Below are 230,686 nucleotides of genomic sequence, written 5' to 3' on the forward strand. Positions count from 1 at the left end.
CCGGACATAAAATCATATGTTGGAATAGGAGTGGAAAACAAAACTGCGATGGTACGTTTTAGTATAACTTTATTTGGAGTGCATGCTATGCTTTTTGCCGGTAATAGAGAAGTACATTACATTGACACTTATACGGCTGATTTAAATCATTACATGGTTTATTCCAGAAAGAATATTATTCAAAGTAATTCTTTTAATTGCCTTGTGGATGAGGAAGTAACTGAATTGGAAGGGATTCATTTTTCTCCCAGAAATAACAATAGTATTGCTTCTGATACAGGTATTTTTAGAACCTATAGACTTGCAATGGCTTGTACAATAGAATATGCTCAATTTCATTGGCAAGCCGCCGGAATGACAGCAGCTACACCAGAAGCAACAAGAAAAGGAGCTGTTTTAGCTGCAATGAATGTTTCCATGACAAGAATTAATGGAATCTATGAAAGAGATATGTCTTTAACCATGCAATTGGTCCCCAATAACTTAGATGTTATTTTTATTACTTCTGATACATTTGACAATAACAATGCCGGGACATTAATTAATCAAAGTCAAACAGTTATTGACAATGTTATCGGTTCAGCCAACTATGATATTGGTCATACTGTCAGTACCGGAGGTGGTGGTTTAGCTCAACTAAATGCACCTTGTACCGGTAATAAAGCTCGTGGAATTACAGGTTCATTTGCACCGGTTGGAGACCCTTTCGATGTAGATTACGTGGCTCATGAAATGGGGCATCAGTTTGGAGCAACTCATACCCAAAATAATAATTGTCAAAGAACTTCAGCAACTGCAGTTGAGCCGGGAAGTGCTTCAACAATAATGGGTTATGCAGGAATTTGTTCACCAAATGTACAAAACAATTCGGACGCTTATTTTCATGCTTTTAGTTTAGCTCAAATGGATAATTTTGTTGCTGGAGCCGGAAATTGTTCGAATAATATCAATAATAATAATGATGCACCCATTATTCAACCCATTCAAAATTATACCATTCCAAGGAGTACAGCTTTTGTTTTAGAAGGAAATGCTACTGATGCTAACGGAGATGCCTTAACTTATTGTTGGGAGCAAACCGATACAGGTATTGCAATTCAACCACCAACTGCAACGGATGCAGCAAATGGCCCTAGATTTCGTTCAAGAAACCCATCCACAAGTCCAGATAGATATATGCCTTTCATGCCAACGATTTTAACCGGGGCTACTTCTAATACATGGGAAGTTGTGCCATCCATCGCCAAAACAATGAATTTTTCTTTAGTTGTTAGAGATAATCGAACTCCGAACGGAGGTCAAACTGCAAGAACTAATATGTCGGTAACAACGGTTGCTAATGCAGGACCGTTTTTAGTTACAGCTCCAAATACAAGTGTGTCTTGGGCCGCCGGAACAAATCAAAATGTTACCTGGGATGTGGCAGGAACAACGGCCAACGGTGTAAACACACCTTATGTTGATATATATTTTTCTAACAGTGGAGGTTCAAGTTTTCCAATTCTTTTAGCGAGCAAAGTTCCTAATGATGGTTCAGAAATCATTACCGTTCCAAATACTATCGGAACCACAAATAGAATCATGGTGAAAGGACATAATAATATCTTTTTAGATGTTTCTAATTCAAATTTTTCCATCACAGCACCAACTGCTACCATGGCAATTGCTTTTAACGGCGTGGAAGGAGAACAGAATAAATCAGTATGTCAAGGAAGTAACGCAATTTTTAATTTAGATTATCAGGTTTTTGGAGGTTTTAATGCGACTACTACTTTTTCTGCAACAGGTAACCCAACGGGTACAACTGTTGCTTTTGTACCTTCTTCAACTTCAACGCCGGGTAATATTCAAATGCAGGTAACAACGAATGCAATTGCTCCAATTGGATTACATACCATTGCGGTTACGGCAACTTCTGGCTCAATCACCAAAACCGTAAATATGTATTTGGAAATTGTGAGTGGAAATTTTGCTACAGTTTCATTGAGCTCTCCGGCTAATGCAGCAGTTGTAGAGCCTTCTGGAGTTTCATTTTCATGGAGTGCTGATCCAAACGCCACAATTTATACCATTCAAATTGCTTCCGATCCATCTTTTACTTCAATAGTGGAGGAGAATTCAGTTGCTACTAATAGTTATGTTTCTTCCAATTTGCCAAATGCAACGACATTGTATTGGAGAGTTGCACCGGGAAACAATGCTTGTTTAGGGAATTATTCTTCTGCATTCTCTTTTTCAACAACATTTTGTGGAACTGCAGTTTCAACTAATGTACCGATTGTAATTCCATCCAGTGGTACACCAACGGTTAACTCAACTTTGACAATTCCTACGGAAGATAATGTTTCAATTCAAAAAGTTACCGTGTCATTAAATATTTCACATTCTTGGATAAATGATTTAATTGTAACATTGATTAGTCCATCAGGTACACAAGTGCAATTATTAAATAGAGAATGTAATCCTAACCAAGGTGATGCCGATGCAATAGCTACCTTTGATGATAACGGTATTGTTTTAGTTTGCGGTGAGAACCCTGCAATTTCTGGAGTATTAATTCCAGAGCAACCGCTTTCCGCTTTAAATGGTCAAAATTCGCAGGGAGTTTGGACGTTAAGAGTACAGGATACTTTTAATCAAGATGGAGGTGCAATCAACAGTTGGAGTTTAGATATTTGTAGTGAAAATGCTCCGGCTAGTATAGATGATTTAATCGGATTTGATTTTGGACTTTATCCAAACCCTACAAAAGGAAACTTTACAGTTGCGATGAATCAAGTAGAGTCTGAAAAAATTGGAGTAGCGGTCTACGACATGAGAGGAAGATTGATTTTTGAACAATCGTATGCTAATAATGGAACATTTAACCAAGAAATACAATTGGTAAATCCACAAGTCGGGGTTTACTTAGTAAAAGTTTCAGACGGAAACAATCAAGAAACAAAACGATTGATTGTTGAATAGATTTTCAATAATCGGATAAATAAAAGCCCGTTTTCAATTTTTGAATGATGGGCTTTTTTGTTTTTTATATTGAAATAAAACGAATAAGTTGCGGAACTTTTTCATTTTCAAAGGATAAATCAAAATGGATTTCATCTTTTTTTGAAAATAGATTTAGTCTTCCTTTTTTAATTTTGAAGTAACCAGTTTGTCCTTTGCAAAAGCAATGACGACCAAAAATAAGGTTGGTTTGTTGTAGTTCAGAATCAGTAAGGTTTAATGATTTGTCAGAATTTTTTACTTCAAAAAGGATATCTTCTCGGTAATGTCCGTCTTGTAAATTGGCCTCAGTTGTTTTGTTGTATTGAAAATGAATGACGGTTGTGCCATCGTGATCTTTGATGTCATAATACATTCCTCCTAAGTCATCATGTAGAAGTAAAAGTTGCTTATTTTTTAAAATTTCAACTTCACACGCTCCATCTTTCGGACATTCACTTGTAATTTTTGACATAGTTGTGGACATATTTTTTTGAGCGGTACAGGAAAATAATAATCCAAATAGAAATAGTGCAATTATTTTTTTCATGATTTCTGGTTTTTAGATTAATATTTCAAAAAGTAAGCCAATTATTTTCCGTTGAATTCGTTCATCGTGTTGTTTAATCCTGCTAAAGCAAAGGATTGAATGATTTCGGCAGATTTTTCTAGTCGCTCAGGTAATTTTGATTTTTCTTCTTCGTCCCATTCGCCTAACACATAATTGACTTGTTGTCCCTTTTTAAATTGGTCGCTGATGCCAAAACGAAAACGAGGATATTCGGTGGTGTTTAATAAACTTTGAATACTTTTTAAACCATTGTGACCGCCATCACTTCCTTTGGTTTTGATGCGGATAGTACCAAAACTTAGGTTTAAATCGTCGGTAATAACCAATATATTTTCTTTCTCGATGTTTTCCTTTTCCATCCAATATTTCACAGCTTTTCCGCTGAGGTTCATGTAGGTGTTGGGTTTCAGAAGCAGTAATGTTCTTCCTTTGATTTTGAATTCGGCCACGTCGCCCAATTTAGCGGTTTGAAAAGGGATGCTTTCTTTTTTGGCAAAATGGTCAAGTATTTTAAATCCGATGTTGTGGCGGGTATTGACATATTCGGCTCCGATGTTGCCGAGTCCGACGATTAGAAATTTTTTCATATCCGGTTTTGTAACGGTTTTTTGGGTTTGAAAAAGTGATGTAATCCAATTAATCATGATGCAAAAGTACAAAAGTTTCTATTGGTAGCCGATTTTGATTTGGAGTACGTTTTACCCCAGATGGTAACGGAAAGCCTTGTGCAGACAAAACCGATTTTTTCTTGGCGACCCAAAGCGACCAGAGGAAGCTTTTGGAGCGGCTTAGAAAAAACGGTTGTGGCAAACAAGCTTGAAGTGGACAGCAGGATTAGGTTCAAAAAAAAAGCACCGGCGTAAACCGATGCTTTTAGTATTGAGAAAATAGAAATTATTTTTTCTTTTTTGCTCCACCTTTTTCTGCTTTGGCAGCTTCTTGAGCAGCTTTCATAGCAGCACGTGAAATTCTCACTTGACATACAACTGTGTTATCCGGGTGCATCAATTTGAAATTGTTGGTTTCAATTTTGGTAACATATAATTTGTTACCCATTTCTAAACCGGAAATGTTTGCTTCTACGAAATCAGGAAGGTTTTTAGGTAAAGCTTTCACTTTTAATCTTCTTTGGTTTAAACGTAGTACCCCACCGGCTAATACACCTGGTGATGTACCTGTAATTTTTACAGGAATTTCCATCATGATTTCTTTGTCGTCTTTTAACGCATAGAAATCGATGTGTAAAATTTTGTCTGATACGGGGTGAAATTGAATGTCTTGTAAAATAACATCTGCCTTTTTCCCACTATTTAATTCAATTACAACAGTGTGTGCGTTGGGAGTGTAAACCAAGTTTTTGAACGCTTTTTCTTCTGCTGCAAAATGTACTGGTTGATCTCCTCCGTAAATAACGCAAGGAACCATTCCAGCATCACGTAAGGCTTTTGTTGACTTTTTGCCTACGCTTTCTCTTTCTGATCCTTTAATCGTAATCGATTTCATTGTAAAATATATAAAATTAATAAATAAAAATTCTTTTCTGTTGTCTGTAATTTGCTAATCACTAATTACTATTCACTAATCACTCAACAAACTACATCAAAAACTTCCCACTAATGGAATTGTTGTGTTGCACCATGTGCATGACTTCTGCAAAAAGCGGTGCACAACTCACCACTCTGATTTTGTTCGATTCTTTCTTTAACGGAATTGAATCGGTAACGATTAACTCGCTTAATTGTGACTTTTCGATTTTTTCATACGCATCGCCGGATAATATGGCATGTGTACAAATGGCTCGAACACTCAAAGCTCCTTTTTCAATCATTAAATCGGCCGCCTTAGCAAGGGTACCGCCGGTATCTATCATGTCGTCAACCAAAACAACGTTTCGTCCTTTTACTTCTCCGATCAATTCCATTGTGTCAATGACGTTAGCTACTTTCCGTTGTTTGTAACAAATCACCACATCCGATTCTAAAAACTTCGAGTAGGCATAAGCTCTTTTAGAACCGCCCATGTCGGGTGAAGCAATCGTTAAATTCTCCAAATTCAAACTTTTTACATACGGTAAAAAGATGGTAGAAGCAAACAAATGGTCAACCGGTTTTTCAAAGAAACCTTGAATCTGATCGGCGTGTAAATCCATCGTCATAATTCTTGTTGCTCCTGCAGTTTCCAGTAATTTGGCTACTAATTTGGCTCCAATCGGCACTCTTGGCTTGTCTTTTCGGTCTTGTCTGGCCCATCCGAAATATGGAATAACCGGTGTAATGTGTCTGGCTGAGGCTCTTTTGGCAGCATCAATCATTAACAAAAGTTCCATCAAGTTGTCTGCACTCGGAAAAGTGGAGCAAACGATGAACACCCGCAATCCGCGAATAGATTCTTCAAAAGACGGTTGAAACTCGCCGTCACTATATTCAGAGAACGTTACTTTACCTAGCGGAATTCCATAGTGTTGAGCTATTTGTTCAGCTAAGTATACACTTTTTGAACAAGCAAATATTTTTGCTTCCGGTTCGTTGTGTGACATTTTAAATGGTTGTTATGTAGTTAGTTAGTTGTGTGTCGTCGAAACGAGGTGCAAATTTAGAAATAAAAATCAACTTAGAAAGGAATTTTTCCACAAATTTCTTGAAAATGTCTCAAAAAATTATTTACATTTGCACCCACAAATAAGCATCCCTGCCCGGATGGCAAAGTCTTTAATTAATTTTTTCTAAAAATTAGTCAAAACTTAAAAATCTAAATTGCCCGGATGGCGTTATCTTTACTTAATTTTTTTTAAAAATTAGCTAAAAATAATTTCATCTTAAATTAGCCCGGATGGCGGAATTGGTAGACGCGCACGACTCAAACTCGTGTACTTAGGTGTGTGGGTTCGATTCCCACTCCGGGTACAAAACCTCTCAGTAATGGGAGGTTTTTTTTATTTTCATACGCTCATTTACGTATTTCAAAAAAGTTTTACTATTTTTAATATTGCTTAAAATTTTGAATGAATGAAAAAACGAATTGGGATAGTAGAAGATGACCGCGATTTGCGAGAAGCATTGGGTTTGATGATTCAATTTACCGATCAATTTGAATTAGCCGGAAGTTTTGAAAATGCCGAGATGGCTTTAAAAGAATTACCCGATTTGGATGTGGATGCCATTTTGATGGATATAAATTTACCCGGAGAAAGCGGAATTAGTTGCGTGAATAAATTGAAAAATTCCTGTCCCTCAGTACTTTTTTTAATGTGTACTTCTTATGAGGATGATGATAAAATTTTTCAAAGTTTAGAAGCCGGTGCAAGTGGTTATATATTGAAAACCGAAGGCCCGGCAAAAATTATTGGTGCTTTAGACGAATTATTTGAAGGCGGAAGCCCAATGAGTAGTAGCATCGCCCGAAAAGTGGTAGCTAGTTTTTCCAAAATGGAATCACAAAATAAATTGACGGAATCGTTAACCGGCAGAGAAAGAGAGATTTTAGAATTGTTAGCCAAAGGGCAAATGAACAAGGAAGTAGCAGCGGTTTTGGAGATTAGTGTAGGTACGGTCCGTAAGCACATTCAAAATATTTATGAAAAGTTACATGTCAATACGAGAGTAGAGGCGGTTAATGTATATTTGAAACGCTAAAAAAAGGACATGAAACATTATTTAACCTTTTTTTTAGTTTTAGTTTTCTCTTTTGGAATTGCTCAAAGTATTGCTGAAAAAGAGAAGCTAAGGGAATTTGAAAATTGCAAAACGACCAATTGTAAAATTGCAAATTCATTTCTTTTGGCGGAGCATTTTTTGGAAACGGATGATATCCAATCGTCTCAAAAATGGTTAAACATAACCAAAGATTTAATTTCTCCTAAACAATCTGATACCACAATTATTTTCATTCACAGTTTGCAGTCTGAACTTTTTTATTACGATGGTTTGTTTCAATTTGGAACAAATGAGGCGGATAAAGCCATTTTAAAAGCAAAGCAACAAAAGGATAGTTTGTGGATAGCTAATGGTTATTTCTTTAAAGGAATTAACCAGATAGAAATGAATAAGTGGGAAGATGCACAAAAATCGCTTTGGAATTCAAGAGAATTTCAACCACAAAAGAATAGCACTTCACACATAAGAAGTACGATTCAAAAAGAACACATTTTCAATAATATTGCACAATTAAAGTTAAAATTACATCAAACGGATTCAGCTGCTTGGTATAACGAGAAAGCCTATCAGTATGCCAAAAATACCAACAGTAAAAGAGGCATACCAAACACTGAACAAACGTTTGGTCAAATTTATTTAGAGGAAAAGAAAACGGATAGTGCAGTTTTCTATTTTGAAAAGAGTATACTATCCGCACAAAAAAGTGAGTACTTTGATATTGTTTTGCTTAACTATGGTTATTTAATGCAATGTTTCGAAAATAATCCAATTGAACACAATCGGTTGTTTGAAAAAGGAGTAGAACTCATCAATCAAAAAATTATTAATGCAACGTTTCAACAGTATTTTTATACGATTGCTCAAGAGGTTTTCAAAAAAAATAAGCAAATTGACAAGCTGGCTTTTGTTCAGGAAAAAATCATAAAAATAAACGAAGAAACCAGACTTAAAGGGAATACAAATATTCAAAGTATTACAGAGCAATATGCCAAAAACGAAAATAAATTGCTTTTGCTTCAAGTAGAAGAATTACAAAAGCAACGAAAATTCACGATTCTTCAATTGATTGCGGCCTTGCTTTCTGTGATTATTTTATCCCTAGTAATTGTCATTATCAGGAGAAAAAATAAAATTCAAAAAACTTTACTGCATCAAAAGAACGAAATAAGTAAAGATTTACATGATGATATCGGAAGCGGTTTAAGCAGCATTCTTATTCATGCTGATTTACTTTTAAAAAATGAAGAGACTTCAGAAAAAAACAAAGTATTAGCTTCTAAAATTAATCTAACGGGGAAAGAAATTTCTCAGCGGTTAAATGCATTTATTTGGTCATTAAATACGGAACAGAACACACTTCAACATTTTTCGGAATATGTCAAAATGTATGGAGCAACACTTTTTGAAGAAACACCAATTGAATTTTTATTTAGTTCATCCATCAAAGAGAGTGATTCAATAAAAATGAATGGTCATTTAAGAAAGAACTTATTTTATGCCATAAAAGAAGTACTGAATAATTCCCTCAAACATGCTCAGGCCACCAAAATAGTGTTGAATATGGATTTGGTTACATCAAAGCAAATTCAAATAACTATTCGTGATAACGGAATCGGAATGAAGAAAGAAAATGTTTTTGGGAATGGATTAAAAAACATCCAAAAAAGAGTAGAAGCAATGAAAGGAACTTTAAATATCAAAACCCAAAATGGATTACAAACCGTTTTTAAAATTCCACTGTAAATGATGTAAAATAAGTTTGTAAGAAAATAGGAATACGCTAAATGGCGTATTTTTTTATGCTTAAATAGCTTCGAAAAGGGATTAAAAGTGGGTTAAGATGATTTAAAGTATTGATTTTACTAATGTATTAAATTTTTCTTACTTACAAACTTCTACGGATAATATCGTATTGTACTAATGGTTTGATTAAGTGAATTTTATACTTCAGAAACCACTAAAAATAGGATTTACTATTTTTTCAAAAAACCACTAGTATGAAAAAAATTATTTTATTGCAATTACTGTTATTTTCAACTTTTGCTGTCGCACAAGTGGGAATCAATACAACTTCTCCCAATGCACAATTGGATATTCGGTCATCAAATCAAGTTGCACCAGCTTCGACGGATGGAATGTTAATTCCCAAAATTGACACTTTTCCGGCTGTAAACCCAACTGCCGCTCAACAAGGGATGTTAGTGTATTTAACCACAACGGTTGGTAGCAATCCACCGGGGTTTTATTATTGGGATAATACTACTACCAATTGGATTCCGATAAAAGGAACTGATACAGGTACGTTAGACCAAGCCTACGACTTTGGCGGAGCGGGTAATGGTAGAACCATTACTGCTGATGCAGGTGCGGTTTTAATTAATGGAACGGATGGGTTAGTTTCTACTGGTACTTTAAACTTTGGTGCGGTAGCTCCAAGTGGTGCTGGTGTAAAAATGTATTGGAATCCAAGAAAAGCAGCATTTAGAGCAGGAAGTGTTTCTGGAGCACAGTGGGATGATACTAATGTTGGGCAAAATTCTATTGCGTTTGGAGTAAATACTATAGCATCAGGAAATAATTCTGTGGCTATTGGAAACTCTTCTTTAGCTTCAGGAATTAGTTCAGTGTCTTTTAGAGGTAACGCCTCTGGAGCATCTTCTACTTCTTTTGGGGGAAATGCTTCTGGGTCAAATTCTACTTCTTTTGGTAGTGGGACAAATGCAACTGGAATTAATTCATTTGTTGGGGGGTTTGTTTCAAATGCAACTGGAAGTAGTTCTTTTGCATTTGGATCTTTTAGCAATGCAAGTGGAGACAGTTCAGCTTCTTTTGGCGGTACGGCTAGTGGATTAAATTCATTTTCTCTTGGAAATGCAACTAATGCAAGTGGATTTAATTCTACTGTTATGGGTAGTTTTAATAGTTCTGTTAGTCAATCAGAAACTGTAATTGGTATCGGTGCAACAACCTATACACCTTCACTAAACGGTGATTCTCAATTTCGAATTGCCAATGCAACCGACCGATTGTTTGTGATAGGAAATGCCATTGATTCCAACAATAATAACACTGTTGATCCTGCTGAACGCAGTGATGCAATGGTTGTGCTAAAAAACGGGGCAACCGGAATAGGTTCTTCTACTCCAGAAGCTTTATTAGACATAGACTCAAATGATAAAGGTATTATGGTGCCTAGAGTTGCATTAACTTCAGCGAATATTACCAGTCCGATAATCAATCCAAGCGGAGGTGCTCTTCCCGAAAGTACATTAGTATATAATACTGCAACTGCAGGAGTGGGAGAAAACGAAGTAACACCCGGGTTTCATTATTGGAATGGAACAAAATGGGTGAAATTGGAAGAGAATAACGGTAAAACGAAATATTATACCGCCTTGGGGACAACGAATGCAACTTCTTCTTCTGCAAAAACATTAATGCCGGAAATGGAAATCACCTTTACGCCAAAATCTAACATAATTTTAGTTAATTTTTCTGCTTCAGGGTTTCAAGCTCAAGGTCAAACCCCTATTTTCTTTGATGTTTTGCTAAACGGAACAATCGTAAAAGGTTTTCAAACTTCTGTTGAAGATATTGTAGGAGGTACAAATAGACCCATTTGGGATATTAATTTTTCATATCCGGTAAGTGTAACCCCATTTGTAACGCAAACTATATCGATCAATTGGGCAACTATAAACACGGTTTCTTCTAATTTTGTGCAAACGCCTGCTAGTTATGCGGGGCCATTAAATGTTAATGCACACAGAGTACTTACTGTTATTGATCCGGAAGGAGGAGGTGGTATAGTAACCCCTGTTGTACCCCCAATTACAAATGAATATTGGAACATTCATGGAAATACAGGAACCAATCCGACTACAAATTTTATTGGTACATCTGATGCACAACCATTGGTTTTTAAAACCAATAATGTAGAAAGAATGCGAATATTTAATGGAAACTTGGGAATTGGTACAATTGCTCCAACTGCACCTTTAGAAGTGATAGGAAATATTCGAATGGTAGATGGAAATCAACAAGCAGGGAGAGTATTAACAAGTAGTGCAACCGGATTAGCTTCTTGGCAAGATTTAAACACATGGAGTGTTTTAGGAAATGCCGGAACCAATCCTGCAACAAATTTTATAGGAACTTCCGATAATCAGTCATTTGTATTTCGAACAAACAATCTTGAACGTATGCGATTGGATTCTGGTGGAAATTTAGGCTTAGGAACAACAACTCCAAGCCGAAATATTCACATTTTAGGTAACTCGGCTTCCACAACAAATGGTCAACTTTATTTAGAACAGTCAGGAACAGGCGATGCACTGATACACTTGGGAATTTCAGGTGCTCGACATTTTAATTTAGGTTTAGATACATCTGCTGATAGTTTTAAAATCGGCACCAGTGCAACCGCAGCTACTGCAGTTACTTCAAGTACATTAATGACTTTACAACCTACTGGGGAGGTTGGAATTGGAACAACGGTTCCAAATGAAAAACTCCATGTTTCCGGTCCGGCAGGTTTAACAGCTGTAAAAATTACGAATACATCTACCGGTGGTTCAACTTCAAATGTAGCTATAGACTTTCATAGAGGAGGCAATTTAAATACCGATTGGAGAATATATAACATAGGACCCAATTTAACTATCGCTAATAGTGGTGATGAATTGACTACGATAAATGATTTGTATCAATTTCAAATTACTCGGTTTATGCCTATGAATGATGGCACACAAAGTTTGGGTCAAGCAGGTAACCGCTGGAATACTGTTTTTGCCACTAATGGAATTATCAATACAAGTGATCGTAGAGAGAAAAAAGAAATTGAACCACTTCATTATGGTTTGAACCAATTGATGCAACTCAAACCTGTTACGTTTAGATGGAATAATACTCAAATTGACAATAATAGTAAACACTTGGGTTTTATAGCTCAAGATTTACAAGAAGTGTTGCCCGAAGTAGTAATTGATTCCGAATGGAAGGAAGAACAACAAGGAAAAGTCTGGAAAAAAACACCTCTTTTAGGAGTTAATTACTCTGAAATAATTCCTGTTCTTGTAAAAGCAACTCAGGATCAACAAGTAATTATTGAAAATCAAAACAATGAAATTGAAATATTGAAAAATCAACTTCAAATGTTAATTGATAGAATAGAAACTCTTGAAAAAAAATAATATTATGAAAAGAATAATTATTGTTATAGTTCTCTTTACTTGTTTTACAACACAAGCTCAAACAAGACAAAGTTCCCTAAAGTATGAACTAACCAGAACCAATGGATTGGAACAAGTTGGTGGTGATTTAGTGATTGTAAATCTAAACACATGCCCATTAAAAGATCTTAACAAGCAGTTACTTTTTGAGTCACAAAGTTCCAGTACAATCTTTATCAATGTCAATAATCATGGTGGTGGGAATAGTTGTGTCACCTTGATTGTAGAAACCCAAAATGGAACAACAAGAATTGAAATTCCTGAAAATACAGAATTAGGCGTTCATCAATTTTTGAGAGTAAAAAGAGCTTTTTTAAAAATAGAAAAAACGTTATCTGACACAGCAATTACCGAATTAAAAAGTATAGGCGAAGCAACCATTTGGTTTTAAATTATATCACAGAGTCATCGAATTAAAAATTGGAAATTAGTTTTAGTGGTTGATCCCCTTCCGGCAGTGGTTTGCGGAAGGGGATTTTTTTATGTTAATTAAGCCATAAAATTACTTTTGTTCCATTGGGTTGATTTTTTTCATCTTTTAAATCGATAATTTCAAAGGTATAATTCAATTGATTTTGCAGATTAAAATTATTTAATCGTTCAATACTAAATTCAATTCCCAACGAGTCTTTTTTAAAAGAATTCATTTTATTTTCTTTGGCTTTTTCTCGACCAATTCCATTATCTTGAATAAAAAGACCGGTTTTGTTGTGCTCGTTTATGCATCCTATTTTAATCTCTTTATGACCTTCTTTTCGCATTAAACCATGCCAAATGGAATTTTCGACAAATGGTTGAAGAATTAATCCGGGAATTCTTTTTTCAGTCATTTTAGCATCTTCTAATTGTTCAAAAACCAGTGAGATTGCATTGTTAAACCGAATGTTTTCTATGGTTAGATACAATTCAATAACTTCTAATTCTTCTTTTATAGTGATGTATTCGCGTTTTGAAAACTCCAAAATATTCCGAATAAGTTTAGAAAACTTGTTCAGGTAATACACCGCTTTTTCTTTATTATTTTCGATAAAATAAACTTTAATTGAATTTAAGGCATTAAAAATAAAATGAGGATTCATTTGGCTTCTTAAAGCATCTAACTTGAGATTCAGAATTTCATTTTCATATTTAGATTTCAATAGCTCAATTTTTTCGTTTTCTGTTTTTTCTAATGTAGATCGGAGAATTTTTTCTTGTAAAAGCAACTTATTTTCTAACTCTTTTTGATGTTGTTCTTTTAATTCATTAAGTTTAGTTTTCTCCAGAATAACATTTTCTTGCATGATAATTTTTTCAGAATAAATGTTTTTGATTTTAAAACCTAATGCGGTCATGAAAAGCAACGATTCAACAAAAACACCAATTAACAAATAGGTTATTGGTGCAATAGAGTAATCGTTGATTAATGTTTTATACAAAGCAAACAATACAAATCCCGTGTAGATTAAAGTGCCGCAAAGGACTAGCTTAGAGAGAGTGTTTTTTAATAAATAAACATTTTTTAAAAAATAAAGGCTATAAATAGTAAGTAAAGGTGTAAATAAATATAAAAAAAAATTTTTAATATAAGCGACATTGTGCAAAACTATAGAAAGAGAAAAAAGAAGAATAGCTATGATTAAATTAATATTCAAAAATCTAACAAAAAAAGTAGTTTGTTTTTTGTAATGGTTGTATAAATCCAACAGATGTATATAGAAAAAAACCATCATGGAATTATAAATGATTTGATTCATCCAATTGAGGGCGAAAAAACGACTATTGGCATACCAAGATAAAACAGGTTCAATATAAACTGTTTTTGTGGATAAGTATAACAGTAAAAAAAGATTGTAAAGGGCGTAATATTTAAACGCTTTTTCTTTTGTTTGGTTGTAGATTATCAAACTTAAGATAAAAAAAACAACTAATGCAGAAATGACGATATGCCATAAAATAAGTCTTGCTTCTTGCATTACAACTTGTTTATAAGTTCATCTTTTTTCTGCCGAGAAACGGGAATAATCACATCATAATCTAAAATTACATATTGTTCTGATTTATTAAACTCAATTAATTTATTCAAGTTAATGATAAAGCTGTTATGAACTCTGGCAAAAGGAAAATTTAAGAGTTTGTCTTCAACCGCTTTTAGGTTATGATTGATTAATTTTTTTTTGGTTTTGTCAAAATAAATGTAACTGTTATTGCCTTCGCTTTTTACATACAAAATATCATCAGCATTATAAAAAAATAATTTACTTTCTGAATTAAAGCTTAATCGTTGATAATTTGAGTTCGTTTTACTCGTAAAATCTAAAAGTATTTTTTCAATATCAACATGTAATTTTTCTTGGTTTATTTCAAATTTGATTTTTTCTACACACTCTTTTAAGTCGTCACTATCAATAGGTTTTAATAAATAATCAAAGGCTCTTTTTTTAATGGCTTGTATGGCATATTGATCATAAGCCGTAGTAATAATAATTTTCAAGCCTTTTGCGGGACAAAGATCAATGAATTGAAAACCATTTAATCCAGGCATTTCAATGTCTAAAAAAATAATATCTACGGTGTTTTTTTCAACATATTTTAATGCTTCAAGAGGGTCTGAGAATTGACCTATTACCGTAACATCATTACAGAAAGTTTCAATTTCCCAAGCCAAACTTTTAAGGGCATTCAATTCATCGTCTATTAAAACAGCATTCATAATTAAATATAATAATTATAAACTATGCAAGTTAATAAATAATGGTATTGATTTTACTATTTTGTGTAAATGGATGCTATTGCGTGACAAATGACTGAAATAAAATTATTTTCGGAAATTTAAACATATGGTTTTGATTTCAAATCGAAAATCAAATTTACTTTAAAAATCAACCAATTATATTCGTTTTTAACCCAATTTCAATTTTTATAATTAATATATGGAAAACATTTTCTGAAATTTGAGGTATAATGTATAATGAAAGTCGTTTTTAAAAAATTATTTATGAAAATAATTAATCCAAAGAAAGCATTCGTTCTCTCTTTTCTATTCGTTTCAAGTTTTGTTTTTGCTCAAGTGGGAATCAACACAACCTCACCAAATGCACAATTGGAAATCAAATCGTCAAATGAAACAAATCCATCAAATACTGATGGCATATTAATACCAAAAGTTGATGCATTTCCATCAACCAATCCCGGAGTAGCTCAACAAGGCATGATGGTTTATTTGACCACAACTTCCGGTAGTAATCCGCCCGGATTTTACTATTGGGACAATGGGACTACAACATGGATGGCCTTAAAAGGAACCGATGGAGGTACCCTTGACCAAGCGTATGATTTTGGCGGTCCCGGTGTAGGCAGAACAATTATTGCCAATAATGGTGCAGTTACAATCTCCGGAACAGATGGGTTAGTCTCTACAGGATTTTTTGGAGTTGGAGTTTTAGCTCCATCAGGTAGTGGCACTAGAATGGTTTGGAATCCAAGAAAAGCAGCTTTTAGAGCTGGTTTTGTTGATGGTAACCAATGGGATGATATAAATGTAGGTAATTATTCATTTGCAGTTGGAAGAAATTCTTTGGCAACAGGTGATTCCTCAGGTGCTTTCGGCTTTAATACTAGAGCAACCAATAATTATTCTTTTTCTTTTGGATATAATACTGAATCATCAGGATCATCTTCAATAGCAATGGGTTTTAATTCAGTTGCTTCGGGTAATTCCTCATTAGCAGTAGGAAACAATAATCTAGCATCTTCTACTGCTTCAATTGCATTTGGAAACAACACGATTGCTTCTAATTTAAATGCAGTTGCTTTTGGAGTTGGTACACAAGCTACTAATAATAATTCAGTAGCTTTTGGTGACAACACTCAAGCATCAGGTGGAAACACAGTAGTATTTGGTGTAAATTCAATTGCTTCTGGAAGTAACTCTGTTGCTTTTGGAGCTAGTACACAAGCAACCGGAATTCAATCTGTTGCGATGGGACAGAATTCTGTTGCAAGTGGACCAAATTCATTAGCAATAGGTTTAAATAATATCTCTATTGGCCCTAATTCTTCCTCATTAGGTTATTTTACACAAGCCAATGGATATGCATCAACAGCTTTTGGTTATCAATCTCAGGCAAATGAAGAAGCATCAACAGCTTTTGGAAGTAATAATTTAGCTTCCGGAGTTAATTCAACAGCTTTTGGAAGAAACACAATTGCCTCAGGTTTTGCATCAACTACTTTTGGAAGTAATACTGAGGCTAGTGGAGCTGATGCAACAGCTTTTGGAGAAAATACTCTAGCTTCAAATACTGGTTCAACATCATTTGGTTATAACACAATTGCATCAGGTTCTAGAGCTACATCTTTAGGAAATACAACTGTTGCAGGAGGAACTTCCTCTACTTCATTTGGGCATCATAATACAGCATATAGTTTTGGTGAAACGGTTCTTGGAATTGGTTCTACAGACTATACACCTTCACTAAATGGAAATATACGATTTAGAGTTGCCAATGCAACAGATCGACTATTCGTTATAGGAAATGCGATAGACTCGAATAACAATAACGTGGTAGATATCGCTGAACGTAGTGATGCAATGATTGTATTAAAAAATGGGCTAACTCGTTTACCTTCAACTACCAATGCTATGATTAATGCCGCTGATGGTAAAGCAGTTGTGACGAAAGAGTACCTTCAAAGTAATTCATCAGGCTCTCTAGATCAAGCTTATGATTTTGGCGGACCGGGTGTAGGTAGAGTTATTAATGCTGATGCTTTGGATGTTGCAATCGATGGAAATTATGGTTTAAGTATCAATAAAAATGTAGGACCACTTGAACATGCATTAAGAATTAACAATACTTCAGAAGTGCTTAATGGTGCTTCATTAAGAATTAGTTCAACATTTAACAATAATTCTGGTACCGGGATTGTAAACAGTATTGGTGGAGAATTAAGTTCAGGACAAACATTTACCGGTTTTCGAAATGTTTTTGAAAGTATTACTCCAACCTCTACAGCAAATATAAACGGAATATTCAATGTGTTTAATAATCCTTCAAATGCAAGTGTAACTGGAATAACGAACAGTTTTACAACCCCAGGTAATGGAAATAAAGTTGGCTACAATAATTCATTTACATCAACCGGAAACGGACAGTTTTTTGGACTTAATAATTTTTTTGGAGGCACTAATGTTTCTATTTCTTATGGAGTAAGAAATGATTATTCTTTATCTGCTAACGGGACTTTTTATGGTGTCTATAATTCCATCTCAGCCTCAAATGCTTCCACTTCAACAAAATATGGTGTGTTTAATACATTTCCGGCTGCAGCAGGTGGTCTTAAATATGGTGTTTACAGTGACGTAAGAGGAGCAACAGATTTTTCTGGCTATTTTTTAGGTAGAGTGGCAATTGGAGCAACGGCGGGTAATAATTACATTCTTCCATTATCTAGAGGTACAAACGGTCAAGTCATGCAAACGGATGGAGCTGGTAATGCATCATGGCAAAGTCCAACCACATTTGCTTGGGGTTTAAACGGAAATGCTGGGACAAATCCAACAACAAATTTTATAGGTACTACAGATAATGTAGATTTAATTTTTAGAAGAAATTCAGAAACAATTGGAAGATTGAGATTTGATAATGTTACTTTTGGTCGCAATTCTCTAACTAATTTGACAACTGGTTCTTTTAATGTTGCCTTAGGAACAGATAGCTTAAATACACTAACAACAGGGAGTAATAATATTGCTATTGGAATAAATACTCTGAGAAATAATTTGACAGGGAATGGGAATATCGCGATAGTAGGCAATGCATTGAGAGATTTACAATCGGGAATGGGGAATATCGCTATTGGAAACCAAGCATTACAAAGCTCAATTAATTCCAACGAAGCGATAGCTATTGGAAGTAGAGCTTTAATGTTACATAATTCTACAATATCAGTATCACGAAACATAGCTATCGGAGAAGAATCATTATATTCAAGCCAAGGGGTCAGAAATGTTTCATTGGGATATCAAGCAGGATATGGTAATATTGAAGGAAACAACAATACTTTTATTGGAACAAATGCTAATGTTCTAAATTCAAATCTTAATTATGCAGTTGCCATTGGAAGTGGTGCTGTTGTGGAAAGAAGTAATGCAATTGCTCTGGGTGGAAATACACCATTTACAAATACAAGAGTAGGAATAAATGTAAGCAATCCATTATTTAGTTTACATATAAATCAAATTGGGGCTTTTGGTTTAGGTTTGTCGAACGGAACAAACAGTTGGGAATTTTGGAATAATAATACTTTGCGAATGTATTATAATGGTATTCAACGAGGAAATTTTAACGAAACAAATGGTGTATATACCTCAATTTCAGATAGAAAACTAAAAACCAATATTCAACCTCTTGAGGAGATACTTTCTAAGTTAACTAAATTAAAACCATCTAGTTATACATTTAAGCATGATAACAAAAACACGAAGCAAATTGGATTAATTGCTCAAGAAGTTGAAGAGATCTTCCCGGAATTTGTCTACAAAAGCACTAATTCAGAAAGGCAGGAAGTTGAATTATATACTTTGGATTATTCAGGTATGTCGGTTATAGCCATCAAAGCCATTCAAGAACAACAACTCATCATTGAAAAACAACAAGCTGAAATTGCAAGGCTTAAACAATTAGAAGAACAAGTTCAACAATTAGTACAACGCCTTGAATCCCTAGAAAAAAAATAATGTTTGGAAGTTTAGTTAGTGGTTATCCCTTTCGTTTAGTGGTTTGCGAAAGGGATTTTTTTATAACTTTTTTATAACATAAGTCACTATGCCCCAAATGATTAATTGGTTTTCTTTTGTAATTTTGATTGGGTCAAACAGTTTGTTTTCGGGCATTAAAAAGACTTCTTCTTGAGTTACTTTAATGCGTTTTACCGTAAATTCCCCATCTAAAAAACAAACGGCAATTTTATTGTTTTTGGGTTCCAAACTACGATCGATGACCATAATATCGCCATCGTCAATTCCGGCTCCAATCATTGAGGTACCCGAAGCTTTGGCATAAAAAGTGGTTTCTCGGTTTTTCACCAACACGGCATCTAAACTGATTTTACTTTCATCAAAATCAGCCGCTGGCGAAGGAAATCCGGCCTTAATTCCCGCTTTAATAAAAGGAAGTTCGATAGGATTTTCTAAATCCGGGATAAAAAAGGTAAGTTTCGTTTTTGTCATATTTTTAACCACAATGAGCACAAAGAAGGCACAAAGTTCACAAAATTAAACATTAGTGACAATTTACTTTAAAAACATCCCGAATATCTGTCGTATATTTTGGTGAAAGTAAATGCTGCCGCATTTTCCAGGTGCGTTGCAAATCCTGATTGCCCAACCGAATCTTGCGTTCGCCGGTTTTTTGATGAAAAGCATCCATCACTTCCATGATTTTTTGATGCTTCGGATTTTCTTCTTCAAACAAATGAAATTGCTTTTGGTCTTGCGGAATTATTTGCGTGACAATAATACCTGCTTTTTTGTAAATTTCACCTTCTTCAAACAGTTCTTTCAACATTTTTACCGCTAAATTACTGATTGTGATGGAGGAATTACTGGCAAAAGGCAAGGTTTCCATACGGTAAAAATTATACCGCTCTCGTTCTATTTTGTGTTTGTCTTTTCTGAGGTATAAAATGACTCCGTAGCAACATGATCGTTGTTTGCGAAGTTTCTCCGCACAAACGGTAGCAAAGGTAGAAACGCGTTCTTTCATTTCGTCAAAAGTGGAAATCGTGCCATCAAAACTGCGGGTTACAGCAATGTTTTTCTTGTCTTTGGGTTCTTCTAATTCCAATACCGATTGACCCAATAATTCCAATCGCAAACGGTTGCCCACTACGCCCATTTCTTTTTTGATAAACTGTTCGTGTTGCGGTAGCGTAAAATCATAAGCGGTATGAATATTTTGACCTTTCATTTTTTTGGTCAACCGAAACCCGATGCCCCAAACGTCTTCAATTTTGGTCCATTTTAAGCCTTTGATGCGTTTTTCTTCCGTATCCATCACATAACTGCCTAAGGTTTCTTTTGGAAATTTACGGGCGATTTTATTGGCTACTTTGGCCAAGGCTTTAGTAGGAGCAAAGCCCACAGAAACGGGAATACTCAACCATTTCAACGTTCGCCTTTTCATTTCTAAACCGTATTGTTGGTAATCGGGGATATTTATGCCATCAAAGTTGAGGAAGGCTTCGTCGATGCTGTACACTTCTATGTTAGGAGTGAATTGTCCTAAAACTGCCATGACCCGACTACTGATGTCTCCATATAAGGCATAGTTAGAAGAAAAAACCGTAACCTGATGTTGTTTCAATACCTGTCGCATTTGAAACTCAGGAGCTCCCATCGCAATGCCAAGGGCTTTCGCTTCATCACTGCGGGAAATGATACAACCGTCGTTGTTGGACAACACGACCACCGGTTTTCCATTCAGTTGAGGTTGAAACACCCGCTCACAGGAAACATAAAAGTTATTACAATCCACTAATGCATACATGGTATAAAGGTAGTAGATTGTACCTTTTTTTGGAAACAAACGAATGTTAATGTTGATAAGAAATTGGAGTTGGGATGGAAGTTGGGAGTCAGGAGTTGGGAGTTTTCAGTCACCAGACACCAGATAACTCACAACACCTTCTCATACGCTCGTCTCGGACTTCCTCTGAAATGCACAATGCCACAGAAAACAAAACCGGCTTTTTCAAAAATGTTCATCATGGCAAAATTATCATGATTGGTGTCAGCTTTGAGGCTACGGATGTTATTTTCTAAAGCGAATGCAGCAATAAAATCAATGATTTTTTTAGACAAATTTTGGCCGGTATAACCTTCCGCAATGGCTACACGATGAAAAACAACAAAGTCACCGGTGGTCAACCATTTGCCTTGCAAGTTATCATATTCCGGTTCGTCGTTGATTAAAACGGCACTGTAACCTACAATTGTTTCCCCATCGGTTAATACATAACCAATTCCTTTTTCAATGTCTTGTTGGATAATTTCCGGATTGGGATAACCGTCTTGCCATTGGTTGCTACCATCGGCTTTTCGGCGGAGAATAGCATGTTGCAAAATAGTCCAGATGTGTGGAGCATCGATGGGGGTGGCTTTGCGGAATTCGTAGTTCATCTTAATCTGTGTTCTGATATATAATGAAAGTTACAAAGTTAGCACAATTTTCTATTGAAGCACAGCCTGCGTGAGTGATTGAGCCATTGTTTGAGCTCTTTTTGTTTCAGCCCAACGGGCTGTAACAAAAAAGCGAGTGGTGAAAGCACGACCCTTGGGGCACGCCCAAATTATTTTACTAATTTTTCCAATTTTTTTTTCATTTATGTTCTAAGAAATAACGAACTGATGAATGATGAACAACGAATGATGAAAAAAAAAACGTCTCGATTGCTCGAGACGTTAACCATTCATTCGGTAATCTAAATAATGTATATTATTCGATCACAGCTACTTGAGCTGCTACTTTACCTTTTCTACCTTCTTCTTCTTCATAAGAAACGCGGTCACCTTCTCTTAGCTCTTCAGCTTTGATTCCAGTTGCGTGAACGAAGATGTCTTTTCCGGTTTCTTCATCTGTGATGAAACCATAACCTTTAGACTCATTGAAAAATTTTACTGTACCTGTACGCATTGTGTAATAAAAAAATAATTAATAATGGCCAAAGGTAAACTATAATTAAATACGAATGTTAAACCAATGTTACTTTTTTGTGAAAATTATTGATTTTCAGTGTTTTCCTCGTTTTTTTTGTCAAATTTAAACATATAGTCCTCTAAATTCTTGTTTTTGTATCGATGCCATAAAAAAACCGGCATGAGCACTAATGCACTGATTAATACACCAATACCCACCCATTTGTCGCCTTCGTCTCCGATGGTATTTTTAATGTAAAATCCGTAGCCAATAAAGGCCAAAACGATAAAGAACAGAATGCGAATGACGTATTTCATGGTTTTGTTTTTAATAAAAACCACATAGAAACATAGAATGAACGGATTAATTAAAGGGTCGTTTCACTCTAATTAGTAGAACATAGCTATGCGAAATCAAGCATTGATCTATGTTTAGTAGACTTGTCAAACCTATGTTTCTATGTGGTTAAATGGTTTTATTTTAGGTTTAATTTGATGTGTAATTCGTTTAATTGTGCTTCGTCAATAGCAGAAGGAGCATCTATCATGACATCGCGACCACTGTTGTTTTTTGGGAAAGCGATGAAATCGCGAATGGTTTCTTGTCCGCCTAAAATCGCCACCAAACGGTCTAATCCGAATGCTAAACCTCCGTGAGGTGGTGCACCGAATTGAAAGGCATTCATTAGGAATCCGAATTGGTTTTCGGCTTGTTCGGGTGTGAATCCCAATAAGGAAAACATTCTGCTTTGTAAATCTCGGTCGTGAATACGAATAGAACCACCACCGATTTCATTTCCGTTTAACACCATATCGTAGGCATTGGCACGGACTTTTCCGGGATCCGTTTCAATCAATTGCATATCTTCCGGTTTGGGCGAAGTGAACGGGTGGTGCATGGCGTGGTAGCGTTGCGACTCTTCGTCCCATTCCAACAACGGAAAATCAACTACCCAAAGGGGAGCAAACTCGTCCGGTTTTCTTAAACCTAAACGGGTGGCAACTTCCATACGAAGGGCTGATAATTGTGTTCTGGTTTTATCGGCTTTACCGGAAAGAATTAATATTAAATCGCCGGGTTTGGCGTTAGTGATTTCAGCCCATTTTTTCAAATCAGCTTCGTCATAAAATTTATCGACGGATGATTTTAGACTGCCATCTACTTCATATTTGACATATACCATACCTGAGGCTCCTACTTGAGGACGTTTAACCCAATCGATCAAGGCGTCAATTTCTTTTCTGGAATAGGAGGCACAGCCCGGAACGGCAATTCCGACTACTAATTCGGCTGCATTAAATACCGGAAAATCTTTGTGTTGAGCTACGGCGTTTAACTCACCGAATTTCATCTCAAAACGAATGTCCGGTTTGTCATTACCGTAGGTTTTCATGGCGTAATCGTAGGTTATTCTTGGGAATTTCTCTACTTCTATGCCTTTGATTTCTTTCAATAAATGTCGAGTCAATCCTTCGAACACATTTAAAATATCTTCTTGTTCCACAAACGCCATTTCGCAATCGATTTGGGTGAATTCCGGTTGACGGTCGGCACGCAAATCCTCGTCTCTAAAACATTTTACAATTTGAAAATATTTATCCATACCGCCCACCATCAACAATTGTTTAAAAGTTTGTGGCGATTGCGGTAACGCATAAAATTGTCCTTCATTCATTCGACTCGGCACGACGAAATCTCTTGCTCCTTCAGGTGTAGATTTAATCAAATAAGGCGTTTCAATTTCGCAAAAACCTTGATTGGATAAATAGTTTCGTACTTCCATCGACACTTTATGACGGAAAATCAAGGAGTTTTTAACCGGATTTCTTCGGATGTCCAAATAACGGTATTTCATGCGGATGTCTTCACCACCATCCGTTTCATCTTCAATGGTAAACGGAGGAAGTTGAGCAGCATTTAAAACGGTTAATTCCGAAACCAAAATCTCAATATCTCCGGTAGGAATGTTTTTATTTTTTGCTTCGCGTTCGATTACAGTACCTTTAATTTGAATTACGAATTCTCTTCCAAGTGTTTTGGAGGCTTCAAAAACTGATTTTTCGGTTCGACTTTCATCAAATATTAATTGTGTAATACCGTAACGGTCGCGTAAATCGACCCAATTCATAAATCCTTTATCACGCGATTTTTGCACCCAACCTGCTAAGGTAACTTCTGTATTAATGTGCGAACTGTTTAATTCCCCACAAGTATGACTTCTATACATCTTAATTCGAAATTTTTTGAGTTGCAAAAGTAGTATTTTGTTTGAAGAAATTTGATTTTTTAGGGTAAAAGGTAATGGAAGATGGGCGATTGGTCATCCTGATTACCCATTACCGATTACCCATCGTCATATTTCCAATGTTAAGTTTTTACCCAATGTTACTAAATTGTTAAGTAAAAGTTTTTTTATTGTAAAATAATGTGTATATTTGTTTAGTAATTGTTAACCTGCTAAAAACGAAAGATTATGAAAAAGCTATTTATTACAGCAATGCTGGTAGTTTCGGGAGCTTTATTTGCTCAAGATGATAATGCAAAACATGAAGTAGTTGACCAAATGGTGAAGTCAACTTTTTATCACGATAATGGTCAAGTGCAACAAGAAGGTTTCTACAAAGATGGAAAAGTGCACGGACAATGGGTTTCGTATGATGAAAACGGAAACAAAGTGGCAATGGGTCAATACCAAAACGGAATGAAAATTGGCAAATGGTTTTTTTGGACCGGAGCTGATTTAACCGAAGTGGATTACTCAGAAAGCAGAATCGCACAAGTGAAAAAATGGTCACAGGGGGCTATAGTGCAAGTAAATAAGAATTAACTACCTAAATATTTAACCAAATAAAAGAGCTTCTAGAATGAAGCTCTTTTTTTATTGTATTTTCTTTTTATTGCGATTTAGTTCTTTAAAGGAGGAAATGATTTTTTCCATTGCTTCGATATGGTCTTCTTTTCTTTTTTGTTCTGTCCAATTCACAATTTGATAATAATGTTCTTTTCCTTTAAAAAAGCCAAGTTGGTAATAAATATCTAGTCCGTCTACTGTTCCGCTTACAGTCATTAGTTTGGCTTCCATACCATTTATTTTAGTGCTTTCTAAAGGAGAAATTTTTCCTTTTTTAATAGCAGCAGACAAATTATCCTTCAACAAATAGGCGTATCCGTTTAAATCAGGGGAATAATTTTCCTTTAATAGAAAATCAAATTTCACCATGTCATTAAAGTCTGCAATCGGTTCGTCAATTACAATGGTGTAAAATTCACTAAAAATATTTTGGTATTGTAAGGAAGCATCTTCATGTAGATTGTCTGCTTTGGATAGTATTTTGGGCAGTTCAATTTCATATTGACCTTTTACTTTAATGGATTGCACTTCTTCATTGGCACAGCTTAAAAAAAGAAAAGAGATTAAAATAAAGCTAATGAGGTGGATTTTTTTCATATAAATATTTTGTGCAAGATAAAAAAAACCACGTTCGCACGTGGTTTAATGGGTTAATTTGTTTGTGGATTTATATCTAATTCTTTTTTCTTTTTCTTTTTGACTTTAATTTTTCCTTTGTGTAATAAAAAAAACATGACCGGAACAATTACCAAGGTAAGGAAAGTGGCAAAAATTAATCCGTAAATAACCGTTTTGGCCAATGGTCCCCAGAAAATTACGTTATCACCTCCCATGTAAATATTTGGATTATAATTGATGAATAAACTAAAAAAGTCAATATTCAATCCGATTGCCAGTGGGATTAATCCTAAAACGGTGGTAATAGCGGTTAATAATACCGGTCTCAAACGCGAGCGACCTCCTTCTACAATCACTTCTAAATATTCTTGTTTGGATAATAATCCGTTTTCGTCTAAACCTTTTTCGTGTAATTTTCGGTCGATCAACAATTGGGTGTAATCAATTAACACAATTGCATTGTTCACCACAATTCCAGCCAAGGATATGATTCCCATCATGGTCATGATGATCACAAAATCATCGCCGAAAATTGCCATACCAAAAAACACGCCACCAAAACTCAGTAACACGGAAACCATGATAATGATTGGTTTGGAAACCGAATTAAATTGAGCCACCAAAATCAAGATAATTCCACCAAGAGCAATTAACAACGCTCTTACTAAAAAGCCCATGTTTTTCGATTGTTCCTCTTGCTCGCCCGTGAATGAGAATTGAATGTCATCACTAATTTTATAATCTTCCAATTCTTTTTTGATTTTTTCTACAATTTCATTTCCGTTGTAGCCGGTCACTACATTTGAGTAAACAGTGATTACACGTTTTAGATTTTTACGTTTAATGGTATTAAAAGTAAACGAATCTTCTTTACTGGTTAAAGATGCAATAGGTACTTGAACCAATTTTCCTGTGGCTTGGTCTCTAAACGTGATGGGTTGGTTGTATATTAAATTATTGTCATTGCGTTGTTCTTCCGGTAATCTGACATTAATTTCAAAATCGTCTTTTCCGTCTTTATAGGTAGATATTTTTTCACCAAAAATCGCTCTACGCAACGTTTGCCCTACTTGTCCGGATGTGATGCCAAGTTGTCCGGCTTTGTCTAAATCTACTTTAACATCAACGCCGGGTTTTAATTTGTTCACATCAATTTTTAATTCTTCGATACCGGCTATATTTTTTGCATCGATAAAGTCTTTCATCTTTTGAGCTTCCAATAGCATTGCATTGTAATCTTCACCAGAAATTTCAATGTTTACCGGATAACCCGCCGGTGGACCGTTTTGTTCTTTTTCAACAATAACCGAAACTCCGGCATAACCCTGCACAGCAGAACGGATTTCTTCCATTACTTCCAAACTGTTTTTGCCTTTTCGGTATTTGAATTCCCGCATGGTTAAGGTTACTTTTCCGCGGTGTGGCATATCATTTTGAGAACCACCATCTGTTTGTGGGTTCCCGGAACCATTACCTACTTGACCTATGGCACTTTCAACCATATAATTTTCTCCATCCTCCACATATTTGTTGGCAATGGCATATACTTTTTCTTCAATTTTTTTGACAAATTCATTGGTTTTTTTGATATCGGTTCCTTCCGGGAATTCGATGTAGACCATAATTTGGTTGGGTTGATTTTCGGGAAAGAACAAAGTTTCAGGGTCTGATATTTTTAAAGCTACTGTTGACACATAAAGTAAAATAACTGTACCAATTAAAAAAGCAATTGGCTTCCTACCTCCAAGAGCAAACTGCAAAAAGTTTCGGTATTTGTTTTCCAACCATACTAAAATGATACGTTGGAAGAAATCTTGAGCACGAATCAGGTAGTACTTATATACCCAAAGCATAATTGCAAAGAAAATCATCAGATTTCCTAATCCTTTTAAGCCACCGGATTTTGAAACAAAACCTAAAATCAGCACAACCAAACCAATTCCGCCTATAAATCCGCTTAATTTGATAAGGGATTTTTTGGTCATTTCTTCTTCTTTCAGTTTCATAAAATCGGAAGTAAGCATCGCATTAATAACCAATGCTACAAACAAAGAAGAAAATAACACCACTGAAAGCGTCATTGGGAAGTAAATCATAAATTTACCCATGGTTCCCGGCCATAATCCCAGAGGGAAAAAAGCGGCAAGCGTTGTGGCTGTTGAGGCGATGATAGGCCACGCAATTTCACCAATTCCTTCGATAGCAGCTTGTTTTCTTGATTTTCCTTCACTCATTAAGGTGTAGACATTTTCTACCACCACAATTCCATTATCTACCAACATCCCAAGCCCCATAACCAGTCCGAAAAGCACCATCGTGTTTAGGGTAATTCCGAAAGAAGCTAAAATCATATAGGACATAAACATCGAAAGTGGAATGGCAAATCCAACAAAAACGGCATTTCTGAATCCTAAAAAGAACATTAATACACCAATAACCAGAATAACCCCGAAAATGATGTTGTTCACTAAGTCATCCACTTGTGCAATCGTTCGAGTGGATTGATCATTGGCATAAGTGATGGTTAATCCTTCCGGAAAGAAATTATTTTGAGCCTTTTCAATAATTGTTTTTACCCCATCAACAGCCTCCACCATGTTTTTTCCACTACGTTTTTTGATGTCGAGCATAACCACCGGTTTTCCATAATCACGAGCAAAAGTGGTGCGTTCTTTTTCCTTAAATGTAATCGTGGCAATATCACGTAGATAGACATTTCCGTTTTGATGTTTAACAATAATGTTTTCCAGGTCAGCCGGTTTTTTGATTTCACCAATAACTCGAATATTCTTTTTTATACCATTATTAGAAACGCTACCACCGGAAACCGTTTTGTTTTCAAATCGAACATTATTGATGATGTCATCAAAACTCACTTGTGCGGCGGCCATTTTGTACATATCCACTGCAATTTCTACTTCCTTGTCTTCTGCTCCACGAATAGCTGCTTCTTTTATTTGTGGCAAACGTTCAATACGTTCTTCTAAATATTCGGCATATTCTTTTAATTTTTCTGAAGTGAAATCGCCGGTAAGATTGATGTTTAAGATGGGTACTTCTTCCGCAATATTCAAATCAAATACATTGGGTTCTACTTTACCGCCGCCGTCCAATGTAGGCCATTCTGTATCCGATTTAACTTTGTCAACTTTGTCTTTTACCTTTTGTTTAGCATCTTCAACCGAAATATCTTCGTCAAATTCAACCAATATCATGGAATAATCTTCCAACGTATTCGAGGTTATTTTAGTAACACCCGAAATGTTGTTGAATTCCTCTTCTAAAGGTTTGGTAATCAGTTTTTCAACATCTTCAGCCGAATTTCCGGGATTAATGGAACTCACATAAATTTTCGTTTCAATAATTTCGGGAAAACTTTCTCTCGGCATGGAATAATATGACATTAATCCACCAATCAAAAGAATGGCTGTAATGACATAAACCGTCATTTTATTATTAATTGCCCATGTTGATATGGCAAATTCTTTGTTTATTTTATTACTCATCAGAGGTTTTGTTTTATGAGTTTATTTATTTGATAATTTCAACAGTGATGCCGTCTTTTAACGATTTTGCACCATCAGTAACCACCATTTCTCCCGATTCTAAGCCGGATTTCACTTCAACAAAAGAACCGGAAGTATAACCAATTTCGATTTTCTTTTGGCTCACTTTGGCCGTGTTGTTTGATTCAACTTTATTTACGACATATACAATTTTACTGCCGTCTGCGGTTTCTTGAAGAATATTTTCCGTTAACAATAATGCTTTCGGATTTTTGTAATCTTCAATTTTTAAAACCGCTACCTGATTTGGGCGAAGTAAATTATCCGGATTTGGCAATGCAATTTCAATACTAAATGTTCTATTGTTAGGATTAATATAATTGCCAATTTGACGAACTTTCCCTTGGTATGATTTTCCTAAAGCATTCAAATAAACGTTAACGATTGCACCTAATTTTAGTTGAGCAATGTAATTTTCCGGCACATTTGCGGTAACATACATATTGCTTAGATTGACAATTCGGAATAAATCCATTCCGGGAGCAACCACTTTTCCTCTTTCGGTGATTACCTCGTCAATTGTTCCTGAGAAAGGAGCTACAACATTCGTTTTATTTAATTGTGATTTAATCTGAGCCACCACTTTTTGTTGACTCTCTAACGTTGTTTTAGCTTGTAAGAACTGAATTTCAGACCCAATTTTTTGGTCCCAGAGATTTTTTTGACGCTCAAAAGTAGTTTTAGCTAAAGCTAATTGCGTTTCAGCTTGAGCTAATTGAGCACTCATACCGCCATCGTCAATTCGGGCCAAAAGTTGTCCTTTTGAAACTTTTTGACCTGCTTTTACATACAATTGAGTTAAAATCCCTGAATATTCCGGGCTAATAACAATATTTTCTTTGGTTTCTACATTTCCTTGGATTTCGATGTAATGGTTAAACAGCGTATCTTTTAAGGTAATTGTTTTCACCAACGGATTTTTTTTGTTTGGATCTAATTCGGCAATCGCTTTGTCTAGTTTTGCCAATTCGGCTACTAATTTTTCATATTCTTTGTGAATGATTTCTCTGGATGATTTGATTTGGTTTAAATCTTTCGATTTTACAACTTCATCAACGTTTACTTCTTTGTTTCCGCCTGAGCAAGATAGGAGTAGAAGTGAAAGTGCAGCTAAGTATAGATTTTTTTTCATAATGTATATATTGATTTTTGATTGATTTAATTTGTTTGTCCGATTGCTTTTTCTAAAGCTGCTTTTTTGTTTACAACGTCTATCATTGATTGTAGATAGCTTTGTTGAGCTGAATATAATTGACGTTGAGCATCTGTAAAGTCAAAACTGGTGGAAAGACCTTCTGTAAATTTTACTTGTTGTTTTCGTTCAATTCGCTCTGCTAATAATAAATTTTCTTTGGAACTGAAATACTGTTCAACACTGTATTCATAATCACTTTTAGCGTTTTGGTATTGCAGTTTCAAACGTTGTTCGGTTTCTGTCAATTGAGTTTGGGCTTGTTCTAAGGCGATTTTTGCTTGTTGAACCTTGGCTGTTTTTCCAAAACTACTAAATATTGGTACGTTCAAACTTACACCTAAGTTAGAGTAGTTTAACCACCTTTGATTGGGGGTAAAAAACTGAAATTGATCGCCAAAAGCATTGTAACCAAAATTGACATTGGCGGAGAGTGAGGGTAAAAATTTACTTTTTTCCAATTTCATTTCCAACGTTCGTTGTTCTACAAAATTGGTAGAAAGAGCATAATCAATATTGTTTTTCACCTCAAACGATGAACCGGTTAATGCCATATCTAAATTAGAAGTTGTTAGGTTTTCTAATTTGTCAGTTAATGATAGTTCCTCTTCCAATTCAATTCCTAAATTAATTTTCAGCATATTATAAGAAATGTCTTTTAGACGTTTGGTATAATTCAAACTACTGTTAATGCTGGAAAGTGTAATTTTTAATTGTTCAACATTTTCTTCCTCAATCAAACCGTTTTTAAACGTTTGTTCGGTATCAAATAATGTTTTTTCCAATGTTGCTTTGTTTTTTTCGAGTATAGAAATATTTTCCTCAGCTAACAATACATTTCCATAGGAATTAATAATCATTTCACGCACTTCCAAATCAGTTTTCTTTTTGGAACTTTCAAAGTATTGCAAATACGTTTTTGAAGCTTGTAGTGCTACAATATAAGAACCATCAAAAATGAGTTGGCTTAAAGTTGAACGTGCCACCATCGAATGCTTTGTTCCAAAAGGTACAGTTACAAACTCTTCTTCGCTATCAGGTATAAAAGCACCGGGAATCACAGACTGTTGAATTACAAAGTTATTTTGATAATCCAATCCCGCATTAATTTGAGGCAGACCGGTGGCGGTGGTTTCCCATTTTTTCTTCTTGGCCGCTTCGATATCTAAACCGGAATTTTTGGCCGCATAATTATATTGTAAAGCATGTTCAATCGCCTGCTGAAGCGAAAATGAATAGCTTTTTTTAGTTTCTTGTGCCTGCATACCTAAACAAGCGAACAAGAGGAAGAGTGATAATTTCTTCATAGTATAGATTGATGATTATGATTTATTAGTTATTTTTTCTAAAACTTGGAGTCCTTTGGTGGTTGAAATTGCACGCACATGATAGTCGAGGTATAATTCTTCCATCATCCTAAAGTTGTATGATTCATCTGAAAAGACATTTTTATCTTTTAAAGCATGAACACAGGAATAGTATATTTTACTGATGAATTCAATGTCAATTCCCGGTCGATAAAGACCCGTTTCAACTCCTTTTTTGAGATTGGTTACAACGCAATCTTGCATTTTACAATATTCTTTCCCATGTAAAGTTTTGTAGATTTTTGGAAAATATTTTTGCAACTGAAAAATAGGCGAAGCTTTTTCATCCTTTAATTTATGTAAAACAAAGTCTTTAATTTCAAACAATTCTTCAATCGCATTTTTATCCGGCTGGCATATCTGATCAATTCCACATGAGATAGTTTCAAACATTTGCATGGTTACTGCTTCAACCAAATCATTTTTATTGGAAAAATGTTGGTAAATTGTTTTTTTTGAAATTCCCATTTCATTGGCAATGTCATCCATTGTCACACTTTTAAAACCAAGTGTTAAATACATTTCAGTTGCTTTTTCAATAATTTGTTCTTGCATTATAATTTGATTTTTATGACTAAAATTCGCAGCAAAAGTATAACGGAAACTTTTAACACCAAAATAGTTTCCAAAGTATTTACATTTATTTAACATTTGATTTGCTTTTGAGTCTTCTGATAAATTTCGGGGTTACGCTTTTTTTGGTTTTCTTTGTATTCCATTAAACTAAAAATTTTATTCAATGCATTCAATTGCGGTTTACCAAGAACATTTTCTGGTTCATTTAGAAAATGAAAAAATTTTAAAAGAGCCTAAAAATTTATACGAACCCATCGACTATATTTTGCGTTTAGGCGGAAAAAGAATGCGTCCGGTTTTAACTTTACTTTCAACTGAAATTTTTGATGCTGATTTTAAAAATGCACTTTCTGCGGCTACAGCGGTGGAAGTTTTTCATAATTTCTCTTTGGTTCATGATGACATCATGGATGACGCTCCTTTACGCAGAGGAAAAGAAACCGTGCATGAAAAATGGAATTTAAATACCGGAATTTTATCAGGAGATGCCATGTTGATACTGGCTTATCAATATTTTGAAAGTTATGAACCAAGTATTTTTCGCGAATTAGCCAAATTATTCAGTAAAACTGCCTTAGAAGTCTGTGAAGGGCAGCAATATGACGTTGATTTTGAAACACGGGATGATGTTTCCATTTCTGAATATTTAAAAATGATTGAATATAAAACCGCTGTTTTGGTTGGGGCCGCGATGAAAATGGGAGCCATTATTGCCGAAACTTCCGATGAAAATGCCAATTTAATTTATGATTTCGGATTGAATTTAGGTATCGCTTTTCAATTGCAAGATGATTATTTAGACTGTTTTGGTAATCCTGAAACATTTGGAAAACAAGTGGGTGGTGATATTATCGAAAACAAAAAAACGTATCTTTACCTTAAAGCAATGGAGTTTGCCAAAGCAGAAGAACGAGAACAATTATTGCATTTATATTCCATTCAACCGAATGATAATTCCGACAAAATTGAATCCGTAAAAGAATTTTTCAATCAAACCGGTGCATCAAAAGCTACGCAAAAAGCGATAGAAGATTATACAATGAAAGCCTTCGAAACCTTAACCAAAATGCAAATTGGCGAAGAAAAAAAGATGGTTTTGAGAACGTTTGGTGAGAAGTTGATGAAGAGAGATGTTTAAATGGCAAGTTATAAGTTTCAGGTTTCAAGTTTTTGGCTTTTTGAGTTGATATAAAAGAAAAGTATATAGAATAAAATCCTTTCAAATCCATTTTCGCCTGCGAACAAAAAAATCAGCGAACATCCATTCAATCTTTCCAATCAGTGTTCTATTAAAAATCAACAATCAAAAATCAACAATCGCTAATCCAATGTATCCCATTCCAACTTCAACCGATCATCTTTTAACGGAAGCAGAAAAAGAAAATCTGTACCTCAAACTCATTGAACAACTCAACAAAGATTTCAATTTTGCCAACGAACCGGTTGATTTTCCGTTAAGCACATCGCCAAACGAATTAAAAATTCAATTGCATGAAAAAGTGTATCGACTCATTCAATACAAATTTGCCGAATATTTGAATTTACTCTATATCATCGATGTTTCCGAAGATGAAGTCAAAAAACTCAACGGAGATGACATTTCAGAATTGGCAGGAGAGGTGGCTTTTTTAATTTTAAAAAGAGAATGGCAGAAGGTTTGGTTTAGAAATAAACTCTAACAAACGGCATCCAAGCCTCCGAATACACATTTCGATTATCATTGTGTAGCACATTATAACGCAAACCAATTGTTACATTATTCGTTTGATAACCGGCTCCTAAAAACAGTCCGGTGTTCCAAAAATTGTCTTTTACAGAATTGAAATTGTTTTCATAAGTAGTGTTTACACGCAATTGTTCTAATTCAGCCGAGAGCTGTATTTCAGGAATAGGATTACCCAAAACTATCATACTGGCACCATAAATATAGGATTCAAAAAAATTCTTTTGTTTCACATAACTTCCTTGAATTCCAAAACCTAAACTAATGTACTGATTAAAGTCATAAATTGCTCCGGGTGCGAGTGTAATATCAGTATAATTGTTTCCTAGGGCTAAGCCAAATCCACCTCCAAAACGAACCTTTGACCAAAACTCACTTTTTTGAGTCGCTGAAACGGATTGTTCAGACTGTGCAATCGAGTTTTCCATACCAAAAATAAATACCAATAGGAAAATTAAAATGGGAAGTTTTTCAGCGTTTTTCATATCTATATCTTTTTAGCAATTTAAAACATAAAAGTATGCAAAAATAAATGAAAGATTATGGCAATTATTGTACTTTTGCAAAACTATTTTTAACAAATAAGGTTTATTACTACTAATTATGGATAGGTTTTCCTTTTTAAACGCTGCACACACTCAATTTTTTGCCGATTTATATGAACAATATACCGTTAATCCGGATAGCGTTGAACCCAGCTGGAGAGCCTTCTTTCAAGGTTTCGATTTTGGTCTGGAATCGGCAAATGACAATGAAGCCGTTTCACAATTGGCGGATTTTTCTGCAGGAAATCAAGACTTTAGTCTCGTTTCGGATAAATTACAAAAAGAGTTTAATGTTCTTAAATTAATTGATGCTTACCGAACGCGAGGACATTTATTTACCAAAACCAATCCTGTTCGTGAGCGAAGAGTGTATGTCCCCACATTGGCAATCGAAAATTTTGGATTAGCATCCTCTGATTTAGATACCGTTTTTGATGCTGCAAAAGTATTGGGGCACGAACCAAAACCATTGCGTGAAATTATTATACATTTAGAGAATGTCTATTGTCAATCCATCGGAATTGAATACATGTATATCCGTAAGCCGGAAGTCATCGAGTGGATTCAAAGACGTTTAAACATCAATGATAACTTACCAAATTTTAACGTTGATCAGAAAAAACATATATTAAATAAATTAAACGAAGCCGTTTCGTTCGAAAACTTCTTACATACAAAATACGTAGGCCAAAAACGTTTTTCTTTAGAAGGAGGCGAGAGCATTATTCCTGCTTTAGATGCCTTAATTGAATCGGCAGCTGAAAAAGGAGTAGAACAATTTGTGATGGGAATGGCTCACCGAGGTCGTTTGAACATCTTAGCCAACATTTTTGGCAAACCAACACAAGACATTTTCTCCGAATTTGACGGAAAAGATTACGATAAAGAATATTTTGACGGTGATGTAAAATACCATTTAGGATTAACCGCTGACAGAAAAACAAAATCAGGTAAAAACATCAACATTAATTTGGCTCCAAACCCTTCTCACTTAGAAACGGTTGGTGCGGTGATAGAAGGAATTACCAGAGCAAAACAAGACAAATATTTCCCTAACGATTTCTCAAAAGTTTTGCCAATCGCCGTTCACGGAGATGCCGCTGTGGCCGGACAAGGAATTGTTTATGAAATCATTCAAATGTCCCAATTAGACGGTTATAAAACCGGAGGAACAATCCATTTGGTAATTAATAACCAAGTTGGGTTTACAACGAATTACCTTGATGCTCGTTCATCTATTTATTGTACGGATGTAGCCAAAGTAACGCTTTCACCGGTTTTGCATGTCAATGCAGACGATACCGAAGCTGTAGTGCATGCCATGCTTTTTGCCTTAGATTTCAGAATGACATTTGGTCGTGATGTGTTTATTGATTTGTTAGGTTACAGAAAATACGGTCACAACGAAGGGGATGAACCTCGTTTTACCCAACCTGTTTTATATAAAATTATCGCAAAGCATAGAAATCCGAGAGACATTTATGCTGAAAAGTTAATTGTTGATGGAATTGTTGACCAAGCCTACATCAATAAAATCGAAAGCGATTATAAAGCTAAATTAGACCAAAATTTAGAAGCTTCCCGCAAAAAAGAATTGACAATCATCACTCCCTTTATGCAGGATGAATGGAAAGGTTTTGTACAAGTTTCAGACGATGAAATGTTGAAAAAAGTCAAAACTACCTTTGACAAAAAGAAATTGGATGTGATTGCAGAATCCATTTCAACTTTGCCGTCGGATAAAAAATTCATCAATAAAATCAGCAAAATTGTTACCGACAGAAAAACGATGTACGACAATGATGCTATTGATTGGGGAACTGCCGAGACTTTAGCTTATGGTACATTGTTAATGGAAGGCTACGACGTTCGAATTTCCGGTCAAGACGTAGAAAGAGGAACATTCTCCCACCGTCATGCCGTTGTAAAAGTGGAAGACAGCGAAGAAGAAGTCATCTTATTAAACGGATTAAAAGATAAAAAAGGAAAGTTCAACGTGTTCAACTCGTTCCTTTCTGAATATGGTGTTTTAGGTTTCGATTACGGATATGCCTTAGCCAATCCAAACGCACTAACCATTTGGGAAGCACAATTTGGTGATTTCTCTAACGGTGCCCAAATTATGATTGACCAATACATTTCCTGTGGCGAAGACAAATGGAACAACCAAAATGGGATTGTGCTTTTATTGCCGCATGGTTACGAAGGTCAAGGTGCCGAGCATTCTTCTGCCAGAATGGAACGCTACTTGCAACTTTGTGCCCGTCACAACATGTATGTAGCCGATTGTACCACACCGGCAAACTTTTTTCACTTGTTGAGAAGACAAATGAAAACCAAGTTCCGTAAGCCTTTAATCGTGTTTTCACCAAAAAGTTTGTTGCGTCATCCCTTATGTATATCTACCAAAGAAGAACTATACAATGGAAGTTTCCAAGAAACCATTGACGACAATTCGGTTGACAAAAAGAAAGTAAAAACTCTCGTATTTTGTACCGGAAAATTTTACTACGATATTTTAGCCGAAAGAGAAAACTTAGGCAGAAATGATGTAGCTTTGGTAAGAATTGAACAATTGTTTCCGTTGCCAATCGAGCAATTAAAAGAAATAATCGCAAAATATCCTAACGCAGATGATTATGTTTGGGCACAAGAAGAACCAAAAAACATGGGAGCTTACAGTTTTATGTTAATGAATTTTGACTTGGTTAAATGGCGATTGGCTTCGTTAAAAGCCTATGCAGCTCCAGCCGCAGGAAGTCACACCAGAGACAGAAGACGCCACGCCGATGCAATCAGAATGGTATTTGACAAAAATTTATTTAGATAAAAATTTGTTTCAAGTTTCAGGTTTCAAGTAAACAAAAACCTGAAACTTGAAACCTGAAACTTTTAAACCAATATTAGATATGATTTTAGAAATGAAAGTTCCCTCTCCGGGAGAATCTATAAAAGAAGTAGAAATCGCAACTTGGTTAGTTAAAGACGGCGATTATGTTGAAAAAGATCAAGCCATTGCTGAGGTTGATTCAGATAAAGCCACATTGGAATTACCTGCCGAAGCCAGCGGAACCATCACCCTAAAAGCAGAAGAAGGTGACGCCGTAGCCGTTGGAGCAGTCGTTTGTTTAATCGATACTTCAGCTGCAAAACCAAGTGGTGATGCTCCAAAAGCCGAAGCAAAACCAGCTGCTGAAACACCTAAAGCGGAAGTAAAAGTTGAAGCTCCAAAAGTAGCACCAGCACCTGAAAAAACCTATGCTACGCAAGCTCCTTCGCCGGCAGCTCGTAAAATATTAGACGAAAAAAACATTCAACCTTCCGATATTGTTGGAACAGGAAAAGGAGGAAGAATAACCAAAGAAGATGCGATGAACGCTGTTCCTTCAATGGGTACACCCACCGGTGGGAACCGTGGTTCAGAGAGAACTAAATTATCAATGTTACGACGTAAAGTAGCTGAGCGATTGGTTTCGGCTAAAAATGAAACGGCGATGTTAACTACTTTTAATGAAGTGGACATGACTGCCATTTACGATTTACGTGCAGAATTTAAAGATGCTTTTAAAGAAAAACACGGATTAGGATTAGGATTTATGTCGTTTTTCACCAAAGCGGTGACAAGAGCATTGCAGTTGTATCCGGATGTCAATTCTATGATTGACGGTCAAGAGAAGATTTCGTATGATTTCTGTGATATTTCAGTTGCCGTTTCCGGGCCAAAAGGATTAATGGTTCCGGTAATGCGAAATGCAGAAACTCTTTCTTTTAGAGGGGTAGAAGCTGAAATTAAAAGACTGGCTTTACGTGCCCGTGATGGACAAATTACGGTAGACGAAATGACGGGTGGAACATTTACCATTTCAAATGGTGGAGTTTTCGGGAGCATGTTATCTACTCCAATTATCAACCCACCACAATCCGGAATTCTTGGAATGCACAATGTAGTGGAAAGACCGATTGTAAGAAACGGCCAAATCGTAATTGCTCCGGTGATGTATGTTGCTTTGTCCTACGACCACAGAATCATCGACGGAAGAGAATCAGTTGGTTTCTTAGTAGCTGTAAAAGAAGCATTAGAAAACCCTGTAGAACATTTGATGGGTGGAAACGCTAAAAAAGCATTGGAACTGTAGTAATCATTTCAATAAAAAATAAAATCCCGGTTAGAAATTCTAATCGGGATTTTTTTATAAAATAATATCTTATCTCCTCGAAATAAAATCATTCAATTCATCTGCACTTGATGAAAATGAGAACACATTGTTTACTTTAAAGTAGTTTTGCGGTTCTACACAGGCATCAAAAGCAAATTTAGCAAAGTCTAATTTAGTTTCTTCAAAAGCAAAAATTTTACAGATCTCTACAATTTGATTGGTGTTTAAACAATTGTTTTGGGCAATTTGTTTGGCGGTTTTTAATCTTGACTCATCGAATCCTTGGTTTTTGATGGTTTGTAATGCACTGTTGAAATTCCCATTATTCATAGGTCTGGCACCATAACAACCCTCTTGTAAAGGTTCTTGAACGACTACAGCAGTTCCACCACCGGTTGTTGTTACTGTAGTAGTTTCAGTAATGGTAGTACTCCCCGTCATAATTGGGTCATTGATGGAAATGTTTACCCCAACACCACCAACATTCACACCGGCATTCACCCCTCCATTAGTTGTAGTAGTGGTAGTAGTTGTTTGTTGAACCACACCTACGGGGGCAGATTGTTGCACAATTACTTGTTGTGGTGGAGCAGGTTGTCCCCAACGGCGAACATATACATTAGAAGGAGGGATAAAGCCATCCACCACCGGAATCATCGAAAAGAAATTCAATTTCATTTTAGATGGTTTGTTTTTATCCCGACGAATTTTATAGGTTACATCCATAAAAACACCATCAACATCGGCAATTTGAAGAAAGTTTTTAGAAATTTCTTGTCGTAATTTATCCTCAAAAATAATTTTGGCGTTGTAATACGGTTGTACTAATTCTTCTACACGGATGTTTGTTTGTGGTTCATCATTCATCCGTTCTCCATTCAAAATCAAGTAAAATTTATCACCGTCTTCAGAAAAAATGGTTAAATGACCAAATGGCTGAATCTGTCCAAAAGAAAGGGCAGAAACAATAAATAATAAACAAGTTAAAGTAGTTTTTAGTTTCATATACAATTGTTTTAAAGTTCTAAAATTAAGTATTATGCAAGGAGATTTCCAAATATAATGCCAAAAAAACAGATCATTTAATTTATCTTTTTATTATTTTAATAGTTTCATAATCTTCAACGCTTATTAGTTTTAGAAAATAAATTCCGGATGTCAAAATACTTAAATCAAGGGTTGTTTGTTGTTGATTAATTTTTAACAAAATTATACGTTGTCCTAGAGCGGAAATTATTTCAATTTCATTGATTTCGGAAGAGTTACTAATTGATAAAAAATCAACAACAGGATTTGGAAACACTTTCAAATTTTCAAACAGATTTTCATCAAGATTTAATCCACATTCAGTTGAAAAAAGCACACTTTCAGTAGACCATAAGCCTTGTTCTAATTCTGAACATCTATAACGTACTTGATACTTATAATTTGTGCATGGTAAAAGATTACTTATCGCTGCGGGGTTGCTATTTACGGTAATAAAGGATGAGTTTGATTGAGCATTTTCGGATAAATCAGTAGTCAGAAAGATATCATATTGTTGGGGGTTGTAATCAGTTCCCCAACTCAATAGAGCGGTTGTTTCAGTACTGGAAATAAATTCTAAATTAAACGGCCAAAAAAAGCAACAGTCCGTTGTGCAATTCGAAATTCCTGAAAAAATTATAGAATTTGGGTTTCCTTCTCCATAATTTTTTGTGAATATTGTTTGTTCAAATGAACTAATTACTCTTAGTTTGATTTGTTCAGGATGATTCCCACCTTCATTCCAAACTAATTCAAAAGGAGAACTATCACATAAAAAAACGGTGTCTGAAAACATACTCCCATCAACAAAATTTAGCCCTATCGTTTTAATGGCTTCCCCATTTTGATAAAATGTCATAGAATTACCATTCCACCCCGAATTATCTAAACTTTCCAGAAGTACTGTATAAATACATTGTTCAGTAACATCACAAGTGTTATTTTGTGCGTTTGAGATTAACGAAAAGCTAAATAGAAAACTAAAAATGAAACGATTTATGTGGTTGCTTTTCATTAGGATAGCGTTTGAATTAATCAAAAATAACACAATTATTTCAAATACAAACAATGATTATAATAGTCAATAATGGCTTTGCCTTCTAATAAAATATCTGCTCCAATAATGCCATGAACAGGTTTGGCTTTGTATTGTGTTAAGGCTAAATTGACATGCGTTAAATCGAAAATAACCAAATGCAGATTTTTAGTTTTCCAACGACCGATTTTTAGACTGATATTTTTACCAATTTGCGTTTCCATTCCGGTTGCTCCGGCACCAGCGGCTTTAGTTTTAGAAGCTTTGGCATTTACGTTAAAATGCTCAACTTGATCAAATCCAATGCAACTGTTGGATGCTCCGGTGTCTAAAATAAAGTTACCTTTTACACCATTTATACTGGCTTTTATCAATAAATGTTGGGTTTTAGAAACCTTAAAACCAATTTTTTTATATCCTGAATCTTTTAAAAGATCTTGTAAGTTCTTCATTTTGCAATTTTGAAGTTCAAAAGTAATTCAAATTAAAGTCAAAACAAAGTCGTATAGACTATCTTGAATTTTACCTATTTTTGCCGCATGATTTTAACCGACACCCATACCCATTTATATTCCGAAGAATTCGATTTAGATCGTGATGAAATGATGCAAAGAGCTATTGCAAATGGTGTAACTCGTTTTTTTGTTCCGGCTATCGATTCCACTTGTACACCATCGATGTATGAGTTAGAAGAAAATTATCCGGAAAATGTTTTTTTAATGATGGGATTGCATCCGTGTTATGTCAAAGCCAATTATCTAGAGGAATTAAACCACATCGAAACTGAATTAGCGAAACGAAAATTTATTGCCATCGGCGAAATTGGCATCGATTTATATTGGGATAAATCAACCCTCGAAATTCAAAAAAACGCCTTCAAACATCAAATTCAATTGGCCAAAAAATATAAATTGCCGATTGTGATTCATTGTCGCGAATCATTTGACGAGATTTTCGAAGTGTTAGAATCGGAAAGAAGTGATGATTTATTTGGTATTTTTCATTGTTTTACCGGAAATTTTGAGCAAGCTCAGCAAGCCATTTCACTGAATATGAAATTGGGAATTGGCGGAGTTGTAACGTTTAAAAATGGAAAAATCGATCAATTTCTTCACCAAATTGACATGAAACATATTGTTCTTGAAACGGATTCCCCTTATTTAGCTCCCGTTCCTTTTCGCGGAAAGCGGAATGAAAGTAGTTATGTTTCTTTAGTTGCTGAAAAATTAGCTGCTATTTATGGTATTTCAGTTGAAGAAGTAGCGAAAATTACAACTGAAAATTCAAAAGCAATTTTCGGGATTTAACGATATCATATCTCAAAAGTCACATTTTTTTTGTTCATTTGTGCATTAAATAGCTGATTAATGTCAAAATTTGATACGATTCGACCTTATTACGACAGTGAAGTAAACGATGGAATTCGTTCAGTGATTCATCACCCTATGATGAAAGCGTTGATGAATTTTACTTTTCCTGATGTGGAGGAAAAAGTTTGGATAGACCAACTTCAAAAAACGCATTCAATCAGAGATTTTCAGATAAATTTCGTTTATCATTCAGTCCAAAAAGTACTTGAACGCAGTTCAGATGGGCTAACAACTTCCGGTTTTGAAAAGTTGGAAAAAAACACGTCCTACCTTTTTATTTCTAATCATCGTGATATAATCTTGGATACATCATTACTAAATGTAGCATTGTATCAACATGGTTTGGTGATGACAGCATCTGCCATTGGCGATAATCTAGTGAAGAAAGATTTTTTGCTTAAATTATCTAAATTGAACCGTAATTTTTTGGTTCAAAGAGGGTTGCCTCCAAGGGAGTTGTTACAAAGTTCCAAATTAATGTCCGAATACATCGGTCAGTTATTATTACGAGAAAATCGTTCCGTTTGGATAGCTCAACGTGAAGGCAGAACAAAAGACGGTAACGATGCTACCCATCAAGGTGTTTTAAAAATGCTTGGAATGGGTTCTGATGAGCAAAATGTAATGGACTATTTTAAGAAAATAAAAATTGTCCCCGTTTCTATTTCCTATGAATACGATCCAACCGATGCTTTAAAAATGCCCCAACTGATGGCTGAAGCGAATAATGAAGTATATATTAAGGAGAAAAATGAAGATTTTATTACATTGCTGAGTGGTATTATGGGACAAAAAAAGCGGATCCACATGCATGTAGGCGATATTTTGCAAACAGAAATAGATCAACTTAAGCAGCAGGAAGAAAATTCCAATCGCCAAATTCAGGCTTTGGCACAAGTGATTGATGATTCTATTTTGAGTTCTTATAAGCTATGGCCAACTAACTTTATTGCTTATGATTTAATGCATAAAACCAATCAATACCGCCATTTGTATACCGAAGAAGAAAAATCATTGTTTGAAAGAAGATTGGAAATGAAAATTGATGCCAACAATCCAAAAATGGTGGAAAGCTTCCTTGCTATGTATGCAAATCCGGTGACTAATAAGATGAAATACCACGATGCATTCTAAAGCCAACATACTTTTGATTTATACCGGTGGAACCATCGGAATGATGAAGGATTTTGAAACCGGTGCGTTAAAAGCATTTAATTTTAAAAAGTTACTCCAACGGATTCCTGAATTAAAGCAATTGGACTGCGATATTGAAACCATTTCATTTGAAAAGCCAATTGATTCTTCGAATATGAATCCGCAAAAGTGGATAGAAATGGCTCAAATTATTGAAGACAATTACGAAAAATTTGATGGATTTGTGGTGCTTCATGGTTCCGATACGATGTCGTATTCTGCTTCTGCTTTGAGTTTTATGTTTGAGAACCTATCCAAACCGATTGTGTTTACCGGTTCTCAATTGCCAATTGGTGATTTGCGGACAGATGCTAAAGAAAATTTAATTACAGCCATTCAAATCGCTTCCTTAAAACAAAAAGGAAAATCTGTCTTTAAAGAAGTTTGTCTTTATTTTGAATACAAATTATACCGAGGAAATCGAACCAGTAAAATTAATGCGGAACATTTTAAGGCATTTGCATCACCCAATTTTCCTGCTTTGGCAGAGTCTGGAGTGCATATCAAAATTAATAATGAGTCACTTTTTCAGGGAAGCTCAACAAAAAAAATGATGGTTCACAAAGAGTTAGACTCCAATGTAGCCATAATAAAAATGTTTCCCGGACTCAATGAGAATGTATTAGCTTCTTTATTTGAAATACCAAATCTGAAAGGAGTTGTGCTGGAAACCTATGGTGCCGGGAACGCTCCCACCGAAGAATGGTTTATTTCCATCTTGAAAAAGGCAATAAAAAAAGGAATTTACGTTATAAATGTGACACAATGTTCCGGTGGTAGTGTCAATATGGGGCAATATGAAACGAGTACTTATCTTAAAAAGATAGGAGTTATCTCAGGAAAAGACATTACTACAGAGGCAGCCATCACCAAATTGATGTACCTTTTAGGACAAAATGTTTCTGCTAAAGTGTTCAAAACCATTTTTGAAACATCTTTGCGAGGCGAATTGTCATAAAAATAACAAAATTAATTTTTCTAGGTGAGTTTTTTTTTGTTATTTGGCACTCTTAAAATACGTTGTAAGCAATGAGGAGAGGTGTCCGAGTGGTCGAAGGAGCACGCCTGGAAAGTGTGTATACTCCAAAAGGGTATCAAGGGTTCGAATCCCTTTCTCTCCGCCATTTTTTTATAATGTGTAATAAAATTAAAAATAAATTTATACCTTTAACCTGATTAACTAATTAAATTAAGAACAAAAGCAATGAAAAGATTATTTTCTATTTTGGCAATCACAGGTCTAATGACGTTTGGAACAGTTCAAGCACAAGAAGACACAACTCAAACAACTGAGCCGGCTGTTGAAGCAGCAGCACCAGCTCCTGTAGAAGAAGCAGCGGCTGTAGATACTGCTGATGATGATACTACAACTGCTGACAAACCCTTTACGCAAGAGTTAAAAGAAAGATTTATTCAAGGGGGTCCTGGTTTTATGGGGATCGTTTTGTTATGTTTGATTTTAGGTTTGGCTATTGCTATTGAAAGAATTATTTATTTAAATCTTTCTACAACAAATTCAAAAAAATTAATCAAAGATGTGGAAGATGCTCTTCAATCAGGTGGTGTAAATGCTGCTAAAGAAGTTTGTAGAAATACAGCAGGTCCGGTTGCGTCTATCTTCTACCAAGGTTTAGATCGTATCGATCACGGTGTAGAATCAGCTGAAAAAGCAGTTGTATCTTATGGTGGTGTACAAATGGGTCAATTAGAGAAAAACGTATCTTGGATTTCATTGTTTATCGCGTTAGCACCGATGTTAGGGTTCATGGGAACTGTAATCGGGATGATTCAAGCGTTTGATAAAATTGAAGCTGCCGGTAACATGGATGCATCACTTGTAGCGGGTGGTATTAAAGTAGCGTTATTAACAACGGTATTTGGTCTAATTGTTGCGATGATTCTTCAAGTATTCTATAACTATATTATTGCAAAAATCGATTCAATTGTAAACGATATGGAAGATGCTTCTATCAGTTTAGTTGATATCCTTGTAGATTATAAAAACAAAAAATAATTTAAAATAACTATCAGTATGAACTTAAAAAAGTTATCCAGATTAGTAGTTATTGTATTAAGTATAATTTCTATTGTGTTTCTGGCAACAATTATGGCATCTGACACCAAGGAAGGTGGAATGATTGAACCATTTATTTATGTTGCCTATTTAACACTACTCATAGCAATTGTATTGGTATTAATTTATACACTTAAAAATCTTGCTTCAAAAGATTTGAAAAAAACACTTATCAGTGTTGGAGCGTTTTTAGGTGTTATTCTAATAGCCTTTATTTTTGCTGACGGAACACCGGTGCCATTAAAAGATGGTGGTGAGGTTTCTTCGTTTGGCTCTAAAATGGTCAGTACAGGTCTAAACGCTTTTTATATATTAGCAGTTGCGGCTTTGGGATTGATGTTTTTCTCAGGATATAAAAGAATAAAAAAGTAAAAAATGGCAAGAAAAAACAGAGCTGGTGCACCGGAAGTGAATGCCGGATCGATGGCAGATATTGCGTTCCTGCTGTTGATTTTCTTCTTGGTGACCACAACGATTCAAACCGATCAGGGGATTAACCGTAAGTTGCCTCCGATTGAGGATGTTATTGACCCACCTGAAATTAAAGAAAAAAACATTTTTACTGTATTGATTAATAAAAACGATCAATTACTAGTTGATGATAGACCAATGGATCTTAATGATTTAAGACAAGCAGCTATCGATTTTCTTGATAATGGTGGTGATGGTACCTGTGCTTATTGCAAAGGAGCAAGAGATGTAACTTCATCTGATAATCCAGATAAAGCTGTTATATCCCTTCAGAATGACGCGGAAACCTCTTACGAAGCTTATATTTCCGTTCAAAATGAACTTGTTGCAGCCTATTACTTTTTAAGAGATAGAGAGTGTATGGCTAAATACGGTAAAACATTTCGTGAGTTAGAAGCTATGTTTGATGATCCGAAAACGAGAGATGCTCAACGTGAAAAGATTGAGCCTTTAATTAAAGATATTCAAGCCTTGTTTCCACAAAAGCTTTCTGAAGCTGAGCCTAAACGTAATTAATATAAATTTTAGAAGTATGTCTAAATTTAAAAAGAAAAAAGGGGGCGATGTGCCGGCAATTTCTACAGCGTCTTTACCGGATATTGTATTTATGTTGTTGTTTTTCTTTATGGTTGCAACTGTGATGAAAGACAATGATTTGAAGATTCAAAACTCTTTGCCGAAAGCTGATCAAGTTACGAAACTGGAAAAGAAAGACCGTGTGATGTTTATTTTTGCCGGAAAACCCCATGAAAAATACCGTTCACAATATGGTGAGGGGGCTCGTATTCAATTGAATGATCGTCTTTCTGATGTTTCTGAGATAAGAAATTTTGTTTTGGCAGAAAGAGCGGCAAGACCACCTGAATTAGAAAATGTTTTAACGACTTCTCTCAAAGTAGATAAAGAAGTTAAAATGGGTCTTGTTACAGAAATTAAACAGGAATTAAGAAAAGTTGAAGCTTTAAAAATTAATTATACAACCAATCAAGGTAAAGTAACGAATTAATTCAATAATTTTAAATACATAAGCCACGCGTTTGCGTGGCTTTTTTTGTAATTTTATATTCAGATTTGACTTTTATGAAAATTACTATTTTTATGTTTCTCTTTTCGTGTACATTATTCGCACAAGACACATTGTACTTTGAAAAGAAAATCGATTCATTATACCGTGAAGACCAATTCTATTTTGGTTTTACCTATAACTTATTTCAAAATAAACCCAGCGGAATTTCTCAAGACGGATTTTCAACCGGACTTCATTTAGGTTTTCTACGTGATATGCCAATTAATAAAAACAGAACAATGGCTGTGGCTGTTGGTTTTGGGTTTGCATATCAAGCTTACAATCAAAATTTATTAATTTCTAAAAATGAAAATACTTATACATTTACCAGAATCGATAATGATGTTGCTTACAAAAAAAACCAATTTTCATTTATAAATTTTGATCTTCCAATAGAATTAAGATGGCGAACTTCCACACCAGAATCACATAAGTTTTTCAGGCTTTATACGGGGATAAAATTAAGTTACATGCTCTACAATAATTCTCGTTTTATTGCTAGTGAAGGCAATATCAAAATTAATAATAACGAAAATTTTAATGCTTTTCAATATGGTGTTTACCTCGCAACCGGATATAACACTTGGAATTTTTATGCGTACTATGGTTTGAATACGATTTTTAAATCTGAAGCAAAGTTTGAAGGCAGAGCTATGGAGTTAAGTACCTTAAATTTAGGCTTACAATTTTATATCTTATAACCAAAAATACCACATGCAAAATTGAGGTATTGCTCCACAAAAAAATCCGATTATCAATTCAAAAAATGTGTGAGCTTTCATTTGTAATCGTGAAGAAGCTACGAATCCGTTAAGGGTTATGAAAGTTGCTATTGTGTAAAGTAAGGGGACTTCTACTTTTGAACTTAATCCAATAATAAAAAATGTTAATGTTGCCATCCCAAGCATATGTAAACTTGCTTTTATTTTAAGGAAGAGCAATATTATCGCTAAAACTGTACTCCAAAAAGCTCCGAAAAAGAAAAAATATAATTCAGGAATTCTATCAATTGTTATACTTTTTTGAGTAAGAATTAATAGCAAAATACAATTTACCATCAAGGGAAATTTTCGTTGAGAAAGTTGAACAATCATTATGGAATCTACTTTTCCCAAAGACAAGAGAAGATAAAATAAGGAAATTGGAATCAATACAGTAATGATTATTATTTGAATCATATACAAGTAGATTTCTTGCATGACAAAGAAATCCAAAAATAAAATAAAAAAGAAAGCTGCCGCATAAACCGAAATAAAAAGCGGATGAAAAAGATACGAGAATATGGGGAGAATGTTTTTCAAAAAAATTATATTTTTTTCCGCATTCGAGCCACCGGAATGTCTAATTGTTCGCGGTATTTTGCAACAGTTCTTCGGGCAATGGGATAACCTTTTTCCTTTAAAATTTCAGCCAATTGATCATCGGGAAGCGGTTTTTGCTTGTCTTCTTCTTCAATGACATTTTGAAGAATTTTTTTAATTTCCAAGGTAGATACATCTTCCCCTTGGTCATTCTTCATGGCTTCTGAAAAAAATTCTTTGATAAGTTTTGTTCCATACGGGGTTTCCACATATTTACTATTGGCTACTCTGGAAACAGTTGAAATATCTAAACCAATCATATCGGCAATGTCTTTTAAAATCATTGGCCGAAGCTTTGTTTCATCGCCTTCTAAAAAATATTCTTGTTGATAATGCATGATGGCATTCATGGTTACAAACAATGTTTCCTGACGTTGTCTAATCGCATCAATAAACCATTTTGCCGAATCTAATTTTTGTTTGATAAATTGAACGGCATCTTTTTGGGCATTCGATTTATCACGAGAATCTTTGTAGGTTTGCAACATGTCTTGGTAATCTTTGGAAACATGAAGCTCAGGTGCGTTTCTCCCATTAAGTAAAAGTTCAAGTTCTCCTTCCACAATTCGAATAGTAAAATCGGGAACAACATGTTCAACCATTTTATTATTTCCGGTAAAAGCACCACCCGGTTTTGGGTTCAATTTTTCAATTTCTTCAATTGCTTTTTTAAGCTGATCTTGCGAAACCCCGTATTTATGAAGCAATTTATCGTAATGTTTTTTTGTAAATTGTTCAAACTGATTTTCAATAATATCAATGGCCAAATTAACCGATTCAGTTGGTGTTTTATGTTTGAGCTGCAATAATAAACATTCTTGCAAATCGCGTGCACCCACACCTGAAGGTTCTAATTCGTGCACAATGTGTAAAATGCGTTCAACTGATTCTTCATCAGTATAAATACCTTGCGTAAAGGCTAAATCATCTACAATGTCTGAAACGGATCTACGTATGTAACCCATGTCATCTATACTTCCAACCAAAAATTCTGCTATCTCTCTATCTTCCTCTGAAAGAATAAAAGTGTTCAATTGATTAATCAAATCTTGGTGAAAAGTAACCGGAGCAGCAAAAGGTGTTTCTCGGTCTTCGTCATCATCACTATAATTATTGGCTTGAAGTTTATAATCAGGTGTTTCGTCGTTACTTAAGTATTCGTCGATGTTAATGTCTTCTGCATCAATTCGATCATATTCATCTTCTTCGTAATCGTCAAATTCTTCTTTCTCAAACTCATCTGCATAGTCATCTTCCTCTTTTCCGCCTTCTAAAGCCGGGTTTTCATTCATTTCCTCTTTCAATCGTTGTTCAAATGCTTGCGTTGGCAATTGAATCAACTTCATCAACTGAATTTGTTGAGGAGATAATTTTTGAGATAATTTGAACTGTAGATTTTGTTTTAACATTTTAAAAATAGTTGTTTAAAAGTTTAAGATTTCAGGTTTCAAGTTGCTGAACTAAAAATAACTTGAAACCTGAAACGTGAAACATTTTTAAAACTCTGCATTCTGCGGTGTTCTCGGAAATGGTATCACATCGCGAATATTAGTCATTCCGGTAACAAAAAGTACTAATCGTTCAAATCCTAATCCAAATCCGGAGTGCACTGCTGTTCCAAAACGACGCGTATCTAAATACCACCATAATTCTTCTTCGTCAATTCCTAATGCTTTCATTTTTTCAACCAAGACGTCATGGCGTTCTTCTCTTTGTGAACCACCTACAATTTCACCAATTCCCGGGAATAAAATATCCATGGCTCGAACGGTTTCTTTTCCGGGTTCAGTATTATCATTCAAACGCATATAAAACGCTTTTATTTTTGCAGGATAATCATATAAAATAACGGGGCATTTAAAGTGTTTTTCAACTAAAAAGCGTTCGTGCTCACTTTGTAAATCGGCACCCCATTCTTCAATTAAATACTGGAATTTTTTGTTCTTATTTGGTTTTGAATTTCTTAAAATATCAATTGCTTCGGTATACGTAACACGTTTGAAATTATTTTCCAAAACAAAATTTAATTTTTCCAACAAACTCATTTCACTGCGTTCGGCTTGTGGTTTGTTTTTTTCTTCATCCAATAAACGTTGTTCTAAAAACTTCAAATCGTCTTCGTGTTTTTCAACAGTATATTTGATAACATATTTAATAAAATCCTCCGCTAAATCCATATTATCCGCCAATTCATTGAACGCTACTTCCGGTTCAATCATCCAAAATTCAGCTAAATGGCGAGATGTGTTTGAATTTTCAGCTCTAAAAGTTGGTCCAAACGTATACACCTGACCTAAAGCCATGGCATAGGTTTCGGCTTCCAATTGTCCGGAAACGGTAAGGTTGGTTTCTTTACCAAAAAAGTCTTCTTTGTAGTTCACATTTCCTTCTTCCGTTCTAGGGGTGTTATCGAATGGTAGTGCGGTTACTTTGAACATTTCTCCGGCACCTTCAGCATCAGAACCTGTAATGATTGGCGTATTCACATAGTAAAAACCTCTTTCTTGAAAATATTGATGAACAGCAAACGATAATGTAGAACGCACTCGCATAATTGCTCCAAAGGCATTGGTTCGTACACGTAAATGAGCATTTTCTCTCAGAAATTCTAATGAATGTTTTTTGGGTTGCATTGGATATTTTTCTGCATCCGAATCACCTAAAATTTCAATTTTTGAAACCTGAATTTCTACTCTTTGACCGGCTCCTTTACTTTCAGTCAAGGTTCCTATTAACGAAACTGCTGAACCGGTTGTAATTCTTTTTAAAGTTTCTTCCGGTGTGTTTTCAAAATCAACTACACATTGGATATTATTTATTGTGGAACCATCATTTAAAGCAATAAATTGATTATTTCTAAAAGTTCTAACCCAACCTTTTACGGTTACTTCAGTTAAAATAGGAGTGGCAGTTAGTAATTCGTTTACTTTCGTGTGCTTCTTCATTTTGTTTTAATTTACTATGCAAATATACTAGATTTTGATTTTTTTGACTAAGATTTAGTCTCTGTTTCTTTGTCGTCTTCCACCAAAATGTCAATGGTAGGTTGAAGAAATTCTTCTTGGTTTGCAATTGTTTTTTCTAATGATAATAATAATGCCGGTAATAGTAATAAATTAGACAACATTGCAAATAGTAAAGTAGTTGAAACTAATCCACCCAAAGCAACTGTACCTCCAAAACTGGAAATCATAAATACTGAAAACCCAAAGAACAGAACAATAGAAGTATAAAACATACTTACACCGGTTTCTCGCAAAGCATTAAATACCGATTTTCTGATTTTCCAGTTATTAGCTTGTAATTCTTGGCGGTATTTGGCTAAGAAGTGAATTGTATCATCAACGGAAATTCCGAAAGCAATACTAAATACTAATATAGTTGATGGTTTTATAGGAACACCCAAATAGCCCATAAGTCCGGCCGTAATTATCAACGGTAATAGGTTTGGAATTAAGGAAATAAGCACCATTTTAAAAGATCGGAACAAATATGCCATGAAAAGTGAAATCAGCACAATGGCGAATAGTAAAGAAAGCACCAAGTTGGTTACCAAATAATTTGTCCCTTTTTGAAATACTAATGCTTTTCCTGTCAAAGTAACTGTATATCGATCGGGAGGAAAAACTTTATTGATTTTATCCCACAATTTTTCTTCAATTTTTTCCATTTTATCAGTGCCAATGTCTTTCATAAAAGTGGTGATTCTGGCATATTGACCGGTGGAATCCACATAACTTTTCATGAAATTTTCTTTACTGTTTTGCGTTGTATTTTTGGCATAGCTTAAAATGAATCCTTGCTCTTGAGCAGTGGGCAATTCATAATAATCAGGATTGCCATTGTAATAGGCCTGTTTAGAATACTTTACAACATTTACAACCGACATCGGTTGAGAGAGTTCCGGAATTTCACTAATGATTTCTTGCACCTCTTCCATTTTTTGTAAAGTAGATAGTTTCATGACACCTTTTTTTCGTTTGGTGTCAATCATTATTTCTAGTGGCATGACGCCATCAAACTCTTTTTCAAAAAATAAAATATCTTGAAAGAAACCTGTTTTTTTGGGCATGTCTTCAATTAAACTGCCGGAAATTCTCATTTGATAGATGCCAATAATGCTCAGTACAAGAAGAATAATGGATGTGATATAGATGGAAATATTATGATTTTTGACTGTTTTTTCAGTCCAATTTACAAATGTCTTAGTATATGTTTTGTTGAGATGCTCCAAATGTTTGTCTTTTGGCAAAGGCATGAAACTGTAAATAATCGGAATTACCAATAAACAGAGTATAAACAATAAAATAATATTAATGGAGGCAATAATTCCAAACTCTGTTAACAATTCACTATCGGTAACAATAAATGTTGCAAATCCTGCCGCTGTAGTCAAATTGGTCATCAAGGTTGCATTACCAACTTTGGAAATAACACGTTGTAATGATTTGGCTTGATTGCCGTGCTTTTTTACTTCTTGTTGGTATTTATTGATAAGAAAAATACAGTTTGGAATCCCAATTACAATGATTAATGGCGGAATGATGGCGGTTAAAACGGTGATTTCAAACCCCAATAATCCCAACGTTCCAAATGCCCACATCACACCAATTATCACTACACACATCGAGATAAAAGTAGCTCTGAAACTTCTGAAAAAGAAGAAGAAAATCAATGAGGTAACTAAAAGAGCTGCACCAATAAAAATGCCGATTTCATCTACAATGTTTTGTGAATTGAGTGTTCGGATGTAAGGCATTCCCGAGACTTTTAAATCAATTTTTGTATTCGTTTCAAAATCCTCAATTTGAGGAATTAATTTTTTTACAACAAAATCCTTTCGTGTAATAGTGTTTACAATTTTCTTGTCCAAATAAATAGCCGCTCTAATGGTTCCGGATTTTTTGCTGTACAATAAATGTTCATAGAAAGGAAGATTTTGAAAGAGTTCTTCGCGTTTTTCTTGTAAATATTTTAAGTTATTTATTTTAATTGTATCAATAAAATCAACCAATTCAAACGTTTCTGATGTTTCGTTTTTATTAAGTTTTTTTAAATCATCTACCGAAATAATTAATTCAACTTCTTTTGATTTTTTTAAGTTAGACATTAAAGTGTTCCAAGCACCAAATTGCTTCGGGGTAAAAAAAGTTGAATCCTGAATTCCAATAATAATCAGATTTCCTTCTTCACCAAATTTATCTAGAAATTGATTGTATTGTTCATTTATCTCATGATGGTCAGGCAGCAGATTGGCTTCTGTATAAGTAAAACGCATGTGTTTCCATTGCAGTGCCAAAAACACTGTCAATAGAAAAACCATGGAAAGAATTGTGATTCTGTTTCTAAGGATTATTCGGGCAATGGATTCCCAAAAACCTACGCTAAACCATTTAGCCATACAATTATTTTAACGGATGCAAAGGTAGTGAAATCAATACTAAATAGATGGAATTAAGTGTAATTTAATCTTTAAAATAATCACTAAAAAGTACTTTAATTATAAGCCTAAGTCAAGTGTAAAGGTTAATTTAATGGCTATATTGTCTTCAAATCGACTTAATTGGTTTGGGCCATAACGATAAAATCCGGCTAAACCCAAGCCACTAAAAATTTGGTTTAATTCGATACCTGATTCAAAATAGCCATCATTAATGGTTTTATAATTCAGTCCAACATGTTGTTCAGGTTTTTTCATACTTCCCCATGTCATTCGACTTACCAATACTAAAGATGGTTTTACTTTATTAAACAATTTAACTCGTTTAAAACCGTGTTTAAAATGGAACATGATATATTGACTTGAAAAAAATTCATTAAAACGCATCGTTTCAAAACTGTTTTTGCCCGCCACAGTAATACGTTGTAAAAGCACTTCCCGATCTAAGTTATTGGGAGAGTTGTTGTATAAATGCGTCAATGGAATGTCGCCATGTGCATAGCCGGCTTGTATTAAAACCATTGATTTTTGCCCGTTTATAAATTGCTTTTCATATTCAGCACGGACATCAATTTTTCCAAACTTAAAATCATTACCTAAAAATTTTGGTAGTGATTCTGTAAACTGAAAAGTAAATTTGGGATAGCGTTTTTCAATTTCAATTTTCCCGCTTGGTGTGTGCATGTAATCGCTAAAAGGATTCCACTGAATTGAAACAGAGGCGGTTGTCATGTCATAGCGATTATATAGTGCTTCACCATCAAAAAAGGCATAGTTAAATAATGGTTGAATCTTGGAATGATTCAATTGCCAAATGCTTTCTGTTTTGGGTAAAAAATTGGTTTCAACATAACCTTTCCAGGTTCGATGATTGTAAAAGGTGCTAACATTGATAGGTCGAGGATCATAGATTTTAAAAACTCGTTTGTCAATATTAAATTTAGTACTACCAATCTCCTGTACATCATCCGTATAGGAAAAACCGGCCCATGTGTTTGAAAAATTTCCTACCCGAGTCGTGCCTCCAAAATGATATTTTAACTTATCATCTTTTAATCCATAGGCAAGATATCCATCCAATTTATAATTTTTGGAAAAACGCTCATTAGTTATTCCTCCCAGACCAAATCGGAAACCTTCATAATTGTTATAACTCATTAAATACCTTAGGTCAAAGTCAAAAAATCCAAGCGGAACATAACCGTTAATAATTTTTCTGCCAAAAAAAAGCTTGGCATTTATTCCCTTAAAAAAAGCTAAACTGTCTTTCACAGCAAAGGTGTTACGGTCTCTTTTGGTAAAGCGTTCTTTTCTGTTTTTTATCCAAAAAGTGGTGTCTTTTTTAGCAACATCCTCATCAATTTCAATAGCTACAGAATTTCTATCAATGGTAAAGGGTTTATTTATTTCTCTATCATAATAAAATGTTTTAGATTGGAGATAAGAATAATCAGAAGCAGATTTTTCTCGTTTTGTACCCAATTCATCATATTCTCCTTCAAATTCGATAGTTCCTCCTAGGATTTTGATTGGGTCATCATTTTTCCCTTTGATAATTTTTAGTTCATAAACAGTAGGGAACCATATTTTTTCATTGGAAAGATATTCAAATTCATGAACTGCCGTTAAATCGATTATTCCACGAACTCGCATGATGGCTTTGGCTACAGCAAAATTTTCCTGATCAATAAAAAGCAATCCTTCTAATCCTTTTTTATTTATTTGTTTTTTGTTTTTAAAATATACCAAAACGGTTGGTCGGTTAGAAATTTGAATAGTGTCAATTAATTCAAATTGATAATCACGAAGACCCGATTTGGAAATAGGATTGACATATTTTGTTTCCAATAATTCATAACGTGGTTCATAAACAGAGGAAGATTGGAGGTTAAAACCAATCACTTCATAAATCGGACTTTTAAAACCGGACATTTGTGAAGCTAAAACCGTTTCTTTGAATTTATCATTGCTAAATTGAAATAACGAGACTTTTTCAGTAACAAATAAATGTTGTTTTCGAATCAATTTTTGGAATTTAAAATCTGTGGAATCAATTTTAATTTTACGAAATTTTTTGATGGTATCAATTTTTCCTTTTATGGAATCCGGATGTGCTGTGACAACAATCTTATTATAGCCTTTGTATTGATAGGTTGAAAGGGCTTTTTTGGGATTGTTCAATTCAATGGAATGGTAAACTCTATTTAGAAAAGATTCAGCTTTTTTTTGACTTTCATTTATTTCATTATCAGATAGTTTTGTTTTACTCTGAAGAAAAACTGAATAGTGATTGGTTTTGTCAATTGTAAATTCTTTACTTCTAAAATTAACATATGAAATAACCATTTTTTCACCTACTGTTGAACTAATGAATTCAAATTGCCCGTTAATATCAGCAATTGTAGTTCTGCCGGATGAAGATTGAATGGTAGCAAAAGGCAATGGTTTTTTTGATGCTTCGTCTTTAATAATTCCGGTTACTCGAAATTGTGCCTGAACACAAAATGAGCAAAAAAGAAAAAGAAAAGCGAGGTACTTCATGTGTTATAAAAAATGCGAATCACAAATGTACTTGATTAAAACAAAAAATCCACTTTTTCAAGTGGATTTCCATTTATACTTTCATGATTTCAGCTTCTTTAACGGCGAGGATGTCATCTATTTTTTTGATATATGCATCGGTTAATTTTTGAATGCTTTCTTCAGCTGTTTTGCAAATATCTTCCGAGGTTCCGTTTTTCTCTTCTTTTTTGATGTCTGTATTGGCATCTTTTCTAGCATTTCTGATTCCGATTTTGGCATCTTCCGCTTCTGATTTGGCTTGTTTAACCAAGTCTCTTCGGCGTTCTTCTGTCAATGGTGGTACAGAAATGATGATGTTATCTCCGTTATTCATTGGGTTAAAGCCTAAATTGGCAATCATAATCGCTTTTTCAATAGGTTGTAACATGCTTTTTTCCCAAGGTGTAACCGTAATGGTTCTGGCATCCGGTACATTGATATTAGCCACTTGTGAAAGCGGTGTCTGAGAACCGTAATAATCTACAAAAACACCACCCAGCATTTGAGGCGAAGCTTTCCCGGCTCTAATATTTAAAAATTCTTTTTCTAAATGTGCAATCGAACCATCCATGTGTTCTTTTGCGGTATCAATGATAAAATCTATTTCTTCTGTCATGATAGTATATTTTTTAATCGAAATCTATTATTCAAAAACCTACATTAAATTGTAACGGTTGTTCCAATGGTTTCACCATTACAAACTTTCAATAAATTACCCGGTTTATTCATATCAAACACGATAATAGGCAATTTATTTTCCTGACTTAACGTAAAAGCGGTGGTATCCATTACATTTAATCCTTTGCTCAATACGTCTTCAAACGAAATATAATCAAATTTTACGGCATCTTTGTGCTTTTCCGGATCGGCATTATACACACCGTCTACGCGAGTTCCTTTTAAAATTACATCGGCACCTACTTCAACTCCTCTTAAAACGGCCGCAGTATCTGTTGTAAAGTAAGGATTCCCGGTTCCTGCTCCAAAAATTACAATCCTGCCTTTTTCTAAATGACGAACGGCTCTTCTTTTGATATACGGTTCTGCAATCGCTTCGATTTTTAAAGCGGTTTGCAAACGAGTTAACATTCCGGCTTCTTCCAATGCTCCTTGCAAAGCCATTCCATTGATAACGGTGGCTAGCATTCCCATATAATCGCCTTGCACTCTGTCCATTCCATTACTTGCTCCGGCTATCCCTCTAAAAATATTTCCACCACCAATCACGATGGCAATCTCTACTCCTTGATCGTGAATTTGTTTAATTTCTTGAGCATATTCTGCTAATCTTTTAGGGTCGATGCCGTATTGACGTTCACCCATTAAAGCTTCTCCACTTAGTTTTAGAAGTATTCTTTTATATTTCATTTAAAAGATTTTTGTGGTGCAAATATAAAGAATTATTGATTTTATCAATATAAAAACAGAGTAGTTTATCTATTTTCAATCAATGCCTGAAAATCTGTAAAAGAATTTTTTGCCGCTTCATAACCCAGTTGGTAAATGGCTTCCATTTTAACTTTGTTCGTTTCAAACGTACTGTAATTTGATAAATCTTCCGGTTCAATTACCCAATCACACAGATTAAATTTTTGCATCGTTGTGTTGGCCGTCAACAAATCAAATGCTCTGGAAGTGACGGCTTTAATGGAATTCAAGTCTTTCGATTCTATTTTTTGAATCGGACTCACATATACACCAATAATAAAGTCACATCTTCCCTGTAAAATATCGGTAGGAAAATGATTCAGAATTCCGCCATCGCTATACCAATTATCATCAATCACATAAGGCGAAATAATTCCAGGAAACGCACTGGAAGCTAAAATAGCATCAATTATTTTAGTGTCTTTGTCAAAGATTTTAATTTTTCCTTTCACCAAATCAGTCGCCGTAATATGAATAGGAATAGCTAAATCACCTAATGTTTTTTCTCCAAAAACATCACTAAAATATTTTTTAAACGACTCGCTATCAATAATTCCGGCTTTGGTAAAGGTGAAATGTTTCCAATGAAAGAAATAAATCGACTGAAAAAAGGCTAAAATTTCCTGAGGTGATTTACCAAAACTATACAATGCTGCAACAATAGAACCCGCACTGCTTCCGGCGATTTGGTTAGGTTTGATGTGTTGTTCTTCCAAAAATTGCAAAACACCGGCATGGGCTAAACCTTTTGATCCGCCACCCGAGAGTACTAAACCTATATTTTTTGATTTCATTTCCATATAGTTCCAAAATTACATTTAATTAATAACTGTCACAAACGTTACCGTTTAAACTCAAAATAAATTATATTTTTGCACCGAAATTCATCCAATCATGCAAGAGATTATCAAAAGTAGTTTAGTTAAAAGTTATAGTTATTTTACCTATCGTGAACATGTTGCCAATTTGTTGAAAGAAGGAAAATCAACTGGAAACGAACAGTCGGAAAGCCTAACAAAATATAGTGAACTGAATGAAGTTCGCATGAATCGATTAGAAAAGACCATTCAAATTACTGAGAGAGTTGCTCAATCATTAGAGAATTTACAAGCTAATTATATTTGGATTGTAATATCCGAAGGATGGTGTGGTGATGCCGCTCAACTATTACCAATCATCCATAAAATGGCTGAACTTTCAGAAAAAATTGATTTACGAATTGTTCTTAGAGATGAAAACGAAGCCTTAATGAATCAATTTTTAACCAATGGCGGAAAAGCCATCCCTAAATTATTGATTTTGGATGCAGAAACTTTAACCGTTTTGAGTGATTGGGGACCAAGACCGGAAGGAGCCAAAAATTTAATTTTAGATTATAAAACTCGGCATGGCGTAGTGGATGAAACTGCTAAAACCGAATTACAAAAATGGTATTTGCACGATAAAGGCATAAGTACACAAAAGGAAATTATAGCTTTGGTTGAAAAGGTTGAAAAGCAATTAGTTTAATTTCCCCACTATTTTAATTTTATTCGAAGTAGAAATTCCGCCCGGGTTGCAACCTAGTTCTCCCTCCGGAATTTCTATTTTTAGGTTTTGATAATAGTCTACCCAAGCCGAGAAAAACTCATTTGATTCAGGTTGTTTGAAGGTCATGGGTTGCAATTCAAAAAAGGGTTTTCCGTAAGCATTTAAAAAAGCATCGTAAATCAATTCGGAACAATAATATTTACCGTTATCGTATAAATAATCATCATCATACGGAATTCCGATTTGTTGTTTGGAAAATGAAATCACTTTTGGAATTAGTTTTTTGTATTTCAATTTTACTCTTCCAATTAACATGGTGGTTTCAGTATTTTTTGTGAATTGTTCCAACGTGACTTTTCGAACGGCATTTCCGGCTGCTTCGATGATGAAAACAGAATCATTTTCGATGACAACTAAACCGAGATGACTGAAATCATTGCCATTAAAACCGTCTGTTACCGCATGAATGGCATCACACAATTCGCCACAATTCATTTTTTGAAACAGTAAATCGCCGTTTCTCAAACTTGTTTTTTGAGGAAAAACAAACCAACTGAAAAGTAGAAAAAATAGTATGAACTTAGCCATTTTTTTTGATTTTATTCTCAAAATCATCCGGCGAAACTCCATTTTCAACTGAATAATCGCCAATTTTTGTACGTCGTAAAACTGTTAAATGAGCACCGGAGTTCAGAGCTTTTCCAAAATCATGAGCTAATGAACGAATATAAGTTCCTTTACTGCAAACGACTCTAAAATCAATTTCGGGTAATTCAATTCGGGTTATTTCAAATTCGTGAATTGTGGTTTTTCGGCTCTGCATTTCAACTTCAGCACCGGCACGAGCGTGTTCATACATGCGAATTCCGTCTTTTTTGATGGCCGAAAAAACAGGTGGTTTTTGGTCAATTTCGCCAATAAATAGAGGTAAAGTCTGATGAATCAATGTTTCATTAATATGATCAATTGAAAAATTTTCATCCATTTCCGTTTCTAAATCGTAAGATGGAGTGGTGGCTCCTAAATAGAACGTTCCGGTATATTCTTTGGCTTGTCCTTGAATTTCGGTAATTCGCTTGGTGAATTTTCCTGTACAAATAATCAATAATCCGGTGGCTAAAGGATCTAATGTTCCGGCATGACCAATTTTAAATTTTTTAGGAAGATTTAATTCGCGTTTCAAAGTGTATTTTAATTTATTCACCGCTTGAAATGAAGACCATTTTAAAGGTTTGTCAATTAAGATAACTTTTCCTTCTAAAATTTCTTCCGCTGTCATGTTAGATTACGGTTAATTTTTGAACAAAGAAGTGAATCAATAAAATGGCAAGTCCGGCAACAATTCTATAAAAACCGAAAATTTTAAATCCGTGCTTCGTTAAGAAACCAATAAATGATTTTATGGCAATTAAGGCAACAATAAAACCAACTACATTTCCAATAATTAATAAATTGACTTGATCTTGAGAAAGTTCAAAACCGGCTTTGTAATAGTCATATGATTTTTTAAGTGTTGCACCTAACATGGTTGGAATCGCTAAGAAAAATGAAAATTCCGCAGCCGTTGTTCGAGATAATTTTTGAGTCATTCCGCCAACGATGCTGGCTCCACTTCTTGAAACTCCCGGAATCATCGCCAAACATTGAAATAATCCAATTTTAAAGGCGGTAGTATAGGAAATTTCAGTCCCTTCAGAATTGCCAAACCAATCGTCAACTTTCAGTAATAAAAAGCCACCAATGATTAAAGAAACAGCAACTGTAATAGGGTTTTCGAGTAAACCATCAATAAAATCACTTAATAATAAACCAAAAATTACCGCTGGTATAAATGCAACCAATAATTTAAAATAAAAATCGATGGATTGAAAAAAGCGTTTAAAATAGAGAACTATCACAGATAGTATCGTTCCTAATTGAATGACAATGGTAAATAATTTTGTAAAATCGTCCTGTGCAATTCCAAAAAAGGACGACGCAATAATCATATGCCCAGTTGAGGAAACGGGAAGAAATTCTGTAATACCTTCGATAATAGCAAGAATTATGGCTTGAATTGTATTCATGGAAGAAAATTAGATTGTTGAATTCGATGACTTTTGAATTGTCAGATTGTTAGATTTTAAATTGTATTTCGAATAATCTAAAAATCAAATAACCGTTTATCCTTTCTTAGGATTTTTCATGATTGCATAAACCACCACGCCAAATCCAGCCAACACAACCGTTGGAGCCAAACGAATTCTTCTAAAGTCAAAAATAGCTTCACTAAAGACTTTTGGGTCATCACTACCGCCGCCGCTCATTAAAATGAAACCTAAGACGATGATTCCAATTCCGATTAAAAGGATTTTATAATTAATTTTTTCAAAGATAAACTCTTGCTTTTGTTCGTTTTTACTACTCATTTTTTTCTGATAAAATTAATATAAATCGTCTGTTCTTAAGTTCAAGAATTTTTGGGTTGCGAAGAAAGTACTGAACCATGAAATCAAAATTCCTAACAGTAAAACACCTGCTAATACTGCACCAATCATAACTTTATTTTCTAAAACCCCAAGTTTAGGGAAATTAGAATCAATATAAAACAACACGCCAACAATAGCCATAATAGCCAATAAAGCACCAATAATTCCTAATTTAATACTTCGCAAAATGAAAGGTTTTCGAATGAACGACTTAGTTGCACCTACCATTTGCATGGTTTTAATGATAAATCGGTTGGAATAAATGGATAATCGCATCGAACTATTGATTAATAAAACAGCGATGAAGGCTAAAAATCCGGTTATAATTAACATCCAAAAAGTGATTTTTTTGATATTATCATTCACTAAATCAACCAAATGTTTGTCGTAAACAATATCAGAAATCATTTTATTTTCCTTAAATTCCAGTTCAATTTTTTTGATGCTATCCGCTTGAACATAATCGGCTTTCAAGTGAATGTCGAATGAATTTTGCAACGGATTGAACCCTAAAAACTGCATAAAATCTTCGCCAATAATATCTTTGTGTTTGGAAGCTGCCGTTTCTTTGGAAACAAATGTGTCGGTTTTAACGTAGGCCGACGCTTTTAGTTTGGCTTCGAAATTTTTGAGCACACTATCATTGGCTGCATCTTTAAAATAAACCGACATCGGAATTTCTTCTTTAAAGTCATCGGAAATTTTTTTGGAATTAATCACAAAAAAACCAAGAATTCCCAATAAAAAAAGCACTAAAAACACACTCAATACCACAGAAAAATAGGAAGAAATAAGTCGTCTTTTTTGATACTTTTCGTAAGAAGATGCCATAGAAATTAATTTAAGCCGTAAAATTAAAAAAGAATTTGGTTAAACCACAGTTTATAACGTTGAAAGTTTTGAGTTTAGTACAATAAACGTAAATTTGCCCTTTAAAAAACCTTAGCAACTTAGTAACTCAGTTCCTCAGAACCTTACAACATGAAATACTTCCACGAACAAATCGAAGCCAAATGGCAAGAATATTGGGCTAAAAATCAAACATTTGCCGCAGAAAACAACTCTGAAAAGCCAAAATATTACGTACTGGATATGTTTCCGTATCCATCGGGTGCCGGTTTGCACGTGGGTCATCCGCTGGGTTATATTGCTTCAGACATCGTGGCTCGTTACAAAAGACACAAAGGTTTTAATGTGTTGCATCCGCAAGGCTATGATTCGTTTGGACTTCCGGCGGAGCAATATGCCATTCAAACCGGACAACATCCCGAAAAAACAACTAAAGAAAATATTGCTCGTTACCGGGAACAATTGGATAAAATCGGTTTTTCATTTGATTGGAGTAGAGAAGTACGCACTTCTAATCCAGAGTATTACAAATGGACGCAGTGGATTTTTATTCAATTGTTTGAATCCTATTATTGTAGAGTAGCTGATAAGGCATATCCCATTTCGGAATTGATAAAAGTGTTTGAACGTGAAGGAAACAGCAACGTTGATTTAGTTTGTGATGATGGTGTAGAACTTTTTTCAGCTGCAGAATGGAATTCCTTTTCATCGGAAAAACAACAGGAAATACTTTTGCAATACCGTTTAACGTATTTGGCTGAAACCGAAGTCAACTGGTGTCCCGCTTTGGGAACCGTTTTAGCGAATGATGAAATTGTCAATGGCGTTTCTGAACGTGGCGGTCATCCCGTCATTCGCAAAAAAATGACACAATGGAGTATGCGTATTTCGGCCTACGCCGAACGTTTGTTACAAGGTTTAGAAACGATTGATTGGAGCGAAAGCATTAAAGAAAGTCAACGAAATTGGATCGGGAAGAGTGTTGGGGCTTCTGTAAAGTTTCAGGTTTCAGGTTCCAAGTTTCAGGTTGAAGTGTTTACCACAAGACCCGACACCATCTTCGGAGTCACTTTTATGACCCTCGCACCCGAGCACGACTTGGTTTCGCAAATCACTACACCCGAACAAAAAGCAGCCGTTGAAGCCTATGTGGAAGCTACCGCCAAACGTTCTGAACGCGAGCGAATGGCTGATGTAAAAACCATTTCAGGTGTTTTCACCGGAGCGTATGCTGAGCATCCGTTTACCAAAGAACCGATTCCAATTTGGATTGGTGATTATGTTTTGGCAGGTTATGGAACCGGAGCCGTTATGGCTGTTCCGTGTGGGGATGAACGCGATTTTGCGTTTGCCAATTTCTTTAAAGGGACTCAAGGAATGCCCGAAATTAAAAATATTTTTAACCAAGATATTTCCGAAGCAGCTTTTGCCGAAAAAGGAGGATTTGAATTAGTGAATTCCGATTTCTTAAACGGATTGGATTATAAAGAAGGAACCAAAAAAGCCATTGAAGCCTTAGAACAAATTGGTCATGGAAAAGGAAAAACCAATTACCGTTTGCGTGATGCGGTTTTCTCCCGTCAACGTTATTGGGGTGAGCCGTTTCCGGTGTATTATGTAAATGGTTTACCGCAAATGATTGATGCAAAATATTTACCTATCATTTTACCGGAAGTAGAGAAATATTTACCTACCGAAGACGGTCAACCGCCTTTAGGAAATGCAACGCATTGGGCTTGGGACAGTGAGCAGTGTGCAGTGGTTAGTAATCAGATGATTGATGACAAAACCGTTTTTCCTTTAGAATTGAACACCATGCCGGGTTGGGCAGGAAGTTCTTGGTATTGGATGCGGTACATGGATGCTCATAACGAAAATGAATTTGCCGGCCAAGAGGCCTTGAACTATTGGGAAAATGTCGATTTATACATTGGAGGAAGCGAACACGCCACCGGCCATTTATTGTATTCGCGTTTTTGGAATAAATTTCTAAAAGACCGCGGATTCATCACACCCGAAGAACCGTTTAAAAAATTGATTAATCAGGGGATGATTTTGGGGATGAGTGCGATTGTTTATAGGTTAGTAGTTTCAAGTGTTTCTGGAGGTCGAAATGAATTTGGACAAGATACTGTAGGTGATAATATTTATGGAAAACCGATATATGTCAGTTCAAAATATTATAAAGAATTTATCAAATATAAAATAGTTTCAACCGAAAGTAATTTCGGTATTAGATTCGGTAGAGGAACAGATGTCATAATTAATAACGAAAAAAACGAAGTCTTAACCGAACTTTCTACATCACTATTTGAAAAAACTTCATCTAATACGACTGGGATAACCATTTACGAAGATTCATTTGATATTATTGATATTAATGATTTACGAGTAGATGTTAATATTGTTAATTCTTCCGATGAAATAGATTTAGAAAAATTAAGAAATTGGATTCCTGAATTTAAAGATGCAGAATTCATTCTAGAAAATGGTAAATACATCGTAGGTCGTGAAGTCGAAAAAATGTCTAAAAGATGGTATAACGTTGTTAACCCCGACGACATTTGCAACCAATACGGTGCCGATACCTTACGTTTATACGAAATGTTCCTCGGTCCGTTAGAACAAGCTAAACCTTGGAATACAGCCGGAATTACAGGGGTTTCCGGTTTCCTGAAAAAATTATGGCGTTTGTATTTTGATGATAACGGTTTAATCGTAACCAACGATGAACCAACGGCAGAAATGTACAAATCTTTACACAAAACCATCAAAAAAGTAACGGAAGATATCGAGAATTTCTCGTTCAATACTTCGGTTTCACAGTTTATGATTTGTGTGAACGAATTGGCACAATTGAAATGCAACCACCGAAAAATCTTAGAACCGTTGGCCATTTTAGTTTCGCCGTATGCTCCGCACATTGCCGAAGAATTATGGAGTCAATTGGGTCACGAAGGTTCAATTTCTACCGTTGCATTTCCGGTTTTTGAAGAGAAATATTTAATAGAATCCGAAAAAGAATACCCGGTTTCCTTCAACGGAAAAATGCGATTTACCATCAAATTACCGTTGGATTTAACCGCTGCTCAAATTGAAGAAATTGTGATGGTAGACGAACGAACCCAAGCACAACTGCAAGGCAGAACACCCAATAAAGTGATTATTGTTCCCGGGAAAATCATCAACTTAGTCGGATAATATTATTAAAATAGTTTACCACGGATTAACTTATTTTAAAGGTGATCCGTGGTTTTTTTGTGAACAATTTATAATAAAATCTTAAAATAATCGCTTTTAGAATAAATCGTATTAATTTTATAAAAAAGTTAAAATTTAAAAACATGAAAAGAATCTTTTTTATTGCCTCAGTATTGTTGGCTCAGTTCACTTTTGCACAAGAGCAGGAAACGGTTTCAACCGACGAAAAAAAATGTGTATTGCCCAAAACGGATATATACATTGGTGTGGGCGGTGTTTTTTACAATGATTTTTCTTTGAATCAAAAAATTAGAGCATCGGGTATGCCTGAAATTCGCGAAACCATGCCGGAGTTAATGATTGGGATTAACTCATTATGGGAAAAATATTCATTTGATATGGATCTTTCTACCAGCTATTCTAATAAGAAAAACAGTACTACTCAGAATAAGTTTGCGAGCGGTACTTTACGTCTTCGTGGACATTATAATTTTGTAAATAAATCCAGAATTTTATTATCCGGGGGATTAAATGTGGCTTACACCCACAACGATTTGAATTTATATTCTCGTAATAATGACATCAACTTAAACGATTTGAATCCTGAAAATAATTCAGGACATGTGAGTTTAAAAAATGATATTTTTTATGCCGGTCCGTCGTTGGCATTCAATTTAAAAAGAAAGGAAAAATTAAGCATTCGTTTAAATGTGGGGTATGAATTTGCTTTCACCAATGGAAAATGGAAATCAGATTATGCCAGCGTATCTAATTCGGTGAAAGAAAATGGTCAAAACCGCTTGATGGTTGGAGTAGTGTTCTTCTAAAACATGACAAAATTTCAGCAAAAAGAATGCTTTTAAATTTGGCTTGTAATTTGCTATTTAATTTGTAACTTTATATTTAAAAAATAGAATTATGTTTATAATATTGATGGTTGTAATCATGGGAGCCAGTTGGTTCGTGAGTTACAGATTGCAAAGTAAGTTTGATAAATATTCTAAATTGCATTTGCAAAATGGAATGAGTGGTGCCGAAATTGCCGAAAAAATGTTAGCCGATCACGGGATTAGAAACGTTCGAGTTATTTCTACACCGGGTAGATTAACAGACCACTATAATCCTGCAGATAAAACAGTAAACTTAAGTGAAGCGGTTTACAATCAACGAAATGCTGCTGCAGCCGCTGTTGCCGCTCACGAAGTTGGTCATGCAGTTCAACATGCAACGGCTTATTCTTGGTTAACCATGCGTTCAAAATTAGTGCCGGTAGTTAGCGTAGCTTCTCGATTTGTACAATGGATTTTGTTAGCCGGAATATTAATGGTTAATACATTCCCGCAATTATTACTTGTTGGAATTGTAATTTTCTCCATGACAACCTTGTTCTCTGTTATCACCTTACCGGTTGAATATGATGCCAGTAATCGTGCCTTAGCATGGTTAGAAAATAAACGAATCGTAAATCAACAAGAATTAGCAGGTTCAAAAGATGCTTTAAAATGGGCGGCTCGAACTTATGTTGTTGCCGCAATTGGCTCCATCGGGACCTTGTTGTATTACATTATGATTTATATGAATCGTAGATAAAATTTTGAAATAAAACAACAAAATCCGTTACCCTCGTAGCGGATTTTTTTTGGAGCGAATGGCTCGGGCTTTTTCAGGATACCATATTCCCGCTTTTCGTTCCAATTTTTTGTTCACGAGCCAAGCTCGAAACAAAAAGATTTCCTCTACAATCGGGGCTAGAGAGGATAGTTTGTTTTATTGCAGGTTTCAAGTTATTAATCCTCACTTGAAACTTAAAAATGAAAAACTACAACTGTATCTGTCGCTCAATCTGCTGCTCTAACGAAATGAAAGTCTCCGTACGTGAAACTCCTTCAATCGGCTGAATTTTTTTATTGAGCAATTGCATCAAATGTTCGTTATCTCTACAAATTATTTTAACCAGAATGCTCCAATTTCCGGTGGTATAATGACATTCCAGCACTTCCGGAATTTTTTTCAATTCCCGCACCGCATCCGAATTGCTCGACGCTTTCTCTAAATAAATCCCAATAAAAGCCATGGTTTTATAGCCCAACACTTTATTGTTAATCACAAATTTAGAACCCGAAATCACCCCGGCCTCTTCCAATTTTCGTAACCGCTGATGAATGGCAGCACCGGAAATTCCGATTTTATTGGCAATTTGAAGAATGGGTTTTCGGGCATCTTCCATCAAATCACGGAGGATTTCTTTATCAATACCGTCAATTTCTATTTCAAGCGAATTGATTTTCATACTTATAAATTTAAATTAAAAGTACAAAAAATACTTTCTAAAATACTAAAAAATCAATTTTTTAGTTTCAAAATAGTATACTGTATTTTCCGGTAAAATAGAAGATAATAAATTCTATTAGGATTCTTAAACTAAAAAAATTAAATTTGTTTATCAACCAGACCAAACTTCATCATATGAAAAAGCTACTATATTCTCTATTTTTTGTAATGATTGTAACATTTTCAACTGCTCAGGATTCAATTCAAAATAAAAGCCAAGCTTCTATGAATGGAACATTGGATAAGCAATTTGATTATGTGGTTCAAAAATCAAATAATTTTCAAGAATATAAAGTTGTAAAACGAGATTTTCTTACCATTTTAAAACGCAATAGTCTTGATTCAGTCAATCGATTCAAAACAGAATTAGCAGATTTAAAAGCTGAGTTTACTAAACATACTACAACTATTCAACAGCTAAAAGATACATTAAAAACCACTCAAGTAGAACTGGATAAACTTAAAATAGCACAGGATAATGTTTCTTTCCTTGGGACACCGGTTAGCAAGGCAAATTACAACATGATTATGTGGGGAATCGTTTCGGTATTATTACTCATTTTAGTTGTCTTTTTATTTCAATTAAAAGGAGCAAAATCCATCGCAAACGATGCGAAACATAACTTGGATAAATTGGAAGATGATTTTGAAGAATACAAACGAAAAGCCTTAGAAAAAGAACAAAAATTAGGTCGTCAATTGCAAGATGAAATTAATAAACAGAAAAAATCATCTAAATAATTAACTTCCCACATTATTCGGATTATAGCCCATATACGGTACTTCCTTGTCTTTAAAGATTACGCCAAATAATTCTAATTCTTTTAGGATAGGTTCATAAACTTCTTTTTTAATAGGTAGTTGTACACCCGGGGTTGTAATGTTTCCGTTCAAAATTTGAAGCGTAGCAATAGCAACCGGTAAGCCAACCGTTTTAGCCATTGCTGTATACGTTTGATCATCGCCTAAACATACCATCACACTATCAATTTGTTTTTTCTTGCCCTCAATTTCATAGCCAAACTTGTGGTACATCACAATCATGTCTTTATCTTCAGGTTGAAGAGCCCATTTTTCAGCCAAAATAGATTCTAGGTATTGGGCAGGAGTAGCGTTTTTTATACCGGCTTTTTTGATGCTGTTAAACAAATCCAATTCTTCAAATTTATCCCAAATCACATCATCTTGATCAATTTTTAGGTAATGACGTAATTTCAATTCCACTGAATCCGAAGGATGATAAGGCAAAAAGGCATTGGTAAAATCACGATAACTCATGTTTTCTGAATTTTCCATCGGATAACTATCATCGGTCATTCCTAATTGAACTAACATATCCCACGCTTTTGAATATCCCACTCTTCGTAAAGTACCACGGTACATGGTTAAAATGTCATCCAGGCTATAAACACTTCTATATTTTAAAGAATCACGGTTAGCATAGCCTTCAAAGCGACCATATCCTTCAACTTCTAAAAATTCGGTTCTGCGAAACAATTTATTGTATGGAATGTATTTGTATTTTCCTTCTTGAATAAATTTTGAAACGCCTCCTTGGCCTGCCAAAACTACATTTCTGGGATTCCAAGAGAATTTATAATTCCATAAATTCGTGTCGCTCTCCGGAGCTACTAATCCGCCACAAAACGACTCAAATTGTATCATTTTTCCGCCTTTTGCTCTAATTTCATCTATGATTTTCATAGCACTCATGTGATCAATTCCAGGATCGAGACCAATTTCATTCATGAAAATTAATCCTTTTTCTTTTGCTTGACCGTCTAATTCTTGCATTTTTGAACTAATGTAGGACGCCGTGACCATGTGTTTGTTGAATGCAAGACAATCTTCTGCAATTTCAATATGTAAATGAGCCGGTAGCATAGAAATCACAATATCAACTTTTTGAATTTCTTTCTGACGTTGCTCAACATTGACGATGTCCAGTTGGATGGGAAAAGCATTAGGATGATTATTGGTCTTTTTCTGAGCCAGTTCCAACGATAAATCTGCGATGGTAAGCTTTAGATTTTCCGATTCCGATTTATTTAAAAGGTATTTTATTAAGGAAGAAGCGGAACGACCGGCACCAATAATCAATATATTTCTCATGTTATTTTTCTATAAAAATCACACAAATGTAGTCAGATGTTATATTCCTAACAAATTTTGCAGTGTTAATTCCATTTGAGGATGAAAAATAATTCCGTAATTTTGATAATTATAGAAAAAATGAATAGAAAAATTATACGGATTGCTTCGGCTTTAGGAATGATTGCAATCATCTTGGGAGCATTTGGTGCTCATGCTTTAAAATCAGTTTTAAACGAAAATGAATTAGTGAGCTTTGAAACGGGGGTTCGCTATCAATTTTATCATTCTTTATTTTTATTATTTGTAGGAACAACCGTTTTGTTATCTGATAAAATAAAAAAAATCATTTTGACATTGGTAGTAATTGGCGTTCTGTTTTTTTCGGGTTCTATCTATTTATTAGCCACAAACGATTTAACATCGGTCGATTTTAAGATTATTGGACCAATTACCCCAATTGGAGGATTGTTATTAATAGGTGCCTGGGCAACGCTATTTTTGAATATTCTCAATCAAAAAGGATAAATTTTCAACAAATTAGCAATTGTAAAGATTTAATTTTTACTTTTGCCAAATATTTAAACACAACTAAAGGGTAAATTTATGGAAACATACGCTCAATTTACGAAATCGATTTCGTTAGAAAAATACGGAATTAAAAATACACAAGAAATTGTTTATAATCCTTCGTTTGAATTTTTATACGAAGAAGAACTAAGTGCTAAACTTGAAGGATATGAAAAAGGACAATTGTCAGAATTAGGAGCGGTTAATGTAATGACAGGTGAATTTACCGGAAGATCGCCAAAAGACAAATATATAGTAGAAGATGAGGTGACTAGAGATACCATTTGGTGGAACTCTCCCAAAGCACCAAATGATAATAAACCTATTTCGCAAACAACCTGGAATGCCTTAAAAGAAACAACAGTTAATCAACTTTCAGGGAAAAGGCTATTTGTAGTGGATGCTTTTTGTGGTGCAAACGAAAATACTCGTTTAAAAGTCAGATTCATCATGGAAGTGGCTTGGCAAGCACATTTTGTGAAAAATATGTTCATCCGACCAACGGAACAAGAATTAGAAAATTTTGGTGAGCCTGATTTTATAGTAATGAATGGTTCTAAAACTTCTTTCAAAAACTATCAAGAACACGGATTGAATTCTGAAGTTTATATTGCTTTCAATTTATCCGAAAAAATCCAAATCATTGGCGGAACTTGGTATGGTGGCGAAATGAAAAAGGGGCTTTTTTCGATGATGAATTATTATTTACCACTGCAAGGAATTGCTTCCATGCATTGTTCTGCAAACAAAGGGAAAGATGGTGATGTAGCAGTTTTCTTTGGATTGTCAGGAACGGGAAAAACAACCTTATCAACTGATCCAAAACGCGAATTAATTGGTGACGACGAGCACGGTTGGGATGACGAAGGTGTTTTTAATTTCGAAGGTGGATGTTATGCAAAAACCATTGATTTAAGCAAAGAGAACGAACCGGATATTTACGGAGCTATCAAAAGAAATGCCTTGTTGGAAAATGTAACTTTAGATGCTAATGGGAAAATAGATTTTAAAGATGGTTCTGTCACACAAAACACGCGTGTTTCTTACCCGATTAATCACATTCAAAATATTGTAAAACCGGTTTCAAAAGCAGGTCATGCAACCAAAGTGATTTTCTTAACGGCTGATGCATTCGGCGTTATGCCACCTGTATCTAAATTGACTCCTGAGCAAACCAAATATTATTTTCTTTCCGGATTCACAGCTAAGTTAGCCGGTACCGAAAGAGGTGTAACCGAGCCACAACCAACTTTTTCAGCTTGTTTCGGAAAAGCATTCTTATCGCTTCATCCAACCAAATATGGTGAAGAGCTTGTCAAAAAAATGGAGCAATATAAGGCAACGGCTTACATGGTGAACACAGGTTGGAACGGAACTGGAAAAAGAATTTCTATCAAAGATACCAGAGCAATCATCGATGCTATTTTGGATGGTTCAATTGAAAAAGCAGAAACCAAAATAATACCAATATTTAATTTTGAAGTGCCAACCGCTTTGCATGATGTAAATCCGTCAATTCTAGACCCCAGAAATACCTATTCAAATACAGGGGAGTGGACAGAAAAGGCTACTAATTTAGCAGGCTTATTCATTAAAAACTTCATTCAATACACCGACAATGAAGAAGGACAAAAATTAGTGAAGTCCGGACCTCAATTATAATTTTACACTAACTAACCAAACGAAAAGAGTCACGCAATTTTGTGGGACTCTTTTCAATTTAGTTTAAATGTAAATTATTTATCTTTATTCGTTTTGGCAATATATTTTTCCAACGCCATAGTCATAGAGGGAGCTTCTGGTGAAGGAGCCATAATATCAACACGCAAACCGTGTTCTAATGCTTCTTTTTGTGTAGTACTGCCAAAAACGGCTATTCTAGTATCGTTTTGTTTAAAATCGGGAAAGTTTTTAAAAAGCGATTTAATACCGGTAGGACTGAAGAAAGCCAATACATCATAATAAACATCAGCTAAATCGGTCAAATCACTCATCACTGTTCTATAAAAGATACCTTGTGTCCAATTCACTTTTAACCCATCCAATGTTTGTGGGATATCAAAATTTAATTGATCAGAAGCGGGCAATAAAAATTTTTCTTCTTTGTATTTTTTAATTAATGGAGATAATTCAACAAAGTCTTTCTGACCTACATAAATTTTGCGTTTTCTGTAGATTACATATTTCTGCAAATAAAAAGCAACCGCTTCCGATTGGCAAAAATATTTTAAATCCTCAGGTACTTTGTATCGCATTTCCTCTGCCACTCTAAAAAAATGATCCACAGAGTTTCTACTGGTTAAGATGATGGCAGTGTAATTGTTTAGGTCAATTTTTTGACTTCGAATCTCTTTAACCGGAACACCTTCGACATGAATAAAGGGTCTGAAATCGATTTTTACTTTATGCTTTTGAATAAGCTCAAAGTAGGGAGAATTTTCTACTTTTGGTTCTGGTTGTGACACCAAAATTGTTTTCACTTTCATATCGAAATTTGTTGTAAAACTAACGTCTTGTAAACCAATAATACATAAAATAGTAGGGGGCTATTTCAAGGGCACAAAGATACAAAATAAAATAAAACATCTTACTTATTAATAAACTTTGATATGATTTTAATGAAATTAGATAGGTTAATACGTTTGCTATCAGCATAATCAATACAATTCCGTAAATGATAACGTTTGAATATACATCATTATAATACAAAATTATATTAACCGGTAAGATGAGTAAACCAATAAAAGTGCGGTAACTTACTTTTTGAAGATTAAATTGCTCCATAAAATCTTCAATTTTAAATGACGTGGCAATAATTTTTTCGACTAAGTATTTGGAAAGAACGAATACCCCCAACAATGTAATTATCTGAATGTATTTTATCCAATCGGTTTTGGAAGCCAATCCAAAATAATTTAATAAAATTAATATGAAAAAGGCAAACGATATCAATTGAACAAAAAACAAACTAATTGTAAACCAACTCAACATGTGGGATGGATCTTTGTAAATTTTAATGTATTTATCCGTTACAAATAGTTTTAAAAATTCATTGAAGCGAACTTCAAAAAAAGTTTTTGTCAAAGCAATTAAAACAAAACATAGGACAAACAAAACGGTTGCCCAATCTTTACTATCCAGTATTCGTTGTTCTAGTGAAAAGTCCATATTTAGTCTGTAAAATTACTATTTTTTTAATTCAATTACTTTATTATAATTTTATTATGAATCAACGTTTATAAAAAGTTTACTTTTGTCTTGAAATTTTGTCTTTTTATGAATAACGGATTAGTAGTCATTCCAACCTACAACGAAATTGAAAATGTTGAAAGTATTATTCGGGCTATTTTTGCTCTGAAAGAACCATTTCATGTGTTGATTGTGGATGACAATTCCCCAGACAAAACCTATGAAAAGGTAGAGATTCTTCAAAAAGAATTTCCTACTCAACTTTTTTTACAAGTCAGAGAGAAGAAGTCCGGATTAGGAACGGCTTATGTGCACGGATTCAAATGGGCGTTACAAAATAACTATGAATTTATTTTTGAGATGGATGCCGATTTCTCTCACAATCCTCAAGACTTAGTGAAATTGTACGAAGCTTGTCACAACGGTGAAGCAGATATGGCTATCGGTTCAAGATATGTTCGCGGTGTAAATGTTGTCAATTGGCCATTGAGTAGAGTATTACTCTCCTATTTTGCTTCGGTTTATGTAAAAATAATTACCGGGATGAAAATTCATGATGCCACAGCCGGTTTCATTTGTTATCGAAGAGAAGTACTTGAAAAAATAAATCTGGACAAAGTTAAATTTGTGGGTTATGCATTTCAAATCGAAATGAAATACAGAACCTACTGTAAAGGTTTTACAATTAAAGAAGTTCCTATTATCTTTACAGATCGAACAAAAGGACAATCGAAAATGAGTAATTCCATTATAAAAGAAGCGGTTTTTGGAGTAATTTCATTACGTATAAAAAAATTATTTAATCGATTATAATCGAAAAGAAGATGAAAAGGATTTTAATAAAAAATGCCAAAATTGTAAACGAAGGTAAAATTTTCGAAAGTGATTTGTTGATTGAAAATCAATTTATTAAGGAAATTGCCGATAGTATTAGTGCCAAACCGGAATACAAAGTAATTGATGCCGAAGGAAATTTTTTGATTCCGGGAGCCATTGATGACCAAGTTCATTTTCGTGAACCCGGATTAACGCACAAAGGGGATATAGCTTCAGAATCCAAAGCAGCTGTTGCCGGAGGAATCACATCGTTTATTGAACAACCCAATACGGTTCCAAATGCGGTTACACAAGAATTATTAGAACAAAAATACCAAATTGCCGCAGAAACGTCGCATGCCAATTATTCGTTTATGATGGGGGGAACCAACGATAATTTGGAAGAAATATTAAAAACTAATCCCAGAAATGTTGCCGGAATTAAGCTTTTTTTAGGCTCTTCTACCGGAAACATGTTAGTAGACAATGAAGAAGTGTTGGAGAAAATATTTTCTTCAACTAAAATGCTGATTGCGGTTCATTGTGAAGATGAAACCACAATTAGAAATAATGTTGAACTTTATAAAGAAAAATACGGCGATGATATTCCGGTAAAGTATCATCACTTAATTAGAAGTGAAGAAGCTTGCTATCTTTCTTCTTCCAAGGCAATTGCTTTAGCTAAGAAAACAGGTGCTAGACTACATGTTTTTCACCTTTCCACTGCAAAAGAAATGGATTTATTTACCAATAAAATTCCTTTAGAAGAAAAACAAATTACCGCGGAGGTTTGTATCCATCATTTGTGGTTTACCGATGCCGATTACGAAACAAAAGGAAACTTTATCAAATGGAATCCGGCGGTTAAAACAGAAGCAGATCGAACAGCACTTTGGCAAGCATTGTTGGATGATCGAATTGATGTGATTGCCACAGATCATGCTCCGCATACGTTAGAAGAAAAAAAGCAAGTTTATACAAAAGCCCCGTCGGGTGGTCCTTTAGTACAACATGCTGTTGTAGCCATGTTTGAAGCTTACCATCAAGGGAAGATTTCAGTTGAAAAAATTATAGAAAAAATGGCACATAATCCGGCCAAAATTTTCAAAATTGAAAAAAGAGGATTCATTAAAGAAGGGTATTATGCCGATTTGGTTTTGATTAATCCGGCAATGCCTTGGAATGTAAAAAAGGAAAATATACTTTATAAATGCGGATGGTCTCCTTTGGAAGGAACCAATTTTAAATCGAGAATTACCCACACCTTTGTTAATGGTGAATTGGTTTATCAAAATTCAAAAGTAAATGATACCAGAGCGGGAATGCGATTGCTCTTTAACCGATAAAAATATGAAGAATACTGTTTTTTTAGTGATTAGTTTCTTTTTTATGTTTTCATGTAATCAAGAAAATATAAAAAAACCCAACAAACTTATTGAAGAGGAAATGATGATTGACATCATTTATGATATTAGTATTTTAGAAGCTATAAATTCAGTTAATCCGGGAAAGTTAGATGAGTATCAAATAGATTCTCGTCAGTACATATTTAAAAAATATAAAATTGACAGCATTCAATTTGCTGAAAATTCGGCCTACTATGCTTCAGACTTAAAAAAATTTAAAAAAATGTATGAGAAGGTTGAAAACAGAATAGTAGAAAATAAAAAGTTAGCAGACTGTCTTCGAATAAAAAACCAAGAAGTAATTAATAAAGCGGCGATAGAATTACGAACTTTATCAAAAGATTCATTGAAAAAGACTATAAAAAAAGAAGCTAAAGAGTTTTTGAATAAGCAAAAGTAACCTTTTCAACAACTTTTTTTATGGGTTGAAATTCAAAATTCAACCTATTTTTTATTTTTTCATTTGAATAAATTGCAGTGGTGTGGAGTGATTTAGCAGTAGCTCTTGAAAACTTCCTTTTTTGAAAAAAAATTGTTGAAAAAAACCAATCCAATCGCCAGGCAATCGAGGTCATCCATGGTTTTGCGAGCATAGTTGGTTTTTTGATTTTTAATCCATTAGCAATCCAAAATATCAACTCTTTGAAAGTAATATTTTCACTGATTACAGTAAATCGTTCCCCTGTAATATCACTTTTCATAAGCAGATGCATCACCATCACAACATCTTCTACACACACAAATCCGGTTGAACCATTGGTGTAAAACGGAATTTCTTTTTTCACTTTCGTAAAAATCTCACCACTACCTGAATCCCAAAAACCAATCCCTAAAATTACTCCCGGATTTACGATTACACAGGGTAAACCTTCTTGTTCGGCTCGCCAAATCTCCATTTCGGCACCAAATTTTGAGAGAGCATAATCACTGTGTGGTTTTTCCGGATTCCATTCAGTTTCTTCTGTAATCACACTTTCATTTTCTTTCAAATCACCCAAGGCAGCAATTGAACTTACATAACAGAATTTTTTCACACCAAATGCCAACGAACAATTCACCATATTGGCAGTTCCTTCAATGTTTATTTTGCGAAGGTTTTCTTCTTCCACACTATCAAACGAAATGAGTGCCGCACAATGATAGACATAATCGATGTTTTTAAATGCTAATTCCAAGGAGGGAATGTCGTTTACATTACCTGTAAACCATTCAATTTGATAGAATAAATCACTGTAATTAAGTTGATTAAAAAGTTTTTTTGTTTTTAGAATGCTTTTTTCATTGCGAAATAAAGCCCGAACTTTTTCGCCTTTTTGAAGTAAATGAAGTAATAAATGTGCCCCAACTAAGCCGGTTCCTCCTGTGACTAAATTCATAAAACAAAGATAAATGTTTCTGTGCTACATTTTCAAATTATCGAATTAAAACTATCTTTGCCAAAATTATTTGTGAATGAAAAATTTAGTAGAAGAATTACGTTGGCGAGGATTGTTTCACGACATGATGCCGGGAACAGAAGAGCAATTGCTAAAAGAATCTACGACAGCCTATATTGGTTTTGATCCTACTGCCGATTCCTTACACATTGGAAGTATGGTCCAAATTATCTTGTTGGTTCACCTCAAAAATTTCGGACATCAGCCTATTGCTTTAGTGGGTGGAGCTACCGGAATGATTGGCGATCCATCCGGAAAATCAGATGAAAGAAATTTATTAGATGAAGCGACTTTAAATAAAAATGTGGAAGGAATCAAACGTGTTTTGTCCCGTTTTTTAGATTTTAATTCAACGGATGTGAATGCACCAATTCTAGTGAATAATTATGATTGGATGAAGGATTTTTCGTTTATCGATTTTGCACGTGACGTGGGTAAACGAATTACTGTGAATTATATGATGTCCAAAGATTCGGTAAAGAAACGTTTTTCAGGTGATGGGGAAGGAATGTCGTTCACAGAATTCACGTATCAATTAATTCAAGGCTACGATTTTTATCATTTACATAAGCATTACAACTGTTTATTGCAAATGGGAGGTTCCGATCAATGGGGAAATATCACTACCGGAACAGAATTGGTTCGACGATTAAACGTTAACACCGAAGACGAAGGAGCCAAGGCATTTGCATTGACTACACCATTAATCACCAAAGCTGACGGTTCTAAATTTGGAAAATCGGAAGGTGGAAATGTATGGTTAACAGCCGATAAAACTTCTCCGTATAAATTCTACCAATTTTGGTTTAATTCTTCGGATGAAGATGCAGAAAAATACATTAAAATCTTTACCTTTTTAGATAAAGCGACGATTGAAGATTTGATTAAAAAGCACAGACAAGAACCCCATTTACGTTTGTTACAAAAAAAATTAGCGGAAGAAATTACGGTTTTTGTACATTCAAAAGAAGAATATGAAAAAGCAGTAAAAGCATCTAACATTTTGTTCGGAAATTCCACTTCAGAGGATTTAAAGCAATTGGATTCGCAAACTTTTTTAGATGTATTTGACGGAATTACACAAGCGGAAATCTCAAAATTAGATTTGGAAACCGGAATTGGTATTGTAGATGCTCTATCAGCAAAATCAGGCTTTTTATCATCCAATAGTGAAGCTAGAAGGGCATTAAAAGAAAATTCAATTTCAGTGAACCGAGAAAAAGTATCGGAAGAGTTTTCTCTTTCAACAAATGATTTAATCAACAATGAGTTTATCTTGTTACAACGTGGAAAGAAAACGTATTTTATTTTACGAGCAGTTTAAACTTGAAACCTGAAACAATTTTAAACCACCATCAAATTACATCCCCGAATATCACTATTATCAAAACGTCCCAACACTTCAAACGAATGGTTGGGATATTTTTTACCTAGATCTTGCGTGGCAATAAAGGAACAAGAATTGATGTTGGCCAAATCGATCACGTTGATACCACCTGTTTTTCCATAATCCACATACGTCAGTGCATCTTCGGTATCTCGAATGATAACAGACATCCAAGGCGGACATTCAAAAATACCATTGCCTAACGAATAGGCTTGCGATAATAGTTCGGTCATGCCGTATTCGGAATGAATGTATTGTACACCAAAACCGTTGCATAAAATAGTATGTAATTCTTCTCGGATGATTTCTTTGCGTTTGCCTTTCATTCCGCCGGTTTCCATGATGATGGTGTTTTTCAATTGAAAGGATTGTTTCTCAATCAAGTCCAAAAGAGCATACGTTACACCAATTAAAAGTACATTCTGCCCGGAAGAATCCAATACGATAAGCGTATGAATTAATTCATCATAATTATTCAAATAAAATCCGCTTTCAGGATGATTTGAGCCTTCAATCAAATCATTGACCATATAGATTAACGACGAACCATCTCGTTCTAAATAGGAGGGAAGCAAAGCTAAAATCACATAATCTTCAATATTACCGTAAAATTGTGAGAAAGCATTCTGGAAACTCTGTTCGTATAAAGTTACATCTGTAACCAAATGTTTGCTTGTCAACGTTCCGGTTGTTCCGCTACTGGTAAATGTCTCTTGAATCGGGTTGGTAGAGCTTAAGATATCATGACTTTTAAAAAACTGTATTGGCAGAAACGGAATTTCTGCGATTGATTTCACATTGGATTTATCTTTTTTCAAAAGCGTACAAAAACCCTGATAGACTTTATTATTGTCATATTGATGCCGAAAAACTTTGAGTGTTATTTTCTCAAATTCTTTTTGACTGCTGATAGAAAATATAGCTGGATAGGGATTCATTGATGCAAAAATAGTGAACCTATTTATGTTTCTCTAAAACTTACAATAATAGTTTACATAAATTAATCTTCTGAGCAAAATAGATTCTAAGAAGATAGAATTAATAATTTAAAGAATATAAAAAGACTGAGGCTACTTATCTTTTCAAAGTAAAATGACCTTTGTGAATTTTTCCATTTTCACGCTTAACTATAAACCAATAATCTGATGAGGGCAACAAAACGCCGTTTGATGTGCCGTCCCAGCCAATAGAATTACCAAAAAATGTTTTTAATAATTTACCATATCGATCAAAAATTAATACTTCTAAAGAAGGTTCGCTATGTCCTTGAAAGATTTGCCATGAATCATTATAGCCATCTCCGTTGGGGGTAAAAAAATAGGGATACATTAATATTGATATTGTTTCTTTAATGATGCCGCAACCCAAATTATCTTTTACATATACAACATATTCTCCGGATGACAAATTATAAAAAATTGGTGAGTCCTGAAAATTATTACCATCCAATGAATACGAATGATTGCCGTTACCTGACATAAGAATTTCTATGGAATTATTATTCAGAGTCCAATCGGATATAATTATCTGATCAATAACTTCACTAGTTACACTTGTTACAAAAAATTCTAGAGTTGAATCACAGAGAATATTGCCATAATTCTTGAATACAGTAAGTTGATAGTTACCAGCTTGGGATACATCAATTGTAGACGATGTTTCACCGGTTGACCAGAGATAAGCGTCAAAACCAGGAGGAGACTCAATTGTGATAACACTGTTGTCACAAATTGTATATTCGGTTTGTAGATTTACTTCAGGATTAGGAAATATTTCTATATCAAATGAAGAAAGAGAAAAGCAACTCTGGTTTATTTGATTCGTTACACGAACATATATAGTTTGAGGATTAGTTGTTAAAGTTAAATATTGTGTAAGTGCATTAGAATTTAATGTAGAATCTTCTAATGTTGAATGATAACTGACTAAGAATTCAGTCGTAGATTGTCCATTCAAAATCTCCTCATTTTTTTGCGATAAATCAAAACTTAAACTAGTGTAATCATTACTTCCACATTCATACCAATCTGATATTCCATGAATTATCGGTTTTCTTACAACTCTAATAGTAAAATATGAAATAGAATAACATAAAGCGTTCTGAAAATTAAAAACTCTTACATAGATTGTTTCTGATGGATTTGAATTAAGATATGGTGAAGAAATGGCATTACTACCCAATTGAGCATCTTCAAGGGTTTGATGGTAAGAAATGCCAAATATAGCAGGGTCTAAAGTGCCCAAGATTTCAGTATTTTTTTGTGTTAAATCAAAATAATCGGTGTTTGTATAAGGAGCCTCTTCACAAACAACATAATCGGTTGGAGTTGTTATGTTTGGTTGCAGAAACCAATTTATTTCAAATGATTGAATCACAAAACAGGTTGGATTTTGCCGATTAATTATTTTTGCAAAAAAGATATTCTGACCATTTGTCAAAAAATAATCATCGGGCAATTGATTGCTGTTTTCTGATGCGTTCGTGTAAGAGCCGAAGTAGAGAACAGCAAAAAGAGAAGGGGATTGGCTACCCAATAATGAGGCATCATTTTGCGATAATTGATAACTCGAATTGTTTGAACAAATCGACTGAGAAGCTATTGCTGTTGATGTTGGAACAGTAAAAATAGTAATGCTCTTTGTTTTAGTAATAACTCCCTCTGCACCAACAGCTGTAACTGTCACAATATATGAGCCTGCTGTTGTATAGAGGTGAGAAGGATTGATTTCACTAGAAGTAGAGCCATCTCCAAAATCCCAAAATGCTGATGAAATGGTTTGATTTGAGTTTAAATTAAAATTGGTATTTTCCCCCAAACAATTGTTACTTGCAATAATGGAAGCATTGAAAAAAGAGGTTATAAAAGGAGGCAATCCCAATTGCACTAATTTTCCTGATGCAAGTTCTTGACCCTGTTGTATATAATTACAAGCTGTTCCTAAGTTATCAGGATTATTAATTACTCCCAAAGAATTTTGATAACCGGTCGCACAATAAATTTTGTTGTTGGGAGCTAATTGTAATGCAAATAAATGGTTAGCTTCATCAAAAATAATTTGTTTCGTAGTTTCTGGATTAGGTTGTGTTAAATCAAACTGAGCTAACTCCATCATCGGCGAAGTTCCTATTCTGTAAGTAGCATACAATCTTTCCGATGACGGTGAAAATTCAATACCATATCCTTGAATATTGGGCAAAATAGGTAAATAGTTGGAAATAATTCCTGTAGCTATATTAAAATCAAAAAGTTCCACACTTCCTGTGCCATAGGAAGATAGTCCGGTTTCAATGCCGTTTTGTTGATGAGCAATAACAATTTTTTCACCGTTAGGGGAAGCCTTTAAATATCCTATTGCATTTCTTCGATAACCAGTAAGTTCTTGATTAGAGCCAATAGTTGAAATAACCGGGGTTGTTGAAACACCGTATTCATCTACTTTAAAGGCATAAAATTTATTGACAAAGTGGGTTATTACCCAATATGAGTTATCGTTTTCATTTTTAACAGCTGTAATTTTTTCAGAACATTTATATTTTATTTGTTCTCCGTTGGGGTTAGTGTCATAGGTTATTAAGTGTATGTTTCGGGTTACAACATCACCTAAACTACCATTACTACCATTTATTGAAAGGTCAATTAAAGAATAATTAAAACCATTGTTTTTCCCATCATCTGAGTTAGGTACATTTCCGCTTCCTGTTTCTGTATAATTACCCGAGAATACAGCGGGGTAAACTAAAGCATTTTCATGATGAGGTTCATCAACCGTGAAAATATAATATTGATTTGTATAATTTGGTCTGGGAATAATGATACCGGATTGAGTGCTAGATGGATCACCAAACAAGCCGGTTCCTTCAAAATAGTTACCATTAGGCATAACCACATGATTTCTGTCCCACACTGTTCTACCATCCGTGTAAAAAAGTAAGTTACCGTTAGCGTCTGAAATGGTACTACAACCTTCGTCGGTATAGAGTAATCCATCAGACAAAGGCAAGACACTCCCGTCAGAAAGAAATTTTAAACCCGCATTATGTCCAAAATACCACGTAGAGGCTTCTCCTTGTGCAGAAGAAGCCAGTGTATATAGAAAAAACAGCATGCATAGTTTACTTCTCATGCTTCATTTCAAATCATTAATTTCTAGAAAAAATTAGACCTTTTGCGGTTTCTAAGTTGTTTTCAACTTGACCAAAATATTCAACTTCTGCATAATCAACACGCAGGGCATTTCCTTGTAAACTATAGGTGCCTTCATAGTGTGTGTAGCAGCTGGATAGTGTATATCCTTGAACTTGAAAATTTTGACAATTGGTTTGCACGTAAAAATCACTACAATTTTCTGTGTCCCAATGTAAAAAGTCCATGATTCTGTTGGATTGAAAATCTGCATAGTCTTTGTTTGCAGGGCACATGTGAACATAGTCTTCAATAGAACCATCGGCTTTGATTACTTTATCAAAATACCAAATGCCTTTGAATCGCTCATTTTGAAAATTAATGTAAGATAAATCATTTCTAGGGTCATACTCTTCATTGTCCTTACTGCATGAGTAGGATAAAAGTATAGTGGCTAAAATTAAAATTGTTTTTTTCATTTTGGTTGTGCTTTTTAATTATTTTTTGTTGACTTAAACTCGAAAATAAGCGGACAGAAATAGACATTGTTCAACTTTCTATTTTGATATTCATAGCTATTCTTCTTTTGATATATCTACATCTTGATTAATTTTATTTTTAAAATGAAACTTTTAAAATAATTGTAACTCAATGGTTTTGATAAAGTATCTTCTTTAATATTACAAATGTAATATCTTAAAATTTTCTTTGATACTTTTTTTGGACTCATAGAATATATAGTGTCTTCTGAAAAAATATATATTTGTCATCAAAACTAGCACTTACTGCTTCACTGTCAATTACAAACTGATTCTCTTTAACAATACGATTTTGTCTTCCTCCTTCATAACTAAACATATAGTTATTTGGTAATTCTTGTTCTGTATCACTTAAAGGAAAATTACATGATACAAAAGTAAGAATGATTATAAATATTATTTTTTTCATAGCAATTATTTTAAATTCTAAATCCATGAGCTGTTTGATGATATGTGGACACAGGAGGAGGACAATAACGTATTGTATTTAACCCTCTAAAGTTAATTTGATATGGGTTCCTTTTCCTACGAAATACCTACCGATTGCATTTGCAGTATTTCTTAATGGTTTACTCCAAAAAGAACCATCTTGATTAAAATCATAAGTTTCAGACATTATAGCTACTTGATTATTGCCTTTATATTCAACCCATATTCGTCCATAAACCCTTCCATCCTTAGAGGCTGTTAATGTTTGATATAAATATTTTTGACCTTTTACCATTTTACTGGGGTCAATAAAATTTAAGTCAACTTTTGAAGCATCCACAGTTAAGGGATCTCCATTTCCATTTACCCACCAATCGTTACCCTCTTCTAAGTTAAGTTTACCATCTGCATCCGGTCGTTTAAGTTGAGTTTTTTTTGGTAGATCTTTCTTATACATCGCATTATTCAACCTAATCAGAATTAACTCTGATGTATACCCTTAAATCTCTTAAATTAGAATCTTAAAGACAATTAACCAAATTTCAACTAAAGATTTAATCATCTGTTATAAATATTTCAATAGGGTTAGAATGAAAATATTTTATGAATCTTTATAGTCTTCACCAAGATATTTTCTTACCTGACTTTCATAAATTTTTTTCGTAATATCTTTTTTATCCAACTTTATTTTTAAATTATCTAATTGTTTGTGATATAAAATTTTTTTAATTTCAATTGGATTTATGTTTTCATAGCTTAGTTCAAGTACTTTTTCTATGATATTCTTAAAATCAGAATCTGAAATATAGTTTAAGTCTACTATAAAAAAGTGAAATAAAAACCCATATTTATCAAACAATGAATCTTCAAATGAAATATCATTATCCTCTTCATACACGAAAGCAGTTGCTATAAGCCATGCAAATTCTTTACTATATAAGTTATCTTTAATTTTAGAGAAAACCTCTCTTATATTTTTAAAAAAAATTTTCATAATTTAAAGTTTATTTATGTATTCTCTTGTTCCATTATACCAAACCTTTAACCGTCCGCCTAGTGCATTAAATTCTCGATGCAAAAACTTGTTTGAAGCATTATATGTATCATGAAACCATTGAACAGTTTTACCTTGCATATTCAAATATTTTGTATAAATTGTTCTTCCATTAGTTCCTGTAACTTCCGTCGTATATTTCCAATATTTAGAACCAACTTGTTCTACTTTCTGAATGGCACCGGGGTATTTACGAGCCATCTTCATTAAGTATTTAACTCCTTTAATTGGCCCTCCCCCTCCTATTAACTCAAATGGTCCAGATGATGCATAAACAATCCTCTCTTGTTGTAATGATACTGTATATTCCTTAGTAAGTTTTATTTCAGTTTTATTTTTTGTTGGTGGATCTGTATCTTCTAATCGATTATGCATCGCATGATTCAACCCACTCACAATCAACCCCGTCACCGCCCCTTGCCAGAAATTACCTTTAGTAAGAGCTGCACCGGCACCACCAGCCAAAGTTCCAAAGGTTAAAATCCCAGTTGTAGATTGTCCAAATTTTCCACCTAAACCACTCCATTCTGTTCTAGACATGGTAAAGTCACCATTATCTCGAATACTATCACCACCACTCCATAGCGAAGCTGCCAAGCTACTTAAAGAACCACTGGCAAACCCTGTCATAAAATCACCTCCTTGAACACCAGACATGATACCTTGAAATGTGCCGTGAGCTAAGCTCTGTACTGCAGTGCGGGTAACTAAATTAGTAATAGTTGAAGTTGCCTCTCCAATACCAAAAGTAACAAGAGAACTAAACGCTCCTATGGCTGCAGATTTAATAATGCCTCCTGCAGTAAAAGGAACATCAGCTGTTAAAGCTGTTATGGTATACGTTAATGCTGCAATTGCTGCTCCTATAATTACTGCCGTTCCTAGAGCTATTTCTTCACCGCTTGGGTCAATATATTTTAAAGGATTGTTAAGAACGTAGCCATAACGGTTAAAATTTTGCGTGTTGCTCGGGTCTTGAATATAATTGTCGGGCGATAAAAACCGTCTTACTTTGGCATCATACAACCTACCGTTCATGTGTATGAGTCCTACACCTTGCAAATGTTCATGGCCTGTGTATCCCCTATCTAAAACGGCAAAGGTAGTAAGGTTATTGTTATTTTGGTCTTTCAAGAAAACAATATTTCCCCAAGCATCAAAATGTCTTTTCTCGACCACTTGACCTGCTGCATTGCTCACGGCCATTATACTGCCCAAGTAGTCTCTGTGTAAAAATAAATAATTTTGAGTGATTCCATCGCTTTTTAGTAGTATAGGTGCAGAGTATCCATCTCCACCAATATACATGGTTATATCAACAACGTTGGAATGAATATTTCTTTTAATTTCCATTGTACCGTCAGCAGAATAGTGTTTTCGATAAGCTCTATAATTTTTATCTTTTATCAAATCACCATAATACATGGTGCTTCGCGTTAAAAAGGGGTTATAATCAAAGTCAATGCGTTCTTTCCCTTGTTCATAAATGCTAACCGGACTTTTGAATGCGTTGTATGAAATTTGCTGTAATGGTTTATCAGAGTAATAAGACACGCCTGCAGTTGATAAATTTACTTTTGTTGCCTGATAAGGTTTGGCAGAGGTTTCATAAGCATAATTTCCATTTGAGTTTTGCGTAATTCTACCCTTATTGTCATAATCTTGTTGCTCTGTTTGTCCCTGTGCGTTTGTAAAATGTGTTAATCGTTCTAAGCTGTCATATTGAAAAGTTTCATTCCAATTAAACATGCTGTTGCTTCTACTTTCTAACAATCCTCTTTGTGCATTAAAGTTGGTGGTTAATGTTAGAAAGGGTGTTGGAGATGAATTACTACCATTGATTGTTCTATAGCTGGAAGTTAAAGGAAGTCCATAACTATCATAGGTGTTTGAAACCTGACCAACTGCATTACCATAATGTCCTGTAATAAGTTGACCTCTTGCATTAACAGCATCAATCTGCCATAGCATGGCATTGGTAGCATCGTCTAAAATTTGCCAATGATAACCGTTTAAATAGGTGTTTTTAATCCATTTTCCACTTGATTTTCCTGTAGCAATATCGGTTGCCAAGTTGTACTCACGACTCACTCGACCATAATCGTCATACTCATATCTTTTTTCAAAATAGGATTGTGGATTAGATTCAGTTTGTTTTTGAAGTCGATGATTGCTATCATAAAAATATTCAGTGTAATATGATGCACCGGTGATATCTGAACCATCAATTAAAGTCAACTGTTTTAAAGGGTTGTAACTGTAATGAATTTCACTGTATGTAAGATCGCCTTGAATATATTTGGCTTCAATTCTCCCTGTAGGAGAGTAATAATAATCTGTATTCCCTTTTGGAGTTATTTCCTTGGTAGTTTCTCCATACACGTTATACTCATATTCATAAATTCCCGCAGATGGGTCTGTTAACTTCTTTTTTCTTCCCCAACCGTCATACTCCATTGATAAAGTTACCCCATCAAAAGTTGACGTTTTTAGGTTGCCGTTTGCAAAATAGGTATAATTGATAACCCCACCGGGGTCAACTGATTGTGTCGTGTGACCATTAGCATTTTTTGTACTGTTTTTACTTACTGTACCATCATTCGTTAAAACTGTTAATCCGGTGTAGGTAATGTTTGTTGTAAGACCTGTGAATGAAATTTCTTGTTTCAAACGTCCGTAATCATCATAGGCCAACGTTGACCATTGACTTGGATTGTTTCCAAAATAAGGTTCACTAACTCCTGTTTTTCGATTCAAAAAATCGTAGGTGTCAGAAGTATAACTCCAAACCCCACTAATATTACTTTTTCCTTTTTTAATTACACGCCCAATAATATCCATTTCAATCATGCTGGCACTACCATCATCTCCAAGTGTACTCGTTGTAAAAGTAGAACCGGATTTTGCATAGGAATAATTTATACTTTTTCCTAAATAGTCGGTAACTTTTGTTCTCTTTCCCCAATTATCATAAATACTTGTAGTGGTTTGTCCGAAAGGATTTGTTTCACTTAAAACTACACCATACAAAGGATGATAAGTATTATAGGTGGTAATTAAGCCTTCGATATCTTTAACTGTTTTAATATAGCGTTCAGAAGTATCATAAGTGTATTCGGTTGTTCTGCTTGCAACTGTTGGTATTGCACCCGGAGCATTGAGAATCTTTTTCTTTAAATTTCCATTTGTAAAATACTCATAGGCTTCAGTTAGGTAAACATTATCCGTATTATTAGCTTTACTTTCCTTTTTGGTTAACTTATTATTGGTATAGGTATATTTTTCTTCTGTAGAAAAGGTATCATTATAAGCAGAAATAGTAGTGTTTACTTGCGTTAATCTACCAATGTAATAATTGCTTCCTGTTCCTGTTGGGTTATTCTCAAAGATACTGTTTGTAGTAGTAGTTCCTTGAAGTGTATTTTGATTCAGATAATTTTTGGTAATCACCGTTTCCGGCAAAAGATAAGGTGTTGAATAAGTATATAAAATTTCATTCTTTACATTTGTCAGAAAATCAATAGTAGTTTGAGAATTTAAAACAATATTAAAAACATTCCCTGTTAAATAGTGATTAAAATTATTGGTTGTACTGCTAATGATTCCTGACGGGTTTCCCGAATTAACAAATGTAAAAGAACTTCCGGTGGTTCGCAATTGTGAATACCTCCTTTGTGTAGCTCCTCTCCAAATTGGGTTGTTCTCTTCAACAGACCAAATTCTTTTAGAACTAGGCGAGACATACCAAGCACTCCGAGCTGTTTTTCTAAAACCAATAGCCCCAATGCCATCCATGTTTACTACCAATCCATGGTATCTAAAATCTTGTTTCTTAATTACACCCATAGCAGTATTTTTTAGCTCCGATACTACTTTAGAGGTGGGTATTCTTTTGAGTTCTACTAGTGGATAGTTAACAGCATCTCCTGAAGAATAAAATTGACTTAATGTTCCTAAGCCATTTGTACCGGGTGAATCAGGCTCCAAAGATTTATAACTTATTTCATCTACAATATTCCCTCCGGAAGATGTAACTTTTTTTAATAAGATTTCATCTGCAAAATTTTTATTGAAATTAATGTAGGTAATTCGATTGTCATGATTTCTAATCATTACTATTTCTCTATTTAAACCTTGGAATTTATAAGAGGAAACTATGGGAATCGTTAAATCAGGTGAATCGCTATCATGATTTGATGGTGAGGTATAATCTAATGGAAATTTAGAGCCTGAAATAGTTGTATTTCCTATATTGTTAACATAAGTTTTAATCTCCCATTGCGTATTATGATCATTAATTGTCCAATCAGGTTTATAATATTTTCTCCAAACTCTAACTAAATCAGATTTTCCGTCACCATTAGTATCTAAAGAATAGTAATTGTTAAAATGTGTTTGGGTGTCAAAATGATTTCCTGAATTTGGCCAATATTCAACAATGGTATGCGATTCTTTAGTAAAAAATGAACCCCCGTTGGGTTTTGGGTTACTATAATAAATATGCCATTGTGCATCATTTCGTTGAGCATTACTGCCATTTCCATTTGAAATCATTAAGTCAACTTTTCCATCACCATTATAGTCACCTATTAATATTTCTTGTTTGTAAAGGCTAATTGTATTTGAAAGTTCATCGAAGAATCCGGAACCTAATAGATTTGTGTAAGCATAATTTGCTGTTTTAATTATTTCAACAATCTTATAAGAATTTCCAGTAATCTCTAAAATATCTGTTTTACCATCGCCATTAAAATCAAAAAAGTATTTTTTCTGTAAATAGTTTGTGGTTGACAAGTGAGTGCTTTGCAAAAGAAAATATCCTGGTGTGCCAATATTTGTAGACTGATTTTGATCTAAATCAACTATATAATATTGAACATTCGATTGTGCTGTTAGTGTTATAGGACAATCTGCCGGATTAAAAGTATAGGGTTGGCTAGGGTAAAAAGGTTCAATAAAAGCTTGATAAGTTTTAGGTTGAATTGCAAAAAAAAATCTCACTGACGCCATTTCCATCAAAATCACCTTCATTGAATCTAACTTGTCGTGTTGTCGGGTAAATGCCATTTGAGTTATTTTGATAATGCATTAAACATTGAATAGAACCACTTGTTCCACTATTAGTAGATATGGGTAATGCAACGGTACTAAAATCAACAGCTATAGTTTTTGTAAATTCATTAGTAAATGAAGTGCCATTAAGATTAAATACTTTTAATTCAACATTTGTATTGTTAATTTTGTTAACTAATACTATTGAATTTTTTTGGTTCAGTTTATTATCATTAGTTAATGTTGTAACTGATAGTTTTGTAATAGTTGGGGTTGAGGGTAAATAAGTAATATCTCCCCCATTTTGATTAAGAAATAAATTAGTATAAACTTTAGTATCGTCTACAAAATCTAAGCGACCATCACCATCAAAATCTCCTGAAATATCGATTGAACCTAAATTCAAATTATTATTATAAGTTCTTAAGTCTTCAGTATCAACATTACTTGACGTAACATCGTCATATTCAAATTCAATAAGGTTTGCCGGTTCTTCTGCTCCATTATATTCTTGAATTTCTACAACTTTTTCGTAAGCTAGTTGCATATCTGCTTCATGCCTAATTTCATATCTCCGAAACAAGTTAGTATTTGTAAAAACCTCAATTTTTTCCAATAATTCTACTTTCTCGTGCTTTATTCCTTTTATAAATACATTTTCTGTTCTTTTAGCTAGTTTATAACTAAACTTTATTTCATTTTGTGGTGTGATTCCTGATACGCTGTTCGCACTAAATTTTATTTCAGAAATACATAAACTTTTATTAAATGGTTTTGAATAGTGGTAAGTTATGTAATTACCATTTACATCTTCAAAACGAGTTATATAAAATGCAGTTAAATCAGTTGCATTCATTCCGCCAAAATTTCCATACCATGCTCGAGACCCATCTGGATTTGTAACAATAAAATAGGTAGTAGAACCACTGCCTACTAATTGTACTTTAGAGTTTGATTTTGTCTCTGTTTCATAAGTTGAACCATTAGCCCAATAGGTTCCACTTGTTAAAATTAGTCTTTGACCATCAAGGGCGAGTTTATCGTTTGTGTCAAAATCTACACCATCGATAAAGCCATCAATATCTTTTCTTGTAGCAATTCTACTAATTACAGAAATAGAATTGATTGACCAACCAATTCCGGCAATTCCCCCCATTTGACCGGATGAATAAACAAGATTTATTGTTGGACCTACCTCTTGAATACTTGGGGGTAGAGCAATAGGAACAGTGTATACAGATTGCCCCGAATTAGATATCTCTAATTTTCCTTGTGTATCATGATAATTTTGCCCGATTATAATTTGACTAAAAAGTAAAGCAACTAACAAGTAATAACTTTTCATAGAGTAGCAATTTAATTTTTAATAATTTTTAAAGTTTTTTCCTCACCGGTGGAATATTTAAGTGCAAGTGTATAAAGCCCTTGTGGTAAATTATCAAAGGGAACACTTAATGCATCTGTACCTTTTAAGTTTGTATAAATTTTTACAGATTGACCTGACACGGAATATAAGTGAACAGAATTTACAAACTCATTATTTTTGTTAATCCACTTAACATATAAGATTTCTTTAACCGGATTTGGATAGTATGAAATGTCATCATACACGTCTGATAAAATCAAATCATCCTTTGTAATATCTTCTATCTCTTTTGTAATTCCATTTGCGGGTCTTCCTGCATTTATATCAATAGTGTATCTTTTAATTTGATTACCTGCAGAATCATACTCAAACAGAATGTGATCGATTGTTTGCGAATAGAAAAAAGAATTAATGAGCAAAAAGAAAAAAATAAATTTGATTTTCATGATACTAATATTTATTGTTAAACGAAGAAAATTATGTCTGCTTTAAAAGCGTAAATAAGTGCTTGATTTTAAATTTTATTTACTGTGCAATCTAAAGAACGTAAGCAAGACCATTTTACAGATTTTCTGTAAAAATTTAATGTAGTCAAAATTACTAAAGTGAATAAAAGGCGTATTACCGAAATATTTTCTTTTTGTAAATTTTCTTACGAGTTCATTAATGTCGCAATTTTAAATTAAAATTTAATGTAATACAATACCCACTTCTAGTGATTTTTTATCTCACTAGAAATGGTGATATTTTGTTAAAAATTAATGCTTATTTGCTAAACGAATCTTAAATTAATTAATGAAGTTTACAATAATAGTGGTGTACATTTTTTATTTTTTTTCATTTTGACACACTTTTTGTGTGAAAAAATTGTTGTATAAAAAAATGACACATTTTTTGTGTATAATTTTTTGATTTAAAATTTTTGACACAACATAATTTTTAAACAAGATGAATGCATTTAAAGATATAACCGGACTTACGCACGATGAAATGGCAACCGTTTTAGGTGTACACCGTTCGCAATGGTCAATGTATGTGAGTGGAAAAAGAAGCCTGCCTTTAGAGGCAACAATAAAACTCAACGAACTCTTACAATCTATTCAAAAAAACAAAGTCAACAAAGCCCATCGTGCGGTATTAGTAACTGAAAATAAATCGGTTATTCAAGCATGGCAAAAAAAATTGACCGACTTAAACATAAATTTGTTTCAGGTGAATAAAAAAATAGAAGAAATGCAAAAAACCAGAAATCAACTCTATGCCGGTTTAACAACCTTAGCATTTTTGAAAGCACAAAAGGAACATAATGTTGTACACCTTCAATCCATTGAAAAAAGAATCAACAAATGTTTAGCAACACATTCATTAGAATGTTTAACAACCTTAGAAATGAAAAAACAACAAATAGAAAATGAAATTAGTATAATTGAAGAAAAATTAGAAAATAAAAATTGACCTTAAGTTTTATAATCAAATAATTTATTTTAAAAAAACTTGTTTCCGACCAATAGGAATAGGATAGTTTTTCAAAATCACAGCAAGTATTTTTTACTATATTTGAACAATCAAAATTGGTTAAAAGACAATTGCGTTAAAAATCAATTATAAAAGCAAAAGAAAATCTCAAAAGGGAAAGTGATTTTAAATTATTGAAAATTTAAAAGGATTGCATTATTTTAAAATCAATAAACGCCAAAGAGTTTCAAATAAATGAACAAAGAGAATCAAATAGAACTAAACCTCATTGAGCAACTAAAAGGGTTGAAATACATTCATCGCCCAGACATTGTGGATAGAAAAACCCTTGAACAAAACTTTAAAGCAAAATTTGAAGAACTCAACCGTGTTCGTTTGTCTGATAATGAATTTTTGCGACTCAGAGAGGAAATCATTGAACCGGATGTTTTTAAAGCCTCTAAACTTTTACGGGAAAGACAATACTTTCAACGAGAAGATGGAACGCCTTTGCACTACACCCTGGTTAACAACAAAGACTGGTGTAAAAACGATTTTGAAGTGATCAGTCAATTACGCATCAATACCGAAAACAGCCACCAACGTTATGACGTAATTTTATTGATAAACGGTTTGCCTGTGGTGCAAATAGAGTTGAAAAAGCTGGATATATCACCACGAAAAGCAATGCAACAAATTGTGGATTACAAAAACGAACCGGGTAACGGTTACGGTAATTCACTGCTTTGTTATATGCAATTGTTTATTGTTAGTAACAGAACCAACACCTATTATTTTGCCAATAACAAAAATCAGCATTTTGCTTTTAATGCAGATGAACAGTTTTTACCGATATATCAATTAGCAGACGAGAGCAACAAGAAAATAACACACCTTGAAACTTTCACAGAAAAATTCCTGACCAAATGCACGTTGGGCAGTATGATTAGCAAGTATATGGTGCTCGTGGAAAGTGAGCAAAAGTTGCTCATCATGCGGCCTTATCAGATTTATGCGGTGAAGGCGATTGTAGATTGCATCCAACAAAATCGAGGCAATGGCTACATCTGGCATACCACGGGAAGTGGGAAAACCTTGACTTCTTTTAAAGCTTCTACCTTATTAAAAGACAACGCTGACATTGAAAAATGTTTGTTTGTGGTTGACCGCAAAGACCTTGACCGACAAACCCGTGAGGAGTTCAATAAATTTCAGGAAGGCAGTGTAGAAGAAAACACCAATACCGAAACCTTGGTAAGACGTTTGCTTTCTACCGATTATGCGGATAAGGTGATTGTAACCACTATTCAAAAATTAGGCTTGGCCTTGGATGGCAACAACAAAAAGAATTACAAAGAACGTTTAGAACCACTTCGCAACAAGCGAATAGTTTTTATTTTTGACGAATGTCACCGTTCGCAATTTGGAGAAAATCACAAAGCCATCAAGGAGTTTTTTCCCAATGCTCAACTGTTTGGTTTTACCGGCACGCCCATTTTTGATCAAAATGCTACCTATCAAATTCGCGAGGGAGAAGAGGCATCTTATAAAACCACCCAAGACATTTTTGAAAAACAATTGCACGCCTACACCATTACGCACGCTATTGACGACCGAAATGTATTGCGGTTTCACATTGATTATTTCAAAGGTAAAGGAGAGATTAAAGCGAAACCCGGAGAAGCAATTGCTCAACAAGCAGTGGTAGAAGCTATTTTAGAAAAACACCATGCTGCAACCAATTTCAGAAGGTTCAATGCAGTGTTGGCAACGGCTTCTATTAACAACGCCATTGAGTATTACAACCTTTTCAAAGAAATTCAAAAAAAGAAACTAGTCGAAAATCCACACTATGAACCGTTAAACATTGCTTGTGTGTTTTCGCCACCTGCAGAAGGAAACTCTGATATTCAACAGATTCAGGAAGATTTAACACAGGAAAAGGAAGACAACAAACAGAATCCGGAAGAAAAGAAAGCGGCACTAAAAACCATTATGGCTGATTACAACATGCAATATGGCACTAATCATACCATCAACGAATTTGATTTGTATTATCAAGATGTGCAAAGACGCATCAAAGACCAAAAATGGACAAACAAAGAACTGGACCGCAGTAAAAAAATTGATATAACCATTGTGGTTGATATGTTGCTTACAGGGTTCGATAGCAAATATTTGAACACCTTATACGTGGACAAAAACCTAAAATACCACGGATTGATTCAGGCGTTTTCAAGAACCAATCGCGTGTTGAATGACACGAAACCGTATGGAAATATTTTAGATTTCCGTTCGCAACAAGAAGCCGTAAACCAAGCCATTGCTTTGTTCTCGGGTGAAGATAACGGACGAGCCAAAGAAATTTGGTTGGTTGACCCTGCCCCTGTGGTGATTGATAAATACAAAGAAGCCGTTGAAGCTTTAGGGGTTTTTATGCAGCAACACAACATGGTAAGCGAACCTCATGAAGTGTATAACCTAAAAGGGGATGCGGCACGAATTGCTTTTGTAAAAAACTTCAAAGAAGTACAACGACTCAAAACGCAACTTGACCAATACACCGACATTAATGAAGAACAACAAGTTTTAATTGAAGCCATTCTGCCAAGTGAAAAATTGCTAGAGTTCAGAAGCTCATATATAGAAACAGCCAAACAACTGCGTGAAATTCAAGAGAAAAACGGCGAAAATACACCACCGGAAATTCAACAATTGGATTTTGAATTTGTGTTGTTTGCCTCTGCGGTGATTGATTATGACTATATCATGAAATTAACCGCCGAAAACTTGGGTAAAAAACCAAGTAAACAGAAAATGACCAAAGAGCAAGTAAAAAGTTTGCTCAAGTCTACTTCTAATTTAATGGCAGAAGAAGAAGATTTGTCTGATTTTATTGACCAACTCGACTGGACGGTTGGGCAATCTGCGGAGGAATTGAAACACAATTTTGAAGTATTTATTGATGAAAAATACAACAAGGAAATAGCGGCCATTGCACACCAACACGGCTTGCCTACCGCAGACCTGAAAAACTTTGTAGAAAACATCATGAGCCGCATGATTTTTGACGGTGAAAAGTTAACTGACCTCTTAGAACCCTTAGACTTGAGTTGGAAAGAACGCCGAGTAAAAGAATTGGCCTTGATGGCAGATTTAGTACCCCAATTAAAAAAATTGGCACAAGGACGTGAAATATCTGGATTAGCAGCTTATGAGTAAAAATATGAAGATTATACCAGAGTTGAGATTTCCTGAGTTTGAAAATGAAGGGGAATGGGAAGAAAAAGAGCTTGGTAAGCTTGCAAAGAAAATTACTGAAAGAAACAAAGATAGCTTGGTAAAAGATGTTTTTACAAATTCAGCTATTGATGGAATTGTTGACCAACGAGATTATTTTGATAAAGATATAGCAGATAAAAATAATTTGGAGAACTATTACATTGTTAAAGAGGGAGACTATGTTTATAATCCTCGGATTTCTAATATTGCACCTGTAGGGCCTATATCTAAAAATAAAACAAATAAAGAAGGAGCAATGTCTCCGCTGTACACGGTATTTAGATTTGATAGTAAGAATAACGATTTTTTTGAATATTATTTTAAGTCAGAACATTGGTATAACGCGATAAGAAAAGTTTCAAATACTGGTGCAAGGTTTGATAGAATGAGTATTGCTGATTCCGCATTTATGGAAATTCCAGTTTTATCCCCATCTCCCAAAGAACAACAAAAAATCGCCTCCTGTCTTTCTTCTTTAGATGAAGTGATTGCAGCCCACAGCCAAAAGTTGGAGTTACTCAAAGACCATAAAAAAGGGTTAATGCAAAATCTTTTTCCGCAAGAAGGTGAGAAAGTGCCGAAGTATCGGTTTAAGGAGTTTGAGAAGGATGGGGAGTGGTTGGAGAAAAATTTAGAAAATTATATTGATTTATTTTCAGGAATAGCTCTTAAAAGCGAGGAAATTAGTGACGATCAATCAGGGAGGCCAATTTTAAGAGGGATTAATATTACAGAAGGATATATTAGGCATTCAAAAGACATAGATAAATACTTTTTAGGAAGTATTGAAAACATGGAAAAGTATTTTGTTAAGAAAAATGATATTGTAATCGGAATGGATGGATCTAAAGTTGGAAAAAATGTTGCTTTAGTTGGAAAAGGAGATGAAGATTCTATTTTGATTCAAAGGGTCGCAAGAATAAGAACAAATGAAAAAGCGGATATTCATTTCATTTACCAATTTTTAATTTCTGACAAATTTAGAGCGTATGTTGATATAGTAAACACTAGTTCTGGAATACCACATATTAGTTCCCAACAAATTAAAGATTTCAAAATAGGTATACCTCCTAAATTAAAAGAACAACAAAAAATTGCTTCTTGTCTTTCCTCTTTAGATTCACTTATCACAGCAGAGGCTGAGAAGATAGAGCAATTGAAATGGCATAAAAAAGGGTTGATGCAGGGGTTGTTTCCTAAAATTAATGAGTAGAAGATGATTGATTTGAATAAAACATACTTGTATAGGATGACACACATCGAGAATGTGCCTCATATTCTTTTGCATGGAATAACGCATAGAAATTCGCCCAACGCTAATCCTGGTTTTACACCAATTGGCGATCCAAGTTTGATTTCTACAAGAGATATTTTTCAATTGGATAATGGAAAACTTTTGGGCGACTATGTGCCGTTTTATTTTGGTACTCGAACGCCTATGCTCTATGTTATTCAAAAAGGATTCAATGGTTTGAATCCTACTCCTGCTCAAGATGTTGTATATTGTGTAACCTCTGTTCAAAAAATCATTGAAAGTGAGCTAACATTTGTTTTTACCGATGGGCACGCCGTTGATTGTTTAAGTACACAATACAATCAGCATGATGTAAATCATTTGGAGGATTTGTTGGATTGGCAAGCCGTAAAATCCATAAATTGGAAAAGCGAAACAGATTTGGATTTAAAACGAAGAAAGCAAGCAGAATTTTTAGTTTTGGGCGATGTTGCTCCTATTCATATTTTGGGATTTGTTGTTTATAACGAAGTAGCATACAATCGCTTATTAGAAATGGGGTTGCCCAAAAATCAAATACATATTAATAATAATCATTACTTTGCAATATGATTCATTTTGTTACCGGAAACATACTAGACAGTCAGGCTCAAGCACTCGTTAATACAGTGAATACAATGGGTGTTATGGGCAAAGGAATTGCTTTGCAGTTCAAGAAACAATTTCCAAACAATTATAAAATTTATAAGGAAACTTGTGAGCAAAAGGCTTTACAAGTTGGTCAGCTTTTGATTACAGAGGAAGATGCAATGTTCTCGGGGAAGAAACTAATTATTAACTTTCCTACCAAAACAAATTGGCGATTACCTTCCGAGTACTCCTATATTGAAGCCGGACTTCAGGAACTCAAGAAGGTTATTGTTGATAAAAACATTCAATCTATTGCCATACCCCCATTAGGAGCCGGTAATGGTGGTTTAGATTGGCAAAGAGTGAAAAAAATGATTATTGAGGTTTTAAAAGATGTTGACTGTGACATCTATTTGTATGAGCCCACCGCAGCCATTCAAGAAGTTCTAAATTCAGAAAGAGTAAAACTCACTCCCGCCAGAGCAATGTTGCTTTCTGTTCTTTATGAAATGGTTCGTCACGGTGAATTTGTTTCAGAATTTGGTGCCGAAAAAGCGGCCTACTTTTTACAGCGATTTGGAGCACAAGATGAGTTTAAACTCAATTTTATGCCTAATTTTTATGGCCCATATTCGGGTAAAGTTAGACACGTTTTATATTATTTGAATGGAAGTTATATCATGGGCTATAGCTCTAAAGACAAAAAACCATTTGATGAATTAAGTCTAGTCATGGAAGCTGAAAATGAAGTATTCAAGTATCTTAATCAACCCGAAAACAAAGATTTTCTATTTATTGCAGAAAAAACCAAGAAATTTTTAAAAGGATATTATTCTCCTTTTGGCCTTGAATTACTATCCACTATAGATTTCATAAAATCAGAAAAAAACAAAAATAGTTCCGATGCTATTTTGAAAGAACTTGAAAATTGGAGCGACAGAAAACGTACTTTATTTGCCAATCCAAAATTTATCAATAAAGCACTTTCAACTATTAATCAACAATTTGCTTAACCCATGACTTTAAAAGACCAAAAACAACTCGGTAAAACGCTTTGGGACATAGCAGATAACCTACGAGGAGCCATGAATGCGGATGATTTCCGTGATTATATGCTTTCGTTTCTTTTTCTTCGGTATTTGTCATACAACTATGAAGAAGCAGCTAAAAAGGAATTGGGAAAAGATTATCCGGATGATACTCCGGCAGATGTAATGAATTCGCTTAAAGTAAATTCTCCTCTACAAATTTGGTATCTTGAAAATAAAGATGAGGTTATCGAATTTGAAAAACAAATGCGAAGAAAAGTGCATTATGTGATTGAACCTAACCATTTGTGGAGCAACATCAGCGAAATGGCCAGAACCCAAAATGCTGAATTGTTGGTAACACTCGAATCAGGTTTCCGATACATAGAAAATGAATCGTTTGAAAGTGCTTTTCAAGGTTTGTTTTCTGAAATCAATTTGAATTCTGAAAAACTAGGCAAAACTTCTGTAGAAAGAAATAAGAAACTTTGCACCATCATTCAAAAAATCGCAGAAGGCATTGCAGAATTCTCTGCCGATTCAGATACGCTCGGAGATGCTTATGAATATCTAATTGGTGAGTTTGCAGCAGGTTCAGGAAAAAAGGCAGGAGAATTTTATACACCACAGCAAATTTCTACTATCCTTTCTGAAATCGTTACCTTAGACAGCCAAGAACCTAAAACAGGAAAAAAAGGTAAATTGGACAAAGTACTGGACATGGCATGTGGTTCGGGTTCGTTATTACTGAATGTGCGTAAACGAATCAAAGACAGTGGCGGTAGTGTGGGTAAAATTTACGGTCAAGAAAAAAACATTACCACCTATAACCTTGCCCGAATGAATATGCTCTTGCACGGCATGAAAGATACCGAATTTGAGATTTTCCACGGTGATACTTTAGAAAATAGTTGGCCATTGCTCAACGAAATGAACCCAAGCAAAAAGATAGAATTTGATGCGATTGTTGCCAATCCACCCTTTAGTTTACGTTGGGAACCGAACGATACTTTAGCAGAAGATTTCCGTTTCAAAAGTTATGGATTAGCTCCCAAATCAGCTGCCGATTTTGCTTTCTTATTGCATGGTTTTCACTTCTTAGGCAAAGAAGGAACAATGGCTATTATCCTGCCACATGGTGTTTTGTTCAGAGGTGGAGCAGAAGAACGCATCAGAACAAAATTATTAAAAGATAATCATGTTGATACAGTAATTGGTTTGCCTTCCAACTTATTCTATTCAACTGGGATACCGGTTTCTATTTTGGTTTTAAAGAAATGCAAAAAACATGATGATGTATTGTTTATCAATGCCAGTGAGCATTACGAAAAAGGAAAACGCCAAAACAAACTAAGAGAAGGCGAAGAGGGAGAACCAAATGACATTCAAAAAATTGTGGATACGTATAAATATCGTCCTGATAATGTTCCTCGTTATGCTCGCAGGGTTTCAATGGATGAAATTGAAAAGAATGGGTATAACTTGAATATTTCAAGATATGTGAGCACATCCGTTGATGAAATACAAATTGATTTGAATTCGGTTAATCAAAAATTGACTTTGATTAATGAAAGTATTAAAATAAATACAGACAAACACAATGCTTTTTTAAAAGAGTTGGGATTGAAAACGATTTAATTAAACTTCTTATTTATTTAAAAAAGCGTTTATAACGTAAATAAAATACTACTTCGTATAGTTTTAAAATAAGATTAACGCTACACGTTAATGTTTTGGTAAACTTCTGATTTGTAATGCTTTTAAGGTACATTACTTGCGTTTATGTAATTGTAATTTTAAATGAATTAATTATGTATTCAGTAAGTAATTTAACAACAGTTGCCGATTGCGATGTGTTGTTGGGCATGGCCCAAAAGGAAAAATCTGATTTAAACTTTAAAAAGTTATCAGAAGAACGACTTGTGACCAACTACAGCAATACCGCTGTAGAGATTGATGCCATCTTGCAAGGTGTAATTGCAGAAATTGCCGCTGTGGATACTGTTCTTGCTGTTTTACCGGAAGGCCCCACCAAAGAGGCCGAAGAAAAACGCAAAGTACGGTTAGAATACCGCAAATTCTTGTTAGAAAACCGTAAAGAAAGTTACGGTGCGGTGGCTCTGCTAGAAAAAGAATTAGACCTTGAACGCGTAAACAAACAACTTGCCGAAGTTGATGTGTTTATCGCCGAAGTTACCGCCCATAGGGATACGTTGTAAAAGTAATTGTAATGTAATGACCGCCTTGATGGGCGGTTTTTTTATGATAAGAAGTTTTTAATTTATGATGTTTTTTAGATTTAGTGTTTTTTATTTTTTTAGAAAAATATCAAATTCTATTAAATTAGTACCAATAAAAAAAGCACCAACTTTCGTTGATGCTATTTTATATTTGAAGTAAAGGTTATTACTTAACTGACAATTTCACAGTAGCCGATTTTCCACCTTCAGTGATTTTTACTACGTAAAGACCAGTGTTTAAAGAAGAAATATTAATGGCTTCATTTGAAGTGGTGATATTCAAAACTTCTTTACCTAATAAATCATACACTTGAACATTTTTCTCTTCATTCAATTCGGTAGATACATACAATGTTCCGTCAACAACCGGATTTGGATACACTTTTAAACCTGAAATCGAATTATTTCTGATAGATAATGCAAGATCATTTAATGAACGAGCAGTTACTTGAGCGGCACCATTAAAGTTTCCAACCAATGCAAAAAATCCTGTTGGGCCAGATGGAACTAATGAACCGATATAATCTGCTTCAGCAAAAGCTGTTCTAAAAATCATTGTATCTGTACCATCAGTAAAATTATAATTAGTAGCTGGTGGGTTTACAAAAGTTGTAGTTCCGTCTCCATTTTCGAAAGTCACTCCGTTGATTTGTACTAATTCGCTTTCATACGCTTGTACATCAGCTGCAAGTTGAGCAATAGTTACTAATTGTGGAGTAACCGTATTTCCTGAACTGGCTAGTTGAGCGTTTGTAGTAGGTGTAAACTGAAGTAATCCACTAAAAAGAGAAGTTCTTCCGGTTAAACCAGCCATTGCATCACCAGGCACAAATGGAGTAGAAATAATCCCGGCTACATCATCAATCAAAACAGCACCTGTATCATCTTGCACATATTTTTGGTTACGAGTTGTTCGGGCATACGTTACTACCGGTGAACTTATAATTTGGTAATATTTTCCGGCCCCGTTAGCAATAACATCCGCACGCATTTCGCCAAGGTTACCTACTACATTTAATGCAGCAATTTCAAATGTAACGCTAGTCATTACTGGGGGAGCAAGAGAAGCGTTTGAATTGTCAACCAACTCCATATTTAATGTATATTCACCAGGAGCTAAACCAGCAAACAAGATAGGATTAGTATCAAATTTCATCACCATAGATCCTCCTGGAGTTAATGTATAGTTAATGTGTCCGTCTATACCAGCACCCGGATTACCGACAACAAAGTTAGATACGGTTACATTAACAGTAACATCTGAGTTAGGAGCAAATACAGTTCCGTTAGAAGGAGAACCGATAGCCAAACTTGGTGAAGCGGCTGCACCAAAATCAGTCATCACAATATCGTCAATATTTAAACGTCTGTTTGATGTACCTGTTTCAGTAGCTCTTTTGATTCTGATTCGAACATCGGCATTGATGTCTAACTGAGCAGAAAATGTTTGTACTTCATCGGTTGCAGCAGCTGTAAAAACATCCCCCACTTGAGTCCAATCTGCACCATCATTGATAGAATATTCTACTTTCCAATCTACTTGTGCATCAGTGCCGTATCTTCTGTATAAGAAAGATAAATTTCCAATTCCATTTGTTTTGTTGGCTAACATAGTCATAGAAGAAGTTCCATAACCTCTTAGTCGAGCTGATTTTGTACCGTTTTTCCAATCGTTAGTTTCAGTTCCAATTAATGCATCAGACATATCCCAATCCAAACCTGATAAGGCAACAGTTGCAGAGGCATAACTTGTTTTTGTTTCATTTTCAAAATTAACCGAATACTGAGCTTGTACAGTAAACATTGAAAATGCCAAAAATAATAAAGTGTAAAGTTTTTTCATTTTTAATATAATTTATTGTACAAAGATAGTAACAATAAATAAGTTACAAAATATAACCTTATTAAAAAATTGTAAATTGAAAAGAAAAAATAAAATCTAACTACTTGATAATCAATTTTCGGGTAGCAGTGGCTTCGCCTTCTTTGATTTTAATCATGTAGATACCCGGAGAGAGAGAAGAAACATTTAGTTCTTTAGTACTGATGGTACTTTGAAGTACAACTTTTCCCAATATATCAAAAATTGTAACTTCTTTAGAAAGTGATGATTTTGAGGTAATGTATACTTTTCCATTACTCACCGGATTTGGGTAAAAGCTAAGCCCCTCAATAGTAGTCTCTTGAGTTTTATTAGGTTGCTGAGGTTTGTTTTCCTGAGCTGAGGCTGTCAGAGAAACAAGAAAAACCGCTAAAAGAATAGTATAAAAGTAATTTTTTTTCATCTTTCCGATTTGGTTTGGTAAATGTATAAAAAATATTTCAAATAGTATACCAAAAAAATCCCTCTTTGTTTAAAAAGAGGGATTTTGATATTTTTTCGGTAAGAAAATTACAATCCTACTGTCCAACCTTGAGCCCAAGTAGGGGTTGCAGTTCCATTACCTGCCCCTGTTGCAGAGGTGTTTTCAGTGTAAATTGATTCAATATCTACAGTACCACCTTCAGTATCTCTACCTTTCGTTTTCGTTGGGATATTATCGAATTTTACATTAGTAGCTTTTAAAGTACCGTCTAAAACATAACCTGTACCTTCTGAGTGTTGAACATCAAAACCAATTAAGAAGTTGCTCAATACTAAGTCATTAAAATTAGCTTTTGTACCAACTCTCAATTTTAAAGCTTGAGATTCAGTTCCTTGATCACCTAAACCTATTAAAGTCATTTTGTTAACTGTAGGATTAGAAATTGGTGATGCTAAATGGTTTGAAGAGTTATTATCTGCTTCGATACCTCTATTTCCTCTTCCTAAACCTAATTTTCCAAACCAAAATTCGTTTGTTCCGTTCCAACCTTCAGTCCAATCAAATTGATCATCTTCATTAGATGTAGAAACTAAATATTTAGTGTTAACAGTTCCACCAAAAAATTCAAAACCATCATCAGCACCTTCATGAACTTGTACATATTCAACAGTTGTTAGATTTCCAACTCCAAATAATGATAATCCGTTAAATTCTTTTTCGCTATTATATGCAAATCCTGAATACTCAATTCTTAAATATCTTATAGAACCAGAATTATCATTTGTAACTGTTCCTCCATAAGTTAACTCAGAAACTTCAGCTGAAGCTGTTAAACCTTTATTAATTGGAGCTTTACCACAAACAACTAAACCTCCCCATTGACCAGGAGCTTTTGTAGCTTTGTCACTAGTCATTACAACTGGATTAGAAGATGTTCCGTTTACAAATATTTTTCCCCCTTGAGCAACCACTATATAGGATGTTCCACTTGTTCCTTCAATTCTAGTTCCAGCTGGAATAGTTAAAGTTGCACCATCATTAACAACTAGCTTACCAGTTAATTTGTATACAGTTCCAGAATTTAATACTACTTCACCATCATTGATGTCACCTTTAAAGTCATTAGCATTAAGTTCAAATGTTGATGATGGTCTGTTATTATCGTCGTCATTTGAGCAGGAGGTAAATGCAAAAGAGGATATTAATGCAACTCCTAAGATTTTAATTAAATTTTTCATTTTGTGTTGTATTTTTATGTTTATAAATATTTGATGCAAAATTGAAGAATCTTAATCTAATCGAAGTTAATTTAACATGAACGTTTGGTTACGATACGTTGTTGTTTTTGTAAACAAAATGTTAATTCAGAAATAAATAAATACAATTTGTCAAAATCAAAAAGCTTCAATAGTATATTGAAGCTTTTTTTTGAATTTCTTTTTTTTATTAAAATTGATAACTGATTCCTAAACTAAAATTTACTCCTTTTTTATAAGATAAAACAGTTATGTCACGATCAATATTTTCTTGCGTTCTCTCAACTGTTGGGTCTAATATATTTCGTATTGTTAAGTTTAAACCTAAGTGTTTATTTAATTTTGATTTTGCTATAAAATCCAATGTACCCAATGCTTTATCAACTAGATTTCCTTTTGTTTCTGTTCCTAATGCATAAATTCGATCAGAAAAGTAAGAGTAGGAAAGCGTAGCCATTATGTTTGCTTCGTTTTTCCATTCTTTAAAGAATGAAACATCTCCATTTAATAATAAATCAGAGGCACCAGAAAAACTATCTTCTGTATTTGTTAAGTTGATGTTGTAGTTTGTTTCATCTCTTACTTTATCAGAATCGAGTTCTTGATTTGTTTGCATGTAGGAAGCATTAAAACCAGCCGTTAATTTATTTTGGTTTTCGCTGCCAAATTCATAGATGTTTTTTCTGATTTCAAATTCAATCCCGTAAACATGTCCCGTATCTCCTGTGTTTAGAAATGAAATATCGTTAGTTGAGGATGCTAAAGTTACTTCATTGATAGGGTTTTTAATATATTTCCCGAAAGCGGTTAATGAAATAACCTCTTCTTTTTTTGGAAAGAATTCCCATTTAAAGTCAACGTTATAATCTTCTGATGGATATAAATCTGGATTACCAATTTTTACTTCTGTTACATCTTCATAAACAAATAATGCTCTTTCTTTAAATTGAGGTAAAGTGTAGGTTTTGCTAGCTCCAAATCGTAGGTTGTTGCGTTCGTTTAATTCATATTTTAAAATTAAACTTGGTAAAAATTCGTTTCTTTCAAATGAATTTTGATTTCCTTCGTTATCAAGTTGCGTTTTCCAAGATACTTTTTGATAAACTTGCTCCATTCGAAGACCTAAAACAGAAGTTAATTTAGAGGTTAATTTGTACTCAGTAAGTCCAAAAACGGCATTTATATTTTGTTCACCATCATAAACTTGAGGTTCTAGATCACCACTAAATGTTTCAATAGTAAATAGATTATTAGCAAAATTTGTTTGATTAAAAAAAGTGTCTAAGTTGTTTGGGTCAACCACAGTATTTACTTGATTGTTCGCAATTTTAAAGTTAAATTGTGTAGCTTCAAAATCACGAGTTTTGAATCGACCATTGTATCCTACAGTTAATTTTCCTTTATAATTATCTTCTGTGTCTTTTTTGAATTTATAATCAAATGAAATCGTAGAGGCAAGTTCATCTTCAATTAGATTTTGGTAATAGCGATGATTATCAGATGTGGTATTTACTGCAAAAACATAACCGTTTTGATTTTCATTAAAAAACAAGGTGTTTTGTGTTCTGTCAGGCATATCACTTGTTATTCTATTAAAAGACCCACCCCAATTAAATTGTATTCTTTCACTTATTTTGTGTGAACCTAATAATTGGTTAATCATTAATTGATTCTGTGTGTAAGTGCCTCTTTGTATCAAACCATTATCATTTTCAGCAATATCTCTGATAAACCCATAAAATTCATCCTTCACTTGAGAAGAAGAGTTTACAAATAAGAAATTGTAATTTATTTTATGATTTGGATTGAATTTATAGCCAACATTAAACATTCCTGTTGAGTTTGTATTGTATGAATACATTTTTTGATTGAATGATTTTATCTCAGCTCCTTGAGCACTTACGCTTTGATTTAATCCCTCACGGTATGTAAAACCATTGTCAAAAGATGCCGTAGCAAAAAGACTTAATTTACCTTCTTCCCCAATACTAAATGATCTTCCGGCTTTTAAAACAAAATTTGAACCAATCGGATTGGCACTTTCCGGATTTAAACTATTTTCAAAAGTGAAAGCATTGAAAGGATTAGATGGGATAGCAGTATTTGTAAAACCAAATTTACTTGGACCTTGTTGTAGGTTGAAAACATCTTGTTGAACAGCATTGTTGTTAATAGTAGAACCTATTTCGATTTGAAAAAATTTCTTCCCTTTAAAATCTTTTGAAACGATATCAACATTTCCACCTGCAAAATCACCGTACATTCTACCGCTAAATACTTTGTCTATGGAGATAAATTCAACAATGTCAGTAGAAAAAAGGCTCAATGCAATGTTTTTCTTTTCAGGATCATTTGAAGGAATTGGCAAACCATTCATAGAAGTAGAATTGTAACGATCTCCTAAACCTCGAACAAAAATATTTCCAGAACCTTCTTGTTTTGTAATTCCGGTAGTTTTAGTAACAGCACCTGCCACATCGCTAACTCCTTTTCTTGAAAGTTCTTGAGCTCCAATACTTTGTTTTATCTCTACTGCTTTTTGTTGTTCTAACAATAAAGCACTTTCTTTTTCACGACTCACTGTTGTCTGTACTATAACATCTTGAAGCATTACTCCACCACCGGCTGTTAAAGCTCTGTTTACTGTAATGGTTTGATTTTCTTTTACTATAACCGGAACTTCAATAGTTTCATAACCTAAAAAGCTAAGTTGTAGTGTATAATTTCCGGATTCTACATTTAAAGAGTACTTTCCATTCTCATCGGTAGTCGTTCCGATTGTAGTTCCTTTAATCTGAACATTCGCAAAAGGAAGCGGCTCATTATTCATATCTTTGTCAGTCAAAACCCCTGAAATTGTTCCTTTTTGAGCTAAAACTGTACTGCAGATAAATAAGATAAAAAATAGAAATTTAAGTTTCATTTTGTATTGTTTAATTTTGGGGCAAAGGAACGGCTACCTTGTAAAGTTGATGTTATCTGCAGGTTACAATTTCGTTTCGTTTAAGTTACGAAAATGTTAACAGATTAAATTACAGTTAACATCGTAAATCATTTTGTATTATCTTTACCTTTACATCGCAAAACGCACATTATTTTGATATGAAAAAAAAGGAAATTAAAATCTTATTGGTTGATGATGAGCAAGATATACTCGAAATTGTTGGGTACAACCTCGCTCAAGAAGGCTATCAGATTGTTACGGCTGTCAACGGAAAAGAAGCAGTTCAAAAAGCGAAAAAAGAACTTCCTCACCTTATTATCATGGATGTCATGATGCCGGAAATGGATGGAATCGAAGCCTGTGAACATATTAGAAAGATTCCTGAATTAAGTAATGTTATAGTAGCTTTTTTAACCGCGAGAAGTGAAGATTATTCTCAAGTAGCCGGATTTGAAGCCGGTGCCGATGATTATATTGCCAAACCGATCAAACCAAAAGTTTTGGTGAGTAAAGTAAAAGCACTTTTACGTCGTTTAAAAGAAGATGAAACCAAAAACGATGTGTTAACCGTAGGAAACATTGAAGTGAATAGAGAAGAATACAAAATCATTCAAGGGGGTAAAGAAATTGTGTTACCCAGAAAAGAGTTTGAATTGTTTTATTTATTAGCTTCTAAGCCCGGAAAAGTTTTTAAAAGAGAGGAAATTTTGGATAAAGTTTGGGGTAATGAAGTGGTCGTTGGAGGAAGAACCATTGACGTACACATTCGAAAACTTCGCGAAAAAATTGGCGACGATCTTTTTAAAACCATTAAAGGTGTTGGTTACAAACTGGAAGTATAACTCAATTTCTTCTTTTGTTGAAAATAGTTTACTTTTGAGAACACATTAACCAAATGAAAACTGTTTTTAATGGCCATTAATTTTAAAAAGACTTACAAGTTTGCTGTAAAATCTGCATTGTACATTTCTTTATTTTCAATAGGTTTTTTAGTGCTTACAACTTATTTCTTTTATGAAATAAATTGGTTGTTTGTAGCTGTTTTTGGTCTATCCATTTATCTTTTTTCTTTCTTTGTAATTCAATATCGGGTCGAACGCTTTATCTACAGAAGGGTAAAGAAAATCTATGACGATGTGTCATTATTAGATTCTTCAACATTGCGAAGTCAGCCTATCACAACGGATATGGCGACACTTACCAAAGAAGTAAAAAAGTTTGCTACTGATAAAAAATTGGAAATTGAAACGCTGAAAGTGCGTGAAGAATACAGAAGAGAATTTTTAGGAAATGTTTCCCATGAGTTAAAAACACCTTTGTTTACGGTACAAGGCTATATTTCTACTTTGTTGGATGGAGCCATGAGCGACAAAACGCTTCGTAAAAAATACCTCGAAAGAGCAGAAAAAGGGGTAGAACGTCTCATCTACATTGTGAAAGATTTAGATATGATTACCAAACTCGAAACAGGTGATTTGAATTTAGAATATTCAATTTTTGACATAGTAGAATTGGTGAAAAATGTTTTTGATTTGCTTGAGATGAGAGCGAACAAAAAAAATATTACACTCACTTTTGATACCAAATATGCAGAACCAATTTATGTACATGCCGATCAGGAAAAAATACAACAAGTGGTCACAAATCTCGTGATGAATTCTATTAAATACGGAAAAGAAGGTGGAACTACAGAAGTAAGTATTGAAAATTTAGTTAAAAATAAAATTATTGTCAGGATTACAGACAATGGTGAAGGTATTCAAAAACAACACATTCCTCGCCTTTTTGAACGTTTTTTTAGAGTAGATAAAAGTGGTGCTCGTTCCGAAGGCGGTTCCGGATTAGGTTTAGCGATTGTGAAACATATCATCGAAGGACACAAAGAAAAAATTTATGTTGAAAGTCAGTATGGAGTAGGTTCAGAATTTTCATTTACGCTCGAAAAGCAGAAATAAATCATTTTTTTGTAGATTCTCTAACAATGATTTGTGTATCTAAAACCACACTTTCAATGGTTTTTGGCTGTTCCTCCTTAACTGCTTTTATTTCTTTTAAAAGTAAATTAAATGAACTTACACCCATTTCATAACTAGGTTGGTCAACCGTACTTAATTTAGGTTGAATCACTTGTGACATAAACCAATTGCTAAAACCGATGACTGCTATTTGTTCTGGCACTTTAATATGGTGTTCGTTCAAATAAGCCAAAACACCAACGGCAACCAAATCTGTGATGACAAATATGCCATCTACATCGGGATGATTTTCACAAATTTCTTTCGCAAAGGCATAGCCTTCTTCAAACGAAACGCGAACACAGGTGTAAACTAAATTTTTATCAAAAGGGATGTTATTTTTTTCCAACGCTTTTTTGTATCCTAAAAAACGATCAATAGCATTTTGAGGATTTACAGGACCTCGAATGTGGGCAATTTTTTTGCAACCCACAGAAATCAAATGTTCAACTGCAGCGGCAGCTGCTTTTTGGTCATCAATAATTACTTTAGAACACGGAATCATTTTCGTGATTTTATCAAACATCACAAAAGGGATGTTACGATGAATAATTTCACGAATATGGTCATCATCATTCGACTCGTTTGACAATGACATTATGATTCCATCTACTCTTTTATTAATTAAAAGTTGAACTTGCTTTTTCTCCAATTCTAATGATTCATTTGATTGAAGAATAATCACCAAATATTCATTTTTTTCTGCTTCAGCTATAATCCCATTAATGACGCTTGAAAAAAAATGATGAACAACTTCCGGTATTATTAATCCAATTGTTTTTGATTCTTTAGTTCGTAAATTTACAGCAAAGGAATTGGGCGTGTAGTGTAATTCTCGTGCTAATTCCAATACACGTTCTCTCGTTTTAGGACTTACATCGGAGTAGTTTTTTAATGCTTTCGAAACCGTGGTTATGGAAATGTTCAATTTCTCAGCAATTTCCTTTAATGTAGTCTCTTTTTCTTTCATAATACAAATATGGAAAAAAATACGATACAAAAATCGAAAACGTTTTCGGTTACTTCGAAAACGTTTTCGATTATAAATCATGAATATTTTAGCAAGATAAAAATTAGATTCGTAAAAAATATTACTAATTTTTATTAACTAAACAAAACAAAATGAAGTCAAAATTACTATTTAAAAAAGTTGCTTTTCTTTTTCTATGTTTTTGTTCTTTACCCATTTTTGCTCAGTCCGGTACAATTGAAGGTGTTGTAAAAGACAATGCCGGAAATACTTTACCGGGTGTAAATATTGTGGTAGAAGGAACATCAAAAGGAACTTCATCGGATATGGATGGTGTTTTTCAACTTTCAGGGTTAGAAAACGGAAATGTAACTTTAGTAGCCTCTTATATCGGCTACAAAACAAGAAAACAAGTTGTAAATGTAAACGGTGCGACCAAAACAGAATTGATTCTGGTTGAAGATGCTACACAATTAGATGATGTGGTAGTGACGGGGGTAATTAATCCAAGATCAAAATTACAATCGAGTGTTTCGATTAGTTCAGTTTCAACCACGCAAATTGAACAAGCTGCTCCAAGAGCAACAGCAGAAATTTTCCGTTCAATCCCCGGTATTAAATCAGAGTCTACAGGAGGTGAGGGTAATGCCAATATCACGATTAGAGGTATTCCCGTTGCATCAGGAGGAGCAAAGTTTCTTCAAATTCATGAGGATGGCTTGCCGGTAATGCAATTTGGCGATGTTGCCTTTGGTAATGCCGATATTTTTGTGCGTGCCGACCAAACAATTTCACGAGTAGAAGCTATTCGTGGAGGTTCTGCTTCTACTTTGGCAAGTAATTCTCCAGCCGGTATCATTAACTTTATCAGTAAAAATGGTAAGACTGAAGGAGGCTCTTTAATGCAGTCTTTTGGTGTTGACTTTGATAATTATCGTACTGATTTTGAATATGGTTCTCCTATAAGTAATGGGTTGTTCTTTCATGTTGGTGGTTTTTATCGTCAAGGAGAAGGCCCAAGAAATGCAGGATATACTGCAAATGTTGGAGGTCAAATAAAAGCAAACATGACCAAAGAATTTGAAAAAGGGCATGTGCGTTTATATTTCAAGCATCTAAATGACAGAGCAATTGGTTATCTGCCAATGCCTGTAAAAGTAAGTGGTACGAATTCAAATCCAAATTGGAGTTCATTACCTAACTTTGATATTTTATCTGACACTCAACATAGTGCTTTGTTTTTAGATAATTTAACCGTTGGTCAAGATGGACAAAGAAGAAGAAGTAATATGGCTGATGGTATGCGTCCGATTGCAACTTCATTTGGTGGTGAACTTTCTTTTGATATTGGAAATGGATGGAAAATAGAGGACCGATTCAGACAAAATTTCCACAGAGGTCGATTTGTTTCTCCATTTCCAGCTCAAGTGCAAACAGCTGCAGATTTTGCAACAGAATTTGGTGTGCCTAATTTAACTTATGCAAATGGTGCTCAAGTAGGTAATAGCGTGAACGGGAATGATCTAGTAATGAGAATCCACACCTTTGACACTGAAATTAATAACTTTAATAATTTCACCAATGATTTGAAATTGTCTAAAAAATTCGGTGATTTCGATTTAACATTGGGATATTATAAAGCCTATCAAACCCTCTCGATGTCATGGTTATGGAATTCGTATTTAATGGAAGTGAAAGGCGACAATGCCGCTTTATTGAATGCAGGTTCCAATTCAGTTAACGGTTTATATGCTTACGGGGTTCCTTTTTGGGGCAATTGCTGTACTAGAAATTATGATACTAATTATGATATAACCGCACCTTATATTGCAGGTCAATATAAATTTAGCGATAAATTTAATGTCGATGTAAGTTTGCGTTTTGATAGTGGAAAAGTTAGAGGGACATATGCAGGTGCTGTTCAATCTACTGATTTAGATGTTAATGATAATGGCACAATCGAAGGTCCGGAAGCTAGCGTATCTGTCGTAGATAATGCCAATCGTTTACCTGTAAATTATGATTTTGATTATGTTTCCTATTCTGTTGGTGGAAATTATATGTTAGCTGAAAACCAATCGCTTTTTGCGAGATATAGCCGTGGTGGTAGAGCCAATGCCGACAGATTATTATTTGGAGCAAATATTCTTCCCTCTGGTGCTGCTGTTTCCGGATTGAGTGCAGATATGGTAGATCAAGCGGAAATTGGTTATAAAAGAAGAGGAACTAACCATACTTTTTATGCAACTGGGTTTTATGCATTGACTTCTGAGCAAAACTGGGATTTTGCTCCTACTGGAATTCGTCAAATTCAAAGAGAATATACTGCATATGGTTTAGAATTAGAAGGAAGTTATACCGTAAATAAATTCAACTTTAATGGAAGTATTACTTGGACAAAAGCTGAAATCTCAAAAGACGTGATCAATCCTGCAGTTGAAGGAAATACCCCAAGAAGACAAGCTGATTTTATTTATAACGCCATAGCTGCATACAAGTTTGGTGCAGATGGAAAACATAATGTTGGTGTTTCTTTAATTGGAACAACAAAATCTTTTGCACAAGATAACAATGAGTTAATCATGCCGGGTTATGTGTACTTCAATCCGTTTGTAAACATAGAATTAACAAAAGGTTTGATGGCTTCTTTAAACGTGAATAACGTTTTCAATACTATCGGAATTACAGAAGTAGAAGAAGGTAGCATTGTTGAAAACACAGATAATATTTTAAGAGCACGTTCGATCAATGGTAGAACAACTTCTTTAACTTTATCTTACAGATTTTAAGAGTTAGGTTTATTTTCATATTGAATTGTTTTAAAGTAAGTTCCTGAATCCTACGGGGTTCGGGAACTTTTACAACTAATAATTTCTTGATAAAGCATTAAACAATAAAAATAACTGAATCATGAAAAGTTTTTTTTTAACCATCTTTTTTTTGTTTTCAATACAAATTGGGTTCTCTCAGGAAAATAGACCTAAAAATAATCAATCAACAATATTGATTTATGGAAGTGACACCTGCCATTATTGTTTAGATACCAAAAAATATGCAGAAGAACATCAATTGAAGTTTATTTATTTTGATATTGATAAAGATGAAAAGGCTTTAAAAGAAATGCTTACTAAACTCCGCCAAAACAATATTAGCACTTCAAATTTAAATTTACCGGTGGTAGATAAAAACGGATTGGTTTTTACCAATGAAGTTGATTTTAACTCTTTTTTAAAAAAATTAATAGAATAAAAATCCTAGCATGATACAAAAAGGTAAAATGAACTTTTGGCAAATCTGGAACATGAATTTCGGTTTTTTTGGAATTCAATTCAGTTTTGGGTTACAACAAAGTAACATGAGTGCTATTTACAAATTTTTAGGTGCCGATGAAGCGAGTTTGCCTATGCTTTGGTTGGCCGGTCCTGTCACCGGACTTCTGGTTCAACCCATAATTGGTGCCATTAGTGACGGAACTTGGTCTCCCAAATTCGGCAGAAGAAAACCTTTCTTTTTGATTGGGGCTTTAATTGCCAGCTTAGCACTTGTATTGATGCCTTTTTCAACCACCATTTTTATGGCGGCCAGTTTGCTATGGATTTTAGACGCGGCTAATAATATTGCCATGGAACCTTATCGGGCTTTTGTGGCTGATAGATTGCCCAAAGAGCAACATTCTATTGGATTCTTAATGCAAAGTTTTTTTACCGGTTTAGGGATCACTTTGGCAAATTTTACGCCTGCTATTTTAGTTTCATTAGGAATTTTAGCTATTACCGATAAATTTGAAAACGGTATTCCAACTTATACCTATTGGGCGTTCTTTATTGGAGCTTTTGCTTCGGTAGTTACGATTTTAATATCTGTATTTACCACAAAAGAAATACCACCTTCATCTGAAGAATTGGAAGAACTTTTAGAAAAGAAAAAAACTCCGGTTGTTCAACGCACTTTTACGGAAATAAAAGAAGCATTTATCAACATGCCGTTGACGATGAAACAATTAATTCCGGTCAAATTTTTTACTTGGTACGCCATGTTTTGTTATTGGCAATACATTACTTCTACCTTATCTATTTCATTATACAATACAACCGATCAAGCCAGTGAAGGTTTTTCTAAAGCTCAATTGCTAACCGGAAGTTTAAACGGAACATACAACATCGTCTGCTTTGTGGTAGCTTTTGCATTGGTGCCGTTAGCCTTAAAAATTGGTGCTAAAGGCGTTCATTTTTTTGCTTTAATTTTAGGAGGAATAGGCGTGTTTTCAATTCCATATTTGAATGATACTACTTTACTGTTTCATTTGTACAATCCATTCGGAGAATCCATCGAAATAACCACATTATTTCTTTATCCTGTTGGTCTTGGTATTGCATGGGCTTCTATGTTGGCTATGCCTTATCAATTGTTGGCCGGTTCTATTCCAAAAGAAAAAACCGGAGTTTACATGGGCATTTTCAACATGTTCATAGTGATTCCAATGGCAATTCAAGTTTTGTCTATGCAATTTTTTGTGTACGATTGGTTGGGGCAAAATCCGGTGAATGTGATTCGATTAGCGGGAATATTTTTGATTATCGGTGGTGTATTAACGTTATTGATTAAATTAAAAAACAAAAATGAATTAGTTACATGAGTTCACTAGTTTACCATAAAGCAATTGAATTATTACACCGAGTTTCCTCTCCTCAGGGTTTTGAAGCTTCGGCAAATGATGTGTCCAATTACAAACGCGTTTGGGCTCGTGATGGCGTCATTTGTGGATTAGCGGCTTTGGCTTCTAACGATGAAGAATTAATCGCTACATTTCAAAAAACCCTTCAAACATTAGCAGATCATCAACATGAAATAGGAACTATTCCTTCTAATGTCAACTTTACAGAAAAAGGTGTTGAAGTAAGTTATGGCGGTTTGGCAGGCAGAGTTGACGCAGTGAGTTGGTTTATTATCGGAGTTTGTCAATTAGCTCATTACAAAGATGACAGCGAAATAGTGAAGTTTTATTCCAAACGAATCGAAAAAGCCATTCATCTTTTAGAATGTTGGGAGTTCAATAATAATCATTTGATGTATGTTCCCATTTCCGGAAATTGGGCCGATGAATACATTACGGATGGATATGTTTTATACGATCAGTTATTACGAATTTGGGCTCTAAAAAGTTATAATCATTTTATTCAAAGTGAAAAAATAGCCTTTAAAATATGGGCGATTACTGAAAAAATAGTTCATAATTTTTTACCCAATTCAAAAGTTGAAAAAGTACATCCCAAAGCCTATCATGAAGCGGAAATAAAAGAATTTATGCCTTGTTCTTTTTCTCCATCCGGATACAAAATGTATTTTGATGCTTTCGCCCATTCTTTGGCTTTTTTGTTAAGTATTGGAGATACAGATTTTCAAAAAACGGTAATAAATTACACTAAAAAAATCAAAGGAAACTTACCTTTAAAATTGGTTCCTGCTTTTTGGCCGCCAATTCATCCTACTGATTGGGTATGGAATATTTTAAAAAGTAACTGCAAATACGAATTTAGAAATCAACCCTATGAATTTCATAATGGTGGGAGCTGGCCAATGGTGAATGGATTTTTTGGCTTAGCTCTAAAACAAATGGGATTAAATCAAGAATGTGAAAACGTGTTGAATGCTTTAAATCAAGCAAACGCTTTGTCGGATTTTGGATTTTATGAAAATTTTAATTCAGAAACCGGAGAACCCAATGGCGTTCGTTTTTGTGCTTGGAGTGCAGCCGCAACTATTTTGGTAGAAAAAACAATTGAAGAAAATTTCAAATTAGTATTTTAAAGTGGAAAAAAAGATTGACATACTTTCTGTGGGAGAAGTTTTAATTGATTTTATTGGTCATGAAATAAATACTTCCATAAACCGAACCAAAGATTACCATCGTTTTTTAGGAGGTTCACCTACCAATGTGGCGGTAAATGCCTCGCGTTTAGGATTGAATGCGGTGCTTGTTGCAACTTGCGGTCAAGACGGTTTAGGCGACTATATTATCAGAAAACTCAAAGCAAACGGTGTTCAAACAGACTATATTTTTAAATCGGAAGAAAAACCAACTTCCGTCATTTTTGTTTCTAAATCTACTGAAACGCCCGACTTTATTCCTTACCGAGAAGCAGATTGCGAAATTTACCCTTCCCAAATTTCGGATGAGTTACTTTTGTCTTCTAAAATTTTCCATACTACTTGTTTTGCATTGAGCAGAAATCCGGCTCGTGAAACCATTTTGGAACGTGCTGAACGTGCAAAAGAATTAGGATTAAAACTGAGCATTGATTTAAATTTTTCTGAACGAATTTGGCCTAACCGACCGGAAGCCATTGAAATAATTCAACGCTATTTAGCCACAGATCCGTTAGTAAAAATTAGTGAAGATGATTGTTACCGATTATTTGCTTCCATGAAATCGGAAGACTATATTTTTGAGTTTTTTCATGCAATGGGTGCACAAACTATTTGTTTAACCAAAGGCAAAAAAGGAGTTGTTTTATCTGATAAGGAAAAAGGACTTATTTTTCAAGATGCTTTGCCAGTCAAAGAAATAAAAGATGCTACCGGAGCCGGCGATGCCTTTTGGACTGGTTTCCTGTATGCTCAACTTCACAAAAGAACTTTGAATGAGAGTATAACCATAGCTCAAAAATTAGCTGGAATTAAATTGCAAAATGTTGGTAGATTACCCGATGATATGAATATTAACCAATTGATTATTTGATTTTCTTATCGAAAAGCAGAAATAAATTCTTCCAATTCAATTCACTTTTAAAATTTTGCAACCCTTTGTATAAATCCACTTCATATAAATTTTCAATCACAAATTTTTCTTGCTTGGCATAAGGAACTAATCCATCTTTTTTATATTTCTTAGCCAAATATTCTTGCTCAAATTGACCCGGAGTGGGAATGAAAAATGCTTTTTTCCCTAGTTTTGCCAAATCCATTACTGTGGTGTAACCGGAACGACAAAGCACCAATTCACTTTCATTAAATGTCTGTTCGAGTTGTCCAGAAGTCATAAAATTATAAAAAGTAACTTGGTTAATTTGTTCCGATTTTTGTTCAGCTTCAATCACACCTCGAACAAAAACAATATCGCCCACATAGCGTTTGATCTCTTCTTTTAAATGCATTTCCAACATCGAACGTTGCGGCTCGGGACCTGAAAGTATCACCATTAAATCATATTTTTTTGGCAACTCTTTTTTGTTTAATCGACTTAACGGACCAATGTAGTTTATCTTAAAATGCGGATTTTTCAAATGGCCTAATTTTCCGGTCAAGTTTGGAATTTCTGCCACATCCGGAACCCAACATTCATCATATTTTTTAATGATGTATTGATGCAATTTGCTTGTAATCCAACTTGTATTACCGGTTAATACATTCAATTGATGGGTAATAAAAACAGAAGGCACTTTTTTTGAATAAATGCCTAATCGATTGTCGGAAATGATACCGGCTAAACCATATTCTTTCACCCACTTTTTTACCATTTTTCTTTCCAAATAGATGGCCTCCATCATTTTCGGACTGTTTTTTATCAACTTCCATTTAAAAAAAGCTCCGTTCTTGGCATATTCAATTTGATAGGAGGGTAATTCCAAAAAAATTAATTCCGGAAATTCTTTTTGTAAGATCTGTAATGCCACACCATCGGAAGCGATAACGGGTTCAAAATTGTTTTCCATTAATGCTTCAATAATCGGAATACAACGTGTAGCATGTCCCAAGCCCCAATTCAAGGGAGCAACGAGAATTTTTGGTTTAACAGTTTCCAAGTCTTGATAACTCATTTAATAACTGTAAAAGTAGTATTAATTTTGATTGGGTATATTTCCCTAATTTTACCAAAAAATTAAATTAAGTGGGCAGTAAGAATAAATTAAAGCGTTTTAAAGAAAACGAAACCTTTCAGAATGTGATAGAACCAACCCGTGAAGAAGTAGTTTCAGGTGATTTTAAATGGAAAGGAAATTGGAATAAGCACTTTTTTAAAAACGATAATCCAATTGTTTTGGAATTAGGTTGTGGTAAAGGCGAATATTCAGTAGGTTTAGCTGAACGCTATCCAAACAAAAATTTCATCGGAATTGACATAAAAGGAGCTCGATTTTGGCGAGGTGCCAAAACAGCGGTTGAAATCGGCTTGCATAATGTTGGTTTCCTTCGCACACAAATTGAATTAATTGAATATTGTTTTGCCGAAAATGAAGTGGATGAAATTTGGATCACCTTTCCGGACCCACAAATCAAATACAAACGAACCAAACACCGAATGACCAATACACAATTTTTACAACGCTATAAAAAAGTATTGAAAAAAGACGGAATTATTCACTTGAAGACGGATAGCGAATTCATGCACGGTTACACACTCGGATTGTTACACGGTGAAGGTCATGAAGTAATTTATGCCAATCATAATGTCTATCGAAATGAAGGTTCGCCGGAAGTAGTAACCGCCATTCAAACCTTTTATGAAAAACAATATTTAGAAATTAATAAAGCAATAACTTATATACAATTTAAGATAAAGTAAGCAAAAACCAAAACCAATTTAAATGAACATAAGCCTTCCCCTCCTTCTCGGACTTTCGGCCGCAGCCATCGGAACAACTCCACCCGGATTGCTCAACATGACTGCCGCAAAAGTAAGCATGAGAGACGGAAGAAATCGTGCGTTGTGGTTTGCGTTTGGAGCTTCAATTATTGTTTTTTTTCAAACGTTATTAGCGGTATTATTTGCCCGGTTTATTGATAGAAGAGCCGATATTAGTGTAATTTTACAAGAAATTGGGTTGGTAATTTTTACGGTTTTAACGATTTATTTTTTTTGGATTGCCAAAAAACCTAAACCCAAAAAAAAGAAAGAAGAAGTCAAAATGCGAACGAAGTCGAGTCGTTTCTTTTTAGGAATGTTGTTGTCTTCACTCAATGTATTTCCGGTCCCGTATTATGTGTTTATAAGCATTACGCTTGGTTCTTATGGGTATTTTCAATTTGACACTTTCTTTATTTACACTTTTTCATTTGCCACAGCTATTGCGGCTTTTTTAGTTTTTTTTGGCTATATTTCTTTTTTTAAATCGAAAGAAAGGAAAGATACTTTTTTATCCAAAAACATTAATTATGTGATTGGTTCCATAACCGGTGTTGTGGCACTAATTACATTATTTAAAATTTTATCCCGTTAAATTCAAGATGGAAGATAATTTCTTTGAAAAAGTGTATGCCATCGCCAAACAAATTCCTTGTGGGAGAGTGACTTCCTATGGAGCCATTGCCAAAGCATTAGGAACCGCTCGTTCAGCCAGAATGGTAGGCTGGGCAATGAATGCTTCCCATAATCGCGAAGATATTCCGGCACATCGTGTGGTCAATCGAAAAGGAATACTTTCCGGTAAACATCACTTTCAAGGCACCAATTTAATGCAGCAATTGCTGGAAAGCGAAGGTATTGAAGTGATGGATAATCAAATCGTTAATTTTGAAAAAGTTTTTTGGAAACCGGATGTTAGCAAATTGTAATTATTTCCTAATTTTTCAAAAAATTTCAAAAATACAACACTATATCAAGAAATTAAACTGATATTGAAAAACTGTTAACCGAAACTGAACACTGCGATTGAATACTGCGACTTCTCATCTATCCCCCCATAAACATTTTCAATTCTTTAACTACTGTTTCTCTACTTTTCGTATTATCTTTGCAATCTAAATTCAGTTTAAATAAAAACGAATTTTTTATTAATTCAAAATTACCCAAAATTTTGGGTGTGGTAAATTATGAAACTCGATAGAAAAGAAATTCTCAAAGCTCTAGAAACCATTTCTGTAGCTGGCGAAGGGAAAAATATGGTGGAAAGCGGAGCGGTGCAAAACGTACTCACTTTTGGCGATGAAGTTGTGGTGGATTTACTTTTGTCCACTCCGGCATTACACATCAAAAAGAGAGCCGAGGTTGATATCATCAAAACCATTCATGATTTGGTGTACGAAAAAGCCAAAGTAAAAGTGAATATTAAGATAGAAGCTCCTCAAAAACCAGAAAATCCCAACCTAATCAAAGGAAAACCAATTCCCGGAATTAGTAATATCGTAGCCGTAGCCTCCGGGAAAGGAGGTGTTGGGAAATCTACCGTAACTGCCAATTTAGCCGTAACGTTGGCCAAAATGGGATTCAATGTAGGGGTGCTTGACGCTGATATTTACGGGCCATCGATGCCTATTATGTTCGATGTAGAAAATGAAAAACCAATTTCAGTTGAGGTAGATGGCAAGTCAAAAATGAAACCGGTTGAAAGTTACGAAGTAAAAATTCTTTCCATCGGATTTTTCACGAAACCCGATCAAGCCGTTATCTGGCGTGGACCCATGGCAGCCAAAGCCTTAAATCAAATGATTTTTGATGCCGATTGGGGTCAACTTGACTTTTTATTAATTGACTTACCTCCCGGAACAGGCGATATTCACCTTTCTATCATGCAATCGCTTCCTATCACAGGAGCTGTTGTAGTGAGTACGCCACAAGCAGTAGCATTAGCCGATGCTAAAAAAGGAGTGTCCATGTTCAAATCAGATGCCATTAGCGTTCCCGTTTTGGGAATTATCGAAAATATGGCTTATTTCACACCGGAAGAACTACCAAACAACAAATATTATATCTTTGGAAAAGAAGGAGCTAAAAACTTAGCCGAAGATTTGCAAGTACCGGTTTTAGGTGAAATTCCACTTGTGCAAAGCATCCGTGAAGCGGGAGATTACGGTCGTCCTGCCGCGTTGCAAACGGCTACACCATTAGAAACTGCTTTTGAAGAAATAGCTAGAAACGTTGTCCAAGAGGTTGTGGAACGAAATGAAACGTTGCCACCCACCGAAGCAATCAAAATAACTACCATGGCTGGTTGTTCAGCTGTAAAAGGGAAAAAATAATGACAAAAGAAGAAATCAAAATCGGAATAGAAAATGCGTTGAATGAAATTCGACCTTTTCTCGAATCAGACGGAGGAAACATTTCGTTAGTTGACATCATCGAAGACAAACACGTAAAAGTCCGTCTAGAAGGGGCTTGCGTAGCTTGTAGTGTGAACCAAATGACGTTGAAAGCCGGTGTAGAGACGACCATCAAAAAATACGTACCTCAAATCGAGACAGTCGAAAACGTAGCTTAATTTTTTGGGCGTGCCCACAAGGGTCGGGCTTTCACCACTCGCTTTTTTGAGACATCCCGAAGGGCTGCCTCAAAAAGAGCTCAAACAATGGTTCAATCCCTCACGCAAATCGTGCCAACTGATAAAAATCATATTCCAAAGGTAAAAGAACAACTATTTTCGCAAAGTATAATTTAAAAAACTCAGAACCTCAGAACCTCAGAACCTCAAAAAAAATGATTCAAACCGATATACTCATCATTGGTGCCGGCCCAACTGGACTTTTCGCTGTTTTCGAAGCCGGATTGTTACAATTAAAATGTCATTTGATTGACGCACTCCCACAACCTGGAGGTCAGTTAGCCGAATTATATCCCAAAAAACCAATTTTTGATATTCCGGGTTATCCGGAAGTATTGGCTGGAGATTTGGTGAATAATTTAATGGAGCAAATTAAACAATTTCAACCGGGATTTACACTGGCAGAAACGGCTGAAACCATCGAAAAACTAGAAGACGGAACGTTTATTGTAACAACCAATAAAGGCACAAAACATCATGCTAAAGCGGTCGCCATTGCCGGTGGATTAGGAACATTTGAACCTAGAAAACCTGCCATTGAAAACATATCTTTTTATGAAGAAAAAGGAGTGGAGTATTTTGTAAAAGATCCTGAACTGTTCCGAGATAAAGATATTGTTATTGCCGGTGGAGGAGATTCCGCTTTGGATTGGAGTATTTTTCTGTCTAATGTAGCAAAATCGGTTACTTTAGTGCATAGAAGAAACGAATTCAGAGGGGCATTAGATTCCGTTGAAAAAGTGCAAGAGCTAAAAAAATTGGGTAAAATTAATTTAATTACACCCGCAGAAGTTGTAGCGATAAATGGGAAAGACCATGTTGAAAGCATTGTTTTAGAAAATGATGGCATCCAACAAACAGTAGAAACCGATTATTTTATTCCGCTTTTTGGCTTAACACCAAAATTAGGAGCTATCGCCAATTGGGGATTAGAGATTGAAAAGAATGCCATCAAAGTAAATAATGCTTTAGATTATCAAACCAACATTGAAGGAATTTATGCCATTGGCGACGTAAATATTTATCCCGGAAAATTAAAACTCATTTTATGTGGATTCCACGAAGCTACATTAATGTGTCAAAGTGTTTACAACCGAATAAATCCCGGTAAAAAATACGTTTTAAAATACACTACTGTTTCCGGCGTTGATGGATTTGACGGAACACGTAAAGAAGCTGAAAAAGCGGTTGTAAAAGCAATAGAATAAATTTTTATCTTTGTATTATGGATGATACTATAAAAATGGATAGAAGTGTCGCTGCTAAAATTTCTTTTGAAGATGCAGATGACCATGTTACATTTTTTAAAGATAAATCACCAATAGAAAGATTAAATTATGCATGTGATATAATTAATTCTATTTTTAATTCTGATCCGCTACAAAAAGTTGATAGAACGATTATTTCCACTCGAAAACATGCCGACAAATCTCTTTAATGCTGACTTTTTAGATTTTTTAGAGCTTCTTGACAAGCATGATGTAGATTTTCTATTGGTAGGAGGTTATGCTGTTATTTTGCATGGCTATATAAGAAGCACTGGTGACTTAGATTTATGGATCAATAAAACGTCAAAAAATTATAACAATTTAAAAAAAGCGTACCTTGATTTTGGTGCCCCTATTTTTTCAAAAGAAGAATTTGAGAGCGATAAATTTGACGTTTGGAGTATGGGGAATGAGCCTCGAAAGATTGAAATTCTAACGCACGTAGACGGTTTGGTTTTTGAGGAAAGCAAGAAAAATTGTAATTGGTTAGCGTTAGAAAAAAGCAAGGTACCTTACATAGATTTTGACGATTTAATTAAAAATAAAATGGCATCTGGGCGATACAAAGATTTAGCCGATATAGAAGCATTAAAGAAGAAAAAGGAATAATGCAACAAGACATCACTATCAAAATCACCGATCGAAACGGAGTAAAGCATGAAGTACAAGCTCCAACCGATATGAACATGAACATCATGGAACTCATTCGTGCTTACGAGTTAGCCGAGGAAGGTACTGTTGGCGTTTGTGGTGGAATGGCCATGTGTGCCTCTTGTCAATGTTATGTTTTGAATGATGTAATTTCGCTGGAACGAAATCCGGATGAAGAAGCAATGCTTTGGGAGGCTTATCATGTGAAAGAGAATTCTCGTTTAGGTTGTCAAATTCCGATTACTCCTGAAATAGAAGGATTGGAAATTGAGATTGCTCCTGAGCAATAAATTAATTTCCCAAAATAGTGACTGCTATAGGAAGAATTCTCTCCACAAATTTAGAATAAGCCAATTCAGAGGGATGTAAATTATCAGAAGCAACTAAATTTGGGTTGTTTAAACCTTCTCGAGTAATATCTGTGATATTTACAAATTCAATTCCAAGTGATTTCGCATGATTTTGGGCGAATAAATTATAATTATCCAATTGATTAGAAATGTTCTCCGGATTTGAACTTCCCTGTCCGAAAGGGGTATATGCATAATCAGGAATAGAAACCACAATGACACGATTTTTATCTCCTTTTGCTAAGGTTATAGCCGTTTGAAGCAGTTCAGGAAATTCAGTTTCATATAATGAAAATGGTTTGTTTTGGTATTGATTGTTAACACCAATTAACAACGTTACCAAATCGTATTGAGCTTGCAAATTTTCATTTGCGATAGCGTTTTTTAAGTTCGTGGTTGTCCAACCGGTTTGAGCCACCACTTTTACAAAAATATTATCAGTAGAAGGTAAATAATTCATCAAACTATCTTTCAATTGTTCCGGAAATCGACAAGTCTCACAAACGTTTTGTCCAATTGTATAACTATCACCCAATGCTAAATAGTTAAGATTCCTAACTGTTGGTTCGGGAATAATTGGTGTTGTTTCATCTGTGGTTGAACATCCGATTATTGGTGTTATTACAGTCATTAAAAAGAAAATCAATTTTCTCATACTTTTTTAGTTTGGTAATCATTTAATTTATTTGGGCCTTCCAAAACTTCTTTTACAATTTGTAGTGTTCCATCTGATTTGGTATCAATAAACCATTTAATTAATGAAATAGTACCCTCAACAATCTCAATTCCGGTAATACTTCTAGGGTGTACACAACTTCCGTCATTAAAATAGTTGATAGAGTTGTCATTAATATTGGGAAAACGTGGACGATGCGTATGTCCGGTTATTGTGATAATATTATTATTGTCGGCAATCCATTTTTTTATCCTTCGTTCAATTTTAATTAATTCAACATAATTCTTAGCTGGACTCGTCGGGTCTTTTATTCCCCAAACTTGAAGAGGGTTCCATAAAATTTGAACCAAAAATCGATTGATTTTCCATCCAATGTAATTCATAAAATCGGCCTGATGACCGTGGGTTAAAAAAAGGTGCTGACCGGTTTCTGAATTTTCTAACACAATGGCTTCATGGTATTGAATTCCGGTAAAAAGTGGTTCGTCTTTACCTGCTTTTGGATCAAAAAAAGTGCTTAATTTTTTCTTTACCACATTTTTATCTCGATAAACCATGTCGTGATTGCCATAAATCATGTGCAACCGATTTGAATCATGAAATTTTTTTAAAAGTAAATACACATTTTTATGTGCTTCAAAAATTTCTTTAAAAAATAAATTCTCCCATAATTCATCACCGTCACCCAATTCACAATAACTGAAACCATTTGCGAAATAATGGTTCATCGCATGAAAATAAATATTTCGATTACTGGCAAAGTCATCGGCAAAACTGGCATCACCACGATGACAATCGCTAAAAAGAATAAACTTTGACTTGTTGTCAAACGGAATTCTTTTGGCATTTTTAAATGCTCTTGTGAGACGGGTTTGTGATGACATTTTTGAAATTAAATACTAAAGATAGTAGAAATCAATTAGTAGCAAACTTCTTTTTGAGAAATTTTTTCTTCTATCGCATCCCAAAGTGCAATTCGTTTATCTAAAGCTTGAATGGAAATTTCTTCTACTTCTTTCCATTTTGTTTCATTTTCTCCACATAATTCGTTTATCATTAGCATTGCCATTGGACCATGTTCATCACTATCTAGCTCAATATGTCTTTCAAAATAATAAATCAATTTAGACAAATCGGTTTCAGGAAAATTGGCTTGTAAATTTTTTAAGATAGCGGTAAACATCTCCGGGATCAAATCTTCTCTTCCAAAAGTGAATGCGGCAGCAATTTCATGAGCTTTACCTTGTTCAATGACACGGAATGTAAAATCTAGAAATGCTTTGATATTTGGATGTAAATCGCTTTGTTTGATTGAAACGAATATGTTTTGAGTTTGAATTACATTTTCTAAAAACAATTCTATTTGTCTAGTTTCTGCACCACATGATTGCATTGCATCAATATACATTTCGTAATGGCTTTGTCTTTTTCCGTCTATCGAAAGATCGGTTTCTTCTGCCAAAACGATTTCGTTAATAAGGTAACGTGTTTCTGGATTACCAACCGGTAACCAAGGGGTTGATGTGCAAGTTAAAGAAGCTTGAAGAGCTTTTAATAACGACATAAAATCCCATACGGCATATACATGAGACTCTTGAAATTGTCTTAAATCATCAATAGTTTTTATTTTTTTATATAACGAATGTTGCAATAATTGCTCTTTTAGGGGTTGTATTTTTTTATTGATAATTGAAATATTCATAGCATTTTTTATTTATATATACGAAGTGAAACGAATGATAGTTTTACCTATACAAAACTAAAAAAGCTTCATCGAAAGAGGAAGCTTTTTATATTGATTTTAATTATTGTTTAATTACTTGAATGCTTGCATACCTGTAATATCTGCTCCAGTAATTAACAAATGAATATCATGAGTACCTTCATACGTAATCACCGATTCTAAATTCATACTGTGACGCATAATTGAATATTCTCCGGTAATTCCCATTCCGCCAAGTATTTGACGAGCTTCTCTGGCAATGTTAATCGCCATGTCAACATTGTTTCTTTTGGCCATAGAAATTTGAGCCGTAGTTGCTTTTCCTTCATTACGCAAAACACCTAAACGCCACGTTAGCAATTGAGCCTTTGTGATTTCTGTAATCATTTCGGCTAATTTTTTCTGTTGCAATTGTGTCGCAGCAATTGGTTTATCAAACTGGATTCGTTCTTTGGCGTAGCGTAAAGCAGTGTCATAACAGTCCATTGCAGCACCTATTGCACCCCAAGCAATTCCGTATCTGGCAGAATCTAAACAACCCAGTGGTGCTCCTAATCCGGATTTACCCGGTAGTAAATTTTCCTTTGGAACTTTTACGTTATCAAAAATTAATTCGCCAGTAGCCGAAGCACGAAGTGACCATTTATTATGAGTTTCAGGTGTGGTAAAACCTTCCATTCCTCTTTCAACAATCAATCCGTGAATTCGTCCTTCTTCATTTTTTGCCCAAACTACGGCAATATCTGCAAATGGGGCATTGGATATCCACATTTTGGCACCGTTCAGTAAATAATGGTCGCCTTTATCTTTAAAATTAGTGGTCATTCCTCCCGGATTTGAACCATGATCGGGTTCTGTTAAACCAAAACAACCCATCATTTCACCGGTAGCTAGTTTTGGTAGATATTTCATGCGTTGTTCTTCGTTGCCATATTTCCAAATTGGATACATAACCAAAGAGGATTGAACGGAAGAAGTAGAACGAACTCCGGAATCACCTCTTTCAATTTCCTGCATAATTAACCCATACGAAATTTGATCTAAACCGGCACCACCGTATTCTTCCGGAATGTAGGGTCCAAAACCACCAATTTCTCCTAATCCCTTGATAATTTGTTTAGGGAATTCAGCACGTTGAGCATAATCTTCAATTATTGGAGACACTTCTCTTTTCACCCAAGCACGAGCAGAATCACGCACTAATTTGTGCTCATCAGTTAGCAAATCATCTAGTAAATAATAATCAGGAGCTTGAAATAAATCTGGTTTCATAATTTGTATAGTGTAAATTAGAGAGTACTAATTATTAAATTGACAATCTCTATTAGTTATAGAATCTTAACGAAAACGTTTGCAAAAATAGTTAAAGAAATGTAACAAATCAACGAACGATTGTTATATTTTATCAAAACTAAATCACATTTTTAAATAAAAATCTTTGGTTAGATTGATATAATCATCCGTATATTCATGACGATTGATTTCGATAATTAGTTCATCTGCTTCTAAAACCGGCAATTCATAGCGTTTAAAAGCCAACAAACTCCGTTTAATTTCTGTGGTAGGAGTGCCTTTTACTCGAGTTACTTTTACGGGATAAAGTTCTACTTCGGCACACAAATCTATAAAGCTTTCTTCTTCTTTGTGTGGAATAATTACAGCAAAAATCCCATTTTCTGAAAGTAATAAATTTGCGGCTTCAACCAAATTTTCAAAAGGCATTGCATCTTGAAATCGAGCTAAATCCCGTTGCGAATTTTCGGTTTTAAAATCCTCAGTGTAAAAAGGAGGATTGGAAATGATTAAATCGTATTCGTCTTCCGGTTCTTCCACAAACTCATCCAAACCGGCATGAAAACAAAATATTCGATCTCCCCAAGGCGAATTTTCAAAATTTTCAACGCATTGTTCGTAGGCGTCTTCGTCAATTTCTATGGCATCAATTTGTTCGGCATGACTTCGTTGGGCAATCATCAAGGATAAAATGCCGGTTCCCGCACCAATATCTAAAACTGAAAAAGGATTATTTTCAATCGGACACCAAGCTCCCAACAGCACACTATCGGTACCTACTTTCATAGCACATCGATTTTGTTGAATAGAAAATTGTTTGAATTGAAACACGGTGATTAACGATTTAAGATTGAAGATTTTTGATTTCAGAACCTGAAACCCGACCCGAAGCGGAGCCGAACAGAGCGAAGCTGAACTTGAAACCTGAAACCTGAAACTTTCTAAAGATACATCTCTACCAAACCTTCAGGTAAATTCATAATCACCTTCTTGTTTTCTCGATCAATTTTAACCAAAAACTGATCTATCATCGGAATAAGCATTTCTACATTTCCATTTAACACTTCAAAAAGAGGTTGAGCAGTTGAATCATTGATAGAAACAATTTTTCCCACCATACCTAGTCGTTGGTCTTCTACCTCAAAACCAATTACTTCATGATAATAGAATTGATTTCCTTCTAATTTTGGCAAAAATGAAAGCGGTAGATAAAGTTCACAACCCATAATGGCATCGGCATCTTCTTCCGTGTCTACATCTTCAAATTTGACTCTGAGAAAGTCATTTTTATGCAGCGAACTATTTTCAATAAAAAATGGAACCAGATTTTTGTTTAATTCAACAAAAACTGATTCCATGTTTTCATATAATTCAGGTTCGTCCGTGTCTAGAAAGACCAAAACCTCACCTTTGAAACTAAATTTTTTAGCGATTTTGCCAAGATAGAAGCATTCTTCTTTTCGCATTATCGCAAAGAATTAAGCTTCTTTTTCTTCGTTTGCTTCTTCAGCAGCAGGAGCTTCTTCAACAGGAGGAGTTTCCTCAGCAACCACTTCGCTTACTTCTTCTGCAACTTCTTCAGTAGCTTCAGCCGCTTTTAATGCTTCAGCCGCAGCGTTTGCACGTTTTTCGTTAGCTGCTTTCTCCGCTTTTAATGCCTCCGCTTTTGCTTTTTCTTGAGCTTTTGTTAAACCTTCTTTTTTAGAAGTAACTTTATTTGCTTTTTCTTCTAACCAAGCGGCTAATTTAGCATCTGCTTGTTCTTGTGTTAAAGCACCTTTTCTAACACCACCATCCAAGTGATGTTTCAACAACGCACCTTTATAAGAAAGAATAGCTCTTGCAGTATCGGTTGGTTGAGCTCCATTGTGTAACCATTGAACAGCACTGTCCAAGTTTAAATCAATGGTTGCAGGGTTAGTGTTTGGATTGTAAGTTCCGATTTTATCTAAGAATTTACCATCTCTTTTGGCTCTTGCATCAGCAGCCACAATCCAGAAAAAAGGTTTTCCTTTTTTACCGTGTCTTTGTAATCTAATTTTTACTGGCATAATCGTATGATTAAATTGTGAGGTACTCGACCTCTGTTAATTGAGGGTGCAAATATATAAAAGTTTTTCGGATTAAAAACCAATGCTTTAAATTTTATTTTAAATACCGGATTTACCTTATTTTGAAAGTTTTTAACAAAAAAGTATGTCTTATATTCGCCAGAAAAACTATTTTTGTAGCTTCGAAAGTAAATAGATACATTACAATGAAAAAATATTTTTCTCTTTTAGCAATTATTTTTCTTTTCATTTCATGTGAAGAAGATGTGGCATTAAATTCACCTTCTGTACAAGGAAGATTAGAAAATTCCTTTTGGAGAGCCATTGATTCTGATGCAGTTTTACAACCCAACGGAGGTTTGGTAATTACTGCAAAAGCTCGTTTACAAACATTAACACTCAGAATTCCATCCAGAAATGTGGGAACCTATGTGTTAGGTGTTAATCAATCAAGAGTAGCTTCTTTTGTTTTTGAATATGATGAGAGTGAATTGTTTTATACCACAGGAGTAACTACTGAAGAAGATTTTCAAGGTGATGGTGAAATTAAAATTACCGAATTTGATGCCGCAAACGGTACAGTTTCCGGTTCATTCCGTTTCAATGCCGTGAATGTAGCTAACAATCCTTTGGGAGGAGAAATCTTAAACTTTAATCAAGGTGTTTTTTATAAAGTTCCTGTAACAGGAATTGAAGAAGATTAATTTAGTTAATAAAATTGTTTTGAAAAGGCTTTTCATACTTATTGAAAAGCCTTTTTTATTTATTTTCAACAAATTATGAAATAAAAAACACAATTTGAGCGAGATTGCCATTTTATTAGTTTACCTTTGTTTCAAATAATATTATTTTTTATGAACATTTTTGTAGGAAGCCTTCCTTGGAGTATTGAGGAAGCAGATTTAAGAGAGTCTTTCGAGGCTTATGGAGTTGTAGACTCTGTAAAAGTAATTACTGATAAATTTACCGGAAAAAGTAAAGGATTTGGTTTTGTTGAAATGCCTAATGACGAAGAAGGTCAAAAAGCTATCGATGAACTAAACGGAGCTACCGTTCAAGGACGTGCTATTGTGGTAAACAAATCAGAACCAAAACCGGAAGGCGAAAGAAGAAGCTTCAATAACAACCGTTCAGGCGGTGGTTACGGTGGTGGAAATCGTGGTGGCGGTGGCTACAGCGGTGGTGGAAACAACCGTGGTGGCGGAGGAGGAAGATACTAGTATTTTTTCTTGATAACATTAACAAAACCATTCTGAGCAATCAGGATGGTTTTTTTGTTGATAACTAAAATTGATTACTTCCTCACTAAAATGTATTTTTGAAAATGTAATTATTGATGAGTTTTTAACTCATGACTAAGGACTCACCACTAAGGACTATTCTTTAATCACTTTCGCATGTATTTAATCTTCGATACCGAAACCACCGGCTTGCCCAAACGATGGGACGCACCACTCACCGATACCGACAATTGGCCTCGTTGTATTCAAATTGCTTGGCAATTGCACGATGAAATGGGGAATTTGGTGGAGCATAAAGATTATCTAGTGCAACCGGACGGATTTAATATTCCTTATGATGCGGAACGAATTCACGGCATTTCAACCGAATTGGCTCAACAAGACGGAATTCCTTTAAAAGAAGTACTCGAAAAATTCAACATCGCTTTGAGCAAAGCCAAATTCATCGTGGGTCAAAATGTTGGTTTTGATGTGAATATTATGGGATGCGAATTTTATCGAATAAATGTAGATTCAATCATGAGTTCTATGCCGGTTTTAGATACTTGTACTGAAGTAACAGCCAATTTGTTGAAACTTCCCGGCGGACGAGGAGGAAAGTTCAAATTACCTACGTTAACCGAATTACATCAATACCTTTTTGGCGAACCTTTTGCCGAAGCTCACAATGCAACTGCCGACGTTGAAGCAACTACACGATGTTTTTTGGAACTTATCAAAAGAGAAATTTTTACGAAAGAAGAACTCGATGTTCCGGCTGATTATTTCAAAGATTTTAATGAACATAATCCGAAAGAAATTCAACTCATCGGATTAAAGCATATTAATTTAAAAGAAGCTTCCGAAGCCATTCGGAAACAATTTCAAAAGGAACAACCCAAAGATATTACCAAAACCAATTTGGTTGAAGATCAAAAAAACTTAGTTGAGGTTGAATTTGTCCATTTGCACAATCATACTCAATTTTCTGTTTTGCAATCTACCATTTCAGTTGCCGATTTGGTAAAAGCTGCCGTAAAAAATAAAATGCCTGCTGTGGCTATGACCGACATTGGAAATATGATGGGGGCTTTTCATTTTGTTCGCGATGTTTTATACCATAATAAAGCAGCCGAAACGAAAAACAAAGCAGCCCTTGAAGCAGGAGAAAATCCCACCGAAACCGTCATCAAACCCATTGTAGGATGCGAATTTTTTGTCTGCGATAATCATAAAGATAAAACCCGAAAAGATAACGGATATCAAGTAGTTTTTCTGGCTAAGAATAAAAATGGTTACCATAATTTGGCCAAAATGTCTTCCATTGGTTATACAGATGGATTTTATTATGTTCCTCGAATTGACAAAGAAGTTGTCAAGCAATACAAAGAAGATTTGATTGTTTTGTCGGGAAGTTTGTCCGGTGAAATTCCGAATAAACTTTTAAATATCGGCGAAAATCAAGCCGAAGAAGCTTTGCTTTGGTGGAAAAATGAATTTGGTGATGATTTTTACATCGAATTAATGCGACACAATCAAGAAGATGAAAACCGAGTGAATGCTTCGTTGATTTCATTAGCTAAAAAGCATGACGTAAAAATGGTGGCGACCAACAACGTTTTTTATGTGGATAAGGAAAATGCCAACGCACATGATATTTTGCTTTGTGTTCGCGATGGTGAAAAACAAGCCACACCGATAGGAAGAGGTCGTGGTTATCGTTACGGTTTGCTCAATCAGGAATATTATTTCAAGTCGGGTGAAGAGATGAAAAAACTTTTTGCCGATTTACCCGAAGCCATTATAAACATCAATGAAGTCGTTGATAAAATAGAAATTTTCGACCTGGCTCGTGGTGTTTTATTACCGAAATTTGATATTCCTCAAGAATTTTTAGTCCCCGAAGATGAAAAAGATGGCGGTAAAAGAGGGGAGAATTTATATTTGCGACACCTAACCTATGAAGGAGCCAAAAAGCGATACGGAACCATTACGCCCGAAATTGAAGAACGGCTTGATTTTGAATTAAAAACCATTGAAAACACAGGTTATCCGGGTTACTTTTTGATTGTTCAGGATTTTATCAGAGCCGCCCGTGAAATGGATGTTTCTGTTGGTCCGGGACGTGGCTCGGCTGCCGGTTCGGTAGTAGCGTATTGTCTGTGGATTACGAATATTGACCCCTTAGAGTACGATTTGCTTTTTGAGCGTTTCCTGAATCCGGATAGGGTATCGATGCCCGATATTGATATCGATTTTGATGATGAAGGGCGTGGACGAGTCATGCAGTATGTGATTGATAAGTATGGGGCCAATCAGGTGGCTCAAATTATTACCTATGGTAAAATGGCAACCAAATCTTCGCTAAGAGATACTGCTCGTGTGCTCGATTTACCGCTTTTTGAAGCTGATAAATTAGCTAAATTAATTCCGGGAATGATGCCCGGAAAATGGAGTTTAGCCCGATTTTTATCCGATTCTATTGAAGAAGTTAAAAAAGCCGTTCGTTCGGATGAATTTGATAATATTAAAGAATTAATTGCTATTGCTAACGAAGGTGATTTAGCCGGAGAAACCATCCAACAAGCAAAAGTGTTAGAGGGATCATTGCGAAACACCGGGATTCATGCTTGCGGAGTCATTATTACGCCAGACGATATTACGAATTTCGTTCCTGTGGCAACAGCAAAAGATTCCGATTTATATGTTACTCAATTTGACAACTCGGTAGTAGAAAGTGCAGGATTGTTAAAAATGGACTTTTTGGGATTAAAAACCCTAACGTTAATAAAAGATACTGTTAAATTAATCAAATATCGAACCGGAAAAGAACTCGATCCGGATACTTTTCCCATTGATGATGTCAAAACCTATGAGCTTTTTCAACGTGGGGAAACGGTTGGAATTTTTCAATACGAATCGGTTGGAATGCAAAAATACCTTCGTGATTTAAAACCAACGGTTTTTGGGGATTTGATTGCGATGAATGCATTGTATCGTCCGGGACCATTAGAATACATTCCCTCTTTCGTTCGCAGAAAAAATGGCGAAGAAGAAATTAGCTACGACTTAGATGCCTGTGAAGAATTTTTATCGGAAACATACGGAATCACGGTTTACCAAGAACAAGTGATGTTGCTTTCGCAAAAATTAGCCGGATTTTCTAAAGGTGATGCCGACGTACTTCGAAAGGCCATGGGGAAAAAGCAAAAAGAGGTGTTGGATAAAATGAAATCCAAGTTTATCGATCAAGCTGTAGCTAAAGGTCACGATGCTCAAAAGTTGGATAAAATTTGGACAGATTGGGAAGCTTTTGCGAGTTATGCCTTCAACAAATCGCATTCCACTTGCTACGCTTGGATTGGCTATCAAACCGCTTACCTCAAAGCTCATTATCCTGCAGAATACATGGCGGCGGTGCTTTCTAACAATATGAATGATATCAAGCAGGTTTCTTTTTTTATGGAAGAATGCAAGCGTATGGGATTGCGTGTTTTAAGTCCTGATGTAAATGAATCGTTTTATAAATTTACTGTAAATGATGATGGGGCGATTCGTTTTGGTATGGGAGCTATCAAAGGAGTTGGAGCAGGAGCTGTGGAAACCATCGTGCAAAACCGATTGAAAGACGGAAAATATAAATCCATTTTTGATTTAGCCAAACGAATTGATTTGCGTGCCGCCAATAAAAAAGCTTTCGAGAATCTTGCTTTAGCAGGAGGATTTGATTGTTTTACGGCAACGCATCGAGCACAGTATTTTCATCACGATGGTGATAATATTACCTTTTTAGAAAAAGCCATTCGCTATGGAGCAAAGTTTCAGGAAAATGAAAATTCGGCCCAAGTGAGTTTATTTGGTGAAGCCAGCGATGTGCAAATTGCAGAGCCAACGGTTCCACCTTGCGACGAATGGAGTACGATGGAAAAATTAGCCAAAGAAAAAGAGGTAGTTGGTATTTATATTTCTGGCCATCCGTTGGATGATTTCCGTTTTGAGATGAAATATTTTTGCAATTCTAAATTAGAATACCTTAAAAACTTGGAGCAACATGTCAACAAAACATTGACATTTGGCGGAATTATCACCAACGTGCAACATCGTGTAGCTCAAAATGGAAAAGGTTGGGCATCCTTTATGCTGGAAGGTTATGATGAAAGCTATGAATTTAGAATATACGGAGAAGAATATTTAAAATTCCGTCATTTTATCATTCAAAATAATTTCACTTTTATAAAAGTGATGGTGCGAGAAGGTTGGGCAAACAAAGAAACCGGTAAAAAAGGGGATCCTCGAATTACATTTCAATTGATGCAATATTTGCAGGATGTGTTGCCGCAATTTGCAAAAAAACTAACCATTCAAATGGACATTATGGCATTGCAACAAAATTTGATTGCCGAGTTAAGTGCTATTTTTAAAACATTTCAAGGAGATAATGCAGTTACGTTTGAAGTGATGGAATTAGAAAAAGTAAAAAAAGAAGTAGAAATTAAACCCGTTGTAATGGAGTCAGATGATGATTTAGATATCGAAAATTTAGAAGATATTGAACTAGAAATGGAAACCCCATCTGAAGAAATCAGAATGGTAACAAAGTTAACCATGCCAAGCCGAAAACTAAAAGTTCAAATTTCAAATGAATTATTGAGTGAGCTAGAGAAAAAACAGGTTGATTTTAGGTTGAATTAATCATCAATTCCACCAATACATTCATAATCAAAACTAATTTTCAATTAACACTTCATTAAGTTTTAAATTTTTAAATTTGCAGTGTTAAATAAACAAATAATAATCATTAAAAAAATATAAAATGGCATTAGCAATTACAGACGCTACTTTTGATGAAGTAGTTTTAAAATCAGACAAACCGGTAGTAGTAGATTTTTGGGCAGCGTGGTGTGGACCATGTAGAATGGTTGGGCCGGTTATCGATGAAATCGCAGCAGAATACGAAGGAAAAGCAGTAGTTGGAAAAGTAGACGTAGATGCCAACCAAGAATTTGCTGCAAAATACGGTGTGAGAAATATTCCAACGGTATTAGTTTTCCAAAATGGAGAAGTGGTAGGAAGACAAGTGGGAGTTGCTCCAAAGAAAAATTATACAGATGCAATTGATGCATTATTATAATTTTGTACAAAATAAATTAAAAGGTCTGATGAAAATCAGACCTTTTTTCTGAGTGAAAAGTTATAACTTTAATGTAAATGTTGTTCCTTCTCCTAATTTTGAATCAACAGTAATTTTGCAATGAATAGCTTTAGCTAAATCTCGAATCAAGTGTAATCCTAAACCGGATTTTATTCCAACCACTTCTTTATCATCATACAATGCTTTAAATTGTTCTGAATCGGCACCCTTTCCATTGTCAGAAATTGATAAATAGAATTTTCCGTTTTCTTGCCAAGCTTTCCATGTAATTGTTGGATTTTCAATTTTTTGTAATGCATTGATAGCGTTACCTGTTAAATTTCTGATTATAGTTTTTAAATAGTTTTCGTCGGTAAAAATGAATATGTCATTATTGTTTTCAAAATCTATTGTTATATTTTCATGGCTTGAAAAGTGCTTTTGAACATCACCAAATATTAATTTAATCGAATTTTTTTTGTATTCTGGCGCAAAATGTTCCATTTGACTTTTGCTCCATAAAAGAATGTCTTCCATAGAATTCAAAAGATTTTCAGCACTGACGATTGATTTGGCTTCCAATCTTTTTTTACTTTCTTCATCAAGGAGTTCAGGAGTTTCTTTTTGAATAGTTAAAAAATGAATAAGGTTTGCAACCGGACTTCTCAAATCATGATTAATGATGCTAAAAAAGCGAACCTTTATTTGATTAGACAACTCTAATTGATGATTTAAAAATTTTAATTTTTTATAATTTTTGTATAAAATAACTAAAACCAAAAGTGCTAATAAAACAATAGTTGTTAAATACAATTTTTGTTTTTTTTGATTCTCAATATTGATGTTTTTTAATTCAATCTCTCTGTTTTTAGCATCAATTACTTTTTGAGATTCATATTGTGCAATTTTATTTTTTTGCGTTTGAGAAAATAATGAATCTTTAATGGAGTATCCTAAATCTAAATTATCATAACCTTCTTTATAGTTTCCTAATTCATATTGGAGATACGATTTTTCAATAAGGTTATAATAATAACTATTTTTGTTTTTTTTCTTTTTTGCTAATTGAATTGCCTTATCATAGTAATTTTCAGCAATTTGATACATATCTTGTTTGCTTATTTTTGGTGATAAAATATTTTTTAGTGAATCATTTTCAGCAATTGTTTTATAACACCACGCTATGTTTCCTAAATTAACGATTGACATGGTGTTTTCTGCATCATATTCGTCCCAAATTTCTTGAGCTTCCAACTCCATTCTAAGAGATTTAATCAAATCAACATCGTATAAAAGCGACCAATTAGTTAATGTCCAAGCTAGATTTATTTTAGAATTTATCTTTTTTTGAATATCATAAGCTTGAGAAAAATATTCTTCAGCTTTTTTGTAATTTCCTTTTTCTCTGTAAACCTCTCCTAATAAAGAAAGTGAATTGGAGTATAGATTTTGGTCGTTAATTTTTATTGAAATAGCGTTAGATTTCAAAGCATATTGTAATGCTAAATCATAATTTTTTTGATCCAAATAAATCATGGTATGAGAGCGATAACAATTCTGCAAAAGTTTTAAATCATTAATTTCTAATGCAATTTTCTCCGTCTTTTTTAAATATTTGGTTGCTTCGGTATAATTGGTTACTCGTTCAAGAATTAAGTAATGTAAATAATAAATTTTGCCTTCAAGAGTTTTAGATAGGGAAGAATTTATTTTTTGTTCTAGATTAGAAATTTGTTTTAAGGCTTTTGTGTAATTGGTCTCAGATAAAGAAATAAAGCATTCGGCATAAAGTAAAACAAGTTCTTTTTCCTTTTTAGAATGATAATTTTTTATGCTTTTTAATTGATATAAATAATTTGGTAACGAATCTTTACTTGAGATAAATTGGTTCTCAATTTTATTTAAAATAGTATCATATTCGCTACTTTGAGAGAATGAAAAATTAAAAACAAACAATAAAATTAGTAACCGCATTACAAATCAATATTTTTTCTAAAGTTTCTTCCTATTGGGAGTTTAATGTTCTCATTTAATTCCAATTCATTTCCATCAAAGCTTGAAATCATACTTTTTTGAACCGCATAACTTCTATGAATTCTAATAAAAGTTTTAAACTTTTCATTTTGTAATATCTTTCCAATATTGGATAGCACACAGTATTTTTTTTCTTTCAATACAATTTGAGTATAATCTTTTAGACCTTCCAAATACAAAACTTCATGAAGTTTTATTTTAATCTCTTTGTTACCAACTTTTATAAATATCACATCATTACCTAAAAAATTATCGTACAACTCTGCTTTGTTACTCAACTCAAGATAGTCATTTATGCGTTCATAAGTTTTTTCAAATCTATTAAAATGAATAGGTTTTACGAGAAAATCCAAAGCCTCCGCTTCAAAACTATCTACTGCATAGTCAGGATGGGAAGTGATAAAAACACAAATCGAGATACTTTTTAATTTTTCTCTTAATGCTAAACCACTTATTCCCGGTAAGTCAATATCAAGAAACATACAATCAACATCATCAAAATTATTACGCTCCAAAACTTGCTCTGCATTTTCATAAATGTCTATAATTTCAAAAGCATCAATTCTCTTAACAAATGAGGTAATTAATAGTCTGTCAAGCTCGTCATCTTCAACTATAATTACACCAATTTTTTTCATCTTAAAAGTATTATAACTCAAAAATAAGAATTTTTTTGTCTATTTATTTGGTCGAAAATATATTATCTATTGATTTACTAACTAATATTTATGAAAATTTGATTTTAAGTGTATTAAAATGAAAAAAATATTCCTTTTAATAATAGCGTTTCTATTTTTTAAAACATATTCACAAGTAGGGATCAATACTACCACTCCAAATGCGCAATTAGAAATAAAGTCTTCTAACCAAGCAACGCCTGCAAATACCGATGGTTTAATTATTCCAAAAGTAGATGCTTTTCCGGCTGTTAATCCTACTGCGGCGCAACAAGGAATGATGGTCTATTTAACTACAGCTGTTGGTCCTAATGAAATAGGATTTTATTATTGGGATAATCCATCAACAACTTGGATTCCAATTGCTAATAATAGTAAAAACTCATGGAAAACAACAGGAAACTCAGGAACCGATTCTACAATAAATTTTATTGGGACAAACGATACTCAAGATGTTAATTTTAGAAGAAATGCTATTCATTCAGGTAGAATTGGCAATGTAAACACTTCTTTTGGTTATTTTTCTTTACCACTTTCTACAACTGGTGTACAAAATTCTGCACTTGGAAGATCTGCACTAGAAAATAATACTACAGGTAATGGTAACGTGGCATTAGGTTATCAAAGTTTAAATACAAACACATCAGGAAATGATAATATCGGTATAGGAAGGAATTCTCTTTTTGATAATCTTGATGGAATTAATAATGTTGGTGTAGGTACAAACTCTCTGGTAAACAATATTTCAGGATATCAAAACCATGCTTTTGGAATGACGTCATTAACTAATAATACAACCGGGAATAATAACATCGGACTTGGTACATCTTCATTATTCCAAAATCAAACTGGTAGTGCTAATATTGCTATTGGAGTTTTTTCACAAAACAAAGCAAACAACGGTACAAATAACATAACTATTGGAGCCAATTCTCAAACAAACGGCTCAGCAAATTTAAGTATAACCAATGCAACAGCTATAGGAACCAATGCCATTGCCGAACAAGATAATGCTATGGTTTTAGGAAGTATAAATGGAGTTAACTCAGCAACAGCATCGGTTAATGTTGGTATTGGGACAACTACACCACAAGATAGGTTACACGTAGTAGGTAGCATCAGAATGGTAGATGGTAATCAAGCAGTTGGGCGAGTTTTAACCTCAAATGCAAATGGAACGGCAACTTGGACAAATCCTTCCTCAATTTCTAGTGGAACCTTAGACCAAGCTTACGATTTTGGTGGTGCAGGAAACGGTAGAACCATTACAGCAGATACAGGACCTTTATTAATTAATGGAATAGATGGAATCCTTTCAACTGGAACTGTTAATTCTGGAACATTAGCTCCAACTGGATTGGGTGTAAGAATGCTTTGGTATCCAAGAAAAGCAGCTTTTAGAGCAGGACAAGTTACAGATACAAGTTGGGATGATGCAAATATTGGATTTGGCTCTACAGCTTTTGGAACTTCAACTAGAGCATCTGGTGGAAATTCATTTGCTTGTGGTTTGTCAACTATTGCTTCAGGATTATTTTCTTTTGCCTTTGGTAGTGGAGCAACTTCTTCTGGTGACTATTCATTTGCGGGATCGCATGCTACAGCTTCGAATGTCCGCTCATTTGCTTTTGGATCGAACACAGTTTCATCAGGATTAAATTCGGTTGCCTTAGGATATTGGACAACCGCTTCTGGAGATGATTCTTTTGCAGTAGGTTCAGGGATTGCTTCTGGTACTAGAAGCATTGCAATGGGTTGGAGTAGTAATGCTTCCGGGCAGAGTGCAACTGCAATAGGAGCAAACAATACAGCTTCTGCAAATTATGCAACTGCTTTAGGTAGTAGTACCATGGCTTCAGGTGAAGGCTCATTAACTTTTGGGTTTAATTCTGAAGCATCTGGATTATATTCAACAGCATTTGGTATAGGGTCTTTAGCGTCTTCGCAAGCATCAACAGCATTTGGTTTTAGAACAACAGCATCTGGACCTAACTCTACAGCTTTAGGAACAAGTAATACAGCTCCATCCTACGGAGAAACTGTTATTGGTATAGGTGCTACTAATTATATACCTTCTGCATTAGGTTTTAACTTATCAAGTGTTAACGATAGATTATTTGTAATAGGAAACGCAATTGATACAAATTTTAACAATTTAGTAGATACTTCAGAACGCAGTGATGCAATGGTTGTTTTAAAAAATGGGAATACCGGCATTGGTTCTTCAACACCTCAAGACAAGCTTCACGTTGTGGGAAATATTAGAATGGTCGATGGTAATCAGGCAGTTGGAAAGGTTTTAACCAGCGACGCTAATGGAACAGCAACTTGGCAAAATGCATCTACTAATGCATGGGGTTTAACGGGTAATGGCAACACTAATGTCACAACAAACTTTATAGGAACTACAAATGTGCAATCATTAGCATTCAGAACTTTTAATATAGAAAGAATGCGAATAACTTCTTTAGGCGATGTCGGTATAGGAACCACTGTACCAGGAGGACAATTTGAACTATCGCTCAACGAAGGTAGAAAGCCAACATCAAACACTTGGATTATCCCTTCCGATGCTCGATTAAAAACAGTCAACGGGCCTTACAAAAAAGGTTTGAGCGATATTCTCAAACTAAAACCCATCAGTTATAACTATATCAATACCGAAAAAAGAACCTTCGAACCAGAAGTTCTTCAAAAAGAAGCTTATGGTTATCTTGCTCAAGAAGTAAAAGAGGTTTTTCCTGAAGCTGTCGATGTTGATCCCGATGGATATTACAATTTTGATTTGCATCCAATTTTAATTGCATATACAAATGCTTTAAAGGAAGTTAGTGATAGAATATTAAAATTAGAAAATGAGAATGAACAACAAAAAAAAAGAATTGATGAACTTGAAAAAGTAATTATAGAAATTAAATCGAAGTTAATTAATTCAAACAGCAACTGAATAAATTAAATGATCATGAAAACTTTTTACTTTAGTATCGTATTTTTATTTATCTTTCAAATTCATTCAGCACAAGTTGGAATCAATACCATAACTCCCAATGCTCAATTAGAAATCCAATCCTCTAATCAGGCAACTCCAACCAATACTGATGGATTAATTATTCCAAAAGTAGATGTATTTCCTGCTATTAATCCTAGTGCGGCTCAACAAGGAATGATGGTCTATTTAACCACTGCCGTAGGAACTAACGAAATAGGATTTTATTATTGGGATAATCTATCAACTAGCTGGATTCCAATAGGCAATAATAATAAAAATGCATGGAAAACAACTGGAAATTCAGGAACCGATTCTACAATAAATTTTATTGGGACAACAGATAATAACCCTATTAGTTTTCGCATGAATAATGTTTTATCCGGAAGATTAGAAACAAGTACAACTCTAGGCAATAATTCTCTTGGTTTTCAAACCTTATTAAACAGTACTGGTACAAATAATTCAGCTTTTGGTTACAGAGCTCTTTTTAATAACACTAGTGGAAATGAAAATACAGCAATGGGAAGAAGCTCTTTATATGCAAATACTACAGGAACCGGTAATGTAGCATTAGGATACCGAGCAGCCTATTTCTCAACCACAGGGAATGAAAATGTAGCGATTGGAAAAGAATCCATGGAGAATGATACCGGCAGCTTTTTTAATGTAGCCGTTGGCTATAGAGCTTTACGAAATTCAATTGGCGGAAATGAAAATACTGCAATTGGTGTTGGAGCACTTGAATTAGGTTCAATTAGTGAAAGAAACACAGCAATTGGTAGAGGAGCCATGTTTAATTTTGGAACAGCAAGAAATAATACAGCTATTGGTTTTAGAGCTTTGTCCAATCAAACTTTTACCAATGGAGGAACTCCCTACGATAGCAATAATACCGCGATTGGTTTTGAAGCATTGTTTTCAAATAATCCAACTACAGTAACAAACGCAAATCGAAATGTGGGGGTTGGATTTCAGGCATTGAGAGCAAACACAACTGGATCTAGTAATACTGCCATTGGTTTTCAAAATTTGTTGTCAAATACTACCGGTTTTCAAAATATAGGTATTGGTGATGTTGCTTTAGCATCAAACACAATAGGCACAAGAAATATTGGAATAGGTGTTGGGGCATTGTACGGTAATACAACCGGTACAAATAATATTGGAATTGGCTTTGATGCATTGAGGTTACAAAGTTTTGATAATGGAGGTATAGCTTATAACCCGGCTAATGTTGCAGTTGGAACTCGTTCTTTATACAATAATCAGCCAACTTCTCTAACAAATGGAAATAGAAATGTAGCCGTTGGATATGAAACCTTAAGACAAAATACAACTGGTGCCGGAAATACAGCGGTAGGCTTTCAGTCAATTCTTTCAAATACAACAGGGATACAAAATGTTGGTATCGGGGATGTTGCTTTAGCTTCCAATACTACAGGTAGTCAAAATATTGGTATTGGTGTAGGTGCAATTTATAGTAATACAACTGCTTCTGGTAATATTGCAATTGGAATAAATGCTTTAAGGTTGCAGAGTTATAGTAATGGAGGAGCTAATTATGAAACGAATAATATAGCAATTGGAACGGCTTCTTTGTTAAATAATCAACCGATTTCTTTGGGAAGTGGTGTAAGCAATATAGGAATTGGTAATAATTCATTAAATTCAAATACTACTGGTTCTGCAAATATTGCTATTGGAAGTTTTGCATTGGAAGACTCAGTGAATGGTAACAGTAACATAGGAATTGGTTCATCTGCTATGAGAAATATTACTAATGCTAGTGCAAGTGTTGCAATTGGTACCAATTCAAATAGATTTGGGAATGGAACAGACAATACCTGTGTTGGTTTTCAATCGGCGTATAATGCATTTAATTTCAGTGGCAATAATAATGTTTACTTGGGAAGTCGTACAGGTTTTAATAATAATAATGGAAGCAATAATACTTTTCTTGGTTATTCAGCAACTTCTTCTGCAGGTAATGATGATTTACAATATGCCGTTGCAATTGGAAGTGGAGCAGAAGTTAGCACAAATAATAGCATTGCTTTGGGAGGTAATACAGCAATAACTAGAACACGAGTGGGGATCAATAATCCGTCCCCTTTATCCGATTTAGATATTCGCCAATCAAGTGGCTCCGGAACCAATCAAGGAAGTGGTGGGATTAATTTGGGGAATGGTGCTTTTCATTGGCGAATCTATAACAGTAGTAATTTAGTTCGTTTTAATTATTCAAACGATAGTGGAGCTACTTATACGCCTATGGCTTTTGTAAGTGCAACGAATGGAAGTTGGAATCAACTTTCTGATGCTACATTGAAAAGAGATATTGAACCAATTGCTTCCGTTTTACAGAGAATGTTGAAATTGAATCCAGTTTCTTATTACTATCTACATAATTCATCAAATGAAAAACGTTCTGTTGGCTTTTTGGCCCAGGAAGTAGCAAATTTATTTCCGGAATCTGTATCCAAAGAAACGGAATCAGAGGTGCTGGGAATAGATTATGCTTCTTTCGCTGTATTTGCTGTCAAAGCAATACAAGAACAACAAGCAATCATTGAAAACCAAAACACCAGAATACAATCGTTAGAAGAAAGATTGAAAAAGTTAGAAGAAAAATTAAGTAACTAGTTTTTTAACTACTTTATCATAGTCAATCTTTAAAAAAAATAAACTACAATTTCAATATAAAAGTCGTCCCCATTCCAATTTTTGAATCTACTGAAATCTCACAATCAATTGCTTTGGCTAAATCACGAATTAAATGCAAACCCAATCCCGATTTAATTCCAACGACTTCTTTTTCGTCATAAAGAGCCTTGAATTGGTCTTGACTAGCCCCTTTCCCATTGTCTGTAACGGACAAAAAAGTTTGGTTGTTCGACTGCCAAGCTTTCCATTTTATTGTGGGATTTTCTATTCCTTCCAATGCTTTTATGGCATTGCCGGTTAAGTTCCGAAGAATGGTTTTAAGGTAATTTTCATCCGTAAATAACTTCAAATTATTTGGATTTTCAAATTCAATTCGAATCTGTTCAGTACTTAAGAAGTGTTTCTGAGTGTCTTCAAACAACGAATTAACTGAAACTTGGGAAGGTTGAGGTTTAAAATTTTCCATCTGACTTTTGCTCCATTGCAAAATGTCTTCCATAGAATGGAGTAAATTCTCTGCACCATGCATGGTTTTATCTTGCATGCGTTTGATACTTTCTTCATCCAGCATTTCAGGACTTTCTTTTTGGAGTTGTAAAAAGAAAATCAAATTGGCCACCGGCCCTCGCAGGTCATGATTTAAGATGCTGAAAAATCGTGCTTTCGCTTTGTTGGCTTGGTCGAGTTCATTGTTTAAAAACATCAATTTTTGGTTTACTTTTTTTCTTTTTTGGTTTTCATACAAAAGTAAAACAGTCATAGCCAATATTAAGGTTAGTCCGAAAAGCAAAAAATATTTTTGCTTTTTTTCGGCAGCAGCTTTTAATTGATTGAATTTAATTTCTTTATTTTTTAAAGCAATTTCTCGTGCAGATTCTAATGAAGCTATTTTATTTTTATTTTCTTGAGAAAATAAAGAGTCACTTAATTCAAAAGAATGTTTTAAGTTATAATAAGCCTTTTCAAATTCTCCTTTTTTAGCTAAAACAAAAGCCAATCGTTTTGTGGTTAATTGAATGTTGTATTTATTGTTATATTTCAATGTTTTATCAAGGCATTTTAGATAATATTCTTCTGCTTTTCGCAAAACTTCTTCTCTTGTTTTTGGAATTACATTAGTTTTTTTGATTAAACTGTCTTGGTCGGCAATTTTAGCATACATCAAACCAATATTTCCCAAATTTGTCGTAGTGGCATAATTATCAATTTTACATTCTTTCCATTTTTTTTCCGCATCAAGCTTCATATTTAAACACTTGATTAAGTCACTTCGTTCAAATATAATAGACCAAAAACTCAATGCCCAAGCTTGACCATATAAATCATTTTCTTTTCTAAAAAGAAAAAAAGACTTTGAAAGTAGACTGTCAGATTTTTTAAAGTCTAAAGGGTTGTCTTCTTTTTTGTAAAGCTCCCAATAATTGATGCCTAAAACACCGTATGCATAGGCTTCTTCTTTTAAGTTCTTTTTCTTTTTTTGATATGCTAACGAATTTTCAGCAGATTGAATTGCTTTTTGAAATTTATCTTGCAAATAATAATTCATTGCTAAAGAGCTGTAAATATTTTGTATTAACACATAATCTTCCGCTTTTTTAGCTGATTCAATTGCTTGAATCGCATATTTGTAAGATTTGACAAAGTCTGATTTTCGCATAAATATCTTGGAATACAAGAATTGAATTTTTGCAAGATTATTTTTGTTTTTGTTTAATTCAAATGCAATATCGTTATGTTTTTTTGCCAGTTCAATATTTAATACCCAAAGATGTAATTTGGCTAAGTAAAAATTGATTTCTGATTCTTTTTCGGGGTTATTTTTTTGGTTTGAGAAGTCAGAAAGTTTAAGAATGTATCTATAAATGGTATCATTACTTAGCGAAATGTCATTATCTATTTTTTCAGTTATTGTTTTGTATTCATTTTCTGAAATAACTAAATTATTGTTATCTTGACAAAAAACAAGTTGATAATACAATAAAAAAAGATATAATACATGACATTTTTTCATTGTCAAAGAAGATTTGAAAGATTCTTTTTATAACTTCTGCCTATTGGAATTGTTTTATCATTTATTAAATGAATTTCATTTGAAATTATTTTTTCTATGTGTTGTTTTTGAACGGCAAAACTTCTGTGAATTCGAATAAATGAACGAAATAAATCATCGGATAAGAACTCACTTAATCCTTTCAAAACATAATGTCGTTCTGATTCTGTCACTATAACTGTATAATTTTTTAACGCTTCAAAGTACAAGATTTCATGCAATCGAATTTTGACTTTTTCGGTTCCTGACTTTACATAAATTGCATCTCCACCAATGGTTTGTTCATATAAATCAGCTTTAGTTTTAATGTTCATAAACTCTTCAATTCGTTGAATTGTTTGTTCGAATCGAGCGAATTTAAAGGGTTTTACAATAAAATCTAAGGTTTGAATTTCAAAGGTTTCAGCTGCACTTTCTGCATGCGAAGAAATAAAGACACATACCGGAATGGAAAGTGCTTTTTTACGAAGTTCTATTCCAGATTCACCAGGCATTTCAATATCTAAAAAAGCGATATCAACTTCGTTTTGATTTAAAAAAAGAAGAGCTTTTTCAGCGGATTCAAAAACTCCAATAACGTTTAAATTTAAAAATCTTTTGGCATACGATTGCACCACGAGTCGATCCATCTCGTCATCATCCACAATGATACAGCTAAACACCTTCATAATAAGGAGAATATTTACTCAAATATAAAAATATTTACTCAAATTAGGTTGTTGGTACAGTAAAAATGTCGTTTGTCCTTTTGTGCTTTTTTCAACTACTTTTTTCAATCAACTTTGTTTTCAATTCCAACTATAATTAGCAATAGTATGAAAAAGTATGTCTGTATACTCTTTTTCCATTTGTGTTGTTTTTCAACTTTTTCACAAGTAGGTGTCAATACCACTTCGCCTCAAGCACAATTGGATATTCGATCCAGTAATCAATCTTCTCCCGCCAACACAGATGGGTTATTAATTCCTAAAATTGACGCATTTCCGTTAACGAATCCTACGTCTACACAGCAAGGGATGATGGTTTATTTAACAACATCATTTGGTAGTAACGAACCGGGATTTTATTATTGGGATAATTCAACAACTTCTTGGTTGCCCATTGGTAATGGAAGCAAAGACGACTGGAAATTGACTGGTAATACAGGAACAAACCCTGCTGTAAATTTTATTGGGACTATTGATAATAATGATGTGGTTTTTAAGAGAAATAATCAATTTTCGGGGAAGATTTCTTCGTCAAATACTTCTTTTGGTAATCAATCGTTGTTGGTTAATGCAACTGGTCAAAATAATGTGGCAATAGGATCTTTTTCTTTAAATGCTAATACTACAGGGTCGTATAATACAGCAGTAGGTACAGGTGCAATGTTCTTAAATACTTCAGGTTATTCTAATGTTGCTGTGGGCGATGCTGCTTTGCGTTCAAATACTGTTGGTTATTCGAATGTAGCGATTGGATTAAATGCTCTTAATGCCAACACAACCGGTTATGCCAATACCGGAGTTGGTGAAAATGCGATGCGTTTTAATACAATCGGTATTGGCAATACTGCAAGTGGGATCAATAGTTTGCGAACAAATACTTCTGGTAATGAAAATACTGCAATAGGAGCAGCAGCTCTTTATTCCAATTCCACCGGAAATGCTAATACGTCAATGGGTTGGACTAGTATGTACAATAATGCAACAGGTTCAAATAACACCGGGATTGGTCATAGAACTTTGAGTGGTAACCAAACAGGGTCTTTTAATACTGCTTTGGGAAGTGAAGCATTACTGCTCAATAATTCAGGATCAAATAATATTGCTATTGGTACATCTGCACTTAGGAATAATACAGCATCAAGTAATGTGGCAGTGGGGGCTAATGCCTTATTAAGCAATACAACTGGAACCGGAAACGTTGGGATTGGTTTGTCTTCTATACATCTTAATAATTCAGGAAGCAACAATGTAGCAGTGGGTCAAAACACTTTAACGAATAATATAATCGGCTTTAATAATGTAGCATTGGGTCACTTGGCTTTGTTTAATAATAATACTAGTGCTAACACTGCTGTAGGGTCTGTTGCTCTGTATAATAATACTACAGGAGCTTCAAATGTGGGTTTAGGTTACAGAGCTTTGTATGCTAACACAATAGGTTTTGAAAATACAGCATTGGGCAGAGAAACATTACATTCCACAACAACCGGGAATAGAAATTTAGCAGCGGGAACAAATAGCTTGTGGAGAAATACAACGGGTTCTGATAACGTTGCTTTAGGCGTGAGAGCTAACCATGAAAATACGGTAGGTAGTTTTAATGTTTCTATAGGTAATGAAGCACTTTATTCAAATACTGTGGCAAATAATAATACTGCAATCGGGACAAGAGCATTAAGAAACAATACTTCCGGAACACCAAATACTGCTATTGGTGTTGATGCTTTGTTTAACAATACAATTGGAGTATACAACAATGCTTTGGGTTATAGAGCTCTATATAATAATACAATAGGAGGTTATAATATTGCTATTGGTTCAGAAACTTTATTCAGCAATTTAACAGGAGGAAGTAACTTAGGAATCGGTTACTATAGTTTGTATGAAAATACTAATGGTGGTTCTAATGTTGCAATTGGCAATAACGCATTAGAGAGAAATATATCAGGGAATGATAATGTTGCAATAGGTATTCAAGCGTTATTGCGTAATACATTAGGTAATAATAATATTGCTATTGGTTCACAATCATTATGGTTAAATACTACGGGAAATAAAAATACTGCAATTGGTTCTGACAGTATGTATAATAGTTTAACAGGCAATTTCAATACAGCAATTGGGGATTCAAGTTTATATAATAATTCAATTGGGAGTAATAATGTAGCCTTAGGCGTTGAGACTTTATACACTAATTTAACTGGACAAGACAATACCGCATTAGGTAATCAAGCTATGCGTTTTAATATACATGGTAGTGATAATACTGCAATGGGATTTGAAGCAATGTACAGAAACAGCAATGGGAATCGAAATATAGCTATTGGTTATAGGGCTCTCTACAATGGAACAACCGGCTCAGGAAATGTAGCCATTGGAGACAACTCAATGTTTGGAGCACCGGGTATGGCAGGATCTAATAATGTTGCAATTGGGACTTCAAATATGATAAATCATAACTCCGCATCAAACACTATAGCTATCGGAAATCAAAACTTACAAAATGTTAATATGGCAGGTGACAACATTGCTATAGGTCACTTAAATCTAGTCAATACAGTAATGGGTTATAGTAACATTGCTCTTGGAAGCGAGGTACTTGAGACTAATATTAACGGTTTTCATAATATAGGATTGGGGTATCAAGCTTTAACTAACAATGATTACGGTGATAGAAATATTGCAATCGGTGATAGAACTTTAGCTAGTAATACGGCTAATTTAAATATAGCAATCGGTAGCAATACACTTCAATTAAATACAACAGGAACACCAAATACAGCAATTGGAGTTGAATCTCAATATACAAACACTTCAGGCAACAACAACAACAGTCTAGGATATCGCTCATTGTATCTGAATCAAACTGGTAGTCAAAATACTGCATTAGGGTCAGAGGCATTATACAATACAACGACTTCTAACAACACCGGGATAGGTTACAGAGCTATGAATTCTGCTACTACAGGTTTTAGAAACACTTCATTAGGGAGCAATAGTGGATTAAACATTACAACAGGCAATTATAATACGGCTATAGGTACAAATGCATTCAGCACTACAAACCACATCAACTCAACTGCCATAGGTGATGCATCGGGAATAACAGCTGATAACCAAGTTCGCATTGGCGATGCCGGGGTAACTTCCATCGGAGGATTCGCCAATTGGACCAATGTGTCTGACGGTCGATTCAAGACTAATGTGCAACAAAATGTACCAGGACTTTCATTTATTACTAAACTTAAACCGGTTACATATCAATTGGATTTAGATGTCATTCATTCGTATTTAAAAACTCCTTCAGAAGTACGAAAACCCGAAACAGAAAACGATAAAAAACAAGAAATTCAAACGGGTTTTATTGCTCAAGAGGTGGAACAAGCCGCCAAAGAAGCCGGATTTACTTTTTCAGGAGTTGATAAGCCAAAGAATGAAGAAGATTTTTATGGACTTCGCTATGCGGAATTTGTGGTGCCTCTGGTAAAAGCGGTGCAAGAACAACAAGAAATGATTGAAAAACTACAACTAAAAATTGAAGAACTAGAAAAAAAATTAAATAAAGATTAGCTAAATAAGTTGGAATGTGTTTAGTTTTTTAGGTTCAATCAATTTGATTGAACCTTTTTTATGTTAAAATTACTTTTAAAATCATTTGCCTTTCAATTTTTCAATTTACCTTTGAAAGATGATGATTGAACAACAAAAAGAGATAATTTCCGGGTTTAAGCATTTAGAATTATTGGCCAATCAAGTGGTGGAAGGCTTTATTTCAGGGATGCATAAATCGCCATTTCATGGATTTTCAGCTGAATTTGCTGAACATAAAGTGTATAATAAGGGCGAAAGCACCAAACACATCGATTGGAAATTATTTGCCAAAACCGATAGATTGTATACCAAACGATACGAAGAAGAGACCAATTTGCGATGTCATTTGATTATTGATAATTCCTCTTCCATGCATTTTCCTCAATTGGAATCGGGACAGCCGTTTTATGAAAGTAAAATTGGTTTTTCGGTTTTAGCTTCTGCAGTTTTGATGAATTTACTTAAAAAACAACGCGATGCAGTAGGGTTAAGTGTTTTTTCGGACACGTATGAATATTATGCTCCCGAAAAAGGAAGCGACCGTCATCATCGAATGATTTTAAACAATTTAGAAGATTTGTTGGAAAATCCTAAAGTAGCCAAACCAACCGAAACAGTCACTTTTTTACATCAAATTGCGGAAAAAATGCACCGTCGTTCGATGATTATTTTGTTTACGGATATGTTTCAAAATGGGGAAGAAGATAAGTTATTCAATGCCCTTCAACATTTAAAACACAACAAACACAAAGTCGTTTTATTTCATGTGGTAGATGAAAAAAGAGAGTTACATTTCGATTTTGATAATGCTCCTCGTAAATTTATTGATGTAGAATCGGGTGAAACTGTCAATTTATTTGCCGAAAACATCAAAGAAGTTTACGAAAAAAACATAGATGCTTACTTTAAAAAAGTTGCCATGACGTGTGCTCAAAACAAAATAAAATATGTTCCGGTCAACGTTGGAGCCAATTTTGAAAAAATTCTCACGACATATTTGGTTGAAAAACAAATGTTTGGATAACTACTGTAAGGAATGTCCAAAAAAAGTAAAAAAAACACTTGCAGATATAGAAATACGTTGTATATTTGCAACCGCAATAAAGCGAAGGTTTGGTAGTTCAGTTGGTTAGAATACATGCCTGTCACGCATGGGGTCGCGGGTTCGAGTCCCGTCCAGACCGCTAAAATTGGGAAAATTTTTAAAAGCACTTTGGTAACAAAGTGCTTTTTTGCCCAAAAAAGCATTGAAAATAGTTGTGTTGTTTTGGACGACCGAAAGGAAGTCCTGGTTTAGTAGTTAGACCAATGAAAAGCTTTTCACCTTTTGGTGAATGGCTTTTTTGCTTTATACGATTTTCTGTTTTCTCCCTAATTATAAATTTTGCGGCTTTGCGTAAGATAAATTGTTTTCTCGCAGAGACGCAGAGATGCAAAGTTGCAAATATTGCTGTTTAGTTATATTTATAAGAAAATTTAAAACCAATTTTGAAAATTAGAGTTCTCTATTGTTATTTGAAAACTGAGACTGAGAACTGAGACTGCCAGCCGCGACTGAAAACTGAACACTCTTAAAAAAATGTCAAACCACCGTCACTTCTTACTCCACAAACCCTACGGCTACCTCAGTCAGTTTGTTTATGAATTGAAACGCACCAAAAAGTTGTTGGGAGAATTGCACGATTTTCCCCTGGGAACCATGGCAATTGGACGTTTGGATGAAGATTCTGAAGGGTTAATCATTCTAACTACAGACGGAATGATGAGTGAAATAGTGCGAAGCAAAAAAGTAGAAAAAGAATATTATGCTCAAGTTGATGGCATTATAACTCAAGAAGCCGTTGAGCAATTACAAAACGGTGTTTTAATTGGTTTTAAAGGAACAAAATATAAAACCAAAAAATGCAAAGCCAAGTTAATTGAAAATCCTAATTTTCCGACACGTTCCCAAAAAATTCGCGATGAGCGTCACGGACCCACTTCTTGGGTTTCTATTACTTTGACAGAAGGAAAATTTCGCCAAGTGCGAAAAATGACTTCTGCAGTTGGATTTCCTACATTAAGATTAGTTCGAGTTCGAATTGGAAATTTTCATTTAGGCAATTTACAATCCGGTGAAGTTATGGAGATTGAAAGTGTTTTGGAAGTATAAAAGTTTAACTATTCAACCACCAAATAGCACCATTTAAAAGCGTCGCAAAACTTACCCAAAGTAAATAGGGAATCAATAATTTATTGGCCAAAGGATCAATTGGTTTGAAAAGCTTAACCGTTTCCAAAATCATCAACCAAAGCAATAAAATTTCAATGAAAGCCAAAAACGGATTGCACATTCCAAAAAACAAAAAACTCCACAACGCATTTAAAATCAATTGAATGGCAAAAACCCAAAGTGCTTTTTTTACTAAAAGAGGAATAACTTCCATTTTGCTCCAAACTAATCCGGCACTTACGCCCATCATCACATATAAAATTGTCCAAACCGGAGCAAATAGCCAATTTGGCGGATTGAAAAAGGGTTTATTTAAAGTTGGATACCAGGTGGTTATTGAGGATTGAGTAGCTATTCCTGATCCATAACCAATCGCTAAACAAATAATAACTGCAATTACAATTTTGAGAGATTTTGACATGGTGAATTTTTATTCAAAAGTATAACAAAACCGTCTTCAAAAAAAGTCTGCATGATACAAAATCTGTATCTTTGCCAAAAATAAATTGCATGCAAACGCCTTCAGATTTTATTCCGAAAGAGTATTCACAAACAGTTGAAAAAGGTAGATTTCAATGGTCAGCACCCAGCAATATCGCCTTAGTGAAATATTGGGGAAAAAAGGAAAATCAAATTCCGGCCAATCCATCCATTAGTTTTACGTTGAAAAATTGTAAAACCATAACAAGTTTATCTTTTTCTAAAATTGAAAAAAGAGAAAATTTTTCTTTCGATTTATTATTTGAAGGAAAACCGAAAGAATCGTTCCGACCGAAAATTCAAAAATTTTTGGAACGAGTGGAAGTATATTTGCCTTTTTTAAAAGACTATCATTTTACGATTGATACGCAGAATACTTTTCCACATAGTTCAGGAATTGCATCTTCTGCCTCCGGGATGGCGGCCTTGGCGGTTAATTTTATGAGTTTGGAAAAACTTTTAAACTCGGGAATGACCGACGAATACTTTAATCAAAAGGCTTCTTTTTTAGCACGTTTAGGTTCCGGGAGTGCTTGTAGAAGTGTAAAAGGCGAAGTAGTCATTTGGGGAAATCATCAGGAAACAAAAAACAGCTCTGATTTGTTTGGGGTTGAATTTTCAATGTTGCATTCCAATTTTAAAAACTATCAAGACACCATTTTGTTAGTTGATAAAGGCGAAAAACAAGTGTCCAGTACCTTAGGTCACGATTTGATGAATGGTCATCCTTTTGCCGAAAAGCGATTTGAACAAGCTCATAATAATTTGTCCAAAATCAAAACCATTTTAGCCAATGGCGATTTGAATGAATTTGTGAATCTTGTTGAAAGTGAGGCATTAACGCTACACGCTATGATGATGACATCGATGCCGTATTTTATTTTGATGAAACCCAATACGTTGGAAATCATCAATAAAATTTGGAAATTTAGAGAAGCAACTTCCATTCCGGTTTGCTTTACATTGGATGCCGGAGCAAACGTGCATGTCCTTTATCCCGAAAACGTTAGCGTAGAAGTTTTGCAATTTATTAAGAATGAATTAGTTGTACATTGTCAAAACGAACAGTATATTTGTGACGAAATTGGAAAGGGTGCAATGTGTTTGGAATAGAAAAATTAGTATCTTTATAAAAATTTTGTAATGGATATTCAATTAGAAAAACAAAAATTAATTAAATTGTTGACAGAAACCAACGATGTTTCTATCATTAATGCAATTAAAAATGTTTTTACCTCTCAAAAGAAAGATTTTTGGGAAGAATTGACACAAGAGCAGAGAGATGAAATTGAAGAAGGTGAAAAAGAAATTGAACGAGGTGAATATGTAGATTTTTACGAATTTATCAAAGAGCATCGAAGTGCGAAAAGTAATAATCTCTAACAGAGCTAAATCAAATGCTACTCGGATTTTCGAATATTTAGAAGCAAAATGGTCTGTAAGAATTAAAGAGGAATTTGCAGATAAATTGGCTAAAACAATTGATACAATTCGTGATAATCCCGAAAGTTTTCCAAAATCGGGAATAAATAAAAATCAATACCGTTGTGTAGTTTCAAAGCAAACTACTTTATATTATCGATTTAACAGTAAGGAAATCAGAGTGCTTGCATTATTTGACACTCGTATGAATCCTGAAAAAATAAAAAAAATAAAATAGAGCTCATGAAAGGACCACTTTTTTACTCAAAAATTCTTCTTTTCGGAGAATACGGAATCATTAAAGATTCCAAAGGACTTTCGATACCGTATAATTTTTATAACGGAGCGTTGAAAGTGAGTGAAAATCCGTCACCCGAAGCGGTAAAATCCAATGAAAGTTTAAAGCGATTTGCGGTTTATTTAGCTCAATTGCAAAACGAGCAACCGGATTTAGTAACATTCAATTTGGAAGTTTTACATCAAGATATTGAAAGAGGAATGTATTTTGATTCCTCTATTCCGCAAGGCTATGGCGTAGGAAGTAGTGGAGCTTTAGTGGCTGCTATTTATGATAAATACGCCAACCATAAAATCACGGTTTTAGAAAATTTAACTCGTGAGAAATTATTGCAATTAAAAACTATTTTCTCTCAAATGGAATCATTTTTCCATGGAAAAAGTTCCGGGTTAGACCCATTGAATAGCTACTTAAGTTTACCCATTTTAATTAATTCGAAAGACAATATCGAGCCAACCGGCATTCCATCACAAGCCACGAACGGAAAAGGGGCTGTCTTTTTATTGGATTCAGGAATTGTTGGTGAAACAGCACCAATGGTCAATATTTTCATGGAAAATTTGAAAGACCAAGGTTTCCGAACCATGTTGAAAAATCAATTCGTGAAATATACCGATGCTTGTGTGGAAAACTTTTTACAAGGCGACGTGAAGTCACTTTTCAGTAACACTAAGAAATTATCTAAAGTGGTATTGAATAACTTTAAACCCATGATTCCTGAACAATTTCATCAAGTTTGGCAAAAAGGAATCGATACCAATGATTACTATTTAAAGTTGTGTGGTTCCGGTGGTGGTGGTTATATTTTAGGATTTACTCAAGATTTAGAAAAAGCCAAAGCTTCTTTGAAAGACTATAAATTAGAAGTGGTTTATCAATTTTAATATTGATTTAAACACTTCAGTATGACTTTATCCAGAAAAAATAAATTGATATTGATGAAAATCATCAGTTTATTTTCTGTGGTCAGAGGGTACAATATTCCGATTATTATTTTGGCTCAATACCTTTCTGCCATCTTTATTTTGGCAGAAAAGCGAGCTTTAGACGTGGTGTTGGATTTCAATATGTTTATCATCGTATTGGCTTCTTCGTTATCCATCGCATCAGGTTATATCATCAATAGTTTTTACGACAGTCAAAAGGATTTAATCAACAAGCCCAATAAGACGATGTTGGATCGTTTGGTCTCTCAAAAAACGAAACTGCAAGTTTATTTCGGACTAAATTTTTTTGTATTCCTGATTGCTACTTTGGTTTCTTGGCGAGCTGTTTTATTTTTTTCAGTTTATATTTTTTTGATTTGGTTTTATTCCCATAAAATAAAAAAGTATCCGATTGTTGGAAATGTTACAGCGGCTTTGTTAGCGGTTTTACCTTTTTTTGCCATCCTTTTGTATTATCAAAAAATTGATGCCATCCTTCAAAATTTGAATAATGAAAAGTACTATGTCATTTTTGCACACGCTTCATTCCTATTTCTATTGATTTTAATTCGTGAAATGATCAAAGATTTAGAAAACATTAAAGGCGATTTAGTTCAAAATTACCGAACCATTCCAGTGATATTGGGTGAGAATTTTTCCAAAAAAATCATTACTTTTTTGGTCTTATGTACCGTGATTCCGGTTTATATACTTATTGAAATGTATGATGTGGGCTACATGGATAGCTACTTTTATCTTAGCTTTATCGTTTTGATTTTCTTTTTGGCTAAATTGTGGAAATCCACTTCTAAAGAGAATTATCTACTTTTACATAACATTCTCAAATTCATTATTGTAGCCGGAGTTTTGTGCATTGTTTTAATCAAACCTTCCGTACTGATTCACGGGAGAGAAGTGTTGGATATTTATTCCAAATTCGTATTCCGTTACCAATTTCCAATTCCGTATCTTTGCAAAAATTTTAACGATGAATAAAAAAGACGGAAGCAGCAGAAAATCAACTTCCAACAAAAATACAAAAGGAAAACCGAGCGGTTTTAGTAAACCAAAACCGGCTATGGCGAAGCGTTCGCAAAAACCAAAAAAGGCCACTTCCAGTCCAGATGTAGCCCCGGCTAAGCCAAAAGTGAAATCTGACGATATTCGTTTGAATAAATATATTGCCAACTCCGGTGCTTGTTCACGTCGAGATGCGGATATCTACATTCAATCCGGAAATGTAAAAGTGAATGGCGAAGTGATTACTGAAATGGGTTACAAAGTAAAACCTGGCGATGTAGTTAATTTTGATGGAGCAAATATTACTCCGGAGAAAAAAGAATATGTTTTGTTGAATAAACCTAAGAACTTCACCACCTCTGTTGATGATGAACGCGATATGCGAAATGTCTATGAGTTGATTAAAAACGCAACGCCAACTAAATTACAACCCGTTGGCAGAATGGATAAGAACACAACCGGCTTGTTGCTTTTTACCAATGATACGGATATGATTCGAAAATTTAGTTTGCCGAATCAAAAATCAACTAAGATTTACCAAGTTTCGTTAGATAAAAATCTAAAATTTGAAGATTTAGAAAAAATAGCGGGAGGTGTTACATTTGATGAACACCGATTGTATGTAGACGAAATCAGTTACATTGAAGAGCAACCCAAAACGGAAATAGGAATCAAATTAAGAACTGCCAATGTAAAAGTGGTTCGCTCCATTTTTGAAAAATTTGGGTATAATGTTTTAAAAGTTGATCGTGTGGCTTTCGCCGGATTAACCAAAAAGAATTTACCACGAGGCAATTGGCGATTTTTAACCGAACAAGAAATCATTAATTTAAAGATTTTTTAATGAGTACCGAAGTAAATTTATCTATTGCTTACAAATGGTTTGACGCTTTCAATCAACATAACTTGGAGCAATTGTTGTCACTTTATGATGACCAGGCACAACATTTCAGTCCGAAGTTAAAAATCAGAAAACCGGAAACAAACGGTCTAGTCATTGGCAAAGAAGCCATGCGAGAATGGTGGAAAGACGCTTTTGATCGATTGCCAACATTACATTACAAAGTAACTTCATTAACAGCCAATTCTGATCGAGTATTTATGGAATATGTGCGTTCTGTAGAAAATGAAGAAGAGATGTTGGTAGCCGAAGTATTAGAAATTAGAGACGCTAAAATTATTCTTTCAAGAGTTTACCACGGTTAAAAAATAAAAAATCCCGAGTTGAATATCAGTTCGGGATTTTTACTTGAATTAAATTAACCTATTTATTTACTTTGATTTTTTATCTAAGCCGCGTTTTTTCAATAATGGTTCGATACTTGGTTCTGCTCCTCTGAATTTTTTATATAAATCCATTGGTTCTTCTGTACCACCTCTTTCTAAGATGTTTTTTCGAAATGAATTTGCTTTTTCTGCATCAAACAAGGAGGTTTTTTTGAATTGATCAAAAGCGTCTGTATCTAAAACACCTGACCAGATATAACTATAATATCCGGCAGAGTAGCCTCCTGAGAAAACATGACTGAAATAAGTAGCTCTATGTCTAGGGATAATGGAATTGATTAATCCTATATTTTTCATTGAATTCAATTCAAAATCATTTGCAGTACCGGAAATTGTTCCTTCCGAAATATGAAAATCCATATCTAAAAAAGCAGAAGCTAAATATTCAACGGTAGCAAATCCTTGTCCATAAGTACCTGCATTTTCTAACTTTTGAATTAAAGTATCAGGAATCACATGTCCTGTTTTATAATGTTTGGCATACATTTTTAAAACCTCCGGGTCTGCTGCCCAATTTTCCATCACTTGAGAAGGTAGTTCCACAAAATCACGTGGTACATTTGTTCCGGCAAGGCTTTTATAGGTAACATTAGATAATAAGCCGTGTAAGGCATGTCCGAATTCATGAAAATAGGTAGTAACTTCATCAAAAGTGAACAAAGCCGGTGTGTTTTCAGTTGGTTTAGAAAAATTACACACAATCGAAATGACGGGTGGAATCCGTTTACCATTGTCTGTTGATTGCGGGCGATAGGAGGTCATCCAAGCTCCACCCCGTTTTGAATCTCTCGGATAAAAATCCATATATAAAATCCCAATACGATCTCCGTTTTTTTCAGTTACTTCCCAAACGGTAGCTTCGTTATGATAGGTTGGAATATCTTTTAATTCTTTAAATTGTAAACCATATAATTTTTCACAGACCATAAAAACACCTTGGGTGACAGCGTTTAAACTAAAATAAGGTTTTAATTCATTTTCATCTAAATCAAACTTTTGTTTTCTGATTTTTTCGCTATAATACCGCCAATCATAAGGTTGAACTTCTCCTTTTATTCCTTCGGCCATCATCATTTCCTTAATTTCGGTTTCTTCCTTTTTGGCTTTCGCTAATGCCGGTTCCCAAAGTTCATCTAAAAACGCCATTACTTTTTCAGGTGTTTTTGCCATACTTTCTTCCAAAACATAGTGAGCATGGGTTGTATAACCTAATAATTTTGCTTTTTCAGCTCGCAAAGAAGCCAAACGAATGGCATTGGAATTGTTATCAAATTCATTGCCGTTGTTACAACGGTTTTTGTAGGCTGTCCAAATTTGTTCTCTCAATTTTCGATTAGAGGAATATTGAAGGAAAGGCATCACGCTTGAATTAGATAGAGTGAATACCCATTTGCCCGGTTTTCCTTTTGCTTTAGCTGTTTCAGCAGCAGCTGCAATTAAGTCATCTGGGAGACCAACTAAATCTTCTTTATCATTGATAACTAATTCATAATTATTCGTTTCAGCTAGTATATTTTGACCAAATTTTAAAGTCAAAACAGCCATTTCACTGTTTAATTCGCGAAGACGTTGCTTGTCTTTTTCATTTAAATTCGCACCACTTCTTACAAATCCTTTGTAAGTTTTCTCTAAAAGTTTATGTTGCTCAGGGTTTAATTTAAGTTTGTCTTTTTGTTCCCAAACGGTTTTTACTCGGGTAAACAATTTGTCATTAAGATTGATATTATCCCGGTGAGCCGAAATCGAAGGAGCAATTTCGGTGGCTATTTTTTGAATTTCATCATTGGTATTGGCCGAATTCAAATTATAAAAAACGGTGGACACATTGGATAATAATTCACCTGAATTTTCTAAGGCCAAAATAGTGTTTTCAAACGTTGGAACACTTTTGTTATTTACAATCGCCTTTATTTCGGCATCTTGCTTTTTTATACCTTCTTTAAAGGCCGGTTTAAAATGTTCGTTCTTTATTAAATGAAAAGGTGGAACTTGAAACGGCGTGTTATACGAATTAAAAAAAGGATTTGAGGAAAACGTTGTTTTGAGTTCTTGTGCTTCCATTTGAGTGGTAGAAATTCCCATAAGCAAGACGGCTAAAATTTTATTTTTCATTGGTAACTTAATTAAGGAAGCCAAAGTAATAATTTTTTGACGGGAGGGTTTTTAGATTAACTTATTTTTAATAAAAAAGCCAATCAAAATCAATGATTGGCTTTAAAATTGAAATTCATCTTTTTATCTGCTTTCTTCCCTCATGATATAAATCCAACCGCTCTTAGATTCGCCATTTCTGAATTCTATAACGTAATAATAAGTGGCAGAAGGTAACGCTTTGCCATCATCGGTTTGACCATACCATTGATTGGTGTAATTATTTAACCCAAACACTTTTCTTCCATAACGATTAAAGATGGAAAGTCTTTCTACATCCAATAAGGCTAAATCGAAAAAGTCATTTAAATTATCACCATTAGGCGAAATCCCTTTTTGAATGCCACAAAATATAGATGGAATACTGATATTTTCTTCTGTAAAACAACCATCAATTGAGGTGGCTCTTACTGTAAAGACCAATGGAAAAGTTTCGGTTTGAGGTGTGCTTCGGATGTATTCGGTTACATTAAAGGTGGATGAATTGGCTCCTACAATTGTACCATTTTCATTCGTCCAAGTGTAATCTGTTATAATCACATTGGTGTCGTCATTAAGTTCTACTCCAATAGTGAATTGATTGTTTTCGCATTGGTCAATAATCCCTATCGAAAATGCTGGTAATACAGCAATTGTAGTTGAAAAACCAGTAGCACAAGTTGTACTGGAAGGCGTAAAAGTGTAGAGTGTATCGTTGGTAGAATTAATTGTTGATGGAATCCAAGTTCCGATGATTCCGTTATCAGATTCAGTTGGCAATATTACAGCATTACTATTAAAACAAACGGAAGATGGAAGTGAAAAAGAAGGTGTAATCGGTTCAGTAACAATTACATTTAATATAAAACTTTCCGCACAAGCATCCGAAGGTTCAAATGTATAATTTGCTGTTTGTGTGTTGTCAATGGAAGCTGGTGTCCAAATACCATTTACACCATTGTCATCTTGGGTTGGAAGACTTGGAACTGTTTCGCCCGAACAGAAAGTTAATTCATTTCCGAAAGAAAAAACCGGAGTTACTTGCGGCGAAATAGCGACAGATAAAGTAAAATTCTCTGCACAAGCATCGGAAGGTTCAAACGTATAATTTGCTGTTTGTGTGTTGTCAATGGAAGCCGGTGTCCAAATACCATTTACACCATTGTCATCTTGGGTTGGAAGACTAGGAACTGTTTCACCGGAACAGAAAGTTAATTCATTTCCGAAAGAAAAAACCGGAGTTACTTGCGGCGAAATAGCGACAGATAAAGTAAAATTCTCTGCACAAGTATCGGAAGGTTCAAACGTATAATTTGCTGTTTGTGTGTTGTCAATGAAAGCAGGTGTCCAAATACCATTCACACCATTGTTATCTTGGGTTGGAAGATTAGGAACAGCTTCGCCCGAACAAATGGTTATAGTGTTTCCAAAATTGAAAACGGGTGTGACTAATTCATTTACAACAACTGTTAAAGTAAAATTTGAGGCACATTCAGAATTGTTGACTGTAAAAACATACGTATTTCCTACTTCATTATCAATCGTAGCAGGCTCCCAAAAACCATTGATCCCGTTGTTATCTTCGTCGGGTAAGACAGGCACTTCATCACCGGAACATAAAGTAAGGATATTTCCAAAATCGAAAACAGGGGTTGGAAAGTTGTTTACCGTAATGGTTAAAATCAATACAGTAGCACATTGATTTTCATCGGGGGTAAAAGTATAGCTTCCGGACTGTGTGTTATCAATCGTAGAAGGATTCCAAGTTCCCGTTATGCCATTGTTGTCAGAATTGGGTAAACTTGGTACTGGTTGATTGATACAAATCGATAGGGTTGTGCCAAAATTAAATACAGGAACAGCTTCATCATTGGGTTTGCTTAAAGTTACTTCAAGTGACTGACTAAAACATCCGGTTACTATTTCTCGTACAACAACAGTATAAATTCCGGGTTCTAAATCTCCGAAAAACGGATTGGTTTGAAATGAAATACCGTTATCAATACTATATTCATACAACGACGAAGATACATCGATAAATTCCCCAACATTGGTATAGTCTTGCGGATCAATAACTTCCCAATCGGCTTCGCTCCAAGTTGTGCTTGGAGCAGTGGCAGAAGCTAGTCTTCTATAAGTATATCCGGGTTCATTATTTGGCGTAAACGCTTCACCATCTATTCTGCCCCATGCATCAATTTCAACATCGGCAGCGGTTGTCAAGCGGATGTTGTCATCAATATTGACTCCACCACAACCCGCAAATACCAAATCAGGCACCACTCCACCTTGATTGCCATTACTTCCAATCGAGATGATACGCACAGAATTTGTACTAATCAAACCACTGAGTAACAGATTACAGGATGGGTTGGTGTTTCCATTATTGTATACTTTAATACGATAATTTGATAAATCAATGGTATTTCCGGTTCCGTTGAACAATTCTATATACGTTAAAGAACCAAGTGACTCATCCGTAATTTCAGAAATGATTAAATCAGTATATAAGTTAGTTGAGGAAATTGGACTAGTTACTTCAATACTTCCAATTGGAGTAGCACATGTTGGTTGCACAACGGTAACTTCAGGCAAAATTTGATTACTGAGAATAGCCGTAACTGCCAAAGATATATTGCTTTCACAACCGTTTACCGTTTGTGTTACATAATAAATCGTATTAGTTACAAGTGGAGTGCTTATTGGCAATGCAATTGTCGCAGCAGCATCTGCATACCATTGCAAATTTGAACCGTTTACAACTAAATCGGCTAAAGTAAAAATAACGGCTGCATCACTACAAATTATTTGAACAGCATCACCTGTTGGAGCTATTGGTGCAGGATTAATGGTTAAGCTTACCGGAGTTCTGGTTGAACTAATACAGTTTGAAGTGGTGTTTAGTGTTTCCGCATAATATACTATTGTGCCAACACTTGATAAAGTTGGGTCAGTAACAATTGTACCATCAACGGGTGCATCATACCACACAATGATTGACCCATCATTTGTGTTGGCTTGTGCAGTCAATGTTTGAATGGGACTGTCTTCACATTCCGATTGATCTCCACCGGAAGAGGGTGGATTAACCGTTGGGTCATTTAATGTAATTAAAGTGTTTATTGTAGTGGAACAATTGTTTATGATAAAATTAAAATTAGTATAATTACCGGCATTTAGACCCGTAATTACAAATTGTCCATTATTGTCGGCGGTTATGGAAGTTGGTCCAATTGCTGAGCCATCATCTGTATAGGTAAAAGAATAAGAAGAATTTGGGTTTAAATTTTCAATGGTAATTGTTCCTTCTGTACCTGAACAAGTAATTGGATTGGAGGGAGTAAAGGTCGGATTAGCTCTTATCGTGAAGAAAGCTTTGAAATTATCTCCATTGTTATTGACAAAAACAGTATCATCACATTCTGAAGAAGAATTCAAATCTCCGGTCACGTCATAAAAAACTTCTAATACATAATTTCCCGGTGCAAAAGCAGTCAAGTTAACTGGGCTAAAAGGCGTAGTTGTTCCGTCAGCAATCACTCTTTGCCATTTTTGATCACCTTCCCCGCAAGGGCCACCCGAAGGGAATTCACTAATGGCCGTGTTACAATCATTAAAAAAAGGAAAATCAATAGTGTTGAAACTGCCGGGCGTGTCGGATTCCAAGTAAACACGATAATTCATTCGAACACTGCAAGCGTTTCCATTATTGTTTTTGAAAGTTTTTACTTCACCTCCACGCAAAATAAAGGTTCCGGAGTTTTGAATAAAAACACCAAAATTGGTATTGGTAAATTCGTTTTGTGGCGGACCAATTAAGTTTGCACCTTCTCCGGTAGTATTAAAAAAGTTGGATGTAGTACAATCGGTTAACCAAACGGCTGAAGCAAATGTTCCGAAATTTTGACTAAACACTGAAGAAAATGAAATTAAAAACAAAGAACAGAAAAGGATAGTATTTCTTTTCATATGGATTTTTAAATTTGATTTAGAATATTTATAAACTAAGATAAGTATTTTTAAAGAAATCTAAATTAGGGAAACATTATTTTTACAAAAAAGCAATTCGCAAACGTTGTAGTTTGATAAATAAATGAAATAAGCACAAAAAAAACCCCAACTTTCGTTGAGGTTTAGTGCGGGTAATAGGACTCGAACCTACACACCTTGCGGCACCAGATCCTAAGTCTGGCGTGTCTACCAATTTCACCATACCCGCGGGCGAATCAAACAGTAGCTGTTTCAATAAGTGGGTGCAAATATAGAAATTAATTTGAACTTTAAATTATGATTGATGAATTTTTTTAGCCCTTTATTTTTTGTATTTTTGAACTTTATCATTTTTACTTTTTACCATGAACAACATAAAAAACTACGTTCAAGAAAATAAAGAACGATTCATTAACGAGCTCGTTGAATTACTTAAAATACCATCAGTAAGTGCCGATTCTGCTTATTCTCAAGATGTTATCGATACAGCAGAAGCGGTTAAAATAAGCCTCGAAAAAGCCGGTTGCGATTTTGTAGAACTTTGTGAAACACCCGGTTATCCCATCGTTTACGGAGAAAAAATCATCGACAAAAACTTGCCAACCGTTTTAGTGTACGGACATTACGATGTGCAACCACCCGATCCAATGGAATTATGGACGTCACCTCCATTTGAACCCGTTATTAAAACTACCGAAATTCATCCGGAAGGTGCCATTTTCGCTCGTGGTTCATGCGACGACAAAGGGCAAATGTACATGCACGTGAAAGCGTTTGAATACATGATAGCCAACAATTGTTTGCCTTGCAACGTCAAGTTCATGATCGAAGGCGAGGAGGAAGTGGGTTCAAAAAGCCTAAGCTGGTTTGTAGAACGCAACCAAGAAAAACTAGCCAACGATGTAATCTTAATTTCCGATACCGGAATGATTTCCAACCAACAACCTTCTATCACCACCGGTTTACGTGGTTTAAGTTATGTGGAAGTGGAAGTGACCGGACCCAATCGTGACTTACATTCGGGATTGTATGGCGGAGCAGTAGCAAATCCCATCAACATTCTAGCCAAAATGATTGCTTCACTTCACGACGAAAATAACCATATTACCATTCCCGGTTTTTATGACAAAGTGGAAGAACTTTCAACAGAAGAAAGAGCCGAAATGGCCAAAGCACCTTTTTCACTAGACGACTACAAAAAAGCACTCGATATCGCCGACATTCATGGCGAAACCGGATATGTAACCAACGAACGCAACTCTATCCGACCCACATTAGACGTCAACGGAATCTGGGGAGGCTATACCGGAGAAGGTGCCAAAACCGTGATCGCCAGCAAAGCGTACGCCAAAATTTCCATGCGATTAGTGCCGAACCAAGATTGGGAGGAAATCACCGAATTATTCAAAAATCACTTCGAAAGCATCGCACCCAAATCGGTCAAAGTCAAAGTTACGCCGCATCACGGAGGGCAAGGCTACGTTACGCCAATCGATAGCATCGGTTATCAAGCGGCAAACAAAGCATATACAGAAACGTTCGGAGTTCCCGCCATTCCGGTGCGTTCCGGTGGAAGTATTCCGATTGTCGCTCTGTTCGAAAAAGAATTAAAATCCAAAACCATCTTAATGGGATTCGGTCTCGACAGCGATGCTATCCATTCGCCCAACGAGCATTTCGGAATCTTCAATTATCTCAAAGGAATCGAAACTATTCCGTTGTTTTACAAATATTTTGTGGAGTTGAGCAAATAAATCAACCGCAAATTCGCAAATTAAATAACCGTTTATTCCGTGGAGTAAGCGGTTTTTTTATGGCCCCATTTCGGGCTGTTCGCTGCAAGTCCTCGTCCGTTGGTTGGTTTTTTGTCGGGTTGTGCTCGGCTTCCGTTGGTCGCCGGCCCAACCCGCAAAAAACACAACCCCCGTTCTGTGGGCTTTCCGCTGCCATCCCGGGTGCAATTTGTGCCATCAAAGCATTTCAACTTGAAACCTGAAACCTGAAACTTGAAACTTGAAACTTGAAACAAATCATTTAAACCACAACAATTTGAAACATTTTCCGTTAATTCTCTACTAATCAATCATCATCAATCAAAATCAATCCTCATGCTTAAAAAATTCTTCCTGCTTTGTTCGGGTGCCGACAAGCAAATCATCGAAAGTTGTTCCAACGGCGAACAAAACAAATATGCCGGAATTGGTGCCACGGTTTTCTTTACGGCTGTAATGGCTTTTATTGCCGGCAGTTATGCACTTTACACCGTTTTTGACAACGTTTACATAGCTGTGTTTTTTGGACTCGTTTGGGGTTTACTCATCTTTAACCTCGACCGTTTTATTGTTTCCACCATCAAAAAAAGAGACAGTTTTCTGGATGAATTCATTCAAGCTTCACCCCGAATTGTGTTAGCAGTTATTATTGCGATTGTTATTTCAAAACCATTGGAAATCAAAATTTTTGAAAAAGAAATCAATACCGTTTTGCTGAAAGAAAAAAACGAAATGGCGTTGAATAATAAAAAACAAGTCGCCAATTATTTCCAAACCGATGTAGACCAAAACAAAGCCCAAATCGACAGTTTAAAATCGGACATCCTGAAAAAAGAAAAAGAAGTCAATGATTTATATGCCGTTTACATCACCGAAGCCGAAGGAACTGCCGGTACAAAAAAACTCGGAAAAGGGCCGGTTTACAAAGAAAAGCGAGAAAAGCACGATGCAGCTTTGCAGGAATTAGCCGCTTTAAAAACGACCAATCAAACCAAAATCGCCGAATTAGAAGCCAAAGGCAAAACCCTTCAAACTGATTTAGATAAAAAAGTAGCCGAAACCCAACCCATCATCGATGGTTTTGATGGTTTAATGGCTCGCATCAATGCGTTGGATAAATTACCTTGGTTGCCATCGTTTTTTATCATGTTACTTTTTTTGGCAATTGAAACATCACCCATTATTGCCAAATTACTATCACCACGTGGTGAATATGATTTTAAACAAGAAGAAGGCGAGTGGGCGGTAAAAAATGTATTAGCCCAAAACAAATACCAAAGCGAATTGCAAAAACAAACCGATGCTTCCATCTACGATAAAGTCTATGCTGATATCAGAGAAGATAAAGGGCTATATGATTACAAGAAAAAACGAGCGATTGAATTGTTAGAATTGCAAGCGGATGGTTTTGTGGAGAAGCAGAAGAAATCTTTATAAAAACATAGAATAAGTTAGATGAAATAAACATCTATGAATTCAATAATCTTTAAAAACCATTAAGGTATTAAGTTACATTAAGATGTGTTGTCTTAATGTAACTTAATACCTTAATGGTTTAAAATATCACTTTGCATCTTTTTCGTCAAACTTTTAAAAACCAATTCATAGGAATGGTTTATCAATTCCCGCATCATTTTATCATCCACATCGCTATGAAAAGCAACTGTATTCCAATGCACTTTACTCATGTGATAGCCTGCTGTTATCGCGTCATATTCCGCACGAAGTTCTAAGGCTCTTTCAGGATCACATTTTAGATTTAAAGAAGGTGTTCCGTTTTCCCAATCTTTTAAAGAAGTTAAACAGAACATTTTCCCACCCACTTTAAACACTAACGTATCTTCATCGAAAGGGAAATGTTCGGTGACGGCTTTTTTGCTTAAGCAATAATCATATAGTTGTTGAATATTCATAAGTATTTTAATCAAACCCTTCTTCAGAATAATACCATCTATGGTTTAATTGGATTATACGATAATTTGCCAATGTAATTGTATCATTTCCAAAGTTTCGTGGGGTTTTATTGAAATCATAAATTATTCGTTTCTCTTTGTCAAGGATACTTTTAGATCTTTTAATGAAAATAATCAAACTGTCGCTTTCTTCTATAAAACCTGAATAATCAGGATTTTTCTTCCCACTATTTTTTACAATAAAATCAATGTCTAAATCTCTAACATTTTCTATTATAAATTCATCAATTTCATCACTGCTGAAAGTTCCGTTTTCATATTTTTCAAGTTTTGAGATTAATAATAATAACTCATTTTCGTGTTCTAAAACTCTATTTTCATGGAATGGATTACATGAAATTAAGAGTATCGAAAATAATATTAAAACTATCTTTAACTTTCTATTCATAATTTTAATCACTCAATTTTATACAAAATCGGTTTCGAGGGCGAAGCATCATTTTCAAAAGAAGCTATCTGTAAGTTCAAAAGATAACTTCCATCTTCAATAGCATCAGGAACAAAAATCAACTCTGTAATCGTAGCATTTTTTCGTGCATCGGCATTTAAATTAGTCACATCTTTCACCTTCCAAAAGGCTTTGTGAGCTAATAGTTTACCTTCGTCTTTTTCTTTGTCCACACTCGGTAAATCGATTAATAAATGTTGAATGCCACTTTCGCGAATAAAAATCGCCGCTTCTTCCTGCAAATAAGGTGGATTGGTATGGGAATAATTTTTGGATTTTTTTTCGTCTACATTCGGTAAGGTGCGAATCACAATCGCTTCAGGTTTTGAATTACCTAAAGCTTTTTCCACTTGATTTTTCGTAATCACAAAATCATCTCCCTGTTGATCCGGTTGAATGGAAATTAGCTGAGCGGTGAAGAAAAAGTTTCTCAAAGTTTGATTGATACTGAAAAATTCTTTGGTAATATGTCCCAAACATTCCGTATGCGTGCCGTGTCCATGAGGATTGAAAAAAATGTTGTTGAAGTTGGTGGTCGCACCACCTTTTACACTTCCCACCCAAGAACCAAAACGGACGGGTTCAATCTGCGGTTTTTCAATATACCACGCAATCGGATTGTATTCAGTATTGGATAACGGCAGTGAAATATCAATCGGTTTTGATAAATCGACTTGGAAGGTGTTGTTTTGGTGGGTGATGGTTGCTTTCAATGTTTCAACTTTTTTAACATTAAGAATTTAAGGGTGTTTTCATTAAGTTTAGTTAAGACTTAATGAAGACCTTAATTTAGCTTAACTTCTTAATGTTATAACCTTTTCAAATTTAGTAAAAATAAATATAGACTTAATGAAAACCTTAATTATCCTTAACTTCTTAATGTTAAAAATTAACCTAAATTCAACATAAAAAGATCGGAAGCAATCCCATCACTCAAAAACTTTCCTTTTCGAGTGGTTCGTAAAATGTTTTCATCCACAAAAAGCAAATGATCTTCAATGTATTTGGCCGATTGCTGATTAAGGTAGTCCAAATAATTCTGACCAAATTCGGTTAGAATGCGGTGGAGAGAAATCCCCCAAATCGTTCGCAAACCGGTCATTACATATTCGTTATACCGATCGGTTTTGGTTAAGATTTCGGTTTCAATAGGCAATTTTCCTTCTTGAATGGATTTGATATATAAGGTATTATTCGACACATTCCATCCTCTTTTCTCACCATCATAACTGTGAGCGGATGGACCAATACCGATGTATTTTTTGCCCAACCAATAACTTGAATTGTTTTTGGAAAAATAGTTTTCCTTACCAAAATTGGATAATTCGTAGTGAATGAATCCGGCTTCTTCCAATTTTTTGACCAAAATTTCAAAATGTTCTTGAGCCACTTCATCATCAGGTGCGGGAATGATTCCTTTTTGAATAAACGAATGCAAAGCCGTTTTCGGTTCTACCGTCAACGCATAACTCGAAATGTGTGGAATGCCAAAAGATAATGCGGTTTCAATATTTTGTATCCATTTTTCATTGCTCATACCCGAAATGCCGTAAATCAAATCAAGGGAAATGTTGTCGAAATATTTGATGGCTTCTTCCAAACATTTTTTGGCTTCCACGGCATTATGAGCACGATTCATCATTTTTAAATCGTCTTCAAAAAAGGATTGAATGCCGATGGAGAGGCGGTTTACTCGGATTGCTTTGAGTTCCTCAAAGAGATTTCTCGTTCCTCGAAATGACAACTCGGAGGATAAGTCGTCGGGATTCGCTTCGACTGTTATTTCAGGGTCATCAGTAACAGTATAATGTTTAAAAACTTCATCAATTATCAATCGCAAATCGTCAATCGTTAATACGGAAGGAGTTCCTCCTCCGAAATAAATGGTTTCGATGATTTCTGAGTTGGGAGTTGGGAGTTGGGAGTTGGGAGTATTTTTGCTTCGCAATTCAATTTCTTTAGCTAAAGCCAAAACCATTTCCTCTTTCTTTTTCATGGAAGTGGAAAAATGAAAGTCGCAGTAATGACAAGCTTGCTTGCAGAAAGGGATATGTATATAAATACCTGACATTTTATTTAGTTTATAGTCACAGTCGCAGTCTCAGTTTGCAGTGCTGTGACTGTAAACTGAGACTGTGAACTATTTCTTCACTCGACTTTCATTATTTTTCACAAAAGCATCCCAACCCGAGTAACTTTTCTCCCCAATTACTTTACCGGAATTAAAAAAATGACAAACCGCAGCTGCCAAACCATCGGTAGAATCTAAATTTTTTGGCAATTCCTTCAACCCTAATAATTGTTGCAACATTTTTGCCACTTGTTCTTTGCTGGCGTTTCCGTTACCGGTAATCGCCATTTTTATTTTTTTGGGTTCGTATTCTGTAATTGGAATTTGTCGTGAAAGTCCGGCTGCCATCGCAACCCCTTGAGCTCTTCCAAGTTTGAGCATAGATTGAACGTTTTTACCAAAAAAAGGAGCTTCAATGGCAATTTCATCCGGATGATGGGTTTCAATCAACTCGATGGTGCGTTCAAAAATCACTTTTAACTTGGTGTAATGGTCGTCGTATTTACTCAAGATTAATTCGTTCAACTGAATGAATTCCATTTTTTTGTTCACGACTTTGATTAAACCAAATCCCATAATGGTGGTTCCGGGGTCAATACCTAAGATGATGCGTTCGTTTGCCAATCTTTTTTGTTTAAAGTTAAACGTTTCAGGTTTAAAGTTTGTTTCTTTGTGTTGATGAATGCAATTCCATACAAAGCTAAACAATTCCTATTGGTTCTCATCAAACTTTTAATCGTTTGTGGAGCCGTAGCGTTTTTATATGCTCAATTAAAAACCAAAGATTTGTCCGATTGGCATTTAGTTACTCAAAAATTCACCTTTTTAAGTTTTTTAGGCATTGTTTTTTTATCCTTTTTGAATTGGTTCCTAGAATGTTTAAAATGGAAAAATTTAGTTTCCGATTTTAAAAAAATAACATTCAAGAAGGCAGTTGAACAAACGCTAGGGTCGTTAACCGCTTCGATTTTTACCCCCAATCGGATTGGTGAATACGTTGCAAAAGGAATGTACTATTCCAAAGAACAAACCAAAAAGATTATTTTTTTAAATTTTTTAGGAAATAGTGTGCAGATGCTTGTCACTTTGTTTTTTGGACTAATAGGCTGTGTGTTTTTCTTTGTATTGTCGCCTAATCTTTTGGAAGAACATGATTTTTCATCCGGTTTTTTATTTTGGCTGCCCGTCATTTTGGTTGCCGGTCTAATTTTAGGTCTGATTTATAGTAAAAAATGGCGTTTTTATGGTTATTCAATTGATAATTTGATTGGAAAGATTCATTTATTTCCGGCAAGAAAACATTTTGCAAACATTCAATATTCCCTTTTTCGTTATTTGGTTTTTTCACATCAATTTTATTTTCTATTGCTTCTTTTTGATGTTAACTTACCCTATCCAGATGCACTTTTGACCATCTTTACTATGTATTTTTTTGCTTCGGTTGTGCCAACCATACATTTGATGGATGTTGTTGTAAAAGGCAGCGTTGCCGTATTTTTGTTTGGAAAATTAGGCGTTAATCAATGGACAATTGTTTCAATAACTACGTTAATGTGGCTGTTGAATTTGGTTATTCCGGTTTTAATTGGAAGTGTTTTTGTTTTAAACTACAAACCTTTGCGTAAATGATTTTAATTGGATTTTATTTAATTCTATTTATTTATGCACTTTTTATTGGTACCTTTATTTATGGTTTCAATAAAATGAAGTCAACGTTTTCAGACAATAAACCAAAAACAAGTTTTTCAATTGTAATCCCTTTTAGAAATGAAGCTGAAAATCTACCCAACCTTCTACAATCACTATCTTGTTTAGATTATCCAAAGGAACTTATTGAAGTGATTTTGGTGGATGATGATTCGGATGAGAAGTTTTCAATGACGAATTATGACCTTTCAATTATTTCAATTAAAAATGTGAGAAATTCTAATTCACCCAAAAAAGATGCTATTCATACAGCTATTGCTATTGCAAATAAAGAGTGGATAATTACAACAGATGCCGATTGTATAGTTCAATCTAATTGGTTAAAAATAATTGATTCGTATATTCAAACTGAAAATAAAAGAATGGTCGCTGCCGGTGTTAAACTTCTTTCAAAGAAAGGATTTTTATATGAATTTCAGAATTTAGATTTTTTGAGTTTGCAAGGTGTGACGATTGGTAGTTTTGGAATTAAAAAACCGTTTATGTGTAATGGTGCAAATTTTGCTTATGAAAAATCATTTTTTAAAGAACTGAATGGTTTTGAAGGAAACTCTGAAATTGCGAGTGGTGATGACGTTTTTTTATTGCAAAAAGCGATTCAATACGAGCCACAATCGGTAGGGTTTTGTAAAAACACACTTGCTGTTGTGTTTACAAAAAGTGAATGGAGTTGGAAAACATTGTTTTTTCAAAGAGTTCGATGGGCAAGTAAATCGAGTGTTTATGTGGATGGGTTGTCAAGGTGTTTGGCAATGCTTGTTTTCTTAACAAATTTATTATTTGTGATTGGTTTTTGCCTTTGGATAATGCATTTATTTACCTATGAAAACCTGCTTTTGTATTTTGGAATAAAGTTTTTGGTAGATGGTGTGATTATTTTCCAGTCGGCAGAATTTTTTAATCAACGAATCAGGTATCTCTTGATTTCGAGTATCATTTACCCATTTTTCAGTTCGGCAGTTGCAGTTTATGCTTTATTTGGAAAGTATGAATGGAAGGGAAGAAGTTTCAAATCTTAATCCGCTTTCAAAATTACCGGCAAAATAAATTGCGTTTTCACCGGAATCCCTTCTTTTTGAGCGGGTTCAATTTTAGGGAAATCAGTTAATCTGGCTTTGATGATACTGTCTGTTTTTTGCTTGTCATAGGTTAAACTATCCGACGGAAAAAGCGGTTCAAACGTGATTTTGGAATCAGGAAAAACAGTAATTCTCACCTCAATGGTGTCTAAAACTTTAGCATTGGTCAACAATGAATCCGGAGCAATTTTTTGATGAATAACTTCCGTTAAATACCTAAAAAAGCATTCTTTTTTCAGTTCTTTATCCAAAATACTATCGCATTCCGCTACCGACGGATAAACCGTTACTTCGTTCCAATTGATTTCTTTTAATCTTTTTTGTAATAATTCCTCCTCCGAAGGCACACGCTTTTCGAAGTATTGGCAGGAGGCCAGAAGAAAAATAAAAAAAAAATAACAAAAGTGTTTCAAGTCAAACTATTAAAGACAATTTGCTCAAAATTACAATTATTTTTAAAAATCAACCTTTTAAATGAATTTCTTTTTTAATTGCCTTGATTCGATATTCGATATAGGAAAGTTTTTCGTTGTCCATATCAGGAAATTTAGCCTTCAAATTTTCGAATGTTTTGAGTTTTACAGTCAAATCTTTTGAAGTTTCATCGGTAATTAATGCAATTTGGTAATGAGCTTCCAGATATTCCGGTTGTTCCTGAATTGTTTTTTTGTAAAACGTTAAAGCTTTAGTCAAATTTCCATTTTCTTGATTAAAAAGTGCAATCGAAAAATATTCTTTTTCAAATGTTGCCGTTTTTAATTCTTTAGAAATCATAAAATGTTTTTCTGCCAATTTTAAGTTTTTCAAATAACCATAATTTAATCCGATATTATAATGAAAATCAGGATTGTCAATTTCTTCAAATTGAATCATCAATGACTCATAAACATCAATTGATTTTTGATATTCCTTTAATTTCATTAAACAAAGAGCAATTTTTTCATACACAAATTGTTCTTTAAAGTTCAATTCTATTAAATATTCAAATGCTTTTTTTGCATTTTTAAAATCAGATTTACCATATAAACATTGTGCTTTTAATGATATAAAATCAGTGTTTTGAGGCTGTTGTTTTAAAATTTTTTCAATAATAGCCATTGCTTTTTCCCATCGTTCTGCACGCATTTCAAACAAGGCTATTTTATAATTGCTTTTTAAATGAAAATTGTCTAATTCAATTACTTTTTGAAAAGTTTTTACTGCTTCTAAAATTTTTAAATCTTGTTCATAAGCTAATCCTAAATAATAAAAGTAGGTTGGATTTTCGTTTTCTTCTGTCAATTTTTCAAAAGTTGCAATGGCTTTTTTCAATTTTTTGAGTTGCAATACCGTTTTGCCGTACATAAAATTTACCAACGTATTCAAACTATCAACAGCAATATAATTCTCTAAATTTTTCAATGCATTCACATAATCACCATTCGCTTCGTGCACTTTGGCGATTTTGAATTCCTTTATGTTTTCTTTAGAAAGTAAATAGTTTTCGATGGCTTTGTTATAAAAACCAGCAGCAAACAAATTATCGCCAATTTCTATGTGTTGAGCGTTAATATTGGCAAATTGAATGTAGAATAGAACTAGAATAATGTTATTTCTTTTTAGCATCTTCTTTATCATCTAGTTTAAAAGTGATTGGAATAGACATTGACATATTAACGGCTTTTCTTTGATGAACAGCCGGTTTTAGTGTTGGCGTTTTCATCATTAATTCATAAACACATTTTTCTAAAATTTCATCTGGAGCTCGAATAGCTTTGATAGCAATTGCTCCATCTTTTTTTATAATAAAATTCACAAAAACTTTACCGGAAATGTTTTTTTTAATAGCCTCTTCAGGATAATGAAAATTTTGTTTAATATGGTTTTGTAATTCATTTTGAAAACATTCTTTTGTTTTATCTTTTTCACAATTTTCGAAAAGCGGAACTTGATCAACTTCCACAAACGGAATGGTTTCTTCATTCAAAACATCAGCTGGAACTAAATATTGAATTGTTTTTATTGATTCAGATTTTTTATTGTTTTCAATTTCTTGTTTTTTCCATTTTACATATTCGTCATAAGTTCTGCCTGTTTTGGTTAGGTTTGGGAATTCACTCTCCTTGATGATGCCTTTTTCGATGGATTCTTCGGCCATTAATCTCATAAGCATCATAAATTTGTAATACGTTTCTTTTGATTGTATTTCATCTTCGGAAGATTTTTCTTTATCAATAAGGCGACTCAATTGCTCATAGGCTGATTCGCCTTTAGACGATTTTAAACGAAATTCGTCATAAATAAATTGCTTCATTTCTTCATCATTCATACTGTTCAAATCTTGAGCTTGAACTTGGTTGGATGAAGCAAAAAGAAGCATAACAGCTAAAAAGGGTAGAGCAACTAAAAATTTTAATTTTGCCATTTTTTTTGATTTTTTATTCAACATAATTATTCTTTTTTGTAGTAATGATTTAGAGGAAAAGGAATTGGTAAACGAAAAATTTTCAGTTCCAAAAATTTCCTGCAATAGGGTTTCATAATTTTTAGATTTATCTATGTTTTGATCTGCAATGAATTCATGAATTTCAGCACTGTATTTTTGATACAAATAAATCAGCGGATTAAACCAAAGAAAAATTCTCAATAATTCAAAAAACAGTAAATCAAACGAATGTTTTTGTTTAATGTGAATCAATTCATGATTCAAAATCGACGAATAAGAATCATTTTTGACATTTTCACCAATGAAAAAGCAATTCATAAATGAAAAAGCAGAAGTTGAATTCGGAATTCTATATTCAACAAATTCAGGAAAAACAATTTTTCTACTCTTTTGTTTTAATTGATCCAAATGATATAATTTTCGAAAAAATAAGATGGCAAAAACCATACACCCAATTAAATAAAAATGTTCTATTGAAAATGAGAAATTTGAGGACTCTTCAGCTATCATTTGAATGCCATTTTCCTTTTTACCAGCCGAAGCATACAAAACGATTTCATTAATTGTTGTCGATACATTTTCCGAAATCGACTTTCTAAACCAATTTATTTTTAAAAAAGGAATCAAAATCGACAAAACAGTGGTTGCCAACAAATAAAATCTATTCCACTGAAAAAAAGTTTCTCTTTTTAACAACGTTTCATAAATCAGTAAAAAAACAAATTGACAAATGACGATTTTTAAAATAATTTCAATCATAATTATTTATTTTTAGTATTTACTTCCTTTAAAATCTCTTCTAATTCAGACAAACTCATATCGTTTTTCTTCATAAAAAAAGAAACCATACTTTTAAACGATCCTTGAAAATAACCATCAACTAATTTGTTTATTGATTCGTTGCTATAATCAGTTTTCTTCACAATCGGAAAATATAAATAACCCTTTCCGTCTTGTTCATGGTTCACAAAGCCTTTGTTTTCCAAAATTCTAACTATGGTAGAAACCGTGTTATAAGCTGGTTTTGGTTCGGACAAATGCTCAATAATTTCTTTTACAGAGGTTTTTTCTAACTTCCACAAAACGTGCATAATTTCCTCTTCGGCTTTCGTTAATTGTTTCATTTTTTGAACTAATTTTTTAGTTGAATAAAGCAAATATATAAACTAAATCTTTAGTTTCAACTAATTTTTTAGTTTTATTTTTAATAAACAATAAATTTATACCTTTGATTCATGGATTTAACACTTTTACTCATCGCATTCATTTTAATGCTTGTTGGCATTCTTGGCAGTTTTTTGCCTGTTTTACCCGGACCACCCATCAGTTGGGTGGGACTTTTGTTGTTGTATTTAACCAAAGCCGTTCCTATGAATTACACTGTTCTAGGCATCACTTTGTTTGTTGCCATAGTGGTAGGCGTTCTCGATTACATCATTCCTGCCAAAGGAACAAAGCGTTTTGGCGGCAGCAAATACGGCATCTGGGGAACGAACATTGGCTTGATTGTTGGTATTTTGGCTCCCATTCCATTGGGTTTTATCATCGGGCCGTTTGTAGGTGCGTTTGTGGGTGAATTGATGAATGATTCCAAAGATTCACAAAAAGCATTCAAAGCCGCAACCGGTTCATTCATTGGGTTTTTGGCGTCTACGTTTATAAAATTTGTGGTTTCAATGGTGTTTTTCGGTCTTTTTCTTTTAAAAGTTTGGGAATACCGAAGTGAATTATTTTAATTTTTTGGGCCTTATCGGGCTTTTCGCTCCAAGTCCTCACAAAAAACACAATTTTCTATAAACCAAAAAGAGCTTCTGTTGGTCGCTTTTTTGGTTCAAGAAAATTAGCGTTTTTTTGCTCCGGGCTTTCCGTTTCAATCCCGGGCAGGGGAGGAGTGCTTTAAAGTAAATTTGAGATAGCCACAAAATCATCCATAGAAAAAGGGCAAAATTGCTTTCACCCTTTGATTATAAATGATTTATTGATATTATTGTTTAATCACTTTATTCACTAATTTCTGATTCGAAGCGGTAATCACTTCTACCATATAAACACCTTGGTGTAAATTAGAAAAATCAACAGCAGTGGCATTGACTTCCAATTTATTTTTATAATAAACCCTTTTTCCAACCACATCATACACCGAAATTTCGGAAATTGTATCGCTTCCATTCAGTTGAACTTGAAGTCTGTCTTTTGTTGGGTTTGGAGAAAGTACAACCGTTGAATTAGTAAAATCAGGTGTGCTTAAGTTTTCTACAAATTCGGTTTCAAACGTATTGGTCACAATCACCGGATTAAAGTCAAAGTAGATGTCAGCCGTATTGGGAATGATATCGCCTACTGCAATACCTTGATTTGGCTTAATTTTAAAATGTACAAATCCGATACTGGCATTTTCATTTACAATTTGTGGTACTAATTGAATATTGTCAAATTTCCAAATCAATTCATTACTAATGCGTTCTAAAATATACGGATGACTGGCTGCAATCATTCGCAAACTTTCCGGATTCAATTGAGCATCCAACACATCTTCTAGGCGAACAAAAGTAGCATTGGTGGTTCCTGTATTTTGAAAACGAATGGTGTAATACAAATAATCATCCTCCGTAAAATCAGCTAATGCAATTTTATCACCATGTGACTCATTTTTTTCATTCGGGTCATATGAAGCCACAATTGGTTTTGTTTGCGAAGCAGTGTTGTTATTTGGATTAGCATCCGTAGTTAAACTGGAAATCGAAACAAAATTAGTTGCCAAATCTCCAATAGCAACCGTAGGAATAGGTGGCACACTCATCGTTACAGTAATTGATCTTGTTTCAGATGGCATTAAATCTGTATAATCAAATGTAAATCCGGTGGGTAGATTCGTTGTTCCTCCAACCGAAATGTTGCTGATGGTTAAAGCAGGATCTTTCTCAAAACTTAATGTGCCGGATGCCGGAGCAATACCGTTGTTGGTATAATAAATTGTATTGATATAATTAAATCCTGCTGCCGGTTGGTTGGTTGCTACCAAGGAAACTGTAACATCATTGTAGGGGGTTGTGTTTACGATAGGAATATAATAGACATTAGATTCTGTTTGAGAAAAGACAACATCCTCAAAACTGATAGGTTCTGCATAAAAACCTGCAAACTCAGAGTAAATGGAATAATTAAAATCATAGGTGTCGGTTTCGTTTTCAGGGAAAATATAAAACACGCCGTTGTGCGATGTGGCAGAAACCGTTTCACCTGAATTATTCAGTTGATAATTCAAATTACCATTTAAAAAGTTGGGTTCGCCGGCATCTTTAATTCCATTGTTATTTGAATCTAAAAAGGTAATAAGTTGGATATTTTCTCTACATTGGTTGCCTAAAGCCAAACTTCCACCTTCAATAAAAACGGCCGAATCAAAAGAAGTATCTTGATAATCACCAACAGAAAGTTTTAATGAATAGGTATGATTAGGAATAACCGATGCAATCGCAGTCATAGGCATGGTATAACCTCTCATGTTCAAGCTGCTATTTGGGTTATTTACATTATACGTGCTGAAAAATTGTGGGTTAACAGACGGACAGTTTACATTGTGAATAATATCCCTTATAGTGGTCACAGAAACAGGTGTGGTTGTACCGGGAACAATTGCAATATTCGTTACTTCGTTTGTTGTTAAATCGGTTAAAATAAATCCAAATACATCTGAATATTGACATTGGTATTGACCGTACTCATTGGAGGCAAAAATAAAGTTGAAACTTAAAATATTGGAGGTTGGAGTGATATCAAACTTCACAAAAGACACGTCATTTATTGTGCCCGTCTGTCCCGTTAATTGCATGATGGCATTTAATTGTGGGTCGCCCGCTTGAGAGCAAGTTGTTGATAAAGAATTGGCATTGTATGGTCCTTCTGTAAAGATTGCTTGTCCACTTCTTATGATCATTCCTTGTTCAAAAGGAAAGTCACTATCGTTTCCATTAAAATAGCCCACACCACAAGGGCCCTGGGTTACCACATTTTCAATTACGCCACAACTGGAATTTAAAATAATATTTTTTAATAGTTGTTCCGGTGAAAAAGAAGTGGTGTTTACACTAATATATGGGGTTACCGTTGAACCACAAGTAGCCGTAGTAAATGTGAATCCTTCTGACCAATCTGTTGCGGTTTGATTTTCACAAAGTGTGCGAACGTAAAAAGTATATCCGGTTTCACATGTAAGGGCTGTAATAGTGTAGGGATTAGAATTAATGATAAAACCTTGCGAACTTGGGTTGGGTTCAGGAGAACCTTCCGGAAGTATAATAATTTCATTTAAAGTAGCGGGCGAGGATTGATTTACCCAAGATAAAACGGCTCCTGTTTCAAAAACGCTGGTTACATTCAAATTGATGGGTGTTTCACAACTAGTGGAACAATTTTCTACAAATAAAAAGAATTCTCCACCCCAAAAACAACCGGTAATTAAATTTTCAATGCGGATGTAAATGATTTGGTTAGGAGATGTGTTGGTATAAGTATAACCAATTGGATTAGATTGGGTTTCCATGTCCGATTGAGTTTCGTAAAACTGCACTAACATTGAGTTTGGCGTTGCATTGTTGACTTGATAAATAATCTGCACAGCTTCGTTAAAATCAAAAGTTGCAATTCCGTCATTATTATCATCACAAGCAGTCGCTACTTCTGTACCTAAAGAAGGAAGAGGATTTACTTGTAGTGAAAATGAATTAATGGTCACCTCTGAAGTCGAATTATTTACAAATGAGACCCAAATTAGTTGTGGATTAGTACTGTTCGCATAACTGGTTGGATTTGGTATTGCATTCACATTTGCTATAGCATTCGTTTGGCTTAAATAGAATGCCGTGGTAAAATCATTTGGATTTTGGCCTCCTAATAAACCCGGAATAACCGTTGTTAAATCAAATGTTTGAGTGCCGTTATATTCAGTGTCACACGCTGTCAATTGAATTTGTGCTTGTGTTCCGAAGACAAAGAATAAAAGAAAAAATGTCAGAGAAAGTAGTTTTGTTTTCATTTTTGAATGATTAGGTAATCAAAAGTAATTGATTTTTAGGTAATTGTAATTAACTGAATGAGAATATTTTGTGTTTGAATAAAATTCAGAATTCAGTGAGATTTTTATTGTTTAATAATTTTATTGACTAGTTTTTGATTTGATGTCGTAATCACCTCCACCAAATAAATTCCATGATTAAAACTTGAAACATCAACCGAATTTGAGTTTAAGTTCAAATTTTCTTTGTAATAAATTCTTTTTCCAACCATATCAAAAATCGAAATTCGTTGAATTGAATCATTTCCATTTAGTTGAATTTGAAAAGAATCTTTCACTGGATTTGGATACAAAACCATTGTAGAAACAGAAAAATCCGCAAGCGATAAATTTTCTACGAACTCAGTTTCTGAGGTATTGGTTATAATAGGCGGATTATAATCAAAATAAATTTCTGCTGTATTTTCAATCACATCACCAATTTCAAATCCCGGTTTTGGTTTGATTTTAAAGTGAACAAAACCTTGGCTTAATTGAGCATTTTCTATAGTTGGTGGTAAATCAATGTCGAAGAAATTCCAAACCAATTGATTTTCTGTTTTTCTCACATTATATTGATGACTTGCATTTAGCATTTCAAACGTTGTTTCATCTAAACCGTTTTCTAATGTATCTTCAATTCGAATGAATTCTGCAACGGCTGTTCCGGTATTTTCAAAACGAATAGTGTAGTATAGATAATCGTTTTCGGTAAAGTCTGCTAAAACAATTTTTCCACCATGCGATTCATTTTTGTCATTCGGATCATAGGAACCAATTACAACTTGGGATAAAGCGAAGGTATTATTAGTTAAGTTGACCTCATTTTCAATCACTTCAACAGAAACCGAATTGGTTAAAACATCACCTAAATTTACACTTGGTATAGTTGGCACTTGCATCGTAACAGTTATATAACGACTTTCAAATGGAGCCAAATCCCAATAGCTGTAATCAAATCCAGTAGCAGTTGGAACAACACTAATTTCAGATATACCTAGTATAGTAACATTATTATCTTTTGTAAAACTTATATTTCCAAAAGGAACACTAGTATAACTATTGTTATTTATGACTATGGTATTTGTATAAGTGAATCCGGTTCTTGGCTGAGAATTTCCTATTAGTGTAACACTTACATCGGAATATGGTTGAATGGATGTGACTGGGAAATAGTACGTTGATGAGCCACTTCCTTCAGGAGCAGTAATATCTGAATATGATGTGGTTGATGAAAAATAAGCCGATAAAGCATTATTTACTTCAAAACTAATGTCGTAATTGTTATCAGGATTAGGTTCAAAAATTGTGAAATTACCATTTACGGAATTTCCATAAATAGTTTCGCCAGAATCATTTATTTCATAAACAAACGAACCGCTATTGAATAGTATTTCATCTTCTTCTTTTATACCATTATTATTTTCGTCCACAAAAGCAATTAAATTTAATTGTTCTGGACATTGACCGTTATTGGTGCAATCCATTAAACAGAAATTCAAAGGTTGAGACCAACTACTTGCTTCAAAACCTGTTTGTCCAGAAATGCAAACTGAGCGAATGAAAAATGAATAGCAAGTATTTTCAGCCAATCCAGTTAAGGTAAATGAAGAAGTTTGAGATGTAATAAAATCTGAATTACTTGGTTCATTTCCAAATGGCAAAACTGCAATTTGCCATGAAGTTGAATTTTCTGTAGCAGACCAACTTAATGTTAGTGAGGTTGATGTTAAGTTTGTTATTGACAAATCAGATGGAGGTAAACAGTTAGGCTCACAATTATTAGTATTTAATGTTAAAGTGTTAATAGAAATACATCCATTTTGTAATGATCTAACTCTAACATACAAGGTTTGAATTGGAAAGGCTATTGGTACATAGTTTGTAGGTTCGGTTATAGGGTTTGTATCGGATTGAGCATCAGATAAACTTTCATGAAGACTTAAAATAAAATAAATTCCTGTTAATTCAGGATAAGGTTCTAATAAATTGTAAATTGCCAATTCAAAAGGGTCACACCAAAAAAGCTCTGAGGGAGTAAGATTTGGTGATTCAAGTACAATAAGGGCAAAAGATGTATACTCAATTTCACTGGTTTCATTATTTTCTACTCTTACATAAATTGTTTGAGAGTTAACACTAAAGAATGCATAGGGATTTGTTATTGCAGAAGTATTATTTTCTGCATCTGAAAGTGTTTCATGATAAGTTACAACATAATTGTTAGGATTAGAAACAGAACTCAAAATGATTGATTGATTAACTGTTAAGTTAAATATTGTGGCTCCATTTTGTTCACATTCGAATAAATCAGGTGGCGTAGTGATTTGAGCAAAAAAAGAATTCGACATCAGGAGAAGCAGAAGTAAAGTTTTTTTCATTGTATTGGTTTTGGTTAATCAAATATAATTGATTTATAGGTAATTGTGATTGTCTGATTGAGAATTCTTTGCTTTTGAATTAGAATTTATTGATACTTTCACTCACTATAAACCCACACGTCCATGCATTTTGAAAATTAAATCCGCCCGTAATCGCATCAATGTTGAGAATTTCTCCGGCAAAATAGACGTTGGGAAGTAGTTTGCTTTCCATTGTTTTGAAATTAATTTCTTTTAAATCAATTCCGCCGGCGGTCACAAATTCTTCTTTAAATATACTTTTTCCATTCACTTGAAATTGGCCATTAGTCAATTGCAAAGCCAAATTTTGAAGCTGTTTTTTAGATAAATCGGCCCACTTGGTTTCTAATGAAATTTCAGAAGCCAAAACCAAACTTTCCCACAATCGGTTGGGGAAATCAAAAGGTGATTTTTTGCCCACTACTTTTTTGGCGTGTTCCAATTTAAGTTCTTTCAACTGGTTTTCGGTTTCTTCCAAAGTAGCATCGTTCAACCAATTGACTTCCAAAATAAACTGATAATTTTTATCAAACAATTCACGTGCTCCCCAAGCGGAAAGTCGCAAAATTCCCGGTCCGCTCATTCCCCAATGGGTAATCAAAAGTGGTCCTGAAGCCGAAAGTTTTGAGTCTTTTACTTTTACTGAAGCAAAAGCTGAAACCCCCATCAAATCCTTAATTCGTTTGTCTTTGATGTTAAAAGTAAATAATGAAGGAACTGGAGGAATAATCGTATGACCGAGTTTTTCAAGCATTTCCCAAATTTTAGGATTGCTCCCGGTGGTCATCACTAAATTTTCACAACGAAACGTTTGCTGATTGGTTTCCACTTTCCAACTATCCTCTGAACGGAAAATGGATTGCACACTTTGTCCGGTGAGTATGTCTATTTTATGTTTTTTAGTAGTATTTAAAAAACAATCAATAATGGTTTGGGATGAATCGGAAACGGGAAACATTCTGCCGTCTTCTTCAATTTTTAATTCCACCCCATGTTTTTCAAACCATTCAATCGTGTCTCCGGAACAAAATTGATGAAAAGGGCCGCGTAATTCTTTTTCGCCACGCGGATAAAATTTCACTAAATCATTCGGAACAAAACACGCATGTGTTACATTGCATCTTCCGCCACCGGAGACGCGTACTTTTGTGAGCACTTCCTTACCGCGTTCTAAAATCGCAATTTTTAATCCCGAAGCTTCGGGAGAATTTTTTTCGGCGATGTTGATAGCCGTAAAAAAACCGGCTGCTCCACCACCTACAATCAGTACATCATACATCAATGTAATCTTTCGGGGAAATTACAAAAAATTCCATCTACTCCCAATTCGGTTACTGATTTTATGTCTTTTGGTTCGTTTACGGTATAGGTGTAAATCTGAAAACCTTCGTCGTGAAGTTGTTGCGTATTTTCAATCGTTAAGGTTTTCCACCACGGATTGATAGCTACAGCTTTTAATTTTTTCCCGATTGCAATGGCGTCTAAAGGATTTTCTTCCGTTAATATTGCAATAGGAATTTGATTGTCTAATTTTCTCAAAGTTGCTAATTCATCCCATAAAAAACTGGAAATCACAAAATCTTCTTTTTTCCAACCTTTTTGAAAGTACTTTTCAAGTAGAGCTAATGTTGGTTTTGCAGTATTTTTTCCTTTTAATTCGAGGTTTAAAACAACTAATCGGTCAATTGTTTCGATTATTTCATCTAAGGTTGGAATGGGGTGATTTCCTTTCACTACCACTTTTTGTAATTCTTCTAAGGTGAAATCTTCTATTTTTCCGGAAGTATCAGTAAGGGAATCCAACATTTCATCGTGAAAAACGACTAATTCGCCACTTTTTATCAAAAAAACATCAATTTCAATCATATCAACATTGAGCTCTAATGCTTTTTTTACCGAAGTAATGGTGTTTTCGGTTTCGTGACCCATGGCACCGCGATGACCTATATTCAGTGGTTTTTTCTCCATTTTAGCACAACCTTGCATAAGTAAAGCTACTAGAACAAGTAAATAAAATTTTATATTCATCGGAAAAAATTTTTCGCAAAAATGAAAAATCAAATCCAACTATTTAACAGTTATTATTAATATTAAGTAAATATTAATTTTGATAACTGATAAAACTTAGTTTTATTAACACTTGAGTACTAGTTATATAAAATTAGAAATTAAATTTCATTCCAAACGCTATTCGTCCGCCATCGCTTGAATGAAAATAGGAAATGGTGGAAGAAATAACATTACTACTGTTTAACCACAACCCAAAACCTGTTGATTGATGCCATTTAGAATTGCTTTCATTCGGAAACCAAACTCTACCATAATCAAATCCGATGAACGCCCCGTAGTTCATTGGTGCAAATGGGTTTTTAATTTGCCCAATGGCATACCGCAAATCAGAACCTTGAAAAGCCGCTGTTTTCCCTGAAAACCGATTGTCTCGAAAACCACGCAAATCATTGTCTCCTCCCAAACTAGCCGCTTGATAGAATTCGAAAGTATCACTGAAAAGCGATTTTCCTTTGAGAGTAGTCTCAAAAATCCATTGAGCGTCAGGTGTTAATCGGTAAACAAAGTTGGCAACTACTTCTGCAGAAGGGACTTGTCGGGAAAAATCTCCTAGATTCGCATTCCATTTTCCGGTAGCTTGAAAGCCCATTCCCAACGAGGGGATAAACGGATTATCATAATTTTTATATTGATACGTTAATCCCACTCCGGCAAAATTTTGGTACGAAAATACGCGATTGTCCACTACTCCTGAAGTAATAAATCGGTCTGGCGTATTCTCCACTTTATACGCTTCAAAGTTGATGCGACCGGTAATGCTCGAGCTTTTGGTTTTTTGCCACAACAGTCCGGGACTCACTTTGTAAGACGCTATTCGAACCCGATTAAAATCAAATTCATCTGCCTCGTTTTGTGTTATATTGCCAAAGCCAAAAAAGTTTTGTACAAAATTTGAACTGGTTGCTTGAGCATGAATAACCAAATCAAAATGTGAAAAAGCTCTTTTTACAATACCGGCATAACTCAATTCATACCCTTTTGTAGCGAAAAAATAATTAGCATCTGCCGTATGTTTTTGTGAATACGGATTTCCCAAATAACCTTTTTTGGTAAAATCCAATCGAACACCTAATCGAATACCGTCATCCGGGTTAAAACCAACCAGTGGAACACCGGTGAATTCGTCAAAATTTGGTTTTTTATAATTGTAGGTGTTTGTTTCGTAATCGTTTGAAAGTAAAACGGATGTTTTTTTGTCCACATTCAAAATGTTGTTGGTTTTAAAGTCGTGAATTTTAACTTTTTTTCCATTTTCAATGATATACGAATCTTGACTCAAACCACCAATCAATCTGATTTTTATGGGATTGAATTCTTTTCCTTCCATACTGAATTCATCTTTTCCTTCTAAGCCAAAAAGCCAAATTTCTTTGGTTTGTTTTTTGGTAAATGTTTTTTCAAAAACAATGTTAGCAGGTGTTTTTTTGCCGTTATAAACCACTACCGAAGTTCTGCCGTTAGACAATCGATTTATCACAAAAACATCATCTTTCATCGTACCAACTACCACTGTTTTTTTGTTTAACAATTTTTGATAGTGTTGTGCGGTTTGATTTAATTTTTTAAGGCGATTTCTCAAATACAATTTGAGTTTGGTAGTCGTTTCGTCTTGCAATTCATAAGGCAATTGTAAAAAGGCTTTGTTAATTGCATCGTTGGTTAAATTTTCCTGTATAAATTTAGCTTGTTTTGCCCATGCTTTTTCATCGATGTCCGATAAAAGAGCCAAATCCAATGCATAGACTTCTTTGTTAAATTTTTTTGCGTTTTTTGGGTTGTAGGTATACGAGTGCATTTGTCCCATAGCCGGAATACTTTTCAAAAGCCATAAAAAAGTACCGTCGTATTTTGCAAAAGCCTGATCACGGTTGAGCGGAATAGGCCGATAAATGGTTTTTCCTTTTTCTTGGTGAACGCTCCAACGCCAATTCTTCTCTTGTCTGTCCCAATCGCCGATGAGCATATCAAAAAGACGTGCTCGTAAGTAATTTTCTTGGTCTACCACATGATTTCTATCGGTTCTGATTTGATGTAACATTTCATCGGTGTCAATAATCGCAGTTGGTTTACCAAAAGAAGCCAGACTTTTTTGTGAAGAATTTACTTTTTCTGAAATATAATATAAATTGCCCCCAAAATCTTCATTATAATTGCCTAAACCATTTTGATTAGGGATATAAAATAATTTCGGTTGCGTTGAATTAATACCAATTGCAAGTGACAACTTTGATACAACTAAAGGCGTAAAAGGATGAATAGTCGTGAAATAATCCCTCAAAAAATCTTCCGAAAGAGCATTTCTATCTTGATTTTTTTGCTTTTCATTCTTATAAGCTAATGATTTAAAAAAGGAAGAAGCATCTTTTTCAAGCGGAGTCATCACAAATTCTTTTCCGTTTTTATCTTTTAGTAAAAGAGAAATCGTTGTTCCTTCGTTGTCTAATCCAATGGGTTTTAAACCGCCATACAACGTGTCTAAACTAACCGTTCGTAAGGCAATCTCCTGTTTGTAATAGTTTTTATAATGTTTTCCCCAAAGGAATTGATACACATCGCTTTTTCGACTCACCGGTTTGCCAAAAATGGATCTTTTTACAGTAGGTTCAAATTGTTTGGGATATTGCTGATGCTTTATATTTAGCTCCGGTTCTCTTATTTTTTGACGAAAAAGTAATCCTTCTTTTCGATTGGATGTGGTATAAAAGGAAACCGTAGAAGCTCCGTTTTCATACACATCGACCACAGCGTAGCCATATCCGCCATAGCTGAAATCATTAGGATTTACAGCTCTAGCCGGTGTATAATGTGCTCCAGAGCCACTGATAATTTGCTGAATACCGTCTTTGTTGATGTATTGTAAATTTTGTTCATGACCCGAAACTACGACTACGTGATTGTATTTTTGCACAATCGCTTTTATTCGGTCGGTCATTTCACGGTAGGAAGCATGTTGCAAATCATCAATTTTATAGCCGCTTGCTTTTCTGAACAGGTTATAAAAACTTCCGGCAATTGGCAACGGAATGTTCTTTTCTAATGGAAAAAGTTGTTGGTTTAGCGAATACTGACCACCATAAATCCCGTTACTCAAAAGCGGATGGTGAATGGCTAAGAGGATTGTTTTTTCCTGATTTTCTAACAAATGACTGTCGAGTTCATCAAAAAACTGTTCACGGGTTTTAAGGCTGCATCCTTTGTTGATTTCGGTGTATTCATTCCAATCTTCCAGAAACCATTGTGAGTTGATGGCGACCAATTCTACTTCGTTACTCAACGAAACAAACTCGATTCCGCACGCATTTTGAGGGATGAATTGACTTTCTTTTTTCTTGTATTTTGAAATAAAATTTTCTTGAGCCAAGAGGGAAGAAGTTGAATTTCCCCAATCGCTTTTGCCGGGAATAAAAAACACTTTCCCTTTAAATTTATCGGTTAAATTTAATTGTGTGGTAATTTTTTCCTCTGCTTTTGTTTTGTTTTGATTGAATCCGTTTAACGGAAAAATGTTGTCGCCTAAAAAAAGTGCGGTACTGTTTTTTGACGCTCTTTCCAATCGTTTTTTAAAGTTGGAAAGGGTTGGAGTGGCTCCGTCATTTTGTGTATTCGCCGCATTTCCGGTTAAAAAAACAGAATACACAATGGTGGTGGTATCAAGTGATTGGTTGTTGTAAAACGAAGTGGCTTGACTGCCCAGTTGAGTTTTGTAGGAGGTGCAGGCGGATAGAAAACCCAAAAGCAACAAAGCTATTCCGTAACAACGCAGTTTGGAAATAATTTTGAACAGAAACAACTTCATTAAAGGTTATTTTGGGTTTGTCAAATATAAGCAATTACCGATTGATTTTTCATGTTGCATAAAATCTTAGCCTTTTTGCTTTTAGTTGTAACGTTTTAATGAGGGATATCGTATTTTGTGTTGACAGAGCAGTAATTTATACTTTTGCAATAAGCCTTGTTAGAGTAAAAATCAATACATCTTGTCTGGCAATTTTTGCAATAATATTATTGCTTTCTGTTTTTTGTAAAGCCGTTTTTAATAATCTCATTGGATTTACAATTAGGACAAATTCCTGTATCACTAACTTTGCAACACGTGGTATCACTTTTCTTCATTATATTCGATTTAAGGCATTTTCAAATGTAAAAAAGGTAAGCAGTTAAGCTTACCTTTTGAGTATAAATTTTATTTAAGTATTGATTTACAAATAGTTAAGCTATGTCTTTTGATTAATCACTAACTTTGGAACAATACCTAAATTATAGAATCAATCATAAGAGAACCATTTTTTTTTGAAATCTATTAAAAAATTATTTTTATCAAATTTAAAATAATAGCTTACTCCACCATTCATTCTTCTCCAATATTCGTATTCAGACTCATTTGGTTTATTAAAATGCTCTTCTCTTTTGTAAAACACCTCGAAGATTATCATATTTTCTACTTGAAATGAATTGAAAACAATAAAATTTGAATCATTTATATTATTACTATAATTTTCGAAAGATAAATATTTTTTGTTTTTATTATCTATTTCTAAATTTTTAATCTCAAACCTATTAATATTCAATTCTATATTATTTTTAGAAAAATAAATTGAAGGTTTAATTTTTTTGTCCAAAAGGTCGAGTCCTAGAAAATAATGAAAATCAGATATAATAGATTCATTCAATATTTTAACAATAATTTCTTGATTAGCGGTATTTTGAGAAAATATCACATTAGTGTATATTAAAAATGTCAGTAATACATATTTCATAATCTAAAATTTTATAAATTTACCTTCTCTAGGATATAAAAAATTTAATTTTACCAACGCAGGTTGTTGGAGGCTTTTCATATGATTGAGTACATAATTTTTATTTTCAAGATCAAATGGTATAAAAGAGTTAAATGATAGATATGAAAGCCGTTGACCATAACTTGAGCCAAGTTCCTTCCTAATTGAATTCATTGTATTTACTATTCTACCTGTCTCACCCCATTTTACTGATTCGCTACCATGTGCCTCGCCATACAATAAATCGGTATGTAAAGCCTCATGCATGAATGTCATACCAAAACCCATAGTCTTGTTATTCAGAGCATCACTGGCACCTGAAATAAAATTATTAACTTCATTAACATCAATTTTAAAATTCAGACCTTCGCCGTTGGATCCTCCTTCATCTACTAATTTAAAGAGACCGACTTTAGGATTGTCAATCGCTTTAATCATTAATCCTCTAGCAATGCGACTTCCGATTTCTTTTCCGTCTTTATCTTTAGAAATAATTGCATTTCCATCTTTGTCTTTTTTGTATTCCAACTTTTCATCAACTATTTCATATGTTAACCCAGTTTGTTCAGACAAATCTTCAATTATCTCATCCACAATTTTAGTTTCATTCTTTTTGTCATATTCTTTAGCTGCTGATAAATCAATCTGCATACCATCAGGATCAATAAAATAAACAGGGTTGTTCATACAGTAATTATAGTTTGACCATCGTCTATATTTCTCCGCCAACGGGTCAATATTCATCCATCTACCAATAGCTGGGTCATAATTCCTCGCTCCAAAGTCGTAGAAGTTAAGCCCTAACTCGTCTTGCCACTCCTTTCCATTATACTTATAATCATAAATCGTCAGGTTAGTCGGAGTTATCTCAATACCGCCGGTGCCTGCTAACTTCTCGTAATCTTTTTTGTTCATATTATAATTTCGGTGTTTTAAACCAAAAGGATAATAGTTGTTTTCTTCTAATATAGTAAGAACGTTGGTGATCGGGTGTTTGGTATAAGTGAGTCGAACATTCCCTAAATGGTCAGTGTAATTAAAAACGTAACGATAAATGTTGTTGGTAGTCCCAAAACCGGTATCTTCATCAATCACATTCTTTACATAACCTTCGGCATGGGGAAAGAATTCTAATTTGTTATTTATATATTGAAATCCTGTTAAATAATCAGTAGTCGTAACAGTTGAGCCTTCAGTCGCCACTTTTCTAACCTTTACACCAGTAGCGTTGTAAATATAAGAAATATTTCCTGAGGTAGCAAAGGTGATTTGGGTAGGTAAATTAAGATGATTGTATTTTATAGCGGTAATGCCTTTGTTGTGGTCTGCCGTCATATTTCCATTCGCATCGTATGTATAATCATTGCCTGTATTGGTTCCGTCTTTAAAACCATTGGGGTTATTGGTATTATCTTCAACTTTTAACAGTTGATTTGGACTTATTGTGCTGTATGTATACACTAAATCATCAATTACCAAGTTTTGGTTTATATCATCATACTCCCCGTTGCGTTGCAAACTTTCGATATTTCCGTTTTTATCATAATTTATTGCTTCATTATAACTTCCTGAATTATAAATGCTTGATTCCGGTTTTCGATAATTGGCTAAGATTAGTCTATTCAGGCCATCATAACTGTAAGTATATTGTCGCATGGTATTGTCATTTGCAGTTCGCCAAAAACTTTCCGATATATTGCCATTATGCAACGCTGAACCTCCCCAACTAGGGAATAAAAGCGTATTATAATTAAGCTTAAAAGCAAACAAATCCTGTGGGTCACTGGCGGTTTGTAAATCATCGACATCATTAATGGATTTTAACCAACCTCGGATGTTGTATTGGTAGTCTACTTTTTAAAAAATTTCTTCATCACTAATTTTGAAACACGTGGTGTCACTTTTCTTCATTACATTCGATTTAAGGCATTTTCAAATGTAAAAAAGACGAACAGTATCGTTCGTCTTTTTGCATTAATTTTTGATTATATATTGATTTAAAAATGGTTAAGTTGAACTTTTTTGTTCATCACTAACTTTGGAACATTACCCCATTTGCTTAATATACTTTTTTTGAAATTCCTTTTTATTCAATCCTTTATTTTCTTTGTAAAAGGACTTAATGAAATCATAGTTAAGTTTTAAAGAAGTAGAATCTTTGGAAAGTGTTCTGCACCCTCTTAAATAATTATCAATTAAAACCAAAACATCTTGGGCTTTATTACGTGACCGAGTATAACTTGACGAACACGGGTTTGGTGTTTCAATCCAAGTTGAAGGGGTATAATCATTTTCAAATTTCAATAAATATTCAATTATTTCAATTTCGGAATTCCTAAATGCATTTACAGCATTATTATATAGTCTCGTGTCTTCCTCTACTTTTAAAGTGCTATAATCTTCTGTCTTTATCACACAATCTTTTATGTCATTATCTTTTATATAGCTTTTACTTAAATCACTAAGAATACTGTCAAACTGATTTTGAGAAAAACTACATGACAAATTCAAAAACATTATTATTCCTAATATCTTATTCATTTTAATTTAATTTTATTATTTTTTTCTAAAATATACTCTACTAAAATAAGTATTACCATCTGGAGCTGTAAAAGTAGGAGCAGTGGTTGTGCCGTAACTATTACTAATATCTCTAGGATGATGGTCGTACAAAGCGTTCCATCCCCATTTGCTTGTTACTATTATAGTATTTCCTTCTTTATCTACAGTCTTTACAACAGCAGAATGAGTTTCTTTAACCATTTGAGATTTCTCATCCCACATAAAATATATTAATCTATCTCCTACTTCATTTGGAGCATCAAAAGGTAATGGAATCCAACCTTCTAAGTCATCCATAGGACTACTATCCCATTTTGGATATCCATCTGCTAATGGTTCAGCATTTCCAGGGTCAGATGGGTCGCCCATAGAATTATGAAATGTAAAAGAGTGACAATTATAAGCGCCAGAGTTTACACTTCCGTCAATATTTAATCTAGGTGTTTCATCACCAATTTTTTGTTTTCCTTTATAAGTCTTTTTATCTATTGGTTTATCACCATCAGAATCATCATTTCCCTCACCCCACCCGCTCCGCATTCTATGATAAAAAGCAAGTAAAAATTGTTAAATTATGATGCAAATTTATACGTGTTAATATACGGCGTTTCTCTGTTTACAACAGCAAAAACTCTACTTATAATTTTACATCTGATATTATTTAAAACTAACATTGAATTTTTTCCTTCAGCTTTCTTCTTGTTATAATATTCTTTTAATTGAGGATCATACTTTAATGAAGTCATTGAACACATTTGAAGTAATGATTTCATTTTTTTGTCAGCCAAATGATTTACTTTAGTTTTCCCCCTCACGCTTGAGCCTGAACTATATTCAAAAGGAGCTACCCCTGAATAACAAGCAAATTTTCGCCATGTTTTAAAAGATTTAAATCCTTTAGTTGCAATTATAAAATAAAGAGCTGTTTGTTCTCCAATTCCCGGGACACTTTTTACTAAATTAAACTGTTTTGAAAGGGTTTCATTTTTATTGATAATTGACTTCATTTTTTTCTCAATTGCTTTCAAAGAGTTCTTTAGATTTTGGATTGTTTTACTATTTATTAATGCAATTTCTTTATAAATATCTTTAGGTATAAATCCTTTGTTTTCACTGGAGGATTTAAAAAGTAGTATTGCTTTCACTAGTTTTTCCCTTTCACTAAATAACAATTTTAATTGTTGAATTTCTTTTTCAGCAACAGAGGAAAGAGTCAACTTATCAATATTACGCAGACTATATAAAGCAATATCTTTTGCGTCATTTTTGTCATTCTTACCTCTTGAAAACCCTTTTGAACGCTTAATTTCTATAGCTGGAACAACCCAGTAATCAAATTTATTCTCTAAAAAAAAGGAACTTAATGGATAGCTATAAACACCTGTACTTTCAAAACAAAACAATGATGTTGTTGGATCAATTTCATTCTTTTGCAAATAATTTATTATTGATTTAATTCCTTTTGAGTTGTTTTCAACAATAAAATGTGCTGTTTGATTTAAAGAATTGATGTTTAGAATAACTATGTCCAATTTTGATTTAGAAACATCAATACCAACATGAAATAAATAATTTTTCATAACTTTGAATTTAGGATAAACAAAAATGTTGAACTTCTTTAGAGCCTTTATTAGATCTTAAAATCTATCATTCTATTTGAAGCAATTCAACGGATTCAAGGAGAAGGCAGAGGACTAATGCGGAGCATAGTTTTTAACTACAAACGTCTTAAGTTCACCTCTACTTTCCTTTGAATAAATTTAAACTTTTTTTATCAAATCCAAAGTAAAGGCAAATGTCTCCCGACTTTGCGGAAAATATATTATTCATAATTATTGTGTTTCAATATATCATTACTATTCAAATTACTTCTCAAAGAAATCTCTACTAACTCCACATTCACAATTCCTTTGTTATTTACATAATTTGACGCACTTGAATAAATGTAATCAGCAGCTTTTTCAACTATTCCTGCTCGAACAGGATTTAAATGGATATAGTTTATTTTTGACCACATAAATTTTTATGAGTAGATTTCTTCTGCATGATTACTTAATTGCCAAAATTGAAAATTTTTATTTCTGCCATGACTCTTTGTTGCCAATTGAAAACGTTCTAACATCCATTCTCTTCTACTTTCCGGTTCATTTTGAATTTTTTCTAAAATTGTTTTGGCTGTAAATTTTTTAAAATCACGAATTAAATCTGACAGTTTTCCATCTTTTGACTGCACAATCATATGAACATGATTTGTCATAATCACATAACTGTATAGAATCATCCCTTTATTTTTTATGCAATAATCGAAACATTCAACTATACAATCTCGATATGATTTTCTGGAAAAAACATCTATCCAGTCAACAATTGTAGCGGTTAAAAAGTGAGGCAAGTTTTGGTCTCTGATAACATATCCTTCTTTCACGGCGTGTAAATTTTAAATAAAAATAATAAAGTTTCTGACATTTCTTATTTTATTTTTGCTTTTTTAAATTCCGCAAAGTCGTGAGACATTTACTTCATCTGTTCGCTTCGCTCGGGTGCGGAGCTTTTCATAGGATATTTGTTCTGAACACTTTGCGGAGCGGACTGAATTTAGTGATTGATTTTTGATTCGGAATAAAAAGAACAAAAGCGTTTACAATCTGTTTGATTATAAACGCTTTTGATTAAGTAAAAGTATTTTTGAATTTATTTCCTCTCCAACAAAACTATCCCCATCTGACTATCAATCAAAACTTTTCCATCTTTTACAGTAGTTGAAATTCCCGAAAAAGCATCGTGAATTTCCATTCCATCTTCAAAAACTCCTGCCACATTGATTTCTTTTTTACCAAATGGTAATTCCAAACCAATTACAACTTTATCGGTAAAATCACCTTTGGTAAAGGTTCTGCTGAATGTATAAAACGGTGCTTTTGAAATTTCTTTATGCGTTCCAGCTCCAACCGCCGGATGATTCTTTCTAAATTGTCCAATTTTTTGGAAATGCGTCAATACGTTTTTCGTGTTTGCATTGGTTTTGAGGTCTTCCCAATTCATAAACGAACGTAAAGTAGCATCGCCTTGTGCTCCTTCAATCTCTAAAGAACGAGCGGTTTCATCACCATAATACACTTGCGAAATTCCGGGAGTTAACAATAATTTGGTGCCGGCATCGAAGACTTTTTCTCTCTTTTTGTCAAATGGCCAACCATCATCGTGGGATGAAACATAGTTCATGACGCTCAATCCTTTTAAATCAGAATGTAAAATAGAAGCATAATTATTGAAAAGTTCTTCATACGGCTTATTCGCATCCCCTTTAAAATCGAAATTGATGAGTGAAATAAATCCATTTTCAAAGTAGTTTACTTTTTTGTCGCCAAAATTATAAAGCTGCTTACCGCTAATACCGTACCCATATACTTCGCCAACCATAAAAAATTCATTGTCATCCAACACTTTATCCGGATGGTCTTTTTTGAATTGAGCAAAAGCATCTTTACACACTTTTCCAAAATCGGCCCACACATCTTCGGTAGTGTGTTTCACGGTATCTACGCGATACCCGTCAATGCCAAAATCGGTGATGTAGTCTGCCAACCATTTCATGATGTAATATTTCGGTGCTCTAGGGTAACCGGTACGTTTGAAAAATTCATCCAATTCGGCTACTTCTTGCTCATAACGGCCTTCTTTTTTCCATTTTTCAACTAAAGCAGGCGGCAATTCTACGTTTTCATTGCTTTCGGTTTTAACGTCAGGAAGGTTTTCTACCAACGTACAATCAATAAAGTTGCGATACGTATCATACGAACATTTTGGTCCGGTTCGCACCCAACTTTCCGGCCAAACAGGATCTAATTCGGTAACCGGTCCGGTGTGATTAATCACCGCATCCAACACAATTCGGATGCCTTTGGCGTGAGCTTTTTCAACCAATTCTTTTAAATCCTCTTTTGTGCCATAACTCGGATCGATGTTTGTCCAATCTTTGGTCCAATACCCGTGAAAACCGAACGAGTTTCCGGTTCCTTCATCCACAGAACCGTGAATTTGTTCCACAACCGGTGTCATCCAAATGGCATTAATACCCAAATCAGTAAAATACCCTTCGTCAATTTTTTGGGTTATGCCTTTGATGTCGCCTCCCATGAAATTACGAAGCACTCCGGTTTCTTTGTCTCTTGGAATAATCTTGTCGTTATCCGGATTGCCATTGTTGAATCGGTCAATTAATAAAAAATATAAATTGGCTCCTTCCCAAACAAAAGGGGTTTCAGTTTGTACGATTTCTTTTTTGGGTGAACATCCTAGAAACATAGTAGTTAGGATTAGGGTGAACAATATTTTTTTCATTATAATTTTATTTTAATATTGGATTTGTTAGACGTCATAACATAGTCAAAAGTTAGTTTTTTAGCTATTTTATCATATTGAAACTTAACTTTTATCCCATCGATCAGCACAGATTTCGGTTTTTTAGATAACAAAAAAATATGAATCATACCTTTTTTTCCCTTGGAAGGAAATAAATTACTTTCCATTGAAATGAAGAGTGATTTTTTTTCGATTTCCGTTTCGCAAGTTAGCAACTCAGGATTATTTTCTTTAGAATTATCTCCTTCATCAAAATAGAATTGGCGTTCACTTGACGTTACTTTTTCATCAAAATAAAGATGCAAATCCAAATTAGAATGTTCATAATTTTGAGTGGTTTGCACCACTTTTGTATATGGAATCAAAACACCATTTCGCACAAACGTTGGAATGTGAGCGGTAGCAACATTTATTTTTTCAGTCGAACCACCATTGTATTTTTTTGTGGAATAAATATCCGTCCAATTACTGTTTTTAGGAAAATAAATTTCTTTGGTTGTCTGATTAGCTTCCATTATCGGAAAAACTAGAAAATCTTTCCCCCATAAATACCCATCTGCTTTGGTCAATAAAGCTTCATTATCCGGTTCTTCAAAAAACAAGGGTCGCATTAACGGAATACCGGTTTGCGAATTTTCATACGCCAAACTATAATTGTAGGGAAGCATTGAATAACGCAATTCAATCGCTTTTTTAGCTAAGTTTTTCGCCCAATCACTTCTAAAAATCGGTTCTGAAGCCACATCGGATTGGGCATGCGGACGAAAGATTGGATTGAAAACGCCGTATTGCAACCAACGCACATACAATTCGTCATCTAAATTTGCACCGGCAAATCCACCTAAATCGGAATGCATGTAAGCCAAACCTTGCAAACCCATTTGCAGAGAAATTTCCACTTGACCGGAAAGTCCGCCCCACGTTCGGTTCACATCACCACTCCACGGAATCATTCCGTAACGCTGCGAACCCGAATATCCGGAACGCATTAAAATAAAAGGTCTTTGAGTTGGGAAATTATTCTGATAGCCTTCAAAAACCAATTTAGCCCAATTATGCCCGTAAATGTTGTGCACTTCGTCGGCTGTTCCGCCAAAAGTTCGAGCAGCGGCCGGAAACACTTCGGGTTCACCCAAATCGCCCCAAACACCACCAACACCTTTGTTGGCTAATTCTTTATAAATGTTCCAAAACCATTTTTTACCATCTATTCTAAAAATGTCGATGATACCGGTATTTCCAAAATAAAAATCATACGTAAAAGGATTTCCTATAGAGTCGGTAGCTAAGATTTTTTTATCCACTGCTTCTTGCCATTTTTTAGAAGTGGTCAAAATAAATGGTTCCGTTATCGGAATGGTTTTGATTCCCATTTTATTAAAATCATCCACCATTTTTTCAAAAGTGGGAAAACTATCGCGATACACTTCCAAATTTCCCATCGTGCCTTGAACTTCTTTTCCAAACCAATACAAATCTAAAATAATAGCATCTACCGGAATGTTTTCCTCTTTGAATTTTTGAATGGTTTTACGAGCTTCCGTTTCGGAATGATAACCAAAACGAGAGGAGAAATTACCCAAAGCCCAACGTGGAGGCAACGGTTGTTTACCGGTTAATTCGGTATAATTGTGAATTAAATCTTCCCACGTATTGCCCACAATCACTTGATAGGTTTTGCGACCGGAAATGGTTTCGTACTCTAAAACATTTTCTTTTTTGCTATCCAAATCCAAATAACCAATGGGAGCATTGTCAAAATGAACCATGTATTTTTGGGATGAAATCACAATTGGAATCGTAAAATTCATCAATTCTGAACGGGTTTCATAACCATAATCGGCTCGGTTATATAATGCCAATCGGTTGCCGCGACGATTCATTCCCAACACTCTTGCCCCGCCACCGTAGAGTTTTTCTGTGGAATTAATATTGAATTGAATCACTTCAGTAGAATCATAAACGATATTTCCTTTCACTTTTTCAAGCGGTTCGTGTTTGCGTTTGAAGTACCCTAATTTTTCGGAAAGAATAGTTTTGTCTTGGTGAGAATAGATAATTTGAAATGGCGACTTTATTATTTTTATGCCCAATTCATTGGTTTTCATTTCTATAAAATCGGCATTTTCCTCAATTTTAAAAGGATGGTTATTCGTTTTAAGCACCACGGCATGCGATTGCGAATTAAACTTTTCTCCATTGGGCACGAATGAAGTTTCGGCTATTTTATCATTGAAAAACTGGATAAAATAGGTTCCGTCTGTTGTTTTTAATTCTAATCTGTAACCCTTCCAAGAATGAGTAAAGTATTCCCTATTAGTGTTTTGGGAATAGCCAAGAGTAGTTAGGAATAAAAGAAAGATTATTTTTTTCATTCGTTAATTCATTTTTGTGGTAAAAAGATAAGCACCTTTTTGGTTTAAAATCAATTCGTTATCCCAAATAAATTCTTCTCCGGTGAGGATATTTTTAAATTTTTTACCTTTTAAATTTAATTCGTTATAAATGGATAAATCTACTTTTGTCGATTCATTTTTGTTTAAAAAGAAGACCACAACTTCATCATTCAACATTCTAAACAAAGTATAAACTCCGTTATTCGGAGCAAAATGCATGGTTTTTCCGTCATGAATGGCTTTACTGTTTTTGCGATAATTCAATATCTTCGTTAAAAAATCTTGTACATCTTTTTGGTCAGCTGTGAGGCCTTCTCCGGTAAAAGCATTTACTTTATCACCTTTCCATCCGCCGGGAAAATCGGTTCGGATTAAGCCGTGATCGCCTGGTTTAGCGGTGTTTTGCATTAATATTTCTGTTCCGTAATAGAATTGTGGAATTCTGGGTAGAACCAAATAGGTTGCCAAAGCCATTTTGGTGTTTTCAACATTTTCCTCCATTTGTGTAAAAATACGGTCCATGTCGTGATTGTCAGGGAAAATCATGATGTCTTTTGGAGAAGTATAATGAAAATCATTGGCTAAACCGTCGTATAGTTTGGCTAAACCTTTATCCCAGCTTTCTTTTTCTTTAATCGCTTGTGGAATCAAGGTTTGCATGGCAAAATCCATCGTAGAACGCAAGTTGGATTGGTAGCCGTCTTTATTTTTGGCTCCTTGTTGCCAATAGCCAATCAAAAGCGGATTGGTACTCCATTCTTCACCTACGATGTTAAAATTGGGATATTCTTTCATGATTGCTCCGGCCCAATTACTCATAAACACTTTATCAGGATAAGGATAGGTGTCTTGACGAATTCCTCCCAATTGAAGGGTTTCAATCCACCAAATGCTATTTTGAATGATGTATTTTGCCAAAAATGGATTGCGTTGATTCAAATCGGGCATGGTAGGAACGAACCAGCCTTCAGCCATTTCTTTTTTGTCTTTCTCAGAAGCGTATAAGTCTTGATTACTGGTTCTGCGGTGATTGGAAGTGACGTATTTTTTTTCTTTTTCATATAATTCTTGGTAATTTACCCAATCGGCAAAAGGCAAATCTTTCATCCACCAATGTTCACTACCACAATGATTGGCTACCTGATCCATGATGAGTTTCATCCCGTTTTGTTGTAATTTTCCGGCAAGATTTTTATAATCCGCTAAAGTCCCAAATCGTGGGTCAACTTGATAAAAATCGGTCATGGCATAGCCGTGATACGAACCACTTTTCATATCATTAGTCAAAACAGGAGTGGGCCAAATGGCGGTGAATCCTAAGTTTTTAATGTAATCAATACGATTGATAATACCTTGAATGTCGCCACCGTGACGTTTATAGTCGTGTGTTCTGTCCAATTCGGTTTCATTCATGGTTTTCACCACATCGTTGGCTTCATTTCCGTTGGCAAAACGATCCGGAGTGATAAGGTAGATGGCATCAGAGCTGTTGAATCCGATGAAGTCTTCAGAAGCTTTAGATTTCGGTTTTAATTCGTAAGATTGTGTTATTTTTTTGCCTTTCTCCGATTCAAAAATGATATTGAATTTTCCTGGTTTTGTGGATTCATCAATTTTTAAATCGATAAACAAATAGTTGGGACTTTTTGCTTGATGCACTTTTTCAATAGTAACACCTTCATAGGATATTTTGGGTGTAGTCTTACCTATATTGGGATGATGCACAAGCAATTGCAGGTTTTCATTTTTCAATCCAGTCCACCAGTTGGGTGGTTCAATGCGATTGACTTGAGCGTTTAGAAATGAAAATGCGAGACAAAACAGTAGCAATGAAATTTTTTTCATAATAGATTGTTTTATCTCGCAAAGTCGCAGAGACGCTAAGCAAACCTTTGCGACTTAGCGTCTTTGCGAGAAATTGTTATACCGTAACCAAACTATCCGGTTCCACCAAAACCTCTTTTCCGTTGACAAAAACGGTAATTGGTTTTTCGCCTTCTAAAGAAAATTTGGTTTCATTTGCATGAACTGAAACTTTCAAAATTTGGTTTCTAAAGTTAATTTTAAAGGAATAACCCTTCCATTGTGCGGGGATTTTTGGTTCAAAGTGCAAAGTGTTATTTTTTACACGCATGCCACCAAATCCCTCTACAATGCTCATCCATGTTCCGGCCATTGAAGTAATGTGTAAACCTTCGTGGACTTCTTTGTTGTAATCATCTAAATCCAAACGGGATGTACGCAAATAAAAAGTATATGCTTGTTCCATTCGTCCTAAAACAGCAGCTTGAATGGAGTGAACACAAGGTGAAAGCGAACTTTCATGAACAGTAAACGGCTCATAAAAATCGAAATGTTTTTCCAATTGTTCTTTGCTGAAATGATCTTCAAAAAAGTAAAAGCCTTGTAACGTATCTGCTTGTTTGATGTAAGGTGAACGTAAAATTCTATCCCACGACCATTTTTGATTGATTGGGCGTTGACTCTTATCTAGATCATGTACTTTTACTAATTCTTTATCCAAAAAGCCATCTTGTTGCAAATATACGCCATGTTCTTCAGAATAAGGAAAATACATATTGTCCGCTACTTCTTTCCAATGATTAATTTCAGTTGTAGAAAGTTTTACTTTATTGAGAATTCGAGTATAATCAGACGAATATTCTTTTTCAATTTTATTGATTTGTTCTACCGTATAATCAATACACCATTTGGCGATATAGTTGGTATAGAAATTATTATTGACATTGTTTTCATATTCATTTGGACCCGTAACACCCAAAATCACATATTGATTTCTGTAAGTAGAATAAGTTGCTCTTTGGTGCCAAAAACGAGCAATTCCGATTAAAACTTCTAAACCTTTTTCGGGAATATAGCTGTAATCACCGGTAAAACGGTAATAATTGTATATAGCAAAAGCAATCGCACCGTTGCGGTGAATTTCTTCAAACGTAATTTCCCACTCGTTGTGACATTCTTCGCCGTTCATAGTTACCATCGGGTACAAAGCCGCACCGTTTTTGAAACCTAGTTTTCCGGCATTTTCAATGGCTTTGTCCAATTGATTGTAACGATAGGTCAATAAATTTCGAGCGACTTGTTGGTCTTTAGTTGCCATATAAAAAGGGATGCAATAGGCTTCGGTATCCCAATAAGTAGAACCGCCATATTTTTCTCCGGTAAAGCCTTTCGGGCCAATATTTAAACGAGAATCTTTACCTAAATAGGTTTGATTCAATTGAAAAATATTAAAACGAATACCTTGTTGAGCTTTCACATCTCCATCAATGGTAATGTCACTCATTTCCCAAATCTTTGCCCAAGCTTCAATTTGATTGGCCAACAATTCGTCATAACCAATTGAAACGGCAGTAGAAATTACTTTTTTGGAAGCCTCTTCCGTATTTTCATGGTTCATAGAAACGGTATAACCACCCATTTTTTGAATGGTAGCCGATTGGTTTTTGGCAAGTGAAACTTCATACGAAAATTCAATTTTATCATGTGAAGAAAGTATGTCAGAAGGAGAAGCATTTACATTTTTCCCATCCATCAAAATAGAATTATGCATGAATGTGGTTGCTGTAAAATGTGTTTTGAACGTTCTTGCAGTAACAAAAGCTTCGTTTGAATTATTTCTAACACTTATTGGTTCCCAAAATTTCTCTTCCCAGTTGGCGTCTTCGTTGTGAACACCAGCATCGAGATATGGTTTAAAAACAATCTTAGCACCCTGATTTAAAGCAGTAACTTGATAATTGATTACACCCACTTCATCCAAATCCAACGAAAGAAAACGACGTACTTGTACTTCAATATCCGTTCCGTTTTGAAGTGTTGCGATGAAAGAACGATGGTACCAACCTTCTTTCATATTCAATTCTCTACGGAAATTTTTCACTGCCTTACATTTAGCCAAATCTAGGTTTTCCCCATTGACTTCAATATTAATCCCAATCCAGTTAGGAGCATTCAACACTTTGGCAAAATACTCGGGATAACCGTTTTTCCACCAACCCACTTTAGTTTTATCGGGATAATATATTCCGGCGATATAACTTCCTTGGAAGGTTTTACCTGAGTAATATTCTTCAAAATTTGCACGTTGTCCCATCGCACCGTTTCCAATGCTGAACAAACTTTCGGAAGACTTAACCAGGTCTTGCTCAAATCCTTCTTCAATAATCGACCAGTTATCTGGTATGATATAATCTTGGTTCATTAAATTTAGTTTAAATGTTTCAAGTTTAACGTTTCAAGTTTTTATAACTCGAAAAATTAAAATTTTACTATTTATGTATTAGGTTTTGTATAAAATTTAAATCGATATGCGTAAAATCGGGGAAGACGAATTGAGCTTCGTGTAAAATGGTTTCTTCTCCAATTCCGACACTTATCATTCCGGCAATGTTGGCAGCCTGAATCCCGGCAACGGAATCTTCAAAAACGATGCATCTCTCGTTTGGGAAATTCACTTTTTTGGCTCCTTGAATAAAAACTTCAGGATCCGGTTTGGCATTTGACACATCGTTTCCATCCACTATGGCATCAAAATAATCGATAATTTTTGCTTTTTCTAAAATAGGTTTAGCGTTTTTACTGGCAGAACCTAAAACGATTTTTTGTTTATTTTCTTTTAAATAAGTAAGAACAGGTAAAACGCCGGGCAGGATTTCACTTTCGTCCATATTCACTAAATAGGAAAGATAGTCTTCGTTTTTTTGAACGAGCCATTTGTTTTTGTCTTCTTGCGAAGCTTCCATATTACCTAAAGCAAGAATAAGGTCGAGTGATCGAACACGACTCACCCCTTTGAGTTCTTCATTGTGTTCGGGTGTAAATTCGATACCCAATTGGTGAGCAATCTTTTGCCACGCTAAATAGTGATATTTGGCTGTGTCAACGATTACGCCATCGAGGTCAAATATGAAACATTTTTGATTCATTAGTTTTGTACTATATCATCCACATCTTTTACTTTATAAACTAAAGCTGCGGCAATTAAGAAACTGACACCGCTGGTTACTAAAGCAAAAATGGCATGATCATTATATAAATATTTAACCAGTAATCCTCCAATGAGGGCATTAATAATCTGTGGTATTACGATAAAGAAATTGAATATTCCCATATATACGCCCATTTTTTTTGGGTGAATAGACCCGGCAAGAATAGCATAGGGCATTGCTAAAATACTAGCCCAAGCTACACCTACACAAATCATTGAAAATATTAAGGACTCTTTGTTAGGCATCAAATACATGGAAATCAATCCAATTCCTCCAATGATTAATGAAATAGCGTGAGTTTTTTTCCTGCCAATTTGCTTAGCAATGTAGGGAAGCGTAAAAGCAAAAATCATGGATACAAAATTGTACACTCCAAATAATGTACCTACCCAGTTTCCGGCTTCATCAAATAATGGATTTTTAACATCATCTGAGGCTAAGCCATAAATGTGTTGAGCGATAGCAGGTGTGGTGAAAACCCACATTCCAAAAAGGCCGAACCAGGAAAAGAATTGAACCATGCTTAGTTGTCTCATGGTCGTTGGCATTTTAGCAAAGTCTTCAAAAATATCCAACAATCGAGCAGGTTTTTCGTCACCCAAGGCTTCTTGATGAGCCTTTTCATCAGAAAATTGAGTTAGTTCATCAGGGGAGTATTCCTTAGTGGTAACTACCGTAACTAAAATGGTAATGATTAAAATAATGGCTCCAATCACAAAAGACCAAATTAAATAATTTGGAATGCCTGACTCGGTTTCGCCTGTCATCCCCAACCATTCTAAGAAAGAGGGTAAAACAGAACCTACTACAGCACCCATACCAATTAAAGCTGTTTGAATACTGAAACCAAGCGTTCGCTGGTCGGTTCTAAGGTTATCACCTACTAATGCTCTAAAAGGTTCCATTGCAATGTTAAAAGAAACATCCATAATCATCAGCATTCCGGCTCCAACCCATAATGCAGGAAGAAAAGCAATAAAAATTTCCGATTGAGGCATAAGAATTAATCCAACAGAGGCTAGAACTGCTCCTAACAAGAAAAAAGGTTTTCTTCTCCCGAATTTACTCCAAGTATTGTCACTGTAATGTCCTATTATGGGCTGGACAATTAAACCGGTTAAAGGAGCAATAATCCAAAACCAAGAAAGTTCGTGAACATCGGCACCAAATTTTTGTAGAATTCTGCTTGCGTTGGCATTTTGAAGGGCAAAACCCATTTGTATTCCCAAGAAACCGAAACTCATGTTCCAAATTTCCCAGAAACTTAACTTACGCTTTTCCATTATCGTAATTAGTTGATTAATAATACGATAAGCGGTTTATGGCTTATCAAAACTTTTGTTCGAAGTAAAAATACAAGCTTTGATAATTGATACAAATATAGTTTTTTTTTTAAGCGAAATTATTTTTTTAAAAATATTTTGAAAGTATTTTTTTGGTGTTCACAATTTTAAAGTCAATGAAATCAATGGTTTACAGCTACTACAACGTTGGCGTAGATTCTCTTTCTACCAAGTGTGTTTCAATAATTTCCGTTCTGTAATGTTCGTCATCTTCATCTTCGCTTTCCAATCGGTCAATCAACATTTTGGCGGCTTTACCACCCATTTTTATACCATTTTGGCTCACGGTGGTGATGCTTGGAGATGAATATTTTGAAATGATTCCGTCTGTAAATCCAACAACGGAAATATCTTCCGGAATTTTCAACCCCATTTTTAAAGCAGATTTGATGGCTGTTACAGCAAAAAGTTCGTTCACTGCAAAAACAGCATCAATTTTATGATGTTGAATTAAGTTTTCAATTAAACCTTCACAATTGTCTATATCTTCTATTTTTAAAATGATTTGGTCATCAACTTTGATATCATTTGTTTTTAGTGCTTTTAGATAACCATCAGTTCTTAATTTACCTACACTAACATAATCTACGGTTGTAATAAGAGCAATTTTTTTCATTCCTTTATCGATTAAGGTCTGAACAGCTTGGAAAGCAGCTAAATTATCATCAATAATTACCTTATCACAATGTATATCGTTGGTCACACGATCAAACATTACTACCGGCATTCCTTGATTAATAACCTCAGTGATATGGTGAAAATCCTTCTTTAATTGGGTCTCCTTAGATAATGACATGATAAACCCATCAATACTTCCATTGGCTAACATTTCCATGTTAATGACTTCTTTGTCAAAGGATACGTCTGACAAACAGACTATTACGTTGTAGCCATGCTCGTTTGCAACATTTTCTACTCCGCTTATTACAGTGGCAAAAAAATGGTGAACAATTTCTGGAATTATAATTCCGATGGTTTTTGTTTTTTTATTTTTTAAACTTAAGGCTATATTGTTGGGTTTGTAGTTATATAATTTGGCAAAAGCTTGTACTTTTTGTCGGGTATCTTCACTGATTTCCGCACTGTCTTTTAGCGATTTTGAAACGGTAGAAATGGAAACATCTAATTCTTTAGCAATTTGCTTTAATGTAACTTTTCTTTTCATGTTTTTTGGAATAATTAACGATTTGCGAATAAAGATAATTTTTATTTTTTAGAATCGGAATTTTTAGCCTAAAAATAGTGATTATTCCAAAAGTTTTCAACACGAAAACGTTTTCGGGAGCTGTTTAACAAATGTTTATTCAAAAAGTTAAATATTTTACTTAAATTTAACATTCGAAGTCAAAAATACAAGCAAAAAACACAATTTTTAACCTAAACAAACTGTATGAAAACAATTTCTAAAAAGTTGTTATTTTTATTGCTACTACTACCACTTAGTGTGCTGGCTCAGAGCACTGTAAGTGGTGTTGTTTCCGACAAAGCGTCTGGACAACCCCTGCCGGGAGTAAATGTAATTATTAAAGGTACCTCTAAAGGTACTACAACCGATTTTGATGGTAAATATGAACTGTCAAATGTGACTAATGGAGAGGTAATTGAGTTCTCTTATGTAGGTTTTACTACACAAGATATCCCTTATGCTTCACAAAAAACAATTAATGTTTCTTTAGAAGAAGAAACAGCAAAATTAGACGAAGTCGTCTTGGTTGGTTATGGAACTGTCAAAAAGAAAGATGCGACAGGATCTGTAACTCAAGTGTCTTCAAAAGATTTTAACAAAGGTGCCAATGTAACTGCTGAAAACCTACTAAATGGTAAGGTTGCAGGTGTTACTATTAATACAAGTGGTGCACCTGGATCTGGTTCTGAAATTAGAATTCGTGGAGGTTCTTCACTTTTGGCATCTAATGACCCATTGATTATTATTGATGGTTTACCCATTGATAATGATGGGGCTGCTGGAGCTACTTCTGTTTTATCTTCAATAAATCCAAATGATATTGAGTCATTTTCTATTCTAAAAGATGCATCTGCAACTGCGATTTATGGTTCACGAGCATCAAATGGTGTAATTATAATTAACACAAAACGTGGTTCTAAAACACTTCAAGTTGAATATAATTTTCAATATGGAACCGGTAATAGGGTAGGTGAGATAGATGTTTTTTCAGGCAATGAATTTAGAGCTTTGGTGGCCGGAACATTTGATGATGAAGGAAATCAAATTACACCGGGTATAGGGACGCCTCAACAAGTGGCCTTGTTAGGAACTGCAAATACAGATTGGCAAAAAGCAATTTATAGAAGAACTGATTTTGTAGATAATAATTTATCTATTAAAGGGAATTTATTTGGTGCTATACCAACAAGATTATCTGTTGGAAACACCTACCAAGAAGGACTACGATTAACGAATGCATTTACTAGAAATTCAGTATCATTGAATTTGTCTCCAAGTTTATTTAAAGATCATTTGAAGTTTAGAATTTCAGCAAATTATACTAACCAGCGTAATCGTTTTGCTGATGGCGTTGAAGGTTCAGCAATCCGTTTTGACCCAACACAACCAATATATGATCCAAATTCTCCTTCAGGAGGTTTTTTTGAGTATTATACTATTAATAATCAGAATCAAACAGTTTACTTAAATCCTTCAACAGCAAATCCCGTTGCCCAATTGTTGCAAACATTTGATAGAGGTTTAAACAACAGATTTTTTGGAAACTTTGAAATGGATTACAAGTTTCATTTTTTACCTGAGTTGAGAGCAGTTGTAAATTTGGGTTATGATAGAAATGATGGTGAAAGAAGTAGATTTAGAAGTGCTAATGCTAGATCGGGGTTCCTTAACAATAATATTTCTCAAGGAACTAGATTTAGTGAAGAGAATCTTAGAACTAATAAACTTTTAGATTTTTACTTAGTTTACAATAAACAATTTGGTAAATTAAATTTTGAAGGAACAGCAGGTTATTCTTATCAAAAATTTGAAAATGAAGGTTTAGCTGGTTTTGATGCTGCTGATCCGACACAAATACAAAGGGCTTATGTTGATACGGATGTAGTGTTGATTGGATATTTTGGAAGAGCAAATTTTAATTTGGCGGATAAATATTTATTGACGTTGACATACAGAAGAGATGGTACTTCTCGTTTTGGTCCTGATAATCGTTGGGGTAATTTCCCGTCTGTTGCTTTAGGATGGAAAATAAAAGAAGATTTTTTCAAAGATTCATCATTAATTTCTGATTTGAAGTTAAGAGCTGGATGGGGTATAACAGGACAACAAGATATTGATCAAGCGTCTTTTTATCAACAAATTTATAATTTAGGTGATGCAAATTCACAATATATCATTGGCGGTGAGCCTATTAATGTGGGTGTTCCTAGTGCATTTGGACCATTAAAATGGGAAGAAACAGCTACTTACAATATTGGTTTAGATTATGGTTTTGCAGATAATAGAATTAATGGTTCGTTAGATTTATTCTATAAGTTGTCTAATGATTTATTTCAGATTGGACCATTTGCTGACGGAAGTAATTTTTCAAATCAAGGGCCTCAAAACGTAGGAGATATGAGTTCAAAAGGTATTGAGTTTTCTATCAATTATGATGTTGTGAAAACTGAAAACTTCAATTGGAATTTAGGCTTTAATGCTACCAAATTTGAAAGAAGAATTGAAAAAATTGCCTTAGGTTCTCCTTTATTTACAGGTCAATCAGGTGCCGGTACCGGTGGAACATCACAAATACTACAAGAAGGATTTACACCATTTTCCTTCTATGTTTACAAACAATTATATGATCCAAACGGACAAGCAATAGAAGGAGCTTTTGCAGACTTAAATGGTGATGGAATCATAAATGGAGATGATAGATATATATATAAAAATCCTGATCCTGATTTACTTTTAGGTTTTACTTCTAGCTTAAATTACAAAAATTTTGATTTTTCATTTAATTTAAGAGCAAGTATTGGTAATAGAGTTTTAAATGGAGTTGAATCGACACGTTCGTATTATGCATTGATTCAAAATGGAGTATTAGAAAATATTTCACCTAATGTATTGAATACTAATTTTCAAAATCAAAATGGTGAAAATGTTCTTTCAGATATGTATGTTGAAAATGCATCTTTCTTGAGAATGGATTTTGCCACAATTGGGTATACATTTCCAGAATGGTTAGATGGAAAAGCTTCTTTGAGATTATTTACGGGTGTTCAAAATGCATTTGTAATTTCTAAATATGGAGGTTTAGATCCTGAGGTAACCGGAGGATTTGACAATACAATTTACCCAAGACAAAGACAATTCCTATTTGGGGCTAATGTAAAATTCTAAAATAAAAACTATGAAAAAAATTAAAATTAAAATCTTTTTTTTACTCAGTATTGCATTTTTAATGCAATCTTGTGAAGATGATTTAGATGTAATTCCTGAAGATCCAAATCAATTGTCTATTGATGAGTTTTATTCTCAGGAAGGAGCATATAAACAGGCTATCGCAGGGGTTTATGGAAATCTGTCTTTGACAGGTACACTAGGTGCAGGTTCATCCAATATTGGAGGTATCGATGCGGGAACGAGTCAATATGGTCGTGTGTTTTGGTATATGCAAAATCTCTCAACGGACGAGGTAATTTGGAGTTATGAAAATGACCCGGGAACAAGAGAAATTCAACGTAATATTTGGAATGCATCAAATCCAATTATTAGAGGAATGTTTAGTAGAGGAATGTTTCAAGTGGCTCTTGCAAATGAGTTCTTACGACAATCTACTACAGAAAGACTGAGCTCTAGAGGAATTACTGATGCTACAACATTATCTGAAGTAGCTGATTATCGCAACGAAGCAAGAGCTTTAAGAGCTTTAGCTTACTACCATTTGATGGATTTGTTTGGAAAAGCAGCTTTTAATACAGAAAATGATCCTGTTGGCTTTGCTGGTCCAGAATACAACAGAGCACAACTATTTGATTTTATTGAGACTGAATTAACTGAAATTTTACCAAATTTAAAAGCTCCAAGATCAAATCAAGAAGGAAGGTTAGATCAGTCATTTGCCAGAATGATTTTAGCTAAATTGTACTTAAATGCAGAAGTTTATATTGGAGTTAATAAATATTCAGAATGTGCAGATCAATGTAATGCCATCATCAATTCAGGTTATTCACTAGCTTTAAACTATTTGAACAATTTTAATGCTGATAATAATACTTCTCCTGAAGCGATTTTTTATGTTCAATCTGATGGTGTGGTTACTCAAAATTTTGGTCCAACCACCGTTATGATTAATGGTCAAGTAGGTTCTTTAGAAAGTAATGGAAATCAGTTTGGTGTTGGCGGATGGGGAGGAGCTCTTCGTTTAAGAAAACAATTTGTTCAAAAATTTGAAGGAGCTGATTATGATAATGATGTTAGAAATACAATTATTTCTGGTATACGAGATATTGAAATTTCCGATGTAGCAAATAGAGATCAAGGATTTATTCTTGCTAAGTATTCAAATATATCATCTTCAGGCGTAGCTGGTATTAGTACTACATTTGTTGATACTGATTTCCCAATGTTTCGTTTAGCAGACGTATATTTAATGTATGCAGAATGTGCTGTTCGTGGTGCAGGAAATGCAACATTGTCGCAAGCGGTTACTTATGTAAATGCGATAAGAGAACGTGCAAATAATGGTAGTCAGTCAGCAAATATTTCTCAAAATGATATGGATCTTGACTTTATTATTGATGAAAGATCAAGAGAATTACATTGGGAGGGTCACAGAAGACAAGATTTAATTCGTTTTAACAAATATACGGGGGGAGCATATAATTGGGCATGGAAAGGAAATGGTAGTAATGGTATTGCAATTTCAAATAATTTAAAAGTTTATCCAATACCTCAAGCTTCATTAGATTCAAACCCAAATTTGACTCAAAATCCTGGTTATTAAAATCTTTAAAAAACATAAATTTTATAAAAAAATGAAAAATACTTTTAAATTACTTTTGGCAACTGTCCTGTTTTCAGGATTATGGTCTTGTGAAGATGAACAAGACTTAATGATATTAACTCCTCCTGCTAGTTTTCAAATTCTAACTCCGCAAGCAGGTTCTGCTCCGATAGAATTAACTCCAGGTTTACAAAATAATCCAGCTTTAACAGTGACATGGGCTGCTGCAGATTATGATAATCCTACTGCGATTACTTATGATGTTGAAATTGCTAAAACAGGAACAGAGTTTGAAACATTTATTTTAGCAGGAAGTACTTCAAATACTAATATTACTTGGAGTGTTCTTGAATTAAACGCAGCAGCTGGAGCAGCTGGATTAACTCCATTTGAGGAAGAAGGTTTAGATATTAGAATTAAGGCAACAACTGGTACATTAGATGCTCAACCTGTTTACTCTAACGTAGTTACAGTTTTATTAAAAACGTACAGCACTGACCTTCCAAAAATTGCTGTTCCTGGTAACCACCAAGGATGGAACCCTCCAACTGCACCCCGATTAGCTTCCTCTGGTTTCGGAGAAACTGACTATGAGGGATTTGTTTGGTTAGATGGCGGTTATAAATTTGTTGGACCCGATGGTTCTGGTAATTTTAACTGGGGTAATACTGACTGGGGTGATGATGGTTCTTTCTCTGGAGTTTTAGTAGAAACTGGTGAAACTGATTGCACAGCTACTGCAGGATATTACAGGGTACAAGCTAATACTACAACCTTGCTTTATTCCACAACTCCAACAGTTTGGGGTATTGTTGGAGCGGCTACTCCAGGTGGTTGGGATAATAGTACTGCTTTAACTTACAATGCTACTTCTAAGAAATGGGAAGGAGTTGTTACAATGACTGCCGGCGAGTTTAAATTTAGAGCGAACAATGCTTGGACAATCAATTTAGGTGGAGATCCAGCAGAGATGACCTATGATGGTTCAAATCTTTCAGTAGATGCTGCAGGGGATTATTTGGTTGAACTAGATTTATCTAACCCAAGAGAATATACATATACTTTAACCGCTCAATAGAGGTTATAGTTATAAAAAAAGGGCTGTATTCCTACAGCCCTTTTTTATCATTAAAAATTACTACTATGAAAAGAAATTATTTTTTTACTTTTTTATTAACCTTAATCTCAACATTTTCTTTTGCTCAAGTTACCATTTCACCGGCAACCTTTAATGTTGATGATCAAATTACTATTACAGTTTCAACTGCTGCTCAAGCTTGTAACCAATTAGGAACCAATCCTCCTAAAGTATACATGCATGCTGGTATTGGTGACGATGTAAATGCATTTGGTTTTTCTGTAATTGGAAATTGGGGTCAAGATGATAGTATTGGTTTAATGACCAATAATGGAAATGGAACCTGGTCTATTACATTAACACCAAGTATTTATTTTGGTATCAACGCTACCCAACAAGCGAACGCAACTAAGTTGGGGATGGTGTTCAGAAATGCAAATGGTTCACAAACCTTAAAATTACCACCTTCTTGTGGCGATTTTATTTTTAATGTTGGAACATTTCAAGTTAATTTATCTTCACCGGTTAATAATAGTTCAACAATTATTAACTCAGGAGGAAATATTTCAGTTAATGCCACCAACACAGGTGGTAATGCAAGTTATGTGTTAAAAGCTAATGGTGTAACAATTAATTCAAATGCTTCTACGTCTAATTATGCATTCAATCACACAAATATCACTTCAAATCAAACCTATGAATTGCAAGTTACGTTAGGTTCGTCAACTATTACTAGAAGATTTAGTGCGATTGTAAATCCCGGAACATTATCACAAGCAATACCTTCAGGATTAGAAGATGGAATAAATTACAACCCATCCGACCCGACAAAAGCAACTTTAAAATTAAATGCTCCCGGTAAAGACTTTGTTTATGTTGCCGGTAGTTTTAATGACTATCAACCCGATGGTTCTTATGCAATGAAAAAAGATCCTTCGACAAATATTTTTTGGTTGGAATTAACCAATTTAACTCCGGGTGAAATTTATACCTACCAATATTGGGTGGTGGATCAAACTCCTGTTGCTAATTCACCAGTTTTAGTGAAAACAGCTGATATGTATTCAACTTTGGTCTTGTCACCATTTGATGATCCTTGGATTCCGTCTTCTTCGTATCCAAACCTACCAACTTATCCAGCAGGTCAGGAACGTGAAGTAACGGTACTTCAAACCGGTCAGACTCCTTATAATTGGAGTAATGCAACTTTAAACTTTGTTAAACCGAGTAAAGATAATTTAGTAGTTTATGAAGTTTTAGTGAGAGATTTTGACGCCAATAGAAATTATCAAGATTTGATTAATAAAATAGATTATTTCAGAGATCTTGGTGTCAATGCTATTCAATTAATGCCAGTCATGGAGTTTGAAGGTAATGAAAGTTGGGGTTATAACACTTCTTTTCATCTCGCTCTGGACAAGTTTTATGGAACTCCGGATAAGTTTAAAGAATTAATAGATGTTTGTCACCAAAATGGAATTGCAGTTATCCTTGATGTAGCTCTAAACCATTCTTTTGGAAGAAATCCAGGAGTAAGAATGTGGATGAATGACCCTGAGGGAGACGGATGGGGACCTCCATCTTCGGATAACCCTTATTATAATACAACAGCCCGACACAGTTACAGCGTTGGTGAAGATTTTAATCATCAATCTGCTCTAACACAGTATTACACCAGAAGAGTTGTTAAACAATGGATTGAAGAATATAAAATTGATGGTTTCCGTTGGGATTTAACAAAAGGCTTTACTCAAAATTGTACAGGTGGTGATGATGGTTGTACCAATGGTTATCAAGCCGATAGAGTTCAAGTTTTAAAAGATTATGCTGATTATTCTTGGAGTTTAGATCCAAATCATATTGTAATTTTCGAACATCTAGGTTCAGATAACGAAGAACAACAATGGGCAAATTACAAATTAGGTGAAGGTAAAGGGATTTTGATGTGGGGAGAAATGTATACTCAATACAAAGAACTTGCTATGGGTTTTGCTAGTCAAAATATTACCCGAATGGGGCATGTTAGTAGAGGATTTGCAGGGAAAAGATTAATCGGGTATCCTGAAAGTCATGACAAAGACCGTATGATGTATGAAGCCATAACCTATGGTAATGGAGGAGGTTCTGCTCCAGTAAATGGCAATTTAACCAATGCATTAGCTCGTATGGGAGCTATAGGAGCTACGAGTATTTTGGTTCCCGGACCAAAAATGATATGGCATTTTGGTGAATTAGGGAATAATCAATCCATTTTTACTTGTTCAAATGGTACAGTAAATGATGAAGGAGCCAACCCTCCCGGGGATTGTAAATTAGACACTAAGCCTCAAGTACAATGGTCCGAAAATTGGCTTTCAGATCCTAGGAGAACAGCAATCTTTGAAGATTGGGCCAGAATGATTAAGCTTAAAATTAATGAACCCGTTTTTAATGGGGAATATGCTATAAGTCCAAATGGAAGCAACATTCGTCAACGAATTTATGTTTTTGATAATTCTTTGCCAACTTCACAATTGAAAAATGTAGTCATTTTGGCCAATTTTTCTGTTGCAGCACAAAACATTACGCCAGATTTTCCTTATACGGGAACTTGGTATAATTTGATGAATGATACACCAATAACTGTCAACAATACAACGACTGCTATTAATCTACAACCCGGAGAATTTAGAGTATATGGAAATCAACCATCTACTTTGTCAACCAATAATTTTGAAATGATTTCAAATGTTGTATTGGCACCAAATCCTACATCCGGTGCGTTTACTATTTCGGTTGCCACAACAAAAGTTGAGATTTACTCTCTTACTGGTCAATTAGTAAAATCTTTCAACAATACATTTAGTTCTGATTACGCATTTGATGTTAGCGACTTGAACAATGGAATCTACTTTGTAAAAGCTGTTAATGAATATGGAAATGAAAAAACTATGAAATTAATCAAAAATTAATATTTAGAGTTAGTTAAATATGTTACAATGCCATTAAACCCAGTTATTTAACTGGGTTTTTTGTTGTTAAATAGACTATTGTAAATTCACTCGGAAAGCTATAATTTCGTTGTATGAAAAATTACAAAAAAGAAATAGTTTTTAAAGTTTTAAAAATCACAGGAATCACTTTAGCCATTTTAGTGTTTTTGCTATTTTTGTTGCCCATACTTTTCCCTGAAACCATTACCAATAAAATAAAATCATTTGCAAATGAAAAACTGAATGGTGAGATAAGTTTTAAAGAAACCAACCTTTCCTTTTTTACTCATTTTCCTTCTTTAACCTTAACGTTAGATGAGTTTTTGTTAAAAGGATCTGTGCCTTTCGAAAAAGACACATTAATTTCGGCCAAAGAAATTGCATTTGGTATTAATGTAAAATCAATTTTTTTTGATGAAAAGATAAAAATTGATAAGATTTTTGTTTCAGAGGGATTTATCAATGTAAAAGTAAATACAAAAGGAAAGCCAAATTATAATGTGTATGTTTCTGATAGTAAAGAGGTTAATTCTGAATCTGCCTCTGCATCCATTAAACTGGATCGAATTGATATCAAAAAGATGCGGTTATTATACGATGACAAATCTACCAAAATAGTAATAAAAGCTAAAGATTTTAATTATTTAGGGAAAGGAGATCTACACGAATCAATTTTTGATTTAAAAACGAAAGCACAAATTGAAGGGTTTTATTTCTCTTTTGACAAACAAGATTACTTAATCAATAAAAAAGTTAATGCCGAACTAATTACAAAAATTAACACTAATTCGCTTGAGTTAATTTTTGAGGAAAATAATTTGATGATTAATAAACTGCCTGTTGAATTTAAGGGTAAGTTTGATTTCTTGAAAAATGGTTACAATTTAGATTTTAATGTGAAATCAAAGAATAGTCAACTCAATGATTTTTTTACTGCCTTGCCACCTCAATTCATCACTTGGTTGACTAAAACAACTATCAAAGGAAAGACAGATTTACTTTTTTCTTTGAAAGGAAAATACATAGCTCAAGAAAACATTAAACCAGATGTTCATTTTAATATGAAGATAAGAGATGGATTTATCTCTTATAATAAAGCACCTCTACCGGCAACAAATATTTTTTTGAATTTCGACACCAAACTCCCTTCTTTAGATACTGAAAAGTTGGTTTTAAAAATTGACTCTATTTATTTTGATGTCGGGAAAGATTTTTTTAATGGCAACATAAAGGTTAATGGTCTATCCAAACCTCAAATTGATGCCAGAGTCCGATCAAAATTAGATTTAGCTAAATTAGATCAAGCTCTCGGTATAGAAAATATGGATTTAAAGGGAAGTTTTTCGGCTGACATTGTTTCAAAAGGCAATTACAATAAACAACAAAAACAATTTCCTATAACAAAAGGTAATTTAGAACTAAAGAATGGATTTGTTCAATCTGTTTATTATCCGAATGCCATCAAAAATATTAATTTTAAAGCTGTTGTCTCAAATTCAAACGGAGAACTTAATGATTTATCTTTACTAATTTCTCCGGCAAAATTAGAATTCGAAGGCAAACCATTTGATTTGTATGCTTCCCTTAAAAATTTTGAGGATATCACCTATGATATAAAAGCGAAAGGAGAATTAAATATTGAAAGAATATATAATGTTTTTTCACAAAGAGGAACCGATGTAACCGGTTTTGCTAAAATGGATCTAGCTTTTCAAGGCAGACAAAGTGATGCTACATCTGGAAAATACGCCAATTTAAACAACAAAGGAAACTTAGAACTGAAAGAAATTAAAATTTATTCGGAATTTTTAACCAAACCTTTTGTGATCAAGGAAGGTCTTTTTTTGTTCAATCAAGATCAAATGAATTTTACAAATTTTGTAGCTTCCTATGGGCAATCAGACTTTAAAATGAATGGTTACATGGAAAATGTCATCAATTTTGCTCTTTCCGAAAATGAAATTTTAAAAGGTATTTTTTTCGTTGATTCTGAGTTTATTCAAGTAAATGAGTTTATGGCTTTTGCCAACGAAACAAAGGAGGAAAAAGACAGTACAATCCAAAATGGCGTGGTCGTAATTCCATCTAAATTTAATTTTAATTTACAAGCAAATGTCAAAAAAATCAATTTTGATGATTTGAATATTGAAAATTTGTCCGGTAAAGTGAATGTAAACCAAGGAAAGCTGGCTTTGCAAAACACGGTTTTTTCATTAATAGGCACCAAAATGAAGATGGATGCCGTTTATTTTCATGAAACACCAACCAGAGCCGATTTTGATTATAAAATTAAGGCAACCGATTTTGATATCAAACGTGCTTATAATGAAATTGCTCTATTTCGCGAAATGGCTTCAGCGGCTGAATACGCAGAAGGTATAGTTTCGATAGATTATAAAATTGCCGGTAAATTGGATGGAAATATGACACCTGTTTTTCCTTCATTAATCGGAGGAGGAACCCTTTCGGTAAAAAACGTAAAAATGAAAGGGTTTAAATTATTTAATGTAGTGAGTCAAAAAACCGAAACGGATGCCTTGAAAGATCCTGATATTTCCAAAATTGACATTAAAACAACAGTGAAGAATAATTTGATTAAAATTGAACGTTTTAAGTTCAAAGTTGCGGGTTTTAGACCAAGAATTGAAGGTGAAACCAGTTTTGACGGAAAAATTAATTTAAAAATGCGAATCGGTTTGCCTCCCTTAGGAATAATCGGAATTCCTATAAAAGTCACCGGAACTCAAGATAATCCTATTATTGGTTTAGGTAAAAAAACAGAAGATTTGGAAGAAACGGAATATGAAGAAGGAATGGAAAACTTACCTAAAACTGCAGAAATCGTGCCTACAACTGAATTACCTGTAGTAACACCAAAAGATACAATCAAAAATTAAAAAACAAAAAACCCGAATAGAAATATTCGGGTTTAAGTGGTACCTCCAGGGATCGAACCAGGGACACACGGATTTTCAGTCCGTTGCTCTACCATCTGAGCTAAGGTACCTTTGCTGATGCGGGTGCAAATATAGAACGATTTTTATTTTATACAAAACAAATATTAAAAAAAATCTATTCGTACCTTCGCAGACAGAATTATAAAAAATGGTTTTAGTAGTCGATGTCGGAAATACGCGAATTAAATGTGCTGTTTATGAGCTGGATATACTTAAGGCAACTTTTGTGTTTACTGAAAATGAAGTTGAAAATAATTTAAAAAATATTTTAATCTCCTATCCAAAAGTTACCGATTTGATTGTTTCCTCCGTTGCAAAAGCTTTAACTTTCGATTTGCAAACAATTTCAAACGACTTAAACATACATTTTGTTTCCAATTTAGACTCGTTTCCTTTTGAAAATAAATATACCACACCCAAAACATTAGGAGTAGATAGAATGATTTTGGCAGCAGGAGCAACTTTGTTATTTCCGGGAAAAAATCGCTTAATAATCGATGCGGGAACTTGTGTAACCTACGATTTTGTGGATGAATATGACAACTATTGGGGAGGAGCTATTTCACCCGGTTTGAGACTCAGGTATGCTTCGCTTCATCAATTTACAGCAAAATTACCATTATTATCTTTGGAAGAACCCTCTGGAATTGTAGGGAATTCTACAAATCAATCTATTCATTCCGGAGTTGTAAACGGATTAATTTGTGAAATAGATGGATTTATTGAACGTTTTAAACAGCAAAATGAAAACTTTACCATAATTTTAACGGGAGGTGATGCTGTTTTTTTGGCAAAAAGATTAAAAAATACCATATTTGCCAATTCAAATTTCCTTTTGGAAAGTTTGAACCAATTTTTTCAATATAAAATCAAAAATGATTAAAAAAATTCTGATAAGCTTTTGCTTATTTTTTTCAGTACTAACCTTGGCTCAAGAGGGAACAGCTTCGCCCTATTCTTTTTATGGAATTGGAGATGTTAAATTTAAAGGAGCTGTTGAAAATCGATCTATGGGAGGGGTCAGTGTGTTTAGTGATTCTATTCACGTAAATTTGCAAAATCCTGCTTCGTTTTCTCACTTAAAATATACAACATTTACCATTGGTGCCAACAATAATAATGTTAATCTGAAAACAGATAGCCAATCTGAAAAAGCTACCAGAACAACAATTGACTACTTGGTTGTAGCAATGCCCGTGGCTAAAAAGTTTGGAGCATCGTTAGGACTGTTGCCTTTTTCTTCGGTAGGCTATAAAATTGAGAATATTAATGAAGACACAACACAGCAAAGTGCTAGGTATTTTGGTGACGGAGGTGTCAATCGATTTTTTGGATCTTTAGCCTATTCATTTAATGACAACTTTAGCTTTGGAGTAGATATCAATTACAATTTTGGAAATATTTCAACAAATTCTGTAGAATTTATTCCAGAAATACAACTTGGAACTAGAGAACTGAATACAAGTAAAATAAATGGGTTTAATTATAATTTTGGTGTAATGTATAATAAAAAAGTTACCGAAAAATTAACATTGTTTGGAAGTTTAGCGTATTCACCACAAAGTAACCTTGATGTTGAAAACAGTAGAAACATTACAACTGTATTTGTCACCTCTACATTTAATGCCTTTCCTCAAGAAGATGGAATCACACAAGTAAGCACTTCTAAACTAAAATTACCCTCTAAATTTGTTTTTGGTGCCGGAATAGGAGAAGTTAGAAAATGGATGGTTGGAACAGAATTAACTTTTCAGCAGTCAAGTAGTTTTGGAAATCGTTTTAATGATATTACTAACGTTGAATATGAAAATTCAACTAAAATTAGTTTTGGTGGATACTATATACCAAAATACAATTCTTTTAATAAGTATTTGCAAAGAGTAACTTATAGAGCCGGTTTTAATTATGAAAATACTGGTTTAATTATAAACAATGAGTCAATTAATAATTATGGCATAACTTTTGGTTTAGGTTTACCACTTGGTGGAAGTTTTTCAAACATAAACGTTGGATTTGAATATGGAAAAAGAGGAACAACCAATGCCGGATTAGTTGAAGAGAATTATACCAATGTATTTATAAGTTTATCTTTGAATGATAAATGGTTTGTTAAAAGAAAATATGAATAATACAGAAATTTTATAACTATGAAAACTAAATTAATTATTGTATTTGCGTTTCTAATCGGAATGACTAATGTAAATGGCCAGAATGCTGCTGATTGTGCCGAAAAATTATCCATTTTTAATGAGCTTTGTAAAGCAAAAGATTTTGCTTCCGCTTACGAACCTTGGATGTACTCTCGCAAAAATTGTGCGTCTTTTCACAATGCAATATATATAAGAGGTGAACAAATTTTAAATTACCGTATTGAAAATGCTAAAACTCCAGCTGAAAAAGAAACTGAAGTTAGAGATTTAGTAAAAATGTATGGGGAGTTTGATAAATATTTCCCTGATAATAACAGAGGAAACAAAGTAAGAAAAGCAATGGCTCTCTTTGAAAACAATGTTGGAACTCCGGAAGAAGTGTATAATCTACTTGATGATGCTTTCAAAACAGATAGAGCTAACTTTACAAACGCTAAAGCTCTTTATGTTTATTTTGAAATTTACGTAAACGATTTTGAAGCCGGTAAAAAAGGAATTCAATTGCAAGATTTGTTTAATAAATATGACGAGATTTCAGATAAAATTGACGAAGAAGAGAAAAAACTTTCAGATGAGTTGGATGCAATTTTACAAAAAGAAGAAACAGGGGCTGAGTTAACTAAGAAAGAAGCTAGCGTTAAAAACGCAAATCAAATTAACTTAGATGCATTTCAAACCATTAGAACAAGTATGGATAATAAAATTGCCCAGTTAGCAACTTGTGAACGATTAATACCTTTTTTAGGGGGCAGTTTTGAAGAGAAAAAAGGAGATGCCGAATGGTTAAGAAGAGCCGCAGATCGATTAGACAAAAAAGGATGTTCATCTGATCCATTGTTTTCTAAAATATCTGAGACATTACATCAGCTAAATCCTACTGCTAAATCTGCGTACAATTTAGGGGTTTCTTATTATAACAAAAAGAATACAGCTAAAGCATTGGAGTATTTTAACCAATCCGCAGAATTGCACAAAGACAGTGGAGAAAAAGCAAAAGTGTATTACACAGTTGCCAGAAATATCTATGGTAGCAGTAACAAATCACAAGCAAGAGCTTTCGCTGAAAAAGCATTGGCAGCAAAACCTTCATTTGGAGAAGCTCATGTTTTTATTGCACAACTTTATGCTAACAGTGCAAATGAATGTGGAAATGATCCATTTGAAAAAAGAGCCATTTATTGGTTAGCAGCTTCAACAGCCAGAAAAGCAGGAACATCTGCCGGTAATGCAGCAGCAGCATCCTATGATAAATTGGCTCCAACAAAAGCTGAAATTCATACATCAGGAAGAGCAGGAGAAACAATCCGTTTTAACTGTTGGGTAGGAAGAAGTGTTACGGTGCCAAACTTATAATCAATGCTTAGCATTCAAAAAATAATCAATTTCAGTGTCACAGTTTTTGCTGTGACATTGTTTTTTGGTTGCCAAAGCAATTTTAAAGAAATTCAACGAATCAATGTTTCTGAATTTATGGCTTCGGGTGAAGCAGACTCCGTTAACCTGAAGTATACCGACTCTGGTAAAATAAAAGCAATTTTGGTCAGTCCTAAAATGATGGATTACGGCACAGTTCTCTATCCCTTCACCGAATTTCCTAATGGTATTGAAGTGACATTGTTTGACCAAAATGGTAAAAAAAACTTTATCAAATCAGATTATGCCATTACTTTCAAAGGAACGGATATCATAGACATGCAAGGAAACGTAAAAATGACAGCTGAAGGCGGACAGTATTTGGAAACAGAGCAACTTTATTACGACCAAAAAAACGAGTGGTTTTTTACTGAAAAAAAGTTTAAATTTACTGACCCGTATAAAGGTGAAACAAAAGGCGATGGGCTTGATTTTAGTAAAGATTTTAAACGAATCAACTTTCAAAAAGTTTCAGGCGTAATCAACGAAGCAGAATAAATTAGAGGCAGTAACAGTTTTCAGTGAACAGACAACCGATAACAGACAACAGTCATGACATACTTAAAATACATTCAATATTTTTATCTTTTTGCGGCAGGGTTTTTTATTTATCAAGGTTTTGCTAATTTGAATTCAGAGGAAAAAAGCCCTTGGTTAATGTTCTTTTTTGCTGCCATGGCTATTTTTATGTTCTTTTTTAGAAGACGATTTTTGAATAAAATGGATAACCGAAATAAGTAATTTACTGCGATGGAAATCAGTATCATTTTCATTTGTTTACTGCTTTCGGCATTTTTTTCCGGAATGGAAATCGCATTTGTTTCTTCCAATAAAGTGTATCTCGGAATCGAAAAAATGCAAGATGGTTTTGTAGCAAAAATTCTAACCAAAATCACGCAAAATCCTTCCAAATTCATAGCTTCAATGTTAGTTGGAAACAATATTGCTCTGGTCATCTACGGATTTACCATGGGTGATTTAATAATTAAACTGATTTTTCCGGAGTTTATCAATAACGATGATTTGCCTTTTCAGGTTTTAATGATTCAAACCCTTCTTTCTACAGCTGTCATTTTAATTACAGCCGAGTTTCTTCCAAAAGTTTTTTTTCAAATTTATGCTAATACTTTTGTCAAAATTTTTGCCATTCCGGCTTACTTTTTTTATCAATTATTATATTACATATCGTCATTTGTCATTTGGATATCCGATTTCTTTCTAAGAAAACTTTTCAAAACAGAGGGCGATGAAGCTCAGCTTTTTTTCAGCAAAGTTGAATTAGGAAATTTTATTTCAGAACAAATGAATGCCGTAGATGACCATGAAACGGTTGATTCAGAAATTCAAATTTTCCAAAATGCTCTCGAGTTTTCAGGGGTAAAAGCCAGAGACATTATGATTCCCCGCACTGAAATCTCTGCGGTTGAAATTCATGATTCGGTGAAAGAATTGAAATCACTTTTTATTGAAACGGGATTTTCTAAAATATTGGTTTATCAATCTTCTTTAGATGATATTATTGGTTATGTACATTCATTTGAATTATTCCGAAAACCCAGAACAATTAAGTCGGTTATGATTCCGGTTGAATTTGTTCCGGAAACAATGTTTATCAAAGATGTGATGAACCTTTTAACTAAAAAAAGAAAAAGTGTAGCTATCGTTTTGGACGAATATGGCGGAACTTCCGGAATGATTACCATTGAAGATATTGTAGAAGAACTTTTTGGTGAAATTGAAGACGAGCATGATTCGGATGAAACACTGATAGAAGAACAATTAGGTGAAAAGGAGTTCCGATTCTCAACTCGCTTAGATGTGGAATATATAAATGAAGTTTATAAATTGAATATTCCAGAAGAAGATTCTTATTCAACGTTAGGTGGTTTTATTGTCAATCATGCTAAGGAAATTCCACAAAAAGGGGAAGTTATAGAAATCAATAATTTTCAATTCATTATAGAAGAAGCTTCTACCAAGAAAATTGAGCAGGTTAAAATGATTATTGACTATTCTGATTAAAGAAAAACACTACTTATTTACGCTGATAACTGAATTTAGTTCTGTTTACAACCTGATTATTTTTATTGAGATAAAAAATCAACAAAATATCTTGAATTCTTTATAATTATTTCACAGATAATTGTATTTTCGCAAACTGAAATAAAATTAAACATAAATAGAAATGGCGATTTTAGGAAAAATTAGACAACGTTCATTTATTCTTATAGTGATTATTGCGTTGGCATTATTCTCTTTTGTATTAGCAGATGTAATTCAAAGTGGCGGTTTTAGCCAAACTTCAAACAACGTTGGAAGTATAAATGGAAAAGACATTCCGTTTGAAGAATTTAGAATAAAAGTTGGCAATACTGAAAAATCAGGTCAGGGTATGTCAAACATTCAAGCGGTTAATCAAGTTTGGAATCAAGAAATCAATTTGGCTTTATTAACAGAAGAATTAGAGAAATTAGGGATCAGAATTGGTGAAAATCACTTGATTGAAACGTTAAAAGCGGATCCTAATTTTGGTCAGAATCCTTCTTTTCAAAACGAATTAAAACAATTTGATATCAACAAATACAGAGAGTATATCAAATCCAGCTCTAACCCTGACGAAGTTAAATTTTTTGAAAACGTTGAAGAAAATGCAAATATCAATGCAAAATATCAATTGTACAGCAGTTTGGTTAAATCAGGCTTTTTTACTACTCAAAATGATGCAAAATTTAAATATAACTTAGAGAACAAAAAAGTTACATTTGATTTTGTTGCTGTTCCTTATTCTTCAGTAAAAGATAGCGATGTAAAAGTTTCTGATGCTGAAATTATTGAATACATGAAAAAGAATGAAAAAAAATATAAAGCGGATGAAACCCGTGAGATTGAATTCGTTGTTATCGAAGATCAACCTTCTGATGCCGATAAAAACGAAATTAAAAATAAATTAAATTCATTTTTATCTCCACGAGTTGTTTACAACAAAGCAACGAATACAAATGATACATTGCCAAGTTTTTCAGCAACAACAGATGTTGTAAAATTTGTGAACGAAAATTCTCAATTTCCATATGATTCAACTTATATCGGAAAATCAGATTTGCCGGCTGAACATGCAGAATCGCTTTTCAATTTATCAGATGGTCAAGTTTATGGGCCTTATCAATATGGAGACTATTTTGCTTTAAGCCGTTCAATGGGAAGAAAAGCAGGTGCAAAAGCTAGAGCAAGTCATATCTTGATTAGTTTCACCGGTTCCAGAGCTCAACCTAAAGAAGATAGAACAAAAGAAGAAGCAAAAGTAAAAGCTGAAGGAATTTTAGCAGAAGTTATGGCTAATCCTGACTCATTCACCATGCAAGCATTTACAGCATCTGAAGACCAAGGTTCTGCTCAAAAAGGAGGAGATTTAGATTTCTTTGGTCCAGGTCAAATGGTGCCTGCATTTAATGATTTCGTTTTCAACAATCCAATTGGGAAAGTTGGTTTAGTTGAAACTGAATTCGGTTACCACATTATTAAAGTTACTGATAAGCAAGATGCTATTCGTTTAGCTACCATAGCTCAAAAAATTGAAGCTTCAGAAAAAACTTCTGAAAATGCTTATACAAATGCAGTAAAATTTGAATTAGCTGCGAATGAAAAATCGTTTGAAACTGCAGCAAAAGAAGCTAAGTTAACAGTAAATCCATCAGTTCGTGTGAAAGCATTAGATGAAATGTTAGGGCAGTACGGTTCACAAAGACAAGTAATCCGTTGGGCATTTGAAAAAGATACGGATGTGAATGATGTAAAACGTTTCGAATTACCTAAAGTAGGTCATTTAATTGCAAAATTGAAAAAAGTAAATGAAGAAGGCTTATTAGCCATTGAAGACGCAAGAATTCAAGTAGAACCTATTCTAAAAAATAAGAAGAAAGCAGAAAAAATTATGGCCAAAATGAAGGCTACTTCCTTGGATGCGATTGCAAAAGCAAATGCTGTACAAGTGCAAACGGCTTCTGATGTTACGTTAGAGAATCCTTCAGTAGCTTCTGCGGGTTACGAACCTAAAGTGGTAGGTACAGCTTTTGGTACGGCTGTTAATAAACTTTCTGCTCCAATTGAAGGAAATGTCAGTGTGTTTGTTGTAAAAACTACCAAAGTATCTGAACCGTTACCTTCTAAAGATTTTACTACTCAAGTGAATGCTTTAAAATCGCAAAATGCCTCTGCAGTAGGGAGAGTATTTGGAGCTTTAAAAGAAAAAGCAGAAATTAAAGATAATCGATTACAGTTTAATTATTAATTCAAACTGCATTGAATTTAAAATCCCAACTCTTTAAAAAGTTGGGATTTTTTTTATTTTAATATCATTTCGTCATATCGAAGAATTGTTTCAAAACCTCGTTCCCTTAAATAGTCTCTTGGATTATCTTTTGAAGCAACAAGAACAAAATCGCCACCCCAAGCACCTAAACTCTTAATAACACCTTTAAAATCGTCAAACAAGGCTTCTTTGATGGTAATGGTTTCCAACACTTCGCTCATAATACTTTCGTGCTTTTCCATTTCATATACAAATGATTTTAAATCGGAAGAGGAAAGAATGCTGTTTGTAATCTTGTTGATTTTATCAATGGTTTTTCCAATGTTATGTTGGTTGTTGATATAATTGGCAATGGCTGATTTACTGCTTTGTTTTCTATTTAAATAAACAAAATACAAATGGTTTCTGAATTTAGGATAAAATTTTACCGCTTTAAATTGTGGCTGATTGTTGATTAATTGATAAACGAGAGGTGAATCTTTTTTTGCACAAGCAATATCATAGCCACTCCCACCGAAACTCCGGTTTAACAGTTCAAAAGCATCAATATTTAACCATTGGCCTATATTGTTAATTAAGGTAGAAGATGTTCCTAAACCCCAATTTTTTGGAAAAGTCAGATTTGTTTGAATGTTGAATCCGTTTTTGTGGAAAAGAAAATCCGGTTGCATTTGAAACGCTTCATGCAAAATTTCAAGTAACGTATTTCTTACTGAATTTTCTGCATCAAAAGGTTTGTGAATAATTTCATCAAATGAAAATTCATCTTCAAACCAAACACTTCCGTCTTGATCAAAACTTTTCCATAGAATTTGTTCCGATGATATGGGTTCAACAATTAAATTTTGTCCAAATTTGGTTGGTAAAGCTAAAGCTAATGCTCCGTCAAGAACAACATATTCTCCGGTTAAGAGTAATTTTCCGTTGCTGTAAAAGGTTTGTTTCAATTTGATCTATTTTCTAATTTCCTCCAAAAATCCCGCCACCGAAGCATGTGAAATTGTATTGTCTTTAAAATATTCTGTAACTTTTATTCTTTCTTCTGCCGTTGCATGATATTGATTTAGAATATTATTGATATGCATTTTCATATGACCCTCTTGAATACCTTTGGTCGTTAAAGAACGCAACGCTGCAAAATTTTGTGCTAGACCAACTGCGGCAACAATTTGCATTAATTCTGGTGCCGATGGTTTTTCTAAAATCTCTAAATTTAATTTCACTAATGGATGTAATGACGTTAAACCTCCCACGGTTCCTAATGCTAATGGAATTTCTAACCAAAATGTAAAAATACCATTTTCAATTGTAGCATCAGATAAACTGCGGTATTTCCCGTCTCGGGAAGCGTAGGCATGTGCTCCTGCCTCCACGGCTCTAAAATCGTTCCCAGTTGCTAGTACCACAGCATCAATTCCGTTCATAATACCTTTGTTGTGTGTTACGGCACGATACGGTTCAATTTTGGCAATTTGAACGGCACGCACAAACTTTTCGGCAAATTCACTTGGGTTTTCGATTTGTTTTTCGGTTAATTCTTCAATTGAACAGGAAACCTCTGCACGAACTATGCAATTCGTTACATAATTGGACAAAATGCTCATCACTACCTCAATATTTTTTTCTTCTTCAGTAAATGGTTCAAAAGATTGAGCTTCTTGTTTTAAAGTTTTAGCAAATTGCTCTAAGCAGGAATTGATAAAATTCGCACCCATACTATCTTTAGTTTCAAAAGTAGCATGCAATTGAAAGTAATTTTCTAATTCAGTTGTTTTGTCATTTAAGATAATATCTAAAATTCCGCCACCCCGTTTTTGCATATTTTTGGTAATGTTCTCCGTTTCTGAATAGAATTTTGGTTTCGTTAGATTAAAAAAATCAACCAATTTTGATTTTTCACCTGTATAAATAAAATGAACTTGTCCGATTTTTTCGGTGTTCAAAACTGTTGTTTTAAATCCGCCACGTTTTGACCAAAATTTAGCCGATTTTGCTGCCGCAGCCACAACAGAACTTTCTTCTATCACCATCGGAACAGTGTAGTTTTTTTTATTGATTTTGAAGTTTGGAGCAATTCCCAAAGGCAAATAAAAATTGGAAATCGTATTTTCTATGAATTCGTCGTGCAATTGTTGCAGTTTTTCATCTGTATTCCAATAGTTTTTAACTAATGAGATGGCTTCTTCGGGTTGTGAAAAATAGTGCTTAGCTATCCATTCAATTTTTTCATTTTTGGATAATTTTGAAAATCCGGAAATTTCGTGGTTACTCATGTATTCGTTAGATAATATTATAAAATATAATTATTTTTATGATGAATTAAAGTATCTCTTTTTCGATAGAAATTATTCTGAATATTCTAGATCACTTAATAATCCCGAAAAACTTCCGTTTATTACTGCGTTGTTTTGATTTAAGATATATGTGATTTCATAATTGTTTTGATTCTTAGCAATAGTAATTGAGCCAGTAACTATTGGGTTAGAAGAGTTATTACTTGTGTAAGATTCATAATTATAACTGTCTATTAAATTGTTTTGAATAGTAATTCCAGTGATAAGAGTTGTCCAATATAAATTTCCAATACCATCATGGTTAGTATTGTCAAGTATATAAGTTCCTTCTGTTATTTCGTTAGTAGATGAAGAGTTAATTGTGAATACAATAATATTGCTGGTATTTGATGAAAATTCATTTGCATTCAAAGTATCTGCATCAAATGGGTCAGATAAAACAACTCCGTTTGTTAAAATAATTAAATTTTTATAACCTGTTCCATCATTTGATTGATGGGTAAAATATCCATTTGGTGTTGCGTATTCAAATCCATTCAATGTAAAAGTAGAATTTGTATTTTGGCCAGAATTATTTGAATCATCTGATGAACAAGATGATGTAAAAAGACCAATAGAAAAAATAATAATGATTAATTGTTGTGTTTTTTTCATTTTGATAAAAAATTTAGAGCAAAGATAAGACAAACCTAGTTCATGTAAGATGGAAAAGCATTTTGAATTTCATTAGATAAAGAAAAACTTAATTTTATTGAATGTTATTTTTATTATATTGAAAGTTTACGATTTGTAATCAAAATCAATAATATTAAAATCTTTAAATTCCATATCATTCAAAAATTCAAAAAATACTATTTAACAGAAAAAAACTCGTTTTATTCCGATTTTTTCACTAAAATTGAATCTTTTTTTAATGCATTTATAATGAATCAATTTTTAAAACTCGTTTGTTTCTTACTTTTAGTATCCACTTCAGCTATTGGTCAGCAAAAAATTTCCTTAGAAGACATCTGGTCTTCAGGTACTTTTAGGGCAAAGGGAATGGATGCTTTGCAAGCCTTAAAAAACAC

General features: G+C 34.3%; 187 protein-coding genes and 5 tRNA genes (2 of these 192 only partly in view). 90 read left to right on the forward strand and 102 right to left on the reverse strand.

Annotation, left to right across the window (positions count from 1 at the left end; genetic code table 11):
* A protein-coding gene (locus EQG68_RS00180) for a reprolysin-like metallopeptidase (RefSeq protein WP_129462771.1) crosses the window boundary here: on the forward strand, positions 1-2,964 show its 3' portion. 315 nt of this gene lie to the left of the window's left edge; the window shows 2,964 of its 3,279 coding nt (coding positions 316-3,279); the start codon falls outside the window, past its left edge; its stop codon occupies positions 2,962-2,964.
* Positions 2,965-3,028: 64 nt separating this feature from the next.
* On the opposite strand, the gene EQG68_RS00185 is transcribed toward EQG68_RS00180, so the two are convergent.
* The 4 genes from EQG68_RS00185 to EQG68_RS00200 form a co-directional block, all read right to left on the reverse strand.
* Positions 3,029-3,532, reverse strand: a complete 504-nt coding sequence (locus tag EQG68_RS00185; RefSeq protein WP_129462772.1) for a hypothetical protein — start codon at positions 3,530-3,532, stop codon at positions 3,029-3,031.
* Between the two features lie 41 nt (positions 3,533-3,573).
* Positions 3,574-4,197 (reverse strand): aminoacyl-tRNA hydrolase, encoded by a 624-nt coding sequence (gene pth / locus EQG68_RS00190; protein WP_129462773.1) that lies wholly within the window; start codon positions 4,195-4,197, stop codon positions 3,574-3,576.
* A 250-nt stretch (positions 4,198-4,447) separates the two neighbouring features.
* Complete coding sequence (locus EQG68_RS00195) at positions 4,448-5,056, reverse strand: 50S ribosomal protein L25/general stress protein Ctc (RefSeq protein WP_129462774.1); 609 nt, start codon at positions 5,054-5,056, stop codon at positions 4,448-4,450.
* A 91-nt stretch (positions 5,057-5,147) separates the two neighbouring features.
* Positions 5,148-6,089, reverse strand: a complete 942-nt coding sequence (locus tag EQG68_RS00200) for a ribose-phosphate pyrophosphokinase (RefSeq protein ID WP_129462775.1) — start codon at positions 6,087-6,089, stop codon at positions 5,148-5,150.
* 287 nt (positions 6,090-6,376) lie between these two features.
* Between EQG68_RS00200 and EQG68_RS00205 the strand changes: the two genes are divergently transcribed.
* The 5 genes from EQG68_RS00205 (at position 6,377) to EQG68_RS00225 (ending at position 12,828) form a co-directional block, all read left to right on the forward strand.
* A tRNA-Leu gene (locus EQG68_RS00205) sits at positions 6,377-6,456 on the forward strand.
* Between the two features lie 102 nt (positions 6,457-6,558).
* The gene (locus EQG68_RS00210) at positions 6,559-7,185 is read left to right on the forward strand and encodes a response regulator transcription factor (protein WP_129462776.1); all 627 of its coding nucleotides are present in this window, start codon (positions 6,559-6,561) and stop codon (positions 7,183-7,185) included.
* Between the two features lie 9 nt (positions 7,186-7,194).
* On the forward strand, positions 7,195-8,949 hold the full coding sequence (locus tag EQG68_RS00215) for a sensor histidine kinase (protein ID WP_129462777.1): 1,755 nt from the start codon (positions 7,195-7,197) through the stop codon (positions 8,947-8,949).
* Between the two features lie 254 nt (positions 8,950-9,203).
* Entirely contained in the window at positions 9,204-12,398 is a 3,195-nt protein-coding gene (locus tag EQG68_RS00220) for a tail fiber domain-containing protein (RefSeq protein WP_129462778.1), read from the forward strand.
* A 4-nt stretch (positions 12,399-12,402) separates the two neighbouring features.
* A complete protein-coding gene (locus tag EQG68_RS00225; protein ID WP_129462779.1) occupies positions 12,403-12,828 on the forward strand; it encodes a hypothetical protein in 426 nt (141 codons plus the stop codon).
* Positions 12,829-12,922: 94 nt separating this feature from the next.
* Here the strand turns inward: EQG68_RS00225 and EQG68_RS00230 are convergent, their stop codons facing one another.
* Positions 12,923-14,392: a sensor histidine kinase gene (locus EQG68_RS00230; RefSeq protein WP_129462780.1), complete on the reverse strand. Its 1,470-nt coding sequence runs from the start codon at positions 14,390-14,392 to the stop codon at positions 12,923-12,925.
* Positions 14,392-15,129 (reverse strand): LytR/AlgR family response regulator transcription factor, encoded by a 738-nt coding sequence (locus EQG68_RS00235; protein WP_246011580.1) that lies wholly within the window; start codon positions 15,127-15,129, stop codon positions 14,392-14,394. The genes EQG68_RS00230 and EQG68_RS00235 overlap by 1 nt, the downstream gene beginning before the upstream one ends.
* Positions 15,130-15,414: 285 nt before the next feature.
* On the opposite strand from EQG68_RS00235, the gene EQG68_RS00240 reads away from it, so the two are divergent.
* A complete protein-coding gene (locus EQG68_RS00240; protein WP_164975351.1) occupies positions 15,415-19,158 on the forward strand; it encodes a tail fiber domain-containing protein in 3,744 nt (1,247 codons plus the stop codon).
* Positions 19,159-19,218: 60 nt separating this feature from the next.
* Here EQG68_RS00240 and EQG68_RS00245 read toward each other — a convergent pair whose 3' ends face one another.
* From EQG68_RS00245 to aspS, 6 genes are all read right to left on the reverse strand, one after another.
* Positions 19,219-19,650 (reverse strand): LexA family protein, encoded by a 432-nt coding sequence (locus EQG68_RS00245; RefSeq protein ID WP_129462783.1) that lies wholly within the window; start codon positions 19,648-19,650, stop codon positions 19,219-19,221.
* 52 nt (positions 19,651-19,702) lie between these two features.
* Entirely contained in the window at positions 19,703-21,007 is a 1,305-nt protein-coding gene (locus EQG68_RS00250) for a Y-family DNA polymerase (protein ID WP_317125504.1), read from the reverse strand.
* Between the two features lie 89 nt (positions 21,008-21,096).
* Positions 21,097-21,606: a GNAT family N-acetyltransferase gene (locus EQG68_RS00255; protein ID WP_394343604.1), complete on the reverse strand. Its 510-nt coding sequence runs from the start codon at positions 21,604-21,606 to the stop codon at positions 21,097-21,099.
* A gap of 310 nt (positions 21,607-21,916) precedes the next feature.
* Positions 21,917-22,114, reverse strand: coding sequence for a cold-shock protein (locus EQG68_RS00260; RefSeq protein WP_129462785.1), 198 nt, complete (start codon positions 22,112-22,114; stop codon positions 21,917-21,919).
* An 86-nt stretch (positions 22,115-22,200) separates the two neighbouring features.
* The gene (locus tag EQG68_RS00265; protein ID WP_129462786.1) at positions 22,201-22,434 is read right to left on the reverse strand and encodes a hypothetical protein; all 234 of its coding nucleotides are present in this window, start codon (positions 22,432-22,434) and stop codon (positions 22,201-22,203) included.
* 158 nt (positions 22,435-22,592) lie between these two features.
* Positions 22,593-24,344 (reverse strand): aspartate--tRNA ligase, encoded by a 1,752-nt coding sequence (aspS, locus tag EQG68_RS00270; RefSeq protein WP_129462787.1) that lies wholly within the window; start codon positions 24,342-24,344, stop codon positions 22,593-22,595.
* A 246-nt stretch (positions 24,345-24,590) separates the two neighbouring features.
* On the opposite strand from aspS, the gene EQG68_RS00275 reads away from it, so the two are divergent.
* Positions 24,591-24,944, forward strand: a complete 354-nt coding sequence (locus EQG68_RS00275) for a toxin-antitoxin system YwqK family antitoxin (RefSeq protein ID WP_129462788.1) — start codon at positions 24,591-24,593, stop codon at positions 24,942-24,944.
* A gap of 51 nt (positions 24,945-24,995) precedes the next feature.
* Here EQG68_RS00275 and EQG68_RS00280 read toward each other — a convergent pair whose 3' ends face one another.
* From EQG68_RS00280 to EQG68_RS00300, 5 genes are read right to left on the reverse strand one after another with little or no spacing between them, the layout of a single operon-like run.
* Positions 24,996-25,565 (reverse strand): hypothetical protein, encoded by a 570-nt coding sequence (locus EQG68_RS00280; protein ID WP_129462789.1) that lies wholly within the window; start codon positions 25,563-25,565, stop codon positions 24,996-24,998.
* A 53-nt stretch (positions 25,566-25,618) separates the two neighbouring features.
* Entirely contained in the window at positions 25,619-29,092 is a 3,474-nt protein-coding gene (locus tag EQG68_RS00285; RefSeq protein WP_129462790.1) for an efflux RND transporter permease subunit, read from the reverse strand.
* Positions 29,093-29,117: 25 nt separating this feature from the next.
* Complete coding sequence (locus EQG68_RS00290) at positions 29,118-30,284, reverse strand: efflux RND transporter periplasmic adaptor subunit (RefSeq protein WP_129462791.1); 1,167 nt, start codon at positions 30,282-30,284, stop codon at positions 29,118-29,120.
* A 26-nt stretch (positions 30,285-30,310) separates the two neighbouring features.
* A complete protein-coding gene (locus EQG68_RS00295; protein WP_129462792.1) occupies positions 30,311-31,651 on the reverse strand; it encodes a TolC family protein in 1,341 nt (446 codons plus the stop codon).
* A gap of 15 nt (positions 31,652-31,666) precedes the next feature.
* The gene (locus tag EQG68_RS00300; protein WP_129462793.1) at positions 31,667-32,266 is read right to left on the reverse strand and encodes a TetR/AcrR family transcriptional regulator; all 600 of its coding nucleotides are present in this window, start codon (positions 32,264-32,266) and stop codon (positions 31,667-31,669) included.
* A 184-nt stretch (positions 32,267-32,450) separates the two neighbouring features.
* On the opposite strand from EQG68_RS00300, the gene EQG68_RS00305 reads away from it, so the two are divergent.
* Together EQG68_RS00305 and EQG68_RS00310 are read left to right on the forward strand one after the other, a co-directional pair.
* Complete coding sequence (locus EQG68_RS00305; RefSeq protein WP_129462794.1) at positions 32,451-33,425, forward strand: polyprenyl synthetase family protein; 975 nt, start codon at positions 32,451-32,453, stop codon at positions 33,423-33,425.
* A 190-nt stretch (positions 33,426-33,615) separates the two neighbouring features.
* Complete coding sequence (locus tag EQG68_RS00310; RefSeq protein ID WP_129462795.1) at positions 33,616-33,966, forward strand: hypothetical protein; 351 nt, start codon at positions 33,616-33,618, stop codon at positions 33,964-33,966.
* Here EQG68_RS00310 and EQG68_RS00315 read toward each other — a convergent pair.
* The gene (locus tag EQG68_RS00315; protein WP_129462796.1) at positions 33,950-34,495 is read right to left on the reverse strand and encodes a hypothetical protein; all 546 of its coding nucleotides are present in this window, start codon (positions 34,493-34,495) and stop codon (positions 33,950-33,952) included. The two genes, EQG68_RS00310 and EQG68_RS00315, sit on opposite strands and share 17 nt — an antisense overlap.
* A 118-nt stretch (positions 34,496-34,613) precedes the next feature.
* Between EQG68_RS00315 and EQG68_RS00320 the strand changes: the two genes are divergently transcribed.
* Positions 34,614-37,385 (forward strand): 2-oxoglutarate dehydrogenase E1 component, encoded by a 2,772-nt coding sequence (locus EQG68_RS00320; protein WP_129462797.1) that lies wholly within the window; start codon positions 34,614-34,616, stop codon positions 37,383-37,385.
* A 79-nt stretch (positions 37,386-37,464) separates the two neighbouring features.
* Positions 37,465-38,691 carry a 2-oxoglutarate dehydrogenase complex dihydrolipoyllysine-residue succinyltransferase gene (gene odhB, locus EQG68_RS00325; RefSeq protein WP_129463038.1) on the forward strand — a complete coding sequence of 409 codons (1,227 nt, stop codon included), beginning with the start codon at positions 37,465-37,467 and terminating at the stop codon, positions 38,689-38,691.
* A 69-nt stretch (positions 38,692-38,760) separates the two neighbouring features.
* On the opposite strand, the gene EQG68_RS00330 is transcribed toward odhB, so the two are convergent.
* The 3 genes from EQG68_RS00330 to EQG68_RS00340 form a co-directional block, all read right to left on the reverse strand.
* Positions 38,761-39,717: a DUF4476 domain-containing protein gene (locus EQG68_RS00330; protein WP_129462798.1), complete on the reverse strand. Its 957-nt coding sequence runs from the start codon at positions 39,715-39,717 to the stop codon at positions 38,761-38,763.
* Between the two features lie 82 nt (positions 39,718-39,799).
* Positions 39,800-40,753: a T9SS type A sorting domain-containing protein gene (locus EQG68_RS00335; RefSeq protein WP_129462799.1), complete on the reverse strand. Its 954-nt coding sequence runs from the start codon at positions 40,751-40,753 to the stop codon at positions 39,800-39,802.
* Between the two features lie 35 nt (positions 40,754-40,788).
* On the reverse strand, positions 40,789-41,226 hold the full coding sequence (locus tag EQG68_RS00340) for a retropepsin-like aspartic protease (RefSeq protein ID WP_129462800.1): 438 nt from the start codon (positions 41,224-41,226) through the stop codon (positions 40,789-40,791).
* 87 nt (positions 41,227-41,313) lie between these two features.
* Between EQG68_RS00340 and EQG68_RS00345 the strand changes: the two genes are divergently transcribed.
* From EQG68_RS00345 to EQG68_RS00385, 9 genes are all read left to right on the forward strand, one after another.
* A complete protein-coding gene (locus tag EQG68_RS00345) occupies positions 41,314-42,081 on the forward strand; it encodes a TatD family hydrolase (RefSeq protein WP_129462801.1) in 768 nt (255 codons plus the stop codon).
* A gap of 60 nt (positions 42,082-42,141) precedes the next feature.
* Positions 42,142-43,278, forward strand: coding sequence for a 1-acyl-sn-glycerol-3-phosphate acyltransferase (locus EQG68_RS00350; RefSeq protein WP_129462802.1), 1,137 nt, complete (start codon positions 42,142-42,144; stop codon positions 43,276-43,278).
* The gene (locus tag EQG68_RS00355; protein ID WP_129462803.1) at positions 43,268-44,296 is read left to right on the forward strand and encodes an asparaginase; all 1,029 of its coding nucleotides are present in this window, start codon (positions 43,268-43,270) and stop codon (positions 44,294-44,296) included. Before EQG68_RS00350 ends, EQG68_RS00355 begins: the two co-directional genes overlap by 11 nt.
* 75 nt (positions 44,297-44,371) lie before the next feature.
* Positions 44,372-44,462, forward strand: a tRNA-Ser gene (locus EQG68_RS00360).
* Between the two features lie 80 nt (positions 44,463-44,542).
* The gene (locus EQG68_RS00365) at positions 44,543-45,352 is read left to right on the forward strand and encodes a MotA/TolQ/ExbB proton channel family protein (protein ID WP_129462804.1); all 810 of its coding nucleotides are present in this window, start codon (positions 44,543-44,545) and stop codon (positions 45,350-45,352) included.
* Positions 45,353-45,370: 18 nt separating this feature from the next.
* Positions 45,371-45,784, forward strand: a complete 414-nt coding sequence (locus EQG68_RS00370; RefSeq protein WP_129462805.1) for a hypothetical protein — start codon at positions 45,371-45,373, stop codon at positions 45,782-45,784.
* Between the two features lie 3 nt (positions 45,785-45,787).
* Positions 45,788-46,399, forward strand: coding sequence for an ExbD/TolR family protein (locus tag EQG68_RS00375; RefSeq protein WP_129462806.1), 612 nt, complete (start codon positions 45,788-45,790; stop codon positions 46,397-46,399).
* 16 nt (positions 46,400-46,415) lie between these two features.
* Positions 46,416-46,889, forward strand: coding sequence for an ExbD/TolR family protein (locus EQG68_RS00380; RefSeq protein ID WP_129462807.1), 474 nt, complete (start codon positions 46,416-46,418; stop codon positions 46,887-46,889).
* A 74-nt stretch (positions 46,890-46,963) separates the two neighbouring features.
* Entirely contained in the window at positions 46,964-47,650 is a 687-nt protein-coding gene (locus EQG68_RS00385; RefSeq protein WP_129462808.1) for a porin family protein, read from the forward strand.
* Here EQG68_RS00385 and EQG68_RS00390 read toward each other — a convergent pair.
* From EQG68_RS00390 to EQG68_RS00425, 8 genes are all read right to left on the reverse strand, one after another.
* Positions 47,645-48,250, reverse strand: a complete 606-nt coding sequence (locus tag EQG68_RS00390; RefSeq protein WP_129462809.1) for a hypothetical protein — start codon at positions 48,248-48,250, stop codon at positions 47,645-47,647. The two genes, EQG68_RS00385 and EQG68_RS00390, sit on opposite strands and share 6 nt — an antisense overlap.
* A 5-nt stretch (positions 48,251-48,255) precedes the next feature.
* Positions 48,256-49,719, reverse strand: a complete 1,464-nt coding sequence (gene rpoN, locus EQG68_RS00395) for an RNA polymerase factor sigma-54 (protein WP_129462810.1) — start codon at positions 49,717-49,719, stop codon at positions 48,256-48,258.
* A gap of 87 nt (positions 49,720-49,806) precedes the next feature.
* Positions 49,807-51,255, reverse strand: a complete 1,449-nt coding sequence (gene asnS, locus EQG68_RS00400; RefSeq protein ID WP_129462811.1) for an asparagine--tRNA ligase — start codon at positions 51,253-51,255, stop codon at positions 49,807-49,809.
* A gap of 47 nt (positions 51,256-51,302) precedes the next feature.
* The gene (locus EQG68_RS00405) at positions 51,303-53,711 is read right to left on the reverse strand and encodes an efflux RND transporter permease subunit (protein ID WP_129462812.1); all 2,409 of its coding nucleotides are present in this window, start codon (positions 53,709-53,711) and stop codon (positions 51,303-51,305) included.
* Between the two features lie 99 nt (positions 53,712-53,810).
* Positions 53,811-56,291 (reverse strand): DUF5686 family protein, encoded by a 2,481-nt coding sequence (locus EQG68_RS00410; RefSeq protein ID WP_129462813.1) that lies wholly within the window; start codon positions 56,289-56,291, stop codon positions 53,811-53,813.
* 73 nt (positions 56,292-56,364) lie between these two features.
* Positions 56,365-56,928, reverse strand: coding sequence for a ribosome recycling factor (frr, locus tag EQG68_RS00415; RefSeq protein WP_129462814.1), 564 nt, complete (start codon positions 56,926-56,928; stop codon positions 56,365-56,367).
* Positions 56,929-56,972: 44 nt separating this feature from the next.
* The gene (pyrH, locus tag EQG68_RS00420; RefSeq protein WP_129462815.1) at positions 56,973-57,680 is read right to left on the reverse strand and encodes a UMP kinase; all 708 of its coding nucleotides are present in this window, start codon (positions 57,678-57,680) and stop codon (positions 56,973-56,975) included.
* 65 nt (positions 57,681-57,745) lie between these two features.
* Positions 57,746-58,540, reverse strand: a complete 795-nt coding sequence (locus tag EQG68_RS00425) for a patatin-like phospholipase family protein (RefSeq protein ID WP_187347454.1) — start codon at positions 58,538-58,540, stop codon at positions 57,746-57,748.
* Between the two features lie 94 nt (positions 58,541-58,634).
* Between EQG68_RS00425 and EQG68_RS00430 the strand changes: the two genes are divergently transcribed.
* Entirely contained in the window at positions 58,635-59,249 is a 615-nt protein-coding gene (locus EQG68_RS00430) for a thioredoxin family protein (RefSeq protein ID WP_129462817.1), read from the forward strand.
* Here EQG68_RS00430 and EQG68_RS00435 read toward each other — a convergent pair.
* The 5 genes from EQG68_RS00435 to EQG68_RS00455 form a co-directional block, all read right to left on the reverse strand.
* Positions 59,241-59,858, reverse strand: coding sequence for a YiiX/YebB-like N1pC/P60 family cysteine hydrolase (locus EQG68_RS00435; RefSeq protein WP_129462818.1), 618 nt, complete (start codon positions 59,856-59,858; stop codon positions 59,241-59,243). The genes EQG68_RS00430 and EQG68_RS00435 overlap by 9 nt on opposite strands.
* Positions 59,851-60,549 (reverse strand): tRNA pseudouridine(55) synthase TruB, encoded by a 699-nt coding sequence (gene truB, locus EQG68_RS00440; protein ID WP_129462819.1) that lies wholly within the window; start codon positions 60,547-60,549, stop codon positions 59,851-59,853. Before truB ends, EQG68_RS00435 begins: the two co-directional genes overlap by 8 nt.
* Before the next feature lies 1 nt (position 60,550).
* Positions 60,551-61,336, reverse strand: coding sequence for an undecaprenyl-diphosphate phosphatase (locus tag EQG68_RS00445; RefSeq protein ID WP_129462820.1), 786 nt, complete (start codon positions 61,334-61,336; stop codon positions 60,551-60,553).
* Positions 61,337-61,432: 96 nt separating this feature from the next.
* Complete coding sequence (locus EQG68_RS00450) at positions 61,433-61,678, reverse strand: DUF3098 domain-containing protein (protein ID WP_129462821.1); 246 nt, start codon at positions 61,676-61,678, stop codon at positions 61,433-61,435.
* Positions 61,679-61,693: 15 nt separating this feature from the next.
* Entirely contained in the window at positions 61,694-62,569 is an 876-nt protein-coding gene (locus EQG68_RS00455) for a cell division protein FtsX (RefSeq protein ID WP_129462822.1), read from the reverse strand.
* A 150-nt stretch (positions 62,570-62,719) separates the two neighbouring features.
* Between EQG68_RS00455 and EQG68_RS00460 the strand changes: the two genes are divergently transcribed.
* The 3 genes from EQG68_RS00460 (at position 62,720) to EQG68_RS00470 (ending at position 67,378) form a co-directional block, all read left to right on the forward strand.
* Complete coding sequence (locus EQG68_RS00460) at positions 62,720-65,788, forward strand: leucine--tRNA ligase (protein ID WP_129462823.1); 3,069 nt, start codon at positions 62,720-62,722, stop codon at positions 65,786-65,788.
* A gap of 143 nt (positions 65,789-65,931) precedes the next feature.
* Positions 65,932-66,615: a hypothetical protein gene (locus EQG68_RS00465; protein ID WP_129462824.1), complete on the forward strand. Its 684-nt coding sequence runs from the start codon at positions 65,932-65,934 to the stop codon at positions 66,613-66,615.
* Positions 66,616-66,706: 91 nt separating this feature from the next.
* A complete protein-coding gene (locus EQG68_RS00470) occupies positions 66,707-67,378 on the forward strand; it encodes a zinc metallopeptidase (RefSeq protein ID WP_129462825.1) in 672 nt (223 codons plus the stop codon).
* 229 nt (positions 67,379-67,607) lie between these two features.
* Here the strand turns inward: EQG68_RS00470 and EQG68_RS00475 are convergent, their stop codons facing one another.
* Complete coding sequence (locus EQG68_RS00475) at positions 67,608-68,078, reverse strand: Lrp/AsnC family transcriptional regulator (protein WP_129462826.1); 471 nt, start codon at positions 68,076-68,078, stop codon at positions 67,608-67,610.
* 176 nt (positions 68,079-68,254) lie between these two features.
* Here EQG68_RS00475 and EQG68_RS00480 point away from each other — a divergent pair, with 176 nt between their 5' ends.
* Positions 68,255-68,860 (forward strand): tRNA (guanine-N1)-methyltransferase, encoded by a 606-nt coding sequence (locus EQG68_RS00480; protein ID WP_129462827.1) that lies wholly within the window; start codon positions 68,255-68,257, stop codon positions 68,858-68,860.
* Here EQG68_RS00480 and EQG68_RS00485 read toward each other — a convergent pair whose 3' ends face one another.
* Positions 68,861-70,231, reverse strand: coding sequence for a saccharopine dehydrogenase family protein (locus tag EQG68_RS00485; protein ID WP_129462828.1), 1,371 nt, complete (start codon positions 70,229-70,231; stop codon positions 68,861-68,863).
* A gap of 120 nt (positions 70,232-70,351) precedes the next feature.
* Here EQG68_RS00485 and EQG68_RS00490 point away from each other — a divergent pair, with 120 nt between their 5' ends.
* Positions 70,352-70,738: a DUF423 domain-containing protein gene (locus EQG68_RS00490; RefSeq protein WP_129462829.1), complete on the forward strand. Its 387-nt coding sequence runs from the start codon at positions 70,352-70,354 to the stop codon at positions 70,736-70,738.
* A gap of 78 nt (positions 70,739-70,816) precedes the next feature.
* Positions 70,817-72,442 (forward strand): phosphoenolpyruvate carboxykinase (ATP), encoded by a 1,626-nt coding sequence (gene pckA, locus EQG68_RS00495; RefSeq protein ID WP_129462830.1) that lies wholly within the window; start codon positions 70,817-70,819, stop codon positions 72,440-72,442.
* A gap of 74 nt (positions 72,443-72,516) precedes the next feature.
* On the opposite strand, the gene EQG68_RS00500 is transcribed toward pckA, so the two are convergent.
* Both EQG68_RS00500 and EQG68_RS00505 read right to left on the reverse strand, forming a co-directional pair.
* Positions 72,517-73,266 (reverse strand): uroporphyrinogen-III synthase, encoded by a 750-nt coding sequence (locus EQG68_RS00500; RefSeq protein WP_129462831.1) that lies wholly within the window; start codon positions 73,264-73,266, stop codon positions 72,517-72,519.
* Positions 73,267-73,285: 19 nt separating this feature from the next.
* The gene (locus EQG68_RS00505) at positions 73,286-73,948 is read right to left on the reverse strand and encodes a DUF4271 domain-containing protein (protein WP_129462832.1); all 663 of its coding nucleotides are present in this window, start codon (positions 73,946-73,948) and stop codon (positions 73,286-73,288) included.
* A gap of 108 nt (positions 73,949-74,056) precedes the next feature.
* On the opposite strand from EQG68_RS00505, the gene EQG68_RS00510 reads away from it, so the two are divergent.
* The 3 genes from EQG68_RS00510 to EQG68_RS00520 are packed head-to-tail and all read left to right on the forward strand — an operon-like array spanning position 74,057 to position 76,591.
* The gene (locus tag EQG68_RS00510) at positions 74,057-74,782 is read left to right on the forward strand and encodes a polyprenol monophosphomannose synthase (protein WP_129462833.1); all 726 of its coding nucleotides are present in this window, start codon (positions 74,057-74,059) and stop codon (positions 74,780-74,782) included.
* An 11-nt stretch (positions 74,783-74,793) separates the two neighbouring features.
* Entirely contained in the window at positions 74,794-76,131 is a 1,338-nt protein-coding gene (locus EQG68_RS00515; RefSeq protein WP_129462834.1) for a dihydroorotase, read from the forward strand.
* A gap of 4 nt (positions 76,132-76,135) precedes the next feature.
* The gene (locus tag EQG68_RS00520) at positions 76,136-76,591 is read left to right on the forward strand and encodes a DUF4296 domain-containing protein (RefSeq protein WP_164975352.1); all 456 of its coding nucleotides are present in this window, start codon (positions 76,136-76,138) and stop codon (positions 76,589-76,591) included.
* Here EQG68_RS00520 and EQG68_RS00525 read toward each other — a convergent pair.
* Positions 76,563-77,567: an NAD-dependent epimerase/dehydratase family protein gene (locus tag EQG68_RS00525; RefSeq protein WP_129462836.1), complete on the reverse strand. Its 1,005-nt coding sequence runs from the start codon at positions 77,565-77,567 to the stop codon at positions 76,563-76,565. The two genes, EQG68_RS00520 and EQG68_RS00525, sit on opposite strands and share 29 nt — an antisense overlap.
* 76 nt (positions 77,568-77,643) lie before the next feature.
* On the opposite strand from EQG68_RS00525, the gene tyrS reads away from it, so the two are divergent.
* Complete coding sequence (tyrS, locus tag EQG68_RS00530; protein ID WP_129462837.1) at positions 77,644-78,951, forward strand: tyrosine--tRNA ligase; 1,308 nt, start codon at positions 77,644-77,646, stop codon at positions 78,949-78,951.
* 20 nt (positions 78,952-78,971) lie between these two features.
* Here the strand turns inward: tyrS and EQG68_RS00535 are convergent, their stop codons facing one another.
* From EQG68_RS00535 to EQG68_RS00575, 9 genes are all read right to left on the reverse strand, one after another.
* Positions 78,972-79,952: a LuxE/PaaK family acyltransferase gene (locus tag EQG68_RS00535; protein ID WP_129462838.1), complete on the reverse strand. Its 981-nt coding sequence runs from the start codon at positions 79,950-79,952 to the stop codon at positions 78,972-78,974.
* 136 nt (positions 79,953-80,088) lie between these two features.
* Positions 80,089-83,139, reverse strand: a complete 3,051-nt coding sequence (locus EQG68_RS00540; RefSeq protein ID WP_129462839.1) for a T9SS type B sorting domain-containing protein — start codon at positions 83,137-83,139, stop codon at positions 80,089-80,091.
* Between the two features lie 16 nt (positions 83,140-83,155).
* On the reverse strand, positions 83,156-83,617 hold the full coding sequence (locus tag EQG68_RS00545) for a hypothetical protein (protein ID WP_129462840.1): 462 nt from the start codon (positions 83,615-83,617) through the stop codon (positions 83,156-83,158).
* Positions 83,618-83,864: 247 nt separating this feature from the next.
* Positions 83,865-84,086: a hypothetical protein gene (locus tag EQG68_RS00550; RefSeq protein ID WP_129462841.1), complete on the reverse strand. Its 222-nt coding sequence runs from the start codon at positions 84,084-84,086 to the stop codon at positions 83,865-83,867.
* 78 nt (positions 84,087-84,164) lie between these two features.
* Positions 84,165-84,563 carry a hypothetical protein gene (locus EQG68_RS00555; protein WP_129462842.1) on the reverse strand — a complete coding sequence of 133 codons (399 nt, stop codon included), beginning with the start codon at positions 84,561-84,563 and terminating at the stop codon, positions 84,165-84,167.
* Positions 84,564-84,707: 144 nt separating this feature from the next.
* On the reverse strand, positions 84,708-85,100 hold the full coding sequence (locus tag EQG68_RS00560) for a hypothetical protein (protein ID WP_129462843.1): 393 nt from the start codon (positions 85,098-85,100) through the stop codon (positions 84,708-84,710).
* A 3-nt stretch (positions 85,101-85,103) separates the two neighbouring features.
* A complete protein-coding gene (locus tag EQG68_RS00565; protein ID WP_129462844.1) occupies positions 85,104-90,227 on the reverse strand; it encodes an RHS repeat-associated core domain-containing protein in 5,124 nt (1,707 codons plus the stop codon).
* Entirely contained in the window at positions 90,133-91,557 is a 1,425-nt protein-coding gene (locus EQG68_RS00570; RefSeq protein WP_129462845.1) for a SpvB/TcaC N-terminal domain-containing protein, read from the reverse strand. The genes EQG68_RS00565 and EQG68_RS00570 overlap by 95 nt, the downstream gene beginning before the upstream one ends.
* Positions 91,558-91,568: 11 nt before the next feature.
* Positions 91,569-92,024, reverse strand: a complete 456-nt coding sequence (locus EQG68_RS00575; RefSeq protein WP_129462846.1) for a T9SS type A sorting domain-containing protein — start codon at positions 92,022-92,024, stop codon at positions 91,569-91,571.
* Positions 92,025-92,526: 502 nt separating this feature from the next.
* Here EQG68_RS00575 and EQG68_RS00580 point away from each other — a divergent pair.
* From EQG68_RS00580 to EQG68_RS00610, 7 genes are all read left to right on the forward strand, one after another.
* On the forward strand, positions 92,527-93,033 hold the full coding sequence (locus EQG68_RS00580) for a helix-turn-helix domain-containing protein (protein ID WP_129462847.1): 507 nt from the start codon (positions 92,527-92,529) through the stop codon (positions 93,031-93,033).
* Positions 93,034-93,288: 255 nt separating this feature from the next.
* On the forward strand, positions 93,289-96,255 hold the full coding sequence (locus EQG68_RS00585) for a type I restriction endonuclease subunit R (protein WP_129462848.1): 2,967 nt from the start codon (positions 93,289-93,291) through the stop codon (positions 96,253-96,255).
* Positions 96,256-96,259: 4 nt separating this feature from the next.
* Positions 96,260-97,528 carry a restriction endonuclease subunit S gene (locus tag EQG68_RS00590; protein WP_164975353.1) on the forward strand — a complete coding sequence of 423 codons (1,269 nt, stop codon included), beginning with the start codon at positions 96,260-96,262 and terminating at the stop codon, positions 97,526-97,528.
* Positions 97,529-97,564: 36 nt separating this feature from the next.
* Positions 97,565-98,161 (forward strand): type II toxin-antitoxin system toxin DNA ADP-ribosyl transferase DarT, encoded by a 597-nt coding sequence (darT, locus tag EQG68_RS00595; RefSeq protein WP_164975354.1) that lies wholly within the window; start codon positions 97,565-97,567, stop codon positions 98,159-98,161.
* Entirely contained in the window at positions 98,158-99,192 is a 1,035-nt protein-coding gene (darG, locus tag EQG68_RS00600; protein WP_129462851.1) for a type II toxin-antitoxin system antitoxin DNA ADP-ribosyl glycohydrolase DarG, read from the forward strand. The genes darT and darG overlap by 4 nt, the downstream gene beginning before the upstream one ends.
* Positions 99,193-99,195: 3 nt before the next feature.
* Positions 99,196-100,845 carry a type I restriction-modification system subunit M gene (locus EQG68_RS00605; protein ID WP_129462852.1) on the forward strand — a complete coding sequence of 550 codons (1,650 nt, stop codon included), beginning with the start codon at positions 99,196-99,198 and terminating at the stop codon, positions 100,843-100,845.
* 173 nt (positions 100,846-101,018) lie between these two features.
* Positions 101,019-101,426, forward strand: a complete 408-nt coding sequence (locus EQG68_RS00610) for a hypothetical protein (RefSeq protein WP_129462853.1) — start codon at positions 101,019-101,021, stop codon at positions 101,424-101,426.
* Positions 101,427-101,613: 187 nt separating this feature from the next.
* On the opposite strand, the gene EQG68_RS00615 is transcribed toward EQG68_RS00610, so the two are convergent.
* From EQG68_RS00615 to EQG68_RS00630, 4 genes are all read right to left on the reverse strand, one after another.
* Positions 101,614-103,290 carry a T9SS type A sorting domain-containing protein gene (locus EQG68_RS00615; protein WP_129462854.1) on the reverse strand — a complete coding sequence of 559 codons (1,677 nt, stop codon included), beginning with the start codon at positions 103,288-103,290 and terminating at the stop codon, positions 101,614-101,616.
* Between the two features lie 100 nt (positions 103,291-103,390).
* Positions 103,391-103,732: a T9SS type A sorting domain-containing protein gene (locus tag EQG68_RS00620; protein WP_129462855.1), complete on the reverse strand. Its 342-nt coding sequence runs from the start codon at positions 103,730-103,732 to the stop codon at positions 103,391-103,393.
* Between the two features lie 107 nt (positions 103,733-103,839).
* Positions 103,840-104,991, reverse strand: coding sequence for a hypothetical protein (locus EQG68_RS00625; RefSeq protein ID WP_129462856.1), 1,152 nt, complete (start codon positions 104,989-104,991; stop codon positions 103,840-103,842).
* 208 nt (positions 104,992-105,199) lie between these two features.
* Positions 105,200-107,932, reverse strand: coding sequence for a TonB-dependent receptor (locus tag EQG68_RS00630; RefSeq protein WP_129462857.1), 2,733 nt, complete (start codon positions 107,930-107,932; stop codon positions 105,200-105,202).
* Between the two features lie 179 nt (positions 107,933-108,111).
* Here EQG68_RS00630 and EQG68_RS00635 point away from each other — a divergent pair, with 179 nt between their 5' ends.
* Together EQG68_RS00635 and EQG68_RS00640 are read left to right on the forward strand one after the other, a co-directional pair.
* Positions 108,112-108,795 carry a response regulator transcription factor gene (locus EQG68_RS00635; protein ID WP_129462858.1) on the forward strand — a complete coding sequence of 228 codons (684 nt, stop codon included), beginning with the start codon at positions 108,112-108,114 and terminating at the stop codon, positions 108,793-108,795.
* Between the two features lie 69 nt (positions 108,796-108,864).
* Complete coding sequence (locus EQG68_RS00640) at positions 108,865-109,908, forward strand: sensor histidine kinase (RefSeq protein ID WP_129462859.1); 1,044 nt, start codon at positions 108,865-108,867, stop codon at positions 109,906-109,908.
* A gap of 1 nt (position 109,909) precedes the next feature.
* Here EQG68_RS00640 and EQG68_RS00645 read toward each other — a convergent pair whose 3' ends face one another.
* On the reverse strand, positions 109,910-110,938 hold the full coding sequence (locus EQG68_RS00645) for a LacI family DNA-binding transcriptional regulator (protein WP_222845194.1): 1,029 nt from the start codon (positions 110,936-110,938) through the stop codon (positions 109,910-109,912).
* Between the two features lie 152 nt (positions 110,939-111,090).
* Between EQG68_RS00645 and EQG68_RS00650 the strand changes: the two genes are divergently transcribed.
* From EQG68_RS00650 to EQG68_RS00670, 5 genes are all read left to right on the forward strand, one after another.
* The gene (locus tag EQG68_RS00650; RefSeq protein ID WP_129462861.1) at positions 111,091-113,727 is read left to right on the forward strand and encodes a TonB-dependent receptor; all 2,637 of its coding nucleotides are present in this window, start codon (positions 111,091-111,093) and stop codon (positions 113,725-113,727) included.
* Positions 113,728-113,848: 121 nt separating this feature from the next.
* Complete coding sequence (locus EQG68_RS00655) at positions 113,849-114,187, forward strand: glutaredoxin family protein (RefSeq protein WP_129462862.1); 339 nt, start codon at positions 113,849-113,851, stop codon at positions 114,185-114,187.
* 10 nt (positions 114,188-114,197) lie between these two features.
* On the forward strand, positions 114,198-115,574 hold the full coding sequence (locus EQG68_RS00660; protein ID WP_129462863.1) for an MFS transporter: 1,377 nt from the start codon (positions 114,198-114,200) through the stop codon (positions 115,572-115,574).
* A complete protein-coding gene (locus tag EQG68_RS00665; protein ID WP_129462864.1) occupies positions 115,571-116,746 on the forward strand; it encodes a glycoside hydrolase 100 family protein in 1,176 nt (391 codons plus the stop codon). Before EQG68_RS00660 ends, EQG68_RS00665 begins: the two co-directional genes overlap by 4 nt.
* 1 nt (position 116,747) lies before the next feature.
* Complete coding sequence (locus EQG68_RS00670) at positions 116,748-117,677, forward strand: carbohydrate kinase family protein (RefSeq protein ID WP_129462865.1); 930 nt, start codon at positions 116,748-116,750, stop codon at positions 117,675-117,677.
* On the opposite strand, the gene EQG68_RS00675 is transcribed toward EQG68_RS00670, so the two are convergent.
* Positions 117,670-118,755, reverse strand: a complete 1,086-nt coding sequence (locus EQG68_RS00675; RefSeq protein ID WP_129462866.1) for a glycosyltransferase — start codon at positions 118,753-118,755, stop codon at positions 117,670-117,672. The two genes, EQG68_RS00670 and EQG68_RS00675, sit on opposite strands and share 8 nt — an antisense overlap.
* Before the next feature lie 71 nt (positions 118,756-118,826).
* Between EQG68_RS00675 and trmB the strand changes: the two genes are divergently transcribed.
* The 9 genes from trmB to EQG68_RS00720 all read left to right on the forward strand — a co-directional run bounded on the left by trmB (position 118,827) and on the right by EQG68_RS00720 (position 124,402).
* A complete protein-coding gene (gene trmB / locus EQG68_RS00680) occupies positions 118,827-119,501 on the forward strand; it encodes a tRNA (guanosine(46)-N7)-methyltransferase TrmB (RefSeq protein WP_129462867.1) in 675 nt (224 codons plus the stop codon).
* Positions 119,502-119,523: 22 nt separating this feature from the next.
* Positions 119,524-120,156, forward strand: a complete 633-nt coding sequence (locus EQG68_RS00685; protein ID WP_129462868.1) for a LysE family transporter — start codon at positions 119,524-119,526, stop codon at positions 120,154-120,156.
* 7 nt (positions 120,157-120,163) lie between these two features.
* On the forward strand, positions 120,164-120,490 hold the full coding sequence (locus EQG68_RS00690; RefSeq protein ID WP_129462869.1) for an MGMT family protein: 327 nt from the start codon (positions 120,164-120,166) through the stop codon (positions 120,488-120,490).
* Between the two features lie 258 nt (positions 120,491-120,748).
* Complete coding sequence (locus EQG68_RS00695; RefSeq protein ID WP_164975355.1) at positions 120,749-121,894, forward strand: Mrp/NBP35 family ATP-binding protein; 1,146 nt, start codon at positions 120,749-120,751, stop codon at positions 121,892-121,894.
* The gene (locus EQG68_RS00700; protein ID WP_026712115.1) at positions 121,894-122,133 is read left to right on the forward strand and encodes a NifU family protein; all 240 of its coding nucleotides are present in this window, start codon (positions 121,894-121,896) and stop codon (positions 122,131-122,133) included. The genes EQG68_RS00695 and EQG68_RS00700 overlap by 1 nt, the downstream gene beginning before the upstream one ends.
* A gap of 215 nt (positions 122,134-122,348) precedes the next feature.
* Positions 122,349-123,401, forward strand: coding sequence for an NAD(P)/FAD-dependent oxidoreductase (locus EQG68_RS00705; protein WP_129462871.1), 1,053 nt, complete (start codon positions 122,349-122,351; stop codon positions 123,399-123,401).
* Positions 123,402-123,436: 35 nt separating this feature from the next.
* Positions 123,437-123,631 (forward strand): hypothetical protein, encoded by a 195-nt coding sequence (locus tag EQG68_RS00710; RefSeq protein ID WP_129462872.1) that lies wholly within the window; start codon positions 123,437-123,439, stop codon positions 123,629-123,631.
* Positions 123,612-124,070 (forward strand): DUF6036 family nucleotidyltransferase, encoded by a 459-nt coding sequence (locus tag EQG68_RS00715; RefSeq protein WP_129462873.1) that lies wholly within the window; start codon positions 123,612-123,614, stop codon positions 124,068-124,070. Before EQG68_RS00710 ends, EQG68_RS00715 begins: the two co-directional genes overlap by 20 nt.
* The gene (locus EQG68_RS00720) at positions 124,070-124,402 is read left to right on the forward strand and encodes a 2Fe-2S iron-sulfur cluster-binding family protein (RefSeq protein WP_129462874.1); all 333 of its coding nucleotides are present in this window, start codon (positions 124,070-124,072) and stop codon (positions 124,400-124,402) included. Before EQG68_RS00715 ends, EQG68_RS00720 begins: the two co-directional genes overlap by 1 nt.
* A 1-nt stretch (position 124,403) precedes the next feature.
* Here EQG68_RS00720 and EQG68_RS00725 read toward each other — a convergent pair whose 3' ends face one another.
* The 7 genes from EQG68_RS00725 to EQG68_RS00755 all read right to left on the reverse strand — a co-directional run bounded on the left by EQG68_RS00725 (position 124,404) and on the right by EQG68_RS00755 (position 130,205).
* A complete protein-coding gene (locus EQG68_RS00725; protein WP_129462875.1) occupies positions 124,404-125,117 on the reverse strand; it encodes an SGNH/GDSL hydrolase family protein in 714 nt (237 codons plus the stop codon).
* The gene (locus EQG68_RS00730; protein WP_129462876.1) at positions 125,114-126,022 is read right to left on the reverse strand and encodes a metallophosphoesterase; all 909 of its coding nucleotides are present in this window, start codon (positions 126,020-126,022) and stop codon (positions 125,114-125,116) included. The genes EQG68_RS00725 and EQG68_RS00730 overlap by 4 nt, the downstream gene beginning before the upstream one ends.
* Positions 126,023-126,057: 35 nt before the next feature.
* Positions 126,058-126,840 carry a DUF3050 domain-containing protein gene (locus EQG68_RS00735; protein WP_129462877.1) on the reverse strand — a complete coding sequence of 261 codons (783 nt, stop codon included), beginning with the start codon at positions 126,838-126,840 and terminating at the stop codon, positions 126,058-126,060.
* A gap of 114 nt (positions 126,841-126,954) precedes the next feature.
* On the reverse strand, positions 126,955-128,133 hold the full coding sequence (locus EQG68_RS00740; RefSeq protein WP_129462878.1) for an acyl-CoA dehydrogenase family protein: 1,179 nt from the start codon (positions 128,131-128,133) through the stop codon (positions 126,955-126,957).
* A 144-nt stretch (positions 128,134-128,277) separates the two neighbouring features.
* Positions 128,278-128,940, reverse strand: a complete 663-nt coding sequence (locus EQG68_RS00745; protein ID WP_246011583.1) for a tRNA1(Val) (adenine(37)-N6)-methyltransferase — start codon at positions 128,938-128,940, stop codon at positions 128,278-128,280.
* 155 nt (positions 128,941-129,095) lie between these two features.
* Complete coding sequence (gene rimM, locus EQG68_RS00750) at positions 129,096-129,620, reverse strand: ribosome maturation factor RimM (RefSeq protein WP_129462880.1); 525 nt, start codon at positions 129,618-129,620, stop codon at positions 129,096-129,098.
* Positions 129,621-129,632: 12 nt separating this feature from the next.
* The gene (locus EQG68_RS00755; RefSeq protein ID WP_129462881.1) at positions 129,633-130,205 is read right to left on the reverse strand and encodes a 30S ribosomal protein S16; all 573 of its coding nucleotides are present in this window, start codon (positions 130,203-130,205) and stop codon (positions 129,633-129,635) included.
* 206 nt (positions 130,206-130,411) lie between these two features.
* Between EQG68_RS00755 and EQG68_RS00760 the strand changes: the two genes are divergently transcribed.
* The 4 genes from EQG68_RS00760 to trxA all read left to right on the forward strand — a co-directional run bounded on the left by EQG68_RS00760 (position 130,412) and on the right by trxA (position 136,556).
* A complete protein-coding gene (locus tag EQG68_RS00760) occupies positions 130,412-130,909 on the forward strand; it encodes a DUF6252 family protein (RefSeq protein WP_129462882.1) in 498 nt (165 codons plus the stop codon).
* Between the two features lie 150 nt (positions 130,910-131,059).
* A complete protein-coding gene (locus EQG68_RS00765; RefSeq protein WP_129462883.1) occupies positions 131,060-131,425 on the forward strand; it encodes an RNA recognition motif domain-containing protein in 366 nt (121 codons plus the stop codon).
* A 177-nt stretch (positions 131,426-131,602) separates the two neighbouring features.
* A complete protein-coding gene (gene dnaE, locus EQG68_RS00770; protein WP_129462884.1) occupies positions 131,603-136,117 on the forward strand; it encodes a DNA polymerase III subunit alpha in 4,515 nt (1,504 codons plus the stop codon).
* A 121-nt stretch (positions 136,118-136,238) separates the two neighbouring features.
* Positions 136,239-136,556 carry a thioredoxin gene (trxA, locus tag EQG68_RS00775; RefSeq protein ID WP_129462885.1) on the forward strand — a complete coding sequence of 106 codons (318 nt, stop codon included), beginning with the start codon at positions 136,239-136,241 and terminating at the stop codon, positions 136,554-136,556.
* A 60-nt stretch (positions 136,557-136,616) separates the two neighbouring features.
* Here trxA and EQG68_RS00780 read toward each other — a convergent pair whose 3' ends face one another.
* Positions 136,617-138,530 (reverse strand): tetratricopeptide repeat-containing sensor histidine kinase, encoded by a 1,914-nt coding sequence (locus EQG68_RS00780; RefSeq protein WP_129462886.1) that lies wholly within the window; start codon positions 138,528-138,530, stop codon positions 136,617-136,619.
* Positions 138,530-139,228, reverse strand: a complete 699-nt coding sequence (locus EQG68_RS00785) for a LytR/AlgR family response regulator transcription factor (RefSeq protein WP_129462887.1) — start codon at positions 139,226-139,228, stop codon at positions 138,530-138,532. Before EQG68_RS00785 ends, EQG68_RS00780 begins: the two co-directional genes overlap by 1 nt.
* 118 nt (positions 139,229-139,346) lie before the next feature.
* Here EQG68_RS00785 and EQG68_RS00790 point away from each other — a divergent pair, with 118 nt between their 5' ends.
* Together EQG68_RS00790 and EQG68_RS00795 are read left to right on the forward strand one after the other, a co-directional pair.
* The gene (locus tag EQG68_RS00790) at positions 139,347-142,214 is read left to right on the forward strand and encodes a tail fiber domain-containing protein (RefSeq protein WP_129462888.1); all 2,868 of its coding nucleotides are present in this window, start codon (positions 139,347-139,349) and stop codon (positions 142,212-142,214) included.
* A 15-nt stretch (positions 142,215-142,229) separates the two neighbouring features.
* The gene (locus EQG68_RS00795) at positions 142,230-144,899 is read left to right on the forward strand and encodes a tail fiber domain-containing protein (protein WP_164975356.1); all 2,670 of its coding nucleotides are present in this window, start codon (positions 142,230-142,232) and stop codon (positions 144,897-144,899) included.
* Positions 144,900-144,942: 43 nt separating this feature from the next.
* Here the strand turns inward: EQG68_RS00795 and EQG68_RS00800 are convergent, their stop codons facing one another.
* Positions 144,943-146,931: a sensor histidine kinase gene (locus tag EQG68_RS00800; protein ID WP_129462890.1), complete on the reverse strand. Its 1,989-nt coding sequence runs from the start codon at positions 146,929-146,931 to the stop codon at positions 144,943-144,945.
* Between the two features lie 2 nt (positions 146,932-146,933).
* The gene (locus EQG68_RS00805; protein WP_246011586.1) at positions 146,934-147,638 is read right to left on the reverse strand and encodes a LytR/AlgR family response regulator transcription factor; all 705 of its coding nucleotides are present in this window, start codon (positions 147,636-147,638) and stop codon (positions 146,934-146,936) included.
* Positions 147,639-147,785: 147 nt separating this feature from the next.
* Between EQG68_RS00805 and EQG68_RS00810 the strand changes: the two genes are divergently transcribed.
* From EQG68_RS00810 to EQG68_RS00825, 4 genes are all read left to right on the forward strand, one after another.
* On the forward strand, positions 147,786-151,247 hold the full coding sequence (locus tag EQG68_RS00810; RefSeq protein ID WP_129462892.1) for a tail fiber domain-containing protein: 3,462 nt from the start codon (positions 147,786-147,788) through the stop codon (positions 151,245-151,247).
* A 118-nt stretch (positions 151,248-151,365) separates the two neighbouring features.
* Positions 151,366-152,292 carry a DUF58 domain-containing protein gene (locus EQG68_RS00815; RefSeq protein WP_129462893.1) on the forward strand — a complete coding sequence of 309 codons (927 nt, stop codon included), beginning with the start codon at positions 151,366-151,368 and terminating at the stop codon, positions 152,290-152,292.
* A gap of 86 nt (positions 152,293-152,378) precedes the next feature.
* Positions 152,379-152,452, forward strand: a tRNA-Asp gene (locus tag EQG68_RS00820).
* Between the two features lie 395 nt (positions 152,453-152,847).
* On the forward strand, positions 152,848-153,420 hold the full coding sequence (locus tag EQG68_RS00825; RefSeq protein WP_129462894.1) for a pseudouridine synthase: 573 nt from the start codon (positions 152,848-152,850) through the stop codon (positions 153,418-153,420).
* 4 nt (positions 153,421-153,424) lie between these two features.
* On the opposite strand, the gene EQG68_RS00830 is transcribed toward EQG68_RS00825, so the two are convergent.
* Positions 153,425-153,901: a TspO/MBR family protein gene (locus tag EQG68_RS00830; RefSeq protein WP_129462895.1), complete on the reverse strand. Its 477-nt coding sequence runs from the start codon at positions 153,899-153,901 to the stop codon at positions 153,425-153,427.
* Between the two features lie 89 nt (positions 153,902-153,990).
* Here EQG68_RS00830 and mvaD point away from each other — a divergent pair, with 89 nt between their 5' ends.
* The 7 genes from mvaD to EQG68_RS00865 are packed head-to-tail and all read left to right on the forward strand — an operon-like array spanning position 153,991 to position 158,832.
* A complete protein-coding gene (mvaD, locus tag EQG68_RS00835; protein WP_129462896.1) occupies positions 153,991-155,073 on the forward strand; it encodes a diphosphomevalonate decarboxylase in 1,083 nt (360 codons plus the stop codon).
* Positions 155,074-155,103: 30 nt separating this feature from the next.
* Complete coding sequence (locus tag EQG68_RS00840) at positions 155,104-155,343, forward strand: hypothetical protein (RefSeq protein WP_129462897.1); 240 nt, start codon at positions 155,104-155,106, stop codon at positions 155,341-155,343.
* Positions 155,321-155,620, forward strand: coding sequence for a type II toxin-antitoxin system RelE/ParE family toxin (locus EQG68_RS00845; protein ID WP_129462898.1), 300 nt, complete (start codon positions 155,321-155,323; stop codon positions 155,618-155,620). The genes EQG68_RS00840 and EQG68_RS00845 overlap by 23 nt, the downstream gene beginning before the upstream one ends.
* 5 nt (positions 155,621-155,625) lie before the next feature.
* Complete coding sequence (locus EQG68_RS00850; protein ID WP_129462899.1) at positions 155,626-156,564, forward strand: mevalonate kinase family protein; 939 nt, start codon at positions 155,626-155,628, stop codon at positions 156,562-156,564.
* Positions 156,565-156,618: 54 nt separating this feature from the next.
* Complete coding sequence (locus EQG68_RS00855) at positions 156,619-157,602, forward strand: geranylgeranylglycerol-phosphate geranylgeranyltransferase (protein WP_246011588.1); 984 nt, start codon at positions 156,619-156,621, stop codon at positions 157,600-157,602.
* Positions 157,595-158,470: a pseudouridine synthase gene (locus EQG68_RS00860; protein ID WP_129462901.1), complete on the forward strand. Its 876-nt coding sequence runs from the start codon at positions 157,595-157,597 to the stop codon at positions 158,468-158,470. Before EQG68_RS00855 ends, EQG68_RS00860 begins: the two co-directional genes overlap by 8 nt.
* On the forward strand, positions 158,470-158,832 hold the full coding sequence (locus tag EQG68_RS00865; protein ID WP_129462902.1) for a nuclear transport factor 2 family protein: 363 nt from the start codon (positions 158,470-158,472) through the stop codon (positions 158,830-158,832). The genes EQG68_RS00860 and EQG68_RS00865 overlap by 1 nt, the downstream gene beginning before the upstream one ends.
* Before the next feature lie 66 nt (positions 158,833-158,898).
* On the opposite strand, the gene EQG68_RS00870 is transcribed toward EQG68_RS00865, so the two are convergent.
* The 3 genes from EQG68_RS00870 to EQG68_RS00880 all read right to left on the reverse strand — a co-directional run bounded on the left by EQG68_RS00870 (position 158,899) and on the right by EQG68_RS00880 (position 165,262).
* On the reverse strand, positions 158,899-161,025 hold the full coding sequence (locus EQG68_RS00870; RefSeq protein WP_129462903.1) for a M3 family metallopeptidase: 2,127 nt from the start codon (positions 161,023-161,025) through the stop codon (positions 158,899-158,901).
* 123 nt (positions 161,026-161,148) lie between these two features.
* On the reverse strand, positions 161,149-165,012 hold the full coding sequence (locus tag EQG68_RS00875) for a T9SS type B sorting domain-containing protein (RefSeq protein WP_129462904.1): 3,864 nt from the start codon (positions 165,010-165,012) through the stop codon (positions 161,149-161,151).
* 168 nt (positions 165,013-165,180) lie between these two features.
* Positions 165,181-165,262: transfer RNA gene (locus EQG68_RS00880), tRNA-Leu, on the reverse strand.
* 136 nt (positions 165,263-165,398) lie between these two features.
* Here EQG68_RS00880 and EQG68_RS00885 point away from each other — a divergent pair.
* A complete protein-coding gene (locus EQG68_RS00885; RefSeq protein WP_129462905.1) occupies positions 165,399-166,787 on the forward strand; it encodes a dipeptidase in 1,389 nt (462 codons plus the stop codon).
* A 354-nt stretch (positions 166,788-167,141) separates the two neighbouring features.
* A complete protein-coding gene (locus EQG68_RS00890; protein WP_129462906.1) occupies positions 167,142-168,242 on the forward strand; it encodes a DUF4407 domain-containing protein in 1,101 nt (366 codons plus the stop codon).
* A 110-nt stretch (positions 168,243-168,352) separates the two neighbouring features.
* Here EQG68_RS00890 and EQG68_RS00895 read toward each other — a convergent pair whose 3' ends face one another.
* The 5 genes from EQG68_RS00895 to ruvC all read right to left on the reverse strand — a co-directional run bounded on the left by EQG68_RS00895 (position 168,353) and on the right by ruvC (position 171,921).
* A complete protein-coding gene (locus EQG68_RS00895) occupies positions 168,353-168,718 on the reverse strand; it encodes an MmcQ/YjbR family DNA-binding protein (RefSeq protein ID WP_129462907.1) in 366 nt (121 codons plus the stop codon).
* 7 nt (positions 168,719-168,725) lie between these two features.
* A complete protein-coding gene (locus EQG68_RS00900; RefSeq protein ID WP_129462908.1) occupies positions 168,726-169,166 on the reverse strand; it encodes a hypothetical protein in 441 nt (146 codons plus the stop codon).
* Positions 169,167-169,174: 8 nt separating this feature from the next.
* On the reverse strand, positions 169,175-169,939 hold the full coding sequence (locus tag EQG68_RS00905) for a cyclase family protein (protein ID WP_129462909.1): 765 nt from the start codon (positions 169,937-169,939) through the stop codon (positions 169,175-169,177).
* A gap of 176 nt (positions 169,940-170,115) precedes the next feature.
* A complete protein-coding gene (gene hemW, locus EQG68_RS00910) occupies positions 170,116-171,297 on the reverse strand; it encodes a radical SAM family heme chaperone HemW (protein WP_129462910.1) in 1,182 nt (393 codons plus the stop codon).
* 69 nt (positions 171,298-171,366) lie between these two features.
* The gene (ruvC, locus tag EQG68_RS00915) at positions 171,367-171,921 is read right to left on the reverse strand and encodes a crossover junction endodeoxyribonuclease RuvC (RefSeq protein WP_129462911.1); all 555 of its coding nucleotides are present in this window, start codon (positions 171,919-171,921) and stop codon (positions 171,367-171,369) included.
* Between the two features lie 90 nt (positions 171,922-172,011).
* On the opposite strand from ruvC, the gene EQG68_RS00920 reads away from it, so the two are divergent.
* Together EQG68_RS00920 and EQG68_RS00925 are read left to right on the forward strand one after the other, a co-directional pair.
* A complete protein-coding gene (locus EQG68_RS00920; RefSeq protein ID WP_246011590.1) occupies positions 172,012-172,926 on the forward strand; it encodes a lysylphosphatidylglycerol synthase domain-containing protein in 915 nt (304 codons plus the stop codon).
* Positions 172,923-174,023 carry a glycosyltransferase family 2 protein gene (locus EQG68_RS00925; protein WP_129462912.1) on the forward strand — a complete coding sequence of 367 codons (1,101 nt, stop codon included), beginning with the start codon at positions 172,923-172,925 and terminating at the stop codon, positions 174,021-174,023. Before EQG68_RS00920 ends, EQG68_RS00925 begins: the two co-directional genes overlap by 4 nt.
* Here EQG68_RS00925 and EQG68_RS00930 read toward each other — a convergent pair.
* From EQG68_RS00930 to EQG68_RS00945, 4 genes are read right to left on the reverse strand one after another with little or no spacing between them, the layout of a single operon-like run.
* Entirely contained in the window at positions 174,020-174,496 is a 477-nt protein-coding gene (locus EQG68_RS00930) for a hypothetical protein (RefSeq protein ID WP_129462913.1), read from the reverse strand. The genes EQG68_RS00925 and EQG68_RS00930 overlap by 4 nt on opposite strands.
* Positions 174,497-174,545: 49 nt before the next feature.
* On the reverse strand, positions 174,546-175,700 hold the full coding sequence (locus tag EQG68_RS00935; protein WP_129462914.1) for a tetratricopeptide repeat protein: 1,155 nt from the start codon (positions 175,698-175,700) through the stop codon (positions 174,546-174,548).
* On the reverse strand, positions 175,672-177,267 hold the full coding sequence (locus EQG68_RS00940; RefSeq protein WP_129462915.1) for a M56 family metallopeptidase: 1,596 nt from the start codon (positions 177,265-177,267) through the stop codon (positions 175,672-175,674). The genes EQG68_RS00935 and EQG68_RS00940 overlap by 29 nt, the downstream gene beginning before the upstream one ends.
* A 2-nt stretch (positions 177,268-177,269) precedes the next feature.
* Complete coding sequence (locus EQG68_RS00945; protein WP_129462916.1) at positions 177,270-177,632, reverse strand: BlaI/MecI/CopY family transcriptional regulator; 363 nt, start codon at positions 177,630-177,632, stop codon at positions 177,270-177,272.
* Positions 177,633-177,743: 111 nt separating this feature from the next.
* Between EQG68_RS00945 and EQG68_RS00950 the strand changes: the two genes are divergently transcribed.
* Entirely contained in the window at positions 177,744-178,244 is a 501-nt protein-coding gene (locus EQG68_RS00950; protein WP_129462917.1) for a DUF456 domain-containing protein, read from the forward strand.
* Between the two features lie 248 nt (positions 178,245-178,492).
* Here the strand turns inward: EQG68_RS00950 and EQG68_RS00955 are convergent, their stop codons facing one another.
* The 20 genes from EQG68_RS00955 to EQG68_RS01040 form a co-directional block, all read right to left on the reverse strand.
* A complete protein-coding gene (locus tag EQG68_RS00955) occupies positions 178,493-181,543 on the reverse strand; it encodes a DUF7619 domain-containing protein (RefSeq protein WP_129462918.1) in 3,051 nt (1,016 codons plus the stop codon).
* A gap of 104 nt (positions 181,544-181,647) precedes the next feature.
* The gene (locus EQG68_RS00960; RefSeq protein WP_129462919.1) at positions 181,648-183,942 is read right to left on the reverse strand and encodes a DUF7619 domain-containing protein; all 2,295 of its coding nucleotides are present in this window, start codon (positions 183,940-183,942) and stop codon (positions 181,648-181,650) included.
* A 79-nt stretch (positions 183,943-184,021) separates the two neighbouring features.
* Entirely contained in the window at positions 184,022-185,242 is a 1,221-nt protein-coding gene (locus EQG68_RS00965) for a BaiN/RdsA family NAD(P)/FAD-dependent oxidoreductase (protein WP_394343598.1), read from the reverse strand.
* The gene (locus EQG68_RS00970) at positions 185,242-185,991 is read right to left on the reverse strand and encodes a glycerophosphodiester phosphodiesterase (protein ID WP_129462921.1); all 750 of its coding nucleotides are present in this window, start codon (positions 185,989-185,991) and stop codon (positions 185,242-185,244) included. The genes EQG68_RS00965 and EQG68_RS00970 overlap by 1 nt, the downstream gene beginning before the upstream one ends.
* Positions 185,992-186,124: 133 nt before the next feature.
* On the reverse strand, positions 186,125-189,829 hold the full coding sequence (locus tag EQG68_RS00975) for a BamA/TamA family outer membrane protein (protein WP_129462922.1): 3,705 nt from the start codon (positions 189,827-189,829) through the stop codon (positions 186,125-186,127).
* Positions 189,830-190,035: 206 nt separating this feature from the next.
* A complete protein-coding gene (locus EQG68_RS15365; RefSeq protein WP_449404217.1) occupies positions 190,036-190,146 on the reverse strand; it encodes an IS1/IS1595 family N-terminal zinc-binding domain-containing protein in 111 nt (36 codons plus the stop codon).
* A 152-nt stretch (positions 190,147-190,298) separates the two neighbouring features.
* Complete coding sequence (locus EQG68_RS00980; protein ID WP_129462923.1) at positions 190,299-190,790, reverse strand: hypothetical protein; 492 nt, start codon at positions 190,788-190,790, stop codon at positions 190,299-190,301.
* Between the two features lie 3 nt (positions 190,791-190,793).
* Positions 190,794-192,467: an RHS repeat domain-containing protein gene (locus EQG68_RS00985; protein WP_246011593.1), complete on the reverse strand. Its 1,674-nt coding sequence runs from the start codon at positions 192,465-192,467 to the stop codon at positions 190,794-190,796.
* Positions 192,468-192,857: 390 nt separating this feature from the next.
* Positions 192,858-193,352, reverse strand: coding sequence for a hypothetical protein (locus EQG68_RS00990; RefSeq protein WP_129462925.1), 495 nt, complete (start codon positions 193,350-193,352; stop codon positions 192,858-192,860).
* 15 nt (positions 193,353-193,367) lie between these two features.
* Positions 193,368-193,913 carry a hypothetical protein gene (locus EQG68_RS00995; RefSeq protein WP_129462926.1) on the reverse strand — a complete coding sequence of 182 codons (546 nt, stop codon included), beginning with the start codon at positions 193,911-193,913 and terminating at the stop codon, positions 193,368-193,370.
* Between the two features lie 32 nt (positions 193,914-193,945).
* Positions 193,946-194,953, reverse strand: coding sequence for an IS110 family transposase (locus tag EQG68_RS01000; protein ID WP_129462927.1), 1,008 nt, complete (start codon positions 194,951-194,953; stop codon positions 193,946-193,948).
* Between the two features lie 242 nt (positions 194,954-195,195).
* Positions 195,196-195,390 (reverse strand): hypothetical protein, encoded by a 195-nt coding sequence (locus tag EQG68_RS15330; protein ID WP_317125505.1) that lies wholly within the window; start codon positions 195,388-195,390, stop codon positions 195,196-195,198.
* 6 nt (positions 195,391-195,396) lie between these two features.
* A complete protein-coding gene (locus EQG68_RS01005) occupies positions 195,397-195,798 on the reverse strand; it encodes a transposase (protein ID WP_317125506.1) in 402 nt (133 codons plus the stop codon).
* Positions 195,799-196,064: 266 nt separating this feature from the next.
* Positions 196,065-197,714: an alpha-amylase family glycosyl hydrolase gene (locus EQG68_RS01010; protein WP_129462928.1), complete on the reverse strand. Its 1,650-nt coding sequence runs from the start codon at positions 197,712-197,714 to the stop codon at positions 196,065-196,067.
* Positions 197,714-200,110: a TIM-barrel domain-containing protein gene (locus tag EQG68_RS01015; RefSeq protein WP_129462929.1), complete on the reverse strand. Its 2,397-nt coding sequence runs from the start codon at positions 200,108-200,110 to the stop codon at positions 197,714-197,716. The genes EQG68_RS01010 and EQG68_RS01015 overlap by 1 nt, the downstream gene beginning before the upstream one ends.
* A gap of 3 nt (positions 200,111-200,113) precedes the next feature.
* Entirely contained in the window at positions 200,114-201,976 is a 1,863-nt protein-coding gene (locus EQG68_RS01020; RefSeq protein WP_129462930.1) for a glycoside hydrolase family 13 protein, read from the reverse strand.
* 76 nt (positions 201,977-202,052) lie between these two features.
* Positions 202,053-204,356, reverse strand: coding sequence for a glycoside hydrolase family 65 protein (locus tag EQG68_RS01025; protein ID WP_129462931.1), 2,304 nt, complete (start codon positions 204,354-204,356; stop codon positions 202,053-202,055).
* A 67-nt stretch (positions 204,357-204,423) separates the two neighbouring features.
* Positions 204,424-205,080, reverse strand: a complete 657-nt coding sequence (gene pgmB / locus EQG68_RS01030) for a beta-phosphoglucomutase (protein WP_129462932.1) — start codon at positions 205,078-205,080, stop codon at positions 204,424-204,426.
* The gene (locus EQG68_RS01035) at positions 205,080-206,426 is read right to left on the reverse strand and encodes an MFS transporter (protein WP_129462933.1); all 1,347 of its coding nucleotides are present in this window, start codon (positions 206,424-206,426) and stop codon (positions 205,080-205,082) included. The genes pgmB and EQG68_RS01035 overlap by 1 nt, the downstream gene beginning before the upstream one ends.
* Positions 206,427-206,625: 199 nt before the next feature.
* Positions 206,626-207,651, reverse strand: coding sequence for a LacI family DNA-binding transcriptional regulator (locus EQG68_RS01040; RefSeq protein WP_129462934.1), 1,026 nt, complete (start codon positions 207,649-207,651; stop codon positions 206,626-206,628).
* A 225-nt stretch (positions 207,652-207,876) separates the two neighbouring features.
* Here EQG68_RS01040 and EQG68_RS01045 point away from each other — a divergent pair, with 225 nt between their 5' ends.
* From EQG68_RS01045 to EQG68_RS01065, 5 genes are all read left to right on the forward strand, one after another.
* Positions 207,877-210,837 carry a SusC/RagA family TonB-linked outer membrane protein gene (locus tag EQG68_RS01045; protein ID WP_129462935.1) on the forward strand — a complete coding sequence of 987 codons (2,961 nt, stop codon included), beginning with the start codon at positions 207,877-207,879 and terminating at the stop codon, positions 210,835-210,837.
* A gap of 61 nt (positions 210,838-210,898) precedes the next feature.
* Positions 210,899-212,443 carry a RagB/SusD family nutrient uptake outer membrane protein gene (locus tag EQG68_RS01050; RefSeq protein ID WP_246011594.1) on the forward strand — a complete coding sequence of 515 codons (1,545 nt, stop codon included), beginning with the start codon at positions 210,899-210,901 and terminating at the stop codon, positions 212,441-212,443.
* A gap of 31 nt (positions 212,444-212,474) precedes the next feature.
* Positions 212,475-213,521, forward strand: a complete 1,047-nt coding sequence (locus EQG68_RS01055; RefSeq protein ID WP_129462937.1) for a SusE domain-containing protein — start codon at positions 212,475-212,477, stop codon at positions 213,519-213,521.
* A 65-nt stretch (positions 213,522-213,586) separates the two neighbouring features.
* Positions 213,587-216,472 (forward strand): alpha-amylase family glycosyl hydrolase, encoded by a 2,886-nt coding sequence (locus EQG68_RS01060; protein ID WP_129462938.1) that lies wholly within the window; start codon positions 213,587-213,589, stop codon positions 216,470-216,472.
* Positions 216,473-216,585: 113 nt separating this feature from the next.
* The gene (locus EQG68_RS01065; protein WP_129462939.1) at positions 216,586-219,390 is read left to right on the forward strand and encodes an AsmA family protein; all 2,805 of its coding nucleotides are present in this window, start codon (positions 216,586-216,588) and stop codon (positions 219,388-219,390) included.
* 37 nt (positions 219,391-219,427) lie between these two features.
* Here the strand turns inward: EQG68_RS01065 and EQG68_RS01070 are convergent.
* Positions 219,428-219,500, reverse strand: a tRNA-Phe gene (locus EQG68_RS01070).
* A 98-nt stretch (positions 219,501-219,598) separates the two neighbouring features.
* On the opposite strand from EQG68_RS01070, the gene EQG68_RS01075 reads away from it, so the two are divergent.
* The 7 genes from EQG68_RS01075 to EQG68_RS01105 all read left to right on the forward strand — a co-directional run bounded on the left by EQG68_RS01075 (position 219,599) and on the right by EQG68_RS01105 (position 227,301).
* On the forward strand, positions 219,599-220,333 hold the full coding sequence (locus tag EQG68_RS01075; RefSeq protein WP_129462940.1) for a type III pantothenate kinase: 735 nt from the start codon (positions 219,599-219,601) through the stop codon (positions 220,331-220,333).
* A complete protein-coding gene (locus EQG68_RS01080) occupies positions 220,326-221,579 on the forward strand; it encodes an OmpP1/FadL family transporter (RefSeq protein WP_129462941.1) in 1,254 nt (417 codons plus the stop codon). Before EQG68_RS01075 ends, EQG68_RS01080 begins: the two co-directional genes overlap by 8 nt.
* An 18-nt stretch (positions 221,580-221,597) precedes the next feature.
* On the forward strand, positions 221,598-222,953 hold the full coding sequence (locus EQG68_RS01085) for a tetratricopeptide repeat protein (RefSeq protein WP_129462942.1): 1,356 nt from the start codon (positions 221,598-221,600) through the stop codon (positions 222,951-222,953).
* Positions 222,954-222,956: 3 nt separating this feature from the next.
* Complete coding sequence (gene lptC, locus EQG68_RS01090) at positions 222,957-223,511, forward strand: LPS export ABC transporter periplasmic protein LptC (protein ID WP_129462943.1); 555 nt, start codon at positions 222,957-222,959, stop codon at positions 223,509-223,511.
* A 54-nt stretch (positions 223,512-223,565) separates the two neighbouring features.
* The gene (locus EQG68_RS01095; protein ID WP_129462944.1) at positions 223,566-223,754 is read left to right on the forward strand and encodes a hypothetical protein; all 189 of its coding nucleotides are present in this window, start codon (positions 223,566-223,568) and stop codon (positions 223,752-223,754) included.
* A gap of 9 nt (positions 223,755-223,763) precedes the next feature.
* Entirely contained in the window at positions 223,764-225,035 is a 1,272-nt protein-coding gene (locus tag EQG68_RS01100; protein WP_129462945.1) for a hemolysin family protein, read from the forward strand.
* A 163-nt stretch (positions 225,036-225,198) separates the two neighbouring features.
* Positions 225,199-227,301 carry a peptidylprolyl isomerase gene (locus EQG68_RS01105; protein WP_129462946.1) on the forward strand — a complete coding sequence of 701 codons (2,103 nt, stop codon included), beginning with the start codon at positions 225,199-225,201 and terminating at the stop codon, positions 227,299-227,301.
* A 53-nt stretch (positions 227,302-227,354) separates the two neighbouring features.
* Here EQG68_RS01105 and EQG68_RS01110 read toward each other — a convergent pair whose 3' ends face one another.
* From EQG68_RS01110 to EQG68_RS01120, 3 genes are all read right to left on the reverse strand, one after another.
* Positions 227,355-228,269: a GYDIA family GHMP kinase gene (locus tag EQG68_RS01110; RefSeq protein ID WP_129462947.1), complete on the reverse strand. Its 915-nt coding sequence runs from the start codon at positions 228,267-228,269 to the stop codon at positions 227,355-227,357.
* A gap of 6 nt (positions 228,270-228,275) precedes the next feature.
* On the reverse strand, positions 228,276-229,595 hold the full coding sequence (locus tag EQG68_RS01115) for a hydroxymethylglutaryl-CoA reductase, degradative (protein ID WP_129462948.1): 1,320 nt from the start codon (positions 229,593-229,595) through the stop codon (positions 228,276-228,278).
* A 72-nt stretch (positions 229,596-229,667) separates the two neighbouring features.
* Entirely contained in the window at positions 229,668-230,270 is a 603-nt protein-coding gene (locus EQG68_RS01120; RefSeq protein ID WP_129462949.1) for a hypothetical protein, read from the reverse strand.
* Between the two features lie 270 nt (positions 230,271-230,540).
* On the opposite strand from EQG68_RS01120, the gene EQG68_RS01125 reads away from it, so the two are divergent.
* Positions 230,541-230,686: the start of a S9 family peptidase gene (locus tag EQG68_RS01125; protein WP_129462950.1), read on the forward strand. The gene runs 2,029 nt beyond the window's last position; 146 of the gene's 2,175 nt are visible here — the first part of the coding sequence; its start codon is at positions 230,541-230,543; its stop codon lies beyond the right edge, outside the window.

The organism is Flavobacterium piscinae (assembly GCF_004122145.1).
GTDB classification, from domain to species: Bacteria; Bacteroidota; Bacteroidia; order Flavobacteriales; family Flavobacteriaceae; genus Flavobacterium; species Flavobacterium piscinae.

Bases quoted from the DNA above. Each gene is read 5' to 3' on its own strand.
- EQG68_RS00185 (WP_129462772.1), bottom strand. From the start codon at position 3,532: ATGAAAAAAATAATTGCACTATTTCTATTTGGATTATTATTTTCCTGT.
- pth (WP_129462773.1), bottom strand. From the start codon at position 4,197: ATGATTAATTGGATTACATCACTTTTTCAAACCCAAAAAACCGTTACA.
- EQG68_RS00195 (WP_129462774.1), bottom strand. From the start codon at position 5,056: ATGAAATCGATTACGATTAAAGGATCAGAAAGAGAAAGCGTAGGCAAA.
- EQG68_RS00200 (WP_129462775.1), bottom strand. From the start codon at position 6,089: ATGTCACACAACGAACCGGAAGCAAAAATATTTGCTTGTTCAAAAAGT.
- EQG68_RS00210 (WP_129462776.1), top strand. From the start codon at position 6,559: ATGAAAAAACGAATTGGGATAGTAGAAGATGACCGCGATTTGCGAGAA.
- EQG68_RS00215 (WP_129462777.1), top strand. From the start codon at position 7,195: ATGAAACATTATTTAACCTTTTTTTTAGTTTTAGTTTTCTCTTTTGGA.
- EQG68_RS00220 (WP_129462778.1), top strand. From the start codon at position 9,204: ATGAAAAAAATTATTTTATTGCAATTACTGTTATTTTCAACTTTTGCT.
- EQG68_RS00225 (WP_129462779.1), top strand. From the start codon at position 12,403: ATGAAAAGAATAATTATTGTTATAGTTCTCTTTACTTGTTTTACAACA.
- EQG68_RS00230 (WP_129462780.1), bottom strand. From the start codon at position 14,392: ATGCAAGAAGCAAGACTTATTTTATGGCATATCGTCATTTCTGCATTA.
- EQG68_RS00235 (WP_246011580.1), bottom strand. From the start codon at position 15,129: ATGAATGCTGTTTTAATAGACGATGAATTGAATGCCCTTAAAAGTTTG.
- EQG68_RS00240 (WP_164975351.1), top strand. From the start codon at position 15,415: ATGAAAATAATTAATCCAAAGAAAGCATTCGTTCTCTCTTTTCTATTC.
- EQG68_RS00245 (WP_129462783.1), bottom strand. From the start codon at position 19,650: ATGACAAAAACGAAACTTACCTTTTTTATCCCGGATTTAGAAAATCCT.
- EQG68_RS00260 (WP_129462785.1), bottom strand. From the start codon at position 22,114: ATGCGTACAGGTACAGTAAAATTTTTCAATGAGTCTAAAGGTTATGGT.
- EQG68_RS00265 (WP_129462786.1), bottom strand. From the start codon at position 22,434: ATGAAATACGTCATTCGCATTCTGTTCTTTATCGTTTTGGCCTTTATT.
- aspS (WP_129462787.1), bottom strand. From the start codon at position 24,344: ATGTATAGAAGTCATACTTGTGGGGAATTAAACAGTTCGCACATTAAT.
- EQG68_RS00275 (WP_129462788.1), top strand. From the start codon at position 24,591: ATGAAAAAGCTATTTATTACAGCAATGCTGGTAGTTTCGGGAGCTTTA.
- EQG68_RS00280 (WP_129462789.1), bottom strand. From the start codon at position 25,565: ATGAAAAAAATCCACCTCATTAGCTTTATTTTAATCTCTTTTCTTTTT.
- EQG68_RS00285 (WP_129462790.1), bottom strand. From the start codon at position 29,092: ATGAGTAATAAAATAAACAAAGAATTTGCCATATCAACATGGGCAATT.
- EQG68_RS00290 (WP_129462791.1), bottom strand. From the start codon at position 30,284: ATGAAAAAAAATCTATACTTAGCTGCACTTTCACTTCTACTCCTATCT.
- EQG68_RS00295 (WP_129462792.1), bottom strand. From the start codon at position 31,651: ATGAAGAAATTATCACTCTTCCTCTTGTTCGCTTGTTTAGGTATGCAG.
- EQG68_RS00300 (WP_129462793.1), bottom strand. From the start codon at position 32,266: ATGCAAGAACAAATTATTGAAAAAGCAACTGAAATGTATTTAACACTT.
- EQG68_RS00305 (WP_129462794.1), top strand. From the start codon at position 32,451: ATGCATTCAATTGCGGTTTACCAAGAACATTTTCTGGTTCATTTAGAA.
- EQG68_RS00310 (WP_129462795.1), top strand. From the start codon at position 33,616: ATGTATCCCATTCCAACTTCAACCGATCATCTTTTAACGGAAGCAGAA.
- EQG68_RS00315 (WP_129462796.1), bottom strand. From the start codon at position 34,495: ATGAAAAACGCTGAAAAACTTCCCATTTTAATTTTCCTATTGGTATTT.
- EQG68_RS00320 (WP_129462797.1), top strand. From the start codon at position 34,614: ATGGATAGGTTTTCCTTTTTAAACGCTGCACACACTCAATTTTTTGCC.
- odhB (WP_129463038.1), top strand. From the start codon at position 37,465: ATGATTTTAGAAATGAAAGTTCCCTCTCCGGGAGAATCTATAAAAGAA.
- EQG68_RS00330 (WP_129462798.1), bottom strand. From the start codon at position 39,717: ATGAAACTAAAAACTACTTTAACTTGTTTATTATTTATTGTTTCTGCC.
- EQG68_RS00335 (WP_129462799.1), bottom strand. From the start codon at position 40,753: ATGAAAAGCAACCACATAAATCGTTTCATTTTTAGTTTTCTATTTAGC.
- EQG68_RS00340 (WP_129462800.1), bottom strand. From the start codon at position 41,226: ATGAAGAACTTACAAGATCTTTTAAAAGATTCAGGATATAAAAAAATT.
- EQG68_RS00345 (WP_129462801.1), top strand. From the start codon at position 41,314: ATGATTTTAACCGACACCCATACCCATTTATATTCCGAAGAATTCGAT.
- EQG68_RS00350 (WP_129462802.1), top strand. From the start codon at position 42,142: ATGTCAAAATTTGATACGATTCGACCTTATTACGACAGTGAAGTAAAC.
- EQG68_RS00355 (WP_129462803.1), top strand. From the start codon at position 43,268: ATGCATTCTAAAGCCAACATACTTTTGATTTATACCGGTGGAACCATC.
- EQG68_RS00365 (WP_129462804.1), top strand. From the start codon at position 44,543: ATGAAAAGATTATTTTCTATTTTGGCAATCACAGGTCTAATGACGTTT.
- EQG68_RS00370 (WP_129462805.1), top strand. From the start codon at position 45,371: ATGAACTTAAAAAAGTTATCCAGATTAGTAGTTATTGTATTAAGTATA.
- EQG68_RS00375 (WP_129462806.1), top strand. From the start codon at position 45,788: ATGGCAAGAAAAAACAGAGCTGGTGCACCGGAAGTGAATGCCGGATCG.
- EQG68_RS00380 (WP_129462807.1), top strand. From the start codon at position 46,416: ATGTCTAAATTTAAAAAGAAAAAAGGGGGCGATGTGCCGGCAATTTCT.
- EQG68_RS00385 (WP_129462808.1), top strand. From the start codon at position 46,964: ATGAAAATTACTATTTTTATGTTTCTCTTTTCGTGTACATTATTCGCA.
- rpoN (WP_129462810.1), bottom strand. From the start codon at position 49,719: ATGTTAAAACAAAATCTACAGTTCAAATTATCTCAAAAATTATCTCCT.
- asnS (WP_129462811.1), bottom strand. From the start codon at position 51,255: ATGAAGAAGCACACGAAAGTAAACGAATTACTAACTGCCACTCCTATT.
- EQG68_RS00405 (WP_129462812.1), bottom strand. From the start codon at position 53,711: ATGGCTAAATGGTTTAGCGTAGGTTTTTGGGAATCCATTGCCCGAATA.
- EQG68_RS00410 (WP_129462813.1), bottom strand. From the start codon at position 56,291: ATGAAGTACCTCGCTTTTCTTTTTCTTTTTTGCTCATTTTGTGTTCAG.
- frr (WP_129462814.1), bottom strand. From the start codon at position 56,928: ATGACAGAAGAAATAGATTTTATCATTGATACCGCAAAAGAACACATG.
- pyrH (WP_129462815.1), bottom strand. From the start codon at position 57,680: ATGAAATATAAAAGAATACTTCTAAAACTAAGTGGAGAAGCTTTAATG.
- EQG68_RS00425 (WP_187347454.1), bottom strand. From the start codon at position 58,540: ATGGAAATGAAATCAAAAAATATAGGTTTAGTACTCTCGGGTGGCGGA.
- EQG68_RS00430 (WP_129462817.1), top strand. From the start codon at position 58,635: ATGCAAGAGATTATCAAAAGTAGTTTAGTTAAAAGTTATAGTTATTTT.
- EQG68_RS00435 (WP_129462818.1), bottom strand. From the start codon at position 59,858: ATGGCTAAGTTCATACTATTTTTTCTACTTTTCAGTTGGTTTGTTTTT.
- truB (WP_129462819.1), bottom strand. From the start codon at position 60,549: ATGACAGCGGAAGAAATTTTAGAAGGAAAAGTTATCTTAATTGACAAA.
- EQG68_RS00445 (WP_129462820.1), bottom strand. From the start codon at position 61,336: ATGAATACAATTCAAGCCATAATTCTTGCTATTATCGAAGGTATTACA.
- EQG68_RS00450 (WP_129462821.1), bottom strand. From the start codon at position 61,678: ATGAGTAGTAAAAACGAACAAAAGCAAGAGTTTATCTTTGAAAAAATT.
- EQG68_RS00455 (WP_129462822.1), bottom strand. From the start codon at position 62,569: ATGGCATCTTCTTACGAAAAGTATCAAAAAAGACGACTTATTTCTTCC.
- EQG68_RS00460 (WP_129462823.1), top strand. From the start codon at position 62,720: ATGAAATACTTCCACGAACAAATCGAAGCCAAATGGCAAGAATATTGG.
- EQG68_RS00465 (WP_129462824.1), top strand. From the start codon at position 65,932: ATGAAAAGAATCTTTTTTATTGCCTCAGTATTGTTGGCTCAGTTCACT.
- EQG68_RS00470 (WP_129462825.1), top strand. From the start codon at position 66,707: ATGTTTATAATATTGATGGTTGTAATCATGGGAGCCAGTTGGTTCGTG.
- EQG68_RS00475 (WP_129462826.1), bottom strand. From the start codon at position 68,078: ATGAAAATCAATTCGCTTGAAATAGAAATTGACGGTATTGATAAAGAA.
- EQG68_RS00480 (WP_129462827.1), top strand. From the start codon at position 68,255: ATGAAAAAGCTACTATATTCTCTATTTTTTGTAATGATTGTAACATTT.
- EQG68_RS00485 (WP_129462828.1), bottom strand. From the start codon at position 70,231: ATGAGAAATATATTGATTATTGGTGCCGGTCGTTCCGCTTCTTCCTTA.
- EQG68_RS00490 (WP_129462829.1), top strand. From the start codon at position 70,352: ATGAATAGAAAAATTATACGGATTGCTTCGGCTTTAGGAATGATTGCA.
- pckA (WP_129462830.1), top strand. From the start codon at position 70,817: ATGGAAACATACGCTCAATTTACGAAATCGATTTCGTTAGAAAAATAC.
- EQG68_RS00500 (WP_129462831.1), bottom strand. From the start codon at position 73,266: ATGAAAGTGAAAACAATTTTGGTGTCACAACCAGAACCAAAAGTAGAA.
- EQG68_RS00505 (WP_129462832.1), bottom strand. From the start codon at position 73,948: ATGGACTTTTCACTAGAACAACGAATACTGGATAGTAAAGATTGGGCA.
- EQG68_RS00510 (WP_129462833.1), top strand. From the start codon at position 74,057: ATGAATAACGGATTAGTAGTCATTCCAACCTACAACGAAATTGAAAAT.
- EQG68_RS00515 (WP_129462834.1), top strand. From the start codon at position 74,794: ATGAAAAGGATTTTAATAAAAAATGCCAAAATTGTAAACGAAGGTAAA.
- EQG68_RS00520 (WP_164975352.1), top strand. From the start codon at position 76,136: ATGAAGAATACTGTTTTTTTAGTGATTAGTTTCTTTTTTATGTTTTCA.
- EQG68_RS00525 (WP_129462836.1), bottom strand. From the start codon at position 77,567: ATGAATTTAGTCACAGGAGGAACCGGCTTAGTTGGGGCACATTTATTA.
- tyrS (WP_129462837.1), top strand. From the start codon at position 77,644: ATGAAAAATTTAGTAGAAGAATTACGTTGGCGAGGATTGTTTCACGAC.
- EQG68_RS00535 (WP_129462838.1), bottom strand. From the start codon at position 79,952: ATGAATCCCTATCCAGCTATATTTTCTATCAGCAGTCAAAAAGAATTT.
- EQG68_RS00540 (WP_129462839.1), bottom strand. From the start codon at position 83,139: ATGAGAAGTAAACTATGCATGCTGTTTTTTCTATATACACTGGCTTCT.
- EQG68_RS00545 (WP_129462840.1), bottom strand. From the start codon at position 83,617: ATGAAAAAAACAATTTTAATTTTAGCCACTATACTTTTATCCTACTCA.
- EQG68_RS00550 (WP_129462841.1), bottom strand. From the start codon at position 84,086: ATGAAAAAAATAATATTTATAATCATTCTTACTTTTGTATCATGTAAT.
- EQG68_RS00555 (WP_129462842.1), bottom strand. From the start codon at position 84,563: ATGTATAAGAAAGATCTACCAAAAAAAACTCAACTTAAACGACCGGAT.
- EQG68_RS00560 (WP_129462843.1), bottom strand. From the start codon at position 85,100: ATGAAAATTTTTTTTAAAAATATAAGAGAGGTTTTCTCTAAAATTAAA.
- EQG68_RS00565 (WP_129462844.1), bottom strand. From the start codon at position 90,227: ATGGCATTTACCCGACAACACGACAAGTTAGATTCAATGAAGGTGATT.
- EQG68_RS00570 (WP_129462845.1), bottom strand. From the start codon at position 91,557: ATGAAAAGTTATTACTTGTTAGTTGCTTTACTTTTTAGTCAAATTATA.
- EQG68_RS00575 (WP_129462846.1), bottom strand. From the start codon at position 92,024: ATGAAAATCAAATTTATTTTTTTCTTTTTGCTCATTAATTCTTTTTTC.
- EQG68_RS00580 (WP_129462847.1), top strand. From the start codon at position 92,527: ATGAATGCATTTAAAGATATAACCGGACTTACGCACGATGAAATGGCA.
- EQG68_RS00585 (WP_129462848.1), top strand. From the start codon at position 93,289: ATGAACAAAGAGAATCAAATAGAACTAAACCTCATTGAGCAACTAAAA.
- EQG68_RS00590 (WP_164975353.1), top strand. From the start codon at position 96,260: ATGAAGATTATACCAGAGTTGAGATTTCCTGAGTTTGAAAATGAAGGG.
- darT (WP_164975354.1), top strand. From the start codon at position 97,565: ATGACACACATCGAGAATGTGCCTCATATTCTTTTGCATGGAATAACG.
- darG (WP_129462851.1), top strand. From the start codon at position 98,158: ATGATTCATTTTGTTACCGGAAACATACTAGACAGTCAGGCTCAAGCA.
- EQG68_RS00605 (WP_129462852.1), top strand. From the start codon at position 99,196: ATGACTTTAAAAGACCAAAAACAACTCGGTAAAACGCTTTGGGACATA.
- EQG68_RS00610 (WP_129462853.1), top strand. From the start codon at position 101,019: ATGTATTCAGTAAGTAATTTAACAACAGTTGCCGATTGCGATGTGTTG.
- EQG68_RS00615 (WP_129462854.1), bottom strand. From the start codon at position 103,290: ATGAAAAAACTTTACACTTTATTATTTTTGGCATTTTCAATGTTTACT.
- EQG68_RS00620 (WP_129462855.1), bottom strand. From the start codon at position 103,732: ATGAAAAAAAATTACTTTTATACTATTCTTTTAGCGGTTTTTCTTGTT.
- EQG68_RS00625 (WP_129462856.1), bottom strand. From the start codon at position 104,991: ATGAAAAATTTAATTAAAATCTTAGGAGTTGCATTAATATCCTCTTTT.
- EQG68_RS00630 (WP_129462857.1), bottom strand. From the start codon at position 107,932: ATGAAACTTAAATTTCTATTTTTTATCTTATTTATCTGCAGTACAGTT.
- EQG68_RS00635 (WP_129462858.1), top strand. From the start codon at position 108,112: ATGAAAAAAAAGGAAATTAAAATCTTATTGGTTGATGATGAGCAAGAT.
- EQG68_RS00640 (WP_129462859.1), top strand. From the start codon at position 108,865: ATGGCCATTAATTTTAAAAAGACTTACAAGTTTGCTGTAAAATCTGCA.
- EQG68_RS00645 (WP_222845194.1), bottom strand. From the start codon at position 110,938: ATGAAAGAAAAAGAGACTACATTAAAGGAAATTGCTGAGAAATTGAAC.
- EQG68_RS00650 (WP_129462861.1), top strand. From the start codon at position 111,091: ATGAAGTCAAAATTACTATTTAAAAAAGTTGCTTTTCTTTTTCTATGT.
- EQG68_RS00655 (WP_129462862.1), top strand. From the start codon at position 113,849: ATGAAAAGTTTTTTTTTAACCATCTTTTTTTTGTTTTCAATACAAATT.
- EQG68_RS00660 (WP_129462863.1), top strand. From the start codon at position 114,198: ATGATACAAAAAGGTAAAATGAACTTTTGGCAAATCTGGAACATGAAT.
- EQG68_RS00665 (WP_129462864.1), top strand. From the start codon at position 115,571: ATGAGTTCACTAGTTTACCATAAAGCAATTGAATTATTACACCGAGTT.
- EQG68_RS00675 (WP_129462866.1), bottom strand. From the start codon at position 118,755: ATGAGTTATCAAGACTTGGAAACTGTTAAACCAAAAATTCTCGTTGCT.
- EQG68_RS00685 (WP_129462868.1), top strand. From the start codon at position 119,524: ATGAACATAAGCCTTCCCCTCCTTCTCGGACTTTCGGCCGCAGCCATC.
- EQG68_RS00690 (WP_129462869.1), top strand. From the start codon at position 120,164: ATGGAAGATAATTTCTTTGAAAAAGTGTATGCCATCGCCAAACAAATT.
- EQG68_RS00695 (WP_164975355.1), top strand. From the start codon at position 120,749: ATGAAACTCGATAGAAAAGAAATTCTCAAAGCTCTAGAAACCATTTCT.
- EQG68_RS00700 (WP_026712115.1), top strand. From the start codon at position 121,894: ATGACAAAAGAAGAAATCAAAATCGGAATAGAAAATGCGTTGAATGAA.
- EQG68_RS00705 (WP_129462871.1), top strand. From the start codon at position 122,349: ATGATTCAAACCGATATACTCATCATTGGTGCCGGCCCAACTGGACTT.
- EQG68_RS00710 (WP_129462872.1), top strand. From the start codon at position 123,437: ATGGATAGAAGTGTCGCTGCTAAAATTTCTTTTGAAGATGCAGATGAC.
- EQG68_RS00715 (WP_129462873.1), top strand. From the start codon at position 123,612: ATGCCGACAAATCTCTTTAATGCTGACTTTTTAGATTTTTTAGAGCTT.
- EQG68_RS00720 (WP_129462874.1), top strand. From the start codon at position 124,070: ATGCAACAAGACATCACTATCAAAATCACCGATCGAAACGGAGTAAAG.
- EQG68_RS00725 (WP_129462875.1), bottom strand. From the start codon at position 125,117: ATGAGAAAATTGATTTTCTTTTTAATGACTGTAATAACACCAATAATC.
- EQG68_RS00730 (WP_129462876.1), bottom strand. From the start codon at position 126,022: ATGTCATCACAAACCCGTCTCACAAGAGCATTTAAAAATGCCAAAAGA.
- EQG68_RS00735 (WP_129462877.1), bottom strand. From the start codon at position 126,840: ATGAATATTTCAATTATCAATAAAAAAATACAACCCCTAAAAGAGCAA.
- EQG68_RS00740 (WP_129462878.1), bottom strand. From the start codon at position 128,133: ATGAAACCAGATTTATTTCAAGCTCCTGATTATTATTTACTAGATGAT.
- EQG68_RS00745 (WP_246011583.1), bottom strand. From the start codon at position 128,940: ATGAAAGTAGGTACCGATAGTGTGCTGTTGGGAGCTTGGTGTCCGATT.
- rimM (WP_129462880.1), bottom strand. From the start codon at position 129,620: ATGCGAAAAGAAGAATGCTTCTATCTTGGCAAAATCGCTAAAAAATTT.
- EQG68_RS00755 (WP_129462881.1), bottom strand. From the start codon at position 130,205: ATGCCAGTAAAAATTAGATTACAAAGACACGGTAAAAAAGGAAAACCT.
- EQG68_RS00760 (WP_129462882.1), top strand. From the start codon at position 130,412: ATGAAAAAATATTTTTCTCTTTTAGCAATTATTTTTCTTTTCATTTCA.
- EQG68_RS00765 (WP_129462883.1), top strand. From the start codon at position 131,060: ATGAACATTTTTGTAGGAAGCCTTCCTTGGAGTATTGAGGAAGCAGAT.
- dnaE (WP_129462884.1), top strand. From the start codon at position 131,603: ATGTATTTAATCTTCGATACCGAAACCACCGGCTTGCCCAAACGATGG.
- trxA (WP_129462885.1), top strand. From the start codon at position 136,239: ATGGCATTAGCAATTACAGACGCTACTTTTGATGAAGTAGTTTTAAAA.
- EQG68_RS00780 (WP_129462886.1), bottom strand. From the start codon at position 138,530: ATGCGGTTACTAATTTTATTGTTTGTTTTTAATTTTTCATTCTCTCAA.
- EQG68_RS00785 (WP_129462887.1), bottom strand. From the start codon at position 139,228: ATGAAAAAAATTGGTGTAATTATAGTTGAAGATGACGAGCTTGACAGA.
- EQG68_RS00790 (WP_129462888.1), top strand. From the start codon at position 139,347: ATGAAAAAAATATTCCTTTTAATAATAGCGTTTCTATTTTTTAAAACA.
- EQG68_RS00795 (WP_164975356.1), top strand. From the start codon at position 142,230: ATGAAAACTTTTTACTTTAGTATCGTATTTTTATTTATCTTTCAAATT.
- EQG68_RS00800 (WP_129462890.1), bottom strand. From the start codon at position 146,931: ATGAAAAAATGTCATGTATTATATCTTTTTTTATTGTATTATCAACTT.
- EQG68_RS00805 (WP_246011586.1), bottom strand. From the start codon at position 147,638: ATGAAGGTGTTTAGCTGTATCATTGTGGATGATGACGAGATGGATCGA.
- EQG68_RS00810 (WP_129462892.1), top strand. From the start codon at position 147,786: ATGAAAAAGTATGTCTGTATACTCTTTTTCCATTTGTGTTGTTTTTCA.
- EQG68_RS00815 (WP_129462893.1), top strand. From the start codon at position 151,366: ATGATGATTGAACAACAAAAAGAGATAATTTCCGGGTTTAAGCATTTA.
- EQG68_RS00825 (WP_129462894.1), top strand. From the start codon at position 152,848: ATGTCAAACCACCGTCACTTCTTACTCCACAAACCCTACGGCTACCTC.
- EQG68_RS00830 (WP_129462895.1), bottom strand. From the start codon at position 153,901: ATGTCAAAATCTCTCAAAATTGTAATTGCAGTTATTATTTGTTTAGCG.
- mvaD (WP_129462896.1), top strand. From the start codon at position 153,991: ATGCAAACGCCTTCAGATTTTATTCCGAAAGAGTATTCACAAACAGTT.
- EQG68_RS00840 (WP_129462897.1), top strand. From the start codon at position 155,104: ATGGATATTCAATTAGAAAAACAAAAATTAATTAAATTGTTGACAGAA.
- EQG68_RS00850 (WP_129462899.1), top strand. From the start codon at position 155,626: ATGAAAGGACCACTTTTTTACTCAAAAATTCTTCTTTTCGGAGAATAC.
- EQG68_RS00855 (WP_246011588.1), top strand. From the start codon at position 156,619: ATGAAAATCATCAGTTTATTTTCTGTGGTCAGAGGGTACAATATTCCG.
- EQG68_RS00860 (WP_129462901.1), top strand. From the start codon at position 157,595: ATGAATAAAAAAGACGGAAGCAGCAGAAAATCAACTTCCAACAAAAAT.
- EQG68_RS00865 (WP_129462902.1), top strand. From the start codon at position 158,470: ATGAGTACCGAAGTAAATTTATCTATTGCTTACAAATGGTTTGACGCT.
- EQG68_RS00870 (WP_129462903.1), bottom strand. From the start codon at position 161,025: ATGAAAAATAAAATTTTAGCCGTCTTGCTTATGGGAATTTCTACCACT.
- EQG68_RS00875 (WP_129462904.1), bottom strand. From the start codon at position 165,012: ATGAAAAGAAATACTATCCTTTTCTGTTCTTTGTTTTTAATTTCATTT.
- EQG68_RS00885 (WP_129462905.1), top strand. From the start codon at position 165,399: ATGAACAACATAAAAAACTACGTTCAAGAAAATAAAGAACGATTCATT.
- EQG68_RS00890 (WP_129462906.1), top strand. From the start codon at position 167,142: ATGCTTAAAAAATTCTTCCTGCTTTGTTCGGGTGCCGACAAGCAAATC.
- EQG68_RS00895 (WP_129462907.1), bottom strand. From the start codon at position 168,718: ATGAATATTCAACAACTATATGATTATTGCTTAAGCAAAAAAGCCGTC.
- EQG68_RS00900 (WP_129462908.1), bottom strand. From the start codon at position 169,166: ATGAATAGAAAGTTAAAGATAGTTTTAATATTATTTTCGATACTCTTA.
- hemW (WP_129462910.1), bottom strand. From the start codon at position 171,297: ATGTCAGGTATTTATATACATATCCCTTTCTGCAAGCAAGCTTGTCAT.
- EQG68_RS00925 (WP_129462912.1), top strand. From the start codon at position 172,923: ATGATTTTAATTGGATTTTATTTAATTCTATTTATTTATGCACTTTTT.
- EQG68_RS00935 (WP_129462914.1), bottom strand. From the start codon at position 175,700: ATGATAAAGAAGATGCTAAAAAGAAATAACATTATTCTAGTTCTATTC.
- EQG68_RS00940 (WP_129462915.1), bottom strand. From the start codon at position 177,267: ATGATTGAAATTATTTTAAAAATCGTCATTTGTCAATTTGTTTTTTTA.
- EQG68_RS00945 (WP_129462916.1), bottom strand. From the start codon at position 177,632: ATGAAACAATTAACGAAAGCCGAAGAGGAAATTATGCACGTTTTGTGG.
- EQG68_RS00950 (WP_129462917.1), top strand. From the start codon at position 177,744: ATGGATTTAACACTTTTACTCATCGCATTCATTTTAATGCTTGTTGGC.
- EQG68_RS00955 (WP_129462918.1), bottom strand. From the start codon at position 181,543: ATGAAAACAAAACTACTTTCTCTGACATTTTTTCTTTTATTCTTTGTC.
- EQG68_RS00960 (WP_129462919.1), bottom strand. From the start codon at position 183,942: ATGAAAAAAACTTTACTTCTGCTTCTCCTGATGTCGAATTCTTTTTTT.
- EQG68_RS00965 (WP_394343598.1), bottom strand. From the start codon at position 185,242: ATGTATGATGTACTGATTGTAGGTGGTGGAGCAGCCGGTTTTTTTACG.
- EQG68_RS00970 (WP_129462921.1), bottom strand. From the start codon at position 185,991: ATGAATATAAAATTTTATTTACTTGTTCTAGTAGCTTTACTTATGCAA.
- EQG68_RS00975 (WP_129462922.1), bottom strand. From the start codon at position 189,829: ATGAAGTTGTTTCTGTTCAAAATTATTTCCAAACTGCGTTGTTACGGA.
- EQG68_RS15365 (WP_449404217.1), bottom strand. From the start codon at position 190,146: ATGAAGAAAAGTGATACCACGTGTTGCAAAGTTAGTGATACAGGAATT.
- EQG68_RS00980 (WP_129462923.1), bottom strand. From the start codon at position 190,790: ATGAAATATGTATTACTGACATTTTTAATATACACTAATGTGATATTT.
- EQG68_RS00985 (WP_246011593.1), bottom strand. From the start codon at position 192,467: ATGCGACAATATACTTACAGTTATGATGGCCTGAATAGACTAATCTTA.
- EQG68_RS00990 (WP_129462925.1), bottom strand. From the start codon at position 193,352: ATGAATAAGATATTAGGAATAATAATGTTTTTGAATTTGTCATGTAGT.
- EQG68_RS00995 (WP_129462926.1), bottom strand. From the start codon at position 193,913: ATGCGGAGCGGGTGGGGTGAGGGAAATGATGATTCTGATGGTGATAAA.
- EQG68_RS01000 (WP_129462927.1), bottom strand. From the start codon at position 194,953: ATGAAAAATTATTTATTTCATGTTGGTATTGATGTTTCTAAATCAAAA.
- EQG68_RS15330 (WP_317125505.1), bottom strand. From the start codon at position 195,390: ATGTGGTCAAAAATAAACTATATCCATTTAAATCCTGTTCGAGCAGGA.
- EQG68_RS01010 (WP_129462928.1), bottom strand. From the start codon at position 197,714: ATGAAAAAAATATTGTTCACCCTAATCCTAACTACTATGTTTCTAGGA.
- EQG68_RS01015 (WP_129462929.1), bottom strand. From the start codon at position 200,110: ATGAAAAAAATAATCTTTCTTTTATTCCTAACTACTCTTGGCTATTCC.
- EQG68_RS01020 (WP_129462930.1), bottom strand. From the start codon at position 201,976: ATGAAAAAAATTTCATTGCTACTGTTTTGTCTCGCATTTTCATTTCTA.
- EQG68_RS01025 (WP_129462931.1), bottom strand. From the start codon at position 204,356: ATGAACCAAGATTATATCATACCAGATAACTGGTCGATTATTGAAGAA.
- pgmB (WP_129462932.1), bottom strand. From the start codon at position 205,080: ATGAATCAAAAATGTTTCATATTTGACCTCGATGGCGTAATCGTTGAC.
- EQG68_RS01035 (WP_129462933.1), bottom strand. From the start codon at position 206,426: ATGGAAAAGCGTAAGTTAAGTTTCTGGGAAATTTGGAACATGAGTTTC.
- EQG68_RS01040 (WP_129462934.1), bottom strand. From the start codon at position 207,651: ATGAAAAGAAAAGTTACATTAAAGCAAATTGCTAAAGAATTAGATGTT.
- EQG68_RS01045 (WP_129462935.1), top strand. From the start codon at position 207,877: ATGAAAACAATTTCTAAAAAGTTGTTATTTTTATTGCTACTACTACCA.
- EQG68_RS01050 (WP_246011594.1), top strand. From the start codon at position 210,899: ATGCAATCTTGTGAAGATGATTTAGATGTAATTCCTGAAGATCCAAAT.
- EQG68_RS01055 (WP_129462937.1), top strand. From the start codon at position 212,475: ATGAAAAATACTTTTAAATTACTTTTGGCAACTGTCCTGTTTTCAGGA.
- EQG68_RS01060 (WP_129462938.1), top strand. From the start codon at position 213,587: ATGAAAAGAAATTATTTTTTTACTTTTTTATTAACCTTAATCTCAACA.
- EQG68_RS01065 (WP_129462939.1), top strand. From the start codon at position 216,586: ATGAAAAATTACAAAAAAGAAATAGTTTTTAAAGTTTTAAAAATCACA.
- EQG68_RS01075 (WP_129462940.1), top strand. From the start codon at position 219,599: ATGGTTTTAGTAGTCGATGTCGGAAATACGCGAATTAAATGTGCTGTT.
- EQG68_RS01080 (WP_129462941.1), top strand. From the start codon at position 220,326: ATGATTAAAAAAATTCTGATAAGCTTTTGCTTATTTTTTTCAGTACTA.
- EQG68_RS01085 (WP_129462942.1), top strand. From the start codon at position 221,598: ATGAAAACTAAATTAATTATTGTATTTGCGTTTCTAATCGGAATGACT.
- lptC (WP_129462943.1), top strand. From the start codon at position 222,957: ATGCTTAGCATTCAAAAAATAATCAATTTCAGTGTCACAGTTTTTGCT.
- EQG68_RS01095 (WP_129462944.1), top strand. From the start codon at position 223,566: ATGACATACTTAAAATACATTCAATATTTTTATCTTTTTGCGGCAGGG.
- EQG68_RS01100 (WP_129462945.1), top strand. From the start codon at position 223,764: ATGGAAATCAGTATCATTTTCATTTGTTTACTGCTTTCGGCATTTTTT.
- EQG68_RS01105 (WP_129462946.1), top strand. From the start codon at position 225,199: ATGGCGATTTTAGGAAAAATTAGACAACGTTCATTTATTCTTATAGTG.
- EQG68_RS01115 (WP_129462948.1), bottom strand. From the start codon at position 229,595: ATGAGTAACCACGAAATTTCCGGATTTTCAAAATTATCCAAAAATGAA.
- EQG68_RS01120 (WP_129462949.1), bottom strand. From the start codon at position 230,270: ATGAAAAAAACACAACAATTAATCATTATTATTTTTTCTATTGGTCTT.